Raw genomic sequence first — 230,686 nt, 5'->3', positions numbered from 1 at the left:
GAGAGAAACGCACAAAGCTGTCACGGCCAAGCCAGATGACCGCGAAGAACTTTTGAATGCCATTCAGATTACGCAGCGGCGGGTTGGCTTCCCCTTTCTCTTTGCCTGGCGAGCGGCCAAACATCACAGAGACAGGTACCATCTGCACATCAAGATTCGGATTGCTGCGGTGTAGATCCAGATAGTTATGGAATAGCTTAATGGACTCTTCTTTGGGGGTGTAGTAGGTGAAGACTCGAGGCCCGTCATGGGCGAACACGTAGCGCGGCAGGACGACGCCGTCCATTTCCAGCGGCTCCAGCGGGTCTGGCAGATCGTGGGCCAGACAGCTGGCGCGCAGCGTCAGTAAGTCCGCCTTCGAGTTATAGGGCAGAACGTACATAATAGGACGCGAAGTATCCAGGCCAAGTTCGGCACAGGGATCTGCCGGAATTGACTTGCTTTTTACCAGGATACTTAATGGTAAATTAAGGAGCTTGTATAAAAATCGGGACCAGCCTGACATAAACGATGTAAAGCCTCTGGTTAATCATGCAAATGCACCGCCAGAATACCAGAAACGGCACGGAATTTCTGCGGCACTACTATTCATCGAAGCGCTCTGGCGTTGACGCTGATTTTCGTCATACTGCCAGCGGCATTCGGTCTGGCTTTGTAAAACGGCCCGGGGGCACCCTTGCCGCGTTGATGTAACTGAACTATTTAGAGTGTATTTTTTGAAAAGGTTTCCATTACATGGCGAATAATACCACTGGTTTTACCCGTATCATTAAAGCTGCCGGCTATTCCTGGAAAGGTCTTAGCGCAGCGTGGCGTAACGAAGCGGCCTTCCGCCAGGAAGGGGTCGCTGCGGTTATCGCCATTATTGCGGCCTGCTGGCTGGACGTAGACGCCATCACGCGCGTACTGCTGATTGGCTCCGTCATGCTGGTCATGATCGTCGAAATTCTAAATAGCGCAATTGAAGCCGTCGTCGATCGCATCGGCAGCGAATATCACGAGCTTTCTGGTCGCGCTAAAGATATGGGGTCTGCCGCAGTGTTGCTGGCGATTATCGTCGCGATATTCACCTGGGTCACGCTACTCTGGCCGTATTTGCGGTAAAGCTTCAGGAAACGGAGAAAACGCTGATTTTTTACCGTGTTGTGGTTCCAAAATCGCCTTCTGCTGTATATACTCACAGCATAACTGTATATACACCCAGGGGGCGGAATGAAAGCGTTAACGGCCAGGCAGCAAGAGGTTTTTGATCTCATCAGGGAGCACATTAGCCAGACGGGAATGCCGCCCACTCGCGCGGAAATCGCGCAGCGACTGGGTTTCCGTTCGCCCAATGCCGCTGAAGAGCACCTGAAAGCACTGGCGCGTAAAGGGGTTATCGAGATCGTCTCTGGCGCTTCGCGCGGTATCCGTCTGCTGCATGAAGAAGAAGAGGGGCTGCCGCTGGTTGGGCGCGTTGCAGCAGGCGAGCCGCTGCTGGCCCAGCAGCATATCGAAGGCCACTATCAGGTGGATCCTTCTCTGTTTAAGCCAGGCGCAGACTTTCTGCTACGCGTGAGCGGCATGTCGATGAAGGATATCGGCATTATGGACGGCGACCTGCTGGCGGTGCACAAAACCCAGGAGGCGCGTAACGGTCAGGTTATCGTGGCCCGTATTGAGGATGAAGTTACGGTTAAACGACTGAAGAAACAGGGAAATACCGTACAGTTGCTGCCGGAAAACAGTGAGTTCGAACCTATCGTGGTCGATCTGCGTGAACAGAATTTCACCATTGAAGGGCTGGCCGTCGGGGTGATTCGCAACGGCGAATGGCTCTGATTTTTTAACTGCATCCTCCTGTTGACGCGTCCGCTCCGGGCGCGTCTTTGTTTTACATTCTCCTGACGGCACAACCGGATAATGGCAATGCCCCTTTTCCAGAAAACCGATAAAGCATTATGGCGGCTGGCGCTGCCGATGATTTTTTCCAACGTCACGGTGCCGCTGCTTGGGCTGGTGGACACCGCGGTTATTGGCCATCTCGACTCGCCGGATTATCTGGGCGGCGTGGCGATTGGCGCAACGGCTACCAGCTTTCTGTTTATGCTGCTCCTGTTCCTGCGAATGAGCACTACCGGCTTTGCGGCTCAGGCATGGGGCGCGAAGAATGCGCCGGCCCTGGCCAGAGCGCTGGTGCAGCCGCTGATGCTGGCGCTGATCGCCGGTGCGTTGATTGTGGCGTTACGTATCCCACTTATTGAACTGGCGCTGGCTATTGTCGGCGGCAGCGAACAGGTGTTGCACCAGGCGCAACGCTTTCTGACCATTCGCTGGCTGAGCGCGCCGGCGACGCTGGCTAACCTGGTGCTGCTGGGCTGGCTGCTGGGCGTGCAGTACGCCCGGGCGCCGGTTATTTTGCTGGTGGTGGGAAATTTGCTGAATATCCTGCTGGATCTCTGGTTCGTGGTGGGTCTGCACATGAACGTGCAGGGGGCTGCGCTGGCGACGGTGATTGCTGAATATGCGACGCTGCTTATCGGGCTGATTATGGTATGGCGAGTGCTGCGGCTGCGCGGCATTTCGATGGATATGCTGAAACAGGCCTGGCGTGGAAATATCCGCCGTCTGCTGGCGCTTAATCGCGACATTATGCTGCGTTCGCTGCTGCTTCAGCTCTGCTTTGCCGGTATGACTATCTGCGGCGCGCGCCTCGGCAGTGAGATTGTGGCGATCAACGCGGTGTTGATGACGATGCTGACCTTTACCGCCTATGCGCTGGATGGCTTCGCCTATGCGGTAGAAGCCCATTCCGGGCAGGCCTTTGGTGCGCGCAGCAGCGGTCAGTTACTGAGTGTATGGCGGGCCGCCTGTCGTCAGGCAGGACTGGTGGCGCTGTGCTTCGCCGCAGTCTATGCCCTGGCAGGTCAACAGATCGTGGCGCTGTTGACTTCAATCCCTGAACTTCAGACGCATGCTGATCGCTACCTGTTCTGGCAGGCGGTGCTGCCGCTGGTAGGCGTCTGGTGTTATTTGCTGGACGGCATGTTTGTGGGGGCGACCCGCGGCGCGGAAATGCGTAACAGTATGGCGGTTGCTGCGCTGGGATTTGGGTTGACGCTACTAACGCTGCCGTGGCTGGGCAATCATGGTTTGTGGCTGGCTATGGCGGTATTCCTGGGGCTACGCGGCCTTTCTCTGGGCTGGATCTGGCGTCGTCACTGGCGTAACGATACCTGGTTCAGGGTACCGGGCCATGAGTGAGCCTGCACGGCTATAATGAGTACTGAGTCATGCTGAATCCGACACGGGAGGTAAGCGATGCTCAAAGATGAAATAGAAGGCGGCTGGCGACGCCTGGTAGGCAGGGCCCGTGAAGCCTGGGGAAGAATCACCGACGATGACGGTGCTATCGCCAGCGGTCGTCACGAGCGGCTCATCGGTCGACTTCAGCAGCGCTATGGCTATGCCAGAGCCCAGGCTGAAAAAGAGGTTACCCGATGGGAAAAGCATCATGATTATCACTGGTAGCCAGAGCGCGGGCGAGTTTACCGCCCGCGTTTTTTAACGGCTACGCTATGGTCGTGCTGGCAGGCTTCGCGATTGCGGCAGGCTTCTACTTCGGCGCAGGGCGCGCACAGGCCGTGGGCTTCTATCACATTATGATGCAGGGCAAAACCGTTTCCCGCCGCCAGCTTGTGCATTATTTCCTCAACGCCTTCCGCGCTCTCTTCCCTGACCGATCCGCAGCGATCGCAGATAAACATGGCGGAAGTATGCGTCGGTTCATCGAAGTGATGGCACAGCACGTAGCTGTTGGTGGACTCCACTTTATGCACAAAGCCCTGTTCCAGCAGAAAATCCAGCGCCCGATATACGGTGGGCGGCTTGGCCTGTGGCTCGCTGGCCTTCAGTAGGTCGAGCAGATCGTAAGCGCTGATGGAACCATCCTGCAGCGCCATCAGGCGCAGTACTTCAAGGCGCTGAGGCGTCAGTCGCACGTTGCGCTGTTGGCACAGTTTCTCTGCGCGCGCCAGCACGTCTTGCTGTGTCGTCATAACCATCAGTCAGCCTCTTATTACGGAATATTGTTCGATTTTATCATGAACCCGGTAAAACGCCGACAGCCTGAGCGCTATCGAGGCTCGGAGTGTGATTCAATGCATCCACCTCCGGGGCCTGGGCCACTACCGGCAAAATGGTTAACCAGTTTTATTTCATGATGAAAGGCGATTTTGTCATATATATTTCTGTAAATGCGATCTGTTTTCTTTTGATATATCGCATATTGTTATTTTGGTAGCATTATTTACTGAACCCTCTTTGACCGTATTTGGGCGGCTGACTACCCTGATTTAGGGCATTTTTTATTCACCCGTCATGATTCTTATAAAAGAGGGAAGTAAGAATGTTACAAAAGCATGAGTCTGTCCTGCATCTCACCTGCCTGAGTCAGGTTTCTGTCGCCCAACTGGCGCCCACATTCGCTACGCTGCCTGCCACATCGCACGCTGATGGCAAGTACCGTCTGCGTCGCTACTCCGTCGTTCGCTTTCTGCATGGCGAAGTGGAACCGCTTGATAAGCATGATTTTGTCCAGTCCAGCGACATTAACCGCTTTCAGGGTAATGTGGTACGACGCTTCGAACCGCTGGAGCCTGACACGCTGAAAAGCGACGGTCTGCGCGAGGTTTGCCAGCTGTTTGTGGCAAGCAACGGCCTGCCGGACGGCCAGGAGATAGAGATTCACCAGATGCGCGTGACCGCCATTTACGATGAGACTCAGGTGGCGCCGGAAGGGATTCACCAGGACGGTTTTGATCACATTGCGCTGGTGGCGATCGACCGTGAAAACATCGTCGGTGGTGATGTCATGCTGTACAGCAACAACCATGAAGCGCCGTTCTTTCGTAAAGTGCTGGAAAATGGCGAGGTGGCGATGCTGGCCGATCACCGGCTATGGCATAACGCCAGTCCGATTCGCGCAGTCAGACCCGGCGAGGAGGGGCATATGGATGTTTTTGTTCTTACGGCCAGGGAGAAGCCCAATGAACTTCACGCCTGAAGCAGCGCGCGTACAGTTTGGCGCGCTTTCTTCCCCGGAGGTTTCGCCGCCGCCGGTATTTCTGGACGGCCCTGGCGGCACTCAGGTGCCGGTATCAGTGCTGGAGGCGATGGTGGGTTACCTGGGGCGCAACAATGCCAACCTGGGGGGCCACTATTTCTCCAGCCGTAAAACGGAAGCCCTGGTACGCCGCGCCCGGGAATCGGTACAGGCGTTGCTGAATGCGCCCAGTCCGGACAATATCGTGTTTGGTGCCAGCATGACGGCGCTGACCTTCCACCTTAGCCGCATTATCAGCCGGGACTGGCAGCCTGGCGATGAGGTTGTTGTGACCGCGCTGGATCACTATGCCAATGTCTCCAGCTGGCAGCAGGCGGCGGACGATCGTCAGGCGGTTGTTCGCCAGGCGCCGGTTAGCGTTCCGGAATGCACGCTGGACGTGGAGCAAATTTGCGCCCTGATAGGGCCTTCCACCCGGCTGGTGGCGGTAAGCCTGGCTTCCAATACCACTGGCACTATTGTTGATGTGCGGCGTATCGTAGAGGCAGCGCATAAAGTCGGGGCTATGGTGTATGTGGATGCCGTGCATTATGCGCCCCATCGCCTGCCAGATGTGCAGGCGTTGGGCTGCGACTTTCTGGTCTGTTCCGCCTATAAATTTTGCGGCCCGCACGTTGGTATGGCATATATTGCCCCGCGCTGGTTACAGGCGCTGCGGCCTTATAAGGTGGCGCCAGCGACCGATATTGGCCCCGGGCGTTTTGAAACCGGCACACTGAGCTTTGAAGGGCTGGCAGGCGTGGCGGCCGCTATCGAGTATCTGGCCCAGTGGGGAACGGAAGCGGCGCCGTTGCGCCAGCGTCTGCAGGAAAGCTATGCCTGCTATCAGCGTCATGAACAGGCGCTGAGCGAATATTTTCTGGCGCGTCTCCAGGCGGTAAACGGCGTACGTCTGTACGGTATTAACCGTGCCGATGCCCGGCTCAGAACGCCAACTTTCGCGCTGACCTTTGAAGGGCGGTCGCCAGAACGGATCGCCAGAGGCTTAGGGGATGCAAACATCTGTGTGGGTAACGGTCACTTTTATGCTCAGGGGCTTATTCGGCAACTGGGGTTGATGGATCGCGGCGGCGTGGTGCGTATTGGTCTGATGCATTACAACACCCGCAGCGATATCGACAGCCTGTTCGAAACGCTGCTGCGGGTGGTTCATCAGACGTAAACAAAACGTACCGGGTACATGCAATGGCTTAATTTATGTACCTGGTACATTTATTTTGGTGATTTAGCATCAGGGATAAAATGTTCACTTTCATTGAGCCACAGGGCTTCAGTAAGTGGCGTCAGCCAACGTTTGTCTGGTGATGAGCTTAGGGTTTTTCAGGGCGTCTTGAGCGACCGTCAGGTTAAAGCAGCAGGATTTCGCTATGGCCGTTTGGAGATGTTATGAACGGGGGAAAGCGCCGGGGAACGAGCTGCCGCCAGCCGGTGGTGGTTCAGGTACACGGACAGGAGAACCCACTGATTGTCCATCAGCTTAGGGCTATCTGATTATGGGAGGCTCCTCTGCGGAATGCTCTATGTTATAGTGAGCATCGATCCTTCCCTGTCGCTATTGGGGAAGCCGCTACATCAAACACGCCATAAAGCTTAGAGATGCGCCAGAATCCAGAATCGCAAAACGCACTGCAAACCGGCTCCGCCGCTATCGCCTTTCCCCCGCATCGTTTTTCCGTCGCCCCTATGCTGGACTGGACGGACAGACACTGCCGTTATTTTCTGCGCCAACTGTCACGCCATGCCTTGCTCTATACCGAAATGGTGACTACCGGCGCCATTATTCACGGTAAAGGCGACTACCTGGCCTATAGCGACGAGGAACACCCGGTGGCGCTACAGTTGGGCGGTAGCGATCCCCAACAGCTGGCGCACTGCGCCCGTCTGGCGCAAGAGCGCGGCTACGACGAGGTGAATCTGAACGTGGGCTGTCCGTCGGATCGCGTACAGAACGGGCGCTTTGGCGCCTGCCTGATGGCTGAAGCGCAACTGGTGGCGGACTGCGTAAAAGCGATGCGCGACGTGGTTTCCATTCCGGTAACGGTAAAGACCCGTATCGGCATCGATGACCTGGACAGCTATGCGTTCCTGTGCGACTTCGTCGGTACCGTGGCTGAGCAGGGCGGCTGCGATACCTTTATTATCCATGCCCGCAAAGCCTGGCTTTCTGGCCTTAGCCCGAAAGAGAATCGCGAGATTCCGCCGCTGGACTATCCGCGGGTGTATCAGCTTAAGCGCGACTTCCCGCAGTTGACGATGTCGATCAATGGCGGCATTAAGTCCCTGGAAGAGGCGCAAGCCCACTTACAGCACATGGACGGCGTGATGGTGGGGCGCGAAGCGTACCAGAATCCGGGCATTATGGCGGCGGTGGATCGGGTGATTTTCGGCGCCAGCGGGCCGGATGCCGATCCGGTGGCGACTGTGCGTGCCATGTATCCCTATATTGAGCAGGAACTGAGCCGCGGCACTTACCTGGGCCATATTACCCGCCATATGCTGGGGCTGTTCCAGGGCGTGCCGGGTGCGCGCCAGTGGCGACGCCATCTGAGCGAAAACGCTCATAAGCCCGGCGCCGGTATCCAGGTGGTGGAGCAGGCGCTGGCGAAAGTCGTCAGGGAGCGTTAATTTCTGCGCCACTTAATGGTGAATTTCACTAAGCCCGAGGCTACACCGCGGGCGTTTCTTTTATTTTTCAATGTATTATTTCTGGCACGATTCTTGTAATGCTCCAGGAGTCTGTAATAAGGAGTAAACCATGCTGGAACTGATTTTTGTCCTGGGATTCTTTTTTATGCTGCTGCTGACGGGAATCTCCCTGCTGGGGATCGTCTGCGCGCTATTCGTTGCCACTCTGCTGATGTTTGCCGGCGGCCTGTTCGCCCTGATGATTAAAGTGCTGCCCTGGCTGCTGCTGGCCGTGGCGGTGGTCTGGGTTATCCGCGCCTTTAAAGAGAAAAAATCATACAATCGTGATGAGATTATCTTCGGGCAGCCGCGTTCGTATCGCCGTGCCCGCCGCCGTTACACCCGGTAATGGGGTATCGATCACAGACTGGCAGATTTTTGTCGGCTTTGTGAAGCTGTCCCGGGACTTGGTTCAGAGATCTGTTATTCTGTGCCCCGAATTCATCGCCTGTACCCTACATCCAGGCGAACGATAAAAAAGAATGGGCTTCCCTCGGGAAGCCCAAATTCTTTATAAACTCACTGATTTTCTTACGGAATTAACAGGCTCGAACCCTGAGTGGTGCGGCTTTCCAGTACCTTATGGGCCTGGGCTGCTTCGCTTAGCGCAAAGATTTGTTGCGGCTGCACGTCGACCTTAATCACGCCGCTGGCGATCAGCGAGAACAGCTCGCTGCTGGCCTCATCCAGCTCGGCCTGGTTGGTGATATAGCCGAACAGGGAAGGGCGGGTGACATAGAGCGATCCTTTTTGATTCAATATTCCCAGATTCACGCCGGTGACCGGGCCGGAAGCGTTGCCGAAGCTGACCATCAACCCGCGTCGTTGCAGGCAGTCCAGAGACGCCTCCCAGGTCGATTTACCTACCGAGTCATACACCACCGCCACTTTATTGCCATTGGTTAGCGCGTGCACTCGCTCAGCGATATCCTCTTCCCGATAGTTAATGGTGCGCCAGGCGCCGGCCTGCTGCGCTTTTGCCGCCTTTTCCGCCGAGCCGACCGTCCCGATGAGCCGGGCGCCCAGCGCTTTCGCCCACTGACAGGCGATGGTTCCTACGCCGCCCGCCGCCGCATGAAACAGAAAAGGCTCGTCTGGCTTCACCTCATAGGTTTTGCGCAGCAGATAAAAGACGGTCAGTCCTTTCAGGAAAGAAGCCGCCGCCTGTTCAAAGCTAATGGCGTCAGGCAGGCGCGCCACTTTATCGGCAATAACGTTATGTACTGAGCTGTAGGCGCCCAGGGCCGACTGGGCATAGACTACCCGATCGCCCTCTTTCAGATGACGGACGCCGGAACCGACTTTGCTGACGATACCGGCGGCTTCGGTGCCCAGTCCGCTGGGTAGCGATGGCGGTGGATAAAGCCCGCTGCGCACGTAAGTGTCGATATAGTTGATGCCAACGGCCTTATTTTCGACCTGGACTTCGTTATCAGCCGGATCTTTGGGGGTAAAGTCGACCGCTTTCAGTACCTCCGGTCCGCCGTGTTCGGTGAATTCAATTCGCGTTGCCATGTGATCTCCTTTTGGGTCGAGGTTAGGCTATGTCCCGAACCCCTCATGGCGCTGGCGCTATGGGACACAGCCCGGATTAAAGGGTATACTTCCCCGTCTCTCTACAGATACCTGAGCATTTAAGTCACTATGGCAGGAAATACCCCCTTCAACAAACCCTCCGAAAGCCGCGAGCCGCGCGATCGGGAGGTCGATGCGCTGAAAGTGCCGCCCCATTCGTCGGAAGCTGAGCAGTCGGTGTTGGGTGGCTTGATGCTGGATAATGAGCGCTGGGACGACGTGGCCGAGCGCGTGGTGAGTGAAGACTTCTATACCCGTCAGCATCGCCTGATCTTCACCGAAATGCACCGTCTGCAAGAGCAGGGGCAGCCTATTGATCTGATTACGCTTTCCGAGTCACTGGAGCGCCAGGGGCAACTGGAAAGCGTGGGCGGATTCGCCTATCTGGCAGAGCTGTCGAAAAATACCCCCAGCGCGGCCAATATCAGCGCCTACGCTGATATTGTGCGTGAGCGGGCGGTGGTGCGCGAGATGATCTCCGTCGCCAACGAGATTGCCGATGCCGGTTACGATCCTCAGGGGCGCACCAGCGAGGATCTGCTCGACCTGGCGGAATCGCGGGTTTTCCAGATTGCTGAAAACCGCGCCAATAAAGATGAAGGCCCGAAGGGGATCGATCAGATTCTGGAAGCCACCGTCTCCCGTATCGAAACCCTGTATCAGCAGCCCCATGACGGGGTGACGGGAATTGATACCGGCTATCAGGATCTGAATAAAAAAACCGCTGGCTTACAGCGTTCCGATCTGATTATCGTGGCGGCGCGTCCCTCTATGGGGAAAACCACGTTCGCCATGAACCTGTGTGAAAACGCCGCGATGTTGCAGGATCAGCCGGTGCTGATTTTCTCGCTGGAGATGCCTGCCGAACAGATTATGATGCGTATGCTGGCTTCCCTTTCGCGAGTGGATCAGACCCGTATTCGTACCGGCCAGCTTGACGACGAAGACTGGGCGCGTATTTCGGGCACCATGGGCATACTGCTCGAAAAGAAAAACATGTATATCGACGACTCGTCAGGCCTGACGCCGACCGAAGTGCGCTCCCGCGCGCGCCGTATTTATCGCGAGCACGGCGGGCTTAGTATGATTATGGTCGACTACCTGCAGCTGATGCGCGTGCCGTCGCTTTCCGATAACCGTACCCTGGAGATCGCCGAAATCTCCCGCTCCCTGAAGGCGCTGGCTAAGGAGCTTCAGGTGCCGGTGGTAGCGCTTTCCCAGCTTAACCGCTCTCTGGAGCAGCGCGCCGATAAGCGCCCGGTCAACTCCGACCTGCGTGAATCCGGCTCAATTGAACAGGATGCCGATCTTATCATGTTTATCTACCGTGATGAGGTCTACCACGAAAACAGCGACCTCAAAGGCATTGCGGAGATCATTATCGGTAAGCAGCGTAACGGCCCTATCGGGACGGTGCGCCTGACCTTTAATGGTCAGTGGTCGCGGTTTGATAACTATGCCGGGCCGCAATACGACGACGAATAATTATTTGGCTATTTATTTGCGATTTTGGGATTGGGCAGTGCTCGCCATCCTCACGTACTTCAGTACGCTCCGGTGGCTGCGCGCTGGCCGTACCCAAACCCGCTGCACCAATAACGCCAAATGGCTAATCGAAACAGAATTAAGGAATGAACATGCAAGCGGCAACCGTGGTCATTAACCGCCGCGCCCTGCGACACAATCTACAACGCCTGCGCGGGCTGGCGCCGAACAGCCGTCTGGTGGCGGTGGTAAAGGCCAACGCATACGGCCATGGCCTGCTGGAAACGGCCCACACGCTGAACGATGCCGACGCCTTCGGCGTGGCAAGACTGGAAGAGGCGCTGCGCCTGCGGGAAGGGGGCATTCGCCAGCCGATTCTGCTACTGGAAGGCTTTTTTTCTCCGGATGACCTGCCGTTGCTGGCGCAGTATCAGCTTATGACGTCGGTTCACAGCGAAGAGCAGCTGGCGGCCCTGGAACAGGCGCAGTTGAGCTCGCCGGTGACGGTCTGGATGAAGCTTGATACCGGTATGCATCGGCTCGGGGTTCGTCCGGAGCAGGCGGAAGCTTTCTGGCAACGACTTTCACGCTGCCGCAATGTGCGTCAGCCGGTCAATATTATCAGTCATTTCGCCCGGGCTGATGAGCTGGAATCCGATGCTACGCCACGTCAGCTCGATATTTTTAATAGCTTCAGCGCCGGTAAACCGGGGCTGCGTTCGATTGCCGCTTCCGGCGGTCTGCTGTTCTGGCCCGAATCGCACTTCGACTGGGTGCGCCCCGGTATTATCCTGTACGGCGTTTCGCCGCTGGAAGAGCACCCCTGGGGTGCCGAGCTGGGATTCGAACCGGCAATGTCGTTAACCTCGTCCCTGATTGCGGTTCGCGATCATAAAGCGGGTGAGCCGGTGGGCTATGGCGGTAGTTGGGTCAGCGAACGAGATACGCGACTGGGGGTGGTGGCTATGGGCTATGGCGATGGCTATCCACGCTGCGCCCCCTCTGGCACGCCGGTGCTGGTGAATGGCGAAGAGCGGCCCATTGTTGGCCGGGTGGCGATGGATATGATTTGCGTTGACCTTGGGCCTGAAACCCGGGCTCGTGCTGGCGATTCGGTGGTGCTATGGGGGGAAGGCCTGCCCGTCGAACGCATTGCAGAAATAACAAAAGTTAGCGCTTACGAACTTATCACGCGCCTGACGCCGCGGCTTCTGCTTCAATATATCGACTGACTCACCGACAGGGTCGCCGGTATGCTGGCCGGTGCCTGTTTCCCCTGGCGGGTGTTTTAACGAATCCATAACCTGCCCCTCGATCTCCCTGCGCTTCCGGTTTATTGTGTTACTTATGCCCCGGCCTGGCATTACAGGCCGGGACTGCCTCACAACAGCCCATAACTATCAGGAGAATCCGGCGTGTTTCAGAATGTCGACGCCTACGCAGGCGATCCTATCCTTTCGCTCGTGGAGCGCTTTCGGGAAGATCCCCGCAGCGATAAAGTTAACCTCAGCATCGGCTTTTACTATAACGAAGAGGGGATCGTTCCCCGGTTTCCGGCCGTGGCCGAAGCCGAAGCACGCCTGAGCGCCGCGCCGCACGGTGCTTCGCTCTATCTGCCAATGGAAGGGCTGGGGGATTATCGCAGCGCTATCGGGCCATTGCTGTTCGGTGCGGACAGCCCGCTGCTGGCGGCGGGAAACATCGCTACCATCCAGACCCTGGGGGGATCGGGCGCACTGAAGGTGGGTGCTGACTTCCTGAAACGCTACTTCCCTGATTCCAACGTTTGGGTCAGCGACCCGACCTGGGAAAACCACGTAGCAATATTCGAGGGGGCTGGATTCGAAGTAAACACTTACCCCTGGTTTGATGATGAAACCAAAGGCGTGCGCTATGAAGCCTTGCTTGAAGCGCTGAGCAGCCTGCCGACGCGCAGTATTGTGCTGCTGCATCCCTGCTGCCATAACCCTACCGGCTCGGATCTGACCAATGTACAGTGGGATGGCGTCGTAGAGGTGCTGAAGGCCCGGGAACTGATTCCGTTTCTGGACATTGCCTATCAGGGCTTTGGCGGCGGTATGGAACAGGACGCTTACGCGATTCGCGCCATTGCCGACGCCGGATTGCCTGCGCTGGTCAGCAACTCGTTTTCCAAAACCTTTTCGCTTTACGGCGAGCGGGTCGGCGGACTGTCGGTGGTCTGTGAAGACAGCGATGCCGCCGCCCGGGTATTTGGGCAGTTAAAAGCGACGGTGCGCCGTATTTATTCCAGCCCGCCGGAGCATGGCGCCCGCCTTGTCGCCACGGTGCTTAACGATCCTGAGCTGAAAGCGAGCTGGCTGGCGGATGTTGAAGCGATGCGTAAGCGTATTATCGAGATGCGCCAGGCGCTGGTGGATGTTATGGATAAGGCGTTGCCGGGGCGCGATTTCGGCTATCTGCTGCGCCAGCGCGGCATGTTCAGCTACACCGGCTTCAGCCCGCAGCAGGTGGAGCGTCTGCGCGAAGAGTTCGGCGTTTATCTGATAGCCAGCGGTCGTATGTGCGTGGCCGGGTTGAATAGCCGGAACGTTACGCAGGTGGCGCAGGCCTTTGCTGCCGTGATGTGAATACTTACTTACCGCAAAGGTGCTGTCGCGTGGAGAATACGACGGCGCCTCCCTTTGCTGGTTATCGGCTGGCCCGGAAATCTTCAGCGTCGGGTTTTACCTTTTTCCGGTCTGATACACACTTAAAGAGATTCATTTGCCGTACGGAGCCGTTTATGTGGTACCAACAAACTCTGATCCTGAGCGCGAAGCCGCGCGGTTTTCACCTGGTGACCGATGAGTTGCTGGGGCAAATGCGCGAGCTGGCCGATATCCAGATTGGGTTACTGCATCTGCTGCTCCAGCATACCTCCGCTTCCCTGACGCTGAACGAGAATTGCGATCCCACCGTGCGGCAGGATATGGAGCAGCACTTCCTGCGGGCGGTGCCGGATAATGCCCGCTATCTGCATGACTATGAAGGGCCGGACGATATGCCTGCCCATATTAAATCGTCGCTGCTGGGTGCCTCGCTGACGCTGCCGGTACGCCATGGCCGCGTGGAACTGGGACGCTGGCAGGGGATCTGGCTGGGAGAGCACCGGATTCACGGCGGTTCCCGGCGAATCGTTGCGACGCTACAGGGGGAATAAAACGATGACCAGTTCGGAGTTGTTGCAGTATTGCATGGCGAAAGCCGGAGCGCGGCAAAGCGTCCACAGCGACTGGAAAGCCACCCAGATTAAAGTCGCGGACGTGCTGTTCGCCATGGTACAGGAGGTGGACGGGCGCCCGGCGGTATCGCTGAAAACCAGCCCGGCGCTTGCGGAGTTGCTGCGCCAGCAGCATCAGGATCTGTTCCCTACGCCGCACCTCAATCCGGCGCTGTGGAGCACGCTGTTCCTGGACGGATCGCTTCCGGAGTCGCGCATCTACTATCTGGTGGATGATTCGTATCAGCAGGCGCTGGATGTGTTGCCGGAAGAGAGCCGCCGGACGCTGATGGGGGGATGATGGAATACGGCGCCTTCCCCGCCAGGAAAAGCGCCGTCCGGGCTATTTCTGTTCCAGCATCGGCTTCAGGAAGCGCGCGGTGTGGGATGCTTCGCATTCCGCTACCGTTTCTGGCGTGCCGGAAACCAGAATCTCGCCGCCGCCGCTGCCCCCTTCCGGGCCCAGATCGACAATCCAGTCTGCGGTCTTAATCACATCCAGGTTATGTTCGATAACCACAATGGTATTGCCCTGATCGCGGAGCTGGTGCAGTACCTCCAGCAGTTGCTGGATATCGGCAAAGTGCAGACCCGTGGTCGGCTCGTCCAGGATATAAAGCGTCTGACCGGTACCGCGCTTCGACAGTTCTCGCGCCAGCTTCACGCGCTGGGCTTCGCCGCCGGAAAGCGTGGTGGCCGACTGGCCCAGCCGGATGTAGGAAAGCCCGACATCCATCAGGGTCTGGAGTTTACGCGCCAGCGCGGGTACGGCGTCGAAAAATTCGCGAGCCTCTTCAATGGTCATATCCAGAACTTCGTGGATATTCTTGCCCTTGTACTTAATTTCCAGAGTCTCGCGGTTATAGCGCTTGCCCTTACACTGGTCACAGGCTACGTAAACATCCGGCAGGAAGTGCATTTCGACTTTAATCACGCCGTCGCCCTGGCAGGCTTCACAGCGACCGCCGCGTACGTTAAAGCTGAAACGGCCCGGCGTGTAGCCACGCGAGCGGGACTCCGGCACGCCGGCGAACAGTTCGCGCACCGGTGTAAATACGCCGGTATAAGTGGCGGGGTTGGAGCGAGGCGTACGGCCGATGGGGCTCTGGTCGATATCGATCACTTTATCGAAATGTTCCAGACCCTGGATGTCGCGGTAAGGCGCCGGTTCGCCGCTGGTGGCGCCGTTCAACTGGTTCTGGGCGATGGGAAACAGCGTATCGTTAATTAGCGTCGATTTTCCTGAGCCGGATACCCCGGTAATACAGGTAAACAGCCCTACCGGTAGGGTCAGGGTGACATCCTTCAGGTTGTTGCCGCGAGCACCGCTTAGCTTCAGCACTTTTTCCGGATCGGCAGGCACGCGCTTTTTCGGCACCGCTATCTGGCGCTTGCCGCTCATATACTGGCCGGTTAGTGATTCCGGAACCGCCATAATGGCATCTAACGAACCTTCCGCCACCACCTGGCCGCCGTGAACTCCGGCGCCTGGGCCAATATCGATAATATGATCGGCGGCGCGGATGGCGTCTTCGTCATGCTCCACCACAATCACGGTGTTACCAAGGTTTCGCAGGTGGATCAGGGTGCCCAGCAGCCGTTCGTTATCGCGCTGGTGCAGGCCGATGGAAGGTTCATCCAGCACGTACATCACGCCGACCAGACCGGCGCCAATCTGGCTTGCCAGACGAATACGCTGGGCTTCGCCGCCAGAGAGGGTTTCCGCGGAGCGGGAAAGGGTCAGATAATTCAGGCCGACATTCACCAGGAATTTCAGGCGATCGCCAATCTCTTTTAGTACCTTTTCCGCGATTTTCGCCCGTTGTCCGGCAAGCTTCAGGTTAGCGAAAAAGTCCATGGCGTGACCGATGCTCATATCAGAGATAGTCGGCAGCGTGGTGTTTTCCACAAACACGTGGCGTGCTTCACGCCGCAAACGAGTGCCATGGCAGCTGGTGCAGGGGCGGTTGCTGATATATTTGGCCAGCTCTTCGCGCACCGCATTGGATTCGGTCTCTTTATAGCGGCGTTCCATATTGTGCAGTACCCCTTCGAAGGAGTGACGACGCACCGAAGTATCACCGCGGTCATTCACGTATTTAAATTCGATGGACTCCTTACCGGAGCCGTAGAGCACCACATTGCGCACCTTATCGCTCAGGCTTTCCCAGGGAGCCTCTACGTCGAATTTATAATGCTCCGCCAGTGAGCGCAGCATCTGAAAGTAGTAGAAATTGCGTCGATCCCAACCGCGAATTGCACCGCCGGCCAGCGACAGCTCGCCATTCTGCACGACCCTGGCGGGGTCGAAATACTGTTGAACGCCCAGGCCGTCGCAGGTAGGGCAGGCGCCGGCCGGGTTGTTAAAAGAAAAGAGGCGCGGCTCCAGTTCGCTCATACTGTAGCCGCAGACAGGGCAGGCGAAGTTTGCAGAAAACAGCAGCTCTTCGGCTTTGGGATCGTCCATATCGGCGACTATGGCGCTGCCGCCGGAAAGCTCCAGCGCTGTTTCAAATGATTCCGCCAGACGCTGAGCCAGATCTTCGCGCACCTTAAAACGATCCACCACCACTTCGATGGTGTGCTTTTTCTGTAGCTCCAGCTTAGGGGGATCTGACAGATCGCAGACTTCGCCATCGATACGGGCGCGGATATAGCCCTGGCTTGCCAGATTTTCCAGGGTTTTGACGTGCTCGCCCTTACGCTCTTTGATGATCGGCGCCAGCAGCATCAGGCGCTTGCCTTCCGGCTGGCTCAGCATATTGTCCACCATCTGGCTCACGGTCTGAGCCGCCAGCGGTACGTCGTGATCCGGGCAGCGAGGTTCGCCTACGCGGGCGAACAGCAGTCGCAGATAGTCGTGGATTTCAGTAATGGTGCCCACGGTGGAGCGCGGGTTGTGAGAGGTCGACTTCTGCTCAATCGAGATAGCCGGGGAGAGCCCTTCGATATGATCGACGTCCGGTTTTTCCATCAGTGACAGAAACTGACGCGCATAGGCGGAGAGGGACTCAACATAGCGGCGCTGGCCCTCCGCGTACAGGGTGTCAAACGCCAGTGAGGATTTCCCGGAACCCGACAGGCCGGTCACGACGATCAACTTGTCTCGGGGGATTACCAGATTGATATTCTTAAGATTATGGGTGCGGACACCCCTGACTTCTATCTTGTCCATTTAGCTTTCCCGGATACTAACTCGCTGCCAGAAACGGCTAATTATGACACAATTAATCCTGAATGGATATCCAGTATTCCTCTGTAACAAATGAATCGACTGTAACTATAATGGAACGATGGCCACAGCTATAAACTCTAACAGTGGCGTGATAGAATCGCGGGTTTACACTATCAGGAAACCTTCTCAGGAGACTCGAACATGGCCAGCAGAGGCGTAAACAAGGTTATTCTCGTCGGTAATCTGGGCCAGGACCCGGAAGTGCGCTATATGCCAAATGGCGGGGCCGTGGCTAACCTGCGGCTGGCGACTTCTGAATCCTGGCGCGATAAGCAGACCGGTGAGATGAAAGAAGTGACTGAATGGCACTCCGTCGTGCTGTTCGGCAAACTGGCGGAAGTGGCGGGTGAATACCTGCGTAAAGGTTCTCAGGTTTATATCGAAGGCCAGCTGCGCACCCGTAAATGGCAGGGGCAGGATGGTCAGGATCGTTACACTACCGAAGTGGTGGTTAACGTGGGCGGTTCCATGCAGATGCTGGGCGGTCGCCAGGGCGGCGGCGGCGGTGGCATGGGTGGTGGCCAGCAGCAGGGTGGTGGTTGGGGCCAGCCCCAGCAGCCTCAGGGCGGCAACCAGTTCAGCGGCGGCGGTCAGCAGCAGGCTCAGTCTCGTCCTCAGCAGCAGAATAGCGCTCCGGCGCCGTCTAACGAACCACCGATGGATTTCGACGACGATATTCCGTTCTGATCGAGCAGGTCAGAATCCGCATCTCAGATGCACCGAGAAAAGCCCCGTATGACGGGGCTTTTTTGTTGGGAGATATACGCAGTTTGTGCAATCCCCTCCTGACGCTCATATAGCGTCTTTATCATCGGCTACTCATGGCCAGCCGCGCGGCGAAAGCTATAAAGACGCCGCCAGTAGCGCGATCCATCCATTTCACCACCGTTGGGCGGGTAAAGATCGCTGAAGCATAGCGGGTGGTAAAAATCAGCGTGAGGGACCAGAGGGTACCTATTATCACGTGGATGGTCACCAGCAGGAAGGTCCAGGCAACCGGTGAGTGACCTGTGGGAATAAATTGCGGCAAAAACGAGGCGTAAAAGACGCCCATCTTGGGATTTAACACGTTGCCGAGCATTCCACGCAGAAACCAGTTACCGGATGACGGGCCATTTGTCAGGCTGGGGTTAAAGCTATGACGGGGTTTAAAGATGAGCTGTATTCCCAGCCAGCACAGCCAGGCGGCACCACACCATTTTAGCAGGTTGTAGGCCAGTTCCGACGCGGCAAGCAGAGCACCTAAACCAAAGGCGACCAGCGCTCCCCAAATAAAACATCCGGTGTCGATGCCTATGGCGGCCTGGAAAGCTTTCTTCCCACCTTCGATGGTGGCGGTTCGAAGGATAAGTGCGGTATCGAGTCCGGGGGTGAGAGTCAGGAGCAATGCGGCGAACGAAAAGGCGAACAGGGAATCAGCGACGGCCATTTTTACCTCCGAAAGCGTGCATGCTACGGTAAGATGCGGTTACTGACAATTGAAGTATTTTCAGGCCGCATGAGCAACCTTGTGGTTTCAGCATTTTTGTTTCAGATATTGAAAGGTGTTCTTTTTCATTACTACCGTCTGTGTAGTTGGCAGCTATGGTTGCCACGCATGGAAGGATTTATCTGAGTGGCTTGCTGGGTTTTTTGAATGTGTCTGGCGACGTTATGTTTTTATATAAAAAGAATTTAAAGAGACCTGAAAAATAATAACATTCGGATAAATTATGACTTAGTTGCAGAAAGTGTATGGGTAATTTTTATTTAATATTTTATGATTTAAAATCAAGCTCATGCTTCTTTTTATGTATCTTGAATGCAATAAATAAATTGCTATTTCCTTAATAGGTGATAGGATTTATCTGCATAAATTGTCGTATTCCTTAATTTATTTATCATTTATTTAACAGTTGAGTAAAAATACAGAAATAAACATCCTCGTCTGCTGTTATCCTCCGCTCCGTTGAACGATCCGGGTTGAGGGTTTCTGGCTTGTTCTTTTATGACAGCGCTCTTCGCTGGCCAAATAGTATGTATCTTGTTTGTTATTCTTTTCCCTCTGGAGTAGAAACCTGGTGGCAGATATCAATGCCGGACAGCTCAGTAGAAGCCCCAATCGGCGTTTGTTCGTTGATTCAAAGCAGATAGCGATCGCGGTGACGTTGATCGTTTTTATGCTGGCGGCTATTTTATTTAGCTACATCTCATACCGACGTCAGATTTCGGTGGCAGAGACGGTGGCGAATGAATTCTCGCGGGTGATTGAGAGCGATCTGCACTATAACGAAAACTTTTCAGATGCGGTTTCGGTACTTTATCTGAGGCTGAAAAGCAGTCGCTATCCGTTGGGTAAGGTTGGGCATGAATATGATAAGCAGCACCGCATCTATGGAATCAATCTGTTTGCTAACCAGACCAATAGCGCCTTTATGGGCACGCTGCAATCGGATGAGCCTCTGACGACCGATAAGCTGCTGCTGGCCCGGGCCGTGGATCTCGCTATGCGTATCGAGAGCCGCAAGTCCCACTATAGCCACATCAGTCGACGATATTTCCTGTCTAAACGGGACGATTTTATCTACATCACCAGTAAGGTACCGCTAACCGAGTACGTGTTTAAGACCCGCAGAGGCCGGGGGTACGGGTTGTTCAGTCATATTGAAACCCGGGGCTATCTCTATCAGAAACTGCATGACGATCCGGAAGCTCGCTTCGGCGAGCTTTCCCCTGTTTACCTCGATTCGCTCTCCGGCGATCCGGTGATTACGGTGCAGCACGTGGTGTTCGACCAGAGTCAGGGTATGAAGGACAAGGTGCTGGGCTCGCTCTGCTTCGACTATCTGCAGGAAGATCTGGCGGCGATTGCCCGTAGTCTGGGGATCAATCAGCAGGATGATTTCCTGAATATTTATCTGCAGGATAAAGAAAGCCGCACCGAATTGGGCGTGCTGGGGGTCGATAACCGGGGCAAGAAGGTGCGTTCAGCCATTAATGAACGCTATGAGGTGATCGTCTCGATCGATCCGCTTCGCTACTATCTGGCGCCCACCGGACGCGGCGATGTATGGATCCTGGCGCTACTATCGCTCTGCTTCCTTGGATTGGGACTTATCTACGACCGTATTCTGCGTGCCCAGCGCCACGATTCACTGACCGATCCGCTTACCGGACTTTATAATCGGGCGTGGCTGAAAAAATACGACACCCGGCGCGTGCTTCGGGCCAGCACAATAGTCATGCTCGATTGCAACGACTTTAAAGCCATTAACGATACCTGGGGACACCAGATGGGGGATATGGCGCTGAAGCATGTGGCGAAGTCGATAGCTCATCGCATTCAGCCGGGTCGTGATTACGCAGTGCGTATGGGGGGCGATGAATTTCTGATTATTTTCAGTCAGAGTGGAACTGATTCGGTAGAAGCCTGTATGCGACGTATTACTCATGATATCGGTCTGTTCAGCGCCGAAGTGCCGTTTTCCGCCAGCTACGGAATTTGCGAACTGACACCGGGCATGAGCCTGAGTGAAGCGATGTCCCTGGCGGATAGCCGGATGTACCGAATTAAGAAGCGCGCGAAAAATCGATAACGCCTTTCGGGTGCCTGATTGCCAGTGCATCATCCACGCTGGCGGATACGATCCGTCCGATTTGATGTCATCCGCACTTTCCAGACTGCGTCGTCGGCTATTTTCCGTCAAAATTACATTAAACGCGACGCGAATCACAAAACAATGAAGGGCCTGATGAGCATGCCGCAGCGCAGCATGGTCGGGTGGTGTTTCCCCTATGACATCAGTCTGTTACATATCGTATCAATACCGGTTTGTGATCTTGTATGTTTAAGCAGGCTTTTCTGCTTGTGTTACGCTTAAGGCAAAATAAACAAGGGAGTTGAGATGGAACTCTTGGATCAACAGTGGAGGCCTGGTCAGTGAAGAAAAAAACGTTATTCACGTTGCTGCTGGTCGTGATTGTGATTGCGCTGGCGGTGCTGTTCAGGGCACAGAATCAGGATTTGTTGCTACAGGGTGAAGTGGATGCGCCGGAGGTCATTGTGACCTCGAAAGCGAAGGGGCGCGTGGTTGAGCGTCTGGTAGAGCGAGGCGATGACGTGAAGGCCGGGCAACTGTTGATGAAGCTGGACGCTCCGGAAGTTATCGCCCAACTGCGGGCCGCCGAGGCGGCTCGCGATCAGGCGCAGGCCCAGCTCGAACAGTCGATGAACGGCACCCGTGAAGAGGATATCCGCAACCTGAAAGCGGCGCTGGCCGAGGCCGAATCGGATTACCGTAATGCCCAGGCGACCCTCAATCGTAACCAGAAGGTGGCGGCGCAGGGATATATTTCTGCACAGGATCTTCAGAACTTGCGCAATAGTCGGGATACAGCGTGGCAGAAAGTTCAGGCGGCGAAAGCCAACCTGGATGAAGGTATTCACGGTGACCGTATCGAGCAACGTGCCGCCTATGCCGCGCAGCTGCGTCAGGCGGAACAGGAACTGCTGGAAGTGAAAGCGCAGGCGGACGATTTGAACGTAACGGCGCCGGTCGATGGCGAAGTGGGGCCGATTCCGTCAGAGGTGGGCGAATTGCTGAACGCCTCCAGTCCGCTGCTGACTCTGGTGCGCCAGCCTCAGGCCTATTTTGTCTTCAACCTGCGTGAAGATATCCTGGCTCATGTGCGCAAGGGCGACAAGGTGAAGCTGCGGGTTCCGGCACTGGATAACCAGATTATCGAGGCTGAGGTGCACTATATCGCGCCGCTGGGTGATTACTCCACCAAGCGTGCCACCCGCGCTACCGGCGATTTCGATCTGAAAACCTTTGAGGTGCGCCTGAGGCCGACTCAACCGGTTCAGGGGCTGCGACAGGGGATGAGTACACTATGGCAATGGAAGGTTTAAGGACGGGCTGGCGCTGCTTCAGCCTTGCCTTCCGCCGTGAGATTCGCGCCGCCTTTCGTAAACCGGTTTTCCACTGGCTGGGCTGGATCTTTCCGCTACTGCTGTTCGGGCTTATCGGCAGCAACTTTTCGGAAGGCACACTGCTGGAATTGCCGGTGTCGGTGGTGGACAACGACCACAGCAACCTGTCGCGTGAGCTAATTCGCAAGCTGGACGCCGGCTCCCACGCCCGTATTACGCAGCATTCCGGGGGACTGGAAGAGGCCCAGAGCCGGTTGCGCAAGGCGCTGGATTACGGAATGCTTTATATTCCGAAGGATTTTGAAGCGGATGCGCTGGCGGGCCGCCAGCCCCAGGTGGTGCTGTACTACAATGCGCTGTTTTACGGCGCCGGGCTCTATTCCACCCAGGATTTTAGTGGGTTGATGTCCGATCTTAACGGCAACTATCGGTCGATTATCGCGGCCAGTATCGGTAAGCCGTTACCCGCTCTGGCGCAGGTTTCACTCTCTTACGATAGTCTGTTTAACGCCAGCGGCAGCTATGTTTACTATCAGCAGTTCGCCGCCACTATTCACCTGCTGCAGCTGTTTGTCGTCACCTGTATGATTTACGTGCTGGCGCGCAGTAAGCCGCTGATCTATTCCAGCTCTTTCAGTATGTCGCTGCTGGGAAAACTGGCGCCTTACACGCTGTGCTATACCGCACTTTTGATGACTGAGCTGGCGTTGCTGGTGTGGATTTTCGACGCCCGGGTGGTGGGCAACCCCATCTATATGCTGTTTGTTGGTTTTTTCTACGTCATGGCGGCCCAAAGCCTGGGAATTCTGCTGTTTACCTTTACCGGTAGCGCCATCACGGCCTACACCCTGATGGGGATTATGGTCAGTATCGCGCTGACGTTTTCCGGTACCGTGGTGCCGGAACTGTCGATGTCGCTGCCGGCGCAGATTATCTCGAACCTGGAGCCGCTGACTCATGCGCTGTACGCCATGTTCGACATCTTCCTGCGTCAGGTGCCGGTGCGCCCGGTATTTAGCGTTTGCGCGCTGTTGTTCGTTTACCCGCTGGTAGCCGGGCTACTGGTGCGTCGTCGTCTTCCTGCTCGTTTGCGTAAGCAGGAGGTGGTGCTGTGAAAGCGTACTGGGCCACCTTCTGTAAGGTGCTGATGGGGCTTCTGGAACGGCCGATGTGGATGATGCTGCTAATCTCGCTGTGCGTGATGAGTACGGTCTACGCCCACCGCACCGTCTGGGATCTGCCGGTGGCGGTTGTCGATCAGGATCACAGTCACGCCAGCCGTTTGATGATTCGCAACCTGGATGCCACCGCCAAAGTCAGAATGGTGGGCTACGACAATCTGGATAAAGCAATTCACGATCTGGGTTGGCGCAAGCTGTTCGCCGTCATCATTATGCCAACCGATCTGGAACAAAAGATTCTGTCAGGTAAGGCAGTTACCGTGCCGGTGTACGGCGATGCGACCAACCGCCTTGCAAACGGTCAGATCCAGCAGGATGTACAGTCGGCCTACCAGGAGATGCTGAACCATTACGATCAGGCGCTGCTGCTACGCAGCGGATTTAGCGAGCGCCAGGCGCAGATTGTGATGACACCTATTGTGGGGCAGCTTCGGGATCTGTTTAACCCGGGCATCAGCTTCGCGGCCATCGTTTTTCCCGGGCTGCTGGTGATGCTGCTTCAGCACTCGCTGATGATTGCCAGCGTGCGGGTCAGTATTGTGCTGAATGCCCAGGGGAAGCCGCCGCTACCGGTGTACCTGGGGGGGTTATCGGCGCTGTTGCCTATCTGGCTGTTTCTTTCCATTGTGCTGTTTGTGCTCTGGCCCTGGGTGTTGGGCTATCGTCAGACCGCAGCGATACCCGAGATTTTGCTGCTTACCTTCCCGTTCCTGCTGGCGGTGCTGGGGCTGGGCAAGTTTCTGACCGAATGCCTGCGCAGCGTGGAGATGATCTACCTGACCCTGTCGTTTATCACCATGCCGGTGTTTTATCTGTCGGGAACCATCTGGCCGTTGCAGGCGATGCCGGACTGGGTACGGGGCATCTCCTTTATGATTCCCTCAACCTGGGCGACCAAGGCGATAGCCGGGGTCAACCAGATGGGGCTTTCCTGGCAGAGCGCCCTGAATGATGTGGCAATGCTGCTGCTGCTGGGGGCATTTTATACGCTGCTGGGAGTGATCATTGGGCTATTGCGGGACAGAGTCAGGCTGCGCACTCTGCTTAAACGCTAAAAAGGCTCCCCAGGGGGAGCCTTCAGGTTGATGACAAAGGAGGGAAAAAACGTGGTTTTTCCCTCCTTTGTGGTTATCAGCCGAAAATCAATGAATTGATTTTCCTTGTTTATTTTCTGGTAATTCTGGCCGAACGCGTTCGGCCCAGGTTTGTCATCAGTCTCAAGGCTCCCCAGGGGGAGCTTTCTGAATCAGGTCATGATTACCGGCCAGTCGGGTGGGGTGTGACTCATCACTTCCATCGCCACGTCTTTGACATTGGCCCAAATCGCCGCGAAATCGAGACTCATGCCCAGCAGTCCGGTAGCGAACCAGCATGAAGCCGCAATGCCCAGTCCGGTGGAGAGTACCGCCAGTACAGGGGACTCGGAACGACGAAACTGAATATTCAGGGTGCTGGCAAAAAACATCAGCAGTGCGCTTAACAGTTGCCAGCGCATTAAAACCACACCCGTGGTGATCGTAGCCATGAAACCTCATCCTCGAAGCAAACTTATTACTTACGCATAACGGCATGACGCAGAGCGCGCGATAAGGGTGACCCGGGGCCGTCAAAGGGAATAAGTCGTAACAGAAAATGTAAACGGATGTCCTGTTGCATAGGACGTGTGAACTATATCACATTTGTTGATTAATTCACCAGAGGTTGAGGAAATTTTTAGCAACAAAAGACCATTTCGGACGGCCGTTCAGGTACCGCCCGTCTCTTTCAGGCATGGTGACGATAGTCGGTGGGGGTACGATCGAATTCGCGGCGGAAGACTCGCGAAAAGGTCTGTTGCGAAACGTAACCAAAGTCCATGGCGATATCAAAAATAGGCCGCTGGGTGGTACGCAGCGCTTCGGCGGCCATCGCAAGGCGCCGCTGGCGAATATATTCGCCCAGGGTCTGATGCATGACTGAGCGGAACATGCGCTGCAGGTACCACTTTGAGTAACCGGATTTTTTCGCGACGGTATCGATGTTGAGCGGCTGGTCGATATGGTCATCAATCCATTGGGTTAAGGTTTGGATAATCTCCTGATGTGGCGACATAGGCATCCTCTCTTATCTTCTTATACCCTGGTTTTCAGGCGAATCATTAAGGCCTGATGCGACGGGTATCGTACTTTTCACTGGCGACGAGTATAATTCCTCAAGTTAACTTGAGGTAAAGAGCTTTTGGAAAAGAAATCATCCCGACTAAAAACCCTGCTTACGCCGGGGGAAGTTGCCAGGCGTAGCGGCGTTGCCGTTTCGGCGCTGCACTTTTATGAGAGTAAGGGGCTTATCCACAGTCAGCGCAATGGCGGCAATCAGCGGCGTTATACCCGTGATGTATTGCGCTATGTGGCGATCATCAAGATAGCCCAGCGTATCGGTATTCCTCTGGCGACCATTGGTGAAGCCTTTAGCGTGCTGCCCGAAGGCCATACATTGAGCGCCAAAGAGTGGAAGGCGCTGTCATCGACCTGGCGCGAAGAGCTGGAACGACGTATCAATACGCTGATTGCCCTGCGCGATGAGCTGGATGGCTGTATCGGCTGCGGCTGTCTGTCGCGCAAGGATTGCCCACTGCGTAACCCGAATGACCGTCTTGGTGCCGAAGGCGCCGGGGCGAGGCTGCTGGAAGAGCCTGCCGATCGGGCGCCGCATGTCAGCGATGAGTAACGGGCATCGTTGATGAAGTGTTAGCGTTGCTGTTAACAGTTTGCGCAGCAACGACATCGTTTGCGCATCCGCTGGCTAAAAAAGCGACGATAACGATTTTTTTTAGTCGAAAGGGGTAAAGTTTGGTTGAAAATCCCCTAATGATGCCAGGATAATCGTTTGCCTTAAATTTCCGGCCGTTTTTTACGCGTGGGGTTAAACGTTTGCATTGCCAGGGTACCCCCTTTTTCTAACGCCAGGTAATGCCAGGACGAAAGACGTTTATACCCGTCATACTTCAAGCTGCAGGTGCGTTGGCTGCGTTCGTTTACCCTGGTCACATAGTACGGCTATGCTCCCTGGGACTCACGAACTTGCCGCGTTACGAGGCACTGGCGAGCCTCGCCCCTTCGGGGCCGTGCTAAATCTGCCGGTGGCAGATATGTCCTGCAACTCGAATTAGTTAGGGTATAGCCAGCATAGGGCTGTTCACCGCGCGTAACGGTAACTTCATAAAAAAGCATCAGGGGATATTTCACTATGTCTACTCCTTCTCCGCGTGCCGGCGGCTCTCTGGACGCCTGGTTCAAGATATCCGCGCGCGGCAGTACGGTGCGCCGCGAAGTGGTGGCGGGTCTGACCACCTTCCTGGCCATGGTTTACTCGGTGATCGTGGTGCCGGGCATGCTCGGTAAAGCGGGCTTTCCGCCTGCGGCAGTATTTGTCGCGACCTGCCTGGTGGCGGGCGTAGGCTCCATCGCTATGGGGCTGTGGGCCAATCTTCCACTGGCGATTGGTTGCGCGCTGTCGCTGACCGCCTTTACCGCTTTCAGCCTGGTGCTGGGCCAGCAGATTAGCGTGCCGGTGGCGCTGGGGGCGGTCTTCCTGATGGGAGTACTGTTTACGGTGATCTCCGCGACAGGCATTCGCAGCTGGATTTTACGCAACCTTCCTATGGGCGTCGCTCAGGGAACCGGCGTAGGTATCGGGCTGTTTTTGCTGCTTATCGCTGCCGATAGCGTCAAACTGGTGGTCAAAAACCCGCTGGAAGGGCTACCCGTCGCCTTTGGCGATTTCACCAGTTTTCCGGTGATGATGTCGCTGCTGGGGCTGGCGGCTATTATTGGCCTGGAGCGCCGCAAAGTGCCGGGCGGCATTCTGCTGACCATTATCGCTATCTCGATTATCGGCATGATTTTCGATCCTGCCGTGCACTTTAGCGGCTCGCTGTTTGCCATGCCTTCGCTGAGTGATGAGCACGGTAATTCGCTGATCGGCAGCCTGGATATTATGGGCGCTCTGAACCCGCTGGTTCTGCCCAGCGTGCTGGCGCTGGTGATGACTGCGGTCTTCGATGCGACCGGTACTATTCGCGCTGTGGCGGAGCAGGGGGACCTGTTGGATAAAGACGGGCAAATTATCGATGGCGGCAAAGCGCTGACCACCGACTCCATGAGCAGTATCTTCTCAAGCCTGGTCGGCGCCTCGCCCGCTGCGGTTTATATTGAGTCGGCGGCGGGAACGGCTGCCGGGGGGAAAACCGGTCTGACCGCCATTGTGGTCGGCGTGCTGTTCCTGCTGATTCTGTTCCTTTCGCCGCTCTCTTATCTGGTTCCGGCCTATGCCACCGCGCCGGCGCTGATGTACGTGGGACTGCTGATGCTGAGCAATGTAGCGAAGCTGAACTTCGATGATTTCGTCGATGCTATGGCGGGACTGATGACGGCGGTGATTATTGTTTTTACCTGCAACATCGTCACCGGCATTATGATTGGCTTCGCCAGTCTGGTGGTGGGGCGTATATTCTCTGGCGAATGGCGTAAGCTGAACATCGGCACCGTGCTGATTGCCGTGGTACTGGTGGCGTTTTACGCTGGTGGCTGGGCCATTTAACTTTTCCCGTATTTTTCCAGACTTTTCCCCGGGCCGGGTTCTTCGGCCCGCTTGATTTCTGCGCCGTTTAAGGCACATCCTGTATCATCTTATGTAAAGATAGTGTTCTATGATGAGAACGCTTCTCTTCGTTTCATGACAAACACATCGCAGTACAACTAAGGATAGTATGGAAATCTTTTTTACCATTTTGATTCTGACGCTGGTGGTTTCGCTGTCAGGGGTGGTGACGCGGATTCTGCCGTTCCAGATTCCGCTGCCGCTGATGCAGATCGCTATTGGTGCATTGCTGGCCTGGCCCAAATTCGGCCTGCACGTGGACTTTAACCCTGAGCTGTTCCTGGTTCTGTTCATCCCGCCGCTGCTGTTTGCCGACGGCTGGAAGACGCCCACCAGGGAGTTCATCAACCACGGGCGAGAGATTATCGGACTGGCGCTGGTGCTGGTGTTGCTGACCGTGGTGGGGATCGGCTTCCTGATTTATTACATGGTGCCGGGCATCCCGTTGGTCCCGGCCCTTGCGCTGGCCGCTGTGCTGTCGCCTACCGATGCGGTAGCGCTTTCAGGCATTGTGGGTGAAGGGCGCATACCCAAGAAGATTATGGGGATCCTGCAGGGCGAAGCGCTGATGAACGATGCTTCCGGCCTGGTTTCACTGAAATTCGCGGTGGCGGTGGCCATGGGCACTATGGTGTTCACCGTGGGCGGTGCGACGCTGGAGTTCCTTAAGGTGGCTATTGGCGGTCTGCTGGCGGGCTTTGTCGTAAGCTGGCTGTATGGCCGTTCGCTGCGCCTGATGAGCCGCTGGAGCGGCGATGAACCGGCGACTCAGATAGTGCTGCTGTTCCTGCTGCCGTTCGCCTCCTATCTGATTGCGGAACATGTCGGTGTTTCCGGCATTCTGGCCGCGGTCGCGGCGGGGATGACCATCACCCGCTCCGGCGTGATGCGTACAGCCCCGTTGGCGATGCGCCTGCGTGCCAACAGCGTCTGGGCGATGCTGGAATTCGTGTTTAACGGCATGGTATTCCTGATGTTGGGTCTGCAGTTGCCGGGCATTCTGGAAAACTCGCTGGCGGCGGCGGAAGCCGATCCCAACGTGGAAGTCTGGATGCTGTTCCTGGATGTGGTGCTGATCTACTTCGCGCTGATTCTGGTACGCTTTGCCTGGCTGTGGCTGATGAAGCGCTTTAGCCTGCGTTTTCTGAAAAAACGCCCGATGGAGTTTAGTTCCTACACCACCCGCGAGCTGCTGATTGCTTCGTTTGCCGGCGTGCGCGGCGCCATTACCCTTGCCGGTGTGCTCTCTATTCCTCTGCTATTGCCGGGGGGAGATCCCTTCCCGGCGCGCTACGAGCTTATTTTCCTTTCGGCCGGCGTTATCCTGTTCTCGCTGTTTGTCGGCGTGATTATGCTGCCGATTCTGTTGCGCCATGTGGAGCTACCGGACAACGCGCAAACCCGTAAAGAGGAACGTCTTGCCAGGGCCGCTATTGCTGAAGTGGCTATCGTCGCGATTCAGAAAATGGAAGAGCGTCTGGCGGCGGATACCGAAGAAAACATTGACGATCAACTGCTGCGTGAAGTCAGTTCGCGGGTTATCGGCAACCTGCGTCGCCGGGCTGATGGTCGTAATGATGTGGAAAACTCGGAGCTGGAAGAAAATCTTGAACGTCGTTTCCGCCTGACGGCGCTGCGTTCGGAGCGTGCGGAGCTATACCACCTGCGCGCCACCCAGAAAATCAGCAACGAGACGTTGCAGAAGCTACTGCACGATCTCGACCTGCTGGAAGCGCTGCTTATAGAGAACGACTAAACCGGTTTCCCCTCTCTCTTTCGGGGAGAGGGGCGCCTTAAGGCTCTATCGACCAGAACGCCTTACAGCAGCGGATCCAGGCACGGGCGCTCTGGGAAAGATAGCTGTCGCGGCGCCAGATCATGCCCAGTTGCCAGCGTAGAGGGCTGTGTAGTGGAAGCCACACCAGATTGGTTTTGTCCAGACGCTGGCAGATAGGCTCCGGCAAAATGGCGATACCCACGTTGGCCTGTACCATGGCGGCCAGAAAATCCCACTGGCCGCTGCGTACCGCGATGCGCGGTGAAATATGGTGTTCGGCGAACAACTGAGTCATCTGACGACTCAGCGAGAAATCTTCGTTATAGACCAGCAGCGGCCAGTCTTCGAGCTCTTCCAGAGCTACGCCGTTGCGCGACAGCCAGGGGCCGCTGCGCGGGGCCAGTACGCACATCGAATGGCTGGAAAAGGCCAGGGTTTCCAGGTTGTCGTCCGGTTCGGAGGTCAGCGCGGTCATCGCCAGATCGAGCTCGCTGTTCATTACCGCCTGTTGCACCTTCAGACCGCCAAATTCGGCGATCTTCAATTCAATACCGGGATACTGGCGGCGATATTCAGCGATAGGCTCCGCCATCATCATGCCCACCATCGGTGGAATTCCCAGTCTCAACACCCCTTTATTAAGGTTGTTAATGTCCGCCAGTTCATTCTTCAGCTGGCGAAACTCGCCAAGGATCGCCACGCCACGTTCGAATACGGCCCGTCCGGTATCGGTCAGCACCAGGCGACGTCCTTCGCGCAGCAACAGCGTACAGCCCAGTTCGTCTTCCAGGTTGCGCAACATTTTGCTGATGGTGGGTTGGGTGACAAACATCTTTTCCGCTGCCCGGGTAAAGCTCTGCTGGCGAACCACCTCGACGAAGTAGCGCAGCGTTCTGATGTCCATAACTATTCCTGTTAACTATACCTGCGATGAGTTTAATTCATTACTTGCATTATCGCAGGCTTACTATACTGCACTCCTGGCTATTTTTTCAGGGTCTGACGCTATGCCTGCGGCGCCGCGCGCTTTTGCGCCCGTTGTTTCCCGGTTAACGACGCCCTTCCAGGTGTTGCTGTATGCCGGTCTGTTTCTGGTGGCGCAACTGATGGTAGGATGGTTTCATCTTCCGCTTCCCGCCAATCTTGTCGGGATGTTGCTGCTATTATCATTAATTCTGCTGCGTATTGTGCCCATCAACTGGGTTCGTGATGGTGCCAGATGGCTGCTGGCTGAAATGCTGTTGTTCTTTGTGCCTGCGGTGGTGGCGGTAGTGAATTACACCCAATTGCTGCTGGCGGACGGTTGGCGGATTCTGCTGGTGATCGCGCTCAGTACGCTGATGGTACTGGGCGCTACCGGCTGGGTGGTCGAGAAAATTTACCGTTTCGAAGTGGCGCGTGCGGCGCGCAAGGATGTGGTCGGTGACTAATCTGCCGCTCGGGCTGTTTTGCCTGGGGTTGACTCTGGTGCTCTACTATTTCAATAAGCGACTATGGCGCCGCTTTCGCAAACTGCCGCTGATGCCGCTGGTCTTTACGCCATTGCTGCTGGTGGCGGTACTGGTCTTTGGGCATATCTCTTATCAAAACTATATCTCGCAAAGCCACTGGCTGATCTGGCTGCTGGGGCCGGCGACGATCGCCTTTGCCGTACCGGTATATGAGAACCTGGCGTTGATTCGTCGCCACTGGATGTCGCTGTGCGCAGGAACGCTGACCGCGACGGTGGTGGCGGTGACCAGCTCGGTCTGGCTGGCGCGCTGGCTGATGCTGTCCGACGAGGTGCAGCGCAGCCTGGCGGTACGCTCCATTACCACGCCTTTCGCTCTGGCGGCGGCGCAGCCCATGGGCGGTCAGCCGGATCTGGTGGCGCTATTTGTGGTAGTGACTGGCGTGTTTGGTATGGCGGTGGGGGATGTGCTGTTTCTGCGGCTCGCAATTCGCGAGGGCGTGGCGAAAGGCGCTGCGTTGGGCGCCGCTTCGCACGGCGCCGGAACCGCTCGTTCCTGCGAGATGGGCCCGCAGGAGGGTATGGTGGCGAGCCTTGTCATGATGCTCTCCGGCGTCATCATGGTGCTGGCTGCCCCGCTGGTATCCCGCCTGCTTTTCTAGCCTTTCAGACGGCGGATTAACTCAAACTCCTTAAACTGTACCGGACGCTGAAGTTGCAGGGAGCGATTGCCTGCGATGCCGGTCAGAATAGAGAGGGCACCAGCCCGATGATCGGCGGCGCGTTTGAGCGGATCTTCTCCCGGTTCGCCGAACAGATCCGCCAGCATGGCGTTGTCGCCGCCGCCATGACCCCCTTCGCCGACGGTAAACTCCGCTTTCCAGGGGGCGCCGAACATCGGAAATACCGTGATATCGCAGCTTTCCAGGCTGCCTTCGTTATCCCGTTCGCCACCGGCGTTAACGTAAGACATCTCCACCAGCTTCATCTCCAGCCGCCCTTTACTACCATTAAACACAATGTTCAGCCCTTCCCAGGGCAGGTATGCGTTTAGCGAATAGGTCAGCTGTACCCGATTCTGGTACTTCACCAGCACCGATAAGGTATCTTCAATCGTAATGCCGTCGCTAAAGACGTTCTGGTCGCGGAAGTAGTTATCTTCGTGTTCGGCATCCAGGTAGAGCCCTTTAAGCTGAGGGTTGTCCGCCATATCCAGGGCGAAGGGATCGTCTTTCGCCGCCGGGTAGCCGTGAGCCCGGGGATAAAACTGCGTAATACCGCGTCGTTCCGCGTTTTCGCGACCATAGAAACGTAGATCTCCTTCGGCGTAAACCCGTTCCGGATAGCTGTCCAGCCAGAAGTTCATCAGGTCGAAGTGGTGGGTGGATTTGTGCACCAGCAGCCCGCCGCTGTTGCGTTTTTCCCGATGCCAGCGCCGGAAATAGTCGGCACCGTGTTCGGTATTGAGCAGCCATTCGAAGTGCACCGAAAAGATCTCGCCAATCACGCCGTCGCGCAGCAGTTCGCGAACCTTGCTGTGGTGCGGCGCATAGCGGTAGTTAAAAGCGACACGTACCTCGCGGCCTGTTTCTTCAATGGCGTCGAGGATGCGCAGTGCGCGCTGCTCATCGATGGTCATCGGCTTTTCGGTAATCACGTCGCAGCCCGCGCGCAGGGCGCGCACGATATAGTCGTCGTGGGTGCGATCCACGGTGGTGACGATCACCACATCGGGCCGGGTTTCGTGAATCATCGCCTCGAATCTGTCCGCTTTCCAGGTACTGACTGGTGCAACACCTGCTTTTTCCAGCAGGCGATTAGCGTAATCCATTCGGGTCTGGTTAGTGTCACAGAAGGCGACCATCTGCGCGTTATGGCGAAAGGTACCGCCGATAGCCTCAATATAGAGCCCGGCGCGACCGCCGGTGCCGACCAGTGCGTAGCGTTTCATTTTGTCTCCCTTAGCATAGAGTCATTTAAAATCCCCCTTTGACACGCGGGCCATTCGGGGTAAAACAGTGCCAGGCACACTTCCTGAAACGGAGAGCGGCATGGCGCGAATTCCTCATCAACTGCTGGAGCTAAACAGCCCCTTTATCTGGCACTGGCCCAGGCTGGAGCAGGCGGTCGCAGTCGCGAAGCGCTATGGCTTTACCGGCGTCATACTGCACCAGCAGGAGCTACTGGCGCTGCTGGCGGAGCCTTCGCCTTTCGCTTCCCGGCTGGAGTCGGGAAATTTGCGTCATCAGCGGCGTCATGCGCTGCTTTACCTGCAGCGGGTGGCGCGCTGGCTGGAGCAGCACAATCTTGCCTTCTGGCTACAGGCCGAAGCGGCGCCGCCACAGGAAACTCTGCGCCAGAAGTTTCCCGAACAGGCTCCGGACGGCGGTTTGTCGTTCTGGAGCGACTTTTATCAATCGACCCTGGCGCCGTTGCTGAAAATGCCGACGCTACGTGGCCTGGTGCTGAGCCTGACCACGCCCGCCTGGCAGCCCGGCCCATGGAAAGCCGCGCTACACGATATCTGGCGTTCCCTGCGCATTGCCGGTAAGCAACTGGTGTTGCGCGACTTTATCGATACCTCCTGGCCGCGCCAGCAGCTTCAGTCAGTACTGACATCGCTACCGGAAGAAGTTCGCGCTTCGCTCAAAGCTACAGAACTTGACTATCATCCCGGCTTCGCAAACCATCCGCTGATCGCCACGCTACCCCATATCAAGTGGATCGAATTCGATCTGTGGGGGATCGGCTATGGCTGGTCGGTACTGCCCTGCTACCTGGCCGATGAAATCCAGGGGCGTCTGAGCTGGGCCCAGAGCGTGGCCCCCGGCGGCGTGGAGGCGGTCACCGCCCGTATTAACTGGCAGTGGCTGAGCGACAGTTCGCTTATTGGCTCCGTTAACGAGGTCAATCTCAGCGGTTTGCGCGCGGCGCGCCTTGGCGAGCCCAGCGCTCCGCTGCTGGAGGCCTGGTTCGCGGAGCAAGGCATGACTTTCCGCACCTGTCAGCAGCGCCAGCAAATAGCGGAACTCTACGGCGCCAGCGCTAACTGGTTGGCGAAAACCTGTAATCTGCTGGGCCGCCGTCTGCATTGGCAGAGCCAGGCGCCGGAAAGTCTGGCCCAGGCCGAGCAACTGCTGCATATGGATACCCGTAGCGCCCGCTGGGCGCTGGCGTTCCAGCCGTTGCTGCCGGGCGATGATCCTCAGCTTGGCCATGAACAGCGTACGCTGATTCAGCTGGAGAAATCGTCGTCGGCGCATCTGTGCGCCGCCGCCATTACGCGGCTTCGGGAACTACAGCCGCAGCTCCAGGGCCAAAGCGACGCCTTTGGCGTTTTGCAGACGGCCTGGCAGTGCGCCGGGCGCTACAGCCAGATGTTTGGTCTGGTAGCAGAGTCCGTGGTTGCAGCGCTGTGGCGTGAGCGCTATGGCGCATCGCAGGAATCGCTGATTCCCCATGTCAAGGCTCTGAAGGCGTACGCCGATGAGCTGGAACGCTGGTTTCCGACGCTGCCCGTCTCTGCGCCGCTGGCGGCGCCGCAGCTTTTTGCACCGGAACGGCTACGCGCTCTGGCGGCTTCGTTACCGGGATAAGAGTAAGACCTGGCGATGGCGCTGTCAGCGTACGGGAGAAGGCGATAGCGGCGCTGGCGCGCAGGATGGGGGGGAAATGTGATGTTAATCACAAACTGGCGCTGTTTCATGCGATCTGTATCCCACTTTTCCCCGGCGTAAGTGTGAAAACGTTCGCAGAAGGGGGATTAAAGCGTGATTCAGATCCCAGGCCGGGCGAAGCTCTCCACTCCACAGAAGCTGTTGATATGCAAGGCTGGTATACTGACTTTCCCGTTGTAAATAATCCGTTAATGAGGGGATCTCTGAACCGGGGTATAGATTCTATGGGTAGGTTAGTAAAGATAAGATAATAACTTTTTCACCTTTGGCTTCGTTTATATAAACCGTTCCCGTGTTCTTTTTTTCCCATCTCTCACCATGCGAATCTGTCTTTTTTTTGTTAAATTTCATGTGGTTCAAGTAATCACGTAGTGCGTCAGCATCAGTAGCATCATGATATTCAATAATGCTCATACGTGGGGATGATCCATCTAATTCCCAATATTCAAACTGATAATGATTGCTGATCCTGGGAGCATTTTTAATCAGATTATCGGTAAACCAGTAGTAACTTAAAAAATCACTCTCTTTATATCGTGAGGACTCTCCCGGCCCCGGTGTGAACTTAATTAATATAACATTCCACACAATGAATAAGGCTGCGATAATCAACAGGATGATGCGAATATTCTTTTTCATGCCCCACCTGTAAATAAACCAAAGCTAACACCATTCTTTGCGAGTGGCTTTGCTATGCTACTGTTAATATTTTTGAATGGGCGAATATAACGCATCCAGTAAGGAAGTTGGCCGTGATAAGGGAAGCGACGACCACAAGGATTGTCTGGGTCCGGGAAGAGTAAAGGCAGGAATGATTTGTTCTTATGCTGGCCTACCGCCCCGTAAAAGTCCCAGCGTCTTAAAGCTTTCTCTTTGGCATCGATGGTCAGTCTTCCGAGGTAATTTGAAGGCCGGACTACCGAATAGAAACTCAACAGGTCAGATACAAGATCTTCTGCGCTAAAGCCACTATCTGTTACCCAACTAAAATGCGTTTGCCATGATTCGAACATGTAGGCGGTGTGCATCACTATTGCTAATGCAATGCTTTCAACTTCACTACGTGAACGACCTCTTTTTACTTCCCACTCGGCGAAACGTCCGGTAGTGAAAACATAGTTTTTATAGACCATTTTCTGTTTGTAGGATATGCGGTATTTATCTTTTCCGCTGACCTCACCATACCTGAATTGGGATAATAAATTTTCTATATCCTCCCCCCTGGCATGGCCCAAATCTATCCATCCCAACTCTTCGGTATAGATAAGGCCACTAGCGCCTCTTGTTAAAATGGCCCTGCTTTTATCTATAATGTCTGACCTGTTGCTCATACGGCCTTCCCATTATCAGTATCCCCCTGGAAAGTACTTTATCACCCGTAGTTGATCATGTCTTTAGGCTAATATCTGAACCAATCAGAAGGAAAAGTAATTCAGTAAAATGGCTGTTCAGAAAAATATTGGTGAGTTGATTGAGGAGGGGAGGATTGCGACAGGGGTTCACCATTTAAAAATGATGTAAAAGAAAAAAGCAGTCGTAAGTGTGAAAACGTTCGCAGAAGGGGGATTAAAGCGTGATTCAGATCACGTGATAAGCCCCCGGCCCGCAGGCCGGGAGAAAGTCAGTTAGTGGGCACGGCCCTGTTCGATACCGATCCCGGTCTGGGAACGGATAAACTGGGCGCGGAACTGGGAGCGTTCCCGGGCACCTTCGGGGCTGTTATCGGTAATCGAAAACAGCCAGATCCCGATAAAGGCCACCAGAATCGAAAACAGTGCCGGGTACTCATACGGGAAAAGTGGTGCGGTATGCCCCAGAATCTGCACCCAGATCGTGGGGCCGAGGATCATCAGGATCACCGCGGTCAGCAGCCCCAGCCAGCCGCCGATCATCGCGCCGCGAGTAGTCAGCTTCGACCAGTACATGGAAAGCAGGATGATCGGGAAGTTACAGCTGGCGGCGATGGAGAAGGCCAGCCCCACCATAAAGGCGATGTTCTGATTTTCGAACAAAATCCCCAGCAGGATCGCGATTACCCCCAGCACCAGTACAGTAATTTTCGATACCCGCAGCTCATCGCGCTCGGTGGCGCCCTGGCGGAATACGTTGGCGTACAGATCGTGAGAAACTGCGGAGGCGCCCGCCAGCGTCAACCCGGCCACGACGGCAAGAATGGTGGCGAAGGCGACGGCGGAGATAAATCCAAGGAACAGATTACCGCCTACTGCATTAGCCAGGTGCACAGCCGCCATATTGTTGCCGCCGATAAGCGCACCTGCGGCATCTTTAAAGGCAGGATTTGCCCCCACCAGCATGATGGCTCCAAAACCGATAATAAAGGTCAGGATGTAGAAGTAGCCCATAAAACCGGTAGCGTAGAACACGCTCTTACGGGCTTCCCGGGCGTCGCTAACGGTGAAGAAACGCATCAGGATATGGGGCAGCCCTGCGGTACCGAACATCAGCCCCAGGCCCAGAGACAGCGCGGAGACAGGATCCTTCACCAGACCGCCAGGACGCATAATATCCAGGCCGTTGGGGTGCACCTGTACTGCTTCGCTAAACAGATTGCTGAAGCTGAAACCGACGTGGCGCATTACCATAAAGGCCATAAAGCTGGCGCCGAACAGCAGCAATACTGCCTTAATTATCTGCACCCAGGTGGTGGCCAGCATGCCGCCGAACAGGACATACATCACCATCAGAACCCCCACCAGTACGACCGCCACGTGGTAATTCAGACCGAACAGCAGCTCGATAAGCTTACCGGCACCCACCATCTGGGCGATGAGGTAAAGGGCCACCACCACCAGCGAACCGCAGGCGGAAAGCGTGCGAATTGGCCGCTGTTTCAGGCGATAAGAGGCGACATCGGCGAAGGTATAGCGGCCCAGATTGCGCAGCCGCTCGGCGATTAAAAACAGAATGATGGGCCAGCCGACCAGGAAACCCAGCGAGTAGATCAGGCCGTCGTAGCCAGAGGTATAGACCAGCGCTGAAATGCCCAGAAAGGAGGCGGCAGACATAAAGTCCCCGGAAATCGCCAGCCCGTTCTGAAAGCCGGTGATATTGCCTCCGGCGGTGTAGTAATCGCTACGCGACCGGGTGCGCTTTGAAGCCCACCAGGTAATGCCCAGCGTCAGCAGGACGAACACCACAAACATGATGATGGCCTGCCAGTTGGTGGGTTGACGCTCCACCACGCCGCTAATGGCGTCGGCAGCCGAGGCGACGGGTGCCGTCAACAACAGGAGATAGAGAGCCTTCATGCGTTCACCTCCTGGCGTACGGCTTTGTTCAGGCGATCGAATTCGCCGTTGGCGCGCCAGACGTAAATGCCGGTCAGAATGAAAGAGATTATGATAACGCCGATGCCGATAGGGATCCCTCTGGTCACGCTGGTCTGTCCGTGTAGCGGCGTTCCCAGCCAGGCCGGGGCGAAGGCGATGAGTAAAATAAAGCCTACGTAAATCGCCAGCATTATCAGCGATAGCGTCCAGGCGAATTTTTGACGTTTGGCTACCAGCTCCCTGAAATGCACACTCCCTTCTATCCGCTGACAAATGACATCATTCATCACAGAGTTCTCCAGAGGTCAGTTTCAATTGTTATTTTTTCAGGGGTAAGGGACCGCAGGGGAACCCCTCCGCATACCCGGTACCGTCGGGATCTTCCCGGCGAATTTATACCGATGGCGCCCGGCATAAGCCGGTACGCCATGCGGCGGACTGCTGGTCTTTCCGGCGAGGATGCCGGTTAAGATGGCATGGCGATAGACGATTTTTCTTCGAGCAGTTTTTCCACAACGCCTGGATCGGCAAGCGTGGACGTATCCCCCAGATTGCTGGTGTCGCCGGCAGCGATTTTACGCAGAATGCGGCGCATAATCTTGCCGGAACGGGTTTTTGGCAGGGAGTCAGTCCAGTGTAATACGTCCGGAGTGGCCAGCGGGCCAATCTCTTTACGCACCCAGTTTCTCACCTCGGCGTAGAGTTCCGGCGTTGGTTCTTCGCCATGATTAAGAGTGACGTAGGCGTAAATAGCCTGCCCCTTGATATTATGCGCAATGCCCACCACTGCCGCTTCGGCTATCTTCGGATGCGAAACCAGCGCTGATTCGATTTCAGCGGTGCCCAGACGGTGGCCGGAGACGTTCAGGACGTCGTCCACGCGTCCGGTGATCCAGTAATAGCCGTCTTCATCGCGACGAGCGCCATCGCCGCTAAAATAGCGGTTTTTGAAGGTGGAAAAGTAGGTCTGTTCAAAGCGTTCGTGATCGCCAAACAGGGTACGAGCCTGACCTGGCCAGGAGTCGGCAATGGTCAGATTACCTTCGGTGGCACCAGGCAAGGCATTGCCTTCGTTATCGACCAGCTCCGGCTGAATACCGAAGAAGGGCAGGGTGGCGGAACCGGCTTTTAGTTCGGTAGCGCCGGGCATGGGGGCTATCATAAATCCGCCGGTTTCGGTCTGCCACCAGGTGTCCATGACCGGGCAGCGTTTGTTGCCAATTTTGTCCCAGAACCACTCCCAGGCTTCCGGATTGATGGGCTCTCCTACGGAACCAAGAATACGCAGCGATGAACGGTCGGTGCCTTCAATGGCTCTATCTCCTTCGGCCATTAGCGCGCGGATGGCGGTGGGGGCGGTATAGAGGATATTCACCTGGTGTTTGTCTACCACCTGCGCCATGCGGTTGGGCTGCGGCCAGTTCGGCACCCCTTCGAACATCAGGGTGGTGGCCCCGCAGGCCAGCGGGCCGTAGAGCAGGTAGCTATGACCGGTTACCCAGCCCACGTCGGCAGTGCACCAGTAAATCTCGCCCGGATGATAATCAAAGACATATTTAAAGGTGGTGGCGGCGTACACCAGATAACCACCGGTGGTGTGTAGCACCCCTTTGGGCTTACCGGTAGAGCCGGAGGTGTATAGAATAAACAGCGGATCTTCCGCATTCATTTCAACCGGCTGATTTTCCGCGCTGGCATTAGCTATCAGATCGTTCCACCACAGGTCGCGGTCCTCATACCAGGCGATATCGCCACTGGTGCGTTTTAGCACCACGACATTGTTTACGCTCTTCACGTTGGGGTTTTTCAACGCATCGTCGACGTTGCGTTTTAGCGGAATAGTGCGACCGGCACGAACCCCTTCATCGGCGGTGATCACCAGTCGGGCGTTACTGTCGATAATTCTGCCAGCGACGGCCTCCGGCGAGAAACCGCCAAAAATTACGGAGTGAATGGCGCCGATACGGGCACAGGCCAGCATCGCGACGGCGGCTTCCGGCACCATCGGCATATAGATAGCGACCACATCGCCTTTTTGGATCCCAAGGCTCAGCAGTACGTTGGCGAAACGGCAGACGTCGGCATGCAATTCGCGGTAAGTAATGGTTTTGCTCTGGCTTGCATCGTCGCCTTCCCAGATAAGCGCGGCACGCTCACCATGCTCTTTCAGATGGCGATCCAGGCAGTTGGCTGCCAGGTTGAGGGTACCGTCCTCATACCATTTGATAGAAATATTTCCCGGTGTAAAAGAGGTGTTTTTCACCTTAGTATAAGGTTTGATCCAGTCCAGTATCTTTCCCTGCTCGCCCCAGAAGGCGTCAGGATCCTGCACGGACTGGCGGTATTTGGCCGCATACTGTTCCGGAGTGATCAGGCAGTCTTCCGCAATATGGGCGGGAATCGGATGTTTGTGTATTTGGCTCATAGCTATTTTCTCCTTCCAGGATGTTAATATTATGTCAACCAAACGTTAATTGTAGGGGTATCAGCGTTTTTGTTTACTATTTGGGCGACAGATCACGCATTGACATAAATGTACAAAAAATGCGCAAACGAAACTGGGTGTGGAAATAATAACCATTAATGATTATTTAAAAAAAAATAAGATAAACCTTTTTTATAACATGGCGTTAGCTATGTTTAGCATCAAAAAAAAGTGCTTACATATGCATTTGGTGTGAATGGCTTTGAATTTCAAGGGTTGCGCGAACTGCCATTCAAATGGTACTGATTAAGAGCGTTAAAACTCCACACATCACCCGACGTTTGTCATACCCCTTTTTTCAGTTTGTGGCGTACTCCCCTGCTGTGGGATGTGAGGCGCCTGGATTCAGGAAGTACAGTTGTTATGAAAAACAGAAAGTTCGGACTTGCCTGGCAGATTCTGCTGGCGTTAGTTCTGGGGATTATTCTTGGGAGTTTCCTCCATTATCAAAGCGACAGCCGTGAATGGTTGATCAACAACCTTCTGTCACCTGCGGGCGACATATTTATTCACCTGATCAAAATGATCGTGGTGCCCATTGTTATCTCTACGCTGGTGGTAGGTATCGCCGGTGTAGGGGACGCCAAACAGCTGGGTCGTATTGGCGTTAAAACGATTCTCTACTTTGAAGTGATTACGACGGTCGCCATTGTTCTGGGCATCACCATGGCCAATGTTTTCCAGCCGGGCCACGGTATTGATATGTCCCAACTGGCAACGGTAGACATCTCGAAATATGAAGCGACCACCCAGGCAGTAGCGGATCACTCTCAGGGATTGATGGGAACCATTCTGTCGCTGGTGCCAACCAACATCTTCGCTTCCATGGTGAAGGGCGATATGCTGCCGATCATCTTCTTTTCGGTGCTGTTTGGCTTAGGGCTGTCATCGCTGCCGGCGAAAAATCGCGATCCACTGGTTACCGTATTCCGCAGCGTTTCCGAAACCATGTTCAAAGTAACTCATATGGTGATGCGCTATGCGCCGGTGGGTGTCTTTGCGCTGATTTCGGTAACGGTGGCGAACTTCGGTTTCGCCTCGCTGTGGCCGCTGGCTAAGCTGGTGATTCTGGTTTACGTGGCGATTTTGTTCTTCGCGCTGGTGGTGCTGGGGGCCGTGGCTCGTCTCTGTGGTCTGCGGGTCTGGACGCTGATTCGTATCCTGAAAGATGAGCTGATACTGGCCTATTCCACCGCCAGCTCCGAGAGCGTGCTGCCGCGTATTATCGAGAAGATGGAAGCCTACGGCGCTCCTTCGTCGATTACCAGTTTCGTGGTACCGACCGGTTATTCGTTCAACCTCGATGGTTCCACGCTGTACCAGAGTATCGCCGCTATCTTTATTGCGCAGCTTTACGGCATTGAGCTTTCCATCTGGCAGGAGATTACCCTGGTGCTGACCCTGATGGTGACTTCAAAAGGGATCGCCGGCGTTCCGGGCGTCTCCTTTGTGGTTCTGCTGGCGACGCTGGGCAGCGTTGGCATCCCGCTGGAAGGTCTGGCCTTCATTGCCGGAGTCGACCGTATCCTGGATATGGCGCGTACCGCGCTGAACGTCGTCGGTAACGCGCTGGCGGTACTGGTGATTGCCAAGTGGGAGCACCGGTTTGATAAGAAAAAAGCGCTGGCCTATGAACGCGAGGTTCTGGGCAAGTTTGATACTACCGCACAGGGCTAACGCAGCAGCAATATAAAACGTCGGTTAAAAGAAGCCCCCGCATCGTTATCGGTGTGGGGGCTTTTTACATTACCCCGCCGCGCTTTCGCGCAGCCTGGATTTCAGGTGTTGATACTCTTCCTGTACGTAACGCTCCGCCGCTTGCTGGTCAGCAATCGACTCCAGACGTACTGCGCTGTATTTATACTCCGGCGTTTTGGTCAGGGGACTCAGGTTTTCGCTAACCAGTTCATTACAGGCGCCAATCCACCACTGATAGGTCATATAGACTGCACCTCGATTGGGACGATCGCTGATCTGAGCCCGTACGATAACTCGCCCCTTGCGCGAGGTTATCCACAGTAGTTCTTCATCGCGGATCCCCAGGCGCGCGGCATCGTCGGTGTGAATCTGGGCATATCCCGGTTCGTCGGCCAGCGCCGCCAGAGCCGCGCAGTTGCCGGTCATCGAACGGCAGGAATAGTGCCCCACTTCACGTACCGTCGACAGCACCATCGGATAGTCATCGCTAAGCTGGTCCTGAGGTGGTAGCCAGTCACAGGTGAAGAACTGCCCCAATCCGTTCGGCCGGTCGAAACGGCCTTCATAAAGCCAGGGAGTTCCCTGATCCTCGGGAGATTCGTCGCGGCATGGCCACTGAATGTAGCCCAGCTCGCCGATCTTTTCGTAGGTGGCACCGTAGAAAGAGGGGCACAAGCGACGCATTTCATCCCAGATAGCCTGGGTGTTTTCATACTGCATCGGGTAGCCCATCCGGGTGGCGAGTTCGCTAATAATCTGCCAGTCGGTTTTCAGATCCCACTGGGGCTCCACCGCTTTAAAGAAGCGCTGGAAGCCGCGATCGGCTGCGGTATAGACTCCTTCATGCTCTCCCCAACTGGTGGCGGGCAGCACCACGTCCGCCACTGCTGCGGTTTTGGTCATAAAGATGTCCTGCACCACCAGAAGATCCAGACCATCCATCGCTTCGCGTATCGCTGACAGTTCGGCATCGGTTTGCATGGGGTCTTCGCCCATAATATATGCTGCGCGGACTTCGCCGTGGGCCACGCGGTGGGGCAATTCGCTAATGCGATAGCCGGTTTTCTCCGGAAGCCCGGGAACGCCCCAGGCTTTGGCGAATTTCTCGCGGTTTTCTGCCACGCTGACGGACTGATAGCCAGGGAAGGTATCCGGTAGCGCGCCCATATCGCAGGCGCCCTGAACGTTATTCTGGCCGCGTACCGGGTTAACGCCGACATTAGGCTTGCCCAGGTTGCCGGTCAGCAGCGCCAGACTGGTCAGGGCGCGTACCGTCTCGACTCCCTGATAGAACTGGGTCACGCCCATGCCCCAAAGAATAGTGGCGGTTTTGGCTGTAGCGTAGAGTCTGGCGGCCCGGCGAATATCGGCGGCGGCCACGCCGGTCACCTCTTCCACCGATTCCGGGGTATAACGGGTGACTATCTCGCGCCAGGCGTCGAAGCCTTCGGTGCGCGATGCGATAAAGGTGCGATCCTCCAGCTCCTCTTCGATAATTACGTGGCCCATCGCATTCAGCAGCGCGATATTGGAACCATTGCGCAGCTGTAGATGGAGATCGGCAATGCGCGCGCTTTCTATGCGCCGCGGATCGCAGACGATAAGCTTCGCGCCTTTCTGTTTCGCGCGGATCACCCGGTTGGCGATAATCGGGTGTGAATCGGCCGGGTTATAGCCGAAGATCAGCAGTAAATCGGTATCCTCAATCTCAGTGACTGAGTTGCTCATAGCGCCATTGCCCACTGACTGGTGCAGACCTGCAACCGAAGGGCCGTGTCAGACGCGTGCGCAGCAGTCGACGTTGTTGGTGCCGATAACGGCCCGGGCGAATTTTTGCATCAGGTAATTCGCTTCATTGCCGGGGCCGCGGGAAGAGCCGGTGGTCATAATGGCGTCGGGACCGTACTTTTCCCGCACCGCCATAAATTTATCAGCGACATAATCCAGCGCCTCCTGCCAGGTGACGGACTCCAGCCTGCCGCCGCGCTTGCGGCGAATCATCGGACTTTTTAGCCGGGGGGTCAGAATCTGGGTGTCGTTAAGAAAGTCCCAGCCGTAGTAGCCTTTCAGGCATAGCGTGTTCTGATTGTTTTTGCCTGGCGCAGGTTCGGCGCCAACCACTTTGCCTTCCTCGACCAGCAGATGCATTTTGCAGCCAGAGGCGCAGTAGGGGCAGACGGTAATAACCTTGTTCATGGTGTATCACTCCCTTGCGTGCGTGTGTCGCACCCTTTTTGGGCGGGCAATCGCCGCCTTATGGTATGAAGCTCTCCCTGTCTGATGCATCTTCTGTGCCATGCATTTCAGACCCATATCAGGCATGATAACGGAGAGAAAAACAGCAATTCCCTGATTAAAAACATGGAATTGAACCTCCACAACCGTTAACAGCAAGGAGCTAAGGGATGAAGGAAGTGATAACGGCGCGGCCGGTCGCGCTTGATGGCGTATGTAACGTACGGGATCTGGGAGGCTACCGGGTGCGCGAGGGCATTATTCGCCCTGGTCGTCTGTTGCGCGGTGCGGATCTCAGCGCGTTGACGCTGCCTGGTCAACAACGGCTGGCCCAGCTGTCGGTAAACAGGATTATCGATTTGAGAACCGATGGTGAGGCGATGGATGCGCCAGACCAGTATCCTGCTAGCGCGCGACTGGTGCGGCTGGATGTGCTTAAAGCGGTGATGAAAGGGCACAGCGCCGATCCAAAAGAGATGGTAGCTCGGTTGGGTCAGCGCGATCCGACCCAGATTCTGCTGGAGATTTACCGCGCTTTTATCACCGATGCCGCCTGTCTGGAGGCCTGGCGTGGCTTCTTTAACACTCTGCTGGAAGACGACGACGGCGCGATCTATTTCCATTGCACAGCCGGAAAGGATCGAACAGGATTTGCCGCCGCGCTGGTGTTACTGGCGCTGGGCGCAAAAATGGATGTGATCGTTGCGGATTACCTGCTCAGTAACCGCTATCGTAAAGAAGAAAATCAGCGGCTGCTGGCGAAATTTATGGCCTTTGCGCCAGACAAACGACCAGAGGAGATACTGACCCTGCTGGAGGTACAGGAAGCCTGGCTGCAAAACGCGCTGAATGCGATGGACGACGGTTACGGCAGCGCCGACGCTTTTCTGCGCGATGCGTTGGGCATTGGCGCGCAGGAGCGTCGGCGGTTGAATGAACAGCTGGTGATTGCCGGTTAAAAGTCGAGCCAGAGCCAGATAAACCGGCTTTCCAGGCCAGAGACCAGGCCGTTGAAAGCCGGTAGCGCCATCAGACCCAGCAGCCCCAGGGCGCACAGCAGACGGAGCGATAGCGATGCCATCATCCCTCCTCACGCTCATGCTGCACTTTACGCAACAGCAGCCACATGCGTACCGTTCTTACTGCCACCTTCCGTGCCGCCGTCGGCTCGGGCGCGGGATCCGGTGCGACGTTTTCCGTCGCGTGGCGGGCAGTTCGATCGGCACCGTTAAGCACCAGGTTCGCAACAATGGCGGTGATGGTTCCGATGGTAATACCGCTGTGCAGAAACAGCTGCGCCATTTCCGGTAACTGGCTGAACAGTCCGGGTACCAGTACCGGCATCATGCCCAGACCAAGCGTCAGCGCGACCACCATTCCGTTGTTATTATTACGATAGTTTACTTTACCCAGGGTTCGGATGCCGGACACGGCCACCATACCGAACATCACCACGCCTGCGCCGCCGAGTATCGGTTTCGGGATCATCACCACCAGCGCAGCCATTTTAGCGAACATCCCCATCAAAATGAGAATGCAGCCCGATACTGCCACCACAAAGCGGCTACGCACGCCGGTCAGGCCAATAAGCCCGACGTTCTGGGCAAAGGCGGAGTAGGGAAAAAGATTAAACATGCCGCCAATGGTGGTCGCCAGTCCACAGGCGGTCAGCCCCCGACGCAGCATCGCCTGGTCGGCCTTTCTGCCGACGATTTCGCCGGTCGCCATCATAGAGGACATGGTTTCCACCATCACCACCACCATCACCATCGAGAGTAACACGATAGGCAGCAGGTGAAATTCGGGGGTTGCGAAATGCATCAGGCGCGGAAAGTTAAGCCAGGAAGTCTGAGCAACCACCTGGAAATCGAGAGGGTTAAAAAAGCCCCACAGGATAGTACCGATAATCAGGCCGATCAGCACGGCGATATTTTTAATCAGGCCCGATGCGAAAGTATAAATATTGAGGATGATCACCAGGGTGATAAAGGCCATAATCAGCGATGTCATATCACCAAAACTTGCCATATCGCTGCTGCCGCCGCCGATCCAGCCGCCTGCGACGGGTAAGATCGACAGGCCGATAAGCGTGACGATGGCGCCCATGACGACTTTAGGAAACAGATGCACCATTCGGCAGATCCATGGGGCGCAGAGTAGTGTGAAAATACCGGCGACGATCACTGCGCCTGAAATGCCGCCAATACCGTAATCTTTTCCGATAAGCACCATAGGCACCAGCGCCGCGAAGGTACAGCCTTGCACCACCGGTAGCCGGCAGCCTATCCACTTTCCGATTCCCAGCGCCTGAATAATAGTGGCAGCACCGCAGATAAACAGATCGGTACTGATCAGCATGATCACCTGTTCGGCAGACAGCCCCACGGCGGTACCGACAACGAGGGGAACTGCGACAGCGCCAGCGTACATCACCAGCACATGCTGCAGCCCATAAAGGATCATCTGGCCCGGTGGCAGAATTTCATCAACCGGGCTCGGTGGTGACAGGGGTTTCGTAGGGTTCAGGGTGGATTCTTTCATTGAATATTTTTCTCCTGTACGGCCCGGATAACGGTTATGCGGGCTACGATTCGAAGGCGTACAGCCTCCCTTAGGTGCGTCGTTATCCGGAACGCGTAAATACGGAAAACGCAGGAAACAGAATGCGTAAGCGGTGCCAGATTGCGCCTGTGACGGTGTTTGATGACCGAACTGTGAAAATCGTCACGTAAATAGCCATAAGCTGGCGAAAACAGGAGGAGGAATGTGCCTGGTGCGATAGACGATTTCTCACTGATGGTTATCACAATGAGAATGATGAAACCGTATTGATGAGGAGTCATACTGGAATAAAAGATGGCGACGGGACTCCGCCCCGCCGCCTGGAGAACCTGGCGGAGATCAGAGCTCCGCCATGCGTTGCCACATTTTTTCCGCCACCGGACGCGCTTTTTCATAAAAACGGGCTGCGTCAAAGGGGAACTGGCGATCTTCGTAAATCATCTTGCCCGCCACCATTACGCTGTGTACCGATGCGCTACCCAGGCCAAAGGCGAAATGGCCCGCCAGGTTTTCCGGGCACAGCGGTGTGGGGGCCGGATAATCACAGATGGTCAGATCGGCGGTATAGCCTTTCGCCAGCCTTCCAAAGGGCTGGTTGAAGTTGCGTTCCAGCAGTTGATTACCGCCGTGCAGCATATTCAGGAAATCGGTCGGCCACAGTGGCCCGCCTGCGTCACGGTGCTTAAAGTAAGCGAACTTCAGCTCTTCAAACATATCGGCGCCGATACCATCGGTACCCAGTGCGACGTTTCTGAGCATTGGCAGATGTGGGTTGTAGCCGACGCCGTTATTCATGTTAGAGCGGGGGTTATGAGCCAGGAACGCATGACGTTCATTCAACAGCAGTACGTCGTCAGACGACAGCCACAGACCGTGGGCGATCAGGCTTTTTTCACCCAGCAATCCGAATCTATCCAGGCGAGCCAGCGGTTCCATACTGTACTTGTCATGACACCAGGACACATCATAGCGATCTTCCGCAACGTGAATATGCAGGCCTCGACCAGTCGCTTCGCAGGCTTCATGTAGCAGCTTTAGCCCGGCATCCGGTACCGTGAAAGGGGCATGAGCGCCGATATGCGCTTCCACCAGGTAGTCGTCGGGCGCTTTTTCTTTATCACTGTCGATTTGCTGGGCGAAGCGGATGTTCTCTTCCACTCCCGCTTCCAGCTCTTTCAGACCGCCGTTACGATCGGTGGTTTCAAAACAGGTCATGCCGCGCAGGCCGACGGTGATAAAAGCTTCACGTAGTAGTGACAGAGAGCCGTGGATAAACTGCGGTGAAGCGTGATGGTCGATAACGGCGGTACAACCGCTGCGCACCGCTTCCAGCGCGCAGATTACGCCGCTGTAGTAGAGAGACTCTTCGTCCAGCGCGCGATCCAGCCGCCACCACAGGTTTTTCAGGGTGGAGATAAAATCGGGGCAGGGGCCGATGGGGGCGAGAATGCCGCGTGACAGACCTGAATAGAAATGGTTATGGGCGCACACCAGCCCCGGCATTACCAGCTTGCCGGACATCTCTTTCACCAGCGCGTCGGGGTAGCGGGCCGCCAGATCTGGCCCGATATCGGCAATACGCGAGCCTTTAATTAAAATGTCGATACCGGATGTGACCAGGGCCGGTGAAAGCTCGACGGCGGTACAGTTTTTTAGCAATAGCATAGGGATTATTCCTCCACGACGCCCAGCAGATAGCCGTGATGCTGCCGGGTGTAGTTGATAAGCCGGTTCATTTGCGTCAGCGCGTCTGGCAGGGAGACAGGTTTGCCGTTTTCATCAAGCTCCAACTGCCAGGTACGCCCGTCCTGACGAATGTGGATTCGGTTTCCGTCCAGCAGGAAGCCAGGGTTGTCGCTGCGCTCGAAGTCTTCTGCCAGGCTAAAGACCGTAACTTTGTCTTTATAGGGTTTGCCCTGCCATGGACAGAACTGGGCACAGTTGCCGCATTCGTTGCACAGGGCGTCCAGGTGGAGGATCTGCTGGCGGCTGTGGAACCCCGGCACCGGAATAGCGACATTGGCGCGGTTGGGACAAACATCCACGCATTTACTACACACGTAGTTACAGGAAAGGCAGCGCGCCGCCTCCTGCCGGGCGAAAGCGTCGGGTGCGTCGGGTGCTATCTGACGTACGGCGATAGTGCCTTTGCGGGCGTAGATTTCCAGTGGATCGGTATTCATGGCGTCGCGACGGGTGTGGGTCACGGTGATATTTTCACGCTTGAGTATGGCGTCGCTGGCCTTACGCGCGCCGCCGATGGCGGCCACGATGGATGCCGGGCCGCTCTGTACATCGCCAATCAGAAAGACGTTCGGTATCGCGGTTTCCAGGGTTTGGGGATTGACTGCCACAATATCGCCGTTGTCGCTCTCCAGACCCATTGCGCGCAGCGCCTGCCAGTCCGGGGATTCTCCGGTTGCGGTAATAAGCGCGTCGAAGTGCAGGGTACGTCGCTCGTCGGTGGGCAGCGGACGGCGACGTCCGCCGGCGTCAGGTTCGCCTAACCGCATGACCCGCAGGTGCAGCTGGCCATCGGCGTCATACTGTTCCGGATTCACCAGCGTGACGAAATGCACGCCATCTTGTTCAGCTTCGGCGATCTCCTCCGGCCAGGCGGGCATGGCTTCTCGATCCCGGCGGTAAACGATGGTGGCGCCGGTGACTTCCGGCAATCGCAACGCGGCGCGCGCGCAGTCCATGGCGGTATTGCCGGCGCCGACAATGGCGATTTCGCCGCGCAAGGGCGGTGGAGCATCGCTGTTAAAGGCGCGCAGGAATTCAAAGGCGCGCCAGACGTTAGGGTTATCCCCGGCTATCTGCAGTACGTTATTCTTGCTTGCGCCGGTGCCGATGCAAATATAGTGGAATCCCTGCTGGCGCAGTGCGTCGATGGTTAGCTTCGGATCGCAACCATAAACGAATTTCACTCCGTGATCGGCAATAAAGTCGATATCTTGCTGCACCAGTTCAGCCGGAATGCGAAAACGCGGCACGATGTTTCTGACTATGCCGCCAGCGTTGGCCTCGCGCTCGAACAGGGTTACCGGATGTCCGGCCCGGGACAGAAAATAACCGGCTGCCAGCCCGGCGGGGCCGGCGCCGATCACCGCTACCGGGTGCCGGTTGCCGGAAGCTGCGGGCTTATGCCAACGAAGACGATACTCCTCCCAGCCTTTTTCCCGGGCGATCTTTTTAATCGCCCGAATATTCAGGGCATTCTCGTAGTCCATACGGGTACAGTTGAACTGGCACTGATGATCGCAAATATGCCCGGTAATAGATGGCAGGGCGTTGCGTTCGTATATCAGCGACAGGGCGTCAGCGTAGCGTCCCTGGCCTGCCAGCCGCAGATATTCCGGGATATCCTGCTTAATGGCGCAGGCGGTAACGCAGGGGGCGACATAGCAGTCCACCAGCGGCAGCGCCTCTCCGGTATCGATCTCCTCTTTGCCTTTCCAGTCTTTCTGAGCCCAGTCAGCGCTCAGCGCTTTATCTGCCAGCCGCTCCAGCGCGGCGACATCAATGCCGTTATGCTGCCAGTCTGGTAGCTGCGACAGTAAGCGGGCGCATTCGGCCATTCGCAGGTATCCGCCTGGTTTTAGCAGATCTGTCGCCATGGTGATGGGCTGAATTCCGGAATTAAAGATATCGACGATGTTAAACTGGCTGGCTCCGCCGGAATAAGAGATGGGCAGGCGGCCTCCGAAATGTCGCGACAGCATGGCCGCTACATTTATGGAAAGCGGGAACAGGGCTCGTCCGGACATATACATCTCGTCGCCGGGCAGCACCCCTTTATGGTTGCGGGCACCCAGAGTGTTGGTCAGCTTTACGCCGAAAGAGAGTTTCTTTTCGGCGCCCAGTGCCATCAGGCGCGTCAGCATTTCCAGAGCCTGTTCCGGCTGTAAATCGTGGCTGAAAGACTCCTCGCTAAGGGAGACATAGTCAAAGCCGTTGCCGTCCAGAATCTCTCTGACCCGGGCATAACCCAGCAGTGTTGGGTTGAGCTTCACGTAGGTGTGTAGCCCCTTTTCTGTCAGCATATAGCGGCAAATGGACTCAATTTCGTCCGGTGGGCAGCCGTGCATGGTGGAAAGCGTTACGCTGCGCACCATACGCGGCGAGATGCGTTCCGGTAGTTCGCTCAGAGAGCGGGCGTCGCCTTTGGCCAGAAGTTTCCAGCCGCCCTGGGCGATAAACTGCGCCAGCTCCTGGCGGTATTGGGTAAATTTGCTGTTTTTCCCGGCATTCATCATCTCGTCGATAAATTTTTGCATCGGCGGTTGGGTAATGCCTTTAAGGTCGTAGCCGACGCTCATATTGAAGATGAACGAACGTCCCTGTTGCGGGCCTCGCGGGGAGAGTAGCGTTTCCAGCAGCCAGAGCGCCATCCAGGCCTTCATATATTCGTCCCAGGCCTTTTCCAGCGTGTATTCGGTGGACCACTCGGTATTAAAGGCTTCATCGCTGGCGTCGATACAGGGTTTTTCCAGCTCCAGACGGTCAAGAATCTGTACCGTTTTCAACTCGATAAAACTGCCGCCAGTTAGCCAGGCGACGATGATATTGGGAGCCAGTTGGGTGTGAGGGCCGGCCGCCGGGCCAAGGGGGGTGTCGCAAGTTTCGCCAAACAGCGAAATCTGGCGCGAGGGATCGCGGGTATAAAACTCGGTTTCGGGAATACCGAAGATGGCTCCCGTCTCTTCATATTCGGCGCAGATGCGCGTTAAAAGCTCACTAAAAGGAATGGGACGCATGATGTCAGCCATTACATTGCTCCTTGCTCTGTTGTTCTTGTGTGCCCGGCGTGGGGCCGGTGCCGGAGGATCGCTGCTACCGGAAAGCAACATCTGAGCCAGTGGTGCGTCTGCGACGGATTTCACGCTGGTATCGTGACTGGTTTCGCACTCTGAATGCGAAAATCAGACATCAGGCAGGGGAGCTGACAGCCGTTCTCGCAGGGTGAGACATTCTGGCTGATAGTCCGTATCAAAATGAGAAGATACGAAGCGGATAATCCGTCTCAGGGTGGGAATTCAGGGACGGCACAAGAGTTGCTTCTCTCTGGAATCTATTCCGGAATGATGAGGGCTCGTACGATGACTATTTTTTCAACCCTGTCCCGCCTGGAGGCGGAAAATCGAAGCTTTGCCCTGTTGCAGATAGTGGAAAGCCGTGGTTCAACACCGCGTCATTCCGCCTGTATGGCGGTGACAGAAGACGGCGAGGTGCATGGCACCATCGGCGGCGGCATGCTGGAACGACTCGCTATTGAACGTGCCGGCGTAGCGATAGCGGAAGGTGCATCCTGTCTGTTTCACGGCCGGTTGGCACGCCAGGGGGAAAATGCGGTGGGTTCCGACTGCGGCGGTGCGGTAACGGTACATATCGCGGTTTATCCCCGACGCCCCGAGCTTTTTCTGCTGGGGGCCGGTCATGTGAATCGGGAAGTGGCCAGGGCGGCGCTGGCGCTGGATTTTCAGGTGACTGTGGCCGATACCTGGGAAGCCAATCTGAACCATCCCAGCCTTCCGGAGGCATGTCGTCGAGTCAGCGGTAAGAATTATGCCACGATCGTTCCTGAACTGGGGCTGGATGAACAAAGTTATGTTGTGATCGCTACCAATCATGAGGATCGGGAAGCGCTGATCGGGGTCATCGAACGGCCGGTTCGCTATCTGGGCCTGCTGGCGAGTCGACGCAAGGCCCATCATTTCCGTAATATGTTGCATAAAGAGATGGGAATGTCGGAACAGGAAGTGGCGCGTTTATATGCGCCCCTTGGCCTGGATATTCACGCCGAAACGCCCGCTGAGATTGCCATTAGCATTCTGGGCGAGATTGTCAGTCTGTATCGCGGTCATTGGGTAACACAGAAAGCGGCGCCGACAGGCAGCGAGCCTGAAGCCGCCGCCTGTCGGCAGGAGGCTGCCGTTACTGGCTGATGATGGTGCCGGTTCGTCCGGCGATACCGTCGCTGGCCCGCGCCAGTAGCGTAATCAATGCCCGGCGTCCCGGACGTGACTGGGCAAAAGCCAGCGCCGCTTCAACTTTCGGCAGCATCGATCCCGGCGCGAACTCGCCGGCGCTGATGTAAGCATGAGCCTCCTTAGGCGTCATGCTATCCAGCCACTGCTGCTGGGGCGTATTAAAGTGCACTGCTACTTTTTCTACCGCGGTCAGGATGATCAGCATATCCGCGTCGATGGCCTGGGCCAGCAGGGCGCTGGCGCGATCTTTATCGATCACGGCGCTGGCGCCACGCAGATGAACGCCATCCGCGACCACTGGGATCCCGCCGCCGCCGATAGCAATTGGCACCTGGCCGGCGGCCAGCATCGCCTTAATGGCATCCAGCTCGATGATCTCAACGGGTTCGGGGGAAGCCACCACGCGGCGCCAGCCGCGGCCGGGCTCTTCCCGAACGCATACGCCCTGCTGCGCCAGCTGTTTGGCGTTTTCTTCGCTCAGAAAGGAGCCGATAGGTTTGTCGGGCTGGTGAAATGCCGGATCGCGCTCGTCGACCCGGACCTGGGTAATCAATGCCGCCACGCCCTTATTGATACCGCGCTTGCGCAGTTCTTCACGCAGCGCGTTTTGCAGATCGTAACCAATGTATCCCTGGCTGAGCGCCACACAGACCGACATTGGCAGTACCGGCGAATGGGCCGGAGTGTGGGCGGCGGACTCAAAGGCCTGGTGGATCATGCCGACCTGCGGCCCATTGCCGTGGGTAATTACCAGCTCGTGTCCCTCTTCAATGAGTCCGGCCAGCGTCTGTGCCGTGCTGTGCACCGCCTGCATTTGCTCTGCCAGATCTTTGCCCAGCGCGTTGCCTCCCAGCGCCAGTACGATTCTTTTCTTCATAGATTTACCCCCGATTAACGGAAAAAGGCTGCCGATGCAGGAAACGTCCGTGCCCCGCCCGGCCGGTGAAGCGCCCGCGATCGCAAACCACTTCACCACGGGAGAGGGTCATAACCGGCCAACCATGGCAGGCAAATCCCTCCCAGGGGGAGTAGTCGACGTTATCATGCAGTTCGCTGTGATGAATGGTGGTGCGACAGTCGGGATCAAACAGCACCAGATCGGCATCGCTACCGGGCATCAGATTGCCTTTACGCGGCCATAAGCCGAAAAGTTGCGCCGGCGTGGTGCTGGTCAGCGCCACAAAGCGCGAAGGGCTGATGCGCCCGGTAGCGACGCCTTCGGAAAAAAACAGCGCCATCCGGTTTTCGACCCCGGGCAGGCCGTTCGGACAGCGGCTGAAATCATCAGCGGCCAACGCCCGGCGCAGGGAAAGCGGAAAGGTACAGTGGTCGGTAGCGACGGTATCGATACTTCCGTCGGCAATGCCCACCCACAGTTTGTCTAACTCGGGTCTTGGGCGTAGCGGTGGGCTAAGGATGTATTTCAGCCCGTCAGGCTCCAGATAGCGGTTGATATCCAGCAGCAGGTACTGAGGGCAGGTTTCCGCCCATACAGGCTGACCTTCGGCCCGGGCAAGGCGAATATAATCAAGCCCCAGCCCGTTAGAGAGGTGCACGATATAGAGCGGCGCATCGCCGGCAAGTCTGGCCAGGTTGATAGTGCGGGCGATGGCTTCGGCTTCGCAGGCTGCCGGGCGGCTACGGGCATGCCAGATGGGGGAGGTTTTTCCTTCGGCGATAAAGCGTTGGCGGTTGAAGTTCACCACGGCATCGTTTTCCGGATGTACCGTTGCCAGTGCGCCCACCTGCTTCAGGCGCTGTAGCAGACGAAGAACGTCGCCGTCCGGTAAGTGATACTGGTAGGTCAGGTAAAATTTAAAGCTGCTGATGCCTTCGTCGTGCACCATGGCAGCCAGCTCGTCAAGGATCGCATCATCAATATGCTGAATAACGCCGTGAAAGCTGTAATCGATCGCCGCTTTATCGTGGGCATACTGATGGTACTGAGTCAGTTGGTGGTGCAGGTTACAGCCAGCTGGGCCGAATCCCATGTGATCGATTATGGTCGTGGTACCGCCGCAGGCCGCGGCACGGGTGCCGGTAAAGAAATCGTCGCAGCTGCGGACGCTGCCAACCTGGATATTGAAATGGGTATGCACGTCTACACCGCCAGGCATGACCAGCAGGCCGTTGGCGTCAATTACCTGGTCGATCTGTTTGTCAGGAATATCGGCAGAAGTTCGGGCGATTCTTCCATTCTCGATCAGCAGGTCGCGGCGGTATTGTCCGTTGGCATCGACCAGGGTACCGCCTTTAATTAATACTTTCATGACTCTGCTCCTGGGGCGCCCGCTCAGAGCGCCCCTACCTGGGTTTTAGGATTTCTGCTGCAGCCAGGTTAACGGAATTGCCGCGTACATCGCCGCACAGGTGACCAGGTGTGACTTCCAGGTCTTCTCGTTGGGGGCGTGGGCTTCCGGCTCTTTACCTGGACCGAAGCCGATGACCGGAATACCGTGGCGGCCCATAATCGAGACGCCATTGGTCGAGAAGGTCCATTTATCGACCACCGGATCCTTGCCGAACAGACCCTGGTAAGCCGCGCTCAGGCTACGTACCGTAAAGTGATCTTCTTCCACTTTCCAGGTGGGGAAGTAGCACTCAGTGGGGTAGACCAGTCCGGTCCAGGATGGGCGGTCGTACTGATAGAGCAGCACCCGGGCTTTAGCCGCCTTCACGGAGGGTAATGCGCGGATCTCTTCCAGCGCCCCTTCCCAGGTTTCGCCCCAGGTCAGGCGACGGTCGATGGAGATAGCGCAACTGTCCGCGACCGCGCAGCGGCTGGGGGAAGTAAAAAAGATTTCCGAAACGGTCAGGGTGCCTTTACCAAGGAAATCATCATTGCCCAGATGATTCGCCAGGGATTGCAGCTCGGTCAGGATGGGCGCCATTTTAAAGATCGCATTATCGCCGCGCTCCGGCGCTGAGCCGTGGCAACTGATACCGTCTACCTCGACGCGAATTTCCATACGGCCGCGATGACCGCGATAGATTCGGCAGTCGGTGGGTTCGGTACTCACTACGAATTCCGGACGAATGCCAGACTGTTCAATGATGTACTGCCAGCAAAGGCCATCGCAGTCCTCTTCCTGGACGGTACCTGTCACCAGTAGCGTATAGTCGTCCTCAAGTCCTAAGTCTTTGATAATTTTACCGGCATAAACCATTGATGCCATGCCGCCTTCCTGATCTGACGTGCCGCGCCCGCCAATAATTTCGTCGTCTTCCATGCCCTCGTAAGGATCGAATTTCCAGTTATTGATATTGCCGACACCGACAGTATCGATATGCGCATCCATTGCCAGCAGCCGAGGCCCGTGACCGATATAGCCCAGGATGTTGCCCATGGGATCAATTTCGACTTTATCAAAGCCAACTTTTTCCATCTCTTCTTTAATGCGGTGAATAACGCGTTTTTCATCGCAGCTTTCGCTGGGGATCGCGATCATATCGCGCAGAAAGCGCGTCATTTCCGGCTGATAGCGTTGGGCCAGTTTCAGGATGTCGTTGAAGGGTACAGATTTAGCCATGACAAGATTCCTTATTCATTCTTGATTACTTAAATTGCGTCTTTTCCTTCCCATACCACTTCGCGATAGTGTTGCGGATCGGTATCGCCTTCGGTGCTGATGGCGAGAATGCGTGATTCCGGGGTGAGGTTTAATTTCTTCATAAGCGCCGCGCGCTGGGGATGGTGCATGACGGCGGCCAGCAGGCCGACGGTGACGGCTCCCGACTCACCGGAAACGACCCGCGGATCGTTTCCCAGGGGATTGCCCAGCACCCGCATACCCAACGCTGCGACCCGATCTTCGCAGGAGATAAACTGCCTGACGTTATCGCGCAGCAGCGGCCAGCCGAGGGGATTAGGTTCGCCGCAGGCCAGACCCGCCATTATGGTATTCATATCACCGGAGACGTTGACTATGTCGCCCTGAATGGCGGAACGGTACAGGCAGTCGGCGCGATCGGGCTCCACCACGATGGCGTGCAGCCGTTCGGCGCCATAGCGATCGGCGAAGTAGCCAAGAACTCCGCCCGCCATGGCGCCGACGCCGGCCTGGAGTAGAATATGGGTCGGCGGCGCGTTCAGCATCGCCTCCATCTGTTCCGCCGCCTCGTCGGCAAGCGTGGCGTAGCCCTGCATAATCCACGTTGGAACGTCGGTGTAGCCTTCCCAGGCGGTATCCTGAACCACTTCCCATCCACGTTCGGCGGCAATGCGCATGGTCAGGCGCACGGTATCGTCATAGTTCATATCGGTGACGATGCACTCTGCACCCAGGTCGGTAATGTGTTTTACCCTAAACGGTGAAGAGCCTTTCGGCATATAGATGACCGCGCGTTGTCCCAGTTCACGGGCGGCCCAGGCCACACCACGGCCGTGGTTGCCGTCGGTGGTGGTGGCGAAGGTCATGGGCGGTCTGTTCAACTGGCGAAACTTTTCGAACGAGAACTGCTGAATATCAAGATTCAGCTTCCTACACAGCAGACGGGCAATAGCCCAGGTTCCTCCCAGCATTTTGAACGCGTTCAGGCTGAAGCGCTGAGACTCATCCTTCACCAGTACCTGGCCGACGCCCAGGGCATGGGCGAAGTCGTTCATGGCGTACAGCGGCGTGGGGCGATAGCCGTTCAGGGTACGGTGGAAGCGACGCGCCTCCTGGGCGGCCTGTTGACCGAAGAGCGGGTCCGGGGTCGGGTGAAAACGCCCGTTGTCGGCGATCTCTATTTTTAGTTCAAACTGTGACATACGAGAATTCCTCAAACATCCCGGACGCCCGCGAACGGCGGGGCCCGGAGAGGTCGTTAGCCGTATATACGGGGAATGGCGGCTTCCAGACGTTGCGCCAGCACATCGCCGGGTTTAGCGAATTTGCGGGCGAGGATCATGGCGGCGATGATCCAGGGCTTCCAACTGGCCTCTTTATAGGTGGCGATGCGGTAGCGTTCGAACACGCTGGCTTCCACTTCGCCGCGTTCACAGGAGATACCTGTGATGTCTGCGGGCAGGCAGTGCATGTAGAGCGCGCTGCCGTTGCGGGTGCGTGACATCATCTCCTCGGTGCAGTGCCAGTGGGTGTGGCGGGCGTTCTCTGCCAGACAGGTCTGTTCCAGAGCTTTAAGCCCCTGGCTGTCGTTTTTACGCAGCAGCTCGGTACGCTGTTGCATGATCTGCCAGGGCGCCCAGGATTTGGGATAGACAATATCGGCATCCTGAAAGGCTTCTTCCATCGTGGTGACCTGGCGGAAGCTACCACCGGAATTGCGGGCGTTATTTTTTGCTACGTCAATGACATCGGGAATCAGATCGTAGCCCTGGGGGTGAGCCAGGGTAACGTCCATTCCAAAGCGCGTCATCAGGCCGATGATGCCCTGAGGAACCGACAACGGTTTACCGTAGCTGGGGGAATAGGCCCAGGTCATGGCGATTTTCTTGCCGCGCAGCTCTTCCAGACTGCCGAAATGCTCTTTAAGCCAGGCCAGGTCAGCCATCGCCTGGGTTGGGTGGTCGATATCACACTGGAGGTTGACGATCGCGGGACGCTGCGGCAGTACCCCTTCGGCGAATCCTTCATCCAGCGCTGCGCCCACTTCGCGCATATAGGCGTTACCGGCACCAAGATACATATCGTCGCGGATACCTATGGCTTCGGCGCAAAAGGAGATCATATTGGCGGTTTCGCGTACCGTTTCACCGTGGGCTATCTGTGACTTCCCTTCATCAAGATCCTGCTGAGTCAGACCGACCAGGTTAAGGGCCGATGCATAGGAAAAGCGGGTGCGGGTGGAGTTATCGCGAAACAGAGAGATGCCCAGGCCATTGTTAAATACGCGGGTGTCAATATTACTGGCACGCAGGGATTTCAGGGCTTCGGCCAGGTAAAGAATCTGTTCCAGCTCGTCGCGGCTTTGTTCCCATGTCAGTAAAAAATCCTTTTTATGTAGCTCGGACGGCTTATCGTTAATGATATTAATCAGACGTTTTATCTCTTTCATTTATGAGATCCCTTACGAACACTAATTGACAAGTTCGGGTATATGAGAGGAAGCGACTTCGTTTTCCTGAAGACGCGCAGCTACTAACAAACAAGTTTTGTGCCAGGTTGTGAGCCAGTGCTAAATGTTTGGCATCAGTCATGTTTTTTCATACCTCTCAGGGAGTAACCTCAAACAATGGCGCTATCTGAATCAAAGTGTGCGGATCAAGGGAGATCAAAATGAGAAAAGGAAACTCAGTTATCAAAATGAGAGACCAGAAGGCTGATAATGTCTGCGAAAACATCAAAAATATCTGCTCAGCTATTCACAGCGAACCCCCATCTGATTCCCTCCTGATGCCGATTCAAAAAACCGTACAGCATTTCGCCAGTTTGTTGGCGAATGTGCTGCATCTGGAAGTGGAGGTCGTGGATAACCAACTGCTGCGTATCGCGGGTACCGGCCCCTACGGACAGCGTTTTGGCCAGGTGCCAGCCAGTAATACGCTGTTGCTGAAAGAGGTGATGGATAAAAATCAGGAAGTGGTGATCTTCGATTCCCGGCAGAACCTGTTATGTCAGGAGTGCACCCAGCGCGAAAGCTGTCGGGAGCGAGGGTTCGTCGGCGTACCGATCGTCCACCAGCAGCGGTGTCTGGGGGTGATAAGCCTGGTGGCGGTGAATATTACACAACTGCGTCATTTGCGCGAACATACCAGCATGTTTATTGAATATATTCGCCATATTTCCACGCTTTTGGCCGATAACCTTTCCGTGCTGCATAAGAAGGAGCCTCCACTCGATCCACTGCTTCAGCGTCTGGCGGCGGGTATCGACCGCGCCGTGATCCTCTGCGATCGACAACAAAACGTGATGCTGATTAACGATCGAGCCAGGGAGATGATCGGATCGGAAGAAGATGTGTTGCTGTGGCAGAATGCCGTTCTGGAGTGTTCCCCGGGGCAGCAGACTTTTTTGCTGCGAGCGGAGGAGCGGCGCTGGCGTATTACCGGTCAGTTCGTTGAGGCGGAAAACGGCGCATTTTTACTCCCGTCCTCCTGCCAGCCAGCCGAGCGGGAGGGGAAAACGCCGGAGCCGGCAGTGCCCACCATTAAGAATCTGATTGGGGAATCGGCGGCCATTCGCAAACTCAGGCACCTGGTCGGCCGTATTGCCGGTAGCCCGTCCAGCGTGATGATTCTGGGGGAAAGCGGTACCGGGAAAGAAGTCGTGGCGCGTGCTATTCATCGCCTTAGCCCGCGCCACGATAAAACCTTTGTCGCCATCAACTGCGCGGCGATACCGGAAAATCTCCTGGAAAGCGAGCTATTTGGTTATGCGAAAGGGGCCTTTACCGGTGCGTCGCCTGGCGGGAAGCAGGGGCTGCTTCAGGTGGCCAACGGCGGCACTCTGTTCCTGGACGAGATTGGCGATATGCCTATAGGGTTACAGGCGCGCCTGTTGCGCGCTATAGAAAGCAGGGAAGTGATGCCGATTGGCTCCAGCGTACCGGTGCCGGTGGATATTAGGATTATCTCCGCCACCCATCAGAATCTGGAAGCTCATATTCGCGAAGGCAATTTTCGCGAAGACCTTTTCTATCGGCTTAACGTAATCCCGCTCTGCCTGCCGCCACTGCGTGAACGAGAAGGCGATGTGGAGTTGCTGATCAACCATTTTATGGCCTGGCACGCCCGACGTATTGGCCGCCGCTGGGCCGGAGTGAGTCCGGAAGTGATGAAGATGCTGTGCGGCCATTCGTGGCCGGGCAACGTGCGCGAATTAAGTAATCTGGTGGAGTATCTGATCAATATTGTGCCGGAAGGTGAAGTGATCGACAGCGCGCTGTTGCCGCCGGTTTTCCATTCCCACTATTTTCATGCGCCTGCATTGCAGGAAGCAGGTAACGATAATAGCTGTGTCAGTGCAGTGGCAGAGAGCGCCCAGCCGAATCTTAAATCGGTGGAAAAAACGCTGATTGAAGAGGCGTTACAGCGCACCCGCAATAAAAAACAGGTGGCTGATGAATTGGGAATTGGCGTGGCCACGCTGTACCGCAAGATTAAGAAGTATGGCCTGGCGTGAGGCGTTCGCGAATCTGGTAATACTGCGACGGCGTATCCAGATCCCAGTGGATGCTATGGCTGTCCACCAGTAGGGTTTTTCGACCCAGGCTTGCCATAATCTGTCGCAGATTATCCTGTGGTGCGGCGTTGAGAATGCGTTCGCGCAGCACGGGAGGCAGCAGCGCCGGGTGGCCCCGGCCCCCGTCGCAGAAAGGAACCAGACTTAAGTTACTGCGGTGGCGCCATAACGCAGCATAGATAGCGGGGTTAATGGCGGGCATATCACCAGGCACCATAAAGAAGTGGTAGCCTGGCGTCAGCGCCTGCGCGCCGCAGCGCAGCGATGAGAACATGCCCTGGCGGTAATCGGGATTGTGGCGTAGCACCACGCCGGGTTTGTCGGCATAGCGCTGATGCAGGGTTTCGCCCCGAAACCCCGTAACCAGTACCACGCGCTCGCAAAAAGCGAGCGCGTTATCCAGCGCGCTGTCCAGTACGCAGCCGCTATTGCCCCAGGGCAGCAGCATCTTCCACTGTCCCATACGGGATGACAGCCCCGCCGCCAGCATCAGGCACTGTTTCATAGTGCTCAGGCCGGTTTCAGAACAGCTTTTATCGATTTGATAATCGGCGCGTAACCGGTACAGCGACACAGATTGCCTTCCAGCGCGTCATTGATTTGAGCGTCGGTCGGCTGTGGCGTGCTGTCCAGCAGCGCTTTAGCACTCATCAACACGCCGGGCGTACAGAAGCCGCACTGGACGCCGCCGTGGCGGACAAAGGCTGCCTGTAGCCGCTGCCCGACCTTATCGTGGCGTAGCGCTTCGACGGTGACGATCTCTGCGCCGTCGCACTGGGCCGCCAGTAACAGGCAAGAGCAGACTGCCTTACCGTCGACGATAACCGTGCAGGCGCCGCATTCGCCGACGGAACACCCTTCTTTGGTGCCCGTCAGACGCAGGTCGTCGCGCAGAAAATCGATCAGCCGCTGATTATCTCCGACGTCGTGGTGAACATGGATGCCGTTCACTTTCAGTTCAATACGATGCATGATTTCTCCTTACCTGCTTTTGTTCGCCAGAACCTCTTCCAGCAGCTGCGTAAACATTTCAACGCCTGCCGGCACCTTATAAGGCGCAGACCAGCGTTTTCCGATAGCCTCTTCCAGCATCTGCTTCAGTAACGTCGCTCCTTCCTGAATCAGCGCCGCATTGAGTTGACGACCCGTCAGGCATTTCTCCAGGGCGATCAGCCGTTGGGGGTGGCTGAATAACGCACCGTCTACTATCCGACAGAAGGTCAGCAGGCCGGATTCGTTCACCACAAACTGCCCGGTGAAGCTCTGGCGCGTGATGTTCAGTGCGTTGCGGCGGCCAAGCTGCAGATAGCGCTGCTGAAGCCCGGGGTGGCGCTGTGGCGGCGGCAAGAGAATCGCGGTCAGTAATTCTCCCGGTTCGAGCTGAGTTTTATAGCCCCCGGTAATAAAGTCGCTCAGGGGCATTGAACGAGGAGCTGCACCGTGGCGTTGCAGTTCAACCTGAGCGTCATAGATGATGAGCGGCGGCACGGAATCGGCGCAGGGGGCGGCGTTAACGATATTACCGCCTACGGTGGCGCGGTTACGTAGCTGGAGCGAACCGATAGTGTTACAGGCGGTCACCAGCAGCGGGTAATGGGGGGCGATCAGCTCATGGCTGGTCAGGTCGCTAAAGCAGACGCCCGAGCCAATCCGTATGTTGCCGTCCGGCTGAGAAGTAATGGTTTTTAACGCCTTAATGCCGGATATATCCACCAGTGGTACTGGCGCGACATTGAGGCGTGCCTGTACCAGCACGTCGGTGCCGCCCGCGATAACCCGGCGCTGCGGATCCTCTCTTAGCAGGAACAGCGCCTCTTCCAGGCTCCTGGCTCGGGTGAGCGCAAGGGTATTTAGCCGCAGTACCTGTTTCTTTTCCGCCGATTCGGCCAGCAGTTCGCTCTGGCGCACTGGTTTCTTCAGAGGATGGCCTAGTTTGACCTGCTCCAGGGTCAGGGGGAGCGCGTAATTACGCTTACCCATTGCAAAGCTCACGGCGTTATTGAGCGCTGCCGCCCCCAGTTCCAGCACCGGCTCACCGAGAACTTTTGCGCCGAAGGGGCCCGCTTTATCGTGGTTTTCGACCGGAATAATGGTGATGGGCGGAATATCCTTGATGGTGGGTAGCAGGTAAGTATCAAAGTTTTCCGACTTCACCTCGCCGTGTTCAATATTGAACTCTTCGAGCATGCCGTAGCCGACCATTCCCTGGGCGATGCCGCCGCTTACCTGACCTTCGAAGCCGACTTTATTGATTACCTTGCCGACATCGTGGGCCGCGGTGGCGTGATTGATGCTGATTTTGCCGGTTCGGGTATCGACAATGATATCGGCGATCTGGCAGCCGTAGACCCAGGTGAAATAGGGGCTACCGGTGCCTTTTTCTTCGTCCCAGTGAATACTGGGCGCCACGTGCCAGCCGTAGGCCGAAAGGTTGGCTCCGGTGGCTCGGGTCATATTAGCGACTTCCTGGAAGCTCAGGCGATTATAGGGATGGCGGCGGTTGAAAACTTTGCCGTTTTCCCACACCAGATCCTCTTCGTTTTCCACCGCGAGTTTTTCTGATATGGCTTGCGCCATCCGGCGTTTCAGCTTATTGGCCGCGCTAAGAATCGCCTGGCCGCCCATCAGGGTGCCGCGTGATGCTACCGTTGAACCGCCGTCCGCAATCATCGCGGTATCGGGTTCGCTGAACATCACGTTTTCCAGCCCGATGCCAAAGGCTTCGGCGGCGATCATCGACATGGTGGTTTGCAGCCCCTGGCCGTTTTCCGATACCGAGGTGGAGATGTTCACGCTGGCGTCGGCGTTAATCTGAATCAGCGCCGACGATGCATCCAGCCCCTCGGCGCCCAGTGAACAGCCACGGTGGCTCAGGGCCAGTCCGATACCGTAGCGCAGGGGGCCGCCCTGAGCGTTCAGACGGGCATAGTACTGGCGCTTTTCTTCGAATTCCGCGCTGCTGGTCGCTTTTTCTAACACTTCCAGTGCTGAGACGGTATGCTCGGTAAAGACCTGCCCGGCCATGCTGGTATCCCCCTGACGTAGCGCGTTGCGCCGTCGTAGTTCGACAGGGGAAAGCCCGAGCGCGTCAGCGACTTCATCTATCAGCGACTCATTGGCGAAGATCACCTGCGGCGCGCCAAAGCCCCGATAGGCAGAGGTATAGTTATTGTTGGTGTAGACGCCGGTCACGTCGACACGCACATTGGGAATGTTATATGGCCCGGCCGCCTGCACGGAACTGCGCCAGGTGACGAAGACCGTTTGCCCGGCGTAGCTGCCGCCATCCGCCAGTACGTCGATTTTCATGGCCTGAATGCGGGCCTCGTCGTCCAGACCGATTTTGTACTTCATAATATAAGGGTGACGCTTGTAGCTTTCGCGCATTGACTGTTCGCGGTTATAGGTCATTTTGACCGGGCGCGACGTTAGCCAGGTCATCAGGGCCGAACGGCAGGCCAGATGATCGATAATATCGTCCTTGCCGCCGAACGAGCCGCCCAGAATTGAACGCCGCACATTCACCTTAGACTGGGGCAGCCCCAGGTACTTCGCTACGAAGCCTCGTACCCGGTGGGCGTTCTGAATCGAGCCATAGACGGTCATAATCTGCTCGTTATCGTCATAGCAGGTGGTGATGGATTCCGGCTCGATGTAGGCATGCTCCTGGAACCCCACGCTGTATTCCCGCTCGAAGATATGAGTGGATGCGGCGAAACCGGCTTCGATATCACCTTTCACCGTATGATGGTGATTAATAATGTTGTTGTCCCGATCGCTGTGAATCAGGCGGGCTCCGGGGCTAATGGCCTCCTGAACAGAGGTGATGGGCGTCCAGGGGGTATAACTGATTTTAATTTTCTCGGCCGCCAGGCACGCCGCCTCGTAGCTTTCAGCGGCCACTACGGCCACTACGTCGCCGCGAAAGGCGATTTCGCGATCGACAATAGGTGGATAGTCGGGAATAACCACCCCAATCTGCTTTTCACCTGGAATATCCTGCCAGGTGGCGATACGAACCACACCGGGTACCTTTTCCGCCTCTGACAAATCCAGCGTATCGATGCGTCCGGCGGCAATATCAGCATAGCGGCAGACGCCGTACAGCATATCCTTCATCACAATATCGTCGCCGTATACCGCAAGCCCCTTCACTTTGGCCATGCCGTCGGTACGCGGCACTTCACTGCCCACAGTTGCTGTTTCCATTGAATAAAGTCTCCCCTCTGGATGGAGTAAGGTGCTGCTTATTTTTCCTGAATAGCCTGCAAGCAATGGCTGTGCCAGACTGCCGATGAGGGACTTTGGGGCAATGGAGTTGTGAAGTGCCGCAATAAAAGTCGCCGCTAATTGCAGTGATGAGGGCATTCGGCGAGGTGATGGGGTTTTCACTGTGAGGCGTTTATTCTCAAAGTGAGACGTTTTAGCCAGGGCATTCGGCGCTCTGGTTGTCAGACAGGTCGTTATTTTTGAAGCAGTTCACAATACTGGCGCTGGTACGGGGGACGGTGGCGAACTGCCCCTGTTTTTGCATTTATTCCCGATGAGCAATGCCAAAAAGAAAAGGGATAATGCATGAACAGATTTATTACCGTCGATGCCCGGGAGTGTATCGGTTGTCACGCCTGTGAAGTGGCCTGCGCGGTGGCGCATAATCAACAAGCCTGGCCGGAAAAAACGGCGTTTAACCCCCGTATTCGCGTTGTGTTCCGGGGACAGGAGAGCGTGGCGGTCACCTGCCGCCACTGTAATGACGCTCCCTGCGTCGACAGCTGTCCGGTAGCGGCGCTAACGCGTCGCGAACAGGAGATTCACCTGGATGAAGCGCTGTGCATTGGCTGTAAAAACTGCGTGCTGGCCTGTCCCTTTGGCGCTATCGAAATGGTCACGGCGCAGCAGCGTGGCATTGCGCGTAAGTGCGACCTTTGTGAATCCACGCCCCAGGGCAGCCCCGCCTGCGTAACCCACTGCCCGACTCAGGCGATTACGCTGATGGACGGCTCCACGCTGAACGCGCTGCGCCGTCGCCGCCAGCAGGCGACGGCCACCGGCGATTTCGGGGGGACGCAGACGCCGTTGCGCAGCCATACGCTGTTGCTCAGACCCGAACGTAAAGGCGCAGCGAAACTTCCCGCCGATCAGCGAAAAAGCCATTTTAACGAGATTTATCAGGCGTTGGACGTTCGCCAGGCCACCAGTGAAAGCGAACGTTGCCTGTATTGCGCCGACAAGGCGTGGTGTAACTGGACCTGTCCGCTGCACAATGCGATTCCCGATTTTATTCGGCTGGTCAATCAGGGGGATATTCTGGCGGCGGCTGAGCTGTGCCACCAGACCAGTTCGCTGCCGGAAATTTGTGGGCGGGTTTGCCCCCAGGATCGACTGTGCGAAGGGGCCTGTACCATGCAGCCCCGGGGCGGAGCGGTCAGCATCGGCAACCTGGAACGCTATATTACCGACAGCGCACTGGCGCAGGGCTGGCGTCCGGATCTCAGCGCGGTACAGCCAAGGCCGGAGCGGGTCGCGATAGTTGGCGCCGGACCGGCGGGCCTGGGCTGCGCCGATCTGCTGGCCCGCAGCGGCATTCAGGCCACGGTGTTCGACCGTCATCCAGAAATCGGTGGCCTGCTGACCTTCGGCATTCCGCCTTTCAAACTGGATAAGCAGTTACTGCAAACCCGGCGCGAGATTTTCAGTGCGATGGGCGTTCGCTTTCAGTTGAATTGTGAGATTGGGCGTGACGTCGCCTTTGACGCGCTGCTGGAGGAGTTTGATGCGGTCTTTTTGGGGGTGGGTACCTACGGATTGATGGCTGCGGGGCTGGAACATGAAGATGCGCCGGGTGTGGTGCAGGCGCTGCCGTTTCTGATCGCCAGCACGCGTCGGGTGATGGGGCTGGAAGATGACCCACAAACGCCGTTTATCGATGTGACCGGCAAGCGGGTGGTGGTACTGGGGGGAGGTGATACGGCGATGGACTGCCTGCGTACCTCAGTCAGAAGCGGCGCCGCCAGCGTGACCTGCGCCTACCGACGCGACGAAGCCAGCATGCCCGGCTCGAAAAAAGAGGTGATCAACGCCAGGGAGGAGGGCGCGGAGTTTCTGTTTAACGTACAGCCGCAATATATCGCGCTCGACAGGCGGGGGCGGGTGAAAGGCGTAGGTATGATCAGAACCCGTATGGGCGAGCCGGGCCCGGACGGGCGGCGTCGCCCCCAACCGGTTGCCGGTTCGGAATTTGTGCTGCCAGCGCAGGTCCTGATAATGGCTTTTGGCTTTCAGCCACATCCCATGCCCTGGCTGGCGCGTAACGGCGTGCATTGCGACGACTGGGGATTGATTGAGACCGACGGTTCTACCCGCACCAGCCATCCTAAGGTTTTTGCCGGTGGTGATGCGGTACACGGCGCCGATCTGGTGGTGACCGCCATGGCCGCAGGGCGTCAGGCGGCCCGGGACATTGTGTCCTTTCTGGATGAGCAGGCTGAATGCAAGCAGGAGGCGAGGCGATGAGCGACTTTATTCGGGTTCAGGCGCATCTGTGCATCGGTTGCCGCACCTGTGAGATCGCTTGCGCCCAGGCCCATGACGGCGAAACGCAACCCGGCGGTCCATTTTATCCGCGCCTGAAAGTGGTGAAACGGGAAGCTGTCAGCGCGCCAGTCATGTGCCGTCAGTGCGAAAATGCCCCCTGTGTGGCGATTTGTCCAACCGGCGCGCTGGTTCAGGGAAAACGCAGCGTGGAGATTAACGACGCGCTGTGCATCGGTTGTAGCGGCTGCGTGATGGCCTGTCCCTTTGGGGTGATTGAAATTGTGAACCCTTCGGGGCAGGAGGGAGTTCAACCCGTTAAGTGCGATCTTTGTTGTGGCCACGAATCAGGGCCAGCCTGTGTCGCCGTGTGTCCGACAGCGGCGCTGGAAAAAGTTGCTGGCGGCGAGGTGGCACAAACCGTAACGATGCGTCGTCGCACGACCGCGTTTCCGGGGCGCTGATCGCCACTATTTGTCAGGTCGGGGTTACTCCCGGTCTGGCAATAAATGATAAATATTATCCAAAGGGGGGCAGGCTAATAAATAGTTAACTCCGTTATTAATAAATTGCCATTTGCATCTGAAATAATATTTTCTGAGCTTTTATTGCGCTTTTGGTTTACCGCTTATTGTCTGGGGGTAAATTTCTATTTATTGTCTGTCGCATGGGGAACTATTCAGGCAAGAATCGAAAGTAAAGCGTGGGACACGGCTTCGTGTGGCTATCAATAAGGATGCAGGCATAATGGTAAATAAATTTAAAAAAATGTTTTCGATATCTGTTTTATTTATTTCTTGTGTCAGCTCTACGGCCTCTGCAAATATGGGGGGCGGTCAGATTACTTTTCGCGGGTATATCATTGATAACGCCGCCGCAGCGGTAAAAAAATGCCTTTCTGAAGCCATTCATCACGGTATAAGCCAGCGCTGTGGTGGCGAACAGGGAACCTCGGTTCGCTCTAGCGTGAAGCATATAATGGTAGCGGCAGTCGGTCATCCGGAGGGAACCGGGGAGCAGGTTAAAGTCAGAAAAATCTTGCTTAATTTTGACTGAGGGAGGTTGCACTTAAGATTACACTATTCTGATACAGAAACCATCTGGTTTCATCAATCATTAAATATGGTATTTCCTTCTGGGAATTGAGCGTCAGGTGAGTATTGTTATTGGCAGGCAAGGGAATGGCAGCAAACTGACTTGCCGTAAATATCGAGCTTATTCTTAAGGAAAATACCATGAGAAACAATTCGGGCTACCTGGAACTGAAAGACGGCACTCAACTTTACTATAAAGACTGGGGTGAAGGGCAACCGGTCGTCTTCAGCCACGGCTGGCCGCTTTCTTCCGATGCTTTCGAAGATCAGATGTTGTTTCTGGCAAATGCCGGTTATCGGGTGATTGCTCACGACCGCCGCGGTCACGGACGCTCCTCACAGCCGTGGGATGGGCACAATATGGATCAGTACGCCGACGATCTGGCACAGCTGACCGAAGCGCTTAATCTGAGAAACGCCATTCACGTGGGCCACTCCACCGGCGGCGGTGAAGTAGCGCGTTATATTGGCCGCCACGGTACCGAGCGCGTTGCTAAAGCCGTTCTGATTGGCGCAGTTCCACCCATTATGCTGAAAACTGACTTTAACCCGGCCGGTCTGCCGCACAGCGTTTTCGACGGTATTCGCGAAGGGGTACGCAACGATCGTTCTCAGTTCTTTAAAGATCTGTCCGAAACCTTCTATGGCTTCAATCGCCCGGGCGTTGCCGTTTCTCAGGGGCTGCGTGACAGCTTCTGGATGCAGGGCATGATGGGGTCCATTAAAGCGCTGTATGACTGCGTTGCGGCGTTCTCTGAAACCGACCAGCGGGAAGACCTGCGTAAAATGACGATTCCGACGCTGGTTATTTATGGCGATGACGACCAGATAGTGCCGCCAGCTTCTTCCAGCGAAGCCGCGCTGAAGCTGCTGCCAAATGGTCGCGGCCTGTGCTACAAAGGCGCTTCTCACGGTCTGTGCAGCACCCATAAAGATCGTATTAACCAGGACTTGCTCGATTTTATCCGTAGTTGATCGTTCTCTACAGGCGCCGGGATTCCCCGGCGCTTTCGGTTTTCATTTCTCTTTCCCGTGAAATGTTTTGCACCACTCGCCGGGGCTGACGTCGCGCTTTAAAGCGCTGTCGGAACGCGGCCGGTAACTGAAATCCCGTTCCTCCGGCACGGATGGAGAGGATGGCGTCACAGGCTATGGCACTGGCCGCTCTGCCAGCGAAGGGGTCAGGCTTTCGATCAGCCAGTCGCGCAGGGCGCTGACTTTGGGCAGTCTGGCCCGGCTCTTTAACCACGCCAGACTTATCGGCATGCCTGAAATAGAAAGTTCAGGCAGCACCTGCACCAGTGTGCCTTCGGTCAGCGGCCTGGCGACCATCCAGGTCGGTAGCTGGACGATACCGTGTCCCGCCACCGCCGCCATCACCAGCCCTTCGGTGTCGCCCAGAGCCAGTCCGCTGTGCTGGAGCTTTAGAGCACTCTCCTGACCTGGGATGCGCAGTGGCGTCAGGCTGCCGTCGCCGCGACAGTAGAGGATGCAGCGGTGCTGGCTGAGCGCCCGCGCGTCCTGAGGTATGCCCCGTTGTTCCAGATAGCGCGGCGAGGCGCAGAGAATCAGGCGCTGAATGCCCAACTGATGATGATCCACCGCGCCAGGCCAGATGCCGGATCCGCCGCTGCGCACCAGTAAATCGATACCTTCCTCGACGGGGTCGCTGAAGCGGTCAGAGAAGGTGATAGCGGGCTCCAACTGCGGATGCTGTTCCAGAAAGGAAAGGGTCGCGGGCAGTACGTGCAGGCGCCCGTAGCTGACGGGGAGATCGATGCGAATTCGACCCCGTAGCTCGTGGCTCTGACGATGCAGTGCCAGTTCGGCCTCTTCCAGTTGGTTTAGCACGCCGGTACAGGCCCGGTAGAAGGATTCCCCCTCTTCGGTAAGCGCCAGGTGGCGAGTGGTTCGCAGAAACAGCCGTACCTGAAGTCGCTTTTCAAGCCTCGCCACTGCTTTGCTGACCGCCGAGGTGGTCAGATACAGGCGCTGTGCTGCGGCGGTAAAGCTGCCGGATTCGGCGACGCAGACAAAGACATCAATGCCTTTCAGGCGTTCGGACGAGAGCATGGCGCCTCTTATTATTGAAATAAATTCCAGAATATATGGAATATTTACCCGTAATGCGAAACAAATTCCAGTATAGGATCGATCGCCTGATTTTAACCTGTTTTCGGGAGCTTCCTTATGCTGTCCTTTGAAGATGCCGTTCGCCTGCGCCGCTCGCCGCGCGCTTTTTTATCCACGCCGTTGACCGATGCCCAGATCCATGAAGTTCTGCAGGATGCGCAGCATGCGCCGTCTAACTGCAATACTCAGCCCTGGCATGTGCATATCGCTTCCGGCGATACCAAACGCGCGCTGACCGAAGCGATGTTGCGTAACGACGAGCTGGGACAGGCGACGCCTGATTTCAGCTTTGATTATGCCGACTTTTACGGCGACTACTTCACCCGCAGCCAGGATCAGGCGAAGCAGTACTACGAGGTGCTGGGAATCGCCCGGGAAGATAAAGACAGCCGCCATCAGGCGCTGTTGCGTAATTACGCTTTTTTCGGCGCACCTCATGTGGCATTTCTGTTTATGCCGTCGTTTGGCGACAACGTGCGAGTGGCCGGAGATATCGGCATGTACGGACAGAATTTTCTGCTGTCGCTGACCGCCCGGGGCTACGCTGGTATTCCGCAGACCCTGCTGGGATTCCACGCCGATAGCGTGCGAGAAATTCTTGGCGTTTCAGACCAGTATCGTCTGCTGTTCGGTATCTCTTTCGGCTATGAGGATCCCGATGCCCGGGCTAACCAGCTGCGAATGGGGAGGATTCCGGTGGAGCAGAGCGTGGTGTTCCATCGGTAATCGCTTTGAGACTCCTCCGCTGTTCCAGTCGCAAGGCGTTGCGTAGGGTGAAAGCCGGTTAACGGTAGGATAATCTTCTATGAAACGCTATAGCGTGCTGCTGCTGGTGGCGCTGGCTGGAATGAGTTCCGCCAGCGTCCGGGCGGACGATTTGGACAGTATGGTCAACGACGCGATTAATTCGATTGCCGGGGCGCTGAACGGCGCCCGCAACGACGGCGGCTATAACGACGATGATGGACGCTGGCGCGATGATTCAGACCGAGGTTATGACGACGGACGATGGTATGACGATCGGCGACGCCAGCTTGATGAGCAACGACGCCAGCTTGATGAGCAACGGCGCCAGCTTGATGAACAGCAGCGACAGCTGGATGAACGACGCCGCCAGTTAAGTGAAGAGGAGCGGCGACTCAGCGAGACCCGTTGGCGTTAGGGGCGTACCTCCGCCAAATCCAGGCAAATAGTCTGGCCGTCGAACCCGGCTTCAATGCCTTCCGGCAGCGGATTATTCATCATCCAAAGATCGAAGTGGTGGCCGATGTGGGTCAGCACCACTCTCGGCGCTGCTATCTGGCGCTTTAGTTCCATCACCGTGTTGAGATCGCTGTGGTTACGCGGAGTATTGGCCCGTGGTTCGTAAGCGCAGTCAATTACCATCACATCCGGCCGGTTGGCGGCCAGAAACTTCATGCTTTTTTCCGGCAGCCCGGCGGTATCGCACAGCCAGGCCAGGCGGCCATGGGGGCTTTCCAGCAGATAGCCGTATGTGAGTTTTGAATGATTCAGCGGCAGCGGCGTGATTCTCAGCCCCTGAAGCGTAAAAGCGACGAATGGGGTAAGCGTGTGGCTGAAGTCGAGCAGGCCGGGGTGTTTAAACAGATCGTCGCAGCCTGCGGGATCCGGCGGGCCGTAGACCGTAATGCGCTCGCCCACGCCCCAGCGCAGGGGAAACAGCCCCTGAACGTGATCCATATGATAGTGGGTCAGCAGTATCTGGCAGAAACTGCCTGCCGGGTGGCGCTCCATCAGGTCGTGGGAGCCAGCGTCCAGCAGCGTCACGCTGTCGTTAAATTGCACGACACCGCAACAGGGGCCGCGCCGGAAGGCCGGGGCGCGGCGCGCCCGCTGGCAGGCGTCGCACTGGCAGCCGAAGGCGGGTACCTGGCGAGCGTCGCCGGTGCCGCTAAGAACAATCTTCAGGCTCATCGTGTGGCTCCGTAAGCGCTTTGGTAAAGCGCACGTGGCTCGGCTGATACGCTTCTCGCTGATAAAAGCGATGCGCGTCGTGGCGGCCGGTGCTGGTGGAAAGTTCGATCATCTCGGCGCCTTCCCGGCGGGCTTCCTGTTCCGCCCAGGCCAGTAGCTGTTTACCAACTCCCAGGCCCCGAGCCTGGGGCATCACCACCAGTTCCTGGATTTCGGCAATCCAGTTTACGTGATGCAGATGGAACTGCAGGTGCAGCCCCAGCATGGCGATGGGGCGCCCGTTGAGTAGCGCCAGCTGGTAGCGAAAATGGGGATCGAGCAGGTTGGCGGCAAATCCGGCGCGAAAGGCGGCACGGTCGAATTCCCGCTGTTTCAGTTCGCAGATTAATGCATAAACGCTCTGCCAGTCATTCAGGGTGGCGTGGCGCAGTTCAACAGACATTCGGTTTTTCCTCCGGTGGGTGGCGAATCAGCTGAATTAACGCAGTGACTGACTGTAACAGAGAGCCATCATTGTTGAGTATGGCGCAGTGCGGCAGATGTGTTGCAAAATGGCCGGCGCGTCGCAGCCGCTGTTCGATGGCGTCCGACGTCTCCCGGCCCCTGGTCTCCAGCCGGCGGCGCAGAACATCGTTCGATACCTGAAGCATCACCGGCAGTAGCTGGTTGCCGTAGCGTTCCATGGCGTGGGGTAAATGCTGACGGGAGCCGTTGACGATGACGCTCATTCCTGTCGCCAGCCACTGGTCAAGCTCAATCCCTAAGCCGTAACGATAGCCATTTGCCTGCCAGGCAAGCGCGAACAGGCCACCTGCCGCGCGCTGGCTGAATTCGGCGTCGCTCAGGGCGATATGATTTTCGCCGCCGGCGTCCGCCGGGCGGGTGATATAGCGATGAGCCACCAGAAGCTCCGGTATTTGCTGATGGCGCAGGGCCGCCAGCAGGCTGTCCTTTCCTGCGCCGGAAGGGCCGATAAGCCAGATGAGTCGCGTCATCAGAACACCTGCCTCCCCTGGCGCCAGACGTTCCCGATCCGTATCTGGCCGTCAATGCGGTGAGCCAGCACCAGGTCGGCGCGTTTGCCTTCCGCCAGCTCGCCGCGGTCGGTCAGATTAATGGCTCGGGCCGGATTGCGGGTCACCAGGCGAATGGCCTGGGGCAGCCGCCAACCCGAGTCGGGATCGTCGGCGATACGGAAAGCGGCATCCAGCAGGCTGGCGGGATAGTAGTCCGAAGAGAGAATATCCAGCAGCCCGGCCTGCGCCAGGCGATGGGCCGCCACATTGCCGGAATGGGAACCGCCGCGTACGATATTTGGGGCGCCCATCAACACCTGAAGGCCGTGGCGACGCGACGCGCTGGCCGCTTCCAGAGTGGTGGGGAATTCGGCGATTGCGCTACCGAGGCCATGGGATTCCGCCACGTGTTCGGCGGTGGCGTCGTCGTGGCTGGCAAGCGCGATGCCGCGCGCCCGGCAGTCGGCGGCAATGGCCTGACGGTTGGGCTGCGACCAGCGTTCAGCGAGCCGTAACTGCTCTTCTTCATAGCGCGCCATTTCTTCCGCGCTGAGCTGATATTTGCCCTGGTAGTATTCACGATATTTTTCGCGGCTGGCAAACTGACGCTGGCCGGGTGAGTGGTCCATCAGTGAGACCAGCGATACGCCGTCGCGCCCGACCAGTTGCTGAAACAGAGGAAGAGTGGTGTGGTGCGGCAGTTCGCAGCGCAGATGCAGGCGATGGTCGGCGCGATTGACCCCCAGCCGCTGGCTGTGTTCGATAGCGCCTATCATTCTGTCCAGATTCTCCAGCCGGTCGCCGCCGTCGCGCACGTCGCCCAGCGCCACGGCGTCGAGCACCGTGGTAATGCCGCTCGCCACCATCAGCGCGTCGTGGCTACTCATGGCCGAATGGGCGGGCCAGTCCACCTTTGGACGAGGCGTGAAGAATTTGTCCAGATTGTCGGTATGCAGCTCCACCAGTCCCGGTAGCAGCCAGCCGCCGTCGCCGTCCAGGGCTCCGGGCAGGCGGCTGGGAGTATCGGCGAAGCTGCGGATTTTGCCGTCCGCCACTTCCAGCGAACCTGCCACCACTTCATCATCCAGAATCAGGTTTACGTTACTGATAATCATGGCTTTTCTCCAAATCTGGCATGGCGTGGAGGCGATCGGCTACCCGCTGGCGCACCGCACTGTCGTGGAAGATGCCGACGATAGCGGCGCCGCGCGCTCTGGCTTCATCAATCAGGCCGACTACGGCGGCGCTGTTGGCGGCATCCAGCGAGGCGGTGGGCTCATCCAGCAACAGGATAGGGTAATCGACGATAAAACCGCGGGCGATGTTCACCCGCTGCTGCTCGCCGCCGGAAAAAGTGGAAGGCGCCAGCTGCCACAGGCGTTCCGGCACATTCAGGCGCTTTAGCAGGGCAACAGCCCGTTCTTCGCACTGTATTCGGGGAACTCCCAAATCCAGCAGTGGCTGCATCACTACTTCCAGGGCGCTGATGCGCGGAATCACCCGCAGAAACTGGCTGACCCAGCCGATGGTGCGGCGGCGTACCGCCAGTACCTCTCGCGCCGGAGCGCAGGCCAGATCCAGCCAGTCGCCTTCATGGCGGATCCAGATATGTCCGCTATCCGGCAGATAGTTAGCGTACAGCGAGCGCAACAGGGTGGATTTGCCGCTGCCGGAATGGCCGTGCAGTACCACGCATTCACCGGGTTCCACCTCCAGCGAGGCATTGCGCAGCACTGGCAGGCGAGCGCCGTTCTGGTGATGTAATACGAAGGTTTTACTCAGGTTTTCCACCCGGATCGAAGCTTTCATAGCGCCCTCTTAATTTTGCAGTACCGAAGAGACCAGCAACTGGGTATAGGCGTGATGGGGATCGTCCAGTACCCGATCGGTTAACCCACTTTCCACCACCCGGCCCTGTTTCATCACCAGCAGCCGATCCGCCAGCAGTCGCGCCACCCCCAGATCGTGGGTGACGATCACCACCGCCAGGTTCATCTCCACCACCAGGTTGCGCAGAAGATCGAGTAGACGTGCCTGTACCGACACGTCCAGCCCGCCGGTGGGCTCGTCCATAAACACCAGCTGCGGATGAGTCACCAGATTGCGGGCGATTTGCAGACGCTGCTGCATACCGCCGGAAAAGGTGGTTGGCAGGTCGTCGATGCGGGCGGCGGGGATCTCTACCGATTCCAGCCAGCGTTGCGCGGTGGTGCGGATATCGCCGTAGTGGCGCATGTCGGTAGCCATCAGGCGTTCGCCGATGTTTCCGCCCGCCGAAACGCCAGGCCGCAGGCCATCCAGCGGATGCTGGTGCACCACGCCCCATTCGGTGCGTAGCAGGCGGCGGCGTTCGGCTTCGCTCATGGCGTACAGTGACTCGCCCCTGAAGATGACTTCGCCGTGCTGAGGAGGTAGCCGCGCGGAAATGGCCTTCAGCAGCGTGGTTTTGCCGGAGCCGGATTCGCCGACGATACCCAGCACTTCACCGGGCCACAGTTCGAAGGAGACATCGCTGAAGCCTTTGCCTGGCGCATAGAGATGAGTCAGATTATTGACGGAGAGCAGAGGAGTCATGAGCGCGTGGCCTCGCTATTCTGGCGGCAGAAATCGGTATCGGAGCAGACGAACATGCGATTGCCCCGATCGTCCAGCACCACTTCATCCAGGTAGCTGTGGCGCGAACCGCAGATGGCGCAGGGTTCATCCCAGGTCTGTACCTGAAAAGGGTGATCGTCGAAATCCAGGCTTTCCACCCGGGTCCAGGGCGGCACCGCATACAGCCGCTTTTCTCGTCCGGCGCCAAACAACTGCAGCGCCGGCATCCTGTCCATCTTTGGATTATCGAATTTGGGGATCGGCGAGGGATCCATCACGTAGCGATCGTTCACTTTCACCGGATAGGCATAAGTGGTGGCGATGTGGCCGAAGCGGGCGATGTCCTCGTACAGCTTCACCTGCATCACGCCATACTCTTCCAGTGCGTGCATGGTACGGGTTTCGGTTTCGCGAGGCTCGATAAAGCGCAGTGGCTCGGGGATCGGTACCTGATAGACGAGGATCTGATCCTCGTTAAGCGGCACTTCCGGGATCCGATGGCGGGTCTGGATAATTGTGGCTCCGGCGGTGGATTCGGTGGTTTCCACACCGGTCACACGCTTAAAGAAGTTGCGGATCGAAACGGCATTAGTGGTGTCGTCCGCCCCCTGGTCGATGACCTTCAGTATGTCCTCCGGGCCAATCAGGCTGGCGGTCAGTTGAATGCCGCCGGTGCCCCAGCCGTAGGGCATGGGCATTTCGCGCCCGCCGAACGGCACCTGATAGCCGGGGATAGCCACCGCTTTCAGCAGGGCGCGGCGCAGCGTCCGTTTGGTCTGTTCATCGAGATAAGCAAAGTTGTAACCAATCAGTGCATCAGCCATTGTTCGCCTCCCTTGCGCTTTTCAGGCGTTTGAGTAGTTCCAGTTCGGCCTGGAAATCGACGTAGTGAGGCAGCTTCAGGTGCGAGACGAAGCCCGCCGCTTCCACATTGTCGGCGTGGGCCAGCACGAACTCCTCGTCCTGGGCCGGGCCGGTGATTGGCTCGCCGTATTCCGGTGCCTGTAGCGCGCGATCCACCAGCGCCATAGCCATAGCTTTGCGTTCTCCCATGCCGAATGTCAGACCGTAACCGCGGGTAAAGTGCGGTGGTTCCTGTTCTGGCGCCACAAACCCGTTGACCATCTCGCATTCGGTCACCAGCAGTTCGCCGACGCAAATCGGGAAACCCAGCTCTTCCGGTACGATCTCTACCGCGACGTGGCCGCTGCGGATCTCTGCGGCGAAGGGGTGGTTACGACCATAGCCGCGCTGGGTGGAGTAGGCCAGCGCCAGCAGATAGCCTTCATCGCCGCGGGTCAACTGCTGCAGGCGCGATGAACGCGAGCAGGGGTAAACCGGCGGCTGGCGGGTCACGTCGTCGGGCTGCGCGCCGTTGTCTACCTCCGGTTTCGCCAGTCCCTGACGCGCCAGCAGACTAAAGACGTGGGGCATAGGTTCGGGGCTGGCGTCGCTGGCCTCTGGCGTTGGCGTTTTCCCTTCCGCCAGCAGGCTGAAATCCAGCAGGCGGTGGCTGTAATCGTAGGTGGGGCCGAGCATCTGGCCGCCTGGGATATCCTTATAGATGGCGGAAACCCGGCGTTCCGCTCGCATCTGCGCGGTTTCCAGCGGCTGGCTGACGGCGAGGCGTGGCAGGGTGGTGCGATAAGCGCGCAGCAGGAAGATGGCCTCGACGCTGTCGCCGCTCGCCTGCTTCAGGGCCAGCGCCGCCAGTTCGCGATCGGCAATGCCTCCTTCGGTCATCACCCGGTCTACCGCAAGAGCAAGCTGCTGCTCTATCTGTTCCACGCTGAGTTCGGGCAGGCTGCTGTCGCCGCGGCGACGTTCCTGCTGGAGCGCGTGCGCGGCGTCGATGGCCTTTTCGCCCCCTTTAACGGCAACGTACATCAACACACCTCCACATGGGTCGTGCGCGGCAGGGCCAGTAGCCGCTCGCCGCAGGTAATGATCAGGTCGATGCCCATCGGGAACGGCTGTGGGCGTTCGAGCAGCGCCTGCAGCACCGGCTCCGGCAGAACGGGAGCGATCATCCGTTCATCGGCGATGCCCGGCCCGGTCAGGCGCAGCATCAGGCCGCCGCTCAGGGCCGGGAGTTGCAGCACCAGGGTGGCGCTGCGTTCCGGCTGGGCGGCGCTGCCCTGAGCCAGGGCGTTGAGCTGGGCGACGGTGAGGCTGTCGTCGGCGATGGCGAACTGTGCCTGCTGTGGGGCATCGCACAGCGGCGCATTGGTATGAAAGCGCAGATTCTGGCGCACCATGTCGTTGCCCAGTGCATCGCACAGCCATAGCGGCGTATCGTTATCTGCCAGGGTCAGCAGGGTGCTGGTGGTGGCGATATCCAGCGGCGGCCAGCCATGTTTGAGCGCCGTCAGATTGACCACAAGGCCGGGCTCGCTCATGGCTTTCAGCAGGCGACGAAAGCAGTGCTGGGCATCCTGCACCGGCAGGGGAAAGGCGGTGGTTAACGTCATGCATTATCTCCGCGTACCAGGGTAAAGAAGTCGACCCGGCTGGCGGCGACCTTGCGCTGACGCTCGCGCAGGCGGGCGTCGCGGCAGGCTTCCAGCGAGTCGATCAGGGTTTCCATCAGGGTGGCGTGGTGGGCACTTTCCTGAAGCAGGGCATCTACCAGGGCGCAGCGTTCAGCGTGCTCGCGATCGCGGCCCAGCACCCAGCTGTAGCCACAGACACCGCTGCCAAGGCGTATCGCGGCGCGGGTCAGCGTGGCATCACCGACGAACCAGGGATTGCCGCTGCCGCCCATCCGGCCCTGGATCTGCACCAGCCCGGTTTCGGCCTGGCGCAGGACTTCGTAATCCGGATTAAGATTCAGCGCGGCGTAGCGTTCGGCCAGCTCCCGGGGGTGACTGTGGGCCAGTACCGCCATCCAGCGCTGGCGCAGGGGAGTCGCAGTTTGCGGATTCATTCAGTGCTCCATGGTGAATTCGATCATGTCGGCGCGGGTCAGGCTGACGGAGTATTCCGCCACGTTTTGCCCGCCTTCGTGGTGGTTTAGGGTTCGTACACAAAGCAGCGGCGCCTGATTGGGAATCTCCAGCATCCGGCTCTCTTTGGCCTGGGCCCGGCGGGCGCTGATACGCGTCTGGCTTCGGGTCAGGCGGATGTCGAGGCGCGTTTCCAGCCAGTCGTGCAGCGAACCGCTGGTGAATTCGCGCAGGCTGGGCCACCAGGCGAGCTCAGCGAAGTAGTGGTCGATCAGGCACAGTGCTATGCCATTGACCCGGCGCAGGGTGCGCAGGTGGATAATGTCGCGCCCTTCGCTGACGCCCAGGGCGTCGGCCACCTGCCCGGAGGCCGGGCGCAACACGGAAAGCAGGCGTTCGCTGGTCGGGTGACTGCCCTGGTCGAGCAGGTTCTGACTGAAGCGCGCCCGGGCGTTCAGGGGATAGTCGAACGGGCGCATCAGCACCAGAATGCCGACGCCCTGACGGCGTTGCACCCAGCCGCGTTCCACCAGTTGATCTACGGCGCGGCGCAGGGTGTGGCGATTTACGCCGAAACGGGTCGCCAGCTGCTGTTCGGCGGGCAGCCAGTCGCCGCAGCGGTAGTGGCTTAACTCCTGCTCCAGCCGGGCTGCTATCTCCTGATAGCGGGTGGGGTAAGTGGTCGGATGTCTGGACAGGTTCATCGCGCAGGCTCCTTTCGGGTCAGATAAACTGCTTGCGCAGCCGCTGCGACAGAAAGTCGAGCAGGCTAACGGTGACGATAACGACAATCATCAGAGCGCAGGTTTGGGGGAACTGAAAGCCGCGGATGGCTTCCCACAGGGTGACGCCGATACCGCCCGCGCCCACCATGCCGACCACCGTGGCGGAGCGGACGTTGGACTCGAAGCGATACAGGGAATAGGAGATCAGCAGCGGCATCACCTGGGGCAGTACGCCGTAGAGGATCTCCTCCAGCTTGTTAGCGCCGGTGGCGCGGATCCCTTCCACCGGGCCGGGATCGATGGCCTCCACCGCTTCGGAAAGCAGCTTGGAGAGCACGCCGGTAGTGTGGATAAACAGCGCCAGCACCCCGGCGAACGGGCCAAGACCCACGGCGACGACAAACAGCATGGCGAACACCATTTCGTTAATGGCGCGACAGGCGTCCATCAGGCGGCGTACCGGCTGGTAAATCCACCAGGGGGCAATGTTTTCGGCGCTCATCAGGCCGAGGGGGATGGAAAGCACCACTGCCAGCGCCGTGCCCCACACCGCGATTTGCAGCGTTACCAGCATCTCTTCAAGGTAGAGCGGCCACTGGCTGAAGTCAGGCGGGAAGAAGTCGGCGGCAAAGGTCGCCATATTGCCGCCGTCCTGTATCAGGGCCAGTGGCGCCATTTCGGCACCCTGCCAGGAGGCGGCCAGAATCGCCAGCACCAGGCCCCAGCCGATAAGCGAAAAGGCGCTGCGTTTGGGGGGCTTCAGGGGCATGCTTTGACTGTGCATTATGGCCTCCCGTTACTGGGCGCTTGCAGTTTCATGCGGCGCTGGGGCCACCTGGCTTTCCAGCGCGTCGAGCCGCTTCTGGAGCGCCTCCAGCTTGCTGGTGCGTTCGGAGTCGCTGAGTTCCTTGTTGTTCTTCACGCTCTGCACCTCTTTAAACAGCGTGAGCTGGCGGATGGGCAGCAGTTGCTGGTCGCCGGAGGCGCGGAACGGCGCCCAACCCAGCCCTTTCAGCACCTGCTGCTGTTCCGGGGTTTTGCCGTAGCTCAGGAAGAAGTCGCGCAGTTTATTTTTGGTGCCATCGGGCAGGTTCTTGCGCCAGACGATAGGATCTCCTGGGATCAGTGGCGACTTCCAGATCACCCGCAGCTGTTTGAATTTTTCCGGCGCGGTGACTTTCAGGCGATCGAGGTTTTCAGTGTTATTGGTCGCCACGTCTACCTGGCCGTTGGCCACCGCCAGCGCGTTGGTTTCATGGTTGGCATTTACCGTGCGCTTAAAGTCGCTGGCCGCGGCGTGGTGTTTGGCGAACACGTAGTAACCGGGGACCAGGAAACCGGAGGTGGAATTGGGATCGCCATTGCCGAAGGTCAGTGATTGACGCTGTGCCAGCAGTTGATCCAGGTTGTGGATAGGGCTTTTCTGGTTGACGATCAGTACGCTCCAGTAGCCTGGCGAACCATCGGCGGCCACCGTTTGGGCGAACACCTGGCCGCCTGCGCGATCTACTGCCTCCATGGCCGACAGGTTGCCGTACCAGGCGAGATCCACCTTGTTAAAGCGCATGCCCTGGATGATGCCCGCGTAATCCGGCGCGAAGAAGGCGTTCACCTTCACGCCCAGCTGCTTTTCCATATCCTTCAGAAAGGGCAGCCATTGGGATTTCAGATTCTGCTGGGATTCGGTAGAGATAATGCCGAAGTTCAGCGCATTGGGTTCATCGGCCCGGGCCGGCATCAGCAGGCTGGTCACGCTGAACAGGCTGGTGAAGGCGAGGGCGGTGACCATTTTGTTATTCATAGCTTTTCCTTCCTGTAGCGCTCAGGCCGCAGCCGCATTGGGTTCAATGCGCTCGATGCTGCGGTAGAGGTGGTCGATGTGTTCATGGCTAAAAGTCTGGCTGGCGCCGTCGTAGAAGGTGTGTCCCTGACGCAGTGCGATGATGCGGCGGCAGTAGCGCAGGGCGTATTCCACCTGATGCAGCGTGACGACTACGGTGATCCCTTCCTTGCGATTGATGTCGTGCAGGATTTCCATCACGATGCGCGCCGATTCCGGATCCAGCGAGGCGATCGGCTCGTCAGCCAGAATCACCTGCGGCTTCTGCATCAGCGCCCGCGCGATGGCGACGCGTTGCTGCTGTCCGCCGGAAAGGGTGGAGACTCGCTGCTGAGCGAAGTGCGCCATGCCGACGCGGGTCAGCGCCTGAAGCGCCTGTTGCCTCTGTTCGGCGCTAAACCAGCGGCAGCAGGTGCGCCAGAAGGGGGTCGAGCCCAGCGCGCCGATCAGCACGTTGTCCATTACCGACAGGCGATTGACCAGGTTGAACTGCTGGAAGATGTAGCCGGTTCCGGCGCGGCTGCGGCGGATATCGCTGGCAAGGTGGCCTGAACGCTGTACCGTGCGGCCGTGGAGCTCAATATGAGAATGGCTCTGTTTATCGCCGGTAATCAGGCCGCTCAGATGACGCAGCAGGGTGGATTTACCAGAACCGGACGGCCCGAGCAGGGCGACCATTTCGCCCCGGTTAATGGTCAGGCTGATGTTGTGCAGCGCCTGGTTCTGGTTGAAGGTTTTGCGTAGGTTCTTGACGCGGATAATCGTTTGCATATTCCGGCCTCCTTGAAATTTGCCTCATGGTGCCGGGGAAAAATGACGGTTTGGTTAAGCGTGTGTTTCTGTCTGATGAATAATCGAAGACGGTTGGATGACGGAGGGATGCTGCCGCAACGGTGGTCTGCCCGATACCGGATTTTTGAATTAGTTCAGCCCGCAAGCAGGCGGGCTGATGACTGAAGATAATTGGTGCTTATTCCGTCGGTTTGGCGATATTCACCATCCAGTGAATACCGAAGCGATCGGTGACCATGCCAAACCCGAAGGCCCAGAAGGTCTCCTGCCAGGGCATGGTGATATGTCCGCCCGCCGCCAGATTTTGAAACCAGCGTTTGCCCTCTTCCACATCGCTGGTCATCAGATTCAGGGCATAGCCGTGGTGGGGAATATTGTCGGCGGCGCCGTCACTAATCATAATTTCGCATCCGGCGATGCGCAGGCTGGCGTGCAGGATATCGTCCGGCGCCATTTTTACCGTCGCGGCGCAGCCTTCCTGCTGTTCGCCACTTTCTCGCGGCGGCATCTCGGCAAAGGTCATGCTGTAGAGAATTTCGGCGCCCAGCGCCTTTTGATAGAAGGTAATCGCTTCCCGACACGAGCCGGAAAAGGTGATATAGGGTATCAGTGCCATGGTGGACACCTCTGCGTAACGGAGACAGAGAAAGTCTGGCAGGTGGCGCAGCGCTAAGCCAGGCGGCAGATGCGCCTGGCGGATGGAAATTAGCTCTTCTTCACAAATTCGGATTTAAGCTTCATCGGGCCAAAACCGTCAATTTTGCAATCGATGTTGTGATCGCCTTCCACCAGGCGGATATTTTTCACTTTTGTGCCAATCTTCAGTGGAGTGGAGCTGCCTTTAACTTTTAAGTCTTTGATTACAGTAACACTATCACCATCGGACAGTAGATTGCCGTTTGCATCCTTTACGACCAGTTCATCACTTTCGCCAGTGGGTTGGGAATCGTTCCACTCCCAGGCGCATTCCGGGCAGATGTACATACCGTTATCTTCATAGGTGTATTCAGAGTGGCACCTGGGGCAGTTTGGCAGTGACATGCTTTGTCCTCGCTATCAGCATGAATAATGAGAAAAAATGGCAACTCAGCGTAAAAAATGGTGCTGACGGCCAAAAGTGGCACAAGTATAGCGCAATTACCTGGTGTTGTCGGGGTTTTTAGTCGCTCAGGAAAATGCAGCGCGATCCAGAAAACGTATGCGAACGATGATCTTCCCGGTTTATATTTAAAATCAAAAAACTGTCCGGCCGGCGATGATGATTATTCTTTTCATAGGTTTCAGCTATTGTTTTTAATTTTTTAATTTCTTCTGTTTCTTTTTAGAACAATTTAAACTCGCGCCGATCCAGGAGTTTTCCTGGCTTAATCTGTCGCGCTGACGATGAACGGAATATCCTGGATCATGCTTATCCCCTGAATATGATAGCAATCTTTTTTAGCGTCCGGACGCTGTGCTGTGCTGTGCTGTGCTGTGCTGTGCTGTGCCTGAGCGTGACCGTATTTGAACATGCAAATAGCGGTAAGGCTATTTGCCATTCTAAAAAAACAGAATGTTAAATTATGGGATGTGAATTAGCATTCAGGTAATAAAAGTTAATGAAGTTGTCTGGTATAGCAAGTTATTTTCCAATAATTGAGTTCAGAAATAACAGCGTGTTATTAAAAATAAATAATGCCAGGTTCAATATTGGTGCCACGCTGATCTTTTGCCTGATCTTTATGGTGCTGGTAAATATTTCATGGCGCCATCAGGGCGATATTTCCGATATTGCCGCGCAGGCGATAGCGAAAGACATCGCCGAGGACTTTAACCGCAACGAGAATTTTTCGGATGCGGTGTCAGTGCTGCTGTTGCGTGGTGCCTTTCACGGCACCCGGGGCGAGGAGGCATACGATGAGCACGATGAGACGTCCGGACTGTATGGGGTTAATCTGGATGGGCATTCATTCGGTAACTACGTTCTGGAAGGATCGCTGCAGTCGCTGGGGCCGGTGACAAAGAGAGCCTGGCGGGTGGCGCGCGCCATTGATGAGGCGTATCGCCTGGAACAGAGTGCATCATCTTATTCCAATAAATATCCCCGCTACTTTATCTCTGCCCAGGGAGATTACATTTATTTTCCTGGCCAGCAGAGCCTGGAAAAATATCGCTTTCGTCAGGAAGTGGCCGGGCGTTATGGCATGCTGCGCGTTGAACATTCCGGCGGCTTTCTGTTCCAGAAATTGCAGGATGCGTCACGGGCGATTACCGGCCATATCGATCGGATACAGCAGTATCTGAATGGTGAGCGCTCCATCATGAGCGTCCAGCATGTGGTTTACGACCAATCTTCCCGGGAAACGGAAGATGACGTCATCGGAATAATGTGCTTTGACTATAGTCTGTCCGACGTCAGGGAGATGATTGCCCGAGCGATGGGTTCAGACCTGGTGGAACGCTATCTGAACGTCAGCATTATCGATCACCATGGAACCATGATCCCGGTTAACGGCAGCGTGGCCCATACGGATTACAGCGACGCTTCGATTAACGGCGAATACCAGGTGCGGGTGTCGGTCAATCATTTGCATTATTTCTTTTCGCACGACGGCTCCGTGGATACCTCTATCGGGCTGCTGTTGGTTATCGGGTTTATCGTGATGAACCTGCTGCACCATCGGCGGGTGCAAATAGAGACATCAGCCAAATACAGCGACGTGCTTACCGGGTTGCATAACCGGGCTTTTCTGGATGCCTGGAAGAAAAAGCCGGAGGAAAATTACGTACTGGTGGTGATGGACTGCAACGACTTTAAGCGGATTAACGATAGCTGGGGGCACCTGTGCGGCGACAGAGCGTTGCAGCACGTGGGCCGTTGCATCAGCCGTAATATTCGCGCCTGGGGCGACCATGCGGCGCGGCTGGGTGGTGATGAGTTCGTTATTCTTTTTGCCACCAATAATCTCCCCGGCGTACGCGAGAAGATGGCGCGGATGGCCCGGGATATCGAGATCTTTGAGCCCGGCGTTGCACTTTCGGTGAGCTATGGTCTGGCCGCGTTAGGCCCGGGAATCACTTTTGAGGCGGCGCTGGATAAGGCAGATTCGCAGATGTATCTGTTCAAGCGCCAGACCCGGGGACTGAATGATGAAGCTTAAAGCGTATTCCGGCAAAGCGCTGCGTCTGCTGGCGCTGACGCTGGTCAACATCATTGCGATATACTTTTTGCGCGCAATTTCGCCCACCGTTTTTGTCGACGGTTGGCAAATTTATATGCTGTATCTGCCTTACTCCTGGGTGGTTACCCAGATCCTGCTGTTGGGAGAGTTGTCGCTGTTGCCGCTGACTCTGGCTTATACCGCCAGCAGCTGGTATCAGTACGACGCCGTATCGCCTTTCATCGCCATACTGCTGTCGCTCTGTATCCTGCTACCGCCAGCGATGACGGTGATGTTGCTCCACTGGCGGCTGGGAAGGCGCTGGAATGCGGGATTCCTGCGTTTTAATACCATTAAACGGGTTTTCCTGTTCTGCTTTATCTGCCCGTTGATGAGCCGGGCGCTGATGTGCCTGAGTGGTATGATTTTTCGGATCCCCGCATCGCTGGTGCCCTATTTCTATGTTAAAGGGGTAGCCTTTAACCTGGTTAGCTATCAGCACCTGGTGCTGGCGCTGGTAGTGATGAATGCTTTTTTTTATCGCCTGCAACGTCTTCTGTTTAGCGATGGCCGTCGCTTTATGGTGGGCCGGATATGGAGTGGCGGATGCCAGCCGCTGGTCAGCAGTAAACGGGACGTGCGTTGGGCCGTGCTGTGTCTGGTCAGTATTTTGCTGATCTGGCAGGCGGAAGTCTCCGGGGCATTCGTCGGGTATTTGATGCCCTTTGTTTTTTTGCTCTTTATTTATGGCGTTTTGCATCAGAATCCGCGCCTGACCGAGCTGCTGTGGAGTATCGCCATTTACGTCATAATGGCTTCTAACCAGCTCTTCTTTTCGGCGTACCGGGATGACAGCGTGCTGGCCAGCTTAATGTCGATGATCATCGTGTTCGCCATCGCGCTTCACTACCTTGCGGTGAATCGCTGCAAGTACGAACAGCAGATGCATCAGACCCGGCTCTATTCTCTTATCGATCCGCTGACCCGGCTGCCGAATATGCGCGCTCTGGAAAACAGCGTGGAAGCCGCGGGGAATGCCTGTATCTGCCGGATTGCGTTTTCGAATATCGCCGTCTTCGAAAAGTATTACGGTACCGCTGTGGTCACCTGGGTGAAGGGGATTCTGTCGCGCAGTATCTACGACGAGTTTGGCTGCGGCACTCAGGTGTATGACATCACGGGTAACCAGCTTATCTGCATGGTAAGCGGCGAGCGAGAAGCCAGAATCAATGAACTCTATGCTCTTATCACCAGTCTGAATATTTTGTGGAAGGGTGATAAGCTGGATATCGATTATCGGCTCTCCTGGGGACATATTGACGATCGGACGCCGTTGATTCCCTTTGTGGAACGGCTCGCCTGGTTTTCCGAAGCCAACAAAGTGGTGAAAGCGCCCCATTGCATCAACGGTAGTATGCGCAATCTGGACGATGAGATGGCCCGATCCATCGAGATGATTAAGAGCGTAAAAGCCGCCATTGAGAACCGGGATATTGAAATCTATGCTCAGCCGATCACCAGCCGCGAGGGGGTGGTGTATTGCGAACTGCTGTCGCGCCTGCGCATTGGCGGACAGATTATTATGCCAGATGTATTTTTACCGGTGATTCGCGAATTCGACTATGCCTGCGAATTTGACACCGCGGTGTTTGAAAAGAGCATGTCGATGCTGAACGATCACGCCGGGGATGCGGTTTCTATCAACATTATGCCGGCCACGCTGTTCCATGAGGGTATCGCGTTACGCTTTATCAGTCTGATGGAACGTTATGGCGTCAGCGCCGAACGGGTGATTCTGGAAATTACCGAAGAGCAGGGCATTCTCGTTTCGGAAAACGCCATGAATAATATCGCCAGACTGGCGGAGTACGGTGTGAAGATCGCTATTGATGATTTTGGCACCGGGCAGTCCAACTATGAGCGTATGCGCAATATTACCGCTCAGATCCTGAAAATTGACGGCGTTTTCGTGAAAGATATTCTGGCCAACAAGATCGATCAGATGATAGTCGAGTCTATCTGTAGAATTGCCCGGGCCAGGGATATGACCGTGGTGGCTGAGTATGTAGAAAGCGAAGAGCAGCAGCGTTTGCTGTTTGAGCTGGGCGTCGATCACTGCCAGGGGTTCTACATCGGCAAGCCCTATAACTACAGTCATTAAAGCGCATCTCCCCCTTACTCCTCGTCCCGCCCTTTCCTCAAAGGGGGTTGGGGGACGGACGGCGCTTACCTGAAGACCCGTGACAGGGCCCTGGTTAAGAGCCAGTGCAGACTGATGCCGGCTCTGGTTGTTTACCTGACACAATAATTTGCGGTTATCTCCCCGGCGCCAGCGTTTGCGGCGCTTCGGCAAAGTCGGTATATTTTTTTGCCATATGGCGGCGAGCCTGGGGCGAGAGGCGTTGATCGAAGTGAAAGGAGAGAGTGTGTCATTACGCGTTATGCTGGCGTGGTGTTTACCCGTCGCGCTGCTGCTGACTGCTACCGTCGGGCAGGCGAAGCCGCAGCTAAAGCCGTTGGGGCCCAATATCGCCGATACCGGTTCCGAATGGTACCGCTTTCGCAGTACCACTTTCGATTCCGCTGACGGCCAGCGCCACTATCGGGTATGGCTGGGGATTCCTAAAACGGCGGCGCCCGCCGCTGGTTATCCGGTGCTCTATATGCTCGATGGCAACGCGGCCATGGCGCGGCTTGATGATTCATTGCTGCGACGTATGAGTGCTGTACATCCACCGGTGCTGGTAGCTGTGGGATACCAGACGCCGTTGCCCTTCGATGTTTCTTCCAGGGCATGGGACTACACGCCCGATCCCGGCAGTGATTCAGCGCCGCGCATACACGGCCATCAAGGAGGTCACAGTAAGGCGTTCCGCCAGCTCCTGATGTCGACGATAGTTCCCTGGGCGGAAAAGCAGACTGCGGTCAATCACCAGCAGCGTAGCCTGTGGGGCCACTCTTTCGGTGGATTGTTTGTACTGGATACCCTGTATCAGGCGCCGGAAGATTTCCGCCATTACTATGCCGCCAGTCCGTCGCTGGGCTGGGGCGGCGGCATGATGCTGAATCAGGCTAAGCAGCTTTCGGGAAAGGCATTCGATTCCCGAACGCTGTGGTTGATGGAAGGGAATGGCAATAGCGATCGCCCGGAGCTGCGCGGTGAAGGCGGGCAGGACAGGAACGCCGGGCTGGCGCAAATTCTTTCCGAAAAAGGGGTAAAGGCGAGCTATAAACGCTATCCCGGTTTGAGCCACGGCGCCATGTTCGGCTCGTCGCTTATCGATACGCTGCTGCACGTATCTGGCGCGGAATAGAGGATATGGCCGCCGCTGGCGCGGCAGCCTGAGGTTTTACTGGGCCTGTGCGTCCTGCACTTTCTCTTCCGCTTTCCAGATGCGATATTTCACCTGAGCGTCTTTTGGCGCGTAGATCACCAGCGGCAGCTTGCTGTTATAGCGCTGCAGGGCATTGTCGCCCAGGTGTGCGGTGACGAACGCCTGCTTTTTGGTACTGTCCGGGCAGGCCATCATGGTGGAGATTGGGCCGGTCAGCTTATCGATGACCAGATAGTCATAGCCCCAACCAGAGAGCGTTTTCGTCTCCAGTTTGCCGCCCAGACCTCGGGTGTTGCAGTCTACTTCCATGGTCTTACCGATCATCAGCTCGACTTTGTAGTCATGCTCGTTTTCCTGCTTCGGCAGCCAGATAACCTGGCGAGTCATCCCCTTTTCCGCCTTCGGGTATGGTGCCACTTTCTCCAGCGGTTGCTTACTGGGGTCTTGCTGCTGTGCGTTATCCGCCGCCAGCGCACTACCTGAAGCCAGCGCCATCAGGCCGGTGAGCAGTAAAGTCGCTTTGTTCATAACTCCCTCATTCAGTGTGGCAATAATTGCTAACAGACTATTTTATTATTCTGGTTTTTTCCACAACAAAACATAAATACTCTGAATATTTATCTAATACTGGAACAATATATTTAAAAGGCGGAGCGTGCAAAAAGGAAAAAACTGGCCACCGCAAGCGGTGCCGATGGCCGGTAAAGATATAAGGTAATCTTAATGTGAGTGGCTGATGCGCTCTTCGGTATCACGACCGGCCAGGAAGCCGTAGAAGATATAACCGATCATGGTGATGATGGTACCGCCGAATACCGCTTCGACACCGCAGGCATAGACACCGTAGATACTGTAGACCACGGCCGCGGTGCCCATTGCGGAAGCGGCATAGTATTGCTTCTGAGTGACGTGGTTTTTACGCAACATCACCTGCAGGCCGGTCATGGACAGAACATAGGGCACCATATTGATAAAGACCGCCAGGTTCAGCAGGATGTTGAATTGCTTAAGCAGGTTGGGGGAGATGGTCATGGTGGCCAGCAGTAGCTCCAGCGCCAGCATAATCAGCATCCCGGCGATGGGAGCGTCATCTTTACTGACTTTGCTGAAGATGGCCGGAAACAGGTGATCATCCGCCGCAGCTTTAGATACCTGAGCGTTGGTGAACTGCCAGCCCAGCAGAGAACCGATACAGGCGATAACGGCAAGAGCGGTTACGACCTGGCCCACCATCGGATTAAACATCATGGAGAAGACCAGCCCGAAAGGCGCATCGGATGTGGCCAGCACCTCATTCGGGATAATGCCCTGAATTACAGAGGTAGAGGCAATGTAAACCACGGCGGCGAAACCGGTACCGAACAGGCAGGCCAGCGGCACGTTTTTCTCCGGGTTTTCTACCGTATCGGAGTTGGCGCCAGCCGATTCTACGCCCAGGAAGGCCCAGAGTGTCAGAGAGATACCAGAAGAGATTGCGCTGCCGGTGGACATATGATGGGGGTTCCAGGCGGCTTTAAAGATTGAGGGATCGAACCAGAACCAGCCGAGTACCGAAAGACCGGCAACCGGAATAATAATCCCCCAAACGGTGATACCGGAGATACGACCGGTAATCTTTGGCCCCTTGAAGTTAGCGACCATTGTAACTACCAGAATTGCGACTACGGCAGCAAAGGTATGCATCGGCGTGGTTTTGATCCACGGGAAGAAGGGGGCCAGATAACCCGCGGCGGAAACGGCGATGGCCACGCAACTAATGACCAGGCAAACATAGTAGGTATAAGAGGCGATGAAGAAGGATGATTTGCCGTGAGCCTCTGCGGCATAGGCAGACATGCCGCCAGCGCGCTTACAGTAGGCGCCGCACTTGGCGAAGGTGTAGGCGATACACATGGCGCCCAGTACGGTGATAACCCATGACAGCACGGAAATCGCGCCAGTTTCGGCCAGACTGGCGGGTAACATAATTATTCCCGAACCCATCATATTAACAGCGACTAAAATGGTCAGGTCAACGACTCCCATTTTCTTCGAATTCGTGGCCATATCTGTTCTCCTGCTTATTGTTTTCAGAAGGCGAGAGGAATTACCTCTGAATAAATTTAAATTCACATGCGGCTAATAAATATTATTATCCGGGTAAGGGGTTCCAGTTTTAAATTGGATAAGTAATCTCTCGTTTGTTGAGTAATTATACTTATCTCCTGGATTAATATTCTGCGGCGCAAAACTTGTGTGCCTGCATGTTATTTAATCTGATGAGAAAGTCAAATTTGTGATTGTGTGGTGAGTGAGTCTTAAGCTCCATTTTAATATCTTTTTTAAAACAAATAGATAGTCCATTTTTTGACAGTGGCTTATGAAGCTGGATGGTTGATATTTTCTTTAAAAAACATTGTGTTATGCTATTTGTGCTACTTGTTTTATCCTGGCTATAGAGCGAATTTTTTTTGGCATATTAATTCCGCATTGTCTTTTTTATGCGGATAAAAATTCATTGGTTGATAATGGTTATCTTATCTTTTTATTTTTGGTTTTTTTTGGGGTGGTAAATATTTTTATTTTGCTTTATCTTCGCTTTCCAGACAGAACGCTTTTATGATGACTTAAATATAATTCGATGTTTATCCTGACGGGACGGGTTATTTGGCCTGAGAGCCAGCGTCCGGTGTTATGGCAATGCGAAAAATAATAAACATGAGTTAGCCCAATATAGATATAATATCGTCACGAGGTCTCTATGTGTGATAAGAACTATTTAGTCGTTGCGGGGGGCGCCATCAGCCGCCATGCCAAACCGCTTACACCACTCGAAGAAACGATCGATCAGATTGTTACGTCGCTGACCAATAAAGGCGAGCACGTAAAATTTACCCCAACTTATGACGAAGCGGAGACCTACGTTACCTCAACCGCTTCTATCGACTGCATTATGGTGGAGTGGCTCCCCCAGCAGGAGCAAAACGTCCTGTCTCTGCTGCGCCATCTGCGGGTACGACATGAAAAAGCGCCCGTTTTTTTGCTGATCAACTCTCATCAGGATAACCGCTCGGTTACGCCGGAGGTGATGAGTGAAGTGACGGAAACTTTCCTGGTGCTGGATGACACCACCGATTTTATCGTGGGCCGCCTGCAGGCCGCCGTCGCCCGCTATGAAAAAACCATCATGCCGCCGTTGATGGCGGCGATGATGGAGTATGCCAAAGAGAAAGAATACTCCTGGTCAGCGCCGGGCCATCAGGGGGGGATCGGCTTTTGCAAAACGCCGGTCGGTCGTAAATTTTTTGATTTTTACGGCGAGAATATCTTCCGTACCGATATGGGGATTGAACGCGCCAGTCTGGGGTCGATGCTGGACCACACCGGCGCTTTCGGCGAAAGCGAGAAGTACATCGCCCGGGTCTTCGGCGCCGATCGCTCTTATTCGCTGGTGGTTGGGACTTCTGGCGCCAATCGTACCATTATGCAGGCCTGTTGTTCTGATGAAGATATCGCTATCTGCGACCGTAACAGTCATAAGTCTATTGAACAGGGACTGATGCTGACCGGGGTTCGTCCGGTATATATGACCCCGACTCGTAACGCATACGGCATTATCGGGCCGATCCCGAAAAAACAGATGACCCGTGAGGCTATCTCCCGCCAGATCGAAGAGAGCCGCTTCGCCCGCGAAGCAAAAAACCCGCGCCCGGCTTATAGTGTTGTCACCAACTGTACTTATGACGGTCTGATCTACAACGGCGATACGGTGCAGGCGCTACTGGGCGACAGCTGCGATCGTATCCACTTCGATGAAGCCTGGTTCGGGTATTCGCGCTTTAACCCCATCTATAAAGGATTCCACGCGATGCGCGGCGATAAGTCCGGGCATAGCGCTGACCAGCCGACGCTGTTTGCGACTCACTCGACCCATAAGCTGCTGAATGCGCTGTCGCAGGCCTCATATATTCATATTCGCGAAGGGCGCGGTAATATTAAACCGGCGCAGTTCAGCCAGGCGTATATGATGCATGCCACCACTTCGCCGCTGTACTCTATTGCCGCTTCTAATGACGTGGCTGCCGCGATGATGGACGGTAAGCAGGGGGTTAACCTGACCACGGAAGTGATTGAAGAGGCTGTGGAATTCCGCCAGGCGGTGGCCCGTGCTCATCATGACGCGGAGAAAAACCACGACTGGTTCTTTAAACCCTGGAATGCGGAAGTGGTGACTGACCCTGCTACCGGCGAGCGCTATGACTTCGCCGATGCGCCGCTCTCTCTGTTGACCACGGAACAGGCATGCTGGAAGCTGCGTCCGGAAGACAGCTGGCATGGTTTCAGTAATCTGGATGAAGACTGGGTGATGCTGGATCCGGTTAAAGTCAGCCTGCTGACGCCGGGCCTGAATGGCGACGGCTCGCTCCAGGATAATGGGGTACCGGCTGCGCTGGTCACCGCGTATCTTTCGAGCCTGGGCATTGTGCCGACCCGTACCACCGACTTCCAGGTGATGTTCCTGTTTTCTATGGGCGTAACCAAAGGTAAATGGGTCACGCTGATGAACAGCCTGATGGCCTTTAAGCGCCATTATGATGCCGATGCGCTACTGGAAGAGGTTCTGCCGTCGCTGGTTGAGAGTGCACCGGACGTGTATCGCGGTATGACCATGCAGCAACTGGGCGATCGCATGATGGATTTCCTGAAGCGGCATAATCCCAGCGAGCAGTTGAATAAAGCCTACTCGACGCTACCGCAGATCGATATGTTGCCACGCGAGGCCTACACCCAGCTGGTTAAGGATAATGTAGAACTGGTGTCCATTCAGGCGCTGGCGGGTCGCACTGCGGCAAATTCCGTTATCCCTTATCCGCCGGGAATTCCGATGCTGATGTCCGGTGAAAACTTCGGCGACGAAGATAGCCCGCAGATAGCCTATCTGAAAGCGTTGCAGGCATGGGATGACACCTTCCCCGGCTTTGAACATGAAACCGAAGGGGCGGAAAAAGAAGAGGGTATCTACCACGTGATGTGCGTTAAATAACCCGAAATGGGGTTGCGGCCGCCGTCCGTAACCCCATTTTTTTTGCTGCTGATACCGGTAACGACAGAGAGATGGTAGCGTAAAAATCCATAAATATGACATATTGCGGCATATATATTCGCTTTTATCAATAAATGATTAACGTGTTACTGAAATATTTTAATTACACACATAACTTTTTTTCATGCACATATCGCATTCAGAAACAAAATAGCGGTCATTTTCAGGGCCGCTAAGCGTACCCGATCAAGGATCTTCTCTTTTTGTGCCGAAAAATGTATATGGGAGGTTAAATAAAATAGCGTTATTTGTTCCGGAATGAAATGCCGTCATTGGGGTGTTTAATGCCTCTCTTGTTTGTTAATTATTACAGGGCATAATACCAGGATTAGTCTTAAACCACTTTCTAAGTATCTTAGCGAGGTCAACGGAGTATGAGAGATAGAACAGATAAACAGGAGTTAGAAAAAATATTTCGCCAGATGCTCAAGGAAGAAAGCTTTGGTTCTCAGTCCGAAATAGTTGAGTATCTTAAAAATAAAGGCTTTATCCATATTAATCAGTCCAGGGTTTCACGCATGCTGGCGAATTTCGGTGCTGTGCGTACCCGTAATGCCAAAATGGAGATGGTGTATTGCCTGCCCGTTGAATTAGGCGTACCAACGACGGATGCTACCTTAAAAAGTTCTATTCTGGATATCGCCGCCAATGATACCGTAGTCGTAACTCATACCATGCCCGGCGCTGCACCGCTTATCGCCCGGCTTCTCGACTCCTGCGGAAAGGCGAAAGGAATCCTGGGAACGGTGGCGGGTGACGATACAATTTTTATTGCCCCCATTGCTGGAACCACTCCCCAGCAGCTTTATCATTCGGTTCTCGATATCCTTAGCACTAAATAAAATTGCTGGCGTTTAATTAAATATTAACAGTATTTAAGAAATTCCGGGTTGTGTTTTCATGCTGCTTGTTTTTGGCAGGAGGAATCGTATCTATGGATATCAAAAATATCCTGAGTAAGAAACTGGAATCGGCATTTCAGGCGTTATGTTTTAGTGGGGTACATAAGGTTTTTGTACGTGCTTCTGCTCGCCCTCAGTTTGGTGACTATCAGGTTGATAGTATTATGGGGGTAGCAAAACAGAATGCTAAAACCCCCATGGAGATGGCAAAAGCACTGGCTGACTATATTGAAAATCAGACCAGCGATGATGGCGTAATTGAAAAACTGAAAGTTGTCGCGCCAGGGTTTATTAATATTTTCCTTAATACAGACTGGCTGGCGAATCGTTTGAACGTGGCTCTGGCGGACGAGCGACTGGGCGTGGATTCTGTGGCGCCACAGACCATAGTGGTGGACTACTCGTCGCCAAACGTGGCAAAAGAGATGCACGTCGGACATTTGCGGTCGACCATTATTGGCGACGCTTCAGTACGTACCCTGACTTTTCTGGGCCATAAGGTGATTCGCGCGAATCATATCGGCGACTGGGGCACCCAGTTTGGTATGTTGATCGCTTTCCTTGAGCAGGCCGAAAGCCGCGATGATATCTCTCTTTCCGATCTCGAAAGCTTCTACCGGGCGGCGAAAAAGCGCTATGACGAGGATGATGAGTTCGCCCGTCGCGCCCGGCAGTATGTGGTTCGCCTGCAGCAGGGGGATGAATGGTGCCGCAGGATGTGGCGCAGGCTGGTCGAGATCTCCATGACGCAGAATCAGCGTAACTACGATCGTCTGAATGTCACTCTGAAGCCGCAGCATATTATGGGAGAAAGCCTGTATAACGATATGCTGCCCGGCATCGTGGACGATCTTCTCAAGCGTGGTATCGCCAGCGAAAGCGACGGCGCCGTGGTGGTCTATCTGGATGACTTCCGCAATAAAGAAGGCGAACCGATGGGGGTTATCGTACGTAAAAGTGATGGCGGCTATCTCTATACCACTACCGATATCGCTTGTGCGAAGTATCGCTACGAACATTTCCATGCCGATCGCATGATCTACTACATCGACGCCCGCCAACATCAGCACCTGATGATGGCCTGGGAGATTGTCCGTAAGGCGGGCTATGTGCCGGCATCGGTCAGTCTGGAGCACCATATGTTCGGCATGATGCTGGATAAACAGGGCCGACCCTTTAAGACCCGCGAAGGCGGCACGGTGAAGCTTTCCGAGCTGCTGGACGAGGCGGTGGTTCGCGCCCGTAAACTGGTGGCGGAAAAGTCGCCGCAGTTGCCAGAGGCGGAGCTGGATTCGCTGGCGGAAATTATCGGCATTGGCGCGGTGAAATATGCGGATCTCTCTAAGAATCGCACTACCGATTACGTCTTTGACTGGGACAGTATGCTGTCGTTTGAGGGCAATACTGCGCCCTATATTCAGTACGCCTGCGCGCGTATCGCTTCGGTGTTCCGGCGGGCGGAACTGTCGGTGGATAGGCTTGAAGGCGAGATTTTCCTGAAGACTGACAGAGAGCGGATGCTGGCGATACGTCTGTTACAGTTTGAAGAGACGCTAAAGGTTGTTGCCCGGGACGGGACGCCGCATGTGATGTGCGCATACCTCTACGATCTGGCCGGACTGTTTTCGCGCTTCTACACTGACTGCCCGATACTGAACAACGACTCGCCGGTATTGCGGGCCAGCCGTCTGAAACTGGTGGCGCTCACGGAACGAACGCTAAGACAGGGGCTGGAAACCTTAGGGATTCAGACTGTCGAACGCATGTAATCAAAAACCTCTGGAATACAAGGCGCCCCGTTTTCGGCGGCGCCTTTTTATTTATGATCTCCGGCCCCCAGCCGTTGCAGGCAGGCGATAAGCTCCTGCTGGCTGATATTGATGTGTTCCACTACCCGACCATAGAGCATGGCGGTGGGGACGGAGCGTCCGTCCAGTTCGCACTGAGTGTTATGCAACACCCACAGCACGATGCGTTCGGTTTGCGTCAGGCCATCGCGCACATCTGGGATATCGTGTGATGGTATATTCATACTTTCAGTATGTTTGTTCTCTGAAAAGTGTGAAAGATGAATCCGGGCATGTTCTGGCAGAGATCACTGCTCGCATACGCTGTTTACGTGATATCGTTGTTCTGCGTCGATGATTCTGGCCATATTCGCAAGGGCCGGAAAGTCACTATAGCGATAGAAACGCGTCGGCACCGGGAGCTGTTTCATGAATTTACCCGGCCATAGCCGCAGCTCACCAATATGTGCCAGCGATACGCCATCCAGCATTTCGGGCAGCATCAGCGATTGTGGCGGAGCGCTTTCCCCCGGTGGCAGCGTCGGCAAGCGCTGGCTTCCCGTATTGTAATCCCGTCTTAACACCAGAAACTTTTGCGGAACCCGGCAGTGACTGTTCCACCACAGGCCGTCAATGCGATCGAAATGCTTCCGCGTTTGTGCGGCAGGTTGCGCATCAAGCTGAAGTAACGCATCCGTCAGCGCTGTGTTCATCGCGGTGTTGTATTCCCCGACTGAAGTGGCATGGCCAGTCAGAATCAGGTTGGCCGCAATTCGCGCTCCGAGCAGGTTAGAGTAGAGATCCTCCGGCGAAAAGGCGGAAACGGCCTCTGAAAATCCGCTGACCGATTCATAGCCATACCACTGCGCCACTTCATGCCAGGCCGCGACCTGGTATGCCAGACGCGCGGCCAGCCAGGCGGCGAGCGTATAACGGCTGGCGGGTTGAGAAGGCGGGGAGAAGGCGAACAGTCGAATCTCGCGCCGGGCTAGCTCTTCACCCAGCGTCAGTTTAACGTTCTGACCCAGCCGCGGTTGGATCTGGCTAAACAACCAGAACGTCATATCCGCGGTATCGCGGACGTGCGCAATATCGATAAAACCGCCGCGCCGGGTATAGAGAATGCCATTATTTTCGCTACCCAGTCCTGATAGATTCAGCAGTGCGGCGAAGGCGCTGTCGTTATAGCGATGCCTGCCGATGTTATCAGCCTCCACTACATTGTTGAGTCTATAGAACGGCAACGGAATTCCGAAGGCGATAGCCTTCAGGTTATATCCGAAGGCGCAGCAGGGGCGTAATCCGTCAGGTCGGGGAAGCGGGGACGTCACTGGCCAGGCCCGGCTCGCCTGCTGGCGCGGCGGATTACTGAAGTCCGTTGGAATGGGAATACGGGCGATGGCAAACGCACTAAACAGCGCAAAGCAGAGCGTTAAAACTCGAACGATCAAAACGCTTCTCCCACCTGAAAATAGAAGCCGCTACTGCCTTTGCCGACCCCAAAGTCGAGCCTGACGTTCATACGCGGTTTAAATTCAAAGCGATAACCCACCCCGGCAGAAGGCAGCCAGCGCGTTTTGCCCAACTGGCTGAACCGCGCAGACATGGTACCGCCGCCGATCCAGCCGACAATGCCGTGACGCCAGTTGAGTTTATGGCGCAGCTCCAGCTGGCTGCTGACGACATTGCGGTCATGGTAGCGGCCTTCGTAATAGCCACGCATGCGGTGATTGCCGCCCAGCAGCGGCAGCATATTCCACGGGATGTCTCCCTGGGTAAAGTGGCCGTCCACCTCCCAGGCCAGAGTATTGCGCTGATCCAGGGGGTGATACAGGCTATAGCGGCTCTCATATTCATTAAAGCGGGTGTCGCTGCCCAGAGCGGGCGTATAGCGGGTGTAACGTATAAACAGGGCCTGGCCCCGGCGTGGATTAGGGACGAAGTCTCGGGAATCGTAGTTCAGGCTGGCGCTGAATCCAGAACTGGTAATTGAAGCGCCGTCTGGCTCTTTCAGCAGCGGTCCGGTGCGGGCATCGTCAATCCGCCCGGCATGTAGCGTAGCGAATGACCAGCCAATCCCCACCCAGGTATCCGGCGCGATGCGCCGATAAAGGTCCGGGCGAATGCTGAAAGCCTGTGCCGTATATTTTTGTTTGTGGCTGTCGCGTGCTCCAGCCTGGAAACCGCGGCCCCAGTAATAGGTCGGGGTGTTATCCAGCGCGCCATCAAGAAAAACTCGCCAGCGATCGTTGGCGAAAAAAGCATAGTTTTTCATGCTCAGCCCCAGGGCGCCGGTAGAACTGACATAGCCGCTTAGCGAGAGCGTCGAGTTTTGCGTCGCTGGGCCGCTGTCGTCGGGGCGGTACAGGCCAACCACTGCTGCACCAATGCCCAGCCCCAGTTCCGGGGTATAAAAAGGGCCGGGCATAACCCCCCAGTCGATGCCTTTGCTGGCGTCGAATTTCCCGTCTGCGCCCAGTCGGTTAAGCCAGGCGTCCATGCGTTTTCGGGAAGGCAGCAAGCTATCGGCATGGGCGGTCTGATGGAAGATCAGACAGCATAATGTGGCGGCCAGGCAATGCCGGAGCATTAGAAGCGGAACTCTCCAGACATAAAGAAGCTGTTGCGTTCAGCGAAACCGACTTCGGTGGTGATATTAAAATTACGGGTTAGTTCATAGCTGGCGCCGACCAGTACGTTCCAGGGGGATTCAAGGTGTTGCTTAACGTCAAAGCGTCCGTTGCCTTTCTGGTCCGCCATCTGCATCAGAGATTGCAGGTTGCCGGGCATGTGGAGATCGCTCAGCTTGCCTTTAAACTCCTGCTGGACATTCTGGTACATGCTGCCGACCCAGACGTTAAGATGGCTTTCGCCCAGATGCAGGGCCTGAACCGGCGGTAATGTAAAGCGATAGCCGACGCGTGGCGAAAGAGTGAAGGCATCGATACTGCCGTCCAGAATGTCAAAGCGGGTCTGGGTGTAGTTCATATCCAGCAGACCGAACCAGTTATCGTATCCACCGGCGAACACGGTTCCCACGCCGAAAGTATCGCCTTTAAACTTCAGTTTAAAATCTAAATTTTGCAGGTCGCCAGATTTATTCATACCGTGAATAACACCGGCGATCATTTTGTTAATCAGGCCGTTCTGGGAAGAGGGGTTGGAATCAACGGAAACTTTGGATAATGAACTGCCGCGGGTTTTACCGACAATGCCATAAATATTCATAAACGGCAGTATCCAGGCATCCAGCTTAATTGTGCGGGTAGTGCTGCGCTGGCGAGTTTTCGCGACATTGATGTCGAATAGGTTGGACGGCAGGTTGATATTACCGATCCCCAATCCAGAGAAGTGAATGCTGTCGACGTCAATATTCTGACGAATATTCATGTAGTTAAAATTGATCCCAAACGGCTCCGGCAGATCGTATCCCCGGGCCCGGGCTTCGTCCCCTAATAGCGGAAGAAAAGAGCCGGAGGAGACAGCAGCGCTATTCTGGTTGGGCTGTGCCGCAGCGGGCGTGGTTTCTGCGTGAGCCAGAGAACAAAATGTTGCGGCACCAAGCAGCGAAATAAGCATGCGCTTTTTCATTGTTGTCGTAAATATTTATAAGGGGTTATGAATTTCGGAATATATAAAATTTTGCAGTTTTTATGTTATCTAAAGGTGCGCTTTAGGCGTGTTCTTTCTTTATTTTGTGAGATAGATATAAATCGCAAAGAAGCTTTTTAGGCTTGAACGAATAAGTAACGATATATTTATGTTAGTATCGTGTTTTCTTGCTCTTATGAATAATGTCATTAGGCTGTCATGAGATAAACCGGCAACATTCGCGTTTCTACACTGACTGTCCGGTACTGAACAGCGAATCTCTGACGCTGCGCGTCAGTTGCCTGAATAGGGTAGCGCTCACTGAGCGTACGCGGCGGCAGGAACTGGAAATTATAGGGATTCAGGCCGTCGAGTGGATGTAACCAATAATATCTGAACCATAAGGCGCCCCGTTTTCGGCGGCGCCTTTTTACTTATGATCTCCGGCCCCCAGCCGTTGCAGGCAGGCGATAAGCTCCTGCTGGCTGATATTGATGTGTTCCACTACCCGACCATAGAGCATGGCGGTGGGGACGGAGCGTCCGTCCAGTTCGCGCTGAGTGTTATGCAACACCCACAGCACGATGCGTTCGGTTTGCGTCAGGCCGTCGCGCACATCTGGGATATCGCGTAGGGATCGGGTCATACCGGCTCCTCTGTTTGCAGAGGAGCAGTATGCGCGCCATTCGCGTATCGGGAAAGGGTTAGCTTTATATTCCGAGCGGCGCTTCTGCCGGAATAAAGCTGTTAATGACCCGTACGTAGTGTTTACGTTGCGCTTCGGTGAACTCGCCGTTTGACGCCAGAGTGAAGACCAGCAGCTTGCGCGAGTCGGGATTCTGCTGTGGATGGTGAGGCAGGGTGATAATTGAGGAGATCTGTTTCACCCATTTTCCGTCTTCAAGAAACTTATTGGCGGTTTGCAGCACCGGCAGTCTGGAGGGGCCAATCTCATGCTTCAGGTTTTTGCCTTCGACTTCAAAGCCGGGCACAAAGCGCTTCATATTCTCCCATTGCTTTTCACAAAAGTCGTCTACGGTTTGTTCTGGCTCCAGCGTCGCACGGTTAACCATAATATTATACTGATTAGCGCCTTCATCGAAGTAGCGAAGAATATTGATGCTTTGATCGTTTTGCGGATCAAGCGTCATAAAAGTGCCTTCGTTAATAGGATAAGTCACGAGTTTATTACTCATACCTGCGTCTCTCTTAATAGTTATTGCCTTGATGTAGATAGCGGGATTATTTCGACGCGGCGGTTTTGCGCACGTCCTTCCCTGGTATTGTTACTGGCGAGGGGGCTGCTGTTACCTGCTCCCTTCACAATAAAGCGATTAGCCGGTAAGCCGGTATGGGCCACCAGCCATTTCTGGATGGTGCGGGCGCGTTCGATGGAAAGCGTCATATTGATCTCTGACGATCCGGTGTTATCCGAATGCCCGATAATCAGAAAGATTTGCCCCGGGGTACGGGTGATTTCCGGGACGATCTCTGTCAGTTTTTTTTCGCTGCCGGGTATCAGCGTGCTGCTGCCTTTTTCGAACATCGGCATAGCACCGGACAGCGTGAAAGATTTCAGGTTGTCTTCTGAGGATGTGTTACCTATTACATCCTGCGTATTTAAATGAGCGTACAGATAGAGCAATCCGCCTGCCAGTGCAGCCAGTGCCAACAGCAATGCAGCTATTTTGGGCCAGCGGCGGCGTGGAGATTCAGGTGTTTCTGGAAGCGGCACTTTGGCGATGGGGGTTGCATCAGCGACGGATGCCAGCCGAATTTTCGGTAGTGGTGGCATATCAAGGGTGGAGGAGAGCCCCGGCAGAATACCGTAGCGCTCGGCAAGCCAGCGGGACCAACTGCCGTGGCGCGTGAATCCCTGCCCATAGTCGGCCAGAGTCACGCTGGTCAGGCAGAGTGGAGATGCGTCAAACAGTTCCTGTAGCGCTTGTTCCGCCCGACTTTCCGATAACCAGCTTAAAAGAGTGTGGCCCAGGGCGCGACGCTGGAGGTCATAAATATCCCCCCCATCGTCGCGGACGCGCAGTTCATCGCTCAGAATCGATAGCTGCACTTCCAGCGTCGTCGTACTTCGGGACTGCGTTGTTAGCGTTCCTGTCCATACGGCTCGATCCGGATCGTGCGGGCTGCGTTGCAAGCTAAGTCGCGTGTAAAGCCCCACCATGCAGGGCAGGCGGCGCTGCAGCGTCTGGGAAGCCAGGTCACGCTGCCATTGCTTAATGTGTTCGACCAGTACCTGGTTACGTTCGAAGCCATCGGCCAGCAGCGGGAAAAAAGTCAGTATATCTGGCGTTTCCGGATGTGACTCCAGATGAGCCAGTCGTGCGGCAAGGGTTGCCGGATCCGCTGCCAGCGCCCAGGTTACGGCGCTGTCGCCATCCATTATCAGATCGGACTGATTAAACCATTTACCGGCAAATGGACCGATGATAAATACCAGCGCTCGCTGGGACGTCTTCGGCGGCGTGGGCTGATTATCCGGGGGCTTAGGACGAAGAGGATGAGCGGCGCGCAGTGCGGACAGCGTTTCGTTATGCCCTTCAATCTGGCCCAGTGCGGCCATCATGGTACGTGCAAAGGAGTCCAGGGATTTGCCATGAGTCGTTATCAGTGCGCTGAGCTGTTCGGAAAGCGGTGTACTATGCTCTGGCGCTTCGTCGCCGTAGAAATGGTGGGTCAGCGCATGGCGTTGCCACACGGTAGACTTGTTCTGCTGGTAGAGCTCAATACGCTTGTCAAGATAGCTACACAGCAGGCGGCACAGAGCCATCCGCTGTTCTGGGGGGGAATTTTCGGCAATCAGCGCGTTGTTAAACTGCTCCAGCAGCGTGATGAGCCGGCGCTGGAAGTCCGATAACGATGGAATCACTCCATCCAAAGAGAGCAGAGTATCGATTCCCATTAGTTGGTTAAAGAAAGTTGCGCTTTTCACCAGGCTTGCTCCGTCACCGCGCCCCAGCCGGTACTGTCTGACCAGGGGCAGATACGCACTACGCTGGGTTTTTCCATCGTGTTGGTTTTGAATTTAACGGTGAGGGAGACTTCATCGTTATCGCTGTCGGCACAGAGTCTGGCCAGCTCGGTGGAATCCAACATCTTTTTATACATCAGCGTATTACGTTGTGTGTAGACGCTGACGCACAGGCTTTCTGTATGTGGATTAGCACACAGGCTTTTTTCCATCGACACCTGTTTACTGTTATAAATAAACTGTCGGCTCAGCCAGTGCGCGTCATCGTCAGGCGGCGCGGCAAAGTAAGCGCAATAGTCTGGATCGATGACTTCTGGTAGCACTGTACCCTGACGCAGGCAGATCCCCGCCCGATATTCGAACTGGCGCAGCGTACGTATATTGCCCAGTCCATAGGGGGCCAGAGTCTTCGCATCTGTTTCCTCCAACCCCAGCAGCGTTCTCACCCGCTCTTTCGCCACCCGATCCCATTCCCACCATGCTTTATCCACCAGTCCTTCTTCTTTGGCCTGGTTATCGTGATCGCCCCAGACCTTGGGACAGCTCTTGCGTTGGTAGTAGTGCCACAGCAACAGCCGGTGGGGATGGAAAATGTCATAGCCGTGGGTAAAAGCACGTACCGCCATAGCTATCTCTTCTCCGGCGAAAAAGATTTGCGGATCGTTAGGGATAGTTTTCACAAAGTCGCCGCCAGCAAAGATAAAGCCACCGGCCAGATAACTACCGGGAATTGGCGCGGAAGCGGTAAAGGGTCGTGAACTTAACATCGGCAGACCTTCCTGACTGAATTCCCGGAAGGTCAGGCGACTGATGTAGGTCTGTTTACTGGCTTCTTCATCATCTCCCGGAGTATATGGAGGCGGGTAGGTGGTCAGAATTGGATGCGCCGTTATTTTTTGCAGCTGTTGGTGCATTGCCACCATTTCACGATCCCAGTTGCTAATAAACCGGCAGTGGGAGTCGATTTGCAGGAAGAAGCGTTCATTTTCGTACAGCGTTTCCGCCAGATGACGCGCCCAGCAGGCGCCGCGACTGGTGTAATAGTGCACGCTAATGACATCAATTCGCGCCTGTCGGTAGCTATAGCTATAGATGACGCGGTTGTTTACGGTTCGAGTGCCCTCTGGCGTTAGTCCGGCCTGGCTGAACAGGCTCAAATCTTCGTTATCCTGCCAGCATATGGCGATATGCAGGTATTCAGGCCGGGCGGCATGGCACAGCATATCCCGCAGCGTTGGGATTAGCTCCGGATCGCGGTAACTGGCCATACTGACAAAAATAGTGGGGGCGTTATCCATCATTCCCTGATCCATTACAAACATCGGGTTTACTGAATGTCGAAAATGACTTCCGCTTTGGCTGTGAGCTTGCCGCCAGCAGGTGTGGCTTGAGCTCCCGGGACAAGCGTGGCCAGCCAGCGGTATTCCGCAGGCGCGCGACTTGTGACGCTGGCTTTGGAATCGGAGTTAGTTCCATCGACCTTCATCGTCTGCCCGGCTGCGTTAGTTATTCTTATCCCCAGCCGATCCATGTTGCCGTTGGCATCCCTGGCGCGGATATAGGTGCCATCGGCGGCTGGTGTCGTCGTAGTGATTGATGCCGCAGAGGAATATGAGCCGTAATCAGTTTTACAGACAATATTAAAATTCAGGGGGCGAACAACGCCGGACTTTAATAGCGTGGGCGTCACATCGTTAAAGTCGATAGTTTTGGCGCCATCTGGGGTACAGGTCGGGGTACTAACAATTTTAATTTCGCCAATCGCCAGCTTCATGGCATACGTAGCCGGGTTGGCGTTCAATACGTAGTTATAGGCAATGTCGTTTGGCGGTAGTACCGTATCACCGTTGGGGTTGGTTAATTGCAGGCTATCAGCCGTCTTATAGAACTCGATACGAAAGAATGATCCTACCGGCCAGTTAAACCCAACTGAGGCTGGTATCGACCCGCGTGACGGATAGTGACCGAATGCGGAACCGTTACTCCAGAGCAGCTTAATGCCGATTCCCGGAACCTGGGTGGGATAGAGTTCAGTGGCGGTATCCTGAGTACCGAGATTAAGAGGCAGTTTGCCATATTCAGAACCATCTGCGCAGTGATTGTACATGATCATCTGGGTTAGCGCCGGGCTGTCATAGCGAGCGATGGGCGTGGAGGTATCAGCCGGTGCATCGGCCTGCACCTGGATCGTTTGCGAGCCAATGCGCAGGATGGTGGGCTGCCCGTATCTGGGATCCAGGGTACAAACCGCCATAGCGACCGGTGTTAGCAGGAAAGCAGCGATCAGTGTCGTGAGAATCCTTACCATAAGTTACTCCTTATCCTGATTCAGGATAGCGATGATTTCGGGGGGATACATTTGTATCAGGTCAGTGAAGTTCTTACCGATGCTTGCTTCGGCGTATTTCAGTACGGGTATTAGAGGGCTACCGGGTTCGCTCATCGCGAACCAACTGCGGATCTCCTGGAGTCGGTGCAGCGCCTCGGCGCGGTTTTCTATACCGCGGCGTGGTGCTGAAGATATTGGGGTGGTCACAGGTGCGTGTACTGCCGGGGCACCTTCGGTAATTGGGGGCTCGTCGCGGACTTGAGCAACAGGAGCCTGATCTTGTACTTCCTCTTCCTGGTGAGTCGGTGTTGTGGAGGCTGTTGTACCGAATTCGCTGGCGAACAGGCGTAGAATGTCGTCGAGAACGCTGAGTTCCGGTACCTCCGCACCTTCAGGAGCGGCCAGTGCCGTTTTGATTTCTTGCAGAAAATGGCGCGCCTGAATCAGCGGGCTAATTTCATCGCGTGCGTTAAGGTGCCAGTCGTGAATCAGGGCGTTGACGGTGGCTTCTGCCAGCGCGCCCTCTTCTCTGGGAACCGCATGGGCTCGTTCGAACTCTTTAACGGTAATTTGCAAACCGGAAGCTTTCGGCAGAGGCTGATTACGCAGATCGGCCAACAGACCTCTGGCGTCTTCCAGTTCGGCAAATGCGTTGGCGCGCAGCATTGGCGCGAACTCGCCTTCATCCATGAGCTGTGGATGGAGATCGTCTGGCCAGGTAATCAGTAAGGCGTGTAGCGCTTCAAGCCCTTCGGTCAGTGCTTTCAATCCTACCTTGCGTAAGCGGCAGCGCATCAGAATGATAACCAGCCTGACGTCTTTACTCTTCTGCAGCAGGGCCTGGCATTCACGTTCGGTTTCTGCCCAGTTCACGGGTTCCGCGGCTTCGGTGAAATTGCCGTATTCCACATCCAGCTTCGGCTGCAGGCGAGCCTGGAGCATCAGGAACGCCGGATCGTAGTCCAGGTTCTCTCCGCAGGGGGCTTCACCCGCCAGTGGCTGTATCAGGGATTGATAATAGTCTGAACAATTCAGTCCGTGAGTTCCGTTCATACGCGTTGCATATCTCTCTGTAATAATGATGAATCGATGGAAGAGGAGTGCTGATACATTTCAGGTTCAAAGCTCATGCCATAGACCGGCACGTCGTGCCGTTCGCGTTCGAGCCACGTGGCGTAGCCCAACTGGTGACTGCCATCCAGGGAAGATATGGGAACCTGATCCGGTGCCAGCACCAACTGCACATCCCAGGCATATTCGAAACCGATAAAGCTGCGTACCAGTTCCCGAAGTACCGGCATATCGGCGCCCCAGGGGCTGAATTGCATATATTGATTCAGCGTCAGGGGACCCATCACCAGTTTGAATTTGTGTTGACGGTCGAGCACTGTATTGCCAAGGATGGCTCCATCCCCCAGCAGGGTGGCGCCGCGATCGTCGCCAAGCGCGGTTTGATCGCCAGGCTCCAGGAAGATCCACTGCAACTCAAACTCTTCCATACGGATCGATACCTGGAAATAGTGCTGCATGGCGCCAAGCAGTCCATCCGGATTTCGGGCTTCGCGGATCAGGTGGGCAGCGGTGGCCAGACGAGCGTGCACTGGCAGCGGCGCAGGATCTAACTCGATGGGATCGAGCCCCACCAGGCTGCCGACGTAAAATGAAAAACGTTCGTCGTCCTTACGATCCAGCGTTGCGGTATCCTGGGATAGATACCAGGCGCGATAAAACAGAGACAGTGCCCGGTGGTGGAAGATATCCACAAAGTCGTTCAGCGAGCGATCGTGCTGGGCATTGCGTGAATAGGCCAGTTCAGACAGATTCAGGGGCATTGCGCCCTGAGCGCCCCAGATTCCCAGGCTGTATAACTGAATGTTTACTTTGTCGTCCAGCCAGTTGATTCGGGAGATCTCGCGGGGGGCAAAGGTGGTGCTGGCATCCTGCCCCAACCGGAAGCGTTCCTGGCTGGGGAGGGTGGCCGTTCCCGGTGCAGGCAGGGAAGGAGTGCGTGCCGCAATGGCACGCATAATACTGATGAATCCCGCTTCCCAGGGGAGTTCAGGATTGAACCACTGTGCCAGCCCTTCAGGGCTCGCAGCGTCACAGGGGGCGATAATACTGCTCATAACGCGCCTCGTTTACCCGGGCGTGCCTTCCAGCGCCCAACCAAACCGCGCTGCATGGAGTGCAGTTCGGTTTCGGTGAAAATATTGATGGCCGCATGGCGGGACAGGAAGTTCTCCATAATCAGGCCGAACAGATAAGGGCTGACGCCTGAAAAACCTTCTTCATCCACGGTCAGGCTACAACGTACGCCGCGGCCATATACCAGCAGCCCGTCACCGTTAAGGCGACGGACGACCGGCTCTGTTTTACACCCGACCAGGCTGTCGATCTGTGCAATGGACTCCAGATCTGCCGCAGTGGTAAACAGGCGCAGCATGTTACGCAGCGACTCGCCCCCCTGAGCGTGGGCCATTTCTGACAGCGGTAAATAGTTAAAGCTCAGCAGGCGGATGAGGCGCCATGCGGCTTCCCCCACCGCGAACGGCGGGCGCGGGGCGCTGGGTGAACTGACGAAGCGGACGCCGTGCACAGGCACCGAGTCGGACATCGTGAGATCGAAACTGCCGGAGCTTATCAGCAGACGTGGCAAATCGCGGTTAGTGACCATCGCATCGACCAGCAGATAGCGGATATGCTCGCTGTACGGAGCCTCCTGCTGATCGACCAGCGAGATAAATATTTCGGTGCCGCTGTATGGCGTGCGGGTATCGTACTTGCGCACGCTATTCTCTTTGGCCCGGAGTTCACGTCGCACCGAGAAATAGCGGCCAAAGTTTCCGGTATCGCTGTGGCGGGTCTGGTAGAGGGGGTTAAAGGTTAGCTCTTCGCTGGTTTCCGCCTGTAGCCCCATGACCTTATTGACTGAGAAAACTTCATAGTCGAGAGGTCGGCTGCGATCGGGGACGATATGGAAATTATTCAGCGCACGATTAACTTCAATGCGATCTACTCTTCTGGGGAACAGATTAATTACCGGCGTACAGAACAATAAGAAGCGCGAAGCGTTAAGATGTGGAACCAAATCCTGTGGTAATTTTTCCAGCAGAATAATTATCTCGACCTGGTTCGTGTTGTTTTTTTCCAGAGCCGCAGCAAGTTGGGTCAGCGAGAAAAAGTAAAATCGCTCGCGGCAGCAGATATATTCCTGGAACAGCGTATGACCGTGGAACATATTCCATTGTAAGGGAAGCAGGCTTTGATCCGGCGCCAGTCCTTCGAATTTTAGCGGTTGTTTGCTGACCACGTGATACTGGGCGGTATCGCGATCGCCAGAGCGGATAACTGTCGCAACGTGGCTGCCATGCAATAGCTCAAAGGTATGGGAGACAACCCGTTCATCGCCCTGAATATAAAAAGGTAGCTGATCCAGTCCCTTAAGTTCAGAGAATACCAACTCCCCCTGAAGCTGGAGCTTAAGGCGTAGCGCCCCCTTCAGCCGGTTATGGTGAATGTGGTAATCCGTCAGATTCGGAATATCGGGCGGAACCGATGTCAGTCGGGCTTCCACAATCTCTAACGGCCAGAGAGTCACTTCCTGATTATTGCGGAATTCGCAGCGACTCATTTCTCCTGGCAGAATGCGGCTATAGAAGGCACTACGCTTCGGAATGGTATAACCATGGGTCAGATCGCCTTCGCTCAGATTGGGGCGAAGTTGTACTACCCCCATCGACGGTGTCGGTGAGTTGTAATTAGGATATGTAATATCCAGTAATCGCTGAGTAAATTTAGGAAACTCGGCGTCCAGTTTTATTTGCGTTCTGGCGGACAGAAAGCAAAAAGCTTCGATTAAGCGCTCGACATAAGGATCGGCGACTTCAATGCCGTGCATACCCAGGCGACCAGCAATCTTGGGGTGACGATCGGCGAATTCGCGCGCCATCTCCCTGATGAAGGTCAGCTCTTGGTTGTAGTAATCAAGAAAATTATGTTCCACGTGTAACCCTGTTATTTGTAGTATGTGGGCCAGCGTTTCACAGCCAGAAGATATTTTCTGGCGTGTCCGGTAATGTTCTTCTGGAAGATATGTTCACACTTTCTTTGTGTTGCGATTTTAAAAGTAAAAATAAAATTTACGACGTGCACGGTGGCTATGTTAACTAATTTAAGAATGGGTTTCGGGCCGTATTCTTAAAAGGGAGGAGGGGGCGTCTGGAGTGTTTTTATTTTTGGCGTTGTTCATTACTATTTTCTGGCAATAACAGTTTCCCTGTCCATGAAGTGGGCGGCTGTAGCTCCAGACTTTCGATGGTGCTAAAGGTTTTAACTTTTATGACATAAAAAATTAATTAAAACAGGGTGTGTTTTATTGTGGCTATAACACGGAAGAATCTATTTGGTAAGCTGAATACGACGCTGTTTAAAAACATAGAAAGCGCGACTACGTTGTGTAAATTACGCGGTAACCCCTATGTTGAACTGGTGCACTGGTTAACTCAGTTGTATCAGCAGGAGAATACTGACCTGCGGCATATTATTCGCTATTTTGAAGTAGATGCGGAAACGCTGGAGCGTGATTTAGCTCAGGCATTAACGCGGCTTCCTTCAGGTGCCAGCGCTATTTCGGATTTTTCCTATCATATTGAACTGGCGATTGAACGTGCATGGGTGTTCGCCAGTCTTGAATGCCATAACAGTTGTATCCGCAGCGGCCATTTATTAATGGCGTTGCTGACTACCATGGAATTACGTCGGGCGCTTTTTGCAATTTCCGGAGCGTTTGAAAAGATTTCGCTGGAAAATTTAAGTAAAGATCTTGGTTATATTATTCGGGAATCCGAAGAGCAAGACGATATTGCCAGCGATAACAGCGTGGCGGGAGGCGCTGGCGTTCCCGGCGAAGCCAGTAATGCGCTCGGCGAGTCTCGTGGCGGCGGACTGGCTCAGTATTCCACCGATCTGACAGCACTAGCGCGAGAAGGCAAGATCGATCCGGTGCTGGGGCGCGATAAAGAGATCAATACCATGGTGGATATTCTGTTGCGCCGCCGCCAGAACAATCCGCTGCTTACCGGCGAAGCCGGTGTGGGTAAAACGGCTGTTGTCGAAGGACTGGCGCTGGCTATCGCCGCAGGTGAAGTTCCACCTTCATTGTCGAATGTCAGACTGTTGACGCTTGATGTGGTGGCATTGTCTGCCGGTGCCAGCATGAAAGGGGAATTCGAGGCACGCTTAAAAGCCGTGTTGGAAGAGGCGGTTAATTCTGCTGAACCCGTCATTCTGTTTATCGATGAGGTACACACGCTGGTGGGGGCTGGTGGCAATGCCGGTACTGGCGATGCTGCGAATCTGATGAAACCGATGCTGGCGCGTGGGCAACTGCGCACTATTGGTGCCACGACCTGGAGCGAATTTAAGCGGCATATTGAAAAAGATCCCGCTCTGACTCGACGTTTTCAGGTTCTCCAGGTGGAAGAGCCTTCGGAAGATGTGGCGATCTCGATGTTGCGCGGACTATTGCCGGTTCTGGAGCGTCATCACGGGGTATGGATCATGGATGAAGCATTGCGTGCGGCCGTACGCCTCTCTCATCGCTATATCCCGGCTCGCCAGCTGCCAGATAAGGCAATCAGCCTGTTGGATACCGCCTGCGCCCGGGTTGCTGTGGCGCAGCATTCGCCGCCAACTGAACTGCAGATGCTCAAATTTCGTAGTCAGTCAGCTCAAACGGAACTGTCATTGCTGGAAAAGGCGGTTCATTTTGGTAAAGAAGACGGCGAGCGACTGGCGGGTATTCAGAGCACGATTAGCGAATATGCCGGTGAAGCGGAGCGGCTGGATCAGCGCTGGATGCAGGAGTGCGAACTGGTTGCCGGCATTAATGAAATCCGCCAGCAATTGCTGAATGCGACAGCGGGTGAAGAGGTTCAGGAGCCGGAAACGGTGGCGAAGCTGCAGGAGCGTCTGAACGAGCTGGAATGCTCGTTAAGTGAGATCCGCCATGAGCAGCCGTTGGTGCAGGCCGAGGTAAATGCCAGCGTGGTTGCAGCCATCGTAGCCAGTTGGACTGGTATTCCAGTTGGCCAGGTGTTGAAAGATGACGTCAGTGCGGTGATGGAGCTTCCCCAGAGACTGGCGGAGCGAGTAATTGGCCAGGAATATGCGCTGACCTGCCTGAGTGAGAGCATTCAGACTGCTCGTGCTGGTCTGGCCGATCCACAAAAGCCGTTCGGCGTCTTTATGCTGGCGGGGCCGTCTGGCGTGGGGAAAACTGAAACCGCGCTGGCGATTGCCAGTCAGCTATATGGTGGTGAGCAAAACTTAATCACGATTAACATGAGTGAGTATCAGGAAGCGCATACCGTTTCGTCGCTAAAGGGATCGCCGCCAGGGTATGTCGGCTATGGCGAAGGCGGCGTTCTGACTGAAGCTGTACGTCGTAAACCCTATAGCGTTGTGTTGCTGGATGAAGTGGAAAAGGCGCATCCGGATGTTCATGAGCTGTTTTTCCAGGTTTTTGATAAAGGCTCGATGGAAGATGGGGAAGGGCGACAGATTGACTTCCGTAATACGATTATTTTGCTGACCAGTAATGTTGGTAGCGAAATATTAAGTAGTGCCTGTGCCGATCCGGACACTATGCCAGAAACAGAGAGTCTGTTGGCGCTATTACAGCCGGAATTACTAAAAGTTTTCCCGGCAGCATTTTTAGGTAGGGTAAGCGTTATCCCTTATCTACCGTTAGAGCGTGAGTCTCTTCAGCATATAGTCAGGATTCATCTTGATCGTATTGTGGCAAGGGCTCGGGAGCATCATGATATATCGCTGAAATACAGCGATGCACTGGTTCAACATGTCGTTGATCGGTGTCCGGTAGCGGAAACCGGCGCCAGGATGCTTATTCGCTTTATAGAAAAAAATATTTTACCGAAGATCGGCAGTGCTGTTTTAAATATGGATAGAGCGACGGTCAAAGATAGCTCGGAAATGCATATTACGGTTCAGGAAGAAACAGGTGTTGAAATTGTGGTTTAAATGGAGGGCCTGCCAACGAAATAGTCAACAAGGAAATTAGTTGTTGTAAATAAACGACATGTATGTCGTTGTCTTTTATCGTAATACTAAAATAGGGAATATTTATATGCGTAAATTCAAACTGGCACTGTGCGCACTGGCGCTGACTACGGCTTCCGCTTCTGCTCTGGCTGCGGATACTCAGGGCACTGTAACCTTTAATGGTGAGCTGATTTCTGATACCTGTACCATCTCCAGCGGTTACAAGGATATCGTTGTTGAGCTGCCGAAGGTTTCTACACAGACCTTGGTTAAGAGCGGTGATACTGCTGGCTCTAAAGGCTTCGACATTAAAGTTGAGGATTGCCCGGCTCCTATTACCCAGGTTGCTGCACATTTTGAAGCGATTGGCAGCACCGGTATGGATAGCACCACTGGTAACCTGACCAATAACTTCACTGGCACTGGCAGTAAAGCAGGTCAGGTTCAGGTTCGTCTGTACAACTCTGACGAGCAGCAGCTGAAACTGGGTGAAGCTGGTGCTGCTGCCGCTGTATCTGGTGGCGCGGCGACCATGCGTTACTTTGGTGGTTACTATGCAACCGGTCAGACTACTGCGGGTAAAGTACAGGCCAGAGCCAATTACACCCTCGTTTATCCGTAATTGAGTTCATGGTTTAGTTAATTCTGGGTGGCGAATATTCGCCACCCTATCAAATCTTATCTGGCTAAATGTGTAATACATGGATTGTTGCTATGAAATATTTGCAGGTATTGTATTCTAAGTTTATAACGATAATTATTTTTCTGGCATTATCGACACAGTTGGCCGTTGCTGGAATGACGATTTCCGGAACTCGTATTATTTTCCCGGGCGGTGAGCGGGAGAAAACGGTAAGGACAACCAACAAAGGTTCTTTGCCTGTTTTGGTTCAGGTCTGGGTTGATGACGGCAGTAAGAATGAAGATATTAACAAAATGCAGGTGCCATTTACGGTTACTCCGCCAGTATATCGCGTGGAGCCCGGGAAGGGGCAGAGCATTCGTCTTATTTATAATGGTATGAACCTGCCACAGGATCGCGAGTCCGTATTTTGGTTTAATTTGCTGGAAATCCCACCGGTGAATGAACAGGCGGCCAATTCCGATCGTCTGGAGTTAGCGTTCCGCACCAGAATTAAAATTTTCTACCGCCCGAGTACGCTGAAAAGCACCAGTGCTCAGGAGGCAGGGAAACTGACCTGGACGTTGACCAGCAAAGGCTTGCGGGTAACAAACCCGACACCGTATTATTTTTCCTTTGATTCGGCTGCGCTGAATACGGGTAACGGCAAAGTTAGCCTGAATGTTGATATGATTGCCCCCATGTCCAGTAAAGAGTTCGGCATTTCCAGTAAGAATGCATCAACAGCTGGCGTCAACGGTGCCAGTGTAAATTTGATTAATGATTATGGTAGCGTGCTTAAATTATCGTTAACGCGTTCCCAGGGTCAGTCAATGATAATTAATGAGTAAGGGTAAATTTCTATAAGAATAAAGTCCGCTGTCATGGATGAATATATTTTTTAAAGGGCCGGTATAGGTTCTGTTAAGGGAGTCAGAGAAGTGAAGCCGACAGAGTCAAAAACATATTTGCGACTGATGAAGCGTAAAACGCTAATAGCGTCTGCGATCCGCCATATTCTTATTGCTTCTTTAGGTGCCAGCTTTTCTGTAGGGGCCCAGGAGGGTTCCGATATTACTGTTGCTAGTCCGCAGGATAGCGGAAGTAAAAATGTTCGGTTCAATAGTGATTTTATTCATGGCGTTAGCGTGGACGTTTCCCGTTATTCTCAAGGGAACCCTAATCCAGCGGGTGACTTTGTGGTGCAGGTGGTCGTTAATGGCGACAGTCGGGGCCAGCATACTGTCTCTTTTGTTTCCCCCACCGAGGGCGCCAGCGCCCAACCCTGCTTTACCTATCAACAGCTCGTAAAATTGGGGGTGAAAGTCTCTCAGGAGCCGACAACCCTGGTAGGGTCTGAGGCAAAGGCGCAGTGCGCGCCTATTGAACAATGGGTACCGGAGGGGGCCCGGGCCGACTATCTGGCAGGGGATTTCTATCTCAATTTGGTGATTCCTCAGGCCTACACCGTTCAGTACCCACGCGGCTATACCGACCCCAATGCCTGGCAGAGCGGCGTGTCCATGGGCATGCTGGATTATAACGCGAATATTTACGCACAGCAGAGCACAGAGCGCTTTCGTGGTAACGATGGTCACCAGGTAAGCGGCAACCTCGGTATTTTAGCCGGTGTGAATATGTATGGCTGGCGGTTGCGTAAGCGTATCAACACCAACTGGACTCGCAATGAATCGACCCATACTCAGAATTTATTCACCTACGTTCAACGTGATATACCGGCGCTGAAGAGCCAGTTGACCCTTGGCGACAGCACGACCAGCGGCTATCTGTTCGACAGTCTGTCTATTCGCGGTATTCAGCTGCAATCCGACGATCGCATGTTGCCGGATGGACTGCGCTATTATACGCCGCTGCTGCGCGGGATAGCCGAGACCAATGCCCGGGTGCGCGTGACTCAGCGTGGCCAGACGATTTATGAAACAACGGTACCTGCTGGCCCTTTTGAACTGAGCGATATCGGTGCTATGGGCTACGGTGGCGATCTGCTGATGACTATTATGGAAGCGGATGGACGTATCAGAACCCAGTCGATACCCTATTCCGCGCCACCCATGCTATTACGCGAGGGTATCTCTCGCTTCGGCGTAACAGTGGGGAAACTGCGAGATGACTCGCTGCGTGAGCGTCCAGGCGTCGCCCAGGGGTTTTATCAGTACGGTTTGGGCAATATGTACACGCTGTATGGTGGTGGGCAGCTTTCCGACGGGTATACGGCGTTAGGTATTGGACATGCTTTTAATACCCCGGTGGGCGGTATTTCCATGGACGCCACCCACGCACGCAGTGAGCTTGGCCAGGGACGCTCGTCGTCAGGTAATAGCTATAATATCGGTTTCAGTAAATATCTGGATTCAACCAATACCGACGTGACGCTGGCGGCCTATCGCTATTCATCAAAAGGCTTTTACAGCTTCAGGGATGCTTCCATAGCGCGTTATGGGAGTCGCGAGGATCACTTTATGGTGGATTATCGCACCCGAGAGCGTTTCTCGGTGAATATTGGTCAGCCATTGTGGGATAGTGCGCGTATTACCTTTTCCGGTAATTTCTACAATTACTGGGATTCGCGTTCTTCATCGAGCCAGTACATGCTGACTTATAACAAGAGCGAAAGATATTTCACCTGGTCTGTGGCGGCCGCGCGGGCTTTTAACAGTGATGGCCGTGATGTAAACAGCGTAATGTTTACGATTAGTGTCCCGCTGGGACATAGCACCATTGTTGAAAAGCCGCTGTTTAACACCTTTTATTCCTCAGTGTCGCATGATAACGACGGAGCAAGTTCCGTTCAGATGAATGCCATCGGTAGCCAGGGCGAGCAGAATGAGCTGAGCTATGGAATAGGTGCGTCGGTAAATAAAGTACGCAATGATTCGGCTCAGAGCGTGTTTACCGGCAACGTGAACTATAACTCCAGCTGGGGGCAATTTGGCTCAACGGCTTCGGTGGGGAGCAGGTCGCGCCAGATTTCCTTCACCGGGAACGGTAGCCTGGTCGCCCATAGCGGCGGTTTGACGCTGGGGCCGCGACTGGGAGATCTGCCATTCGCACTGGTGAATGCCCCTGGTGCGGAAGGCGCCAAAATGCTTAATGGTTATGGTTCGCGCATTGACGGAAATGGCTATGCAATTATGCCGTCGCTGAGCCCTTACCATGAAAATACGATTGCTTTGGATACTGCTGGCCTGCCTGATACTGTGGATGTGCTGGAAAATGAAAACACGGTTATTCCTCGTATGGGTGCGGCGATTCGGGTGAATATCAAAACGCTCGTGGGTGCTCCGGTAGTGCTGATTGTGCGTGATGGGCAGAATAATTATTTACCTATTGGCGCCGATGTTGTGGATGAGCGTAATGTAAGTCTGGGAATTATTGGCCAGAGCGGTATGGCTTTTGTTCGCGGATGGAAGGCTGACAAAGAAAATCTGTACGTTAGAAATGCAGCAGGCGACCGTCTCTGTACTATCTATTCCGATTCCAGCCTCATCAGTAAAATTAACCAGGCCTCCGGCTCTGTTATCCAGGTAGGTGTTGTATGTCATTAAATATGATTAGTTCGCCAGCAAAAAAATATACTCGCTATGGCTTATATCTGGCGTTACTCTGGGGGCCGGCGGCTATTGCCGAAGCCTCGTGCAGTTCGAACTGTTCAATGGATGTCTATTTCACCGGTAATTATACTGATGAAACCTGCAATGTCGTTATTAATAATAGAACTAATAATGAAACGGTGTTATTAAGCAGGGTGTCAGTAAATACTCTTAGTAAAAATGGTGCTGAGGCAGGCAGTAAACCTTTCGACATTACACTGAAAGACTGCCCTGCCAGTCGAACCATCACTCTTTTCTTTAATAGCAGCGTTTCCAGCGCAGACAGTTTGACCGGGAATCTGGTCAATGATGTCGGCGCTGATTTTAGCCGTAATGTACAGATTCGCTTGCGTAAGGAAAATGAAAGTCAGGTAGTTATTGATAATGCCAGTACCGGGCAGGATTACATTATTTCTTCAGAAGGTGACCCATTAACCCATCGATTTACCGCAAGTTATTATGCCAATGGTAATGCTGCAGTAACGCCAGGGAAAGTCCGGGCGGCAGCAGGTGTAGAACTTGTCTATAAATAATGGGAGGCACTGAACGGGAGATTGAAAATACCAGCCATTAAGCAAACGAAAGTTTTATCTATAACGGCTATTTGAAGAGTAATTACAATTATGAGCAGAAGCAATTCACAGAAATTTATTGCGCGTAATCGTGCGCCACGCGTACAAATTGAATACGATGTGGAAATTTATGGTAGTGAAAAAAAGATTGAGCTGCCGTTTGTTATGGGGGTTCTGGCCGACCTTTCCGGGAAACCCCTGGAGCCGCTTCCACCCGTCGCGGACAGAAAGTTTCTGAGCATTGATATCGATAACTTTGATGAACGTATGAAGGCTATGCAGCCTCGCGTGGCATTCGCAGTGCCGAATACCTTAACCGGTGAAGGCCAACTGATGGTCGATATGACTTTTGAAAGCATGGACGATTTCTCTCCCGATGCCATTGCCCGCAAAGTGGATTCTCTGTCACAGCTGCTGGAGGCGCGTACCCAGCTCGCTAACTTACAGACTTATATGGACGGTAAGGCTGGAGCGGAAAGTCTGGTGATGAAGGTGCTGCAGGATAAGGCGCTGTTGAATACCCTGGCTTCTGCGCCGAAGTCTGACAATAGCGATACGGAAACGATGCCTCAAAAATGATTTAAAGAGAGAATACTATGGCGATTCAGGTAGATAACAATAAACAAGCCACCACTCAGATTGAAACGCACAGTGATTTTAGCTCATTGTTAACCCGCGAATTTAAGCCGAAATCTGATCAGGCCCGAAGCGCGGTGGAGCAGGCGGTGAAAACCCTTGCTGAACAGGCGTTGTCCAGTTCTATCACAATGGCGGATGACGCCTATAAAAATATCGCCGCTATAATAGCGGAAATTGACCATAAGCTTTCTGAGCAGATCAATCTCATTCTCCATCATGAAGAGTTTCAGAGCCTGGAGAGCGCATGGCGTGGTCTGCATTACCTGGTTTACAACACCGAAACTGATGAAAATCTGAAGCTGCGGTTCATGGATCTTTCCAAGGATGAGCTGCGGCGCAACATGCGGCGCTATAAAGGTATCGCCTGGGATCAGAGTCCGCTGTTTAAGCAAATTTATGAAGAAGAGTACGGTCAGTTGGGGGGGGAGCCATACGGCTGTCTGGTGGCGGATTATTACTTCAATCACACAGCGCCGGATGTAGACCTGCTCTCTTCTATCGGTAAAGTTGCGGCTTCTGCCCATATGCCTTTTATTACCGGTGCATCTCCCTCCGTTATGCAGATGGATTCCTGGCAGGAGCTGGCTAATCCGCGCGATCTCACTAAAATCTTTACTCAGAATCTGGAGTATGCGGCGTGGAACTCTCTGCGTCAGTCCGAAGATTCACGCTATATTGGCCTGGCAATGCCACGTTTCCTGTCTCGTCTGCCGTACGGTATTCATACCAATCCAGTGGATAACTTCAACTTTGAAGAGACGACGGAAGGTGCGGATCACAGCAAGTATGTATGGTCAAATGCCGCCTACGCGATGGCGGTTAACATTAACCGCTCTTTTAAGCATTATGGCTGGTGTACCATGATTCGGGGCGTGGAAAGTGGCGGCGTGGTGGAAGATCTGCCGTGTCATACCTTTCCGACCGATGATGGGGGCGTTGATATGAAGTGCCCAACGGAAATTGCAATTTCCGATCGTCGCGAAGCTGAGCTGGCAAAGAATGGTTTTATTCCGCTGGTGCATCGTAAGAATACCGATTATGCCGCCTTTATTGGCGCTCAGTCCCTGCAAAAGCCAGCTGAATATTACGATCCTGATGCGACTGCTAACGCCAACCTGTCGGCCCGTCTGCCGTACCTGTTCGCCTGTTCTCGCTTTGCGCACTATCTCAAGTGCATCGTGCGCGACAAAATTGGTTCTTTCAAAGAGCGCGATGATATGCAGCGCTGGCTTAATAACTGGATCATGAACTATGTAGATGGCGATCCGGTCAACTCTTCCCAGGAAACCAAAGCTCGCCGTCCGCTGGCTGCTGCAGAAGTGGTTGTTGAGGATGTAGAAGATAATCCAGGTTATTACCAGGCAAAATTCTTTCTGCGTCCGCATTATCAGCTGGAAGGATTAACCGTTTCACTGCGTATGGTCGCTAAATTGCCTTCTGCAAAAGGTGCTGGCTAAGATTGTTTTAGCAAAAAGATAATACCATTCCTTTTCCTGAATCCTGGTGTCGTTAATAGCCATGAAGACGGGAAAGGATATGGGAATAAAGTATTATTATTAAATTTAGCTCTTCAGGTATTTCTACTTTTTTGTTGGGTAGCTGGTTTATATATTCTGATGCCTGAATTGTTTTCGATAAAAAGTCCTGGTTGATTCTGTTTTAGTGGGAAGTCATTTGGTTATTCTTCTTGAACTATTGCGGCGTACGGTTATCCGTGTGTCGGAAAAAAGTCAGAAGTTATTCTTTTTGATACTCTTCTGTCTTTGTTTTGTGTCGGTTACACAGGGTGTAACTTTATTTAATGAGCGCTGATAAAGGAAATTATTATGGCTCAAGATATGTTTATTAAAATTGATGGCATCGAAGGTGAGTCTCTGGATGCTACACATAAAAATGAGATTGAAGTCCTGTCATGGCATTGGGCGAGCTCTCAGCATTCTAATATGCATAGCGGTTCCGGTGGTGGCTCTGGTAAAGCAACGGTAGATGATTTCTGCTTTGAACACTACGTTGATAAAGCCAGCACTAACCTCCTGAGCTACTGTCTGACTGGTAAGCATATTAAGGATGTTAACTTCGTTATCCGTAAAGCGGGTGGCGATCCGCTGGAATATCTGACCATTAAATTCACTGACGTCATCATTACTCGCGTTGAAACTGCGGGTTCCGCTGAAGATGAAACTCGTCCGCGTGAGAAAGTCACCTTTGCTTTCACCAAGCTGACTCAGGATTATGTTATGCAGAATGCTGAAGGCGCTCGCTCTGGTGTTATCTCTGCCAGCTACGACGTTAAGGCAAACCTGCACAGCTAATACAAGTGTTGTCGCGCTGAATAAAGGTTCGCCGTTACGGCGGTGGGCCTTTCCTGACATTATTGTGGGAATGCCAGGCAATATAGGGATTGCAGGGACGAGTGGATCATGGTGAAAAAATTAGCGCTGATGGTGATGGTAATGGCGATGTTGGCTTGTAATAGCGATCGCCAACCTAAGCCCAAAGAGGGCGAAATAAAAATAAACTTAATTGCGGATCGCGATATTAATCCCAATGAACGAGGAAAGCCTGCTCCGCTTAACTTGTTTATTTATGATGTCAAGGGTGTTGATGCGTTTGAGAACAGCGATTTCTTTGAGATAACGGAAGGTCGCAGTAAACAAGTTAAGGATGCTTCCTCAAAGTTGTATGAAGCTATTTTGCAACCAGGAGAGTCAAGGACGGTTATTCTCAAGCCGGGTAGTAACAGTAAGGCATTGGGGATTTTGGGCGCTTACCGGGATATCAAGGATTCGGTCTGGATGACGCTTTGGACGGTACCGGAAAAGAAAAAGAAAAGATGGTGGAATATATTTGGTGCCAATCCGGTAGAGCTTGATGTTCATTTCGAAAAATCGGCAATTACAATTAAAAAAATGGATTAAATAGTGAGAACAAATAAAGTTGTCTGGAGTGAAGGACTGTTCTTGCGTCCGCAGCTTTTTCAACAGCAAGAACGTTACTTTGAATACTACGCACATAAGCGCGCTGCAACGTTGAGTCCCTTCTTTTGGGGATTTTCGCAGTATGAAATCGATCGGGAAGCGCTTGCTTATGGCAAGTTGGTTTTGCGTACAGCGCGCGGTGTGCTACCTGACGGCACTCCCTTTGATATTCCGGATCATGCTGAACTGCCGGAGCCTTTGACGATACTACCTGAACATCTGGGTAAGGTGGTTTATCTGGCGGTTCCGTTGCGTCTCGATAACAGTGATGAAACTATTTTCAGTCAGCACGACTCCAGCTCGCTGGCACGGTTTCGCGCTGTTGAAGCCGAGCTGTGCGATACCAACTCTATTCGCCAGGGACCAAAGCCGGTTCAGCTGGCCAGCCTGCGTTTGAGGCTGGTTCCTCAGGCCGAGATGACCGAATCCTGGATAGGTCTGCCGCTGACTATTGTGAAGGCTATTCAGCCTGATGGCAGTGTGTTACTACATCTGGAAGATCATATTCCGCCAGTGACTGGCTATGCCGCCAGCGCCTTGCTCAGGGAATGGCTGACTCATCTCAACGGTCTGGTGAAAATGCGCGCCGGAATGCTGGCTAATCGTCTTTCGACCTCGGACGGTAAGGCGAGCGCCAGCGCTGAGGTGGTTGATTATCTGCTGCTGCAAATTTTCAATAAATACGAGCCGATCCTCGATCATTTGCGTCACATTCCCGAGCTGCCTCCGATCGCTTTGTATCTGGAACTGGCGAAGCTGGCTGGCGAACTCTCAACCTTTGTACGTACCAAAACTCGCCGTCCGAAGAGCGCGCCGGGCTATGACCATGCGCGGCTCTATTCCTCGATTCGTCCACTGGTAGATGAGGTGCACGAACTGTTGAACCAGATTCTGGTCAGGTCTGGACAACTCATTGATCTTCACTCAAAAGGAAATGGCGTGTGGTCTGCTGCCGTACTGCCTAACGAGCTGCGATCGTTCTCGAATCTGGTACTGGCGGTTCATGCACAACTGCCGATGGATGTTCTGCAGCAACAGTATCAGGCGCAGGTCAAAATCAGTGCGCCGCAGCAGTTACACGAACTGGTTCGTTCCCACTTACCGGGACTGGTGTTGCAGGGACTCCCCGTTCCACCACGCCAGATCCCTTACAGCACGGGCTATGTCTACTTTGAACTACTGAAGAGCGGGCCATTCTGGGACAAGATTTCAGATACCGGCGCACTGGCGTTACATATCGCAGGTGAATTCCCCGGACTGAAGATGGAACTCTGGGGGATTAGAAGCTGATGAAAGATGATGATTTTAATCAGGATGGGACGGCGTCTGCCGGGCAGGATCCGCTTAATAATGATGATAACTCCCCCCAGGCGCTGGGGCACTTCCTGTTGGACGAACATGGGGAGTGGTTACAGGAGCCCGAGGATACGCCTTCTGCGGACTTGCGGGCGGAAGAGCGAACGCCCAGAAGTGAAGCAACGCTGAAGAGTGAAAGCGTTCAGCAACGCGTGGCCAGAGTGATGGTCGCCGAAAATCCGCTGCTGGAAGCGACCCAACCGCTACTGCGGGCGCTGAGTGATATGCCAGAAAAAATTGCCGAGCTCGCCCACGTTGAGATTTTAAAAAACACGCTAAAGAGTGAAATTAATCTGTTCAGCATCGTTTGCGATGAAGTGAACATCATGTGGAAAAAGATGGCGATCGTTCGCTACTGCATTTGCACAGCCCTGGATGAAGCGGCTCACACCACGCCGTGGGGGCTGGAGTCGGGCTGGTCGCAGAGCAACCTGCTGAACCATTTCGAAGGGGATAACGATGGCGGGAACAAATTCTTCCTCTTGATCGGGCGACTTTCGATGAATCCCAACGAGTTTGCCGATGTGCTGGAGGTGTTGCTGCGCATTCTGGGCCTGGGCTTCGAAGGTCGGTACAGCATTATTGAAGATGGTGAGCGGCAGCTGGCCAAAATCCGTCAGCGACTGCTGGCCATTATTCAAAGCACCCGCAACCCCACCCAGCCGGTACTTTCCCCCCATGGTCTGCAGCCTCATGGCCCAGCGAAGCGAGAAAAACTGGTGATACCGGTGCGCCTGACGGCGCTGTGTGCCGGCATGATCGTGGCTGCGGCGTTTATCTGGTGCAAGTATCGACTCTCAACCTGGGGCGATCGTATTGGTTATGACATACGCGCTCTGCAAAACATTAAGGTGACGACGCCACAGCTCAAGATGCGCCTTCGGCTGGCTGTTCTGCTACGCCATGAAATTGAGCAACAGTTGCTAAGCGTGGATGAAACCCAGCGGGAGAGCAAGGTGGTACTGAAGGGCGATTCGCTGTTCCACTCTGGTTCAACAGAGGTGCTACCGGAAATGGAACAGGTTATCCGGCGTGTGGCGCAGGAAGTCCGGCGCGTTAACGGCGATATCGTGATTGTGGGCCATACGGACTCCACGCCGATTAAGCACTCGAAGCTGCCCAATAACCAGGTGCTGTCTGAAAAACGTGCAGAAGAGGTGGCCCGATTCTTTGTGGCTGCCGGGGTGCCTGAGAGCAAAGTGAAAGTCGAAGGCGTTGGAGACAGCCAGCCGGTAGCCAGCAACGCGACATCTCAGGGACGGGCGAAGAATCGCCGCGTAGAGTTTTTTGTCACCTACTAACGAGAGCGACAATGTCTTATTTGAATAGAGTCTTCGCGGCGCGATTTTTGAAGACGCTGCTGATTATATGTGCGATTGCGCTGCTGATTGCGGCTATCTGGTACCTGGGCCCTTTCTTTGGGTTTGGCGAATCTCGTCCGCTGGAAAGTATCGAATCGCGTGTCATTTTTATGGTTCTGGCGATTTTCTGTCTGGTGAGCTTCTGGCTACGTTGGTCGCTGTTTATTATGGCGACGGCGACGCTATGCGTGCTGATCTGGGTGTTAGGGCCGTTTCTGCTGGCAGGGCAACAATACCCCCTGGAGCCGATTGGCGTCAGGCTATCGATTATTGCCGGTATTTTGGTTATTGCCCTGCTGTATGGCATATGGAAGTTGCTGCTGGCGCTGAAAGATAACCCAGCCCTGCTGGATAGGTTTACCCGTAAGAAACCCGTGCCGGAAAACGATACTTCTGAAGTGGCTTCGGTTATCCGCAACGCGGTGGATTACGTTAATAAAAACCGCGGTAGTTTATCGTTTTTTCAGCGTGTGATTCTAGCGCGTAAACCGCTGGATGTATTGCCCTGGTATCTGATGCTGGGGACGGATAAATCCGGTAAGACCTCCGCCATACTCGCCTCCGGGCAGCACTTTCCGCTGCCGGAACAGCTCAATCAGGTGGGACGTCAGGGGCCGCCTACCCGTAACTGCGAATGCTGGTTCGCCAACGATGCCGTGTATGTTGATACTGCTGGAAAATATGTCAGCTCTCCGGAAAAGAGCCTTCCTGAGTGGCGGGCGCTGATCCGCGCGCTGAAGAAGTATCGCCCGGTGAAAGCCATTAATGGCGTTATCGTGACTTTTTCCGCCGCCGATATTATGGGCAGCACAAAAGCTGAGCTGTTTGAGTTGGCCGCCAGTCTGCGTGCCCGACTGGAAGAGCTGCGCCAGAGTCTGGGGGTACGCTTCCCGGTCTACGTCATGGTAAGTCGTATGGATCAGCTGCCCGGGTTTTCCGAATACTTCCGTATTCTGACCGAGCAGGAACGCGAGCAGGTCTGGGGTGTGACCTTTCCTTATGGTTCGGCGATGACGGCGACTGTGGGAGAGTTTCACGAACAGATTAAAGAGGAGTTCGCGTTACTTGAACAGCGTATTGAGCGCGAAATGATCGTGCGCCAGCAGGAGGAGTTTGACAACCACGATCGTAAAAGAATGTACGCGTTGCCACAGGACTTCCATGTGCTGACTGCGCTAATGACGGAAGTGGTGCAAAACGTCTTTTTCGCCTCTCGTTACGATGAAACTCAAAGCTATACCACGCTGCGCGGTATCTATTTCTCCAGTAGCCATCAGCCGGTGGATTTCAGCCTGTTGAACAACCGGGCCATTATTCGTAAGTGGTCAAATTACGTGGAGAACAATATCCCGGCAGTGGTCGCTTCGGTGGAACAGCAACCCGGTGAACAAGACTTCCTGGTCAGCGATGTTTCCTATGGGCGGCAGTATTTTTTAAAGCAGTTGTTCAGTGAGGTTATCGTTAAAGATGCCGATCTGGCTCGCCACAACCTGACGAATGAGTCGAAATATCGGCTACAGCGTTTGTTGGGGCACTGTGCGTGCATTTTGCTGGCGGTATTCCTGCTTAACGGTTTCCACAATAGTTATAAAAATAACAGCAGTTACCTGAGAGCCGTGGACGCCAAAGTCGCGACTTTAAGCGGTGAGGTGAGCCGTTTTGTTAAGACGGCCAACGAGAATTTTCTCCCCAGACTGCTGACGATGTCACAGTATCTGCCGGAATATGGGGCGCTGGATGTGTATAACCCCACGCTGGACTGGCGTTATGGCCTGTATACCGGCCACGATGTGGTGAATGCCTCCGGTACGCTATATCAGTTCTTCCTTGAGCGTTTGATGGTGCCGCAGATTGAGCGTCAGGTGACCCAATCGCTGCAGGATGCGATTGATTACGATAAGCCGGCGCAGATCTATAACCGTCTGAAGCTTTACCTGATGGTGTTTGGTAAAGGCAAGTTCGATAAGACGTTTATGATCGAGCAGATTACCAACCTGTGGGAGGAGAGCGGCAAGCTACAGCCTTATCAGGAACGCCGTATTTTCATTACTCACCTGAATAACCTTTTTGCCTCAGCGGAATGGCGGCGCTATGGCCAACAGGCGGATGAAGGGATGGTGAAATATGCGCGTGCGATACTGGATCGTGTGGATATTACCGGCCGTTTATATGAGCGTGTTAAAAGTTCTGTAGCACAGGACGTTCCGGCAGACTTAACGCTGAATGACCTGACCAAATCCCGCGGTGGGGAACTGTTCTCGTTTGCGGATGCCGATGGCGCCACCTCGATCCCCGGGTTATTTACCCGGGCCGGTTACTACGAACAGTTTAAAAAAAAAGTGGACGCCAGATTGGTGCTGCTGGAACGTGAAGATGCCTGGGTAATGGGACGTAAGGAAGGCGGCGCGAAAAGCGCCGCTTTGCCCCGGATGCGCCTGACCGAGAATGGCGCGCTGGTGAGTCCGGTTCAGGAACAGATTCTGACGCTTTATCTGGACGAATATACCCACCACTGGCAGGAGTTTCTGGCCAATATTCGGATCAAAACCGATGTCCTGGCTCTGGACTATGGCAATGCGGGACTGGCATCGGAAATTTATATGCTCAGAACGCTGTCTGCCACTGATTCTCCCCTTGTCCGTTTGGTGCAGCGTGTAGTGGACGAAACCACGCTGTCAGGTAAAGAAGAGAAATCGTTGCTGGATAACATCAGTAATAAGGGACGGATACTGAATGCCGCATCACGGGTGAGTCTGGCTTATGCCGCACTGGAAAAAAAGCTGCTCTGGGCTCACGTGGATAGCCACTTTGCGCCGTTGCGTGAGTTTGTAACCGGCAGTACCAGGCCTGTGATGGAACCGCATATGGCTGCAACAGGTACGGAATTAAGTAAGCTGATGGGCGTGCTGAACGAACAGTATACGCTGTTCGTTATCTATGACGATGCGCTAAAAAGCGGCAATACGCTGGCGTTATCCAACTCTGCGCTGAAGCTAAGTGCGGAATCTCAGGCCTGGCCTGATCCGTTACGAAATCTGATAAGCCCATTGCTGGATGGGGCTTATCACCGGGCAAGTGATGAGGCTATAGCACGCAGTAATGAAGGTATCGAAGATAGCCTGGGTAGAGTGTGTCGTACTACGCTTGCGGGGCGCTACCCGTTTACGGATAGCCAGAAAGAGGTAAAGCTGGCTGACTTCGAGCGTTTCTTCGCTGTAGACGGTCTGGCCGATGAATATTACAAAAAGCATCTGGCGGATAAAGTGGATGCCTCTTCGAAGCCGTGGCGCTATAAGGGCGGAATGCAGGGAGACGATACTGGCGATTTAGCGGTGTTCGAGCAGGCGGCGGCAATACGTAATGCCTTCTTCCAGGGGGATGGCCGCAAAATGTTGCTCAATCTGGGACTTTCCGTGCCTTATATGGATCCGACCGTGACGCAACTGAACATGAACTTTGATGGTGAACAGGTCAACTACATCCACGGCCCGGTGGCGCCGGTGGCTTTGTCCTGGCCCGGCTCGCGTCTGGGGGCCAGGATAACCATTAGTGCCACACCACGCAGTGATTCAGGCTCCTCGACCATGATGTTTACCGGCCCCTGGGCGCTGTTCCGCTGGTTGGAAGATGCCAGAAAAATTATTGCCACCAGTACAGGGGAAACCGTATTGGTCTATTCCCTGGGGAAACGTCGCGCGGAGATCGAAATTACAGGGCTGACATTTGATGATGAGCTGGCTGTGGATTTGTTGAGAGATTTCCGCTGCCCTGGCGATTATTAACAGTAGCAATTACTGGCTAGAGGGATGAAATGGCGGTGCGTCTACATTTACTTGTCGATAATTTGCCGGTTGGTACCAGGAACGGTGGAAAAAAGAGAAGCCAACAAATTGCTTCTCTAATCGCTCAGTCTGTTCTTCCGGAAATGGAACTATCCGTTAATTGTAATGATTTGCCAGAGGATTATCCGTGGTGTTTTCTTGTTTCCGGAAAAGAAATTGGTTGTAAGAAATACTACGCTGGTGCTCTTGTGAATTTTCGCAATGTCCATGGGAGGCGCTCAAGTATAATTATTTATTCTGCGCTGTCATATCCGTGGTTAAAGAAAAATATGAGTTCACAGTATCCAATTACGTTCTGGATGGCGAGAATTCTAAATATTATTCCAGAGATAGATCGTGCTGAAGAGTGCTGGGATCAGTTGCGCCTGTGGGTTACAGCGTTACAGCGTTCATATTCTCCATTTTGGGAATCTATTATTTTGACACATAGCTACCAGTTTAAGAATCGTTCTCAGGTTTTGCTCAGGGAAGGGTCAAAGGAGGACTACCGTATACGAGATAGCGACGGTGTTGGCGTCATGCCGTGGAAACACTGGCCCGACAACATTCAGGAGGAGGCTGGTGTTTGGCTGTGGCGGCAAAGCCGGCACTGTAAAATATTAGATTCACAAAGAATCTTATTACAGGGCGACGGGGCTGAACGACCCGACGTGTCCATTTAAGATACAATTAACGATCAGGTGATTATATGTCACGTACTATTAAATTAAGTAGTCCAGCCATGCCGCAACTGCTTGGAGAGCAGGCATTGGTCATTTCTAAACTGGATGGCGAAGAGGCTCTTTCTTCCCTCTATACCTACGTGATTACGGCTAAAACGCCTGCTAATCCTCTGATTCCCTGGCAGGCGGCATCGAACGTCGATCTTAAATCGTTAATCGGTAAAGAGATGACGGTGGAGATTGAACTGGACGGAAATGGACTAGGAGCCCTTATTGGCATTGGTCAGGGGGTACGCGAAATTTCTGGTATGGTTCAGAAAGCCCGTTATATTGGGCGTGATGCTAATCAGGCACTCTATGAAATTGTTATTCGCCCCTGGCTGCATCTTGCGGAGCTGACTACCGACTTTAAAATATTCCAGCAGAAAACTGTCGTTAATATTATCGATGACGTGCTGGGTGATTATAATTTTCCGTATGAGAAGCGTCTTTCAGGGAGTTACCCGCAGCTGGACTTTCAGGTTCAGTATGGCGAAAGCGATTTCAACTTCATCGAACGTCTGATGGAAGAGTGGGGGATCTACTGGTTCTTTGAACATAACGAAGGTAAGCATAAGCTTATTCTGGTGGATAATGTGGGGGCTCATAAGCGTTCTCCAAGCGAAGCTTACCATGTTATTCAATATTCTGCGGACGATCCGAAGCTGGATGAAGAATATATTAGCCAGTTCCATTTTCAGGAGACAATTACTTCCGGAAGATGGGTGACGAATGACTATGATTTTACTAAATCCCGCGCTGATATCATGGCGCTGGACAGCAAGCCGCGTAAGACCAGCTTTAACGAAATGGAAATTTACCACTGGCCCGGGGACTATGAGCAACCGGAGATCGGTGAACAGCTGGCGCGAGTGCGTATGGAAGAGCGCGGTGCCCTGGGATCGCGCAGCGAAGGCTATGGAGAGCTGCGCGGAATTGCCTGCGGTACAAACTTTGAACTGACTGGCTACCCTGTCGAGAAGGCTAATCGCGAATATCTGGTGTTGCGCAGCCATCTGATGGTTGAAGAGATCGGTCAGGTAACGGATCAGAGCGAATTCAAATATCGCTGTGACTTCAGCGTGCAGCCAACGACCAAAATTTACCGACATCCGATGACGGTGCCCAGACCGAAAACCAGCGGCCCTCAGACCGCAGTTGTGGTGGGGCCACCGGGTGAAGAGATCTGGACGGATGAGTATGGCCGCGTCAAGGTGCGTTTTTTGTGGGATCGTTATGGAAAAAATCGTGAGTCCGACTCCTGCTGGTTGCGTGTAAGCCAGGCCTGGGCGGGGAATAACTTCGGCGGTATTTACATCCCGCGTATCGGCCACGAAGTTATCGTCGATTTCATTAATGGCGATCCGGATCGACCTCTCATTATGGGCAATTTATATAACAACGTGACGATGCCCCCCTGGGAATTACCGGTTAACGCAACCCAGAGCGGACTGATTAGCCGTACCCTCGGTGGCGGTCGCAGTAACTATAACGGTATCCGTTTCGAAGATAAGCCTGGTCTGGAGCAGTACTGGGAGCAGGCCGAACGTAATATGAGCCGTTTAACCAAGCAAAATGAAGACCAAACGATTGGCCTGAATTCCAACATTAACGTTGGCGTATCGCGCAATTTGTTTGTCGGGGCCAATTATATGTCTGATGTGATAGGCAATAGTAGTGCGCTGGTCGGCGGTGCTTTGGCTATCCAGGTGGGAGGTAACCAGAGCGATAATGTCGCAGGAGCCAAGGGGATAAACGTAGGAGGCGCCTTCATGAATAATGTGGGGGGCTACCACTCGCTCAGCGTTGGCGGCGCGCACCAGGTTAACGTGGGGGGGTATCATTCCCTGGCCGTGGGCGGAGCGACCACGATGGTGTCCGGTGGCTGTATGTCACTGAGTGCCGGGGGAGAGTTGGTTCTGGCTGCGAGTAAAATAAAGCTGTGTGCCGGCCATATCGTAATTCAGGGGAGCCAGGTGGATATCAATCCTGGTGACTGCTGTAACAGCAACGGCGGCGGCGGTGGCGGCGGCGGCGGCGGCGGTATGGTTGGCCTGCCGGGGCTACCAAAGATCTCGGCGCTGTTTGGTGTGGTAATACCACTGCCGCCGCTCCCGACGCCGACGCCGACGATATCACCGACACCAACACCGACGACAACGCCGACAGTAACGCCGCTGAGAGTGGATCCGACACAAGCACCGACGGAAACGCCAACTCAAGCACCGACGGAAACGCCGACGCAAGCACCGACGGAAACGCCGACGCAAGCACCGACGGAAACGCCGACACGAACGGCGCGATCATGGCTGTTGGATATTCCTGCACCGACACCGACACCCTAACTATCGGAATGCCTTCCTGGCGGGTAAGCGTTTATCCGCGGGGAGGCGCTAACGTTAAGCACAAGGAGAATAACGATGCAAAATGCAGCTCGGGTTGGCGACGCTACGGCGCATGGTGGTGCGTTGTGCACCGGATCGGGGGATGTTTTCATTAATGGATTGCCGGCAGCGATGATGGGAGTCAGTGTGGCGCCCTGCGCACTGGGGCATGGCGCGGCACCTGTTGCGTCGGGGTCGGGGAGCGTATTCATTAACGGAGCTCCCGCGGCACGGCTTGGGGATGTCACCGGTTGTGGCGCGGTGGTAGTGACCGGGTCGGGTGATGTCTATATAGGTGGATAACCGGTGAATATTCGATTTGAGTGGCCGCGTGTCCGTCCTGGCGTTCGGCTGGAACAAGGTCAACTGCCGGAAAGCGGCGTCGCTTTTACTCTTCCTGACGGGGCCTTCGGGCCCTGTAGTGGGAATGAAGAACAGGAGTGTATCGTTTTTTATTGGCACCTGACCCGTCCGGTTGTACGTAACCAGTGCCATAACCATGTGTGCTTGCTGGATGGCGTTGAGACAGATGCAGGCAGCGTTCATCCATTGCGCAACGATACCCGGATTCAGGCCGGAAATTTTAATCTTATTATTGATGTCGATCGGGAATGTAAGGAAGACGAACAGACCTTCTATCGCATTATCTATTCAAGCGGGGAATGGGATCAGGTCAATAAAGTCCCTGAGGTTGAGGATATCTTGCCCAACGGGGGGGACTATACCCATGACTTACGCTACTTCAATGATGTGGTGCTGGCGCTGGATAAGGGCGATGACGTTCTGAAAACACTGGAGGTGGAATACAAACGCTTTTTGATCTGGCAAGAGCAGGAAGGGGCATATCATGATGCTGTGAACTATCAGGGGGATTTTATCCTGAAGACGGATAACCGATTTGATAATACTCGCGAGCAGATAAAAGACAAAACGTTAACCGAGTGTATTGTCGGTCGTTCATTCCTGATGGAGAAAGTCTGGCCCGAGATGAATATCGATAATCAGGTCAGCGATATCTTTGCTGATGATGACAGAGTCGATGTGCTTAAGTCGCTTTCCCCGGAGCATATTTCAGCGAAGAGCAAATACAAGGTACCAGAACTGGTATTCCAGGACTTCTACAAGATTGGGCTGGACAGTCATTTTTAAATAAGGATGAGTTAAATGCAAAACTTTACCTCACTGACACAAATGCTTAAGACATCATCGTTACGTGAAATGTTTGAGCAGATACTGGCGCAGGTCAAAGCGCAGCCACAGGATATTAAGGCCAGAGAAGTGCTTTTTAAACTGTACTGTGTGGATGGCGTGTGGGATAAGGCGCTGTTGCAGCTCCAGACCATGGCATTAATGGACGCAGAGTATAAGAAGCAGATCGAGTTGTATAAGAATCTGGTGTTCAGTGAGATGCAGCGGGTTCAGGTATTGGCTGGTGAACGCCGGGCCGCCACGCTGCAGGGGGATTTTCCTGAATGGATGGAAAAGCTTCATCAGGCTAACGTACAGCAGTATCAGGGCAAGGTGGAGCAATCTGAGTCAATGAGGCTGGAAGCGTTTGATGAAGCGCCGGAAAGTGCCGGAAGTAGCGATGTGATGGGAACATTTGGCTGGATTGCTGATAGTGATGGTCGGCTGGGGCCTCTGTGTGAATTTATTTGTGCCGGCGGATATCGCTGGGTGCCCTTCTCTGCGATTCGATCTCTGGAGGTAAAAAAACCGGGAGATCTTCTGGATTTACTCTGGGTTCCGGCCACGATGCAGGTGGGAGATGACTCCTGGTATGGTTATATCCCTGCGCGCTATCCTATCCAGCGGGATGATGCTCAGGAGATTAAGCTGGGGTTCAGGACGGAATGGGCCTCTCTGTCCGATATTCTTTCTACGGGAAGCGGCCGCAAGGTGTTTATTACCGATCAGAATGAACATTCTGTCATGGAAATAGGGGCGATTACCTTCGGATAATCTCATGGAAAGAAAACATCAATATCCCCCCACTCTACTGGAGCGGTTGCTGGATGATGAGCCGAAGAGCCCGCACGATCGTATGCGTCCCCTGGATATCAGGGGTTTGCGGCGCATAGTGCAGAACGATATCGCCAGCCTGCTCAATCATATCAATATTGAAGATGTCCTTGATAGCGTACAGCATAAACCAGCGATGAGCTCAGTGGTTAATTATGGTATTCCTGCGATGGTAGGCACGCATGCCGATCATCATAGCTGGGACAGTATTGAAAAAACGATTCGCTCTGCGATCTTGCGTTTTGAACCGCGTATCATTCCTGAAACACTGCTAGTTCGCCCATTAAAGAAAGGCTCAGATCTTGCCCGGCATGCCATCATCATTTTCGAGATTCGTGGTTTGATATACTGGTCGCCACGCCCGGTAGATCTATGCATCAATGCTCGCTATGACATTGAGTCCGATAAGCTGGAGCTCCGCCTGTTTCAGGAGTGAAAACGCGGATGACTTGCTTATATTTTTAATCTATTTTTCAGTACAATGACGAGATGGCCTGAGATGTTTGATCGGGCCTCATTCTTAGCCTTGATTCTCAAAATAACTCACTGCCCTGTGTAGGGGTGATAGGATTAGGATAATTCAATAAGTATCTGAACTGTTCTCTCCTTGTCTGGGTGCACAAAACAGATTAATTAACCGAAAAAAACAATTAAGATGGGTTTATGTATTACATAATTCCAATTTGACAAGAAATTTGATCGTTTTCTATATTGGCTATAGAATACGCAATGTAAAGGACGTAGGGACCTGAAAGTTAAGGCAAATGGATATGCCCTCTTCTCTTCATTCACCGCGCATTACGGTCAGTTGTGCTTTTAGCTATTTACATGGGGTCGTATTAGCCTGTTCAGAGTTGGTACAGAGGGGATCTTATTCCTTTTTTATTAAGAGTGTTCGCATTGGTCTCATATCACCATTGATATAATCTGCATATTCGATTGTCTTGTTTATTGACGTAGAAGGGAGTCTGAGAGACAAAAAATGTGATTCTGGCGGAAGAAGTCCTGTGCGTCTGGCATAGCTGTATAGCTATTGTGATATGTTAGTTTTGTTCACTTTTGTCAGTGTTGGGCTGCGCTTGCGTGTGACTAAGGGAAATCACACTTGATTTGTTGACTCAAGGGAGTGCATGTGCCATGTTAAAAATATTAATGATGGACTCTGATTATTATCAGGCGTTAGGGTTGAGTTATTTGATATTAAATCAACCTATTAGTGAGCCTCTGGACATTTGTTTTCTGTTGCCATCGGATGATAAAAACATTGACGTCGCGAATGTCGTCTTCCGTAGGGATATGGTGACGATTAATATTTTTAACGACAAATTAAATCCGGAAAACAGAACTCCGGGAGCCAGAAGGAGAGAGAAGATTACTCTGCATGTTCCTTTTTTATCCAAAGGATATACGATGAGTGATATCTCCATAAGAATCAAAAAGATACTGTCTATTGCTAGCGTTGAATATAGTGCGTTACGTACCAAAGAAGATGCCTACTGTTCGTTGGGGCTTAAGAAGTATGCCCAACTTTCTGAAACCGAATACGATGTTATGTTATTGATTGGTCGTGGATACAGTAGCGAAGATATATCGAAAATACTAAATCGTTCCCGTAAAACTATCAGCACTCATTACCGCAATGCCAGCCGTAAAATGGGAATGGCGAACCGTGCTGAGTTCTATCGTTATGCTTCTTTTGTTGCCAAATGCGGACGCGATGAAAGGAATACTTTCTGCTTGTAAGCTAAATATGCGAGGGAGTTGCCATGAGTAGTGGTTCTAGTAAAAACGTGTTCGTTACACCTTTAACAGGTCGTTTACTATATATATTGCCTGTTTGCTTTTCTTCAGTTTCTTTTGCAGCAAATAACGACACCATCATCGCTGATGGAACCCAGCGTACGATAGATAGTCTGACCCTTGAAAACGAAACCAGTGGTACGTTTATTATTCAGGTTCGTAATGGAGCACAGCTGGATGCCACAAATCTTGTACTGAATAGTTTTGGTATTCGGGGAGGCGCGGCATGGATCGATAATAGTCAGTTTAATGCGGATTCTCTGAATATTAGTGTTGTTGGAAAGTCTGGCTCGGGTATCTATTTAGCTAACGGCAGTGAAGCAACGATGGGGAATATCACCATTTCCGGGCAGGACAGCGCCCAGGGGCTGGTTTTGGATGGAACGTGGTCTGGTCCGCCTTCCGTCACTATGGCGAAACTAAGCGACAGCGATATCACGACAGCCGATGGCGACGCTATTATGGTGATGAGTGGCGATCTTACGCTTACTAATGTTAATGCCAGTACGGAAGGCAAGAGTGCTCATGCGTTAAATGCTAATTCGGCTGCCGTGATTCACTCCGAGGGGGGAAGTTTCTCTACTCAGGGAGAGAACAGTAATGCGGTTTGGGTAGCATCGGCGGATTCATCGGTCACTATGAGTGGCGCGACGGTAACCACGGCTGGCTATCGCGCTATTGCCATTAATAGCCAGAAGGGGACTACGACTATCTCTGATAGTACGATTGAAACCCAGGGAGAAAACGCCTACGCCTTATACACCGAAAATCAGATCGCTGGCGATAAGCTTACGATCACCACCGCTGGTGTGGGTGCAACTGGCATGTTTGCAGCGCTCGGCGCAACGGGAACCTTAACTAATAGTAAAATTGTGACCAGCGGCGAGTCTGGTTTTGGTCTGACGGCCTGGCCTGGCTCGCGGATTATCGCCGATAACGTAGAGATTGAAACCTCGGGTAAAGAGGGAGCGGGGTTACGTGCCTATGCGGGAATATTTGACGTCAGTAATAGCCGTATACTGACTAACGGAGAGAACGCTGCGGGTCTGTTTGCCAACGGTTACTCTACGACACTGCGCAATGAGGTTCAGTTAACTAACGTCACACTTGAAAGCAAGCAGGCACAGGCGGTGGATGCCAATGCGACCTCGCTGACGTTGACGGCTAAAGACTCAACGTTGACTGGTGGTGATGGTAGAGTGATGACGATCAGGCATTATGAAGATGCAGTCGATCCGGTCAACAATCTGTATAGCAACGTAATATTCAACGCTGAAAATAGCACCCTGAATGGCGATATCGCGGTGTCCGATCCGGGTAACCAGGTCGCGGTAAACCTGAGTAGTGGCACCGTGCTTAATGGTGCCGTCACACATGCAACATCGCTATCGGTTGATAGCACCAGTACCTGGAATATGGACAATAATTCTAGTCTGGGGCAGTTCACAAATAACGGGACTATTGTTTTTTCTGATTCGAATAAGTTCGACACCCTGAAGGTGACGGGCAACTATGCGGGCGATGGCGGGTTGCTGGTTATGAATAGCGTGTTGGGTGATGATGGTTCCCCGGCGAATAAGCTGATTGTGGGCGGCGATGTGGAGCAGGGTACGACAAAGATAGCTATCAACAATCTGGGAGGAAAAGGCGCTCAGACCGTGGAGGGCATTGAAGTCGTGAGCGTTGGCGGCACCTCCATAGGACGTTTTGAAAAAAAAGGGCGTATCGTAGCGGGCGCCTATGATTATGATGTCGTCAAGAAGGGAGAGAACTGGTATCTAACCAGTACTTATACGCCTGAGCCGGAGCCGAATCCAGGCCCGAATCCGAATCCAGGGCCGAATCCGAATCCAGGCCCGAATCCGAATCCAGAACCGAACCCGGAGCCGAAACCGAGTCCGAAAAAGCCGGATGTTCGACGCCCGGAGGGGGGAAGCTATACCGATAACCTGGCGGCGGCGAATACCATGTTTACCATGACATTGCACGATCGTCTGGGAGAGCCTCAGTTCGTTGATGCTCTGAATAACCAGGGGGAAGTGACCAGCTTGTGGTTACGTCAGGTGGGAAGCCATAGCGGCTGGCGTGATGCGAGCGGTACGCTTAAAACGCGCAGCAATCGCTATGTTGCTCAACTCGGCGGTGATGTGGCGCAGTGGAGCAGTAATGGCAGTGACCGCTGGCATGTTGGCTTTATGGCCGGTTATGGTAATACCCGTAGTCATACCAGTAACTCGCTGGTCGGCCATAGCTCTAAAGGAAGCATGAATGGTTACAACGTGGGTGGATACGCCACGTGGTACGCCAGCGATGAAAAGCAGGCTGGAGCCTATCTGGACAGCTGGGCCTTATATAGCTGGTTCAATAACAGCGTAAATGGGGACGATTTGCCAACCGAAACCTACAAATCCAGCGGCTTTACCGCATCTCTGGAAGGGGGGTATACCTGGCAGATTGGCGAGTACACTGGCAGTAAAGGAACGGTTAATGAGTGGTTTATCCAGCCTCAGGCTCAGGTTGTATGGATGGGAGTGAGTGCGGATGATCACCGTGAAACTAACGGTACTCTGGTTCAGGGTGAAGGTGACGGCAATATGCTCATCCGCCTGGGGGCAAGAACCTGGATTAAGGGTCATCACGCTATGGATAAGGAAAAACAGCGTCAGTTCCAGCCCTATCTGGAGGCTAACTGGTTGCATAACACGCGGGATTTCGCAACCCGTATGGACGGCATGCGTATCAGCCAGGAAGGAGCCCGAAACCTGGGCGAAGTTAAAGTCGGTGTAGAAGGGCAGCTCAACCCGCGCCTTAATGTCTGGGGAAATGTAGGTGTACGCATTGGGGCTGCCAGTTATTATGACAGCGCAGCTATGGCCGGCGTAAAATATAACTTCTGATTCATCTCCTGTAGCCACCAGAGTTGAATATTCTGACCCTGCCCGTTAAGGGCAGGGATTTGTCGGAAACGATAGAGTCTGGTGCTGCTGCAGCGTTGATTTTCCCAATCGGCCAGAGGAATAATTTTACTGCTCTGGCCTGCCTGTAAATAATATTCCAGTGTCCCTGGTGGTGTGGGGAGGAGGGATTTCATCAGGTTGGCTGTCAGCGTAGTTCTTTTTCCTGCGGTTTTCAGGGGGGGAGCGTGTTGATTGTCATGGAAAGCAACAATATATCAGAGGTTGTTTGTTGGTATGTGGGGTTATGACAACCGTTATCCAGCATATCTGTGTGGCTTTATTGGTTAGAAATATAGCCCCTCCTTTTTATAAAACCCTGCTCTTCTTCATACTGGCACATGCCTGCGAAAAGTGTTTTTTATTTAAATTTCTTCAGTTATGATTATTTTTCATGTGGTAAACAGGCTTGAGGTACATCTTTAGTGCAAACATAAAGAGCCTGCGTTTATCCTGGGTTGATTATCTTAGATGATGTTGGGTAATGAAATTGCAATGCAGCGCACTAAGGTTTTTGAAACATGAGTGAAGAGAGGATGCTTGATTTTTATCGCTGTGATGGCTCGGTGTATTTACTGACCAATGGCCCTGATCTTATTAGTAATCAATTGCGGACGGGTAATAACTGGGATGAGTATACAATAAAATTGTCTCTTGAGTTAATCAGAGGGGTTAAAAAAACCGTGCTAATTGATATCGGTGCGAACCTGGGGGCATGGTCAGTTCCTGTGGGGAAAGAGATAAAAAAACTTGAGGGAGTTATCCATTGTTTTGAACCCCAGCGTCCCGTTTACTATCAGCTCTGCGCCAATCTTTTGTGTAATGAGCTGATAAATTGTCATGCCTACAATATGGCGGTTGGCGATTACACTGGCTCCATTGATATTCCGCTTCTTGATATCTTTACTTTTCCTAACTTAGGCGCGCTGTCATTATCTGAAAGTATACGAAAACAACAGGGATGGGTAACAGAAACAGCAGTGAAAGAGACCGTTAAAATAATCACCCTTGATCGGATGCAGTTACCTGCAGCAGATTTAATTAAAATTGATGTTGAAGGTCTGGAACTAGAGGTACTGCAAGGTGGAAAAAACTGGATAAAGCAATCAGGAAATCCCCCAATAATTTTCGAGGTGTGGGGCGATTATATTGAAGGGCTACGCTCAAGAAGGGAGCGACTGCTTGATTTTATGCAAGAGGAAATGAGGTACGAATTATTTATCAATGAAGAGGTTTGTGTTGGGCAGCATATTGAGAATATAAAGATTCCACTGTCAGAACTAAACCAAAATTTCTGAAGGATAAAAATACCAGAACCAATGGATTGAATTTGACGTCGATTGGAATTTATCTCGTTTTTTTAGATTAACGACAAGTGAAAAAAATACTGCTATTCGCATCAAGTCAACTGAAATCTAAATTATCTCTATCCTGATTATCTTCTGACGTGTCTGAATCACATGAACTGATAATCACTATTATTATATTAGAGGCCAATCCTCAGTATTCTGCTGTGCTAAATCAGTTTCTGAATAATATGTTCACTTCAGAAGCTATGGGTGATGCTTATAATCCGAAATGAATCTGATTATTATTAGCTGTGCAGTCAATTAAATGACATGATGTCAGTCATTGGAGTGAATGTTTCCATCGTTTTTTTACATGGTAAATCTGAAAAAAGCATTCCCGGGCTGTTTCCCTGTAGCCCGGGAATAGGGAATCACAGCCATTCAAAAATCGCTGCAGAGCGAGGTGGCATCATTATCGTCAACACCTCATTGTCCCAGGTCGTTGCATGCTGCACGGTAGAGGGGTATCCCTGAACGACTTTGCCTTTCAACCCTGGCAACCGCAATTCACAGCGATCCTGAGAGCCTTCCCGTCGCCAGACCGCCAGCCACGCTTTACCGGTCTCAGCTTGCATCCCTAATGCGACCCATTCGTCAGTAAAGCTCGATAGTCCCAGCGGCCAGAACGGCAGCGCCGTTTTCAGCTGCTGGCGCAGTGTTTTGTAGTAGCGAATCGCCTCCTTTACCTGACAAAAACCGCGGTCGGACAGTTCCGCCAGATGGCCACTCTGGTGAATACGCAACAGCATCGACGACACCTGATTGAAGATCACGGCCTGCTCCTCGTCGTTACGCATCGGATAGGACCAGATGGCCGCCTGCTCTGGCGTGACTGCCGTTGGAGCGTTAGCGGCTATGGTGGCGTACTTGAGATAATCTTCCTGATCGCTGGTAGACTGAATTGAACAGCGGCTGAGCATAGCGTAGTCCATGCGAAGACCGCCGCTGCCGCAATTTTCAATAATCAGTTGCGGGTAACGGGCAAAGACAGCATCTAGCCACGCCAGGTAGGCGCGATTATGCTTCAGCAGGCCATCACCGGCGCTATCGGCATTCTGTTCGGTGCCTATACCCGGCTCAATGTTGTAGTCCATTTTGATATAGCCGACGCCGTATTCGGTGACCAGACGGTCGATCACTTCATTAGCGTGGCGAAGCACAGCCGGGCAGGTGAAGTCCAGTTGGTAGCGGCTGCGGTCAAAGACTCGCTTGCTGTGGCGCATAAAGAACCAGCTATCGTCCGTCTCCGCCAGCTTCGGCGACTTCACGCCCATGACCTCCAGTTCCAGCCACAGCCCTGGGATAAGCCCCTTCTCGCGAATGTAGCCGATCACGTACTGAATGCCCTCAGGGAATCGTTCAGCACTTGGCAACCACTGGCCGACGCCGTTCCACCATTCACCTTTGTCATACCAGCCGCAGTCTATGCAGAAATATTCTGCACCCGCTTCAGCGGCGGCATCGATCAGCGGTAACAGTTTCGTGGTGGTCGGATCGCCGAACAGGCAGTTCATGTAGTCGTTAAATATGACCCCCAGTTTCTGGTTATCATCGTTTACGCGCCGGGTACGGCGACGATATTGGGTCAACGTGGCGATCGCATCGGTAAAACCGGTTTGGGTGACGCCAACGGCGACGGGTACCGAGGTAAATTCGTCGCCCGGTTGTAACTCTTTAAACCAGTGATGATAAAACTCGTTTGGCCCGCCGATTTGCAAGTACAAATGGTTAGCCTGATCGCCAATTTCCCAGTGCCAGGATCCGTTGTGTTCAATCTGCCAGAACAGGCCCGCACCGGTATGCTTGTCCTCCAGATAGCCCATTGGCAGGTATTCTTTGCTCGACCATGCCCCGGTGTTGGTGTAGTGCAACGGTTTTGACGAGCGCTGTAGCCCTGTCTGGATGCAGGGCATAAAACCCAGCTCGTCGAAGGTGTACTGCCGCCATTGTAGCTCACGGGCCCAGCTATTATGGGGGATATGCAGGGTAAAGTTGTCACCCCAGTTTTTCGCGCTCTCTTTCTCAATTCCGTTAATGACAAAGCTGGAGAGATACTCGACGGTAAATGGCGCATCACCCCGATTGCGAATTACGCTCCAGCTACGCAGCAGCGAGAGCCGGGTATAAAACTGATAGTGCACATCCACTTCGGCGGCGGTATCCATGTCGAACAACGTAAAGACCAGCTTGCGCCCCTCGGCGTTATACGTATCTTCATGCTGACGATAGCGCAGCGTATAGCCCGGCGCAGTGGCGGTAAAACCCGCACCATGACGTTCCAGTGGCTTATCAAGGCCGGAGATATTCACTTCCACCAGGTTAAAGCGCGACAGCTAATCCGCGTACTTACCGAGCGTGTCTGCATTGAAAGGTAGAGAGGAAAAGTGCAGCAGGCGCGCCCGATTCTGCAAATCGAAGACCATGGTGATACCGTTTTCGACTACGGTAAAGAAAGCTGACATATCAACTCCTGAATGGCTGAATTAAGCTGAAGGTTCGGGCCGCAGCACCCGGTTACCGGAAAGGGTGAAGACAGAAAGAACGGTGAAGCACAGCGCGATGGCACCAAGGATGGTGTAGGATTCTTTAAAACCCATCACGTCGTACATATTACCAATAGCAGTGCTCATAAATATCTGGCTGAACTGTTTGGCGAACTGGAAGCCAATCAAATAAACGGTGGCGGAGAGCCGCCAGTCGAAGTTGGCGGAGATATATTTCAGCGTGGCGATAATCAGAATGGAGCTTTCGAAGCCGTGCAGCAGTTTCATAGTGGAAATCAGGAGCGGGCCGGTGGCCATGGCGCTGCCGATAATGCGGAACGCCATGATGAATCCGCAGTAGAGCAAGGCATTTTTCGGCCCGATGCGGTTGACGATCGCCGGGGCGAAGAACATGGTTAACGCGTCGAGGAAGATTTGCACCGTGTAGAGGTAGCCGAATACTTCCGCGCCGCGTTCGCGGGTTTCGAAGAAACTGCTGTAGTAGACAGCGAACTGCTGGTCATAGGTTTCATACACCGCACCGACGCCCACCATATAGAACACCAGGAACCAGAAGCGCCGGGTGCTTAGCAGAGCGATAACATCACCGCGATCGATTTTTGTATGCTGCGGGTTGTCGCTGCCCATCCCGTTCTGGCCGGGGCGGAAAAAACACAGCAGTACAGCAAGTACCACGCCAGCGCAGCTGGCCATAATAAAGATGTAGTCAGGGTTAATGATGAACAGCTTACCGGAGATAAGCGTCCCTACCGCCGCGCCGATGCCGCCCCACATCCTGGCGCGCCCGAACTCAAATCCTTCCTGGCGGGACACTTTGTCGATCCACGCTTCGCAGATACCACAGCCACAACCGAATGCCAGACCAATAAATATGCCACCCGCCAGCGCCCCGGCAATAATGTTGATTTTGAGCAGTGGCGCGAAGACAAAGATCCACCATGGCGCAAAGGCGATCATCAATCCGGCCAGCATCCACATCAGGTGTTTACGGAAATTCAGCTTATCAGCCAGGATTCCGAAAATAGGCTGGAAAACCACGGACATGATGGCGATGCAGGTATACACCATACCGACTTTCGTTGAGCCGATGCCAATTTTTTCCGTGAGCCATAGCGATAGCCAGGGAAAACAGGCTCCCCAGCAGATAAAGAAAAAGAGAAACCATATGCAGGAGAGCAGGTAATTCTCTTGCTTAATACCCCTTCCCAGTAACATGAAAAACCACATTATTTGTAATGATACTGGTTGTTAGTTTTAAAGTTTGCCTGCTTCAGAGAAAGAAAATTATTGGCGAAGCGTGAGTACGATCATTATTAGCTGCAAACTGAGTAAAATAGTTCATGCAGGTAGCATAATTATCCATGTTTAATAGGTTTTCATACTTATACGGGGGAGAACTCATTTGAATGAATAAAGACTATTAGATAGGAATTTCTGGAAAGTTATTACAGAAACGCTCTATTACCTGTTCTGACAGATAATCTGAATTTCAATAAATAAAATACCTGCGATACGCAGGGTATTTGTAGTGCATTTTACCTTGAGGCAGGCGAGGCGATGGAATGTAACCGGTGCTGGTGCTCAGATGGCTACGAGTTCTGCTGCGACAGGGAGATCATAGACTGGGCGGCGAGCACTGGTGGCTATGACAAAGAGATGGTAGGGGGGGGAAAACGCTTCGGGAAGAAACTGCCAGAAGAGCCGCCTGGAATGGCTGGCGGATAATAGTTTGGTTTACAGAGCGCATGAAACACGTGTGCTTGCCCGGTTGTCGGGACTTGAACCATGCTTAATCATCGCGAGGAGCCATGAAAGTAACGGTATTGCGGATGGATTCGTGGAGACGATAAAGCGTGATGATATCAGCATCATGCTCAAACCGGACAGCGGTGATGAATCTGGCGGTGGCGTTCAGTCATTACAACGAATACATCCATAGAGCGTATCGGGAGATGGCTCACCATGGAAATATATACACAGAACATTATCGTCGCCGTAAGAGAGAAAACGCGTCTGAAATATAGGGGTAAATCCAGTACAGAATTATGTTGAATCAGACTATACCCTCAATGGTATCCCTGTAAGGGGGATGCGGGTAAAGCTTGGCTGGAGTTATTGCAGAGGTATTGATTTCGACGTATTCAGAATGCAAAAACGGACCTCCGTGGAGGTCCGCTTATCAGAATTTGGTGCCGGACTCGGAATCGTAGTTTGTGTTAACCATATGAAATAAAAGTATAATAATCATAATAACCTTAACTGTACCAACAAATGTACCATCAATTTATAAGCGTGAATGCAAATAAAGTCAATTATATTCAATTGGTTATGACAACATGGCCCTGCCAAGCCTCACAGAACACTCTTCAAATCTGGACTGATTGTTCCGCTGCTTTTCCTTGCTCTATTCAATAGATTACCGTCACCAAATCCGATATGTTTACTCATAACATATCAAAGCGATAAGTAAAGCCAGAAGGATAGATGCCACATGACCAAAGCGGAGATCGCCAGCGCTGTTAATGAATGGTTCAACATTGAAAATTACAGCGTCCTGCAAAATTTGACAGTGGAACAGCTTTTCCAAGAGATAGAAAACAGGATTGTCGCCTATCGTATGGAACAAAACCGGGCTGAGTTGTCTCCCGAAAACCTTAGTAGGCATCAGAAATATTACGAAGAGTTGATTGAAGGTAAAGTCGTCTTTGGTGATGTTTTCGGTGGACCAGAGAAAAGACTATCTTCCAGCTATGCCATCAAGCCTGTAACACACCAAGGGCTATGGGAGGTGGCGGGTTATGTTGCTGCTTTCGATAAATACGTAAACCCGGAGGGAAAACCCCTGCCTCATATGGAAGTCTCGCACTATCTGAAGGAAGCCGAGGTAAACAACGAAGGGCTGATGCTGGTTCAAATTAATCTGGCAGAAACGTCACCTGAAGAAATCATCAATCATCTGAAAGTCATGGTTCCTGAGTGGAAACAGCAGCTACAGGCTCCTGAGCCTCCAGCCAGAGATTTTCGCTTTGGGGTCAGCAACCTTAAAAAAATACTGGATTACAACATTATCCCCATCATGGACCTGCTGTTCTGGGCGCAGGATCAAGAGGTCAGGATTGGTATGCCACAACTGACCAGCTTTTTATACCCTGATGAGTTTAAAGACGGTATCCGTGATGTAGATAAGGTGAAATCAACAGATCATCCTCTGGCAGTTAAGTATCTGACAAACCTTGCTCACTATCGCTCTTTTGTCGATTTTACATATAGATACGACGACAGAAGACACTGGAATATTCGAGATCTGATCAGAGAGGAACTTGGTAAGGATGAGCAATCCGATCAGGACTGATCTTCCAAAAGGCGGTGTTTTGCGCAATGTAAATATCGCCTATATTCACTAAGGCTGAACATACCCTATTTTTCCCCATTCCAAAAATCTGCGTAAAAAACTTATCCCTGAACGTCCCTCCTAAATCACAAGAAAAATCCATACAATTATCTCATCGAACAACACACCATAAAACGAAATATCATAGGTATTACGGGAAAAATAATGGAGGTAAATATGATTCAAATCAATAAAGAAAAACACCCGAAACTTATCCGGTTGCCGGAAGTAATAAGAAAAACTGGATTTGGCAGGACATGGATTTATGAGCTTATAAAGGCTGGAAGATTTCCAAAGCAAGTAAAGATAAGTGAAAGGTCTATTGCCTTTATTGAAAGTGAGATTGATGAGTGGATTGAAAAAATGATTGCGAAATCTCGCTGCGTATCTGAATGTAAACATTTTAAATAAAAGGGGAATATATGAAAAGTAAAAACGTACTGCCTTTTGTGGTGACTGTCACTAATGATGAAACTGAAATATTTATGGAGATGGCTATTAATAACTTTAAAAAGCATCTTCAGGTCATGATTGATTGTATGGGAGATGATTATGAGCGTCACTTTAAAGACCGGCTTTATATTGAGGATGTGATTGTTAAAGTGATAGAGAGAACAAAAAAAGATTTTGCTGAATCAATGAAAGATAATAAAGGAAAAGAATATTACCTGTTCTTAGATGAGGTTCGAAGGAATCTGAGAGTTATTTATTTGGCGTATCGTAAAAACTATTAATAGGAGATGAATATGGACGAAAAAAGTTTAGATTGGAATGAAATACCAGTAAAAATAACCGCGAGTAATCCTGAGACAGCAAACTTTACTACTGATGTTATAAATACCTATAACGAGTTAATACATTACTTATACTTTAATCTAAGTGAAGATGTATTTCTGAAGAAATTGATGGATGGGTTTTACAGGGAGATATTCATAATGGATGTTATTAATCTCAAGCTACATGAATGGCTTGAAAGTTCTGAAGAGATAAAGATTAAATACATATCAGTCCCAGAGGTTAAAACTATACTAAGTAGCTATCATGAGTTTTTGATTAAATGCTTTAATGGTGATGATTATGTTCGTTATTACAAAAAAGTAGAAATCAGCGCAAATAAACAGTCTGTGATGTAAAATAAGAGGTGATGAGATGAGTGAAAAACTGATAAAAGAATCAAGAAAAGTATTCCTGCACCTTGCTGAGTTATTTTATGAAATGAGAATAAATACGCTGAAGGAAACACGGCCTAATGAAGCAGAGATGTTAATGGCAGATGATGCCTTCATGGAAGGTATTTATAAAGAGTGCATTAAAAATGCAAGTGCTACTTTTAAAAAAGCAGCCAGAGCTGAGTATTATGAGCAAGGGCATTCAGTAAAAATGGTTGATAAGGAGGTGGTATTGATAACACTGCGCGTTAATCATAAAAGAAGATGAGCATATAAGTTTCAAAAATATAGTCCTGTTTAGCCCCACATATGGGGCTGGAAATAATAAACCAATAAATATCATTTTAAAATGAGGAATCATTATGTCTAAAAATATTGAAATTAAAAATACATCTACTGAGCTGTTCTATGATCTGGCAAAGCGTTCTTTCGAAGCAAGCTGGAAAACAATGCAGGATATGTGTAGTGACAGCATTTCGCACCTTGTTGATGACGCTGATTTTATGAGCGCATTTATACGGCTCACGATTAATCATGTTTGTCATAACTTTGACAAGTTTACCACGCAGGAAGGCAATCATGGGAATATTGAAGAGGTTAACTACGAAGAAGTAGCAGAACGGCTTGTACGTAATGCTTGGGTGTTTTGTTAATACTAACTGTTTTTTTATTATACTCGCGATACTTGAAGTTGCATGTTGCCCGTGTCGCTTCATGCCCATAAAGCTTGGGTTGCACTGTTGCTCGAACATGCAACTTGAAGTTTATTGAGTATAAATACAAAAAATCGAAAAAAAGAGGATATAGATGAAGAAAGATAATCTGAGTAAAAAAGATGAAACAATGATATTCGCCATTTCAGCAACGCTAATGTTGTATGTGGACAGGATATACAGCATGGCAAGCGTAAACAAAGATGATGCAATGATTTATGTAAATGATGAAGATGTTGTTGAGTTTGCACTACGAATCCACATGAAGGAAGTATTAACTGAGTTTGAGTATTACAAGGCTGCTTTTGGTACAGGAAAGGAAAAATATGAATATATAAATATAACAGAGCTATTAAAGAGGGTGATGTTTTTTCATGATTTATATATCAAGGATATGTTGACAAGAAATATAGAGTCAGGACGATCTTTTGATGACTATAGTGTGTTGGACTGGGATATGGACATAAAGAGATAATATCTGGTTTTTTTAGAGGGATATATGAGTATATTTGAAATGTAATGCCGGAATGGATTCCAGTATTACATGGCCTGACAACTCGGTAACTTCAATGAAATTATTCGATCCGTTCATTCTTTATTTTACCGGATTGAAAAAGTAAATGCTGATTCAGTCTATGATACTTGCTGAGCAATGGGCTTAATATGGAAGCATTGAATACAGTATTCAAGTTGCATGAATTTAAAACCGCCAAAAAATATTGACGGCCTAAGAGTTATCAGATGGCAAAGTCTTCCAGTGTTTTACCTGCTTCAATAGCAGTAGCAATTGCTTTAGGAGTACGGCCCTGACCAGTCCAAGTCTGCTCATTGCCATTATCATCTGTATATTTGTATTTGGCAGGGCGTGGAGTTCGTGTCGATTTGGTTTTAGGCTTAGTTGAGCCAACCACTGAAAGTAGTTCCACAGGATCAATACCATCTTCTAACAGTTTCTGGCGGAAGGCTTCAAGCTTAGCCTGACGTTGTTCTTGTTCCTTGAGTATTGCTTGTTCTTCCTCACGGCGCTCATCAACGATAACAGAGAGTTTTTCCAGCATCTCTTCCAGCGTTTCCAGATCAGTTTCTCGAGCCTGTGCGCGAAGTGTACGAATATTGTTCAATACCTTTAATGCTTCACTCATACTATGTCATCCTGTGTTTAAAATGGGAGATTGAAAGGGGGTGCAGTATTGTCTGCTGATAGATTTAAAACACACCAACATATTAATAATATAGTAAATATTAGCATTAGAGCAATCTATTAGAACCATTTCAAACGAAAAGCGGAGGACCGATTTATAGGGCCATTTTTCGTCGTAGTTGACTTGATGGTTCGAACTCTGACGAAATGTTAGAGAGTTGCTCAAGACTCTGTTCAACAGAACGTTGGAACTCAAGAGCAGCTTCTGTACGCTGTTTTATGACGAGAGCGAAGAGTTCATCAGGTGTTTTTTCCAATAGAGTTTTTCTGTAGAGTATGGATTCCTGAACCTTCTCAAGGCTCTTGGATGCAAGAGCCGAAGCATGGCTAATAGGATTAAGTTCTTCAATAAATTTATCGAGCAGCGATTTTTTCTTTCGGTCTAATCTAAGGAGAACAGTGTGAGCCGATTTAAATTTCTTTGCTTCAATTAAGGATGAGCCATTGGTTCTTAATCTGCGATCTTCATCTCTGTATTCAGACATCGTTGGATATTGTTTCAATGCTTTGATGGTGTTCAGATACTGAATTAAATCGTCATTATCTAATTTTATATTCCTCATACATACCTCGTAAATAAAATAGTGGATATATTTATGTTACGAGATATAGTGTAAGTGTCAAATATAACCGAGAAATAAGAATGATAATATTCAGATGAAATCTATATTCTTTCTTCTTGATCAATATCTTCAGGATAATCAACAAAAATGTCATCTTCTGAAACAGAGTCCCAGTCAATATCTTCGTCGGGAGTAGAAAGTAAAGGTTTATCATTTTCTTTATCGATGGTCTTTTCTGCGTTGTTTGTAAGTACCGTATCTTTATAAACGGTGACGAATACGTTTTCTATGCCTTCACTGGTCGTTCTCAGCGACTTCTTAACATATTCTTTCCTTATGGCATTTAATGTTCTGTACTGGCCTTTCAGAAAGAGATTTGCGTTTATCATTGTATGCTTCCCTTCTTTGACCAGAATGCCTTTATTTATTAGCTTGTTCCAGCATTTACACACGTTAGATTTGCTCATATTAAGCTCTTCTGCGAGTGCCGACTGAGATATACTGGCAATGAGGTTTCCATGCTGCATGAGTTTACATAAGCGGATCATTATTGTGTATTCTGCACCAGACATATTTTTTCCGAGCTTTTCCAGATTATCAAGAAAAGCATGAACATAGGCTATTCCCGGTCGAATATCGGAACTTCGTTCTTTTCTTACATTTACGGTTATTTTATCTTTTCTGTTTCTGTTATAAAAACTGTAAATCTCCAGTTTTTGTTTGTCCGTGAAATGATTTCTGCTTATATATTCTTCCACCTCTTCACTGCTGGAGGTCATTATTTTATTGTAATCAATGCTCATCGGTTATCCTTTTATTGTTTTTATGTTTATTCTATATAATGCAGGATGTACTTTTGTCAAAAATAAATGTGAAAAAAGGAAAAATAATACACTTTTGCGAAATAGCGTTCACTTCTTTCCGGGTGTTTTAACTATAAAAAAGTTTCCACAGAAGAAATTTTGGTTTCCGTACAGGAAACTTCGGTTTCCACAGAAGAAACTTAAATTTCCGTATAGGAAACTTTTTCCGTGAAATCTCTTTTAAATATAATAGGTTACACCTCCTTAATACTATAATATGTTTAATAACCTTAACGGGGAGTGTGCCGGTTAAATGGCACCGTCTATTTTTCTACTTTGTTTTTACTTGATGTTATGGACAGCAAGTGATTGTTTTATACAATCACGAAGCGCTGCTGATTTTTTAGTAAATATACAATTGTTTTTCCTCTACGTTATAGCGGCTACGCCGCAATTCTTTATGGATAAATCCATCATTAACAGGGATGAACCCTGTTTCAGCAGTGTGATTGTCTTGAGCAATCACTAAGTGCTGCTTCTATGAATATAGTTTTCCTATGCGTTTAAGAGCAAATACTATATCTTTTAGTGCTAATGCTGTTATGAAATATAGGATCGAAAATATTTAATCATGAATAAAAGAATAGATGTTGATCCTTTTGGCTTTACCCTAAAACATAGCAAGGACCATTGTTAAATCGTTAAATATATTTTACAGAGTTAGGGCGTAGCCGTGCGTCAGCACATGAGCTTTAGCTCATAAGAGATATATCTTTTCAAAAGAATAAGAAAAAACAGGTAAAACATTTATTAAATGAGTTAAATTTGATTTTTACCGATTCGATATGGTATTAAATAATAAAAAAGAAGGAAAATAAAGAATGAACAACATTAAGATTATTACGCTCTTTCATACAAATAAAAAAATACCATTTATGACTTGTATTGTTAAAGATGTTGAAGAGAATGAACAAGTAATAAAACTCACTTTGCAAAATGGTGATAATATTCATGTCAAAGATTATGACTATTTCTTCTTATCAGAATCAGCACATGAGTGTGATCAGGAACGAATGATTAATACATATAGAAGATTGATTTCTGAACTGAGCCAAGTTAGCGAAGAAACAATAGAGTCCTTAGTTCCGAAGATATCGAATAATATGAAAACCAATTTCCCGGCAAGCGGTGTGAGTGCTTTGGAAGATGATTGAAAAATCTGAATGGTAGCAACCATTCCATATGAAACAGCATATTAAAACATGCGTTGCATACAGGTTTTTGCAACACCATATCGGAAGATAGCTACGTTACCTGAGATCTAACAATCCCTGTCTGCGTAATGGTCGACAGGGTATTACCTGTTCTGACCTATACCTTTCTATCTCCATCCATGTGCAAACAGCTACTGACATGGCTCTTCGTGCACATTACACCACTTATCGATCGATATAAAAGATCAATAAATTGCTTTTGATAGGTTGAAGCTATTGAATGAGTGTCAATTGATCGGTGTTTTAATTGTTTATATCGATCGATTGCGTATATATGATAGTCTAAGGCTATCAAATGATTTGAATTCGATCGATACAAACGATATGACGAACAGAAAAATAAATTGAATCCTATCAATTGATTAATGCTTTTTTTCAGCCCAGAGAGACCAACCTATGGGTAGGGCTGTCTTTGACATAAAGTTTCAACACATTGGGGATAGATATGAAATTACGGATAGTGATGCCACTGGTACTGTCTGCTGCCGCACTAACAGGATGCCAGCAGCTCAACGACGGCGTGAATACAATTAATGGAGCAATCAGCTCGTCGTTGTCTTCAGTAGGTAAAGCGCTGGGGGGAACAGCCACCACTCAAAGCCTTGGCCCGGTATCATCTGTATCTGGCCTTGGTGCTGTTTGCAAAGACTATGAAGAAAATGCAATGGCAGCAGAAAAGAAATGGACTGGCAAAAGGATCTCTATCAGCAACGCAACTGTTCTTGAAGTTACGAAGGGCAGAAGTGCCAGCGACATGATGACGGGAATGCCGAAATCAGCCCCTAACTATTATCTGCTCTTTAAAACCTCTGATACCAGCTACTGCGGCGGGATGGTCTGGCTGGATTACTACTCTGGTATTGATGATACCGTTCTTACTTACAAGAAAGGCCAGAAAGTCAGCGTCACCGGAACTGTAAACAATTTCGAAGTCCGTGGATTCGCTACCGTCAACAATGCCGATATGCCAGTTCGTCTGGTTGTTCTGAAAAACGGTACGATTAACTATTAACTCTGGGATTACACGATGCGTAAATTTTTACTCGTGGCAGGTCTTGCTGCTCTTTTATCAGGCTGCGGTGAAAAAGGTGATTTTGAGAAAGCTATCAATGCGAAGATTTCACATTCAAAGCTGTGCTACTCCTTGCAGGATAATGATATTGTGTTCAATAAGGGCTTCCCCATCCGGGTCAACCATGGCTACCGTTCAGCGGGGTATAGTGCCAGTGATGAAATATTGAAAGGTCTGGCTAATCAGGGGCTGCTTGATGTTTCTCAACAAGCTAATGGTTTCAGTAGTGTCGATGTTCTGGAAGTAACAGACAAAGGCCAAGCGGTTGAGTTTTGGGATCGTAAAGATGGTGCCTGTGTTGGTCATCGTGCGGTTGCTGAGATAAAGGAATGGACTGAACCGGGAAACGGTAATCAGAAAATTGTTCGCGTGTCTTATACATGGAAGTTGGCGGATGTTCCTGCATGGGTGGACAAAAAAACGTTCTCCAGCGTCAAGGGTATGAATGAACCTGAAGAGAGCATGATTAATCTTGTTAAAACCAGCAATGGCTGGAAAGCGATCTAAGGGGCTATCATGGAAAACAAAACTATTCAGTGTCCTTTTTGCCTAAAAGAAAGTCAGAGAGGCGTCCATGTCTGCACCGGCTGCATGGCGACGGTTCTGTATGGAACCTTCCCCGGCTGGTATGCTTTCGTGGTTATATTATTGACCTTCGGCCTGTCTATACTGATCGGAATGTCTACAGGTATGGCGGGAGCTACTATCAGCCTACCAATAATTGCGGCTGTTGGGTTTGTCGCAGGTAAGGCAATTTTCTCTGATAATGTTGTTTTCAGGCGAAGGATGTAAAATAAAATTTAAACCATGTCTTTTTTCGAAAGGCATGGTTTTATTCTCAGCTTTTTATTTGACATTGGATTTTGTTTTGCTAATTAATAATAAAAAGGAGAGAGTATGAAAATTTTAATAAAATTGAGTAATGACTGGCCTGAACATGTGAGTGGCAATCCAGTCCTTGATAGGTGGGTTCACAAGATTCCTTGGTCCGGCATCGAATGCTTTTTATTATGTGAAGATGGTAATGTTTATCAGTCATATATAAAAATGCCTTTTTTTGTAGAGATAAAAGAATTTCAACTTTTCAGGCATACACACATAGATGAAACTTCATTTATGATTGAAGAAATCAATGAATGGCCTGAAGGTGTTAACATAAGAAAAGGTTTTATATCAAAAACAGATAAGAGACATCCATATAATAAAAAAGAAAATGGCTGCTGGTATGTATCACCTGAAGGGAATGATGCAGTAATTATTTTTGATGCCCCTGAAATTCAGGAGCATAAAAATAGATATAAAGAGATGCCAATTATCTCATGCGAGGTCTTAAAGTAGACTTTATTTTTTCTTCAAGCTCGGCCTTTTTTAGCTGGGCTTCTTCTAAAGAACCATAAATCCCAACAATTTCCTGAGAAATTATATCGAACACGATATAAAGAGGGATTTCCTGAGTGATTTCCTCTCCTTCCCCGATTCTGTAAGTAAGTGTGGTGCTATGTGGAGTAATCAAGAAACGGTCTGTCATTTTTAAACCCTCTGATTTTATAAGACAAGGATTATGTCAGGGGGGCATCTGTTTTTCAAGTTCAATGAACGAGGTCAGTGCGGTAAAAAACATCTTATTTTGGGGGGGAACCCGGCGGTCTTAATTTTGGCCCATTGCGCTTACCAGATGAGAGTGTAGGTATGTAGTCTGGTGTGTTACTGGGTTGTTCAGATTTTTTCACACGACTTGGGAAACGATAAATTTCACCTGCCGCTGGTTTCGTGGCGCAGATCTCAGTTTGTTTTTGTTTTTCATCATTATTGAATTTAGCACGTTGTTCATATTCATTACGTGAAACATGACGGCCTAATACTTCATCAAAGACATAGTTTTCAGCAATACGTTTATCATGTTCTTCACTGATAAGATCATTTTGGGATTTGTTTGCTTTAGCCCATACAAACTTCTGCTTGAAAAAATCTATGACAAGAGTTGTGAAGCGTTTAAAAATATTATCCTGACGTGGAGTAGTCTGTTTCCTCTTAACACGTTCAGGGGCGCTTCTGGATGCCCTGTTTTGGTTTTGAGAGGAGGATATTTTCAGGATAGTATTTGTTCCAGAACCAGAAATACTGACTGATGGTTTCTTACCTGCAACGACCTTACTGACTTTTGTTTTATCACGGTAAGATTTAACGCCACGCATACGAGTATGAGGAGGTGGTGCTACAAGTACAGGTCTTTGCGTTTCATTGGCAGAAGAACTGGAGCTTGTTTTTGGTAATACAATCTCTTCTGGTTCAGCAAGATGTGTAATCGTAAAGTTTCTGACATCAACAACAATTTCAAGATCAAGCTCACTGAATGTTTTGTAGACTTCAACGGCTTCTTGCTTGGCAGCATCACGAACAGCCTGTTCTGCGGCTCTTTGCTCCTGAGCTGCTTTACTACGCCATTTGGCACTGTGGATACGCTTCATTGGAGGACGGTTTGTTTCAGCGGCTTTGGCAAGCCATAGTGCTTTTTCTTCATTATCCAGAGCAACCGCCGCTTTTTCTAATGCCCCTTCATGCTGGGCCTGAAGGGAACGATGATCAATACGTTCTGACGAACCGGCAGCAGCAAGGTAGCTGTTCGCCATAGCTGACCATGATTCACGCCATAAAACAGACATTTTTCTGTCGTTCCAGCTCCTTTCCTTTTTACCGAATCCTTCCGGGCCTATGGTTTTTAATGTCAACATAACGTGAGCATGAGGATTATCGCTATCAAGATCATGGAAAGCGATATCGGCAATCATGCCTTTATCAACGAAATTTTTCTGGCAATACTCAAGAACAAGTTTTTTCTTGCCGTCATTATTTAACTCGGCTGGAATAGCAACATCGAAATAACGGGCTGTTTGACCATTTTGTTGACGCTCAACTCTTTCAACTTCATTCCATAATGTTGTGGAGTCTTTTACAATATGTTGAGGAGCATTAACTGGTGCTAATATGAAATGCCCGTATAAATCAGTACGGCGGCTATAATCATACGTATCGCCTGTTCTTTCATCTGTTATCCTTGTACGAGCATGATAAGCAGCTTTCGCAACGGAAGATTTGCCCTCACTTCGTTTCACAATTTTAAAATCAAGATGAAAAATAGCCATACAATAAAAAGAACCTCAATATAATTTTAAATAACAAACCAAAATATAAATCTCCAATGCGACTATGCTGGTTTTAGTTTTTCGCAAGAAAAACTCTGGTGTTGACGTTGACCTTGTTTCCGAAGGAAACGGTGTTAGCCTGCGGCAGGCAACCGTCGGTAGACCCCACACACTGCGTAGCAGTGTATAGGTGGGCATTGCTTTATTTTTATATCTCCTAAAGGAGCTAAAAATAACGACAATGTAAAAAGTTTTTCTATAGTTAAATAATAACGCTAGTTTCAATGCCTGTGAAATTAACAGGGCTAGAATCGGATAAACGGTTGAGGTAGAGTAATAATATTGAATGTTTGGGTTTTAGATAGCGCCCGTAAGGGCAAAAGTAGTTATTTTTTCTCCCGCCGTAAGGCGGGAAAGCGTAAATCAGATGAAAATATCAGATGCCTTTTTGTGTTGTACAATTCACTGGTTAAGGCTCAAAATCAGAGTTTAAAAACAACAGGTGAAATTGCTTTCATTGATTTGATAAAATAAGTAACGTGGAGAGTTTCAGATATTTTAAGTTAGTGGTTGCACTCGTTTGTGTTGCATTGTTTTATTTTGAGCTTACTGATATTTCATTTTTAAAACCAAAACACCATTTTTTCTGGATAAATACAATCATTAACAGGCAAGCCTGTTCAGCTATTGATTGTCTGGAACAATCATATCGCGCTGCGTAATTTAATCTGGAATACAAAGCATTCAACCTTCTGCCTATGGTTTGACCTTTTCCCTTTTTAATTGTATTTCATGTTTTTGACAACTAAAAGGAAAAGTAATTATGAATACGAATGATAAAAACAGACAGCCAAGAAAAGAAAAAACCATCAAGCAAAAAATAGCCTCAGCGCAGATGCGTTTGAATCGTCTCAAGACCAAAGAGAAATCTTTGTCCAAGAATGCTGAGACACGCTTGAAGATCATCCTTGGTGCTGAAGTAGCTAAAGCTATGGGCTGTAAAGTTGAAGATGTCGATAAGGAGTTTGTATTGGGGATATTATTACAAACTTCGAACATTAATGCGGATGCTAAAGCAAGAGTTAAATTACGAGGGAAAAGATTCCTTGAGAATATGGTTGGACGGCAGGAGTAATGACTCAAATGTATAACATAATGATAATAAAGGTTTTTGCAGCATTCAGCGACAGTTTTGCATTTAGAACTACAGAGGTGATTGTTCAAATAGTGTTCGTTTTTGAGATCGTGCTCAAGAAAATCTATGCGCTTTATGGTGTAGTTTAGCTTAGGTGATTTTTCATTAAAGTATTGTGGAGAAGGTTTTTTTGAAATTTGGCTTTTCCATGAAACCACAATCTTTTTTATTGAGGTGAGGTGGATGTTATGGATGAAGTCAATGTTGCTCAATATTTGAGAATGTCTACAGACCATCAGCAGTATTCAATATTCAATCAATCTCAATTCATAAGTAAATTCGCGTCAGAACATAAGATGAATATCATTCATACATATGATGACTCTGGAAAAAGTGGGGTTACGGCAAACCGAAGGCTGGCATTTCAACAGTTAATAGATGATGTGGTTGAAGGGAAAATAAATATTAAAGCAGTTTTAGTTTATGATATAAGCCGTTTTGGGCGATTTCAGAGTATAGATCAATTTGGATATTATACCCATCAACTTCAAATGCATGGTGTTGGCATCATATATTGTGCAAACCCTATCATTGAAGGTAATAGTGATTATGCTGATTTTCAATTATTCATAGATCGAAAAAAAGCTTCTTCTTTAAGTCGGGATTTATCACAAAAAGTCTTTCTTGGACAAGCTAATCTGGCTGGTCGTGGATATCACCAAGGCGGGCCTGCTGGATATGGTTTACGAAGAATGTTGATAGATGAAAACCATAAACATAAAGGGATACTTAAATATAGAGAGTGGAAAAGCATCCAGACTGATCGAATAATTTTAGTATTAGGGCCGGAAGATGAAGTCATAACGGTTAGATGGATATACGATCAATTCGTAAATAACTCTAAGCCAGAGAGGGTTATTGCGTCTGAGTTGAATAGAAGAGGGATTACTGCAGAGCATGGCACTAAATGGACCAGAGGAAAGATACACGAGATTTTAACTAACGAAAAGTATATTGGTCATAATGTCTATAACCGAACCTCTTCGCGTTTAAAGCAGCGTCTTATCCACAACCCACAGCATGAATGGATAAGATGTGAAAATGCTTTTGAAGCTATTATTTCTCCTGAGTTATTCTTACAAGCGCAGACTATTATTAGTAATAGAAGTATTCACCTTAGTAATGATGATTTACTTGGTAAACTCTCCGAGCTTTTTAAAACAAAAGGGAAACTATCCGGTATAATTATAGATGAAGATGATGATACACCATCCTCATCTGTTTATAGGAAACGTTTTGGTGGCCTATTACAGGCTTATAAATTAATTGATTATAAACCAAAGCATGATTATGACTATTTGCGAATTAATTTCTTGCTAAGAGAAAAATACCATAGCTTAGTTGAAAAACTCATTTTTGATATTACAGAACAAGGTTGTTATGTTAATTATGATGAGGAGTCTAAATTATTTACTATTAATGATGAAGTTAAAATGTCTGTAGTTATCTCCCGTTGTTTCATGAATAACACGAGAAAACGCTGGAGAATCCGGTTTGAGCGAAAGTTTAGCTATGATATTTGTATCGTTGTTAGACTCGATAGTCAAAACGTGAACACCAAAGATTACTATATATTCCCTTCAATTGAGTTATTAGATAATCAGTTTGTTTTTGAAGAGTTAAATCCTTACCAGTTAGAATTTTATCGATATGATGACTTAATACCTTTTTTGCAAATCCTTAAACGTGATGTTTTTTTAAAGGAATCCACTGATGAATGAATATGAAGAAATAAAGCTTATAGATATCTCAGAGATCAGGATCGTTAATCCACGTTCAAGAAGCAAATCTATTCACGATGAACTTGTTGAAAGTATAAAAAACATAGGGCTAAAAAAACCTATTACGGTTAGGTTATCTGACTCAACCTGTAAGACGTATGTGTACGATTTAATTTGTGGTCAAGGGCGGATTGAGGCTTATGAAATATTAGGTGAAAAACAAATCCCAGCAATAGTAAAGTCAGTAGATCATGAAGATGGTCATATCATGAGTCTTGCAGAAAATATTGCTCGAAGAAAACCACGTGCGACTGAGCTTCTCAACAGCATTATAGAATTAAAGAATAAAGGTTTTTCTGAGTTAGAGATTGCTAATAAAATTAGTCGTTCTAAAAATTGGGTAGCTTCTATTGTATCATTAAAAGAAAATGGCGAAGATAAATTACTTTCTGCTGTTGAGTCTGGCAGAATCCCGATATATATAGCGGTAGAAATATCAAGAGCTAAAGGAGTTGATATACAACATCTACTTTTAGAAGGCTTTAATTCTGGCGAACTTAACTCAAAGCAGATTGGTGCAATTAAAAGGATCTTATCTCAGAGAGAGACATCCGGTAAAGGAAGTGATAATAATTCTTTTGTTCAGGGGGTAAAAAAGAAGCGGATTACTTCTGATGAGTTAAAAGAACTTTATCAAGAAAATGTCAAAAGGCATAAAATTATTCATACAAGATCTGAGTTTACAATGTCTAGCCTAATGGTTGTTAAAGAGATAATGGTTAATTTATTGAGGAATAGAGAGTTTTCAGACCTTCTATCTGTTGAGAGCCTGAATTCTGTTCCTGCATTTATTCTGGATAATGTTGACCCCGAACGAGGTCTTGAAAATGAATAAACCTAACTTCGGTAATAAGTGTTTTATTATTAATGTTTCTGATCTGCTATATGGGAAAGAGTTGCCTATTAATGTGAAATCAAGCGTAAAATACTCTCAGATACTTTCCACGGTGAAAGCAGTTGGTATTATAGAACCCATAGTTATTTATATTAATAATTTGTCAGAAAAAATAATACTTGATGGTCACTTAAGAGTTGAAGCATCAAAGGATATAGGACTATCTACTGTGCCTTGTTTGATTTCTGAGGATGAAGAATCTTACAGCTATAACAAGTATGTCAATCGATTACCAGTTATTCAGGAATATCGTATGATATTACAGGCTGTGGATGCTGGTGTTTCAGAAGAAAAAATTAGTCAATCTCTGAATATATCAGTAGATACACTCAGGGCAAAGTTTAGATTACTTGATGGGATTAGTCCGGAAACTACCGCTTTATTAGCAAATCAACATGTTCCTCAAGCAATATTCGCTATTTTACGTAAAATGAAACCAGAAAGACAACTGGAGGCGGTATCCACGATGATGAGTATAAATAATTTCAGTCGTAAATTTGCTCTATCATTATTACATTACACCCCTGATGATATGCTAATAAATCCGAAAGATTCGAAACTAAAGCAACAAGACATAGCAAAAAATTTTGCCAGAATGGAAAGAGAAATGGCTGCTATGGAAACGGAGACCAAGCAACTTGAAAATATATATGGTACAAACAATTTAAAGTTGGCAGTGATTATTGGCCATATTAAAAAATTACTTTCTAATTATTCGGTATTGAATTGGTTAGTAGATAATAATCCGGATTATTTAGCTCAACTAAAGAAAATTGCTGCAATCGACTCGTTGCCATTGTGCGAAGACGAAGAGTTGCGTTGAATATTAAATGGGCCACTATGAGCAATGCATTATATGCTGTAGTGTGTTGTTCATAGTAGTGCTGCATAATTTATATATCTGAAAAATTCAGGGGAATATATTTGACAATTAATGTTTAATATTGTATTTAATAAGTGTTCCTTGAGAATATTCACTTCATAAAGTGTCTGGTTGCCCCATATATGGGGAGTAGTTTACAGCCCAATGGGCTGATTTATTTGCCCCAAGTGTGGGGATATGTATTCTCTCCAATGGAGAGTTCCCTTCAAGGGAAAAGGAAAGGGCCTTACGGCCCTTTTCCATTTTATATACTGCTTAACACATCATTTATGTTTGTAGAGCGCATATATCTCGCAGGATTACTCATCTGATCTTTGAGTGAGATAAAATGAGCATTACCACAAGTAATTTTCGCATCTTCTTCATTACCAAGACCAATGTGTTTACTTTTTGTTTCTACAACAAAGTAAATATGTTCTTCACCATTGTCTTCAATAACTAAGGCCCAGTCAGGATTGTAGGTTCCCAGTGGAGTCGGAATTTTAAACCAACCGGGAAGTTTCACATAAAGCTTAACTTCATCCTGTTCTTCGAGTTCCTGAGCGAAACGGCTTTCGACTTCAGAATCTTTAGGAACGTATTCGTAAACTGACTTAGACGAGGTTTCAAAAAGATTACGGGCATATCCTGTTAGCTCTTTATCCATAAAGAGACTTTGCGCATACACCTCTCCTTTTAGTGGATAATATTTAATACCATCAACAATTGACAGGCGTTTGCAGTAGTTGATTCGGCCTATAGCTTCACTGATAAACTGCTGTGGATTTTTAGCAAAATCAGCGAGTCTTCCACTCTCTTTCAGGATGGTGCTTAAACTGCGTCTTGTCAGTCCGGTTTTTTCCTGTAGAACACCAAGAATATCTGGCAATGGCTGCTCTGCAACATCAATTACAGTGCTTGTTGTCCCATTAGACAGAGCTTTAACATCAAGGCCAGATTGACTTTGTTTGATTGTTGCTTTGCTGAAACTGACCATTGCTTTTGCTACAGGCTGCATTTCAGAAAGTGATTTCGTACAGGATTTAATCAATTCTTCTTCATCAAATGCTAGTCGGTACAGCGTTTTTTGACAAATGCGCTGCCATAACGCTTCGAATTCCGGGCTGTTTAAGACTTCTTTCCGGTATTTGATTGTTTTACGCTCATCAGCATTGTTTATATTGAGTCGCCCTGCTGATTTACGCAGGATAGTTTCAATTTGTTCCTGTAGTGAGGCATACTTCTCACTAACAACAAAAGTGTCTTCGAATAACACGTTTTTCAGGGCTTTTGTGATTTTCCCCGATTTTTCCAGATATCCTTCGGTCTGTAGTTCAGCCCAAATCTCATGTGAACCGGCAATACCCACAGCTTGTGAGGAATCAGAGAAGATCAGATGGGCAAACGCATCTTTTTCGATGATACCAAAACGGATGCCTGTTTCGTTCTCAATTTCGCTCTGTAGTCGTTCGGCATAGGCTTCATAATTTTCACTGGCAACGACAGTCAGAATGTTAATGCTGTCATCACGAACACGTTCACCCTCTTGGTTAACACACAGGCGAAGACCACGCCCTAATGTTTGACGACGTTCTCGTTCACTTCCCATCTCTCGAAGGCTACAGATCTGGAATACATTGGGGTTATCCCAGCCTTCTTTCAAAGCAGAGTGTGAAAAAATAAACCTCACCGGATTCGAGAAACTCAAAAGCTTCTCTTTATTTTTCATGATGAGGTTATAACCGCGTTCCGCATTTTCGCGGCCTGCATTATTGCTTTCGGTTGTTTCAGCCCATCCACCTTTTTTATCAATGGAGAAATAACCATCATGAACGTCTTTAGCATGTTCTGGATGAGAAGGGAGCAAATCTTTATATGCGGGGCTTTTGATCGCTTTTAGATATTCTTCTTCAAAGATACGAGCATATTCACCCGGTTCACGAAGTCCTTCTTCATTAGTCTGGCGATAGAAATCAACCTTATCAATGAAGAACAGGGTGAGAACCTTGATTTGCTGGGAATTCAGGCGAAGTTCTTTATCAAGATGTTCACGAATTGTACGCCTAATCATATGACGCTGGATGAGCATCGGGTCAATATCACCCACGACATCACCCACTTGCATATAGTAGGTATTAGAAGGCGTCTCCAGTGTCAGATAGCCTTCTTTGCCCGTGCGGATCTCACTTATCCTGTATCCCTGATAAATATCACGCCCCGTTTCGTCATCAAGTGTCATACCGTCATGCACGGTAATTTCAGAACGATTTACGCCCCCTTTTTTATCGGCTATATCAACAATAACAGTCGCGCTAATGCTATTCTTCTTACTGTTAATACTGACCAGTTTTACATAGGGGCTATTGCTTGCATTTTGGACTTCAAGCCCGGCAACTTCGATTTGTTTCACCAGTTTCTGATTGTAAGCATCAATGGCATCGAGGCGATACACCATATGATGTTTATGCACATGTGTCGCTGAATAGCGTAAGGTAAACATTGGGTGCATAGCATCAAGTGCGGTTTTACCTGCACCATTTAAGCCACCATCAACACTTTGCGGTTCATCGACAATAATAATTGGACGCGTAGCACGTATCAGATCAATTGGCTTATCCAGATCGTCAACGGTTGTTTTTTCACTGGACTGATAGAGCTTATTAACGTCTTTTTTGTTAATCGCACCAACTGTCATTACCATGATCTGCATAACAGAGCTGGTTGCAAAATTTCGCACATCCGCAGGTTTTGACGAGTCATACAGATAGTATTGGTATGGAACTCCCGCATAAAGGCTTTTGAAATGTTCTTCAGTAATTTGTAGTGTTTTATAAACGCCTTCCTTGATGGCAACGGAAGGAACTACGATGATAAATTTGCTCATGCCATAGCGTTTATTCAACTCAAGCATGGTGCGAAGATAAACATACGTTTTACCTGTCCCTGTTTCCATCTCGACAGTAAAATCATGGCTGTCGAGCATAGGTGAGGGAGGAAGCTGATTTTTCAACTGAACATTGTTTAAGTTTTTCAGCAGAACATCATCTTCGGGTATCTGTGGGTTTACAGGCATTGAACCTGTTGCGCCTTCAAATGAGAGTGCACCCTGAGCTGGGGCCAGCACAGTCATTTCGCTTTCCCATTTCTCTTGCCCTTCAAACAAATCACAGACCGATGTTATGGCGTTTTGCTGATAGGTAAGGTCAGATTCAAAATGTAGTTTCATCTCATTCCCTTACAGGCTGTGCAGGTTAGTCAGGCCGTGTTGTTCCAGAATGGCGCAAAGATTAGTTTTAGCAATATTATTTTCAAATGCGTCATCAAGGAAATAGCAGACAGTATCTTTGCCAGCTTTCAAACTCTTATGCCAGTCGATGATCCCCTTGGTCAGTTCTTCTACTGAAGATGCAGGGATTTGTTTAGCAAAGCAGGTAAACAATTTGCCACCGTCAACGCAAGAAACGGTTAATCCATCAAACTGACGGATTTCAATGTTTACACTCAAGTCAATGCCACGCTTTAGCATTAACTCTGTGAGCAAATCTTCTTCACTACGGCCTTCAAGGATTGGGCTTACATAGGCATCAATCTGTTCTGAAAGGGTTTCTGCTGTGGCTTCCCACGGACGGATATTAGATGTATCGAGTTTGAAAACACGAAAACCAACGTCACCTTTCCACTCTGGATTGTCTTCACGAACCTTTTTACCCGCGCGACGGAGGCGTTCTTTTGTTAGTTCGGCAACATTATGTTTTAAATTATTTTTTCTACAATATTCTACTGCCGTTTTTTGAGTTTCCTTTTCGGCTGACAGTGCTTCTGGAATTTGTACTAAAATATATTTACGGTGGCAGCGATCTTTCGCATTTTGTAACATGACTGCATGACCAGTTGGACCTGAGCCTGCAAAAAAGTCAAGAATAATATCGTCACCCTTAGCTATCATCTGAATAATGTAACTTATTAAATCAAGAGGTTTCGGATAACCGGCAAAGCAAGCTCCTATCTCATCAAGTTGCGCTGTTGCCTTTTGAGTACCACCAAATCCATTTAGAACGGAAACTACATGGCTTTGTGAATCGGAGCGTTTTTTCACAACTTCAATAGTTCCAGTTTGACTTAGTACAAAACTGGTTTCTTGTCCTTTACTATCATTGATCGGATTACAATTATTTTTTATAAAATCCAAAAGTAGTTCTTTCGAACTCCATCCACTTTCGATAACTAATGGCTTTGTTAATTTGTTATCACTAATTTCTGCTTCTGAATGGTAAACTGGCCACGTATTCTTAGCGCAGTTAAGCCTTCCACTTATAATATCGCAGGGGAATCCACTAGGTAGCGTTATCTTACTTGGTGGGTTTTTAGGCCCATTCTTTACAATGGTATTTCTAATCTCTGATTTAAATAATTTGCTCCCTTTTGGTATATTAGGATCAACTACAGGAGGGTATGGGAAATTAACTTCTTTTTTTGCATATAGTAATATATATTCATGACAGTTTTTTATTTTGGCTTGGTTATCAAAATTGCCATCTGTACGCCATACAAATTGTGCTAAAAAATTTTCCTCGCCAAATATTTCGTCCATTATAATTTTAAGTTTCGATGCTTCAATGTCATCTATTGAAACAAAAATAATGCCATCTTCACTTAATAAATTTTTAGCAAGTTTTAAACGTGGATAAATCATATTCAACCAGTCTGTGTGATAACGCCCACTGGTTTCTGCGTTTGTGGTGATTCGTACCCCATCTTCTGTTTGTCCTGTCATTTCAAGATAATTTTTCATGTTATCTTGGAAGTTATCAGAATAAACAAAATCTTTACCGGTATTGTAAGGCGGATCAATATAAATAAGCTTAACTTTTCCGGCATAACTTTTTTGAAGAAGCTTTAACACTTCAAGGTTATCACCTTCGATCATGAGGTTTTTGGTGTTATGCCAATCAACGCTTTCATCTTTACATGGGCGTAAGGTGCCACGAGAAGGCGTGAGAGCAAGCTGACGCGCCTGACGTTTACCATGCCAGTTGAGGCCATAGCGTTCATCTTTTTCGTCTACATTTTCACCCAAAAGCTGTTTTAAAACGTCATAATCAATGCTTCCTTCATTAAATACTTCGGGAAACAGAGACTTAAGTTTTCTAATATTATCTTCAGTGATATTCATTGATTGTAGTTCTGTCATATCAGAAGTTAGTTTATTCATAAAAAGTATCCGTCCTGAAGTCACGGGAAATCGGTGCCTGAAATTGGTAAACATTCTACGGTATGAAGTCATAGCCATCAACCAATGATGGCTATTCAAATATATTCAAAACAAAGGGTTACATGCTGCTATGTGATGGGTTATCAAACGGTTAGCCTTGGATTTCAAACTCAAAACGATCACCTGTGGGCAAACTCAAACGGCCTGACTGCTCTTTCTCGATTGGCGTCAAGATAGTCAGCCCACCACTGAAGCATTAGCCTCCGCTCATCGAGATGTTCAGCAAGATGGATATAAGCAGCGCGAACGTTATTACGCTCCTGATGGCTCATCTGACGTTCAACAGCATCTTTTGACCATAAGCCGGATTCGATCAAGGCACTACAGGCCATAGAGCGGAAACCATGTCCACAAACTTCCGTTTTAGTGTCATAGCCCATTTTACGAAGCGCATTGTTGATAGTGTTTTCACTCATGGGTTTATAGGCATAATGATCACCAATGAAGATGATTTCCTGATCGCCACTGAGCTTCTGAATTTCTCTCAGGGTTGCTATTGCCTGCTTGCTTAATGGGACAAGGTGAGGGGTTTTCATCTTAGAGCCGCGGCTGGAGTGTTTTACCCCTTGAAGTTCGTCACGTTCTGCAGGTATCGTCCAGAGCGCATTCTTGAAATCAATTTCAGACCAACGGGCAAAACGCATCTCACTTGAACGAACAAAAGTCAGTAAAGTGAGTCGCACAGCAAGGCGGGTTAGCTGTCTTCCTCTATAGCTCTCAATACGGCTCAGAAGCTCTGTAATGCGTTCAAATGGAAGAGCGGGGCGATGGACTCGTTTCGCTGTTGCAATGGCTCCAGCTAAGTCCTGAGCAGGGTTACTATCGATAATACTGTTATGGACAGCATATCGCATGATAGCGGTGATACGTTGCTGGAGACGAGCAGCAATCTCAAGATGCCCGGACTTTTCAGCCGCCTTAATTGGTTGAAGTAGGTCACGGGTTTTGAGGTCGGTAATGTTTCGTTTACCAATAACAGGGAACACATGGTTGGTAAGGCTGTTCAGCACTCTCTCTGCGTGAGTTTCTGACCAGTTGATGTTGCTTGCATGCCAGTCTCTGGCAACGGACTCAAAAGCAAGAGCGCCGCTTTGCTCTACCTTTTCTGTTTTTTTCTTTTCGGAGGGGTCGATACCAGCAGCAATTAATCTTCTGGCATCATCTCTACGGTTACGGGCATCAGCAAGAGAGACAGCAGGGTAGACCCCAAGAGCCAGTAGCTTTTGTTTTCCTGCAAAGCGGTATTGTAGACGCCAGTATTTGGAACCATTAGGATGAATAAGAAGATGCATGCCGTTGCCGTCAGTGAGCTTTACAGGCTTGTCGGCGGACTTTGCATTTCTTACTTTGACATCAGTGAGAGCCATCGTTTACCCCTCCCTGTGATGGTACAAAACGTATCGAACTAACAATACCAACAGATATACCATCAAGGCAATGTGGATGTTGATGAATGTTAGTGAACGTCAGCGAGGGGGGTAAAGTAGATAGTTTGTTGACTTTAAAAAGAAAAACGGACGTCAATGGACGTCCGTGTATGAATAAGTGGTGCCCGGACCCGGAATCGAACCAGGGACACGCGGATTTTCAATCCGCTGCTCTACCGACTGAGCTATCCGGGCAACGGGGCGCATTAAACCTTAAAGGGGAACCAGCGTCAACGGATTTTCGGGAAAAAATACCGTTACGGGTGTTGATTGCCTGCTTTTCAGGCAATGTCATGTGATGATCAGGTCAGTGCGCCTGCTGTGCGGCACTGGGCCAGACGCAGGATATCCTCCGCCAGTCGGCGGGCGGTTTCCACGTCCTGCCTGCTGCGATGCACCAGCAGGCGGCTGAGGCAGCCTTCCAGCACCAGCTCCATCTGTTTCGCCACCATGTCCGGATCGTCTACTTCCAGCATTGTCAGCAGTTCGTGGGTGTAATTCCACGCCGCCTGCTTCTGTTCGGTCGCCAACTGATGAATCGGATGCCCGGCTTGCGGAAAAACGCTGCAGGCGGCGATAAACAGGCAGCCCGGGTAGCGTTTATTATCAACGCATTCAGCCAGCGCATCATAACGGGCCAGCAGCTTTTGCTGCGGGCTTTGGGTCTCATCGTGAATTAACTGGCGGCGCCAGGCCTCAATTTGCTGACTGTGATAGCGCAGGGCATCGTAGAGCAGCGCCTCCCGGTCTGGCCAGAAATGCCGGAGCTCGTCGAGTGAATAGTCGGCCTCTGCGGCCACCATTTCCAGCGTGGTGCTGACAAGTCCCTCCCGCTCCAGCAGATGCAGGGCCTGCTCTAACACTTCTTCGCGTTGCACGGTCGTCTCCTTATTGGTTCCCTGTCAGGCTGTGCCGCCAAATCGTAGCGGGCACAGCCTGAGTGTTGTTTACTTCAGGTTATTCTGCAAATGCGTACGAAAGCGCCCGGCATCCATAAATCCGGTCACGCGCGCCTGGGGTTGTTCCTCTCCCTCTTTATTAAAGAACAGAATTGTCGGTAGCCCCAATACCTTAAGCCGTTTTAGCAGGGCCACGTCACGCGGACTGTTAGCGGTGACGTCCGCCTGCAACAGAACGACGTTCCCCAAAGCCTGCTGAACCGGAAGGGCGCTGAAGGTGTATTTTTCGAACTCTTTACAGGCCACGCACCAGTTGGCGTAGAGATCCAGCATCACCGGTTTGCCGTTTGCCTGGGCCAGCGCCTGGTCGAGATCGTCCACGCTGGCGATACGGGTAAAGTTCAGGTGCGGCCGTGGTTCGCTCTGGGTGGAGCCGAACGCCCAGTCCTGTAGCGGACGAGCGCCGACCAGCGTCGCGCCCAGCAGCAGAATCTGCAACAGTGGCAGCCAGCGCATTTTTGCCCTCAGGCTGGCAATGAAAGCCCAGCCGAAGAAGGCGACGGCCAGAGCGCTCCACATCCGGATGCCCCAGGGCTCGCCTGTAATTCGCTCCAGCAGAAAGACCGGTAGCGCAAGAATTACAAAGCCGAAGGCTATCTTAACGTTTTCCATCCACGGGCCGCTTTTAGGCAGCAGGCGGTTACCGAACACCGCTACCAGAATCAGAGGCAGCCCCATGCCCAGAGCATAGAGCCAGAGCGTGACGCCGCCCAACAGCATATCACCGCTCTGGGCGATATAGAGCAGAATGGCGCTCAGCGGCGCGGTGGTGCAGGGGGAACAAATCAGCCCTGCGATGGCGCCCATCACGAATACACCCGCCAGCGAGCCGCCCTGCTGGCGATTGCTCATCAACGTCAGGCGGGTCTGGAGCGACGAAGGCAGTTGTAACGTGAAGACCCCGAACATCGACAGCGCCAGCAGAACGAAAATGATGGAAAGGCCGATCAGGACGTAAGGATGCTGAAGCGCCGCCTGGAACTGAAGCCCTGCTGCGGCCACCACCAGACCCAGAGCGGTGTAGGTCAGCGCCATGCCCTGTACGTAAACAAAGGCCAGCAGTAACGCCCGGCCGGTGGAAAGCCGCTGACGGCCGCCCAGCACGATGCCGGAAATTAGTGGGTACATCGGCAGTACGCAAGGGGTGAAAGCTACGCCAATTCCAATCAGTAGCGCCCAGAGCGTGGAAAACGGCAGAGCTGGTGCAGGCGCCGGATCGGTTGCCGGGGCTATCTGAACCGCCTGCTGGTTTTCATTCGCGCCTGATGACGCAACGGCGCTTAGCGGTATGGTTTTGGTTTCCGGAGGATAGCAGAAGCCCGCCTCGGCGCAGCCCTGATAAGTAACGCGCAGGCTGGCACCGGCGCCTGCCTGTTTCACCGACAGCGCCAGGTTCAGCTCATCCGGGAAGATTTGGCTCTTGCCGTAAAACTCGTCCTCGTGCCATTTGCCCTGCGGTAGGGTAAATGCGGCCAGTTCGGCGCCTTCTGGAACCAGTTTAATTTGCTGTCGGTAGAGGTAATAACCCGGCTTCACCTGCCAGTGCAGCGCCAGATCTCGACCATTTTGCTGAAAATCGAAGGCAAACGCGCGATCCACAGGCACAAACTGGCTCTGCCCCTGATTATCGAATAACCCCGCAAAGGCCGGAGCGGTGAAGAGAAATAAGATTAACGTAAAGACGCGTAGAGCCATGACAGGTACTCACTATCTCCTTGTATCACGGGCAAAACCAGAAGTTCCGGTGTCTCGTAAGGGTGGTTGCGTTTCAGGCTGATAAGGAGTTCATCCACGTGGGCTTTATCGCTTTTGATCAGCATCTGAACTTCATATTCCTGTTCCAGCTTTCCCTGCCAGTGATAGAGCGAGGTAGCGCCGGGCAGTAGCGTCACGCAGGCGGCGAGCTTTTCTCCCAGTATGTAAGAAGCCAGCTCCTGGGCGGCGGATTCATCGGGGGCGGTGCAAAGAATAACTACGGCGTCGGGCGTTGTCATGGCAAACCTCCGTATCAGCAAGTTGTGAGCAGACTATATCACGGCGGTCAGGTTGTAATGTGGGTAAATCGCCCCCTTCATGGAAGGGGGCATGAAGTGTTACAAAATAAGGCCGCCGACGAGGAAGCCCAGAATCACGCACAGTACGATGGCGATAACCCCGGGGATCAGGAAGGAGTGGTTAAAGACATACTTACCGATGCGGGTGGAACCGGTGTCGTCCATCTCTACCGCCGCCAGCAGTGTGGGGTAGGTGGGCAGCACGAATAGCGCCGAAACGGCGGCAAAAGAGGCGATAGCCGTGAGTGGGGTGACGCCCAGCATGAGTGCCGCGGGCATCAGCGCCTTGGTGGTGGCCGCCTGGGAATAGAGCAGGGTGGCGGCGAAGAACAGCACCACCGCCAGTAGCCACGGGTAGTTATGCAACAGTTCACCAGCAACTTCCTGAATATCGCCGATATGGTGCTTCACAAAGGTGTCGCCCAGCCAGGCCACACCCAGCACGCAGACGCAGGCGCTCATCCCGGATTTAAAGGTCGCGGCGTTAAGGATTTCGCCGGTGTCCACTTTACAGGTCACACAGATCAGAGTGGCGATGGTCAGCATAAAGACCACGATGGCTTCGTTACGCGGCAGCACCGGGTTGCTGATCAGGCCAACGGTATCGCTGATGGCGGTAGCGTAGAACATGACTGCGACAATGCCTACCAGGAACAGCAGTACCGAACGGCGGGCATGGGGCTTCAGTTCAAACACTTTGCTGCCGCGTAGGGTGACTTCGCCTTTGGCCAGGCGCTCCTGATAGACCGGATCGTCTTTCAGTTCGCAGCCCAGGAAGTTGCAGACCACGGCAGTCAGCATCACGGCCACCAGGGTGACCGGAATGCAGATACCGAGCAGGGTCAGGTAGCTGACGCCCAACGGCTCCAGGATTCCGGCAAAGAACACCACGGCGGCGGAGATTGGCGAAGCGGTAATCGCAATCTGTGAGGCGACCACGGCGATGGAAAGTGGGCGCGACGGACGAATGCCCTGTTCTTTCGCCACTTCGGTAATCACCGGCATGGTAGAGAAGGCGGTATGTCCTGTGCCTGCCAGAATGGTCATAAACCAGGTCACCAGCGGCGCGATAAAGGTAATGTATTTCGGGTGACGGCGCAGCAGGCGTTCGGCAAGGCTGACCAGGTAGTCCATGCCGCCCGCCACCTGCATGGCGGCGATAGCGGCGATAACCGCCATAATGATCTCAATAACGTCAAAGGGTATTGCCCCCGGGTCGACCTGAAAGAGCAGCGTTAAAACTAATACTCCCAGCCCACCGGCAAAGCCGATCCCAATGCCGCCGAGTCTGGCTCCCAGATAGATTGCCAGCAAAACGATGACAAGTTCAGCACCAAACATGATGGTTTCCTTACAAGATTGCTAAGTTGAAAATAAATTGTTGTGTATTCGTAGAAGCATAAAAGAAAAAAGGCACGTCACAATGGACGTGCCTTTCGTTGCTAACCCGGTTTGGTCTTATTGTTCGCTTTCATCGGTATAGCGTTTAGCTTTATAAGCGGGGTGCATCAGGTTCTGCACCGAAAAGATATCGTCCAGTTCCGCTTCACTCAGCAGGCCGCGCTCCAGAACCACTTCGCGCACGCTCTTGCCGGTTTCCGCGCAGATTTTCCCGACGATATCGCCATTGTGATGGCCAATATACGGGTTCAGGTAGGTGACGATGCCGATAGAGTTATAGACATAGCTTTCACATACCTCTTTATTCGCGGTAATGCCATTCACGGTTTTTTCCAGCAAATTGTAGCAGGCATTGGTCAGAATATGGATGGATTCGAACAGCGCCTGACCGATTACCGGTTCCATTACGTTCAGCTGTAGCTGGCCGGCTTCCGCCGCCATAGTCACCGTACTGTCGTTGCCGATGACTTTGAAGCAGACCTGATTGACTACTTCCGGCACAACGGGGTTAACTTTGGCTGGCATAATAGAAGAACCCGCCTGCAGCTCCGGCAAATTGATTTCGTTAAGGCCTGCGCGCGGGCCAGAAGAGAGCAGGCGTAGATCGTTACAAATCTTGGAAAGCTTCACCGCCAGACGCTTCAGGGAGCTGTGTACCATAACGTAGGCGCCGCAGTCGGAGGTGGCTTCGATCAGATCCTCTGCCGCAACTACTGGTAGGTTGCTGACTTCCGCCAGTTTCTGTACCGCCAGCTGCTGGTAGCCGTCCGGGGTGTTGAGGCGGGTGCCGATAGCCGTAGCGCCAAGGTTGACTTCAAGCAGCAGCTCGGCGGTACGCAGCAGGTTTTTGGTTTCTTCGTTCAGCAGTACCTGGAAGGCGTGGAATTCCTGGCCCAGGGTCATGGGAACGGCGTCCTGCAGCTGGGTGCGGCCCATTTTCAGCACGCCTTCGAACTCAACACCTTTACGCTGGAAGCCTTCGCCCAGTTGGTTAATAGCATCGACCAGTTTCACAATGGAGGTATACACCGCGATACGGAAACCCGTGGGGTAGGCGTCGTTGGTGGACTGGCATTTGTTCACGTGGTCGTTGGGATTGAGGTACTGATACTCTCCTTTCTGATGGCCCATTAGCTCAAGGCCGATGTTGGCCAATACTTCATTGGTGTTCATGTTAACAGAGGTACCAGCGCCGCCCTGGTAGACGTCCACCGGGAACTGATCCATGCATTTACCGTTATTCAGCACTTCGTCGCAGGCGGCAATGATGCTGTCGGCAACGCTGCGCGGAATGGTCTGCAACTCTTTATTCGCCAGCGCGGCGGCCTTTTTGACCATCACCATACCGCGCACAAACTCAGGGATGTCGCTGATTTTGTTGTTACTGATATAGAAGTTTTCAATCGCTCTCAGAGTATGGATACCGTAGTAGGCCTCTGCCGGAACTTCCCTGGTACCCAACAAATCTTCTTCGATACGAATGTTGTTTAACATATGAACCTTCTTATGCAAGCTGCAGGATGAATTGTTAAGAACTCATACAGGATCTGTGGTTATATAGCTATTCGGCCGATGATTATTTCCATATACGGCCAGGTTGCCATGATCATATGCTGCTTCGGCCAAAAAGCCGTAAGCTGGATCACTTATTATGGGCGCCGCTTCATCAGATTTCCTAATATGTGAGTCATGTCACTGCCTGAAAATTTAGCGTAAAAATCGAGAGACGGAGGATTGATTTTTGACTAAGGCGTCGCCATCTCTGGTGAATGCCGTCAGGCCCATTTTCCCGCGGTCGCATTATTGCGGCCGCCGCTACTTACAGGAGCTGCGGGTGCGCTGGATACCGTTAATCGCCATCTTCCTCTACGTCTACTTAGAGATGTCCATTTTCATTCAGGTCGCCCAGGTGATAGGCGTGCTGTTAACCCTGGTGCTGGTGATCTTCACTTCGGTGATCGGTATGTCGCTGGTGCGTAATCAGGGCTTTAAAAACTTCATTCTGATGCAGCAGAAAATATCGGAAGGAGAGAATCCGGCAGCAGAAATGATTAAGAGCGCGTCGCTGATTATCGCTGGCATGTTGCTCCTTTTACCTGGCTTCTTTACCGATTTTCTGGGACTGCTGTTGCTGCTGCCGCCGGTGCAGAAGCTGCTGACCGTGCGCCTGCTTCCTCATTTGCGTTTTACCCGTACGCCTGGCGGCGGTTTCGGCCAGGGGGCTGGCGGGGGCCAGACCTTCGATGGAGAGTTCCAGCGCAAAGATGAATCGCCGAAGTCGCTGGAAGAGCGCGATCGCGACGAGCGATAAAAAAACAAAAAATTTTTCATTTTCCCCCTTGAAGGGGAATTGGGAGACCCCCATCTCTCTCGTCACCAGCCAGGGGCGATAACGATCCTGGCGTAACCCTAAACTGATACGGACTTTCTCATAGGAGAGCTATCAATGAAAATTCGTCCATTGCATGATCGTGTGATCGTCAAGCGTAAAGAAGTTGAATCCAAATCTGCTGGCGGCATCGTTCTTACCGGCTCTGCGGCGGGTAAATCCACCCGTGGCGAAGTGCTGGCTGTAGGCAATGGCCGCATCCTTGAAAATGGCGAAGTGAAGCCGCTGGACGTGAAAGTTGGCGACATCGTGATTTTCAACGATGGCTACGGTGTTAAAGCTGAGAAGATCGACAATGAAGAAGTGCTGATTATGTCCGAAGGCGACATTCTGGCGATTGTTGAAGCTTAATCTCACACGTGAAGTAACTAAGAACGTACGAATTTAAGGGAAAGAACAAATGGCAGCTAAAGACGTAAAATTCGGTAATGACGCACGCACCAAAATGCTGCGCGGCGTTAACGTACTGGCAGACGCAGTAAAAGTCACTCTGGGCCCGAAAGGCCGTAACGTTGTGCTGGACAAGTCCTTCGGCGCGCCGACCATCACTAAAGATGGCGTTTCCGTTGCGCGTGAAATCGAACTGGAAGACAAGTTCGAAAATATGGGCGCGCAGATGGTGAAAGAAGTGGCCTCTAAAGCGAACGACGCTGCAGGCGACGGCACCACCACCGCGACCGTGCTGGCGCAGGCTATCGTTAGCGAAGGCCTGAAAGCCGTTGCTGCGGGCATGAACCCGATGGATCTGAAGCGCGGTATCGATAAAGCCGTTATCGCAGCCGTTGAAGAGCTGAAAGCGCTGTCTGTACCTTGCTCTGACTCCAAAGCCATTGCTCAGGTTGGTACCATCTCTGCTAACTCTGACGAAACCGTCGGCAAACTGATCGCCGAAGCGATGGAAAAAGTAGGCAAAGAGGGGGTTATTACCGTAGAGGAAGGCACCGGTCTGCAGGACGAGCTGGACGTGGTTGAAGGTATGCAGTTCGACCGTGGCTACCTGTCTCCGTACTTCATCAACAAACCGGAAACCGGTACCGTTGAGCTGGAAAACCCGTTCATCCTGCTGGCTGACAAGAAAATCTCCAACATCCGCGAACTGCTGCCGCTGCTGGAAGCCGTAGCGAAAGCCGGCAAGCCGCTGCTGATCGTTGCTGAAGACGTTGAAGGCGAAGCGCTGGCGACCCTGGTGGTGAACACCATGCGCGGCATCGTGAAAGTGGCTGCTGTTAAGGCACCGGGCTTCGGTGACCGTCGTAAAGCCATGCTGCAGGATATCGCTGTCCTGACTGGCGGTACCGTTATCTCTGAAGAGATCGGTATGGAACTGGAAAAAGCGACCCTGGAAGATCTGGGTCAGGCGAAACGCGTAGCTATCAACAAAGACACCACGACTATCATCGACGGTACTGGTGAAGAAGCAGCAATCCAGGGGCGTGTTACCCAGATTCGTCAGCAGATCGAAGAAGCGACTTCCGACTACGATCGCGAAAAACTGCAGGAGCGCGTGGCGAAACTGGCTGGCGGCGTAGCCGTTATCAAAGTTGGCGCGGCAACTGAAGTTGAAATGAAAGAGAAGAAAGCCCGCGTTGAAGATGCGCTGCACGCGACCCGCGCTGCAGTAGAAGAAGGCGTGGTCGCCGGTGGTGGCGTAGCGCTGGTACGTGTGGCAGCGAAGCTGGCTGGTCTGACCGGTCAGAACGAAGAGCAGAATGTTGGTATCAAGGTCGCTCTGCGCGCAATGGAAGCTCCGCTGCGTCAGATCGTTTCCAACGCCGGTGAAGAGCCGTCTGTGGTTGCTAACAACGTGAAAGCGGGCGACGGTAACTACGGTTACAACGCGGCTACCGAAGAGTACGGCAACATGATCGACTTCGGTATTCTGGATCCGACCAAGGTTACCCGTTCTGCCCTGCAGTACGCTTCTTCCGTTGCTGGTCTGATGATCACCACCGAGTGCATGGTGACTGACCTGCCGAAAGAAGATAAAGCTGACTTAGGCGCAGCTGGCGGCATGGGTGGTATGGGTGGTATGGGCGGCATGATGTAAGCCGCGCTTATTGCGCAAACCCGTGTGATAAAGACCCCTGGCTTTGGCCGGGGGTTTTTTATTGGCGTCATCACTGTCATCATCACAGTTCGTGGGCCTGTGTATAATTTTGTAACAGAGCGTGGTATAAGGACATACCGACTGCCAGTGTCTGATTTTTTAATAATGAGGAAAAACATGCGCGTAAAACTTTCTGCAGGAATGGTTGTGGCGGCACTGCTGCTGGCAGGCTGTAGCACCAGCAAATCGCTGTCTACGGCTGGTGAGAGCGTTCGTTTTGTTCAGGAGCAACCGGGTAGCGAGTGTCAATTGCTGGGGACCGCAACCGGCGAGCAGAATAACTGGCTTTCCGGCCCCGGAGGCGGTGAAGGCGGCTCTATGCGTAGCGCGGCCAACGATCTGCGTAATCAGGCCGCGGCCATGGGCGGTAACGTGCTGTATGGCGTCAGCAGCCCGGATCAGAACCTGCTTTCCAGCTTTGTGCCTACCGCCAGCAAGATGACGGGCCAGGTCTATAAATGCCCGAACTGATTGCGGATGATGATGAAAAGGGCCATGAATCCATGGCCCTTAATTTTTCAGCCTCCTGCTAACAGCTTCAGTTAGCAGTCATCAATAATCAGATAAGCCGCGTTTACCGGGCCGTGAACGCCGACAACCTTAATCAGCTCAATGTCCGCCGTGGAGCTGGGGCCGCTAATCAGATTGATGCAGGACGGCATACGTTCGCCCTGCATCGCCTTCTGGTGCAGCGTTTCCGCCAGTTGCGCCACCCTCGGCAGAATGGTGCTTTTGCGCAGAATAAAGATGGACGATTCCGGCAGCAGGCTGATGGAGCGCCCGCGCTCCGGCGCGGAAAACAGCACTACGCCGCCGGATTCGGTTAGTCCGTATTCAGCATAGACCACCCCGACCTTCGCCCGTTCCGCCCGCCGGATGTTCTGTTCGCCGGCAGCGGGTTCCCAGACATCAGCCTGAAGCGCTTCGGTCAGGCGCTGCGTGACGCCAAGCGCTTTCAGGCGCTCGTCGCCGCTGACTACGACCGGCGCGCCGCCATATTCTTCGCACAGGCGTAGCGCGGCATCGGCGACCTCAGTTTCGCTGGTCATTTCACAACTGACCAGCATGGCTTCGGAGGCAAACTGAATAAATGCGTCGCAGCGCTGTTGAGCATCCAGTTCCGTCAGGCGCGTGGTGGCATAGTCATTCACCGGCTCAGGGGGCGCTTCCGGTGTTGTGCGAACTTCACGTCCGAGCTGGCTGGCAATATTAGCCAGAAAAGCATCGCGATTTTCCATTATTTACTCCCCTGCTTTTTGTGTTTCTTAAACCAGCTGCGGAAGCTTTCGCCGTCCGCTTGCGGAAGATCCCTCGCTTCGGTCCAATCGGCGATGACGCCGGAATTAATCGGGGCTTTGCCGCCCTTAATGAACCAGCTTGCCGCTTTTGCACCAGCCACCATACCCACCTTCCACAGGCCAGGATGGCTGTTGGCCATAGTGAACATCCGGGTGGCGCGCTGTTCCGCTTTCGGCGTCATGCCGCTTTCCGCCATGACGCGGCGATGGCGCAGGATAAGCTTAGAGAGCGGTATCTTCACCGGGCAGACGCTGTCGCAGGCGGTACACAGCGAACAGGCATAGGGGAGATCTTTAAAATCCTCGTAGCCCCCCAGCAGCGGTGAAATAACGGCGCCGACCGGGCCGGGGTAGATAGAGCCGTAGCCGTGGCCGCCAATATGACGATAGGCCGGGCATGTATTCATACAGGCGCCACAGCGGATGCAGCGCAGGATGTCCTGGAACTGGGTGCCCAGCGCCTTTGAACGACCATTATCGACAATCACCAGGTGAAAGTTTTCCGGGCCGTCGACGTCGCCCGCTTCCCGGGGGCCGGTTAGCCAGGTATTGTAGCCGGTCAGGCGGGCACCGACCGCGCTGCGCGCCAGCATGGTAATCAGCACATCCACCTCTTTGAAGGTGGGGGCGATACGCTCCATCCCCATCACCGCGATATGGGTCTTCGGCAGCGTGGTGGACATACGTGCGTTGCCCTCGTTGGTGACCAGGCAAACAGAGCCGGTTTCGGCCACGGCGAAGTTACAGCCGGTCACGCCGATGTCGGCGCTCAGAAAATCCTCACGGATCCTGCGGCGGATAAACAGCGTCATCGCTTCCGGAGTATCCGGGCCGTCATAGCCCAGCTTTTCGTTCAGCACCCGGCGGATTTGCTGGCGATCTTTATGGATGGCGGGAACCACAATATGCGATGGTGCATCGTGATCCAACTGCAGGATGTATTCCGCCAGATCGGTTTCCAGCACCTCGACGCCCGCTTCGTTCAGCGCGTGGTTCATACCGATCTCTTCGGTGACCATCGATTTCGCTTTCACGACCTTGCGCGCGTTCTGTTCCCGGGCGACCCTAACGATATAGTCGGTAGCCTCTTCTTTGGTACTGGCGAAGAATACATGACCGCCGTTGGCGGTGACTTTTTCTGAAAGCTGATACAGGTAAGCATCCAGGTTTGCCAGCACGTGATTACGAATCTGTTCCGCCCGTTCGCGCCAGGCTTCCCAGTGGCCAAGCTCGTCTACCATTTTCTGGCGATTGGCGCCGATGGTCTCCTGCGCTTTGGCCACCGCATGGCGCATGATGGGGTCGTTAATCTCTTCGCGAATGCGATCCTTAAAGTTGAGGTCGCTGGTTTTCAGGTACATAGCGTCTCCTTAACGACTCATCAGAACTTCGGCGATATGCATCACTTTCACCGGCTGGCCTTCGCGCTGCATACGGCCGCCGATATTAATCAGGCAGCTAACGTCGGCGCCGATCAGATAGTCGGGCTGTACTTCCATCATATGGGCGACCTTCTCCTTCACCATTTCGCCGGAGATCTCCGCCATCTTAACCGAGAAGGTGCCGCCAAAGCCGCAGCAGGTTTCCTGGGCATCGAACGGCAGCAGCTCCAGCCCCTCTACGTGATTCAGAAGAGCCAGGGGTTCATCTTTCACTCCCATTTTACGAAACAGGCTGCAGGAGGGGTGATAGACCGCTTTACCGGGCAGCCGGGCGCCCACATTGGTGACCCCTAACTCTTTAACGATAAAGGTGGTCAGATCGAACATCCGATCGGCTACGCGTCGGGCACGCTCGGCCCATTCAGGTTCCCCGTCCAGCCACTGGGCATAGCCTTTAATGGCATAGGTACAGGAGCCGGCAGGGGAAATGATGGGATCGTCGTTCTCTTCCAGCGCGGCGATTAACGTTTTCATTCCCGGAATCGCGTCTTTAATGTAGCCACCATTGATGGCGGGCTGCCCACAGCAGCCCTGCTTTTCCGGGAAGTTAACGTTACAGCCTAACTGCTCAAGCAGCAGAACTGAGTCACGCGCCATGCGCGACTTCAGGGCGTCACCGATACAGGTGACAAAAAAGTTAACATTCACGACATTTCTCCCATTGCTTATGCAATTTAATCTTATTTTTTAGCGGCTTCAGGCCATAAACAGATACCAGCCAAGACCTACTATAAGGCCCAGACCGACGATATAGGCACAGCAGTACTTCAGGGTGCCGGACATAATCTTGTCGCCCTGGCCATCCATACGGGTGGCGGAGACGGCAATGGCGATACTCTGTGGCGAAATCATTTTTCCGCCCGTGGCGCCCGCGGTATTCGCAGCTGCCAGCCAGTTGGGATCGACATGCAGCTTATCGGCGGCCATCACCTGAAGCTTACCGAACAGCACGTTAGCGTTGGTGTCGCTGCCGGTCACGAAGGTTCCGACCGCTCCGATAACGGGAGCGATAAACAGATAAGCACCGCCGGTGACATCCACCATAGTATGTGCCATTGAAGCGATCAGGCCGCTGATGTCCATCACAGTCGCCATCGCCACAATAGCGGTAATGGCGATAATCGAATTTTTAAGCTGTTTCACGGTGCTGAAGAAGACGCTAAACATGGTGGGCACCGAGGCTCCCTGAATGGCGCCGCCCAGCAGTGAAGCGATAATAATCAGTATCCCGGGAGTGGCTATCCATTCTACCTTCAGCGCCAGTGAGCCGCTGCCAGCCAGCGGGAAATGGAAAGTACTGGCCAGCTGCGACACGCTGGCCTTTAGCCCCGGAAACAGCGGTGAGCACAGCATAATGAAGACAAAGATCAGAATGTAGATAGTGCAGGCCCGCAGGATCTGAGCGCCAGAGTAGTGCAGCTCTTTGGACTCGTCAGCGGTTTCAATTCGCCAGGCGGAGTCGGTGGGTGCCTTGCGACTCTTCGCTATCGCCACCACGACAATCAGGCTGACCAGGCTACCGGCAAAGGCGGGCAGCTCGGCGCCCAGATGAATCGCCACAATGTATTGAGGAATCAGGGTGGTGACGCCGCACAGCAGGGTGATAAGAAAGACGCCGCGAATGGCTTTAATACCGCCACCGATGATAGCGACAATGACAAAAGGCAGCAGAATATTGAACAGCGCCAGCTGAGTGATGACCACACCGCTCAGAGTGGTGACCGGCAAACTGGCCTGCTCCGCCAGTATCGAGACTGGAATCCCCACCGCGCCGAAGGCTGTGGGAACGGTATTAGCCACCAGTGAAGCGACAGCTGCCTTTAGCGGATTAAAGCCCAGTGCAATCAGAATGCCGATGGGGATCGCCACGGCAGTGCCGTAACCGGCGGCCGCTTCCAGAAAGCCGCCGAAACACCAGGAAATTAGCAGTACCTGAATGCGTTTGTCGTCGCTGATGCTGGCGAGGACGTCTTTCAGAACCGCCATTCCGCCGGTTTTGAGCATCAGGTTATAGCTGTAAATCGCGCCCAGAATCACGATGATTATCGGCCACAGCCCTTTACCGATGCCATAGCCTACGGCGGAACCCAGGGTCTGGAGTGGGGTGTCCCAGAACAGCCAGGCGAAGGCCAGAGTAATGGCGAGGGTGACCAGAACGGCGTAATGGATAGGGGTTTTCACTTTCAGGATCAGGACGATCATCACCAGCAGCGGGAAGACGCCCAGCAAGAACAGCAGGTAGTCGTTCATTATTATTCTTCCTTAGGGTACAGAAGTTTTCCTTAACCAGAGGCGGTTAGATGCTCTATTTGTATAACTTATTGTTAATGTATTTTTACAGATGTAGATCAAGTTAGCGACGGATGGCTAAAATTTCGCATTGAAAGTTAAAATTTTGTTTGGGTCGATGTAGGCAAGAACATCCCGGCCGGTGACCGGGATATAGCGTCAGGGAAGATGCAGGTCGAGTGGGGTTTTGCTGGGTTCGCCGCCAATCTCGCGGGTCAGTCGGGGAACCAGGTAGCCGGAAACCAGGGTCAGAAGTTCGCGAACGATGCGGCGTGCAGTCTCGTCGTCCACCATAAAGTGGGCAGCGCCCTGAACCCTGTCGAGCACGTGAAGGTAGTAGGGCAGTACCCCGGCATCAAATAGCGCGTTGCTGAGATCTGCCAGCGCCGGAGCGCTGTCGTTAACGCCGCGTAGCAGTACGCTCTGGTTTAGCAGCGTCACGCCGGCCCGTTTCAGGCGCGCCATCGCGGCGCGGAATTCATCATCGATCTCTCTGGCATGGTTGATATGATTCACCAGTAGTACCTGCAGGCGCGTGTTGTGTAGCAGGCCGGTCAGCGCATCGGTTATACGGGCCGGAATGACAATCGGCAGACGGCTGTGGATACGCAACCGCTTAAGATGAGGGATCGCCGCCAGTCGTTCGATAAGCCAGGTCAGTTCCGCATCGCGTGCCATTAGCGGATCGCCGCCGGAAAAGATAATCTCATCCAGTTCCGGGTGTCGGGCGATATAATCGAGCGCTGTCTGCCAGCTGCGTTTATTCCCCGGATTTTCCGCATAGGGAAAGTGACGGCGAAAACAGTAGCGGCAGTTGACGGCGCAGCCCCCTTTGACCATCAGCAGGGCGCGATTACGATATTTATGCAGTAAACCCGGCACGACGCTGCTCTGTTCTTCCAGCGGGTCGGTGCTGAAGCCTGGCGCTGCGATAAATTCTTCGCGGGCGGTCAGAACCTGGCGCAGCAGCGGATCGTTCGGATCGCCTTTCGCCATTCGGGCGGCAAAGGCGCGCGGAACGCGCAGGGCGAACAGGCGCCGGGCGTCATATCCCGCCCGCAGGGTCTCATCGGGGTCTACATTTAAAAGATGCAGCAGTTCCTCCGGATCGGTGATTACATCGGCAAGTTGTAATAACCAATCTTCTCGGGAGGGGGCGTTTGGGGTTACAATGTGTGCCATTTTTTTGGCTAGCTACCAGTTAACATATTCAGAGGGCCTTTATGGCAACGTACTATAGCAACGATTTTCGCAGCGGTCTTAAAATCATGTTGGATGGGGAACCGTACGCGGTTGAATCCAGCGAGTTCGTCAAACCGGGTAAGGGTCAGGCCTTTGCTCGCGTTAAGCTGCGCCGCCTGCTGACCGGCACGCGCGTTGAGAAAACCTTTAAATCCACTGACTCTGCAGAAGGCGCAGACGTTATGGATATGACCCTGACTTACCTCTACAACGACGGTGAGTTCTGGCACTTCATGAACAACGACACCTTCGAGCAGCTGGCTGCCGATGCCAAAGCCGTGGGTGATAACGCTAAATGGCTGCTGGATCAGGCGGAATGTATCGTTACCCTGTGGAACGGTCAGCCTATCTCTGTGACTCCGCCGAACTTCGTTGAGCTGGAGATCGTGGATACCGATCCTGGCCTGAAGGGCGACACCGCGGGTACCGGCGGTAAACCGGCTACCCTTAGCACCGGCGCTGTGGTAAAAGTACCGCTGTTTGTACAGATTGGCGAAGTGATCAAAGTTGACACCCGCTCCGGTGAGTACGTTTCTCGCGTGAAGTAATCACTGCGCAGATTCGTCGCGGCGTGGTGCTTATCACGCCGCTGCTTGCAAAAGGCATGGATGATGAACCGTTTAATTCGATTTCTGCTCCCGCTTCTGGTTGCCAGCACTCTGCTGAATGGCTGCAATACGTTCCGCGGCTTCGGTGAGGATGTCCAGCACCTTGGTGGTGCTATCCAGCGCGCAACAAACTGATTCCTCCGCACTTTTTTATACCGTCGAAGTGGCGGGTTTTTCGCTATTCTATTTTATAGCCAGACCGTTGGGATGGGCCCGTCATTGTGGCGCCTGACGGCCGGCCTCTGGCTAGCTGTCCCTTGTGTATTGGCAATAAAAGGAATCGATTATGGTCAAAAAAATCGTTGCAGCGCTCTTCTCTCTGATGGTGGTCTCTTCGCTACTGGCTGGCTGTAATACCACCCGTGGCTTCGGTGAGGATGTGAAAGAGGGCGGTTCAATCATCACTAACGCCGCGGATCGGGCGCAGAACTGATCCGTGACGAATAAAGTGCGATACGGCGTGGCGTCGTATCGCGCTTTATGTCATCAATAGGCTTGAAAATCTCCCCCGGTGTGACACTATAGGCCCGTTTATATCCAATAGCCCTGTGGGACGACCCGCAGGCGCGTCTGAAATGAAAGGGGACGGCCCCATATCCTGTTGGGAGTCCGTTATGTCCTGGATTATTCTTTTTATTGCCGGTGTACTCGAAGTTATCTGGGCCGTTGGCCTGAAATATACTCATGGTTTTAGCCGTCTGGTGCCCAGCGTAATTACCGTCTCTGCGATGATTGTCAGCCTGGGGTTGCTCTCCTGGGCGATGAAATCACTGCCGGTGGGAACTGCTTACGCAATCTGGACGGGTATTGGCGTGGTCGGCGCTTCGATAACCGGCATACTGCTGCTGGGGGAATCGGCGACGCCGGCGCGCATCCTGAGTCTGGTACTGGTGGTGACCGGTATTGTGGGCCTGAAGCTGAGTTCATGAGTGAGAGAAATAGGGTAAACGGTAGCGACACATAAAGGTGGGCCAGCAGAGTGCTGGCCCTTAAGATTTTAGAGCGAGATAACGCCAATCAGCGTAACAATCGTGAGAATGGCCGCCAGACCGTAGAACACCCATTTACCAGAAGGCACATGAATTTTCAGGTCGTGCATTCCGTGGTGAATACGGTGCAGGCCGCACCACAGCGGCAGTACAATCATCAGGAAGATAAAAATACGGCCGACCCAGCTTTGGGAAAAGATCAGAACCCGCTCAAAGCCCAGCGCATCGCCGGGGAACAGCCCAAGCGGCAGCAGAATGCCCACCAGCAGAATAATGACCGGCGCTACAATGGCGCTCCACATACCGCCGGCGCCAAACAGTCCCCAGAAGACCGGCTCGTCGGAACGTTTAGGATTAGGATTGATCACGGTTTTCTCCTTACCAGAATAGGGCAACCAGCAGAATCACCACGCTGACGATGGTGGTTACCACCCAGAGCCCTTTAATCACCGGCTCCGGCCCCATTTTTTCATCCTTCACAATAATATTGGCTGCCTTGGGCGCCAGCCCGAACCAGGTTTTGGTGTGCAGAAGTGCTGCTGCCAGCGCGATCAGGTTCAGGAGCACCACGATCGGATTACGCAGAAAGCCGACAAAGCTTTCCCAGGATTCCGGGCCGCCTTTCAGAGAAAACAGGCCGATTAGCAGCACAATGCTGAACCAGACGGCGGGTACCGCAGTGCCCTCACGCAGCATATAGAAGCGGTAAAAGCCCAGCTTTTTCCACCAGTTAGACGGCATGGGCCGTACATAAGGTTTACGTTTCGTTGTCATGCGTCACTCCCTGAGGCGGGTTTAAGGGTAGCGATAAGAAAATCTTTCGAACTTTCCACCTTGCCCTGCTGAATGGCCGCCGCCGGATCGACATGTTTTGGGCAGACCTCAGAGCAGAAACCCACGAAGGTACAGCTCCAGACGCCGTTCTGACCGTTGAGCTGGGGCATTCGTTCTTTCTGTCCGCGATCGCGACTGTCGAGGTTATAGCGGTGGGCGAGGGTAATTGCAGCCGGGCCGATAAATTCAGGATTCAGACCGAACTGCGGGCAGGCGGCGTAGCACAGCCCGCAGTTGATACAGCCGGAAAACTGGTGGTACTTCGCCATCTGGGCCGGAGTCTGGCGGTTAGGGCCCTGCTCCGGCGTCCGGGAGTTGCCGATGATATAGGGCTTAATTGCCTCCAGACTTTCGATAAAGTGGGTCATATCCACCACCAGATCGCGCTCGATGGGGAAGTTCGCCAGCGCCTCTACTTTCATTCCACCGGTATATTCGCGCAGGAAGGTTTTACAGGCGAGTTTAGGCACGCCGTTGACCATCATGCCGCAGGAGCCGCAGATCGCCATGCGGCAGGACCAGCGGTAGCTCAGATCCGCCGCCAGGTTATCTTTGATATAGCCCAGCGCGTCCAGCAGAGAGGTTTGTTCATCCCACGGAACCTCATACCAGGCGCTGTGCGGCGCATCATCCGTTTCCGGGTTATAACGCACTACCTCGATTTTCATCTGCTGCATCTCAGCCATGGGTCGTCTCCTTCTTCTCAGCGGCTTCCGCTTCGGCGCCGTAGACGCGCTTCGCGGGCGGGAGCGTGGTTATCTTCACATCGCTGTACGCCAGACGGGTGGCGCCATCCGCCTCGCGGAAGGCGAGAGTGTGCTTCAGAAAGTTGACGTCGTCGCGCTCGGTACATCCTTCATCCAGGCGCTGATGGGCGCCGCGCGACTCTTTACGCGCCATGGCCGAATGGGCCATACACTCGGCGACGTTCAGCCCGTGGCCCAGCTCAATGGTATAGAGCAGGTCGGTATTAAAGACGCTGGAATTGTCGGTAATGGTCACGCGCTTAAAGCGCTCCTGTAGCTCCGCCAATTTGTCGATAGTTTTCTGCATTAGCTCCGGCGTACGGTAGATGCCGCAGCCTTCTTCCATGCTCAGACCCATTTCGTCGCGGATCTTCGACCAGTTTTCACCGCCCTGCTGATTAACCAGATCCTTCAGGCGACGTTCGATATCGGCAACCTGCGCCTCCAGTGCGGCGTCGTTGGCGGGGGTAGCCTGACGGGCGCGCTCAATGGCCTGTTCGCCGGCCAGACGACCAAACACCACCAGTTCGGCCAGCGAGTTGGAGCCCAGGCGGTTGGCGCCATGCAGCCCGACGGAGGAACATTCACCCACGGCAAACAGCCCCTGGATACGGGTTTCGCACTGTTGGTTGGTTTCGATGCCGCCCATGGTGTAGTGCGCGGTGGGGCGCACCGGAATCGGCTCTTTGACCGGATCAACGCCGACGTAGGCTTTGGCCAGTTCGCAGATAAACGGCAGGCGCTCCAGCAGTTTCTTTTCGCCCAGGTGACGCAGATCCAGATACACCACATCGCCGCGTGGTGTAGAGATAGTGTTGCCTTTGCGCCACTCATGCCAGAAGGCCTGGGAGACTTTGTCGCGCGGGCCTAACTCCATATATTTGTTTTTCGGCTGACCCAGTGGCGTTTCCGGCCCCATACCGTAGTCCTGCAGGTAGCGATAACCGTCTTTGTTGACCAGAATGCCCCCTTCGCCGCGGCAGCCTTCGGTCATCAGGATGCCGGAGCCGGGCAGGCCGGTGGGGTGATATTGCACAAACTCCATATCGCGCAGCGGTACGCCGTGGCTTAGCGCCATGCCCATGCCATCACCGGTTACTATTCCGCCGTTAGTGTTATAGCGATAAACGCGTCCGGCGCCGCCGGTGGCCATGACTACCGCACTGGCGCGGATCTGCACCAGGCTGCCTTCCATCATATTCATCGCCACCAGGCCGCGTGCGTGGCCGTCATCGACCAGAATGTCGAGGACGAAATGTTCGTCAAAGCGCTGAATTTGCGGGAACTGGAGCGAAGTCTGAAACAGGGTGTGCAGCATATGAAAGCCGGTTTTATCGGCGGCGAACCAGGTGCGTTCGATCTTCATACCGCCGAAACGGCGGACGTTGACCGAACCATCCGGGCGGCGGCTCCAGGGACATCCCCACTGCTCAAGTTGGGTCATTTCCGTGGGGCAGTGATGAACGAAGTAATCGACGACATCCTGTTCGCATAGCCAGTCGCCGCCAGCGACGGTATCGTGAAAATGGTATTCAAAACTGTCGTGATCCTGAGCTACCGCGGCGGAACCGCCTTCGGCCGCCACGGTGTGGCTACGCATGGGATAGACTTTAGATATCAGCGCAATTTTTGCTTCAGGGTTTGCCTGAGCCGCCGCAATGGCGGTTCGTAATCCCGCTCCGCCAGCGCCAATAATAGCGATATCGGCTTGAAAAGTTTGCACGACATTCCTCCGTAATTTTTATCGTTCGCAAGGCATTGCTGACCAAAGGTATAGACCACACTGCGGCGGGGAGCCATGAGTCGCAGCATATTCACCTGCCCCTTTGTGGGTAATGTAGTATAACCGGGGTGTTAATAAGGAAATTTGATGTGTTCGATTTTTTTGTGGTTATCGCTGGCTATTTATCACTGGATTTGATGATGCAGCTCTCAAAAAATGCCTGGGGATAAAAAGGGCGAAAACCCCTGGCCAAAGTTTGTTTCGTCCAGGAGATGCGAGTAGACTTCCGGGCTGGTTTATTTTTGGAGACGTTCCCATGAGCGAGACGGCGACCTGGCAGCCTGGCGCCCCGGTTCCTAATCTGTTGAAACGCGCGAAGCTGGTGTCGGAAATCCGGCGTTTTTTTGCCGATCGCGGCGTGGTAGAGGTGGAAACGCCCTGCATGAGTCAGGCCACGGTGACCGATGTCCATCTGTTCCCGTTCGAAACCCGTCTTATCGGCCCCGGTCATAGCGAAGGGACGCCCCTCTGGTTGATGACCAGTCCGGAATACCATATGAAGCGCCTGCTGGCGGCTGGCTGTGGGCCTGTTTATCAGATCTGCCGCAGCTTTCGTAATGAAGAGATGGGCCGTTATCACAACCCGGAATTCACCATGCTGGAGTGGTATCGCCCCTGCTATGACATGTACCGGTTGATGAACGAGGTCGACGATCTGCTGCAACAGATTCTGGAATGTGAAGCTGCCGAAACGCTCTCTTATCAACAGGCGTTTCAGCGCTATCTGGAAGTGGATCCGCTATCGGCGGATAAGGCACAACTGCGTGCAGTGGCGGCGCGGCTCGATGTGAGCAACGTAGCCGATAACGAAGAAGATCGCGATACCCTGTTGCAGCTACTGTTTGTGACCGGGGTGGAGCCTAACATTGGCAAAGAGCGGCCGACCTTTATTTATCACTTCCCCGCCACTCAGGCGGCGCTGGCGCAGATCAGCACGGAGGATCACCGGGTGGCGGAGCGCTTTGAGGTTTACTTTAAAGGCGTAGAGCTGGCGAACGGTTTTCATGAATTGACCGATGCTAAAGAGCAGCGTCAGCGCTTTCAGCAGGATAACCGTAAGCGTGCCGCGATGGGCCTGCCGCAGCAACCGATAGATAATCATTTGCTGGCGGCTCTGGAAGCGGGAATGCCCGACTGTTCCGGCGTAGCGTTGGGCGTCGATCGTCTGATTATGCTGGCGCTGGGAGCAGAAAGTCTCAGCGAGGTGATTGCCTTTACGGTCGATCGCGCCTGATTTTATATATTATTACAGGCGTACTGCGTCGCGGTTTAATATATGAAACCGCGCCGCTATTTTATTTTGTCACTCAATGAATGAAACTTGTTTATACGTTTTCTATCTGGCTTATGAATTATTTTTAATGTAATCCTGTAAAAAATAATCCTTTTTACACATGTGGTTATGTTCTTGTGACTATTTTTGTTGGAATGTTCGTGCATTGGTCACAGTTTATTGAATTACCTGTCATATCGCTCTTTATTTATTTCTTGCTTCACTATATTTTCATCCTTTAGTCCTTTCTGAGAAATATGTTTTATTCATTTGCCGGTTGACGGACGTCTGGCGTCTTTGCGACGGATATCCCGGAGATCTGCCATAAATAAAAGGGTCGTTCGCCCATGAATATTTCCACCCTGCGCCAGCATCAGATTCCGGTTCAGACGGCGCCGCGTGCCGCCGTTCCTTTTAACCTGCTGATTAAACCCGTTGGGCCATCCTGCAATCTGGCCTGTCGCTACTGTTACTATCCGCAACGCGATACGCCGCCGGGAAAAATGGATGATGCGCTGCTGGAAAACTTTATTCGCCAGTATATTGCAGCTCAGCCGCCGGGCGTACGGGAGATTAACTTCGTCTGGCAAGGAGGGGAGCCGTTAATGGCGGGTATCGGCTTCTACAAACGGGCGCTGGCGTTACAGCAGCGCTACGCCCCGCCGGGCGTGACTGTCAGTAATAGCCTGCAAACTAACGCGACACTGGTGACGGAAGCCTGGTGTCAGTTATTTCGCCAGCATGACTTTATTATCGGCGTCAGTCTGGACGGCGACGCGCCGCTGCAGGATAGCCATCGGCCTGATAAGCGTGGTAACGGTAGCTATCAGGATGCGCTGCGTGGCGTACGCCTGCTGCAACAGCACGGTGTGGAGTTCAATGTGCTGGTAGTGGTGCATAACGGCGTGGTGGAGCGGGCAGGGGAGATCTATGACCATCTGGTGGGGCTGGGGGCGCGTCTGCTTCAGTTTCAGCCGCTCATGGCGGAAGGCGACGCAATCGAACAGGGCTACCAGCTTAGCGCCGACGGTTGGGGGCGCTTTATGGTGACGATTCTGCGGCGCTGGAAGAAGCGGCGCGATATTGGTCGGGTATTCGTGATGAATATTGAGCATGCCCTGGCGCAATATTTTACCGGCGTCAGTCCGGTGTGCGTTCATTCGGCGCGCTGCGGTACCAACCTGGTGCTGGAGGCTGACGGCCAGATCTACGCCTGCGATCATCTGATCGATGACAGACACCGGCTGGGGAGCCTGAATGGCTCCCGTCCACTGGCCGAGATGGTGGAGGCTTCCACCCAACTGCCTTTCGGGCGCCGTAAAAGTACGCGGCCGGAATGCCAGCGATGCAGCGTGCGTATGCTGTGCCAGGGGGGATGTCCCGCTCATCTCGATGCTCGCGGCCAGAATGCCTTGTGCGCCGGATATTTCCGCTTCTTCAACGAGTTAATGACTCCGCTGCGGCGCTGGCCGCGTGATATGGCGGGGTTCGATGGCTGGCGGGCCACGCTGTAAGCGCCGGTCAGTTCGCTTCTGAGAGTGACATGGGAGAAATCAGTGAGAAAGACAGCTGTCGCACTGGCGCTTGGTGGCCTGATGGCCGGTAGCGCCCACGGTGCCGAACCGGCACGTCCTAACGTGTTGTTGATTGTCGCCGATGATATGGGGTATTCCGATATCAGCCCCTTCGGTGGAGAGATCCCCACCCCTAATCTGCAGCGCCTGGCCGAGCAGGGGTTGCGAATGAGCCAGTACTATACTTCGCCGATGTCGGCCCCGGCTCGCTCGATGCTAATGACCGGAAATACCAATCAGCAGGCGGGTATGGGGGGAATGTGGTGGTATCAGAATACCATGGGGAAAGATGGCTATGAGCTACACCTGACCCGGCGAGTGACCACGATGGCGGAACGTTTTCAGGATGCCGGTTACGCCACGCTGATGACGGGGAAGTGGCATCTGGGACACCAGCCGGGCATGATGCCGACCGACCGCGGTTTCGACCACGCTTTCGCGTTGATGGGGGGCGGCGCCAGCCACTATAGCGATGCGATGCCATTGGGCACCGGCGAAGCCTTCCAGACCTGGTACACTCTGGACGGCAAACGTACCACGCTGGCATCGGATTTCTATTCGAGCGAATCCTATGCGCGGCAGATGAGTCGCTGGATTGAAGAAACGCCGCGCGACCAGCCCTTTTTTGGCTATCTGGCTTTTACCGCGCCGCACGATCCCCTGCAGGCGCCGGATGAGTGGATAGAGAAATTTAAAGGCCAGTATGAAGAGGGCTATGCGCCGGTATATCGCCAGCGTCTCGCCCGCCTGAAGTCGCTGGGCATTATCAACGACAGGACGCCATTGCCGGATCTCGATCTCGATAAGGAATGGAACAGCCTGAGCAAAGAGCAGCAGCGCTATACCGCGAAGGTGATGCAGGTTTATGCGGCGATGATTGCCAATATGGACGCCCAGATCGGCAAGGTGATGGCGACATTAAAGCAGACCGGACGCGATAAAAACACCATCGTGGTGTTTCTGACTGATAACGGCGCTAATGCGGCGCCGGGATTCCACTACAGCTCGAAGCCGGAATACTGGAAGCAGTTCGATAACAGCTATGACAATATCGGGCGCAAAGGCTCTTTCGTCTCTTACGGCCCACACTGGGCGAATGTCAGTAATGCCCCCTACGCCCGTTACCATAAGACCACCAGCGGCCAGGGCGGCATTAATACCGATTTTATTATCGCTGCGCCGCAGATAGCCCGTCAGGGGAGCGTCAGCCATACTCCGATGGCGGTCTATGACGTTGCGCCAACGCTCTATGATTTGGCGGGGATCGATCCCCGGCGCCAGATTAAGGATAAGCCCACGCTGCCGATGGTAGGGGTGAGCTTTAAACGCTATCTGACCGGAGAAGAGGCTCAGGGGCCGCGTCGCCAGATTGGGGTGGAGCTGCATAATCAGGTCGCCTGGATAGACGGCGACTGGAAGCTAAGACGTCTGGTGAAGCGCGGGCCGGAAGCCGGGGATGCCCCATGGGGGCTGTTCAATCTGCGCCAGGATCCGCTGGAAACCCGTGACCTTGCCGCCAGCCATCCCGATGAAGTCCGCAGGCTTAGTGAAGCCTGGCAGAAGTTTGCTGACGACACCATGGTGATTAAGGCTCGCGGCAAGATGATAAGGTATGCAGGCGTGGATCAGAAAAGCGGCCACTGGATAACGCTTAATCCTGAAACTATGGAGCCGGTCGTGAGTGACGTACCGGCAAAATAACGGGTGAAGCGGAGAGCCTTACAGGCTCCCTGCGCTACGGCGCCCGGCGGAAGAGATCGTGCGCTGGGCGCCGCCCAGAGTTTCAAGGCGCGCCTGGAACGGCGGGAACGGCAGATCGATTCCGTGTTCGCGGAAGCCCTGCAGGATCAACTGATGAATTTCATGGCGCAGCGGCATCCGGTGCCCCATCTCGGCGGCATAGATGCGCAGTTCGAAGATTTGCAGGCCCTGTTGCAGATCGACCAGATAAACCTCCGGAGCCGGGTTATCCAGTACCAGCGAACAGCGGTGGGCGGCGGTGGCCAGCAGTTCGGTGACTTCTTCGCTGTTCGCATCCGTCGGCGCTGGTACCGTTAGCACCACGCGGGTAATTGCGTCGGAAAGCGACCAGTTCACGAACTGTTCGGTAATAAACGCCTGGTTGGGCACGATGATCTCTTTGCGATCCCAGTCGCTGATGGTGGTGGCGCGGATGTTGATCTTAGTGATGCTGCCGGTCAGTTCGCGGATCGTCACGGTATCGCCAATGCGGATCGGTTTTTCAAACAGGATGATCAGGCCGGAAACCAGGTTGGCGAAGATCTGCTGCAGACCAAAACCCAGACCCACACCCAGCGCGGCCACCAGCCACTGTAGCTTTGACCACTCGATGCCGATCATCGAGAAGCCCACCAGACCGCCAATCAACACCAGCAGATATTTGGTGACGGTCGTGATGGCGTAGCCGGTGCCCGGCGTCAGGCTCAGGTGCTGCAATAGCGCCAGCTCCAGTAACGCAGGAAGATTACGCACCAGCTGAGCGGTGATGATAAAGATCAGAATGGCGATCAGCACCGCGCCCAGGGTAATTGGCTCCACGCTCTCAACGCCCTGGACCGTGGAGGTGACGTCCCACAGCGAGATATTTTCCAGGAAGCCAAAAGCAGAGTGGATCTCAGACCACAGCAGGATCACCGATACCAGGGCTATCAGCATCAGTACGGAACGCACCAGCCGCAGAGACTGAGCGCTGATGGTATCCAGATCCACCACCGGCTCTTCGATATCCTGCGTCCCTTCGGTGCTGTGTGGATGAATGGCATCTTCCTCGCCCCGGGCGCGCTGGGCCAGCATTTCGGCGCGGCGCTGTTTGGCGCGGTCAAAGGCCAGGCGTCGGCGCTGAATCAGCATCCAGCGCCGGATAATATGGTAGATAACCAGCAGGAAGAACCAGATAGCGACCGATGTTTCCAGGCGCGCCAACAGCGCTTTGGCGGTGGCCAGATATCCGATGCCCGCCGCCATCATCGCCAGCAGTGGGGCGCTGATCAGCATGCCCCACAGTACGCGGTTCACCAGATTATCGCCGCTGCCCTCTTTATCCAGATAGAGCGGCAGACCGGCATGTTTCAGACTCAGGGTGACAATCGCCAGCGCGCCGCAGATTAACAGAAAGCACAGGCGCCCCAGCGAGGCGGAAAACTCGCGATCGTTAAGCTTATCGAACATGATAAGCGCCATAATCAGCGGCACGATAAAGCCGACGCTCATCAGGTAGTAGCGCATCGCCCGCCCCACCTGGAGACGTGGCCAGCCGAAGTGCACCACAAAAAGCCCATTAGGGCGAGCGAAGGTGGCGCAGATCATCACCACCCAGAGCAGGGGGACGGTGGCGGTGACCCCTTCGCCAATGGCGACCGCCAGCGGGTAGGGCCAGGCTTCGCGCAGGCCGTAGCCGAGCGTGGCCCACAGTACCGGCAGCGGCGATGCCACCAGAATCGACCAGAACACGGTACGCATGGTCAGCCAGAAGTGATCCTGGGTGACTTTGCCCACCCGGGCGCTGGAGCGTTCCAGAAAGGCGGTAAAGTGGCGCCGGGAACCGATGCTGAAGGCGACCAGCACCAGCGCGAAGAACAGCGGCGGCAGGGTGGTGCGGCTGGTCAGCATCATGGCGCTTGCCTTCCCTAACTGGCTGAGGGTATCCAGCGAAATCAGGCGCCGTAGATCCTGCAACACGCTGATGGGCCAGGAGAGTCCCAGCGGGCTGACGTCGGCGGTCCAGAACAGGTAACGGTGGGTCGCTTCGTTCATCTCTTTCAGCGCTTCTTCCAGCTGACTGTTGGCGACCTTGAGCCTGGTGAGATCAAGAATCAGGCTGTCGCTGCCCTGTAGCAGAGAGCTCAGCAGCTCGCGCTGGGTTTTTAGCTGCGCGTCCAGGATCTGCCGCTGTTCGGCAGTGAGGGGGCTGCCGTCCGCCTGCTGAATCTGGCGCAGCTGACCCTGTTTATTGAGCCGGTCTTCGTAGCGCAGGCGCTGTACCCGCTGCTGCGCCATTTCGGTATCCAGCTGCTGAGGTTTGGGCATTTCCGGCAGACGCGCCACCTGGGCGCGTAGCGCCTCGCCCAGGACGTTAGAGGCGCCGAGCCACTGAGACTGCTCGCGCAGGGTGTCCAGCGCCTGACGAACCTGCAGGGTCTGGTGTGCGGCCTGGCGCTGCTGGGAAGCCACCAGATCCATACGCTGCGCCTGCTGATTCAGCGCCTGGGAGAGTTCGCGGTTAATGCGGAACTGCGCCACGATATCCGGCGGCAGGTTGGCGCTGTTTTCCGCCAGCAGTTCGGTACTCTCCAGCGCTTTTTCCGCTTCACGCTGGCGCTGAGCGTTAAGATGATTACGCAGCGCCTGGAGTCGGGAATCCAACTGTACCGCCTGCTTTTGGGCCAGTTCAGCACGCAGCCGCGCCAGCTCCTGGCGATTACTGGCGGAAAGCTGGGCCAACTCCAGCTCATCCACCCGGGCTTTAAGTCGCGCGCTTTCTGCCTGGCTTGCCAGCTGTTGCGCCTGGCCCAGAGGCGTGGTGGCCGTCGTCTGGGTATCCAGCCGTCGCTCCAGTTCGCTGAGCTGACGGCGGGCTTCGGTCTGCTGGTGGGGAAGCTGGCCCAGGGAGTCGGCTATTTCGCGATTGCGCTCCTGTTCCAGACGCGCCTGACGGCTCTTTTCCAGTAGTTGACTACTGACCTGGAGGATCTCCTGGTTCAGTGCGTCAGTAGAGAGACTGGCGCTGATTGCCGGGGCTTCATCGCTAAGGTTGCTGAGCTGCTGGCGCAGGGTGCGGGTCAACGTTGGGAGATTGTCGATCACCTGCTGATACTGACGAGTACGCTCCAGAGAACTTTTACGTTCTTCCAGCGAGTTTAACGCCGACTGGAGCGCATCAATCGTTTCCGTCTGCCCCGCCTGGTTTTTGGCCGCTTTGGCCTGTTCCAGTTCCTGGACAATCTGTTTTTCGTCAGGAACGGCGGTAGCGGCATGCGCCCCCATGCTCAGGCCAAAGGCCAGCAAAAATATCATTAACAGGCGCACGTCGCGTTACCTCTATCCCTGACGGAGCTTAGCGTTCAGTTTTATCGCGGGCAGAGGAGGCAGGCTGCTCATCCTGAGAGCTGCCCGGCGCCTGTGCCGGTGCCGAAGAGCGGCCTGCGGTCGCTTGGGTTCCGGTTTTGGATTTTTTGGCAGCCTTCGCTTCCGCGGCGGCTTTAGCTTCTTCGGCGGCCTTCGCTTCTGCGGCGGCCTTCGCTTCTGCGGCGGCTTTGGCCTCTTCGGCAGCCTTCGCCTCAGCGGCAGCTTTAGCTTCTTCGGCGGCTTTGGCCTCTTCGGCGGCCTTCGACTCAGCGGCGGCTTTAGCTTCTTCGGCAGCCTTCGCTTCCGCGGCGGCTTTAGCTTCTTCGGCGGCCTTCGCCTCAGCGGCGGCTTTAGCCTCTTCGGCGGCCTTTGCTTCCGCGGCGGCTTTAGCTTCTTCGGCGGCCTTCGCTTCCGCGGCGGCTTTAGCCTCTTCGGCAGCTTTCGCCTCAGTTGCTGCTTTGGCTGCATCGGCGGAAAGCGCCAGCGGCTGCCCGATTCGGGTTGCCGACAGGCTGCGTAGCGAGTCCAGCAGCTCGACCTGTCCTGGGGCAAACAGGTTAATGACCGTCGAGCCCAGCTTAAAGCGCCCCATTTCCTGGCCTTTCAGCAGCGCGACGCTGCCTTCGCTTTCGCCTTCCGGCCAGCTCCAGCGCTTAATTATCCCCTCGCGCGGCGGCGTAATGGTGCCTGCCCACACGGTTTCAATACTGCCGACGATGGTGGCACCTACCAGAATTTGCGCCATTGGGCCGAATTCGGTATCGAACAGGCAGATCACGCGCTCGTTACGGGCGAACAGGTTAGGGACGTTTTGAGCGGTCAAATGGTTGACCGAGAACAGATCGCCCGGCACGTAGATCATCTCCCGCAGAATGCCGTTGCAGGGCATATGCACGCGGTGATAATCGCGCGGCGACAGGTAGGTCGTTACAAAGCTGCCGTCGCGGAACATATCCGCCATCTGGGTGTTGCCTGCCAGCAGGGCGTCCAGGGTGTAGTAATGACCCTTAGCCTGTAGCAACTTATTCTGCTCTATCGCGCCTAACTGACTAATAACGCCGTCGGCCGGCATCACCAGCACGCCTGGGTCGGTATCGATCGGGCGAACCTCTTCACGCAGCGGACGGACGAAGAAGTCATTAAAGGTGCGGTAGCTGGCGGTATCCGGCTTCAGCGCCTCTTTCATATCCACTTTGTAATATTTAACGAACAGATCGATGACCAGTTTGGTCAGCCAGCCAGCGCGTTTGCTTGCGCCCCAGCCAGCCAGACGCGTGAGCCATTGTTTAGGCAGAATATATTGAAGCGAAAGCTTGATGTCGTTCAGCAAAGTAGCCTCCAGGCCTCTGATTTGTCAGTCCTTCCCCGCTCATCGGCAAGAAGAGCGGGCATTGCAGAAAAGGGGGCGAATTGTAGCGACGCCCGGTTAAAATGTCAGTCACCGGTTGCAGAAAAGCTTTTGCGGGTTTTGACCTGCGCCATGCTTTCCAGAATTCGGTGGTAATTCTCAAAGCGGGATTCCGCAATTTCACCCCGCTCCACGGCGGCGCGAATTGCACAGCCGGGATCGGTATCGTGCTTGCAGTCGCGGTATTTGCAACTGCCTAAATATGCATGAAACTCGACAAAACCATGGGTAATTTGTTCCGGATCCAGGTGCCAGAGGCCGAATTCACGTACCCCTGGCGAGTCGATTACGTCGCCGCCGTGGGGAAAATGGTAAAGGCGGGCAGCGGTAGTCGTATGCTGACCAAGTCCCGAGACATCGGAAACATCGTTGGTCAGGATCCGGGCCTCTTTCAGCCCCAGCAGTGCATTGAGCAGGCTGGATTTTCCCACCCCGGACTGCCCGGCGAAAATACTGACGCGCCCTGTCAGCGCGGCTTCCAGCTCTTGCAGACCTTCTTCACGCAGGCTGGAGACCATTAGTACCTGATAGCCTATATCACGGTAGATCGTCATTTGCTCTTCAACGAAGGCCATTCCTTCATCGTCCAGCAGGTCGGTTTTGTTGAGCACAATCAGCGGTTCAACGTTCAGCGTTTCGCAGGCCACCAGATAGCGGTCGATAATATTCAGCGACAGCTCAGGAAGAATAGCCGAGACGATGACAATCTGATCGATATTCGCGGCAATGGGCTTCACGCCGTCGTAAAAATCCGGACGCGTCAGCACTGAGGTGCGATCGTGTACGGCCTCGACAATGCCATTAACGCTGGTGCCGAGCCCTTCTTCCTTGCCAGGGCGCCAGACCACGCGATCTCCGGTAACCAGCGAGCGGATTGTTCGACGTATATTACAACGGTGCACCGTACCATCATCGGCTTCTACGTCGGCGTGCATACCAAAACGGCTAATGACCCGGCCTTCGCCCGGTTCGCCAAACAGGCTATCGTCGTAATCGACGCTTTCCGTTTTTTTAAGGCGACGCTGATGGTTGGCTTTTACGCGCCGCTGCTGGCCTTTGGAGAGCTTGTTTTTACTCAATCGTCTGGCTCCTGGTCGCTCCAGATGAACAAAACCTCTATGATACACGCTATTTTATACGAAATAACCCATCCTATGGGGTGGCGCTATCGTGGAACAGGTGGAAAAGAGCATGAGTGGAAATGAAAACAATCTGATCTGGATTGACCTGGAGATGACGGGACTGGATCCAGAGCAGGATCGCATCATTGAGATTGCCACGCTGGTGACCGATGCTAACTTGAATATTCTTGCCGAAGGGCCGGTGATTGCGGTGCATCAGTCGGACGCTCAGTTGGCGCTGATGGACGAGTGGAACGTGCGTACCCATACCGGCAGCGGACTGGTGGATCGGGTGAAGGCGAGTCGTTACGACGATCGTGCCGCCGAGCTTGCCACCATTGAATTCCTGAAAGAGTGGGTACCCCAGGGCGTATCGCCGATTTGCGGCAACAGCGTGGGCCAGGACCGGCGTTTTCTGTTTAAGTACATGCCGGAGCTGGAGGCGTATTTCCACTATCGCTATCTGGATGTCAGCACCCTGAAAGAGCTGGCGCGCCGCTGGAAGCCGGAAATTCTGGCAGGTTTTAAAAAACGTAATACTCACCAGGCACTGGATGATATTCGCGAGTCGGTGGCTGAACTGGCGTACTATCGCGAACATTTTATTCAGCAATAAATGGCATAACGCCCGGAAAAATGCCGCTAAAATCGCCAGATTGTCGAAGAAAGCGGCATTTAAACAAAAAACGACAAATTTTTTGTCCCGGGGCTTGCGGCGTGCCGGATTTCTCGTATAATGCGCCTCCCGTAACGACGCAGAAATGCGTAGCTACGCAGAGCGGGAATAGCTCAGTTGGTAGAGCACAACCTTGCCAAGGTTGGGGTCGCGAGTTCGAGTCTCGTTTCCCGCTCCAAATTTTAGCCCTGTGGGCAGCACACCTCTAATGCGGGAATAGCTCAGTTGGTAGAGCACAACCTTGCCAAGGTTGGGGTCGCGAGTTCGAGTCTCGTTTCCCGCTCCAGATTTTCTCTTCATACTCTTTTTTCTCTGCAATTTTCAGATTTTCGTCTACGCTTTTTCCTGTATCTTTTACCGGGTCGATTCGCTATCCAGCACCGGTGTAAATTCGCGTTATTACCAGGCTGCAGCTCCCGCTATAGCTGAAAAAGTGCGCTCCTGGTGGCGGCTGGTCAGAGGGAAGGATTTTTTTAAACACAAGGCTTGACTCTGAACCCAAACGGCGCCAAAATTGCGTCCACGCCTTGAGGGTAAGGCCAGGAAAGATGTTAATTATCAGCAGGTTAGATTTCTAAGATCTTCCGCCATCGCAAATCGCAGTCATGAGACTGCAGTCTGTTCAGATTCAACGCGTTTTGAGTGGTACTCAAAAGCAAAAGAATATGCGGGAATAGCTCAGTTGGTAGAGCACAACCTTGCCAAGGTTGGGGTCGCGAGTTCGAGTCTCGTTTCCCGCTCCAGTTTTTACAGCTCGTTTTATTGTTGTTCAGGTGCTCATTAAGAAGAGCTCCTGTTTTCTGTATTTCATACTTTTGTGAACAGAGTTATCCACAGCCTCTTCTATCTGGCTTGCATTCGCAGCTGGAGAATTTTGCTGACAAAATTTCTGTAACTCACTCTTTTTTAATATATAAATTTCACTTCAAACTGTTAACCAGATCACTTGACCATTTTTTCTTTATTGAATGGCAAGGGCTTTTATTTTTTATACACAGCCTGGGGAAAGTAAATCAGGCGTCGCGCGGCAACCCTTTTTCAATGGCTCTGACCAGACGCTGCTGCTGTTTGGCGGGGCGTACTTCTACCGCGTCGGCGCTGCGTTTTTCAAGCTGGCGGGCGATAGCCCAGTCGATATGTTCATCCAGCAATGGATGTTCGCCCTGGCGCTGCTGTAATGCCGCCAGGCAGGCCGGATCCCAGGGGGCGTTGCCCAGCGCCACGGCGATATTACGTAGCCAGCGCAGATGACCGATACGTCGAATGGCAGAACCTTCGGTGACTTTCAGGAATTTCTCTTCGCTCCAGGCAAACAGCTCAACCAACTGCGGGGCATGCAACGCCTGACGGGGGCTAAAGTCCGCTTCATCGGTTAGCTGCGAAAAACGATTCCATGGGCAGATAAGCTGGCAGTCGTCGCAGCCATAGATGCGGTTACCCATCAGCGGGCGGAACTCTTCAGGTATCGCACCTTCCAGTTCAATAGTCAGATAGGAGATACAGCGTCGGGCGTCCACCACGTAGGGTTCGACGATGGCGCCGGTGGGGCAGGTGGTCATACAGGCCACACAGCGGCCGCACTCCTCATTTACCGGCTGGTCGACGGGCAGCGGTAGATCGATCAGTAACTCCCCCAAAAAGAAGAAAGAACCGGCATCCCGGCTGAGAATAAGTGAGTGCTTACCTGTCCAGCCCAGCCCGGCTTTTTCGGCCAGCGGCCGCTCCAGCAGCGGCGCTGAGTCAACAAAGGGTCTAAAATTCAGGGAAGTGCAGTGGCTGCGAATAGTTTCGCCCAGCTTTTTAAGCCGATTACGCAGTAATTTATGATAGTCGCGGCCCAGCGCGTAGCGGCTGACATAGCCCAGGTTCGGATTCTTCAGCGTGCTGGCGAAGCCCGCTTTGGCAGGCAGGTAGTTCATCCGTACGCTGATAACCCGCAGGGTGCCGGGCAGCAGTTCGTGGGGACGCGCGCGCATCATGCCATGGCGGGCCATCCATTCCATTTCGCCGTGGTATTGCTTATCCAGCCAGGCCTGGAGCGCCGGCTCGCTGGCGGAAAGATCGGTGTCGGTGATGCCGACATGCTGGAAGCCGAGCGCTTTGCCCCACTGTTTGATATCTTGCGCTAACTGATTGAGATCGAGGGGCTGTGACATGATGGACCATAACCTGAAGAACAACGACGTCAGTATACCACATGAGGTCTGGCCTGCGGACTGGCTGCGCATTGCTGAAAAAGAGGCGGCGGACGCACTGGGGCTGACGCTGTATGAGCTGATGCAGCGTGCCGGCGAGGCCGCGTTTCATATTGTAAATACTTACTATCCTGACAGCCGCCACTGGCTGGTACTTTGTGGGCATGGCAATAACGGCGGCGATGGCTATGTGGTGGCGCGTCTGGCGCGGGGCGCCGGCATTAGCGTGACGCTGCTGGCCCTGGAGGGCGACAAGCCCCTGCCGGAAGAGGCTCAGCGCGCCCGCACGGCCTGGCTCGATGCGGGGGGAACTATCCACAGCGCACAGGTGCCCTGGCCGGAGGGGGTCGATCTCATCGTCGATGGTCTGCTGGGCACGGGGCTGAAAGCGGCTCCACGGGCGTCGGCAGCGCAACTGATTGACCATATCAACCAGCACCCTGCGCCGGTGGTGGCGCTGGATACGCCGTCAGGTCTGAGCGCGCAAACAGGCGCAGCGCCTGGCGTCGCCGTTTGCGCCAACCATACCGTCACTTTTATTGCCCTTAAGCCCGGATTGCTGACCGGACGCGGCCGCGATTTTACCGGAAAATTGCATCATAATGCGCTGGGACTGGAGTCCTGGCTTGACGCGCAGCACGCTCCCGTCACGCGCTATGACGCCACGCAACTGGCGCAGTGGCTGAAGCCGCGCCGTGCAACAGCCCATAAGGGTGATAACGGGCGTCTGGTGGTGATTGGCGGCGATCGGGGAACTGCCGGCGCCATACGTATGACCGGTGAAGCCGCGTTACGCGCTGGAGCAGGGCTTGTGCGAGTGCTTACTCACAAGGAGAATATCGCGCCGCTGCTGAGTGCCCGGCCGGAACTGATGGTGCATGAACTGACCTCAGAAAGCCTGAGCCAGAGCCTGGAATGGGCCGATGTAGTGGCCATCGGCCCGGGGCTGGGTCAGGGAAGCTGGGGAAAAAAGGCGCTGCAAAAGGTGGAAAACTTTCGTGGGCCGATGGTCTGGGACGCAGATGCGCTTAACCTGCTGGCAATCAATCCCGATAAACGTCAGAATCGCATTATTACGCCGCACCCCGGCGAAGCTGCACGCCTGCTCAACTGTAGCGTGACGCAAATTGAAAGCGATCGCTTACTTGCGGCTAAAGCTCTGGTAAAAAGATATGGCGGCGGCGTGGTGCTCAAAGGGGCCGGTAGCGTGGTGGCGGATGAACTGGGGGCGCTCGGGATTATCGATGCCGGAAACCCAGGTATGGCAAGCGGCGGTATGGGAGATGTCCTGACCGGCATTATCGCCGCCCTGCTGGCACAAAAGCTTCCGCCCTGGGAGGCATTGTGCGCCAGCTGCGTGGTACACGGCGCCGCAGCGGATGAGCTGGCCCGGCGCTATGGTCAGCGCGGGATGCTGGCCAGCGATCTGTTTGCCGCGCTTTATCGTTTTGTTAACCCGGATGTGAAGTAACTGAATCATGACGAACCTTGTAATGCCTTTACCTGATGAACCCGCCACTCTGGCGCTGGGGCAGCGTATCGCCCGGGCGACTCAGGGGATGACTACGATCTGGCTGTATGGCGATTTAGGCGCCGGGAAAACCACTTTCAGCCGTGGATTTCTTCAGGGAATGGGCTATCAGGGCAATGTGAAAAGCCCGACCTATACCCTGGTCGAACCCTATGAGCTGGGCGATAAGCGGGTTTATCACTTTGACTTATATCGGCTGGCGGATCCCGAAGAGCTGGAATTCATGGGGATCCGCGACTATTTCACCCGGGATGCAATCTGCCTGGTGGAGTGGCCGCAGCAGGGAGCAGGCGTGCTGCCTGAACCGGATTTAGAAATTTATCTGAGCTACCAGACGCAGGGGCGTGAGGCGGAAATCCGTGCCGTATCACCTGCGGGAGAGGCGCTGTTGGCTCGTCTGGCTTAACAGGGATTTAACTATGTGGCGCGTTAAAGGTTGGCTGTTGGCTGCACTGGTGGTGCTGTGTGCACCGCTTCAGGCGGCGAGTCTGTCCGATATTCAGGTCTCCAACAAGGATGACCAGGCTCGTATTACCTTTAGCTTTATGGGGGACCCCGAATATACCTGGTCCCGCCAGGGGAGCCGTACGCTGGTGCTGGATATTCGACAGACTGGCATTATTCAGGGGCTGCCGCTTAATTTTAGCGGGCAGAATCTGGTACAGCGTATCCGTTCCGGTACGCCGGAAAGCAGCCAGATGCTGCGTTTGCTGGTGGATCTCACCCGCGATGGTAAGCCGCGGGTTGAAAAACATAACAGCGGCGCCAGCTATACCCTGGTCTTTACCATTGACGCGGATAAGCCGAAGTCTGCTCCGGCCCCGGTTGTGGCCCGGCGCCAGCCAGCCCCGTCACCAGCGCCTACGCCGGTGACGTCGCGGGCACCTGCTCAGCCAGCGAAAAATCCCTTCCGGGCAGACAGCAACAGCGCAACGGCTGTTGTTAGTGACAACCGATCGCTCCGCCCGGCGAAGGCGCGCAACACCGGCGCCACCAGTGGGCCGATTATCGTTGCCATTGATGCGGGTCACGGCGGTCAGGATCCTGGGGCTATCGGTCAGGGCGGCACTCGTGAGAAGAATGTGACGATCGCCATCGCCCGAAAGCTGAAGAGCCTGCTGAACGACGATCCGCAGTTTAAAGGGGTACTGACGCGCGACGGCGACTATTTTATTTCGGTGATGGGGCGTTCCGACGTGGCGCGCCGCCATAACGCCAACCTGTTGGTTTCCATTCACGCCGACGCTGCGCCGAATCGCCAGGCCAGAGGCGCTTCTATCTGGGTGCTTTCTAACCGCCGGGCGAATAGTGAAATGGCCAGCTGGCTGGAGCAGCACGAAAAACAGTCCGAGCTACTGGGCGGCGCCGGAGATGTTCTGGCAAACAGCCAGTCGGATCCCTATCTCAGCCAGGCGGTGCTTGATTTGCAGTTTGGCCACTCGCAGCGCGTTGGCTACGATGTGGCTCGTAGCGTATTGTCCCGACTGGACGGCGTCGGGCAGATTCATAAACTGCGGCCTCAGCATGCCAGTCTTGGGGTTCTGAGGGCGCCGGACATCCCTTCTTTGCTGGTTGAAACCGGGTTTATCAGTAACAGCAGTGAAGAGCGTTTACTGGGAAGCAGCAGCTATCAGCAGCAGATCGCTAACGCTATCTATCAGGGGCTGCGTGATTACTTCCAGGCGCATCCGCTACAGACTGCGCCGGATCCGGAACAACCCCAGTTGGCCAGTACGGAAGGCGTGGGAGACCGCGCTGCTGTGGCTCACTAAGGAGAAAGTATGCCGATTCAGCTCTTACCGCCGCAGTTGGCGAACCAGATCGCTGCGGGCGAAGTGGTGGAACGGCCGGCATCGGTGGTTAAAGAGCTGGTGGAAAATAGCCTTGATGCCGGCGCGACCCGCATCGATATCGATATTGAGCGCGGCGGCGCAAAGCTTATCCGCATTCGCGATAATGGCTGCGGCATCAATAAAGAGGAGCTGTCGCTGGCTCTGGCTCGCCATGCCACCAGTAAGATAGCCACGCTCGACGATCTGGAGGCGATTATCAGCCTCGGTTTTCGCGGCGAGGCGCTGGCCAGTATCAGTTCGGTTTCCCGGCTGACGCTCACTTCCCGCACCGAAGCCCAGCAGGAAGCCTGGCAGGCTTATGCCGAAGGGCGTGAGATGGCGGTGACGGTAAAACCGGCGGCGCATCCTGTGGGAACCACGCTGGAAGTGCTGGATCTGTTCTATAACACTCCGGCGCGTCGCAAGTTTCTGCGCACGGAAAAGACCGAATTCGGCCATATCGACGAAGTGGTGCGGCGCATCGCGCTGGCGCGCTTCGATGTCGCTATTAATCTGACTCATAACGGCAAACTGGTGCGTCAGTACCGGGCGGTTCAGGAAGGCGGTCAGCGCGAGCGGCGTCTGGGCGCGATTTGCGGCGCCGCCTTTATGGAACAGGCGCTGGCCATTGAGTGGCAGCATGGCGATTTGGCCCTGCGGGGCTGGGTGGCGGATCCCCGCGGTACCGACGCTTCGTGCGCTGAAATCCAGTACTGTTACGTTAACGGACGCATGATGCGCGATCGTCTGATCAATCATGCCATTCGCCAGGCCTGCGAAGAGGGGAGAGGTGATGCCGGTCAGCCTGCCTACGTGCTCTATCTGGAGGTGGACCCTCATCAGGTGGACGTGAACGTTCATCCGGCCAAGCATGAAGTACGTTTTCATCAGTCGCGGCTGGTACACGATTTTATCTACCAGGGCGTGTTGAGCGTCCTGCATCAGCAGACCGAAAGCCTTCTTCCACTGGAAGAAACCGGGAAGGCAGCATCGCCGCGCTGGCAGCCGGAAACCCGAATATCTGCCGGCGAGAACCACTTTTCCCGCCCGGCCAGGGAGCCTGAAGCAGGCTATCGCGCATCAACCGCCCCTGCGACAACAGAAGCGCGAAGCAGCAGTGGCTCGGCAGGGGGACGCAGTCAGAGTTCGGGCGACTGGCCCCATGCCGCGCCGGGCTATCAGAAACGCCAGGGCGCGCTGTATCGCCAGTTACTGGATACGCCCCGGGAAGTGGCAGCAGAGACGGCTTCTCCGCCGCCGCAGGAGGCCGCGCTGGCGGCTCACAGCCAGAGCTTCGGCCGGGTGCTGACCGTCATTCAGAACGAACTGGCGCTGCTGGAGCGCGACGGCGCGTTGATGCTGCTGTCGCTGCCGGTAGCGGAACGCTGGTTGCGCCAGGCTCAGTTGACGCCTGGTAGCGAAAGGTTACGGGCGCAGCCGCTATTGATTCCGGTTCGTCTACAGCTTCAGGCGCCAGAGCGTGATACCCTGAAACGGTATCAGACGCAGTTGGCGGAAACTGGCGTAGAATTCGCCATCGATGCCCGGCATGTGACGGTTCGCGCGGTGCCTTTACCCTTACGACAACAAAATTTACAAATCTTGATTCCTGAACTGATAGGCTACCTGGCGCAGCAGACAGAGTGCGAAAGTTCCCATATTGGCCACTGGCTGGCTCGCCATTTAGCAAGCGAGCAAGCCGAGTGGAGCCAGGCTCAGGCGATAACGCTACTGGCCTCCCTGGAGCAGCTCTGTCCGCAACTGGTGAAATCACCGCCTGGTGGTCTGTTGCAACCTGTAGATATACATCCGGCGATGAATGCCCTGAAGCATGAGTAACGAAAGTAAGGCAGGCCTGCCTAAGGCTATTTTTTTGATGGGGCCCACTGCCTCTGGTAAGACCGCGCTGGCGATTAAGCTGCGTAGCCTGCTGCCGGTGGAGCTGATTAGCGTGGATTCGGCTCTGATTTATCGGGGCATGGACGTAGGAACGGCCAAGCCGGGGGCGGATGAGCAGGCCCTGGCGCCGCATCGCCTGCTGGATATTCTGGATCCTGCTGAAAGCTGGTCGGCTGCGGATTTTCGTCGCAGCGCGCTGGAACAGATGGCAGAAATAACGGCGTCCGGCCGAATTCCGCTGCTGGTCGGCGGTACCATGCTCTATTTCAAAGCGTTACTCGAAGGACTTTCGCCGCTGCCCTCCGCGGATCCCGCGGTGCGTGAGCGAATTGAGCGACAGGCGGCAGAGCAGGGATGGGGGGCGCTGCACCGGGAGCTTGAAGCTATTGATCCGGTGGCGGCACGGCGAATCCATCCGAATGATCCGCAAAGACTTTCCCGGGCACTGGAAGTTTTTTTCATTTCGGGTAAAACTTTAACGGAGTTGACGCAAACTTCCGGAGACGCTCTACCGTATCAGGTGCATCAGTTCGCCATCGCCCCGGCGAGCCGTGAACTGCTCCATCAGCGAATCGAGCAGCGTTTTCATCAGATGTTGGCTTCAGGTTTTGAAGCAGAAGTTCGGGCACTTTTTGCCCGCGGAGACTTGCATACGGATATGCCTTCCGTTCGTTGTGTGGGATATCGCCAGATGTGGTCATATTTGTCCGGCGAGATCGCTTACGATGAGATGGTTTATCGCGGTGTTTGTGCCACGAGGCAGCTGGCTAAACGTCAGATGACCTGGCTGCGGGGCTGGGATGGGGTGGAATGGCTGGATAGCGACAATCCCCGGCAATCTCTGCAGCGAGTGTTGCAGGTAGTTGGTGCGTGAGTACATTGAACGTGTACAATTACGGCGACTCGTGTGTGTGCAAATTTTTTAGACAGTTTTTTCAGAGCCCAAGGGTTCATGAGTACAAACAACAAGCTATAAGGAAAAGATAGAATGGCTAAGGGGCAATCTTTGCAAGACCCGTTTCTGAACGCGCTGCGTCGGGAACGTGTTCCGGTTTCTATTTATTTGGTGAATGGTATTAAGCTGCAAGGTCAGATTGAGTCTTTTGATCAGTTTGTGATCCTGTTGAAAAACACGGTCAGCCAGATGGTCTATAAGCACGCGATTTCTACTGTTGTTCCGTCACGTCCGGTATCTCATCACAGCAACAATGCCGGCGGCGGTTCCAGCAACTATCACCATGGCAACAGCAATAACGCGCAGGCGGGTTCCGCCGGGCAGCAGGACAGCGACGCAACCGAATAAGGTGGCGGGCTGTAGTTCCATGCCGGGGAACCAGTTTATCTGCGTTCCCCGCTGGTCTTTTTGAGAGGTTATACGCTTGTTTGACCGTTATGATGCCGGTGAGCAGGCGGTACTGGTACACATCTATTTTTCGCAAGACAAAGACATGGAGGATCTCCAGGAGTTTGAAGCCCTGGTCTCTTCCGCTGGTGTCGATGCTTTGCAGGTGGTGACCGGTACCCGAAAGGCGCCGCACCCGAAGTACTTTGTTGGTGAGGGCAAGGCAACTGAAATTGCCGACGCAGTTAAAGCCACTGGGGCATCAGTCGTGCTCTTTGACCATGCGTTAACCCCCGCTCAGGAACGTAACCTTGAGCGCCTGTGCGAATGCCGTGTTATCGATCGCACCGGACTGATTTTAGATATTTTTGCCCAGCGAGCCCGTACCCATGAGGGTAAGTTGCAGGTAGAACTGGCGCAGTTGCGTCATCTGGCGACGCGACTGGTTCGGGGGTGGACTCACCTTGAGCGTCAGAAAGGGGGGATTGGTCTGCGTGGGCCGGGGGAAACCCAGCTTGAGACGGACCGCCGTCTGCTGCGCAACCGTATTACACAGATCCTCTCGCGGCTGGAAAAAGTTGAAAAGCAGCGTGAACAGGGCCGACGCGCCCGTACCCGTGCCGACGTGCCGACCGTATCTTTGGTTGGTTATACCAACGCAGGTAAATCCACGCTGTTTAACCGGGTCACCGAGTCCGGCGTCTATGCAGCAGATCAGCTGTTTGCCACGCTGGATCCCACGCTGCGTCGTATCGACGTGGCAGACGTTGGTGAAACGGTGCTGGCGGACACCGTTGGTTTTATCCGTCACCTGCCCCACGACCTGGTCGCCGCCTTTAAGGCGACGCTGCAGGAGACCCGTCAGGCTACGTTGCTGCTGCACGTGATCGACGCAGCGGATCACCGGGTGCAGGAAAATATTGAAGCCGTAGAGTCGGTGCTTGAGGAAATTGATGCCAGGGAACTGCCGACGCTACTGGTGATGAACAAGATCGATATGCTGGATGGTTTTGAACCGCGCATCGATCGTGATGAAGAGAACGTACCGGTACGGGTCTGGCTTTCAGCGCAGACTGGTGACGGTTTGCCACTGCTTTTCCAGGCTCTGACGGAGAGGCTTTCCGGGGAGATAGCGCAGCATATTCTGCGTCTTCCTCCGCGAGAAGGTCGCCTGCGAAGCCGGTTTTATCAGCTTCAGGCGATAGAAAAAGAGTGGATGGAGGAAGACGGCAGCGTCGGGCTGGAGGTTCGTTTGCCCGTGGTGGAATGGCGTCGCCTCTGTAAGCAGGAACCGGCACTGGTCGATTATCTTGTTTAATCGCCTCGGCTTACCTGAAGACTTTCCCCTGAGAGGGGTATACCTGAAATATTGAATGAAGGGGATACCCAAAATAATTCAAGTTGCATCGCGACGGCAACTGAATGAATCCCCGGGCGCATAACCGTACTATGTGACCGGGGTGAGTGAAGGCAGCCAACAGAGAGGCAGCTTGAAGTATGAAGGGGATATCACCGCACAACAAATATGGAGCACATACATGGCGTGGAATCAGCCCGGTAATAACGGACAGGACCGCGACCCGTGGGGAAGCAGCAAACCTGGCGGCGACTCTGGGGGAAATAAAGGGGGCCGCGAGCAGGGGCCTCCCGATCTGGATGATATCTTCCGCAAGCTGAGCAAAAAGCTTGGCGGCTTCGGCGGCGGCAACAAAGGCGGCAGTGGGCAAGGCCCGCGCGGCCATATAGGCGGTAAGCTGGTCGGCATCGTCGCGGCGGCGGCGGTGATTATCTGGGCGGCCAGTGGTTTTTATACCATTAAAGAAGCGGAGCGCGGCGTTGTGACGCGTTTCGGCAAGTTTAGCCATCTGGTCGAGCCCGGTCTGAACTGGAAACCCACCTTTATCGATAACGTCAGGGCAGTTAACGTGGAATCAGTGCGGGAACTGGCCGCATCCGGCGTGATGCTGACCTCCGACGAAAACGTGGTGCGTGTGGAAATGAACGTACAGTACCGCGTGACCGATCCCGAACGCTACCTGTATAGCGTCACCAGCGCCGACGATAGCCTGCGTCAGGCCACTGACAGCGCGCTGCGCGGCGTGATCGGCAAATACACCATGGATCGTATCCTTACGGAAGGGCGTACCGTTATCCGTAGCGATACCCAGCGCGAGCTGGAAGAAACCATCAAGCCATACAACATGGGGATAACGCTGCTGGACGTCAACTTCCAGGCTGCGCGTCCGCCGGAAGAGGTGAAATCCGCGTTTGACGATGCCATTGCCGCCCGTGAAAACGAGCAGCAGTATATCCGCGAAGCGGAAGCTTACGCGAATGAAGTACAGCCTCGCGCCAATGGTCGCGCGCAGCGTATTCTGGAAGAGGCCCGGGCCTATAAGACCCAGACCGTTCTGGAAGCTCAGGGGGAAGTCGCGCGTTTTGCTAAGATCCTGCCGGAATACAAAGCCGCGCCGGAGATCACCCGCGAGCGTCTCTACATTGAAACTATGGAGAAAGTGCTTAGCCATACCCGGAAAGTGCTGGTCAACGACAAAGGGGGCAACCTGATGGTGCTGCCGCTTGATCAGATGCTGAAGGGCGGCGCTAAAGCGCCGGCCGCGAATTCACAGAGCAGCGATCTGCTGCGTTTGCCGCCAGCGTCGGAGTCTAACAGCAGCGCCAGCCATTCATCGTCGTCCAGCAGTGGAGACATCATGGATCAGCGTCGCGCTAACGCGCAGCGCAACGATACCCAGCGCCGGGGGGGTGAATAACGATGCGGAAGTCATTAATCGCAATCATCGTGATTGTACTGGTCGTGCTCTATGCCTCTATCTTTGTGGTGAAAGAGGGTGAGCGCGGGATTACGTTGCGCTTTGGTAAAGTGGTGCGCGACGACGAGAATAAGCCGCTGGTTTATGCGCCGGGCCTGCACTTTAAGGTGCCGTTTATCGAGTCTGTGAAGACGCTGGACGCCCGTATCCAGACCATGGATAACCAGGCAGATCGCTTCGTGACTAAAGAGAAGAAAGATCTGATCGTCGATTCTTACATTAAGTGGCGCATCAGCGACTTCAGCCGCTACTACCTGGCGACGGGCGGCGGTGATGTCTCTCAGGCCGAGGTGCTGCTGAAGCGTAAGTTCAGTGACCGTCTGCGTTCTGAAATTGGTCGTCTGGACGTGAAGGATATCGTTACCGATTCCCGCGGTCGTCTGACCATTGAGGTGCGTGAAGCCCTGAACTCCGGCTCCGCCGGTACCGAGGATGAAGTCGAAACGCCGGCGGCCGACGACGCTATCGCCAAAGCGGCGGAGCGTGTCGCGAAAGAGACCGATGGCAAGGTGCCGGTTATTAACCCGAACAGCATGGCGGCACTGGGTATCGAAGTGGTGGATGTGCGTATCAAGCAGATCAACCTGCCGACCGAGGTGTCCGAGGCGATTTACAACCGTATGCGCGCCGAACGCGCTGCCGTTGCCCGTCGTCATCGCTCTCAGGGGCAGGAAGAGGCCGAGAAGCTGCGCGCCGCGGCGGACTATCAGGTGACCCGCACGCTGGCTGAAGCCGAACGTCAGGCGCGAATGACGCGTGGTGAAGGCGATGCTGAAGCGGCGAAGCTGTTTGCCGACGCCTTTAGCCAGGATCCGGATTTCTATGCCTTTATCCGTAGCCTGCGTGCTTACGAGTCCAGCTTTAACTCTAACCAGGATGTGATGGTGCTGAGCCCTGAAAACGACTTCTTCCGCTATATGAAGACGCCGACTCATAGCTCGCGTTAATCCAGCGTCCCGCTGAGTGTGATATAAAGAGCCGGAAATTTCTCCGGTTCTTTTTTTATGTGATGGAAGGCGAATGAACGCAACAATTCTGACTGCACTGGCGTTGGTTCTGGTGCTGGAAGGCCTTGGCCCGATGCTGTTTCCCGACCTGTGGCGCCGAATGATCGGCAGTATTACCCAACTGCCTGATGGAATATTAAGGCGCTATGGCGGCGCTCTTGTGGTTGCTGGCATCGTCATCTACTACATGTTGAGGAAAACGATTGTCTGATGAATAAACCGGCATAACATGCGCGTTTTTATAGCCAAAAGGTGCTGAACATCTGCAAAACCGATGGTAGAATCCATTTTTAAGCAAACGGTGATATTGAAAAATGGGTAACAACGTCGTCGTACTGGGCACCCAATGGGGTGACGAAGGTAAAGGCAAAATTGTTGATCTTCTGACTGAACGGGCCAAATATGTTGTGCGCTATCAGGGCGGTCACAACGCAGGTCATACGCTGGTCATTAACGGTGAAAAAACCGTCCTCCATCTTATTCCCTCAGGTATTCTTCGCGAGAACGTCATCAGCATCATCGGCAACGGTGTGGTGCTTTCTCCGCAGGCTTTGCTGAAAGAGATGAAAGAGCTGGAAGATCGCGGTGTTCCGGTGCGCGAACGTCTGCTGTTATCCGAGGCCTGTCCGTTGATTCTGGACTACCATGTTGCGCTGGACGTTGCCCGTGAAAAAGCGCGCGGCGCTAAAGCTATTGGCACTACCGGTCGCGGTATCGGTCCGGCTTATGAAGACAAAGTGGCCCGTCGTGGTCTGCGCGTGGGCGATCTGTTCGATAAAGAAACCTTCGCCAGTAAGCTGAAAGAGGTGATGGAATATCACAACTTCCAGCTGGAGCACTTCTACAAGGCTTCCCCGGTGGACTATCAAAAGGTGCTGGACGATGCGATGGCAGTCGCCGACCTGCTGACCAGCATGGTGGTGGACGTATCCGATCTGCTGGATCAGGCGCGTCTGCGCGGCGACTTTATTATGTTTGAAGGTGCGCAGGGCACGCTGCTGGATATCGACCACGGCACCTATCCTTACGTAACTTCCTCCAACACCACCGCTGGCGGTGTTTCCACCGGTTCAGGTCTGGGGCCGCGTTATGTTGACTACGTACTGGGTATCCTGAAAGCTTACTCTACCCGCGTAGGCGCCGGCCCGTTCCCGACCGAGTTGTTCGATGATGTGGGCGAGTACCTGTGTAAGCAGGGTAACGAATTTGGCGCCACTACAGGTCGCCGTCGCCGTACCGGCTGGCTGGATGCCGTGGCGGTGAAACGCGCCGTACAGATCAACTCGCTGTCTGGTTTCTGCCTGACCAAACTGGATGTTCTGGACGGCCTGGAAGAGGTCAAGATCTGCGTGGCTTACCGTTTGCCGGATGGTCGCGAAGTATCCACCACTCCGATGGCGGCGGAAAACTGGGACGGCATTGAGCCTATCTACGAAAGCATGCCGGGTTGGTCTGAAAGCACTTTTGGCGTTAAAGATCGCAACCAGCTGCCGCAGGCTGCGCTGAACTACATCAAGCGTATCGAAGAGCTGACCGGGGTTCCCGTGGATATTATCTCTACTGGCCCGGATCGCAGTGAAACCATGATTTTGCGCGACCCGTACGATGCATAATCAACAGGTCGGGCGCGGTAACGCGCCCGACCTGGTTCTGGTAGGCCCATCTCTTATCCCCCGTCCGCTACAACATCCACTTTCTGTCAGGTCAGCCCAAATTAATTAGCTGCCAGGCCGATGGCTGGTTTATCATCATTATAAAGATTGCCCGGCAGGGCATAGAGCGTTTTCCCTCCCTTTACCCGAGGTTTATGTGCAGTTAACGAGTTTTACGGATTACGGCCTGCGAGCTTTAATTTATATGGCGTCTTTGCCGAAAGGGCGCATGACCAGCATCTCAGAAGTCACAGAGGTGTATGGTGTCTCCCGTAATCATATGGTGAAGATCATCAATCAGCTTAGTCGGGCTGGTTATGTGACCGCAGTGCGCGGTAAGAACGGCGGCATCCGTTTAGGTAAACCGGCGCATGAAGTCCGCGTGGGCGACGTGGTTCGCTCCCTGGAACCGCTGACTCTGGTTAACTGCAGTAGCGAGTTTTGTCATATAACACCGGCCTGTCGTCTTAAACTGGCGCTCTCTCAGGCGGTGCAAAGCTTCCTTCAGGAACTGGATAACTACACGCTGGCCGATTTAGTGGATGAAAACCAGGCGTTATACAAATTATTGTTGGTGGAATGACGAAAATTCCGCCAGCGGATGACAACGGAGGAACCGCAATGTCACAAGATCCATTTCAGGAACGAGAAGCCGAGAAATACACCAACCCGATTCCCAGCCGTGAATTTATTCTCGATCTCCTGTCCAAACGCGAAAAACCGGCCAGCCGCGACGAGCTGGCCCACGAACTGAAGATTGAAGGCGAAGAGCAGGAAGAGGCGCTGCGTCGCCGCCTGCGCGCCATGGAGCGCGACGGGCAGCTGGTTTTTACCCGCCGCCAGTGCTACGCATTGCCGGAACGCCTCGATCTGGTGAAGGGCAAGGTCATTGGTCATCGCGACGGTTATGGCTTTCTGAGAGTTGAAGGGAGCAAAGACGACTTCTATCTCTCGTCAGAAGAGATGAAGCGCTGTATTCACGGCGATGAGGTGCTGGCCCAGCCGCTGGGCGCAGATCGTAAAGGGCGTCGCGAAGCGCGCATCGTTCGAATACTGGAGCCGCGCACCGGCCAGATCGTCGGCCGCTACTTTACCGAAGCTGGCGTCGGCTTCGTGGTGCCGGACGACAGTCGCCTGAGCTTTGATATCCTGATCCCGCCGGAAGAGATTCAGGGGGCCCGTATGGGCTTTGTGGTGGTGGTTGAACTGACCCAGCGCCCGACGCGGCGCACCAAAGCGGTCGGTAAGATCGTCGAGGTGCTGGGCGATAATATGGGCACCGGCATGGCAGTAGATATCGCCCTGCGTAGCCACGACATTCCTTACGTGTGGCCGAAAGAGGTGGAGACGCAGATCTCTGGTCTGAGCGAACAGGTGCCAGAGTCGGCCAAGCAGGGTCGGGTAGATCTGCGCGATCTGCCGCTGGTCACCATCGACGGCGAAGACGCCCGCGATTTTGACGACGCCGTTTACTGCGAGAAGAAGCGCGGCGGCGGCTGGCGCCTGTGGGTGGCTATTGCTGATGTCAGCTACTATGTGCGCCCGCGCACGCCACTGGATAAAGAGGCGCGCAGCCGTGGTACGTCGGTTTACTTCCCCTCTCAGGTGGTGCCGATGCTGCCAGAGGTGCTCTCTAACGGCCTCTGTTCGCTGAACCCGCAGGTAGACCGTCTGTGTATGGTGTGTGAGATGACCATCTCCGCCCGCGGTAATCTCTCGTCGTATAAATTTTATGAAGCGGTGATGAGCTCCCACGCCCGTCTGACCTACACCAAGGTGTGGCATATCCTGCAGGGCGACGCCGAGCTGCGCGAGCAGTATCAGCCGCTGGTGAAGCCCATTGAGGAACTGCATCATCTGTACAAGACGCTGGAACAGGCTCGCGGCGAGCGCGGCGGCATCTCGTTTGAGAGTGAAGAGGCGAAGTTTATCTTTAACGCTGAACGCCGTATCGAGCGCATTGAACAGACCCAGCGCAACGACGCTCATAAGCTTATTGAAGAGTGCATGATCCTGGCGAATGTATCGGCGGCGCGCTTTGTGGAAAAACACAAAGAGCCGGCGCTGTTCCGGGTACATGACCGTCCGACTACCGAAGCGATCAACGCGTTCCGTTCGGTACTGTCGGAGCTGGGACTGGAGCTTCCGGGCGGCAATAAGCCGCAGCCGGGCGACTATGCGGCACTGCTGGATTCCATTGCCGATCGCCCCGATCACGAAATGCTGCAGATTATGCTGCTGCGTTCCATGAAACAGGCGATCTACGATCCAGAAAACCGCGGCCACTTCGGGCTGGCGCTCTCTTCCTACGGCCACTTTACGTCGCCGATCCGCCGCTATCCCGATCTGCTGCTGCATCGCACTATCAAATATCTGCTGGAAAAACAGCGGAACGAAGAGGCGCATGCGGGGCAGACCGGCAGCTGGCACTACAGCATGGAAGAGATGCTGCAACTGGGCGACCACTGTTCGATGACCGAGCGTCGCGCTGACGAAGCCACCCGCGAAGTGGCGGACTGGCTGAAGTGCGACTTTATGCTGGATCAGGTGGGGAACACCTTTAGCGGCGTTATCTCCAGCGTGACCGGTTTCGGTTTCTTTGTGCGGCTGGATGAACTGTTTATCGATGGTCTGGTGCATGTCTCTTCGCTTGATAACGATTACTACCGCTTCGATCAGGTGGGCCAGCGTCTGATTGGCGAATCCGGCGGCCAGACCTACCGGTTGGGCGATCGCGTGGAAGTGCGGGTGGAAGCGGTCAATATGGATGAGCGTAAGATCGACTTTTCGTTGATCTCCAGCCAGCGCGGTGTGCGCGGGGCGGGAAAGACCGCGCGTGATAAAGCGAAAAGGAGCACAGGCAAAGGTAAAAGCGGCGGGCGCCGCGATGCCAGCCGTCGGGTCAATTTCGAACCGGACAGCGCTTTTCGCGACAGCAAAAAATCAGAAAGCAAATCCGGGAAGAAGTCGGATAAAGGGAAGAAAGGCAAAAAACCGTCGGCGAAAACCCGTAAGATAGCCGCCGCCGCGAAAGAGAAGCGCGCGAAGAAGAAAGCGGACCAGGCCCCTCAATAGGGCTCCATCCTCTGATCCCCTCTCCCTTTCGGGGAGGGGAAGTTTATTAAACAGAATGTATAACGAGTAGTCTTCATGAGTGAAACCATCTATGGTATCCACGCCGTTCAGGCTTTGCTGGAACGCGCGCCGGAACGCTTTCTGCAAGTTTTTGTCCTGAAAGGGCGCGATGATAAACGTTTGCATCCGCTGATTCAGGCGCTCGAAGCGCAGGGCGTGGTGATTCAGATGGCCAACCGCCAGTGGCTGGATGAGAAGTCCGACGGTGCAGTGCACCAGGGGATCATTGCGCTGGTGCGTCCCGGGCGTCAGTATCAGGAAAACGATCTGCCGGATCTGATCGCCGCCGTCGCTCAGCCTTTTCTGCTGATCCTGGACGGCGTTACCGATCCCCACAACCTGGGCGCCTGCCTGCGTAGCGCCGACGCGGCCGGCGTTCACGCGGTTATCGTTCCCAAAGATCGTTCTGCTCAACTGAACGCGACGGCGAAGAAGGTGGCCTGCGGGGCGGCGGAAACCGTTCCGCTGATCCGCGTAACCAACCTGGCTCGCACTATGCGCATGCTTCAGCAGGAGAATATCTGGATTGTGGGAACCGCAGGCGAAGCCTCCCATACGCTTTACCAGAGTAAGCTGGTGGGGCCGCTGGCGCTGGTTATGGGCGCAGAAGGCGAAGGTATGCGCCGTCTGACTCGCGAGCACTGCGATGAGCTTATCGGCATCCCAATGGCGGGCAGCGTTTCGTCGCTCAACGTATCGGTCGCGACCGGCGTATGCCTGTTCGAAGTCGTCAGACAGCGCGGCTGAATAACAGGAGCCATTCAGGGTGAATGGCTCCTGTCTGTATATTCAGTATGCCAGTCGGAATTTTTCCATGATGTATTCTCCTGAAAGAACTGGCGCATATTGAGAAGGATTGTCAGGGGTTGAACAGCCGGGAATGCTCTCAATAACGGCATCAAAATTGGGTTGATGGAAAAAAGCGATAGAGTACCAGTTTTGAACTGGCATATTCGCGTGGGGGATTGACGACTCTGTGCACTGTGCTGACCCAGCGATTATTTGTCCATATTGCCATGAGATCGCCAATATTAATCACAAATGAGCCAGGAACATTCGGGACATCCTGCCATTCTCCCTGCAACCTGTAGTCCTCCTGGCGCTTCGTCTCGCTGAAGAATCGTCAGACTCCCCCAGTCACTATGTTTACCCTTGCGGAGCTGTCCGGGAGCGGGGGCTTGTTTCTGCGCCGGATAGTAATTAGCGGTCAGATTTGTCATATGGCGGTCTATCTGCTTATCAAACCAGTTTTCCGGTAGGTTAAGCGACAATGCAAACAGTTGCATAATTTCCCGGGCCAGTGTTTCCATTGCCTGATAGTAAGCGCGATAGTTTTGTTCAAAATGGGCAATCCGGGGCCACTTATTGGGATAACCAATTCGTCTGGCTATTTCGCCGGGAACATCATCGACACCGCCAGGATCGCCTGGCCGACTGATAGTATAGGTTTCAGCCAGATCTGGATTTTGTCGTTCCAGGGTGGCCTGAGAGGGATCATTGGTTGCTGCTACGCTGCCATCCCGTCCAAAACCGCGCATCAGGGGATCGTCCTGATCGCTAAGTAAGCTTGCTTTCTCTTCGTGTGAAAGGGCGAAAAAATCTTTTGTTGATTGTCTGACATTATTAACAATTTTGTCAGGGACACCGTGTCCGGTAATCACAAAGAAACCACTGGATTCACAAGTTTGTCCAATCGCCCTGGCGACTGCCAGACGACTTTCACGGTCTCCCTGGCGTGCGGGTCTCAGATTAATGACAGGAACAAAACCTTCAAATTGTATGATGGTATTTTTATCAGCGATATTATTCATCAATAAGGGCCATGGATAGCGTCTCCGGTTTGTGTAGGTTTACTATCCTTAGAAGGCTTAATTTATTCATCAAACATGGTCAAATACTGACCACCTGAATACCTTCTGAGAAATGAGCGTTGATGATAATTTTGTCCATACTTAAGCCATCGCCACATTTATGGAGGGATTCCTGTGATGCAATGGCAAACTCACACCGTTTTTAATCAACCCACTCCGTTACACAACAGTAACCTCTTTCTGTCCGACTGCCCGTTGCGCGAGGCGGTCAGGCGCGAGGGGGGCGGTTGGGATAATGACGTACTCGCCAGTATTGGTCAGCAGTTGGGAACCGCCGAATCGCTGGAGCTTGGCAGGCTGGCGAACGTCAATCCACCCGAGCTGTTGCGCTACGATCCCGGTGGACGGCGGCTGGATGACGTACGTTTCCATCCGGCCTGGCATTTGCTGATGCAGGGGCTGTGCGCTAACCGGGTGCATAATCTGCCGTGGCAGGAGGATGCCCGTAAAGGCGCCTTTGTGGCCCGGGCGGCGCGCTTTATGCTGCACGCCCAGGTGGAAGCGGGCACGCTCTGTCCTGTGACCATGACCTTTGCCGCGACACCGCTGCTGATCCGCCACCTGCCTGCGGCGTTTTCCGACTGGCGAAAATCGCTAATGAGCGATCGCTACGATGCCCATCTGCTGCCCGGCAGTCAGAAACGAGGGTTACTGATCGGCATGGGAATGACCGAAAAGCAGGGCGGTTCCGATGTGCTGAGTACGACCACTCAGGCCACCCCTTTCGAACGACGTGGCCCTGGCGAAGCCTATCGGCTGGTGGGGCACAAATGGTTCTTTTCGGTACCGCAGAGCGATGCCCATCTGGTGTTGGCCAGAACTGAAGGGGGCATTTCCTGTTTCTTTGTGCCGCGCTTCCTGCCTGACGGCCAGCGTAATGCCATCCGGCTGGAGCGTCTGAAAGACAAGCTGGGTAATCGCTCTAACGCCAGCGCTGAGGTGGAGTTTCAGGATGCCACAGGTTGGCTGATTGGCGAAGAGGGTGAGGGCGTGCGGCGTATTCTGGAAATGGGGGGAATGACGCGTTTCGACTGTGCGCTTGGCAGCCACGGCTTGATGCGCCGGGCATTTTCCATCGCGCTTTATCATGCCCACCAGCGCCAGGCTTTCGGAAAGGCGCTCATCGACCAGCCGCTGATGCGCCAGACTCTGGGGCGGATGGCGTTAACTCTGGAGGGGCAAACTGCCTTTCTGTTCCGGCTGGCCCGGGCCTGGGAGGGGGGAAACGACGAGCAGGAGCACGCCTGGCGGCGGCTGTTTACGCCGGCGGCCAAGTTTACTCTCTGCAGGGACGGCATTCCCTTTGTGGCTGAGGCCATGGAAGCGCTGGGGGGAATTGGTTACTGCGAAGAGAGCGAGCTGCCGCGTCTGTATCGTGAAATGCCGGTGAACAGCATCTGGGAAGGCTCCGGCAACATTATGTGTCTGGATGTCTTGCGGGCGCTGGCCACCCGGAGTGGTATGATGGAGATGCTGAAATCGGAATTTGACGAGGTGAAAGGCCAGAGCCGTCATTTCGATCGCGCCTGGCGCCAGCTGCAGCGACGGCTGGCCAGTCCACGTGAAGAGTACGGTCAGGCGATTGCCCGGCAGCTGGCTCTGCTGGCAAGCGGTGCTCAGTTGCTGCGCCATCTTTCGCCGCCGCTGGCCGAAGCCTGGTGCAGAATGCGGCTGGATTCACGCGGCGATATGCCGTTGCCGGAACGTCAACTGGAGGATTTACTGCTGCGGGCATCAGGAGGCGTGCACTAGCGAAGGAAGGGGAACGGCCCTGTCAGATGAGTGGATTGAGCAGGGCCGTTGTCAGAGCGTCGTCTGTTCAGGCATAGAGTATCGCCTGCACGCGCCAGTTGTCCGGAACCTGATTTTCCTGAACCCGAACAATGCGGTAGTAAGAGGCGCCCTGTTCATCCGCCTTCTGCGCCACAATATGTTCCATATCCTGCATATCTTCACTGAGTGCATTCACCCAGATGGTGCCTATCTCATTCAGACCGGTCACCCGGTCAGCGCGCGCTTCTTCAGCAGAGCGCGCAAAGGGAGTGATCAATCCGACAGACGACAATACGGCGGGTAGTACCAGCGTTCGTGTCATAAGCAGCTCCTTTTCATATACCCCGGTCTCAGGGTCTTCCTTGATTAACTTCGTCCTTTGTTGCCGCAGGTCTGGCTTCCATTGTGCACACGAAACGATAAGTGCGTGCAAAGACATGTAAGACTAGGAAAAGGGTGCGTGTCCTGGATCACGATACAGCACTGCCTGTATGTACCATTGGCCCGGTACCACCGTTTCATCATTCATGACGATAACGTAGTAATCGGCGCCAGCGGCCACGGCCTTGTTATAGATGGCTGCTTCACCGTCCGAGGGGGCACCCCTGACGATAGCGCTCGCCGAACCGATTCTTTGCAGCCCCTGAGTCTGATAGCGCTGAATTTGTTGGGGCCGATCGCTTACCGGCGGCGGTGGCTGCGGCGTTCCCTGAAGTACGGAACAGGCCGTCAGGGAGAGCGTCAGCAGCACGGATACAAACCATCGTATAAACATTGTCCATTTCCTTTTAGGAATTATTGTAGCCAGTAGATACGGTATCACCAGGGACGGGATCGCAATTCTGTTAACCAGAACGGCTTCAGGTTACCGTTTGGCAACAATTGATCCTCCGTTACGTAACAGAGCTTGCCTGCGCCAGGAATCTGCGTGGAAGTGGGCTCCAGAGCGCGGATACCAGGGGGGGCCGGGCCATCATGATTGATGCTATTGGGTATGGTGAGCACTTTTTCGGGGATGGTGAAGGGCGAATGGGGCATGTGTGGCAGACATTGCGGCGTAATTTTGAGGCCTTCCCGGCACCGGCCGCCGCACCGGAAACCCGGGGCTGGACGGTAATCTGCGCTGCGAATAGCACAAGGGCGTGCGACGCCATATCACGCGCAGAAACGCTGGCATATACGGTGTTTTTTCACCCGGCTCTCAGGAGCGGAGGTCAGAGCCGTGGAACGGGCGATATGCCGGGCCCCTGCGCCATGGATTGTTGTAAATCCTCTGGCGTTTCACTTGCAGGACTCGCCAGGGGGGCGTCGGCGCCATTGCGGTTAATGTAGATAACCCCCAGGCTCTGGACGTCATCCATATTGCGCGCCAGCGCCTGGGGCGACTGTGCGCTAATAACGGCGACAACGGGCGCGGATAGCATAAGCATCAGCGCGGCGATAAGTAAGATCAGGGTTTTCATCATGATGCGCTCCACGACTGCGTGAGCGGCGCTCCCGTTCCTGTGGCGCCCCGCTCGCTGTGAACCGGCGATCGTTGAATCCTTCGCTATGCGATAACGAAGCGATATAATCACTATACGTAAGTAATTATAGATTTCCCGATGCAGCGATTGTGGCGATGAGTGCCTTTATTTCGTCTTTTTATGTCAGAGCGGCGTTGAGTTTGTAACCGGCTCCCGGTAGAATGACGCGTCAATTTTTCAGCCGAACTAAACACGTTCCTTGCCTCCCCGGGACCCGGCTGACCCAGACAGGAGGCTGAATAATCCGTAAGGAGCAAAATCGATGCGTCATTACGAAATCGTTTTTATGGTCCATCCTGACCAGAGCGAACAGGTTCCGGGCATGATCGAGCGTTACACCGGTATCATCACTGGTGCTGAAGGCAAGATCCATCGTCTGGAAGACTGGGGCCGTCGTCAGCTGGCTTACCCGATCAACAAACTGCACAAAGCGCACTACGTTCTGCTGAACGTGGAAGCTCCGCAGGAAGCGATCGATGAGCTGGAAACCAGCTTCCGTTTCAACGATGCCGTTATCCGCAGCATGGTCATGCGTACCAAGCACGCTGTGACTGAAGCTTCCCCGATGGTTAAAGCGAAAGATGAGCGCCGCGAGCAGCGTCGTGAAGAGAGCGCTTCTACCAGCGATAACACTGAAGCCTCTAATGCTGGGGATTCTGAAGAGTAATTACTGATGGCCAACCGTCTGGCGCTGTCCGGTACCGTGTGTCGGGAGCCCCTTCGAAAGGTCAGTCCATCAGGTATTCCTCATTGCCAGTTCGTGCTTGAGCACCGTTCAGTGCAGGAGGAGGCCGGTTTTCACCGGCAGGCGTGGTGCAGAATGCCGGTTATCGTTAGCGGGCAGGACAACCAGGCCATTACTCACAGTATAACGGTCGGCACGCACATCCTTGTTCATGGCTTTATCAGCTGCCATCAGGCGCGAAATGGGCTAAATAAACTGGTATTGCATGCCGAACAGATTGAATTGATAGATTCTGGAGACTAGCCAAATGGCACGTTATTTCCGTCGTCGCAAGTTCTGCCGTTTCACCGCGGAAGGCGTTCAAGAGATCGACTACAAAGATATCGCTACGCTGAAAAACTACATCACCGAAAGCGGTAAGATTGTCCCGAGCCGTATCACCGGTACCCGTGCAAAATACCAGCGTCAGCTGGCCCGCGCTATCAAGCGCGCGCGCTACCTGTCTCTGCTGCCGTACACTGATCGTCATCAGTAATCGGCCACGGTCCATTAATACGACTTTGAGAGGATAAGGTAATGCAAGTTATTCTGCTTGATAAAGTAGCAAACCTGGGTAGCCTGGGCGATCAGGTAAATGTTAAAGCGGGTTACGCACGTAACTTCCTGGTTCCTCAGGGCAAAGCTGTCCTGGCAACCAAAAAGAACATCGAGTTCTTCGAAGCGCGTCGCGCTGAACTGGAAGCCAAACTGGCTGAGGTTTTGGCGGCAGCTGAAGCTCGCGCTGAGAAAATCAACGCGCTGGGTTCTGTCACCATCGCGTCTAAAGCGGGCGACGAAGGCAAGCTGTTCGGTTCTATCGGTACTCGCGACATCGCTGATGCTGTTAGTGCAGCGGGCGTTGAAGTGGCCAAGAGCGAAGTTCGTCTGCCGGAAGGCGTTCTGCGCGTTACCGGTGAGCACGAAGTTAGCTTCCAGGTACACAGCGAAGTATTCGCTAAACTGAACGTGAACGTGGTTGCTGAATAAGCTAAGCGTTTCGTTTAAGTAAAAAAGCCGACCTTTGGGTCGGCTTTTTGCATTTAGGATGGGCGTTAGCGCACTCGCAGGAAGCTACCGTCCGGCTGGCGGGTAAATAATACCTGCTGCTCACTGCCTTCAACCGTCAGACCGGTTACCACGCCGCCTGCGTTCTGACGGATCTTTACTACCTGGCCCTGTTGCAGGCTGCTTAATGGTTTGCTTTGTCCTTCAACCTTCGCCATGGCGTAAACGTCCGCCGGCGGTAGACCGTGGTCACGGAACAGCTGCGCCAGGGTTTTACCCGACTCTACGCGGTAGCTGCGCCACTGCTGTTCGATATCGTTGTTCTGATAGGGAATGGGCGCCTGACTTTCTTCCTGCTCCTGCACTTCGGCGGACTCCGTCGGCAGCGTCGCCTGCTGACCGGGTCGGGCAGAAGCATGGTCGCGGTTATTCACCACGGAAGGCTCAGGGGAAGGCGCTTTATTATCCATATGCAGCTGCGCTTCGCGGGAGTCGCTGTTCGGCTCTGGCGCGGAGTCTGCGCCGGGCAGCAGAATGCCGATAACAATCAGCAGCGCGCCAAGAATAATACCGCGGCGATGCATGGGCGGTAGGGGATCCATCAGGCGAACCTGGTCCGGGGCGTGCCAAATCCGCGCCAGAATGGGGTTATTTATGACTCGCTTTGGCATGCGGCCTCCTGCTCCGTGAAAAATGTTTGCACCATGCCGTGTCCCGATGGTTGGCGTGGCATAGCCTGTCCGGCGCCACGTCTGTCTTTTAGTATAGACCGCTAACTGCTTGATGCAGGTAGCAATGTCAGGTTCCGTGACCCTATCCTCGCTATTGTTTCTCTTTCGCGCTGATTTGTCATCACCGATGAGCATTTTACCCGACGCGACCTGGCTGATATGCTGCCCGCTAATTTTCATAAATCGCAATAAAGGAAAAGCCATGACGACCCCTTCTTTTGAAAGCGTAGAGGCGCAAGCAAGTTACGGTATTGGTTTACAGGTGGGCCAGCAACTGCGTGAGTCCGGTTTGCAGGGACTGCTGCCGGAAGCTCTGCTGGCAGGCCTGCGCGACGCGCTGGAAGGGAACGCACCGGCAGTCCCGGTTGATGTGGTTCATCGCGCCCTGCGTGAAGTGCACGAACGTGCAGACGGCGTACGCCGTGAACGCCAGCAGGCCATGGCGGCAGAAGGGCAGAAATTCCTGGAAGAGAATCAGAAGAAAGAAGGCGTCAGCACCACCGAGTCTGGCCTTCAGTTCCGGGTTATTACTCAGGGCGAGGGCGCGATCCCTTCCCGTCAGGATCGCGTACGTGTTCACTATACCGGTAAGCTGATTGACGGCACCGTGTTCGATAGCTCCGTCGCCCGTGGCGAACCGGCTGAATTCCCGGTGAGCGGCGTTATTGCCGGTTGGATCGAGGCGCTGACCCTGATGCCGGTCGGCTCCAAATGGGAACTGGCGATTCCTTACCAGCTGGCTTACGGTGAGCGCGGCGCTGGCGCGTCTATCCCGCCATTCAGCACCCTGGTGTTCGAAGTCGAGCTGCTGGATATTCTGTAATAGCGCAGCGTAATGCCACGAAAGAGGCGGGCCACTGGCCCGCCTCTTTTTGTTTGGTCGTTTCAGGTCATCTTAATTTGTTATTTTACTTTGCGGCGGCCTTACCAGACTGTATGAACGCCGGCGCAGGACAATATCGCCGCTAAATCCGAAGTTTCGTTTTATTTTTTCAGTGAATGTATAATTTTATTTTGCAAATCCCCTTGTCAGGGGTATTTTTGTGAGTCATTTCGCGAAATGAGAATAACTTAATACTAAGTTACAACGAAATATTAACATTTTATTGAATATAGAGTAAGAAGTGCTTTACGACTGGTTATACCCGATAAACCATCCGACGTAAGTTCGCAGGACTGATTAAGGGCCATCAGAGCCCGACAAAACACAACACAAGTACAGGAAAATAACATGGTAGATGAGGTAAAGAGCGTGGATGGACAGGTATCTGACGATCCCGCTGAACGTTCGCTACGGCGTAATCTAAGCAACCGCCATATTCAACTGATTGCGATCGGTGGCGCCATTGGCACCGGTCTGTTTATGGGATCGGGAAAAACCATTAGCCTTGCCGGGCCGTCGATTATTTTTGTCTACATGATTATCGGCTTTATGCTGTTTTTCGTGATGCGGGCCATGGGGGAACTGCTGCTCTCTAACCTGCAATATAAATCTTTTAGCGACTTCGCCGCCGATCTCCTCGGACCGTGGGCGGGTTACTTCACCGGCTGGACTTACTGGTTCTGCTGGGTGGTGACGGGGATGGCCGATGTCGTAGCGATTACCTCTTATGCCCAGTTCTGGTTTCCCGGCCTGTCGGACTGGGTGTCGTCGCTGGCGGTGGTGCTGGTGCTGCTGAGTCTGAATCTGGCGACCGTGAAGATGTTCGGGGAAATGGAATTCTGGTTCGCGATGATTAAAATCGTCGCCATCGTGGCGCTGATAGTGGTGGGGCTGGTGATGGTGCTGATGCACTTCCAGGCGCCATCCGGCGTACAGGCGTCGTTTACCCACCTGTGGAATGACGGTGGCTGGTTCCCGAAAGGCATCAGCGGCTTCTTTGCCGGGTTCCAGATAGCGGTCTTCGCCTTTGTGGGGATTGAGCTGGTGGGAACCACCGCGGCGGAAACCAAAGATCCGGAAAAGACGCTGCCGCGGGCGATCAACTCCATTCCGCTGCGTATCATCATGTTCTACGTCTGCGCGCTGATCATTATCATGTCGGTTACCCCCTGGAGCTCGGTGGTGCCGAACAAGAGCCCGTTTGTGGAGCTGTTCGTGCTGGTCGGGCTGCCGGCTGCCGCCAGTATCATTAACTTCGTGGTGCTGACGTCCGCGGCCTCTTCGGCTAACAGCGGGGTCTTCTCTACCAGCCGTATGCTTTACGGCCTGGCTCAGGACGGCGTGGCGCCTCAGCGCTTTGCCCGCCTGTCGCGCCGCGCGGTACCGGCATCCGGTCTGACCTTCTCCTGTATCTGCCTGCTGGGCGGCGTGGTATTGATCTATCTGATTCCGGATGTGATGAAGGTCTTCACCATGGTGACCACCGTTTCCGCCATTCTGTTTATGTTCGTCTGGACCATTATCCTCTGCTCTTACCTGGTCTACCGTAAGCGTAGCCCGGAGCTGCACCAGAGGTCGGTGTACAAAATGCCGATGGGGAAACTGATGTGCTGGGTTTGCATGGCGTTCTTCGCCTGCGTGATCGTACTGCTGACGCTGGAGCAGGATACCCGTCAGGCGTTGATGGTCACGCCTCTCTGGTTTGCGGTGCTGGGACTGGGCTGGCTGATGCTGCGCCGTAAGGCGACGCGCTAACCCGTAAAAAAATGGCCCCGTAACAGGGGCCGAATGAGAGACAATACAGGCGCCTTACTGGCGCTTTTTCGTTATTTATCTCCAGCGAGGGCGCGCGGAAACAGAACGTTGTTTTCCAGACTGATGTGGTTCATCAGATCGTCGATCGTTTCATTAATGCCGTTATACAGGGCGCGCCAGGTGGTGCAGGCTTCCGGCGGCGGCGTCACGTTATTGGTGGTGTGCTTGATAACTTCCAGCAGTTCACCCGCTTCATCGTGTTCGCTTTCCATCACGTTGATGGGGCCAGCGCACTGGGCGCCCATCCCCTGCTTGATCATTGGGAACAGAATCTGCTCCTCTTTCATCATGTGGCTGCCCAGCTCTTCATGCAGCATGGTCAGATATTTCGCCAGGCCGCGCGGTACGCCTGGTTTGTCCGCATGCACGCGCTCTACTTTGGTAGCCTGCATGATAAGCTCCGGTAGCTGCTCGCGGTGTCTGTCGTGGTAACGCACGAGGATATGGTCGATGATTTCGCCCAGCGGCGCGGTTCGCCACTCTTTTTCGGGCTGTTCAGTGGCAAGCGCCGCCAGTTCGGCCTCGATAGCCTCCAGATCCAGCTCGCGGCGGGCCGCTGCGCGCGCCAGCGTCTGTTTACCGCCGCAGCAGAAATCAAGATCGTATTTACGGAACAGCGCCGACGCCCGTGGAATGGTTAACGCCAGTTCCCCTAAAGCCTGGTCACGAAAAGCCATAGCCAAAATCCTCATCAGTGAACTATAAAATGCATTTTAAATGCATCTTTATGGGAAAGCTATCACTCTTTTATGTCAGCACTGACCACACCTGGCGCAGGCCTGGCCCGAAGCGCCATCACCACGCCGATAATCAGGGCCGCGATGCCCAATAGCGTCGCCAGCGGCGGCCAGTCGTGGCGCAGCAGAAAGGCATAAAATAATCCGGCCAGATTTTCGAAGACGATAAGCGGCCCGAGGATCACCGTGGGAAGCCGCTGACTGGCTTCGTTCCAGCACAGGGCGCCTATCCAGGAACAGAGGATGGCAATGACGAACATCAGCGCGATGAACTGGCCCGGCTGCGGGCCAAAGGGGAGTGGAAAGGCTGGCTTCTGCCAGGCCAGCCAGAGACAACCGACCAGATAGCCGATAAGCGACAGCGGCAGAATCGTCAGCCCTTGTGCAGTGGCCCACATCATGGGGCTCTTATCGGGATTCTCTCGCAGCCAGCGAGCATTTTGCAGGGCGTAGACGGCCCAACAGATCATTGCCAGCAGCGCCATGCCCAGTCCTGCTCCGTAACGCAGGGGGCTGTAATCCGGCAGGCCATGGCGCAGTTCGGCAATATTAACCAGCACCAGTCCGACGGTGACGACCGCCAGAGACAGCAGCAACCGGCGCCAGGGTAGATGGCCGTCGCGCCGACTGTAGAGCAGATTCGCACAGATGGGTAGCACTACCGGCAGCGTGCCGACAATCATGGTGGAGATCGGCGAGCCGGTGCGCTGAATTGCGGCGGCGAGGAACAGATAATAGACCAGATTGCCGATGACGGAGATGCGCAACGCCGTCAGCCAGTTCCGGCGGTTGAGCTGGCGCAGACGCCGGCGTCCGAGCCAGGCCAGCGGCAGCGCAATAACGCCCAGGGCCAGATAGCGTCCCGTAGACAGCAGCACGGCCGGGTAATCCGGCGCCAGCAGCGGCCCCACAAAGATCAGCCCCCACATCAGCCCCGCCATCAGGGCCCAGACAATACCACTCAGCATCTTCTTATCCTTATTCATCCACTGGCGGTGAGTGTAAGGAGAGGCGAGGCGGAAATATTGTCGCAGCTTGCGGTATTAGCGCCTTACCTGCTTCTGGTAGCGGGCGGGGGTAATGCCGTAGCGCCAGGAGAAGGCGCGCGTCAGATGGGCCTGATCGCTCAGGCCGGTCGCGACGGCGACGGCGGCAGGGGCCATGCCGCTGGTCAGCAGCTGTTTGGCGCGCCACAGACGAATCGCCATCAGCATCTGGTGCGGCGTAACGTGGTAGTGGGCTTTGAACTGACGCTGGAAATGCCAGGGGCTCAGGGCAGCGACAGTGGCCAGCTCATCCAGGGTGATGGGGCGCATGTAGTTATCGTGCAGATATTCCTGAACCCGTGAGAAGCGGCAGGTCGCCTCACGCGGCGCAGGGGGCGGCGAGGCGACCGGGCGCAGCAGCGCCACCAGCTGTAGCAGAATTCCCTGACGGGTCAGCGGGTCGTCGTTTCCCCAGAGGGACTGAATCAGCGCCAGCGTGGCGCTGGCGCGGGCTGGATCCTGACGAACCGCGTCCCGGAACCACCAGATCGGCTCGCCGCTGATGTCGCTAAGGGTTTGCGGCTCCAGATAGATCATCTGATAGCGCCAACCGTCCTGACTTTCTGCCTGGCCGGTATGTAGCTCGTCCGGATTCATGGTGACCAACGAACCGGCCCCGGCGAGGTGCCAGGCACCGCGATAGCGGAAGCGTTCGGCGCCCTGTTCGATGGCGCCAATGCCGAAGCCCTCATGGGTATGGGGTTCGAAGGCGTAGCGCGCGATATGGGCGCGATAAAGCTCCACGCCAGGCAAGTCCGGCAGGTGTCGGAAGCTGGCACGATCGCGGATATCGTTAAACTCGTCAGGAACGCCCTGCATGCTGTTCTCCCGTTATCATCCTCCCATTATAGGGAGATGGCGGGATTATGACAGCGCCGCGCTCAGGCTCCGGGTCAGCGGGGTGGTGGGGCGTCCCAGCAGCTGGCTGAGCTGGTGGCCGTCGTCATAAAGACCGCCCTGAGCCGCGCCGCTGTCGGAATTCGCCAGCATGACGGCCAACCCTTCCGGCAGTCCGGCGTCAAGCAGCACCGCTTTATAGTCATCTTCGCTCAAATTTCGGTAGACCAGCGGCTTTCCGCTGATGCGCGCCGCTTCCGCCGCCAGCTGGCTCAGCGTCCAGCCTTCGTCGGCGGCCAGCTCCCAGACCCGGCCTGCTGGATCCGCCTGAGTCATGACGCTGGCGGCGGCGGCAGCATAGTCGGCACGCGGCGCGGCGGCGATTTTGCCGTCACCGGCGCAACCCATAAGGACGCCGTGCTCAAGGGCTGGCTTCAGGCTTGCCAGGTAGTTTTCCACATACCAGCCGTTGCGCAGCAGCGCATAAGGAATGCCGCTTTGGGCCAGCATCGCTTCCGTTTCCACATGTTCTGCCGCCAGTCCCAGCGGTGAGCGGTCGGCGTGCAGCAGGCTGGTATAGGCAATGAATTTAACGCCAGCCTGATGGGCCGCATTGATCACATGGCGGTGCTGGGCGCTACGTTGGCCCACTTCGCTTGAGGAGATAAACAGCAGGCGTTCCGCGCCGTTTAGTGCGGCGTTTAGCGCCGCTTCATCGCGATAGTCGGCCTGCCTGATGTTAATGCCCGCCGCCGCCAGGTCGCTGACCTTTGTGGGGTCGCGCACGATAGCGATAAGCTGGCTGGCAGGAGCGCTTTTTAATAGCTCGGTAATGGCAAGACGGCCCAGCTGGCCGGATGCGCCTGTAATCGCAATCATTTTTCTGCTCCTTATTTCGGGTTGGCTGTGGCACAATAGCACCATAACTAACTTTTAGTAAGTACGTACCAGAAGGTAACCATGAAACAGAACGAGTCGGTAAATTCCCTGAGCGAAAAGCTGCGAACCGGGAATCTGTTTGCAGAAAAATGTCCGTCGCGCGAAGTCCTGAAGCACCTCACCAGCCGCTGGGGCGTGCTGATTATGGTGGCGCTGCGCGATGGCACCCATCGCTTTAGCGAACTGCGCCGTAAAATGGGCGGCGTGAGCGAGAAGATGCTGGCTCAGAGCCTGCAGTGGCTGGAAGCCGATGGCTTTGTACTACGGCGTGCTCATCCGGTAGTGCCACCTCATGTGGAGTATAGCCTGACGCCGTTGGGTCGGGAGGTCAGCGAGAGGGTCGCGGCGCTGGCGGACTGGATTGAGGATAATCTGCCGCGGGTGCAGGAGGCCAGCCGGCCCGCAGATGGCGGCGCCGGCGAGATGGAAAAGCCCGCTATGGCCGTTGCAGATTCAGTTGCCAGATAGCGAAGCCGATATCATCGCTGCCCACACGGGTCATCGGATACTGCGCGTTGGCTTTAATAAAGGCGGTGGCTTTCTCTGTTGGTGAGGTTTCAAAGCGGATGTCCAGCGGCGTCTGGCTGTGAATGGGGGCCAGTCGCCAGTTGTTGTCCGCTGCCGGGTGGATCTCGCCGTCGCGGCCTGTGCGTTCGGCAATCCAGGCAGCCAGCACCGCGCGATTTTCGTCCGGTGAAGCAAAAGCGATGTGCTTTTCGCCGGTACCGGCGAATTTACCGCCCCAGGCGCGATAGTTGTTGGTCGCCACCAGGAAGGCCGCCTGAGGATCGATGGGTTTGCCGTTATAGGTCAGCGCCTTAATACGATGGGCCTGCGGGTTAATCAACTGGCATTCGCCGTCGTAACGTGCGGGCTGGGTAACGTCTATCTGATAATTCACGCCATCGATAATATCGAAGTTATAGGTGCGAAAACCTTCCCAGTTCAAAAGCGGCTGGGGCTTGCTGCTGTGAATGTCGATTTGGTTAAACTGGGCGGCAGAGCATTCCAGCCACTCCTGAACCTCCTGTCCGCTGGCTTTCACCACCACCAGCGTATTGGGGTAAAGATAGAGATCGGCGGCGTTACGGAAGGTGAGTTCGCCTTTTTCTACTTCCACAAAACTGGCTGGATCGTTTTTACGGCCGCCAACCTTAAACGGAGCGGCGGCGGAAAGCACCGGCAGATTTTCCAGGTTGGGATCGCCCTGAATATAGCGTTTAACGTAGTCGCGCTGGGCATTATTGACCACCTGTACCGTGGGATCGTCCTGCACCAGCGCCAGATAACTGTACATATTGTCGGACGAGCGACCGATGGGCTGGCTGACAAAGTCACGGGTGGCGTTATGGGCGTCGTTCAGAATGCTTTGTAGCTTTTTATCCACCGGCGCCAGCGACTTTTTAGCGCCGTTATCGTAGATGGGGCGCGCCTGCGCGCGGCCCTGAATCACCTTCCAGGTACC

207 protein-coding genes, 4 tRNA genes and 4 pseudogenes (2 of these 215 cut by a window edge) are annotated in these 230,686 nt (G+C 53.5%); 116 read left to right on the top strand and 99 right to left on the bottom strand.

The features are described 5' to 3' along the window. Nucleotides 1–505, bottom strand: the 5' portion of a protein-coding gene (plsB, locus tag V3W49_RS04685; protein ID WP_500143983.1) for a glycerol-3-phosphate 1-O-acyltransferase PlsB. 1,955 nt of this gene lie to the left of the window's left edge; only the first 505 of its 2,460 coding nucleotides appear in the window; its start codon is at nt 503–505; the stop codon falls past the left edge of the window. 230 nt (nt 506–735) lie between these two features. Between plsB and V3W49_RS04680 the strand changes: the two genes are divergently transcribed. The 4 genes from V3W49_RS04680 to V3W49_RS04665 all read left to right on the top strand — a co-directional run bounded on the left by V3W49_RS04680 (nt 736) and on the right by V3W49_RS04665 (nt 3,510). Beyond that, complete coding sequence (locus V3W49_RS04680) at nt 736–1,104, top strand: diacylglycerol kinase (protein WP_500143981.1); 369 nt, start codon at nt 736–738, stop codon at nt 1,102–1,104. A gap of 108 nt (nt 1,105–1,212) precedes the next feature. Further along, nucleotides 1,213–1,821 carry a transcriptional repressor LexA gene (lexA, locus tag V3W49_RS04675; RefSeq protein ID WP_500143980.1) on the top strand — a complete coding sequence of 203 codons (609 nt, stop codon included), beginning with the start codon at nt 1,213–1,215 and terminating at the stop codon, nt 1,819–1,821. 87 nt (nt 1,822–1,908) lie between these two features. Beyond that, nucleotides 1,909–3,243, top strand: a complete 1,335-nt coding sequence (dinF, locus tag V3W49_RS04670) for an MATE family efflux transporter DinF (RefSeq protein WP_500144022.1) — start codon at nt 1,909–1,911, stop codon at nt 3,241–3,243. Nucleotides 3,244–3,300: 57 nt separating this feature from the next. Next, nucleotides 3,301–3,510, top strand: a complete 210-nt coding sequence (locus tag V3W49_RS04665) for a CsbD family protein (RefSeq protein ID WP_500143979.1) — start codon at nt 3,301–3,303, stop codon at nt 3,508–3,510. A 17-nt stretch (nt 3,511–3,527) separates the two neighbouring features. Here V3W49_RS04665 and zur read toward each other — a convergent pair whose 3' ends face one another. Further along, nucleotides 3,528–4,043, bottom strand: coding sequence for a zinc uptake transcriptional repressor Zur (zur, locus tag V3W49_RS04660; RefSeq protein WP_500143978.1), 516 nt, complete (start codon nt 4,041–4,043; stop codon nt 3,528–3,530). A gap of 344 nt (nt 4,044–4,387) precedes the next feature. Here zur and V3W49_RS04655 point away from each other — a divergent pair, with 344 nt between their 5' ends. From V3W49_RS04655 to pspG, 4 genes are all read left to right on the top strand, one after another. Continuing rightward, complete coding sequence (locus V3W49_RS04655) at nt 4,388–5,044, top strand: 2OG-Fe dioxygenase family protein (RefSeq protein ID WP_500143977.1); 657 nt, start codon at nt 4,388–4,390, stop codon at nt 5,042–5,044. Further along, nucleotides 5,028–6,266: a cysteine desulfurase-like protein gene (locus V3W49_RS04650; RefSeq protein WP_500143976.1), complete on the top strand. Its 1,239-nt coding sequence runs from the start codon at nt 5,028–5,030 to the stop codon at nt 6,264–6,266. Before V3W49_RS04655 ends, V3W49_RS04650 begins: the two co-directional genes overlap by 17 nt. Before the next feature lie 434 nt (nt 6,267–6,700). Beyond that, nucleotides 6,701–7,729, top strand: coding sequence for a tRNA dihydrouridine(20/20a) synthase DusA (gene dusA, locus V3W49_RS04645; RefSeq protein WP_500143975.1), 1,029 nt, complete (start codon nt 6,701–6,703; stop codon nt 7,727–7,729). Between the two features lie 130 nt (nt 7,730–7,859). Beyond that, nucleotides 7,860–8,138: an envelope stress response protein PspG gene (gene pspG / locus V3W49_RS04640; RefSeq protein ID WP_500143973.1), complete on the top strand. Its 279-nt coding sequence runs from the start codon at nt 7,860–7,862 to the stop codon at nt 8,136–8,138. 182 nt (nt 8,139–8,320) lie between these two features. On the opposite strand, the gene V3W49_RS04635 is transcribed toward pspG, so the two are convergent. Next, nucleotides 8,321–9,304 carry a quinone oxidoreductase gene (locus V3W49_RS04635; protein ID WP_500143972.1) on the bottom strand — a complete coding sequence of 328 codons (984 nt, stop codon included), beginning with the start codon at nt 9,302–9,304 and terminating at the stop codon, nt 8,321–8,323. Between the two features lie 129 nt (nt 9,305–9,433). Between V3W49_RS04635 and dnaB the strand changes: the two genes are divergently transcribed. From dnaB to V3W49_RS04610, 5 genes are all read left to right on the top strand, one after another. Continuing rightward, the gene (gene dnaB, locus V3W49_RS04630) at nt 9,434–10,849 is read left to right on the top strand and encodes a replicative DNA helicase (RefSeq protein WP_500143971.1); all 1,416 of its coding nucleotides are present in this window, start codon (nt 9,434–9,436) and stop codon (nt 10,847–10,849) included. Between the two features lie 152 nt (nt 10,850–11,001). After that, nucleotides 11,002–12,081, top strand: coding sequence for an alanine racemase (gene alr, locus V3W49_RS04625; RefSeq protein WP_500143970.1), 1,080 nt, complete (start codon nt 11,002–11,004; stop codon nt 12,079–12,081). Nucleotides 12,082–12,264: 183 nt separating this feature from the next. Further along, nucleotides 12,265–13,458, top strand: coding sequence for an amino acid aminotransferase (locus V3W49_RS04620; protein ID WP_500143968.1), 1,194 nt, complete (start codon nt 12,265–12,267; stop codon nt 13,456–13,458). A 155-nt stretch (nt 13,459–13,613) separates the two neighbouring features. Continuing rightward, on the top strand, nt 13,614–14,030 hold the full coding sequence (locus V3W49_RS04615; protein ID WP_500143967.1) for a secondary thiamine-phosphate synthase enzyme YjbQ: 417 nt from the start codon (nt 13,614–13,616) through the stop codon (nt 14,028–14,030). A 4-nt stretch (nt 14,031–14,034) separates the two neighbouring features. Further along, a complete protein-coding gene (locus V3W49_RS04610) occupies nt 14,035–14,391 on the top strand; it encodes an MmcQ/YjbR family DNA-binding protein (protein ID WP_500143966.1) in 357 nt (118 codons plus the stop codon). A 42-nt stretch (nt 14,392–14,433) separates the two neighbouring features. Here the strand turns inward: V3W49_RS04610 and uvrA are convergent, their stop codons facing one another. Next, nucleotides 14,434–17,265, bottom strand: a complete 2,832-nt coding sequence (gene uvrA, locus V3W49_RS04605; RefSeq protein WP_500143965.1) for an excinuclease ABC subunit UvrA — start codon at nt 17,263–17,265, stop codon at nt 14,434–14,436. Between the two features lie 201 nt (nt 17,266–17,466). Here uvrA and ssb1 point away from each other — a divergent pair, with 201 nt between their 5' ends. Beyond that, nucleotides 17,467–18,012, top strand: a complete 546-nt coding sequence (gene ssb1, locus V3W49_RS04600; protein WP_500143963.1) for a single-stranded DNA-binding protein SSB1 — start codon at nt 17,467–17,469, stop codon at nt 18,010–18,012. Nucleotides 18,013–18,133: 121 nt separating this feature from the next. On the opposite strand, the gene V3W49_RS04595 is transcribed toward ssb1, so the two are convergent. Beyond that, nucleotides 18,134–18,754 (bottom strand): LysE family translocator, encoded by a 621-nt coding sequence (locus V3W49_RS04595; protein WP_500143962.1) that lies wholly within the window; start codon nt 18,752–18,754, stop codon nt 18,134–18,136. 631 nt (nt 18,755–19,385) lie between these two features. Between V3W49_RS04595 and V3W49_RS04590 the strand changes: the two genes are divergently transcribed. The 4 genes from V3W49_RS04590 to V3W49_RS04575 all read left to right on the top strand — a co-directional run bounded on the left by V3W49_RS04590 (nt 19,386) and on the right by V3W49_RS04575 (nt 24,473). Further along, nucleotides 19,386–20,900 carry a diguanylate cyclase domain-containing protein gene (locus V3W49_RS04590; RefSeq protein WP_500143960.1) on the top strand — a complete coding sequence of 505 codons (1,515 nt, stop codon included), beginning with the start codon at nt 19,386–19,388 and terminating at the stop codon, nt 20,898–20,900. A gap of 344 nt (nt 20,901–21,244) precedes the next feature. After that, the gene (locus V3W49_RS04585) at nt 21,245–22,216 is read left to right on the top strand and encodes an HlyD family secretion protein (RefSeq protein ID WP_500143958.1); all 972 of its coding nucleotides are present in this window, start codon (nt 21,245–21,247) and stop codon (nt 22,214–22,216) included. Beyond that, nucleotides 22,198–23,352 (top strand): ABC transporter permease, encoded by a 1,155-nt coding sequence (locus V3W49_RS04580; RefSeq protein ID WP_500143957.1) that lies wholly within the window; start codon nt 22,198–22,200, stop codon nt 23,350–23,352. Before V3W49_RS04585 ends, V3W49_RS04580 begins: the two co-directional genes overlap by 19 nt. After that, nucleotides 23,349–24,473 carry an ABC transporter permease gene (locus V3W49_RS04575; protein ID WP_500143955.1) on the top strand — a complete coding sequence of 375 codons (1,125 nt, stop codon included), beginning with the start codon at nt 23,349–23,351 and terminating at the stop codon, nt 24,471–24,473. The genes V3W49_RS04580 and V3W49_RS04575 overlap by 4 nt, the downstream gene beginning before the upstream one ends. Nucleotides 24,474–24,664: 191 nt before the next feature. On the opposite strand, the gene V3W49_RS04570 is transcribed toward V3W49_RS04575, so the two are convergent. Together V3W49_RS04570 and soxS are read right to left on the bottom strand one after the other, a co-directional pair. Next, nucleotides 24,665–24,943, bottom strand: coding sequence for a YjcB family protein (locus V3W49_RS04570; RefSeq protein ID WP_500143954.1), 279 nt, complete (start codon nt 24,941–24,943; stop codon nt 24,665–24,667). Between the two features lie 239 nt (nt 24,944–25,182). Further along, a complete protein-coding gene (gene soxS / locus V3W49_RS04565) occupies nt 25,183–25,509 on the bottom strand; it encodes a superoxide response transcriptional regulator SoxS (RefSeq protein ID WP_500143952.1) in 327 nt (108 codons plus the stop codon). A 126-nt stretch (nt 25,510–25,635) separates the two neighbouring features. Here soxS and soxR point away from each other — a divergent pair, with 126 nt between their 5' ends. From soxR to V3W49_RS04550, 3 genes are all read left to right on the top strand, one after another. Then, nucleotides 25,636–26,124, top strand: coding sequence for a redox-sensitive transcriptional activator SoxR (gene soxR / locus V3W49_RS04560; RefSeq protein ID WP_500143951.1), 489 nt, complete (start codon nt 25,636–25,638; stop codon nt 26,122–26,124). 519 nt (nt 26,125–26,643) lie between these two features. Further along, nucleotides 26,644–27,996 carry an NCS2 family permease gene (locus V3W49_RS04555; RefSeq protein ID WP_500143950.1) on the top strand — a complete coding sequence of 451 codons (1,353 nt, stop codon included), beginning with the start codon at nt 26,644–26,646 and terminating at the stop codon, nt 27,994–27,996. Nucleotides 27,997–28,165: 169 nt separating this feature from the next. Next, nucleotides 28,166–29,812 carry a Na+/H+ antiporter gene (locus V3W49_RS04550; protein ID WP_500143949.1) on the top strand — a complete coding sequence of 549 codons (1,647 nt, stop codon included), beginning with the start codon at nt 28,166–28,168 and terminating at the stop codon, nt 29,810–29,812. A 37-nt stretch (nt 29,813–29,849) separates the two neighbouring features. On the opposite strand, the gene V3W49_RS04545 is transcribed toward V3W49_RS04550, so the two are convergent. Next, nucleotides 29,850–30,737 carry a LysR family transcriptional regulator gene (locus V3W49_RS04545; RefSeq protein ID WP_500143948.1) on the bottom strand — a complete coding sequence of 296 codons (888 nt, stop codon included), beginning with the start codon at nt 30,735–30,737 and terminating at the stop codon, nt 29,850–29,852. A gap of 103 nt (nt 30,738–30,840) precedes the next feature. Between V3W49_RS04545 and V3W49_RS04540 the strand changes: the two genes are divergently transcribed. Then, nucleotides 30,841–31,263: a CidA/LrgA family protein gene (locus tag V3W49_RS04540; RefSeq protein ID WP_500144021.1), complete on the top strand. Its 423-nt coding sequence runs from the start codon at nt 30,841–30,843 to the stop codon at nt 31,261–31,263. Further along, nucleotides 31,256–31,945, top strand: a complete 690-nt coding sequence (locus V3W49_RS04535; protein ID WP_500143947.1) for an LrgB family protein — start codon at nt 31,256–31,258, stop codon at nt 31,943–31,945. The genes V3W49_RS04540 and V3W49_RS04535 overlap by 8 nt, the downstream gene beginning before the upstream one ends. Here the strand turns inward: V3W49_RS04535 and V3W49_RS04530 are convergent. After that, the gene (locus V3W49_RS04530; RefSeq protein WP_500143945.1) at nt 31,942–33,234 is read right to left on the bottom strand and encodes a Gfo/Idh/MocA family protein; all 1,293 of its coding nucleotides are present in this window, start codon (nt 33,232–33,234) and stop codon (nt 31,942–31,944) included. The genes V3W49_RS04535 and V3W49_RS04530 overlap by 4 nt on opposite strands. 100 nt (nt 33,235–33,334) lie before the next feature. Between V3W49_RS04530 and V3W49_RS04525 the strand changes: the two genes are divergently transcribed. Next, nucleotides 33,335–34,879 (top strand): hypothetical protein, encoded by a 1,545-nt coding sequence (locus V3W49_RS04525; protein WP_500143943.1) that lies wholly within the window; start codon nt 33,335–33,337, stop codon nt 34,877–34,879. A gap of 303 nt (nt 34,880–35,182) precedes the next feature. Here the strand turns inward: V3W49_RS04525 and V3W49_RS04520 are convergent, their stop codons facing one another. The 5 genes from V3W49_RS04520 to acs all read right to left on the bottom strand — a co-directional run bounded on the left by V3W49_RS04520 (nt 35,183) and on the right by acs (nt 40,675). Further along, nucleotides 35,183–35,599: a hypothetical protein gene (locus tag V3W49_RS04520; protein ID WP_500143942.1), complete on the bottom strand. Its 417-nt coding sequence runs from the start codon at nt 35,597–35,599 to the stop codon at nt 35,183–35,185. Continuing rightward, the gene (locus V3W49_RS04515) at nt 35,596–36,291 is read right to left on the bottom strand and encodes a hypothetical protein (RefSeq protein ID WP_500143941.1); all 696 of its coding nucleotides are present in this window, start codon (nt 36,289–36,291) and stop codon (nt 35,596–35,598) included. Before V3W49_RS04515 ends, V3W49_RS04520 begins: the two co-directional genes overlap by 4 nt. Nucleotides 36,292–36,585: 294 nt before the next feature. Continuing rightward, nucleotides 36,586–38,229: a cation/acetate symporter ActP gene (gene actP, locus V3W49_RS04510; RefSeq protein WP_500143939.1), complete on the bottom strand. Its 1,644-nt coding sequence runs from the start codon at nt 38,227–38,229 to the stop codon at nt 36,586–36,588. Then, nucleotides 38,226–38,537, bottom strand: coding sequence for a DUF485 domain-containing protein (locus tag V3W49_RS04505; protein WP_500143937.1), 312 nt, complete (start codon nt 38,535–38,537; stop codon nt 38,226–38,228). Before V3W49_RS04505 ends, actP begins: the two co-directional genes overlap by 4 nt. A 179-nt stretch (nt 38,538–38,716) precedes the next feature. Continuing rightward, on the bottom strand, nt 38,717–40,675 hold the full coding sequence (gene acs / locus V3W49_RS04500) for an acetate--CoA ligase (protein ID WP_500143936.1): 1,959 nt from the start codon (nt 40,673–40,675) through the stop codon (nt 38,717–38,719). A gap of 423 nt (nt 40,676–41,098) precedes the next feature. Here acs and gltP point away from each other — a divergent pair, with 423 nt between their 5' ends. Further along, on the top strand, nt 41,099–42,412 hold the full coding sequence (gltP, locus tag V3W49_RS04495; protein ID WP_500143934.1) for a glutamate/aspartate:proton symporter GltP: 1,314 nt from the start codon (nt 41,099–41,101) through the stop codon (nt 42,410–42,412). Between the two features lie 69 nt (nt 42,413–42,481). Here gltP and fdhF read toward each other — a convergent pair whose 3' ends face one another. Further along, nucleotides 42,482–44,629: a formate dehydrogenase subunit alpha gene (gene fdhF, locus V3W49_RS04490; RefSeq protein ID WP_500143932.1), complete on the bottom strand. Its 2,148-nt coding sequence runs from the start codon at nt 44,627–44,629 to the stop codon at nt 42,482–42,484. Nucleotides 44,630–44,838: 209 nt separating this feature from the next. Between fdhF and V3W49_RS04485 the strand changes: the two genes are divergently transcribed. After that, nucleotides 44,839–45,627, top strand: coding sequence for a tyrosine-protein phosphatase (locus tag V3W49_RS04485; RefSeq protein ID WP_500143930.1), 789 nt, complete (start codon nt 44,839–44,841; stop codon nt 45,625–45,627). On the opposite strand, the gene V3W49_RS04480 is transcribed toward V3W49_RS04485, so the two are convergent. The 4 genes from V3W49_RS04480 to ygfK all read right to left on the bottom strand — a co-directional run bounded on the left by V3W49_RS04480 (nt 45,624) and on the right by ygfK (nt 52,002). Then, nucleotides 45,624–45,752 (bottom strand): hypothetical protein, encoded by a 129-nt coding sequence (locus V3W49_RS04480; protein ID WP_500143928.1) that lies wholly within the window; start codon nt 45,750–45,752, stop codon nt 45,624–45,626. The two genes, V3W49_RS04485 and V3W49_RS04480, sit on opposite strands and share 4 nt — an antisense overlap. Next, nucleotides 45,749–47,209, bottom strand: a complete 1,461-nt coding sequence (locus tag V3W49_RS04475) for a nucleobase:cation symporter-2 family protein (RefSeq protein ID WP_500143927.1) — start codon at nt 47,207–47,209, stop codon at nt 45,749–45,751. Before V3W49_RS04475 ends, V3W49_RS04480 begins: the two co-directional genes overlap by 4 nt. A gap of 360 nt (nt 47,210–47,569) precedes the next feature. After that, a complete protein-coding gene (gene ssnA / locus V3W49_RS04470; RefSeq protein ID WP_500143926.1) occupies nt 47,570–48,895 on the bottom strand; it encodes a putative aminohydrolase SsnA in 1,326 nt (441 codons plus the stop codon). Between the two features lie 5 nt (nt 48,896–48,900). Further along, on the bottom strand, nt 48,901–52,002 hold the full coding sequence (ygfK, locus tag V3W49_RS04465; RefSeq protein ID WP_500143925.1) for a putative selenate reductase subunit YgfK: 3,102 nt from the start codon (nt 52,000–52,002) through the stop codon (nt 48,901–48,903). A gap of 330 nt (nt 52,003–52,332) precedes the next feature. On the opposite strand from ygfK, the gene V3W49_RS04460 reads away from it, so the two are divergent. Further along, nucleotides 52,333–53,178 carry an XdhC family protein gene (locus V3W49_RS04460; protein ID WP_500143924.1) on the top strand — a complete coding sequence of 282 codons (846 nt, stop codon included), beginning with the start codon at nt 52,333–52,335 and terminating at the stop codon, nt 53,176–53,178. On the opposite strand, the gene arcC is transcribed toward V3W49_RS04460, so the two are convergent. The 5 genes from arcC to ygeW are packed head-to-tail and all read right to left on the bottom strand — an operon-like array spanning nt 53,168 to nt 59,223. Further along, nucleotides 53,168–54,100, bottom strand: a complete 933-nt coding sequence (arcC, locus tag V3W49_RS04455) for a carbamate kinase (RefSeq protein WP_500143923.1) — start codon at nt 54,098–54,100, stop codon at nt 53,168–53,170. The two genes, V3W49_RS04460 and arcC, sit on opposite strands and share 11 nt — an antisense overlap. A gap of 4 nt (nt 54,101–54,104) precedes the next feature. Continuing rightward, a complete protein-coding gene (hydA, locus tag V3W49_RS04450) occupies nt 54,105–55,493 on the bottom strand; it encodes a dihydropyrimidinase (RefSeq protein ID WP_500143922.1) in 1,389 nt (462 codons plus the stop codon). 45 nt (nt 55,494–55,538) lie between these two features. Then, nucleotides 55,539–56,753 (bottom strand): YgeY family selenium metabolism-linked hydrolase, encoded by a 1,215-nt coding sequence (locus tag V3W49_RS04445; RefSeq protein WP_500143921.1) that lies wholly within the window; start codon nt 56,751–56,753, stop codon nt 55,539–55,541. Between the two features lie 29 nt (nt 56,754–56,782). Continuing rightward, a complete protein-coding gene (gene dpaL, locus V3W49_RS04440; RefSeq protein WP_500143920.1) occupies nt 56,783–57,976 on the bottom strand; it encodes a diaminopropionate ammonia-lyase in 1,194 nt (397 codons plus the stop codon). A 56-nt stretch (nt 57,977–58,032) separates the two neighbouring features. Next, nucleotides 58,033–59,223, bottom strand: coding sequence for a knotted carbamoyltransferase YgeW (ygeW, locus tag V3W49_RS04435; RefSeq protein WP_500143919.1), 1,191 nt, complete (start codon nt 59,221–59,223; stop codon nt 58,033–58,035). A 338-nt stretch (nt 59,224–59,561) separates the two neighbouring features. On the opposite strand from ygeW, the gene V3W49_RS04430 reads away from it, so the two are divergent. Further along, a complete protein-coding gene (locus tag V3W49_RS04430) occupies nt 59,562–61,289 on the top strand; it encodes a sigma 54-interacting transcriptional regulator (protein WP_500143918.1) in 1,728 nt (575 codons plus the stop codon). Here V3W49_RS04430 and V3W49_RS04425 read toward each other — a convergent pair. Genes V3W49_RS04425 through V3W49_RS04415 form a run of 3 tightly spaced genes read right to left on the bottom strand, consistent with a single transcriptional unit; the run spans nt 61,267 to nt 65,558 of the window. Further along, the gene (locus V3W49_RS04425) at nt 61,267–61,854 is read right to left on the bottom strand and encodes a nucleotidyltransferase family protein (RefSeq protein ID WP_500143917.1); all 588 of its coding nucleotides are present in this window, start codon (nt 61,852–61,854) and stop codon (nt 61,267–61,269) included. The genes V3W49_RS04430 and V3W49_RS04425 overlap by 23 nt on opposite strands. A 5-nt stretch (nt 61,855–61,859) precedes the next feature. After that, nucleotides 61,860–62,321 carry a (2Fe-2S)-binding protein gene (locus V3W49_RS04420; RefSeq protein WP_500143916.1) on the bottom strand — a complete coding sequence of 154 codons (462 nt, stop codon included), beginning with the start codon at nt 62,319–62,321 and terminating at the stop codon, nt 61,860–61,862. Between the two features lie 9 nt (nt 62,322–62,330). Beyond that, a complete protein-coding gene (locus tag V3W49_RS04415) occupies nt 62,331–65,558 on the bottom strand; it encodes a molybdopterin cofactor-binding domain-containing protein (protein ID WP_500143915.1) in 3,228 nt (1,075 codons plus the stop codon). Between the two features lie 366 nt (nt 65,559–65,924). Here V3W49_RS04415 and V3W49_RS04410 point away from each other — a divergent pair, with 366 nt between their 5' ends. The 4 genes from V3W49_RS04410 (at nt 65,925) to V3W49_RS04395 (ending at nt 69,949) form a co-directional block, all read left to right on the top strand. Then, nucleotides 65,925–67,862, top strand: a complete 1,938-nt coding sequence (locus V3W49_RS04410) for an FAD-dependent oxidoreductase (protein ID WP_500143914.1) — start codon at nt 65,925–65,927, stop codon at nt 67,860–67,862. After that, nucleotides 67,859–68,344 carry a 4Fe-4S dicluster domain-containing protein gene (locus tag V3W49_RS04405; RefSeq protein WP_500143913.1) on the top strand — a complete coding sequence of 162 codons (486 nt, stop codon included), beginning with the start codon at nt 67,859–67,861 and terminating at the stop codon, nt 68,342–68,344. Before V3W49_RS04410 ends, V3W49_RS04405 begins: the two co-directional genes overlap by 4 nt. A gap of 283 nt (nt 68,345–68,627) precedes the next feature. Continuing rightward, the gene (locus V3W49_RS04400; RefSeq protein WP_500143912.1) at nt 68,628–68,936 is read left to right on the top strand and encodes a hypothetical protein; all 309 of its coding nucleotides are present in this window, start codon (nt 68,628–68,630) and stop codon (nt 68,934–68,936) included. 179 nt (nt 68,937–69,115) lie between these two features. Next, the gene (locus V3W49_RS04395; RefSeq protein WP_500143911.1) at nt 69,116–69,949 is read left to right on the top strand and encodes an alpha/beta fold hydrolase; all 834 of its coding nucleotides are present in this window, start codon (nt 69,116–69,118) and stop codon (nt 69,947–69,949) included. A gap of 174 nt (nt 69,950–70,123) precedes the next feature. Here V3W49_RS04395 and V3W49_RS04390 read toward each other — a convergent pair whose 3' ends face one another. Next, the gene (locus tag V3W49_RS04390; protein WP_500143910.1) at nt 70,124–71,047 is read right to left on the bottom strand and encodes a LysR substrate-binding domain-containing protein; all 924 of its coding nucleotides are present in this window, start codon (nt 71,045–71,047) and stop codon (nt 70,124–70,126) included. Nucleotides 71,048–71,164: 117 nt separating this feature from the next. Here V3W49_RS04390 and V3W49_RS04385 point away from each other — a divergent pair, with 117 nt between their 5' ends. Further along, complete coding sequence (locus V3W49_RS04385) at nt 71,165–71,833, top strand: nitroreductase (protein WP_500143908.1); 669 nt, start codon at nt 71,165–71,167, stop codon at nt 71,831–71,833. Nucleotides 71,834–71,912: 79 nt separating this feature from the next. Beyond that, nucleotides 71,913–72,269 (top strand): DDRRRQL repeat protein YjdP, encoded by a 357-nt coding sequence (locus V3W49_RS04380; RefSeq protein ID WP_500143907.1) that lies wholly within the window; start codon nt 71,913–71,915, stop codon nt 72,267–72,269. Here V3W49_RS04380 and phnP read toward each other — a convergent pair. From phnP to V3W49_RS04300, 16 genes are all read right to left on the bottom strand, one after another. After that, complete coding sequence (phnP, locus tag V3W49_RS04375) at nt 72,266–73,042, bottom strand: phosphonate metabolism protein PhnP (protein WP_500143906.1); 777 nt, start codon at nt 73,040–73,042, stop codon at nt 72,266–72,268. The genes V3W49_RS04380 and phnP overlap by 4 nt on opposite strands. Continuing rightward, nucleotides 73,020–73,484: an aminoalkylphosphonate N-acetyltransferase gene (gene phnO, locus V3W49_RS04370; protein ID WP_500143905.1), complete on the bottom strand. Its 465-nt coding sequence runs from the start codon at nt 73,482–73,484 to the stop codon at nt 73,020–73,022. The genes phnP and phnO overlap by 23 nt, the downstream gene beginning before the upstream one ends. Further along, a complete protein-coding gene (gene phnN / locus V3W49_RS04365; protein ID WP_500143903.1) occupies nt 73,474–74,037 on the bottom strand; it encodes a ribose 1,5-bisphosphokinase in 564 nt (187 codons plus the stop codon). Before phnN ends, phnO begins: the two co-directional genes overlap by 11 nt. Continuing rightward, on the bottom strand, nt 74,037–75,173 hold the full coding sequence (gene phnM / locus V3W49_RS04360; RefSeq protein ID WP_500143902.1) for an alpha-D-ribose 1-methylphosphonate 5-triphosphate diphosphatase: 1,137 nt from the start codon (nt 75,171–75,173) through the stop codon (nt 74,037–74,039). The genes phnN and phnM overlap by 1 nt, the downstream gene beginning before the upstream one ends. Then, nucleotides 75,160–75,867: a phosphonate C-P lyase system protein PhnL gene (gene phnL / locus V3W49_RS04355; protein ID WP_500143900.1), complete on the bottom strand. Its 708-nt coding sequence runs from the start codon at nt 75,865–75,867 to the stop codon at nt 75,160–75,162. The genes phnM and phnL overlap by 14 nt, the downstream gene beginning before the upstream one ends. 9 nt (nt 75,868–75,876) lie before the next feature. Next, entirely contained in the window at nt 75,877–76,632 is a 756-nt protein-coding gene (gene phnK / locus V3W49_RS04350) for a phosphonate C-P lyase system protein PhnK (RefSeq protein WP_500143898.1), read from the bottom strand. Next, nucleotides 76,629–77,477, bottom strand: a complete 849-nt coding sequence (locus tag V3W49_RS04345) for an alpha-D-ribose 1-methylphosphonate 5-phosphate C-P-lyase PhnJ (protein WP_500143897.1) — start codon at nt 77,475–77,477, stop codon at nt 76,629–76,631. Before V3W49_RS04345 ends, phnK begins: the two co-directional genes overlap by 4 nt. After that, the gene (locus V3W49_RS04340; protein WP_500143896.1) at nt 77,470–78,540 is read right to left on the bottom strand and encodes a carbon-phosphorus lyase complex subunit; all 1,071 of its coding nucleotides are present in this window, start codon (nt 78,538–78,540) and stop codon (nt 77,470–77,472) included. The genes V3W49_RS04345 and V3W49_RS04340 overlap by 8 nt, the downstream gene beginning before the upstream one ends. After that, entirely contained in the window at nt 78,540–79,124 is a 585-nt protein-coding gene (gene phnH / locus V3W49_RS04335; RefSeq protein ID WP_500143895.1) for a phosphonate C-P lyase system protein PhnH, read from the bottom strand. The genes V3W49_RS04340 and phnH overlap by 1 nt, the downstream gene beginning before the upstream one ends. Continuing rightward, nucleotides 79,121–79,579, bottom strand: coding sequence for a phosphonate C-P lyase system protein PhnG (gene phnG, locus V3W49_RS04330; protein WP_500143894.1), 459 nt, complete (start codon nt 79,577–79,579; stop codon nt 79,121–79,123). The genes phnH and phnG overlap by 4 nt, the downstream gene beginning before the upstream one ends. After that, nucleotides 79,580–80,302, bottom strand: a complete 723-nt coding sequence (gene phnF / locus V3W49_RS04325) for a phosphonate metabolism transcriptional regulator PhnF (protein ID WP_500143893.1) — start codon at nt 80,300–80,302, stop codon at nt 79,580–79,582. It lies immediately after the preceding gene. Between the two features lie 19 nt (nt 80,303–80,321). Beyond that, nucleotides 80,322–81,107, bottom strand: a complete 786-nt coding sequence (phnE, locus tag V3W49_RS04320; protein ID WP_500143892.1) for a phosphonate ABC transporter, permease protein PhnE — start codon at nt 81,105–81,107, stop codon at nt 80,322–80,324. 12 nt (nt 81,108–81,119) lie between these two features. Next, the gene (gene phnD, locus V3W49_RS04315; RefSeq protein WP_500143891.1) at nt 81,120–82,124 is read right to left on the bottom strand and encodes a phosphonate ABC transporter substrate-binding protein; all 1,005 of its coding nucleotides are present in this window, start codon (nt 82,122–82,124) and stop codon (nt 81,120–81,122) included. A gap of 21 nt (nt 82,125–82,145) precedes the next feature. Beyond that, entirely contained in the window at nt 82,146–82,934 is a 789-nt protein-coding gene (phnC, locus tag V3W49_RS04310) for a phosphonate ABC transporter ATP-binding protein (protein ID WP_500143890.1), read from the bottom strand. Between the two features lie 199 nt (nt 82,935–83,133). Next, nucleotides 83,134–83,571 (bottom strand): VOC family metalloprotein YjdN, encoded by a 438-nt coding sequence (gene yjdN, locus V3W49_RS04305; RefSeq protein ID WP_500143889.1) that lies wholly within the window; start codon nt 83,569–83,571, stop codon nt 83,134–83,136. A gap of 89 nt (nt 83,572–83,660) precedes the next feature. Beyond that, nucleotides 83,661–83,996, bottom strand: coding sequence for a zinc ribbon domain-containing protein YjdM (locus V3W49_RS04300; protein WP_500143887.1), 336 nt, complete (start codon nt 83,994–83,996; stop codon nt 83,661–83,663). A 614-nt stretch (nt 83,997–84,610) separates the two neighbouring features. Here V3W49_RS04300 and V3W49_RS04295 point away from each other — a divergent pair. The 3 genes from V3W49_RS04295 to V3W49_RS04285 all read left to right on the top strand — a co-directional run bounded on the left by V3W49_RS04295 (nt 84,611) and on the right by V3W49_RS04285 (nt 89,409). After that, the gene (locus V3W49_RS04295; RefSeq protein ID WP_500143885.1) at nt 84,611–86,095 is read left to right on the top strand and encodes a GGDEF domain-containing protein; all 1,485 of its coding nucleotides are present in this window, start codon (nt 84,611–84,613) and stop codon (nt 86,093–86,095) included. Then, complete coding sequence (locus tag V3W49_RS04290) at nt 86,082–88,256, top strand: EAL domain-containing protein (RefSeq protein WP_500143884.1); 2,175 nt, start codon at nt 86,082–86,084, stop codon at nt 88,254–88,256. The genes V3W49_RS04295 and V3W49_RS04290 overlap by 14 nt, the downstream gene beginning before the upstream one ends. Nucleotides 88,257–88,521: 265 nt before the next feature. After that, nucleotides 88,522–89,409 (top strand): alpha/beta hydrolase, encoded by an 888-nt coding sequence (locus V3W49_RS04285; RefSeq protein WP_500143883.1) that lies wholly within the window; start codon nt 88,522–88,524, stop codon nt 89,407–89,409. 36 nt (nt 89,410–89,445) lie between these two features. Here the strand turns inward: V3W49_RS04285 and eco are convergent, their stop codons facing one another. Beyond that, nucleotides 89,446–89,958, bottom strand: coding sequence for a serine protease inhibitor ecotin (eco, locus tag V3W49_RS04280; protein WP_500143882.1), 513 nt, complete (start codon nt 89,956–89,958; stop codon nt 89,446–89,448). A gap of 192 nt (nt 89,959–90,150) precedes the next feature. Continuing rightward, nucleotides 90,151–91,476, bottom strand: a complete 1,326-nt coding sequence (potE, locus tag V3W49_RS04275) for a putrescine-ornithine antiporter (protein ID WP_500143881.1) — start codon at nt 91,474–91,476, stop codon at nt 90,151–90,153. A gap of 694 nt (nt 91,477–92,170) precedes the next feature. On the opposite strand from potE, the gene adiA reads away from it, so the two are divergent. From adiA to argS, 3 genes are all read left to right on the top strand, one after another. Next, nucleotides 92,171–94,453, top strand: a complete 2,283-nt coding sequence (gene adiA / locus V3W49_RS04270; RefSeq protein ID WP_500143879.1) for an arginine decarboxylase — start codon at nt 92,171–92,173, stop codon at nt 94,451–94,453. A 434-nt stretch (nt 94,454–94,887) separates the two neighbouring features. Continuing rightward, on the top strand, nt 94,888–95,355 hold the full coding sequence (gene argR / locus V3W49_RS04265) for a transcriptional regulator ArgR (RefSeq protein ID WP_500143877.1): 468 nt from the start codon (nt 94,888–94,890) through the stop codon (nt 95,353–95,355). A gap of 92 nt (nt 95,356–95,447) precedes the next feature. Then, the gene (argS, locus tag V3W49_RS04260) at nt 95,448–97,184 is read left to right on the top strand and encodes an arginine--tRNA ligase (RefSeq protein WP_500143876.1); all 1,737 of its coding nucleotides are present in this window, start codon (nt 95,448–95,450) and stop codon (nt 97,182–97,184) included. 47 nt (nt 97,185–97,231) lie between these two features. Here the strand turns inward: argS and V3W49_RS04255 are convergent, their stop codons facing one another. The 4 genes from V3W49_RS04255 to V3W49_RS04240 all read right to left on the bottom strand — a co-directional run bounded on the left by V3W49_RS04255 (nt 97,232) and on the right by V3W49_RS04240 (nt 100,793). Further along, the gene (locus V3W49_RS04255) at nt 97,232–97,447 is read right to left on the bottom strand and encodes a hypothetical protein (RefSeq protein WP_500143875.1); all 216 of its coding nucleotides are present in this window, start codon (nt 97,445–97,447) and stop codon (nt 97,232–97,234) included. A 63-nt stretch (nt 97,448–97,510) separates the two neighbouring features. Continuing rightward, a complete protein-coding gene (locus V3W49_RS04250; RefSeq protein WP_500144020.1) occupies nt 97,511–98,650 on the bottom strand; it encodes a DUF4056 domain-containing protein in 1,140 nt (379 codons plus the stop codon). Next, complete coding sequence (locus V3W49_RS04245) at nt 98,650–99,792, bottom strand: BamA/TamA family outer membrane protein (RefSeq protein ID WP_500143873.1); 1,143 nt, start codon at nt 99,790–99,792, stop codon at nt 98,650–98,652. The genes V3W49_RS04250 and V3W49_RS04245 overlap by 1 nt, the downstream gene beginning before the upstream one ends. After that, nucleotides 99,792–100,793, bottom strand: coding sequence for a hypothetical protein (locus V3W49_RS04240; protein ID WP_500143872.1), 1,002 nt, complete (start codon nt 100,791–100,793; stop codon nt 99,792–99,794). The genes V3W49_RS04245 and V3W49_RS04240 overlap by 1 nt, the downstream gene beginning before the upstream one ends. A gap of 203 nt (nt 100,794–100,996) precedes the next feature. Between V3W49_RS04240 and V3W49_RS04235 the strand changes: the two genes are divergently transcribed. Continuing rightward, nucleotides 100,997–101,176 (top strand): DALR anticodon-binding domain-containing protein, encoded by a 180-nt coding sequence (locus V3W49_RS04235; RefSeq protein WP_500143871.1) that lies wholly within the window; start codon nt 100,997–100,999, stop codon nt 101,174–101,176. A 47-nt stretch (nt 101,177–101,223) separates the two neighbouring features. On the opposite strand, the gene V3W49_RS04230 is transcribed toward V3W49_RS04235, so the two are convergent. The 8 genes from V3W49_RS04230 to tssF form a co-directional block, all read right to left on the bottom strand. Then, nucleotides 101,224–101,439 (bottom strand): hypothetical protein, encoded by a 216-nt coding sequence (locus V3W49_RS04230; protein ID WP_500143869.1) that lies wholly within the window; start codon nt 101,437–101,439, stop codon nt 101,224–101,226. Between the two features lie 64 nt (nt 101,440–101,503). Then, complete coding sequence (locus V3W49_RS04225; RefSeq protein WP_500143868.1) at nt 101,504–101,989, bottom strand: DcrB-related protein; 486 nt, start codon at nt 101,987–101,989, stop codon at nt 101,504–101,506. Between the two features lie 20 nt (nt 101,990–102,009). Then, on the bottom strand, nt 102,010–103,743 hold the full coding sequence (locus V3W49_RS04220; protein ID WP_500143867.1) for an OmpA family protein: 1,734 nt from the start codon (nt 103,741–103,743) through the stop codon (nt 102,010–102,012). Beyond that, entirely contained in the window at nt 103,740–105,083 is a 1,344-nt protein-coding gene (locus V3W49_RS04215; RefSeq protein ID WP_500143866.1) for a GlcNAc-transferase family protein, read from the bottom strand. Before V3W49_RS04215 ends, V3W49_RS04220 begins: the two co-directional genes overlap by 4 nt. Before the next feature lie 26 nt (nt 105,084–105,109). Beyond that, the gene (locus V3W49_RS04210) at nt 105,110–106,090 is read right to left on the bottom strand and encodes a fimbrial protein (protein ID WP_500143865.1); all 981 of its coding nucleotides are present in this window, start codon (nt 106,088–106,090) and stop codon (nt 105,110–105,112) included. A gap of 3 nt (nt 106,091–106,093) precedes the next feature. After that, the gene (locus tag V3W49_RS04205) at nt 106,094–107,164 is read right to left on the bottom strand and encodes a type VI secretion system protein TssA (RefSeq protein ID WP_500143864.1); all 1,071 of its coding nucleotides are present in this window, start codon (nt 107,162–107,164) and stop codon (nt 106,094–106,096) included. Then, nucleotides 107,161–108,237 carry a type VI secretion system baseplate subunit TssG gene (gene tssG, locus V3W49_RS04200; RefSeq protein WP_500143863.1) on the bottom strand — a complete coding sequence of 359 codons (1,077 nt, stop codon included), beginning with the start codon at nt 108,235–108,237 and terminating at the stop codon, nt 107,161–107,163. Before tssG ends, V3W49_RS04205 begins: the two co-directional genes overlap by 4 nt. Then, the gene (gene tssF, locus V3W49_RS04195; RefSeq protein ID WP_500143862.1) at nt 108,234–110,114 is read right to left on the bottom strand and encodes a type VI secretion system baseplate subunit TssF; all 1,881 of its coding nucleotides are present in this window, start codon (nt 110,112–110,114) and stop codon (nt 108,234–108,236) included. Before tssF ends, tssG begins: the two co-directional genes overlap by 4 nt. Nucleotides 110,115–110,488: 374 nt before the next feature. Here tssF and tssH point away from each other — a divergent pair. The 21 genes and pseudogenes from tssH to V3W49_RS04090 all read left to right on the top strand — a co-directional run. Next, a pseudogene (tssH, locus tag V3W49_RS04190) lies at nt 110,489–113,068 on the top strand (type VI secretion system ATPase TssH); the annotation flags it as partial. Nucleotides 113,069–113,258: 190 nt separating this feature from the next. Next, nucleotides 113,259–113,795: a fimbrial protein gene (locus tag V3W49_RS04185; RefSeq protein ID WP_500143861.1), complete on the top strand. Its 537-nt coding sequence runs from the start codon at nt 113,259–113,261 to the stop codon at nt 113,793–113,795. 110 nt (nt 113,796–113,905) lie between these two features. Then, the gene (locus V3W49_RS04180) at nt 113,906–114,646 is read left to right on the top strand and encodes a fimbrial biogenesis chaperone (protein WP_500144019.1); all 741 of its coding nucleotides are present in this window, start codon (nt 113,906–113,908) and stop codon (nt 114,644–114,646) included. Nucleotides 114,647–114,772: 126 nt separating this feature from the next. Then, nucleotides 114,773–117,361 carry a fimbria/pilus outer membrane usher protein gene (locus tag V3W49_RS04175; RefSeq protein ID WP_500144018.1) on the top strand — a complete coding sequence of 863 codons (2,589 nt, stop codon included), beginning with the start codon at nt 114,773–114,775 and terminating at the stop codon, nt 117,359–117,361. Continuing rightward, on the top strand, nt 117,352–117,939 hold the full coding sequence (locus V3W49_RS04170; RefSeq protein ID WP_500143860.1) for a fimbrial protein: 588 nt from the start codon (nt 117,352–117,354) through the stop codon (nt 117,937–117,939). The genes V3W49_RS04175 and V3W49_RS04170 overlap by 10 nt, the downstream gene beginning before the upstream one ends. An 87-nt stretch (nt 117,940–118,026) precedes the next feature. Then, nucleotides 118,027–118,557, top strand: a complete 531-nt coding sequence (gene tssB / locus V3W49_RS04165) for a type VI secretion system contractile sheath small subunit (RefSeq protein WP_500144016.1) — start codon at nt 118,027–118,029, stop codon at nt 118,555–118,557. A gap of 17 nt (nt 118,558–118,574) precedes the next feature. Continuing rightward, nucleotides 118,575–120,074, top strand: a complete 1,500-nt coding sequence (tssC, locus tag V3W49_RS04160; protein WP_500143859.1) for a type VI secretion system contractile sheath large subunit — start codon at nt 118,575–118,577, stop codon at nt 120,072–120,074. 369 nt (nt 120,075–120,443) lie between these two features. Continuing rightward, nucleotides 120,444–120,929 (top strand): Hcp family type VI secretion system effector, encoded by a 486-nt coding sequence (locus V3W49_RS04155; protein WP_500143858.1) that lies wholly within the window; start codon nt 120,444–120,446, stop codon nt 120,927–120,929. Between the two features lie 108 nt (nt 120,930–121,037). Continuing rightward, nucleotides 121,038–121,535 carry a type VI secretion system lipoprotein TssJ gene (tssJ, locus tag V3W49_RS04150; protein WP_500143856.1) on the top strand — a complete coding sequence of 166 codons (498 nt, stop codon included), beginning with the start codon at nt 121,038–121,040 and terminating at the stop codon, nt 121,533–121,535. A 3-nt stretch (nt 121,536–121,538) separates the two neighbouring features. Further along, on the top strand, nt 121,539–122,885 hold the full coding sequence (gene tssK, locus V3W49_RS04145; protein ID WP_500143855.1) for a type VI secretion system baseplate subunit TssK: 1,347 nt from the start codon (nt 121,539–121,541) through the stop codon (nt 122,883–122,885). Continuing rightward, nucleotides 122,885–124,252 carry a type VI secretion system protein TssL, long form gene (gene tssL, locus V3W49_RS04140; protein ID WP_500143854.1) on the top strand — a complete coding sequence of 456 codons (1,368 nt, stop codon included), beginning with the start codon at nt 122,885–122,887 and terminating at the stop codon, nt 124,250–124,252. The genes tssK and tssL overlap by 1 nt, the downstream gene beginning before the upstream one ends. An 11-nt stretch (nt 124,253–124,263) precedes the next feature. After that, a complete protein-coding gene (gene tssM, locus V3W49_RS04135; protein ID WP_500143852.1) occupies nt 124,264–128,094 on the top strand; it encodes a type VI secretion system membrane subunit TssM in 3,831 nt (1,276 codons plus the stop codon). 29 nt (nt 128,095–128,123) lie between these two features. Next, the gene (locus tag V3W49_RS04130) at nt 128,124–128,816 is read left to right on the top strand and encodes a T6SS protein Cts1T (RefSeq protein WP_500143851.1); all 693 of its coding nucleotides are present in this window, start codon (nt 128,124–128,126) and stop codon (nt 128,814–128,816) included. Between the two features lie 59 nt (nt 128,817–128,875). Further along, a complete protein-coding gene (tssI, locus tag V3W49_RS04125) occupies nt 128,876–131,200 on the top strand; it encodes a type VI secretion system tip protein TssI/VgrG (protein ID WP_500144015.1) in 2,325 nt (774 codons plus the stop codon). A 75-nt stretch (nt 131,201–131,275) separates the two neighbouring features. Further along, the gene (locus tag V3W49_RS04120) at nt 131,276–131,542 is read left to right on the top strand and encodes a PAAR domain-containing protein (protein ID WP_500143850.1); all 267 of its coding nucleotides are present in this window, start codon (nt 131,276–131,278) and stop codon (nt 131,540–131,542) included. 3 nt (nt 131,543–131,545) lie between these two features. Beyond that, entirely contained in the window at nt 131,546–132,388 is an 843-nt protein-coding gene (locus V3W49_RS04115; protein ID WP_500143849.1) for a TagK domain-containing protein, read from the top strand. 15 nt (nt 132,389–132,403) lie between these two features. Further along, nucleotides 132,404–133,201: a type VI secretion system accessory protein TagJ gene (locus V3W49_RS04110; protein ID WP_500143847.1), complete on the top strand. Its 798-nt coding sequence runs from the start codon at nt 132,404–132,406 to the stop codon at nt 133,199–133,201. 4 nt (nt 133,202–133,205) lie between these two features. Continuing rightward, nucleotides 133,206–133,697: a type VI secretion system baseplate subunit TssE gene (locus V3W49_RS04105; RefSeq protein WP_500143846.1), complete on the top strand. Its 492-nt coding sequence runs from the start codon at nt 133,206–133,208 to the stop codon at nt 133,695–133,697. A 701-nt stretch (nt 133,698–134,398) separates the two neighbouring features. Next, the gene (locus V3W49_RS04100; protein ID WP_500143845.1) at nt 134,399–135,004 is read left to right on the top strand and encodes a helix-turn-helix domain-containing protein; all 606 of its coding nucleotides are present in this window, start codon (nt 134,399–134,401) and stop codon (nt 135,002–135,004) included. 383 nt (nt 135,005–135,387) lie between these two features. Next, complete coding sequence (locus tag V3W49_RS04095) at nt 135,388–137,958, top strand: autotransporter outer membrane beta-barrel domain-containing protein (RefSeq protein ID WP_500143844.1); 2,571 nt, start codon at nt 135,388–135,390, stop codon at nt 137,956–137,958. A gap of 578 nt (nt 137,959–138,536) precedes the next feature. Then, nucleotides 138,537–139,313, top strand: coding sequence for an FkbM family methyltransferase (locus V3W49_RS04090; protein WP_500143843.1), 777 nt, complete (start codon nt 138,537–138,539; stop codon nt 139,311–139,313). A gap of 422 nt (nt 139,314–139,735) precedes the next feature. On the opposite strand, the gene V3W49_RS04085 is transcribed toward V3W49_RS04090, so the two are convergent. The 3 genes from V3W49_RS04085 to V3W49_RS04075 are packed head-to-tail and all read right to left on the bottom strand — an operon-like array spanning nt 139,736 to nt 143,083. Continuing rightward, entirely contained in the window at nt 139,736–141,673 is a 1,938-nt protein-coding gene (locus tag V3W49_RS04085; protein WP_500143842.1) for a glycoside hydrolase family 36 protein, read from the bottom strand. Nucleotides 141,674–141,697: 24 nt separating this feature from the next. Then, nucleotides 141,698–141,826: a hypothetical protein gene (locus V3W49_RS04080; RefSeq protein WP_500143840.1), complete on the bottom strand. Its 129-nt coding sequence runs from the start codon at nt 141,824–141,826 to the stop codon at nt 141,698–141,700. 21 nt (nt 141,827–141,847) lie between these two features. Next, a complete protein-coding gene (locus V3W49_RS04075; protein WP_500143838.1) occupies nt 141,848–143,083 on the bottom strand; it encodes an oligosaccharide MFS transporter in 1,236 nt (411 codons plus the stop codon). Nucleotides 143,084–143,428: 345 nt separating this feature from the next. Here V3W49_RS04075 and V3W49_RS04070 point away from each other — a divergent pair. From V3W49_RS04070 to V3W49_RS04035, 8 genes and pseudogenes are all read left to right on the top strand, one after another. After that, nucleotides 143,429–143,796: pseudogene (locus tag V3W49_RS04070) on the top strand (transposase family protein); the annotation flags it as partial. Between the two features lie 563 nt (nt 143,797–144,359). Further along, nucleotides 144,360–145,220, top strand: a complete 861-nt coding sequence (locus tag V3W49_RS04065) for a DUF6387 family protein (RefSeq protein ID WP_040172004.1) — start codon at nt 144,360–144,362, stop codon at nt 145,218–145,220. A 216-nt stretch (nt 145,221–145,436) separates the two neighbouring features. Then, on the top strand, nt 145,437–145,670 hold the full coding sequence (locus V3W49_RS04060; RefSeq protein ID WP_000614747.1) for a helix-turn-helix transcriptional regulator: 234 nt from the start codon (nt 145,437–145,439) through the stop codon (nt 145,668–145,670). An 11-nt stretch (nt 145,671–145,681) separates the two neighbouring features. After that, nucleotides 145,682–145,993 (top strand): hypothetical protein, encoded by a 312-nt coding sequence (locus tag V3W49_RS04055; RefSeq protein WP_000837632.1) that lies wholly within the window; start codon nt 145,682–145,684, stop codon nt 145,991–145,993. Nucleotides 145,994–146,005: 12 nt separating this feature from the next. Further along, a complete protein-coding gene (locus V3W49_RS04050) occupies nt 146,006–146,392 on the top strand; it encodes a hypothetical protein (RefSeq protein WP_000343753.1) in 387 nt (128 codons plus the stop codon). 16 nt (nt 146,393–146,408) lie between these two features. Further along, nucleotides 146,409–146,696 (top strand): hypothetical protein, encoded by a 288-nt coding sequence (locus V3W49_RS04045; protein WP_004199725.1) that lies wholly within the window; start codon nt 146,409–146,411, stop codon nt 146,694–146,696. 94 nt (nt 146,697–146,790) lie between these two features. Beyond that, nucleotides 146,791–147,081: a hypothetical protein gene (locus V3W49_RS04040; RefSeq protein WP_114690767.1), complete on the top strand. Its 291-nt coding sequence runs from the start codon at nt 146,791–146,793 to the stop codon at nt 147,079–147,081. Between the two features lie 154 nt (nt 147,082–147,235). Continuing rightward, nucleotides 147,236–147,616: a hypothetical protein gene (locus V3W49_RS04035; protein WP_040172015.1), complete on the top strand. Its 381-nt coding sequence runs from the start codon at nt 147,236–147,238 to the stop codon at nt 147,614–147,616. 262 nt (nt 147,617–147,878) lie between these two features. On the opposite strand, the gene V3W49_RS04030 is transcribed toward V3W49_RS04035, so the two are convergent. From V3W49_RS04030 to V3W49_RS04020, 3 genes are all read right to left on the bottom strand, one after another. Next, nucleotides 147,879–148,283 carry an H-NS family histone-like protein gene (locus V3W49_RS04030; RefSeq protein WP_040172018.1) on the bottom strand — a complete coding sequence of 135 codons (405 nt, stop codon included), beginning with the start codon at nt 148,281–148,283 and terminating at the stop codon, nt 147,879–147,881. Nucleotides 148,284–148,437: 154 nt separating this feature from the next. Beyond that, nucleotides 148,438–148,905 carry a DUF4756 family protein gene (locus tag V3W49_RS04025; RefSeq protein ID WP_500143836.1) on the bottom strand — a complete coding sequence of 156 codons (468 nt, stop codon included), beginning with the start codon at nt 148,903–148,905 and terminating at the stop codon, nt 148,438–148,440. Between the two features lie 101 nt (nt 148,906–149,006). Next, a complete protein-coding gene (locus V3W49_RS04020; protein ID WP_114690769.1) occupies nt 149,007–149,708 on the bottom strand; it encodes a hypothetical protein in 702 nt (233 codons plus the stop codon). An 881-nt stretch (nt 149,709–150,589) separates the two neighbouring features. Between V3W49_RS04020 and V3W49_RS04015 the strand changes: the two genes are divergently transcribed. From V3W49_RS04015 to V3W49_RS03995, 5 genes and pseudogenes are all read left to right on the top strand, one after another. After that, the gene (locus V3W49_RS04015) at nt 150,590–150,922 is read left to right on the top strand and encodes a hypothetical protein (RefSeq protein WP_001059603.1); all 333 of its coding nucleotides are present in this window, start codon (nt 150,590–150,592) and stop codon (nt 150,920–150,922) included. A gap of 505 nt (nt 150,923–151,427) precedes the next feature. Beyond that, the gene (locus V3W49_RS04010; protein WP_114690770.1) at nt 151,428–151,994 is read left to right on the top strand and encodes a hypothetical protein; all 567 of its coding nucleotides are present in this window, start codon (nt 151,428–151,430) and stop codon (nt 151,992–151,994) included. Nucleotides 151,995–152,009: 15 nt separating this feature from the next. Then, nucleotides 152,010–152,561 carry an SEN1982 family lipoprotein gene (locus tag V3W49_RS04005; RefSeq protein WP_114690771.1) on the top strand — a complete coding sequence of 184 codons (552 nt, stop codon included), beginning with the start codon at nt 152,010–152,012 and terminating at the stop codon, nt 152,559–152,561. Nucleotides 152,562–152,570: 9 nt separating this feature from the next. Then, nucleotides 152,571–152,846: a hypothetical protein gene (locus V3W49_RS04000; RefSeq protein ID WP_000428933.1), complete on the top strand. Its 276-nt coding sequence runs from the start codon at nt 152,571–152,573 to the stop codon at nt 152,844–152,846. Nucleotides 152,847–152,951: 105 nt separating this feature from the next. Beyond that, nucleotides 152,952–153,191: pseudogene (locus tag V3W49_RS03995) on the top strand (hypothetical protein); the annotation flags it as partial. 175 nt (nt 153,192–153,366) lie between these two features. Here the strand turns inward: V3W49_RS03995 and V3W49_RS03990 are convergent. Both V3W49_RS03990 and mobQ read right to left on the bottom strand, forming a co-directional pair. Continuing rightward, the gene (locus V3W49_RS03990) at nt 153,367–153,582 is read right to left on the bottom strand and encodes a hypothetical protein (RefSeq protein WP_071886838.1); all 216 of its coding nucleotides are present in this window, start codon (nt 153,580–153,582) and stop codon (nt 153,367–153,369) included. Nucleotides 153,583–153,676: 94 nt separating this feature from the next. After that, nucleotides 153,677–155,197: a MobQ family relaxase gene (gene mobQ, locus V3W49_RS03985; RefSeq protein WP_500143833.1), complete on the bottom strand. Its 1,521-nt coding sequence runs from the start codon at nt 155,195–155,197 to the stop codon at nt 153,677–153,679. Between the two features lie 823 nt (nt 155,198–156,020). Here mobQ and V3W49_RS03980 point away from each other — a divergent pair. The 4 genes from V3W49_RS03980 to V3W49_RS03965 all read left to right on the top strand — a co-directional run bounded on the left by V3W49_RS03980 (nt 156,021) and on the right by V3W49_RS03965 (nt 159,891). Then, nucleotides 156,021–156,332 (top strand): conjugal transfer protein TraD, encoded by a 312-nt coding sequence (locus tag V3W49_RS03980; protein ID WP_001588086.1) that lies wholly within the window; start codon nt 156,021–156,023, stop codon nt 156,330–156,332. Between the two features lie 248 nt (nt 156,333–156,580). Then, nucleotides 156,581–158,113, top strand: coding sequence for a recombinase family protein (locus tag V3W49_RS03975; RefSeq protein ID WP_023297919.1), 1,533 nt, complete (start codon nt 156,581–156,583; stop codon nt 158,111–158,113). Continuing rightward, a complete protein-coding gene (locus V3W49_RS03970) occupies nt 158,106–159,008 on the top strand; it encodes a ParB/RepB/Spo0J family partition protein (protein WP_023297920.1) in 903 nt (300 codons plus the stop codon). Before V3W49_RS03975 ends, V3W49_RS03970 begins: the two co-directional genes overlap by 8 nt. After that, entirely contained in the window at nt 159,001–159,891 is an 891-nt protein-coding gene (locus tag V3W49_RS03965; RefSeq protein WP_023297921.1) for a plasmid partitioning protein RepB C-terminal domain-containing protein, read from the top strand. The genes V3W49_RS03970 and V3W49_RS03965 overlap by 8 nt, the downstream gene beginning before the upstream one ends. A 304-nt stretch (nt 159,892–160,195) precedes the next feature. Here the strand turns inward: V3W49_RS03965 and V3W49_RS03960 are convergent, their stop codons facing one another. The 9 genes from V3W49_RS03960 to aspA form a co-directional block, all read right to left on the bottom strand. After that, nucleotides 160,196–163,156 (bottom strand): type III restriction-modification system endonuclease, encoded by a 2,961-nt coding sequence (locus V3W49_RS03960; protein ID WP_156294445.1) that lies wholly within the window; start codon nt 163,154–163,156, stop codon nt 160,196–160,198. A 9-nt stretch (nt 163,157–163,165) separates the two neighbouring features. Beyond that, entirely contained in the window at nt 163,166–165,142 is a 1,977-nt protein-coding gene (locus V3W49_RS03955; protein WP_161615926.1) for a site-specific DNA-methyltransferase, read from the bottom strand. A 179-nt stretch (nt 165,143–165,321) separates the two neighbouring features. Further along, nucleotides 165,322–166,569 (bottom strand): tyrosine-type recombinase/integrase, encoded by a 1,248-nt coding sequence (locus tag V3W49_RS03950; protein ID WP_087796239.1) that lies wholly within the window; start codon nt 166,567–166,569, stop codon nt 165,322–165,324. A 179-nt stretch (nt 166,570–166,748) separates the two neighbouring features. Further along, a tRNA-Phe gene (locus V3W49_RS03945) sits at nt 166,749–166,824 on the bottom strand. A gap of 107 nt (nt 166,825–166,931) precedes the next feature. Continuing rightward, nucleotides 166,932–167,507: a transcriptional regulator gene (locus V3W49_RS03940; protein ID WP_500143830.1), complete on the bottom strand. Its 576-nt coding sequence runs from the start codon at nt 167,505–167,507 to the stop codon at nt 166,932–166,934. Between the two features lie 69 nt (nt 167,508–167,576). Next, nucleotides 167,577–169,283 (bottom strand): protein-disulfide reductase DsbD, encoded by a 1,707-nt coding sequence (locus V3W49_RS03935; RefSeq protein ID WP_500143828.1) that lies wholly within the window; start codon nt 169,281–169,283, stop codon nt 167,577–167,579. Continuing rightward, a complete protein-coding gene (cutA, locus tag V3W49_RS03930; RefSeq protein WP_500143826.1) occupies nt 169,259–169,582 on the bottom strand; it encodes a divalent cation tolerance protein CutA in 324 nt (107 codons plus the stop codon). The genes V3W49_RS03935 and cutA overlap by 25 nt, the downstream gene beginning before the upstream one ends. A gap of 99 nt (nt 169,583–169,681) precedes the next feature. After that, complete coding sequence (locus V3W49_RS03925) at nt 169,682–170,983, bottom strand: anaerobic C4-dicarboxylate transporter (protein ID WP_500143824.1); 1,302 nt, start codon at nt 170,981–170,983, stop codon at nt 169,682–169,684. Between the two features lie 117 nt (nt 170,984–171,100). Beyond that, nucleotides 171,101–172,537, bottom strand: a complete 1,437-nt coding sequence (gene aspA / locus V3W49_RS03920) for an aspartate ammonia-lyase (protein WP_500143822.1) — start codon at nt 172,535–172,537, stop codon at nt 171,101–171,103. A 340-nt stretch (nt 172,538–172,877) separates the two neighbouring features. Between aspA and V3W49_RS03915 the strand changes: the two genes are divergently transcribed. The 4 genes from V3W49_RS03915 to V3W49_RS03900 all read left to right on the top strand — a co-directional run bounded on the left by V3W49_RS03915 (nt 172,878) and on the right by V3W49_RS03900 (nt 176,010). Further along, nucleotides 172,878–173,354, top strand: coding sequence for an FxsA family protein (locus tag V3W49_RS03915; protein ID WP_500143821.1), 477 nt, complete (start codon nt 172,878–172,880; stop codon nt 173,352–173,354). A 135-nt stretch (nt 173,355–173,489) separates the two neighbouring features. Further along, nucleotides 173,490–173,783, top strand: coding sequence for a co-chaperone GroES (locus tag V3W49_RS03910; protein ID WP_154777889.1), 294 nt, complete (start codon nt 173,490–173,492; stop codon nt 173,781–173,783). A gap of 49 nt (nt 173,784–173,832) precedes the next feature. Next, nucleotides 173,833–175,479 (top strand): chaperonin GroEL, encoded by a 1,647-nt coding sequence (groL, locus tag V3W49_RS03905; protein ID WP_500143820.1) that lies wholly within the window; start codon nt 173,833–173,835, stop codon nt 175,477–175,479. A gap of 177 nt (nt 175,480–175,656) precedes the next feature. After that, on the top strand, nt 175,657–176,010 hold the full coding sequence (locus tag V3W49_RS03900; RefSeq protein WP_500143819.1) for a DUF4156 domain-containing protein: 354 nt from the start codon (nt 175,657–175,659) through the stop codon (nt 176,008–176,010). A gap of 71 nt (nt 176,011–176,081) precedes the next feature. On the opposite strand, the gene V3W49_RS03895 is transcribed toward V3W49_RS03900, so the two are convergent. From V3W49_RS03895 to epmB, 5 genes are all read right to left on the bottom strand, one after another. Next, on the bottom strand, nt 176,082–176,777 hold the full coding sequence (locus V3W49_RS03895) for a LutC/YkgG family protein (RefSeq protein ID WP_500143818.1): 696 nt from the start codon (nt 176,775–176,777) through the stop codon (nt 176,082–176,084). Continuing rightward, complete coding sequence (locus tag V3W49_RS03890; RefSeq protein WP_500143817.1) at nt 176,777–178,198, bottom strand: LutB/LldF family L-lactate oxidation iron-sulfur protein; 1,422 nt, start codon at nt 178,196–178,198, stop codon at nt 176,777–176,779. Before V3W49_RS03890 ends, V3W49_RS03895 begins: the two co-directional genes overlap by 1 nt. 9 nt (nt 178,199–178,207) lie before the next feature. Continuing rightward, nucleotides 178,208–178,927: a (Fe-S)-binding protein gene (locus V3W49_RS03885; protein ID WP_500143816.1), complete on the bottom strand. Its 720-nt coding sequence runs from the start codon at nt 178,925–178,927 to the stop codon at nt 178,208–178,210. A gap of 48 nt (nt 178,928–178,975) precedes the next feature. Next, the gene (locus V3W49_RS03880) at nt 178,976–180,529 is read right to left on the bottom strand and encodes an L-lactate permease (protein ID WP_500143815.1); all 1,554 of its coding nucleotides are present in this window, start codon (nt 180,527–180,529) and stop codon (nt 178,976–178,978) included. A 198-nt stretch (nt 180,530–180,727) separates the two neighbouring features. Further along, nucleotides 180,728–181,750, bottom strand: a complete 1,023-nt coding sequence (gene epmB / locus V3W49_RS03875) for an EF-P beta-lysylation protein EpmB (protein WP_500143814.1) — start codon at nt 181,748–181,750, stop codon at nt 180,728–180,730. A gap of 41 nt (nt 181,751–181,791) precedes the next feature. On the opposite strand from epmB, the gene efp reads away from it, so the two are divergent. The 4 genes from efp (at nt 181,792) to sugE (ending at nt 183,347) form a co-directional block, all read left to right on the top strand. Next, nucleotides 181,792–182,358: an elongation factor P gene (gene efp, locus V3W49_RS03870; protein WP_500143812.1), complete on the top strand. Its 567-nt coding sequence runs from the start codon at nt 181,792–181,794 to the stop codon at nt 182,356–182,358. Between the two features lie 63 nt (nt 182,359–182,421). Then, complete coding sequence (locus V3W49_RS03865; RefSeq protein WP_500144014.1) at nt 182,422–182,553, top strand: entericidin A/B family lipoprotein; 132 nt, start codon at nt 182,422–182,424, stop codon at nt 182,551–182,553. Nucleotides 182,554–182,704: 151 nt separating this feature from the next. Beyond that, nucleotides 182,705–182,851 carry an entericidin A/B family lipoprotein gene (locus V3W49_RS03860; RefSeq protein WP_500143810.1) on the top strand — a complete coding sequence of 49 codons (147 nt, stop codon included), beginning with the start codon at nt 182,705–182,707 and terminating at the stop codon, nt 182,849–182,851. 181 nt (nt 182,852–183,032) lie between these two features. After that, on the top strand, nt 183,033–183,347 hold the full coding sequence (sugE, locus tag V3W49_RS03855) for a quaternary ammonium compound efflux SMR transporter SugE (RefSeq protein WP_500143808.1): 315 nt from the start codon (nt 183,033–183,035) through the stop codon (nt 183,345–183,347). A gap of 68 nt (nt 183,348–183,415) precedes the next feature. Here sugE and frdD read toward each other — a convergent pair whose 3' ends face one another. Genes frdD through frdA form a run of 4 tightly spaced genes read right to left on the bottom strand, consistent with a single transcriptional unit; the run spans nt 183,416 to nt 186,710 of the window. After that, complete coding sequence (gene frdD, locus V3W49_RS03850) at nt 183,416–183,775, bottom strand: fumarate reductase subunit FrdD (protein WP_500143806.1); 360 nt, start codon at nt 183,773–183,775, stop codon at nt 183,416–183,418. A 10-nt stretch (nt 183,776–183,785) separates the two neighbouring features. Beyond that, the gene (gene frdC, locus V3W49_RS03845) at nt 183,786–184,181 is read right to left on the bottom strand and encodes a fumarate reductase subunit FrdC (protein ID WP_500143805.1); all 396 of its coding nucleotides are present in this window, start codon (nt 184,179–184,181) and stop codon (nt 183,786–183,788) included. Then, the gene (locus V3W49_RS03840) at nt 184,178–184,927 is read right to left on the bottom strand and encodes a succinate dehydrogenase/fumarate reductase iron-sulfur subunit (RefSeq protein ID WP_500143804.1); all 750 of its coding nucleotides are present in this window, start codon (nt 184,925–184,927) and stop codon (nt 184,178–184,180) included. Before V3W49_RS03840 ends, frdC begins: the two co-directional genes overlap by 4 nt. Then, nucleotides 184,920–186,710, bottom strand: coding sequence for a fumarate reductase (quinol) flavoprotein subunit (gene frdA / locus V3W49_RS03835; RefSeq protein ID WP_500143803.1), 1,791 nt, complete (start codon nt 186,708–186,710; stop codon nt 184,920–184,922). The genes V3W49_RS03840 and frdA overlap by 8 nt, the downstream gene beginning before the upstream one ends. A gap of 316 nt (nt 186,711–187,026) precedes the next feature. Here frdA and epmA point away from each other — a divergent pair, with 316 nt between their 5' ends. The 3 genes from epmA to V3W49_RS03820 all read left to right on the top strand — a co-directional run bounded on the left by epmA (nt 187,027) and on the right by V3W49_RS03820 (nt 191,318). After that, nucleotides 187,027–188,004 (top strand): elongation factor P--(R)-beta-lysine ligase, encoded by a 978-nt coding sequence (gene epmA, locus V3W49_RS03830; protein WP_500143802.1) that lies wholly within the window; start codon nt 187,027–187,029, stop codon nt 188,002–188,004. A 386-nt stretch (nt 188,005–188,390) separates the two neighbouring features. Next, entirely contained in the window at nt 188,391–189,557 is a 1,167-nt protein-coding gene (locus V3W49_RS03825) for an anaerobic sulfatase maturase (protein ID WP_500143801.1), read from the top strand. A 42-nt stretch (nt 189,558–189,599) separates the two neighbouring features. Further along, nucleotides 189,600–191,318, top strand: coding sequence for an arylsulfatase (locus tag V3W49_RS03820; protein WP_500143799.1), 1,719 nt, complete (start codon nt 189,600–189,602; stop codon nt 191,316–191,318). A gap of 18 nt (nt 191,319–191,336) precedes the next feature. Here the strand turns inward: V3W49_RS03820 and mscM are convergent, their stop codons facing one another. From mscM to rsgA, 3 genes and pseudogenes are all read right to left on the bottom strand, one after another. Continuing rightward, complete coding sequence (mscM, locus tag V3W49_RS03815; protein ID WP_500143797.1) at nt 191,337–194,663, bottom strand: miniconductance mechanosensitive channel MscM; 3,327 nt, start codon at nt 194,661–194,663, stop codon at nt 191,337–191,339. A gap of 436 nt (nt 194,664–195,099) precedes the next feature. Continuing rightward, a pseudogene (asd, locus tag V3W49_RS03810) lies at nt 195,100–196,032 on the bottom strand (archaetidylserine decarboxylase); the annotation flags it as partial. A gap of 104 nt (nt 196,033–196,136) precedes the next feature. Beyond that, nucleotides 196,137–197,189, bottom strand: a complete 1,053-nt coding sequence (gene rsgA, locus V3W49_RS03805) for a small ribosomal subunit biogenesis GTPase RsgA (protein WP_500143795.1) — start codon at nt 197,187–197,189, stop codon at nt 196,137–196,139. Between the two features lie 112 nt (nt 197,190–197,301). Between rsgA and orn the strand changes: the two genes are divergently transcribed. From orn to V3W49_RS03785, 4 genes are all read left to right on the top strand, one after another. Then, nucleotides 197,302–197,847, top strand: a complete 546-nt coding sequence (orn, locus tag V3W49_RS03800) for an oligoribonuclease (RefSeq protein WP_500143793.1) — start codon at nt 197,302–197,304, stop codon at nt 197,845–197,847. A 162-nt stretch (nt 197,848–198,009) separates the two neighbouring features. Beyond that, nucleotides 198,010–198,085: transfer RNA gene (locus V3W49_RS03795), tRNA-Gly, on the top strand. Between the two features lie 32 nt (nt 198,086–198,117). After that, nucleotides 198,118–198,193, top strand: a tRNA-Gly gene (locus tag V3W49_RS03790). A 381-nt stretch (nt 198,194–198,574) separates the two neighbouring features. After that, a tRNA-Gly gene (locus tag V3W49_RS03785) sits at nt 198,575–198,650 on the top strand. Nucleotides 198,651–198,920: 270 nt separating this feature from the next. Here V3W49_RS03785 and queG read toward each other — a convergent pair. After that, the gene (gene queG / locus V3W49_RS03780) at nt 198,921–200,063 is read right to left on the bottom strand and encodes a tRNA epoxyqueuosine(34) reductase QueG (RefSeq protein ID WP_500143791.1); all 1,143 of its coding nucleotides are present in this window, start codon (nt 200,061–200,063) and stop codon (nt 198,921–198,923) included. On the opposite strand from queG, the gene nnr reads away from it, so the two are divergent. From nnr to rlmB, 14 genes are all read left to right on the top strand, one after another. Further along, nucleotides 200,062–201,573, top strand: coding sequence for a bifunctional ADP-dependent NAD(P)H-hydrate dehydratase/NAD(P)H-hydrate epimerase (gene nnr / locus V3W49_RS03775; protein WP_500143789.1), 1,512 nt, complete (start codon nt 200,062–200,064; stop codon nt 201,571–201,573). The genes queG and nnr overlap by 2 nt on opposite strands. 7 nt (nt 201,574–201,580) lie before the next feature. Continuing rightward, a complete protein-coding gene (gene tsaE / locus V3W49_RS03770) occupies nt 201,581–202,039 on the top strand; it encodes a tRNA (adenosine(37)-N6)-threonylcarbamoyltransferase complex ATPase subunit type 1 TsaE (RefSeq protein ID WP_500143788.1) in 459 nt (152 codons plus the stop codon). Between the two features lie 13 nt (nt 202,040–202,052). Then, complete coding sequence (gene amiB / locus V3W49_RS03765; RefSeq protein WP_500143787.1) at nt 202,053–203,405, top strand: N-acetylmuramoyl-L-alanine amidase AmiB; 1,353 nt, start codon at nt 202,053–202,055, stop codon at nt 203,403–203,405. A gap of 9 nt (nt 203,406–203,414) precedes the next feature. Further along, on the top strand, nt 203,415–205,304 hold the full coding sequence (gene mutL, locus V3W49_RS03760) for a DNA mismatch repair endonuclease MutL (RefSeq protein WP_500143786.1): 1,890 nt from the start codon (nt 203,415–203,417) through the stop codon (nt 205,302–205,304). Further along, nucleotides 205,297–206,238, top strand: a complete 942-nt coding sequence (gene miaA / locus V3W49_RS03755; RefSeq protein ID WP_500143785.1) for a tRNA (adenosine(37)-N6)-dimethylallyltransferase MiaA — start codon at nt 205,297–205,299, stop codon at nt 206,236–206,238. Before mutL ends, miaA begins: the two co-directional genes overlap by 8 nt. 114 nt (nt 206,239–206,352) lie before the next feature. Then, nucleotides 206,353–206,667, top strand: a complete 315-nt coding sequence (gene hfq / locus V3W49_RS03750) for an RNA chaperone Hfq (RefSeq protein WP_138095458.1) — start codon at nt 206,353–206,355, stop codon at nt 206,665–206,667. A 76-nt stretch (nt 206,668–206,743) separates the two neighbouring features. Further along, nucleotides 206,744–208,024, top strand: a complete 1,281-nt coding sequence (gene hflX, locus V3W49_RS03745; protein ID WP_500143784.1) for a ribosome rescue GTPase HflX — start codon at nt 206,744–206,746, stop codon at nt 208,022–208,024. A 220-nt stretch (nt 208,025–208,244) separates the two neighbouring features. Beyond that, the gene (gene hflK, locus V3W49_RS03740) at nt 208,245–209,480 is read left to right on the top strand and encodes an FtsH protease activity modulator HflK (RefSeq protein WP_500143783.1); all 1,236 of its coding nucleotides are present in this window, start codon (nt 208,245–208,247) and stop codon (nt 209,478–209,480) included. A gap of 2 nt (nt 209,481–209,482) precedes the next feature. Beyond that, entirely contained in the window at nt 209,483–210,487 is a 1,005-nt protein-coding gene (hflC, locus tag V3W49_RS03735; RefSeq protein WP_500143782.1) for a protease modulator HflC, read from the top strand. Between the two features lie 73 nt (nt 210,488–210,560). Beyond that, the gene (locus V3W49_RS03730; RefSeq protein ID WP_500143781.1) at nt 210,561–210,758 is read left to right on the top strand and encodes a DUF2065 domain-containing protein; all 198 of its coding nucleotides are present in this window, start codon (nt 210,561–210,563) and stop codon (nt 210,756–210,758) included. A 103-nt stretch (nt 210,759–210,861) separates the two neighbouring features. Then, entirely contained in the window at nt 210,862–212,160 is a 1,299-nt protein-coding gene (locus V3W49_RS03725) for an adenylosuccinate synthase (RefSeq protein ID WP_500143780.1), read from the top strand. 196 nt (nt 212,161–212,356) lie between these two features. After that, entirely contained in the window at nt 212,357–212,782 is a 426-nt protein-coding gene (gene nsrR / locus V3W49_RS03720) for a nitric oxide-sensing transcriptional repressor NsrR (protein WP_500143779.1), read from the top strand. Between the two features lie 38 nt (nt 212,783–212,820). Then, nucleotides 212,821–215,274 (top strand): ribonuclease R, encoded by a 2,454-nt coding sequence (gene rnr, locus V3W49_RS03715; RefSeq protein WP_500143778.1) that lies wholly within the window; start codon nt 212,821–212,823, stop codon nt 215,272–215,274. A gap of 75 nt (nt 215,275–215,349) precedes the next feature. Then, nucleotides 215,350–216,081, top strand: a complete 732-nt coding sequence (rlmB, locus tag V3W49_RS03710) for a 23S rRNA (guanosine(2251)-2'-O)-methyltransferase RlmB (protein ID WP_500143775.1) — start codon at nt 215,350–215,352, stop codon at nt 216,079–216,081. A gap of 151 nt (nt 216,082–216,232) precedes the next feature. Here the strand turns inward: rlmB and V3W49_RS03705 are convergent, their stop codons facing one another. Both V3W49_RS03705 and V3W49_RS03700 read right to left on the bottom strand, forming a co-directional pair. Continuing rightward, nucleotides 216,233–216,373: a hypothetical protein gene (locus tag V3W49_RS03705; RefSeq protein WP_500143774.1), complete on the bottom strand. Its 141-nt coding sequence runs from the start codon at nt 216,371–216,373 to the stop codon at nt 216,233–216,235. After that, the gene (locus V3W49_RS03700; protein ID WP_500143773.1) at nt 216,366–217,145 is read right to left on the bottom strand and encodes a 2-oxoglutarate and iron-dependent oxygenase domain-containing protein; all 780 of its coding nucleotides are present in this window, start codon (nt 217,143–217,145) and stop codon (nt 216,366–216,368) included. The genes V3W49_RS03705 and V3W49_RS03700 overlap by 8 nt, the downstream gene beginning before the upstream one ends. 177 nt (nt 217,146–217,322) lie before the next feature. On the opposite strand from V3W49_RS03700, the gene V3W49_RS03695 reads away from it, so the two are divergent. Further along, nucleotides 217,323–218,957 (top strand): isovaleryl-CoA dehydrogenase, encoded by a 1,635-nt coding sequence (locus V3W49_RS03695; protein WP_500143771.1) that lies wholly within the window; start codon nt 217,323–217,325, stop codon nt 218,955–218,957. Between the two features lie 67 nt (nt 218,958–219,024). Here V3W49_RS03695 and V3W49_RS03690 read toward each other — a convergent pair whose 3' ends face one another. The 3 genes from V3W49_RS03690 to V3W49_RS03680 all read right to left on the bottom strand — a co-directional run bounded on the left by V3W49_RS03690 (nt 219,025) and on the right by V3W49_RS03680 (nt 220,444). Continuing rightward, on the bottom strand, nt 219,025–219,300 hold the full coding sequence (locus V3W49_RS03690) for a YdgH/BhsA/McbA family protein (RefSeq protein WP_500143770.1): 276 nt from the start codon (nt 219,298–219,300) through the stop codon (nt 219,025–219,027). A gap of 123 nt (nt 219,301–219,423) precedes the next feature. Then, the gene (bsmA, locus tag V3W49_RS03685; RefSeq protein ID WP_500143769.1) at nt 219,424–219,753 is read right to left on the bottom strand and encodes a biofilm peroxide resistance protein BsmA; all 330 of its coding nucleotides are present in this window, start codon (nt 219,751–219,753) and stop codon (nt 219,424–219,426) included. A gap of 439 nt (nt 219,754–220,192) precedes the next feature. Continuing rightward, on the bottom strand, nt 220,193–220,444 hold the full coding sequence (locus tag V3W49_RS03680; RefSeq protein WP_500143767.1) for a hypothetical protein: 252 nt from the start codon (nt 220,442–220,444) through the stop codon (nt 220,193–220,195). Between the two features lie 322 nt (nt 220,445–220,766). On the opposite strand from V3W49_RS03680, the gene rpsF reads away from it, so the two are divergent. From rpsF to rplI, 4 genes are read left to right on the top strand one after another with little or no spacing between them, the layout of a single operon-like run. Further along, nucleotides 220,767–221,171 (top strand): 30S ribosomal protein S6, encoded by a 405-nt coding sequence (rpsF, locus tag V3W49_RS03675; protein ID WP_500143766.1) that lies wholly within the window; start codon nt 220,767–220,769, stop codon nt 221,169–221,171. Nucleotides 221,172–221,177: 6 nt separating this feature from the next. After that, nucleotides 221,178–221,492, top strand: a complete 315-nt coding sequence (gene priB / locus V3W49_RS03670; RefSeq protein ID WP_500143765.1) for a primosomal replication protein N — start codon at nt 221,178–221,180, stop codon at nt 221,490–221,492. A gap of 4 nt (nt 221,493–221,496) precedes the next feature. After that, nucleotides 221,497–221,724, top strand: a complete 228-nt coding sequence (gene rpsR / locus V3W49_RS03665; protein WP_000135199.1) for a 30S ribosomal protein S18 — start codon at nt 221,497–221,499, stop codon at nt 221,722–221,724. A 41-nt stretch (nt 221,725–221,765) separates the two neighbouring features. Beyond that, a complete protein-coding gene (gene rplI / locus V3W49_RS03660; protein ID WP_500143760.1) occupies nt 221,766–222,215 on the top strand; it encodes a 50S ribosomal protein L9 in 450 nt (149 codons plus the stop codon). Between the two features lie 65 nt (nt 222,216–222,280). On the opposite strand, the gene V3W49_RS03655 is transcribed toward rplI, so the two are convergent. Continuing rightward, nucleotides 222,281–222,904 carry a LysM-like peptidoglycan-binding domain-containing protein gene (locus V3W49_RS03655; RefSeq protein ID WP_500143759.1) on the bottom strand — a complete coding sequence of 208 codons (624 nt, stop codon included), beginning with the start codon at nt 222,902–222,904 and terminating at the stop codon, nt 222,281–222,283. Between the two features lie 262 nt (nt 222,905–223,166). On the opposite strand from V3W49_RS03655, the gene bamJ reads away from it, so the two are divergent. Both bamJ and cycA read left to right on the top strand, forming a co-directional pair. Then, complete coding sequence (gene bamJ, locus V3W49_RS03650) at nt 223,167–223,787, top strand: BamJ family beta-barrel-assembly machinery protein (RefSeq protein WP_500143757.1); 621 nt, start codon at nt 223,167–223,169, stop codon at nt 223,785–223,787. Between the two features lie 408 nt (nt 223,788–224,195). Then, entirely contained in the window at nt 224,196–225,602 is a 1,407-nt protein-coding gene (cycA, locus tag V3W49_RS03645) for a D-serine/D-alanine/glycine transporter (RefSeq protein ID WP_500143756.1), read from the top strand. 71 nt (nt 225,603–225,673) lie between these two features. On the opposite strand, the gene ytfE is transcribed toward cycA, so the two are convergent. From ytfE to V3W49_RS03625, 4 genes are all read right to left on the bottom strand, one after another. Further along, nucleotides 225,674–226,339: an iron-sulfur cluster repair protein YtfE gene (gene ytfE / locus V3W49_RS03640; protein WP_500143755.1), complete on the bottom strand. Its 666-nt coding sequence runs from the start codon at nt 226,337–226,339 to the stop codon at nt 225,674–225,676. 62 nt (nt 226,340–226,401) lie between these two features. After that, nucleotides 226,402–227,367, bottom strand: a complete 966-nt coding sequence (locus V3W49_RS03635; protein ID WP_500143754.1) for a DMT family transporter — start codon at nt 227,365–227,367, stop codon at nt 226,402–226,404. 75 nt (nt 227,368–227,442) lie between these two features. Next, nucleotides 227,443–228,264, bottom strand: a complete 822-nt coding sequence (locus V3W49_RS03630) for an AraC family transcriptional regulator (protein WP_500143753.1) — start codon at nt 228,262–228,264, stop codon at nt 227,443–227,445. A 45-nt stretch (nt 228,265–228,309) separates the two neighbouring features. Then, nucleotides 228,310–229,161, bottom strand: coding sequence for an SDR family oxidoreductase (locus V3W49_RS03625; protein WP_500143752.1), 852 nt, complete (start codon nt 229,159–229,161; stop codon nt 228,310–228,312). Between the two features lie 81 nt (nt 229,162–229,242). Between V3W49_RS03625 and V3W49_RS03620 the strand changes: the two genes are divergently transcribed. Beyond that, nucleotides 229,243–229,689 carry a winged helix-turn-helix transcriptional regulator gene (locus V3W49_RS03620; protein ID WP_500143751.1) on the top strand — a complete coding sequence of 149 codons (447 nt, stop codon included), beginning with the start codon at nt 229,243–229,245 and terminating at the stop codon, nt 229,687–229,689. On the opposite strand, the gene V3W49_RS03615 is transcribed toward V3W49_RS03620, so the two are convergent. After that, on the bottom strand, nt 229,658–230,686 hold the 3' portion of the coding sequence (locus V3W49_RS03615; protein WP_500144013.1) for a bifunctional 2',3'-cyclic-nucleotide 2'-phosphodiesterase/3'-nucleotidase. The gene runs 918 nt beyond the window's last position; the window shows 1,029 of its 1,947 coding nt (coding positions 919–1,947); its start codon lies off the right edge, out of view — the gene reads right to left on this strand; the stop codon is at nt 229,658–229,660. The two genes, V3W49_RS03620 and V3W49_RS03615, sit on opposite strands and share 32 nt — an antisense overlap.

The sequence above is a fragment of the Rosenbergiella sp. YN46 genome (genome assembly GCF_036620675.1).
In the GTDB taxonomy this organism is placed as follows: domain Bacteria; phylum Pseudomonadota; class Gammaproteobacteria; order Enterobacterales; family Enterobacteriaceae; genus Jejubacter.
This window is presented reverse-complemented; position numbering and strand designations above follow the sequence as displayed.

Bases quoted from the DNA above. Each gene is read 5' to 3' on its own strand.
- V3W49_RS04680 (WP_500143981.1), top strand. From the start codon at position 736: ATGGCGAATAATACCACTGGTTTTACCCGTATCATTAAAGCTGCCGGC.
- lexA (WP_500143980.1), top strand. From the start codon at position 1,213: ATGAAAGCGTTAACGGCCAGGCAGCAAGAGGTTTTTGATCTCATCAGG.
- dinF (WP_500144022.1), top strand. From the start codon at position 1,909: ATGCCCCTTTTCCAGAAAACCGATAAAGCATTATGGCGGCTGGCGCTG.
- V3W49_RS04665 (WP_500143979.1), top strand. From the start codon at position 3,301: ATGCTCAAAGATGAAATAGAAGGCGGCTGGCGACGCCTGGTAGGCAGG.
- zur (WP_500143978.1), bottom strand. From the start codon at position 4,043: ATGGTTATGACGACACAGCAAGACGTGCTGGCGCGCGCAGAGAAACTG.
- V3W49_RS04655 (WP_500143977.1), top strand. From the start codon at position 4,388: ATGTTACAAAAGCATGAGTCTGTCCTGCATCTCACCTGCCTGAGTCAG.
- V3W49_RS04650 (WP_500143976.1), top strand. From the start codon at position 5,028: ATGAACTTCACGCCTGAAGCAGCGCGCGTACAGTTTGGCGCGCTTTCT.
- dusA (WP_500143975.1), top strand. From the start codon at position 6,701: ATGCGCCAGAATCCAGAATCGCAAAACGCACTGCAAACCGGCTCCGCC.
- pspG (WP_500143973.1), top strand. From the start codon at position 7,860: ATGCTGGAACTGATTTTTGTCCTGGGATTCTTTTTTATGCTGCTGCTG.
- V3W49_RS04635 (WP_500143972.1), bottom strand. From the start codon at position 9,304: ATGGCAACGCGAATTGAATTCACCGAACACGGCGGACCGGAGGTACTG.
- dnaB (WP_500143971.1), top strand. From the start codon at position 9,434: ATGGCAGGAAATACCCCCTTCAACAAACCCTCCGAAAGCCGCGAGCCG.
- alr (WP_500143970.1), top strand. From the start codon at position 11,002: ATGCAAGCGGCAACCGTGGTCATTAACCGCCGCGCCCTGCGACACAAT.
- V3W49_RS04615 (WP_500143967.1), top strand. From the start codon at position 13,614: ATGTGGTACCAACAAACTCTGATCCTGAGCGCGAAGCCGCGCGGTTTT.
- V3W49_RS04610 (WP_500143966.1), top strand. From the start codon at position 14,035: ATGACCAGTTCGGAGTTGTTGCAGTATTGCATGGCGAAAGCCGGAGCG.
- uvrA (WP_500143965.1), bottom strand. From the start codon at position 17,265: ATGGACAAGATAGAAGTCAGGGGTGTCCGCACCCATAATCTTAAGAAT.
- ssb1 (WP_500143963.1), top strand. From the start codon at position 17,467: ATGGCCAGCAGAGGCGTAAACAAGGTTATTCTCGTCGGTAATCTGGGC.
- V3W49_RS04595 (WP_500143962.1), bottom strand. From the start codon at position 18,754: ATGGCCGTCGCTGATTCCCTGTTCGCCTTTTCGTTCGCCGCATTGCTC.
- V3W49_RS04580 (WP_500143957.1), top strand. From the start codon at position 22,198: ATGGCAATGGAAGGTTTAAGGACGGGCTGGCGCTGCTTCAGCCTTGCC.
- V3W49_RS04570 (WP_500143954.1), bottom strand. From the start codon at position 24,943: ATGGCTACGATCACCACGGGTGTGGTTTTAATGCGCTGGCAACTGTTA.
- soxS (WP_500143952.1), bottom strand. From the start codon at position 25,509: ATGTCGCCACATCAGGAGATTATCCAAACCTTAACCCAATGGATTGAT.
- V3W49_RS04555 (WP_500143950.1), top strand. From the start codon at position 26,644: ATGTCTACTCCTTCTCCGCGTGCCGGCGGCTCTCTGGACGCCTGGTTC.
- V3W49_RS04550 (WP_500143949.1), top strand. From the start codon at position 28,166: ATGGAAATCTTTTTTACCATTTTGATTCTGACGCTGGTGGTTTCGCTG.
- V3W49_RS04545 (WP_500143948.1), bottom strand. From the start codon at position 30,737: ATGGACATCAGAACGCTGCGCTACTTCGTCGAGGTGGTTCGCCAGCAG.
- V3W49_RS04540 (WP_500144021.1), top strand. From the start codon at position 30,841: ATGCCTGCGGCGCCGCGCGCTTTTGCGCCCGTTGTTTCCCGGTTAACG.
- V3W49_RS04530 (WP_500143945.1), bottom strand. From the start codon at position 33,234: ATGAAACGCTACGCACTGGTCGGCACCGGCGGTCGCGCCGGGCTCTAT.
- V3W49_RS04525 (WP_500143943.1), top strand. From the start codon at position 33,335: ATGGCGCGAATTCCTCATCAACTGCTGGAGCTAAACAGCCCCTTTATC.
- V3W49_RS04520 (WP_500143942.1), bottom strand. From the start codon at position 35,599: ATGAAAAAGAATATTCGCATCATCCTGTTGATTATCGCAGCCTTATTC.
- V3W49_RS04515 (WP_500143941.1), bottom strand. From the start codon at position 36,291: ATGAGCAACAGGTCAGACATTATAGATAAAAGCAGGGCCATTTTAACA.
- actP (WP_500143939.1), bottom strand. From the start codon at position 38,229: ATGAAGGCTCTCTATCTCCTGTTGTTGACGGCACCCGTCGCCTCGGCT.
- V3W49_RS04505 (WP_500143937.1), bottom strand. From the start codon at position 38,537: ATGAATGATGTCATTTGTCAGCGGATAGAAGGGAGTGTGCATTTCAGG.
- acs (WP_500143936.1), bottom strand. From the start codon at position 40,675: ATGAGCCAAATACACAAACATCCGATTCCCGCCCATATTGCGGAAGAC.
- gltP (WP_500143934.1), top strand. From the start codon at position 41,099: ATGAAAAACAGAAAGTTCGGACTTGCCTGGCAGATTCTGCTGGCGTTA.
- V3W49_RS04485 (WP_500143930.1), top strand. From the start codon at position 44,839: ATGAAGGAAGTGATAACGGCGCGGCCGGTCGCGCTTGATGGCGTATGT.
- V3W49_RS04480 (WP_500143928.1), bottom strand. From the start codon at position 45,752: ATGATGGCATCGCTATCGCTCCGTCTGCTGTGCGCCCTGGGGCTGCTG.
- V3W49_RS04475 (WP_500143927.1), bottom strand. From the start codon at position 47,209: ATGAAAGAATCCACCCTGAACCCTACGAAACCCCTGTCACCACCGAGC.
- ssnA (WP_500143926.1), bottom strand. From the start codon at position 48,895: ATGCTATTGCTAAAAAACTGTACCGCCGTCGAGCTTTCACCGGCCCTG.
- ygfK (WP_500143925.1), bottom strand. From the start codon at position 52,002: ATGGCTGACATCATGCGTCCCATTCCTTTTAGTGAGCTTTTAACGCGC.
- V3W49_RS04460 (WP_500143924.1), top strand. From the start codon at position 52,333: ATGACTATTTTTTCAACCCTGTCCCGCCTGGAGGCGGAAAATCGAAGC.
- arcC (WP_500143923.1), bottom strand. From the start codon at position 54,100: ATGAAGAAAAGAATCGTACTGGCGCTGGGAGGCAACGCGCTGGGCAAA.
- hydA (WP_500143922.1), bottom strand. From the start codon at position 55,493: ATGAAAGTATTAATTAAAGGCGGTACCCTGGTCGATGCCAACGGACAA.
- V3W49_RS04445 (WP_500143921.1), bottom strand. From the start codon at position 56,753: ATGGCTAAATCTGTACCCTTCAACGACATCCTGAAACTGGCCCAACGC.
- dpaL (WP_500143920.1), bottom strand. From the start codon at position 57,976: ATGTCACAGTTTGAACTAAAAATAGAGATCGCCGACAACGGGCGTTTT.
- ygeW (WP_500143919.1), bottom strand. From the start codon at position 59,223: ATGAAAGAGATAAAACGTCTGATTAATATCATTAACGATAAGCCGTCC.
- V3W49_RS04430 (WP_500143918.1), top strand. From the start codon at position 59,562: ATGCCGATTCAAAAAACCGTACAGCATTTCGCCAGTTTGTTGGCGAAT.
- V3W49_RS04425 (WP_500143917.1), bottom strand. From the start codon at position 61,854: ATGAAACAGTGCCTGATGCTGGCGGCGGGGCTGTCATCCCGTATGGGA.
- V3W49_RS04420 (WP_500143916.1), bottom strand. From the start codon at position 62,321: ATGCATCGTATTGAACTGAAAGTGAACGGCATCCATGTTCACCACGAC.
- V3W49_RS04415 (WP_500143915.1), bottom strand. From the start codon at position 65,558: ATGGAAACAGCAACTGTGGGCAGTGAAGTGCCGCGTACCGACGGCATG.
- V3W49_RS04410 (WP_500143914.1), top strand. From the start codon at position 65,925: ATGAACAGATTTATTACCGTCGATGCCCGGGAGTGTATCGGTTGTCAC.
- V3W49_RS04405 (WP_500143913.1), top strand. From the start codon at position 67,859: ATGAGCGACTTTATTCGGGTTCAGGCGCATCTGTGCATCGGTTGCCGC.
- V3W49_RS04400 (WP_500143912.1), top strand. From the start codon at position 68,628: ATGGTAAATAAATTTAAAAAAATGTTTTCGATATCTGTTTTATTTATT.
- V3W49_RS04395 (WP_500143911.1), top strand. From the start codon at position 69,116: ATGAGAAACAATTCGGGCTACCTGGAACTGAAAGACGGCACTCAACTT.
- V3W49_RS04390 (WP_500143910.1), bottom strand. From the start codon at position 71,047: ATGCTCTCGTCCGAACGCCTGAAAGGCATTGATGTCTTTGTCTGCGTC.
- V3W49_RS04385 (WP_500143908.1), top strand. From the start codon at position 71,165: ATGCTGTCCTTTGAAGATGCCGTTCGCCTGCGCCGCTCGCCGCGCGCT.
- V3W49_RS04380 (WP_500143907.1), top strand. From the start codon at position 71,913: ATGAAACGCTATAGCGTGCTGCTGCTGGTGGCGCTGGCTGGAATGAGT.
- phnP (WP_500143906.1), bottom strand. From the start codon at position 73,042: ATGAGCCTGAAGATTGTTCTTAGCGGCACCGGCGACGCTCGCCAGGTA.
- phnO (WP_500143905.1), bottom strand. From the start codon at position 73,484: ATGTCTGTTGAACTGCGCCACGCCACCCTGAATGACTGGCAGAGCGTT.
- phnN (WP_500143903.1), bottom strand. From the start codon at position 74,037: ATGACGCGACTCATCTGGCTTATCGGCCCTTCCGGCGCAGGAAAGGAC.
- phnM (WP_500143902.1), bottom strand. From the start codon at position 75,173: ATGATTATCAGTAACGTAAACCTGATTCTGGATGATGAAGTGGTGGCA.
- phnL (WP_500143900.1), bottom strand. From the start codon at position 75,867: ATGAAAGCTTCGATCCGGGTGGAAAACCTGAGTAAAACCTTCGTATTA.
- phnK (WP_500143898.1), bottom strand. From the start codon at position 76,632: ATGACTCCTCTGCTCTCCGTCAATAATCTGACTCATCTCTATGCGCCA.
- V3W49_RS04345 (WP_500143897.1), bottom strand. From the start codon at position 77,477: ATGGCTGATGCACTGATTGGTTACAACTTTGCTTATCTCGATGAACAG.
- V3W49_RS04340 (WP_500143896.1), bottom strand. From the start codon at position 78,540: ATGTACGTTGCCGTTAAAGGGGGCGAAAAGGCCATCGACGCCGCGCAC.
- phnH (WP_500143895.1), bottom strand. From the start codon at position 79,124: ATGACGTTAACCACCGCCTTTCCCCTGCCGGTGCAGGATGCCCAGCAC.
- phnG (WP_500143894.1), bottom strand. From the start codon at position 79,579: ATGAATCCGCAAACTGCGACTCCCCTGCGCCAGCGCTGGATGGCGGTA.
- phnF (WP_500143893.1), bottom strand. From the start codon at position 80,302: ATGAACCTGTCCAGACATCCGACCACTTACCCCACCCGCTATCAGGAG.
- phnE (WP_500143892.1), bottom strand. From the start codon at position 81,107: ATGCACAGTCAAAGCATGCCCCTGAAGCCCCCCAAACGCAGCGCCTTT.
- phnD (WP_500143891.1), bottom strand. From the start codon at position 82,124: ATGAATAACAAAATGGTCACCGCCCTCGCCTTCACCAGCCTGTTCAGC.
- phnC (WP_500143890.1), bottom strand. From the start codon at position 82,934: ATGCAAACGATTATCCGCGTCAAGAACCTACGCAAAACCTTCAACCAG.
- yjdN (WP_500143889.1), bottom strand. From the start codon at position 83,571: ATGGCACTGATACCCTATATCACCTTTTCCGGCTCGTGTCGGGAAGCG.
- V3W49_RS04300 (WP_500143887.1), bottom strand. From the start codon at position 83,996: ATGTCACTGCCAAACTGCCCCAGGTGCCACTCTGAATACACCTATGAA.
- V3W49_RS04290 (WP_500143884.1), top strand. From the start codon at position 86,082: ATGATGAAGCTTAAAGCGTATTCCGGCAAAGCGCTGCGTCTGCTGGCG.
- eco (WP_500143882.1), bottom strand. From the start codon at position 89,958: ATGAACAAAGCGACTTTACTGCTCACCGGCCTGATGGCGCTGGCTTCA.
- potE (WP_500143881.1), bottom strand. From the start codon at position 91,476: ATGGCCACGAATTCGAAGAAAATGGGAGTCGTTGACCTGACCATTTTA.
- adiA (WP_500143879.1), top strand. From the start codon at position 92,171: ATGTGTGATAAGAACTATTTAGTCGTTGCGGGGGGCGCCATCAGCCGC.
- argR (WP_500143877.1), top strand. From the start codon at position 94,888: ATGAGAGATAGAACAGATAAACAGGAGTTAGAAAAAATATTTCGCCAG.
- argS (WP_500143876.1), top strand. From the start codon at position 95,448: ATGGATATCAAAAATATCCTGAGTAAGAAACTGGAATCGGCATTTCAG.
- V3W49_RS04255 (WP_500143875.1), bottom strand. From the start codon at position 97,447: ATGAATATACCATCACACGATATCCCAGATGTGCGCGATGGCCTGACG.
- V3W49_RS04245 (WP_500143873.1), bottom strand. From the start codon at position 99,792: ATGCTCCGGCATTGCCTGGCCGCCACATTATGCTGTCTGATCTTCCAT.
- V3W49_RS04240 (WP_500143872.1), bottom strand. From the start codon at position 100,793: ATGAAAAAGCGCATGCTTATTTCGCTGCTTGGTGCCGCAACATTTTGT.
- V3W49_RS04235 (WP_500143871.1), top strand. From the start codon at position 100,997: ATGTCATTAGGCTGTCATGAGATAAACCGGCAACATTCGCGTTTCTAC.
- V3W49_RS04230 (WP_500143869.1), bottom strand. From the start codon at position 101,439: ATGACCCGATCCCTACGCGATATCCCAGATGTGCGCGACGGCCTGACG.
- V3W49_RS04225 (WP_500143868.1), bottom strand. From the start codon at position 101,989: ATGAGTAATAAACTCGTGACTTATCCTATTAACGAAGGCACTTTTATG.
- V3W49_RS04215 (WP_500143866.1), bottom strand. From the start codon at position 105,083: ATGATGGATAACGCCCCCACTATTTTTGTCAGTATGGCCAGTTACCGC.
- V3W49_RS04210 (WP_500143865.1), bottom strand. From the start codon at position 106,090: ATGGTAAGGATTCTCACGACACTGATCGCTGCTTTCCTGCTAACACCG.
- V3W49_RS04205 (WP_500143864.1), bottom strand. From the start codon at position 107,164: ATGAACGGAACTCACGGACTGAATTGTTCAGACTATTATCAATCCCTG.
- tssG (WP_500143863.1), bottom strand. From the start codon at position 108,237: ATGAGCAGTATTATCGCCCCCTGTGACGCTGCGAGCCCTGAAGGGCTG.
- V3W49_RS04185 (WP_500143861.1), top strand. From the start codon at position 113,259: ATGCGTAAATTCAAACTGGCACTGTGCGCACTGGCGCTGACTACGGCT.
- V3W49_RS04175 (WP_500144018.1), top strand. From the start codon at position 114,773: ATGAAGCGTAAAACGCTAATAGCGTCTGCGATCCGCCATATTCTTATT.
- V3W49_RS04170 (WP_500143860.1), top strand. From the start codon at position 117,352: ATGTCATTAAATATGATTAGTTCGCCAGCAAAAAAATATACTCGCTAT.
- tssC (WP_500143859.1), top strand. From the start codon at position 118,575: ATGGCGATTCAGGTAGATAACAATAAACAAGCCACCACTCAGATTGAA.
- V3W49_RS04155 (WP_500143858.1), top strand. From the start codon at position 120,444: ATGGCTCAAGATATGTTTATTAAAATTGATGGCATCGAAGGTGAGTCT.
- tssJ (WP_500143856.1), top strand. From the start codon at position 121,038: ATGGTGAAAAAATTAGCGCTGATGGTGATGGTAATGGCGATGTTGGCT.
- tssL (WP_500143854.1), top strand. From the start codon at position 122,885: ATGAAAGATGATGATTTTAATCAGGATGGGACGGCGTCTGCCGGGCAG.
- tssM (WP_500143852.1), top strand. From the start codon at position 124,264: ATGTCTTATTTGAATAGAGTCTTCGCGGCGCGATTTTTGAAGACGCTG.
- V3W49_RS04130 (WP_500143851.1), top strand. From the start codon at position 128,124: ATGGCGGTGCGTCTACATTTACTTGTCGATAATTTGCCGGTTGGTACC.
- tssI (WP_500144015.1), top strand. From the start codon at position 128,876: ATGCCGCAACTGCTTGGAGAGCAGGCATTGGTCATTTCTAAACTGGAT.
- V3W49_RS04120 (WP_500143850.1), top strand. From the start codon at position 131,276: ATGCAAAATGCAGCTCGGGTTGGCGACGCTACGGCGCATGGTGGTGCG.
- V3W49_RS04110 (WP_500143847.1), top strand. From the start codon at position 132,404: ATGCAAAACTTTACCTCACTGACACAAATGCTTAAGACATCATCGTTA.
- V3W49_RS04105 (WP_500143846.1), top strand. From the start codon at position 133,206: ATGGAAAGAAAACATCAATATCCCCCCACTCTACTGGAGCGGTTGCTG.
- V3W49_RS04100 (WP_500143845.1), top strand. From the start codon at position 134,399: ATGTTAAAAATATTAATGATGGACTCTGATTATTATCAGGCGTTAGGG.
- V3W49_RS04095 (WP_500143844.1), top strand. From the start codon at position 135,388: ATGGGGAATATCACCATTTCCGGGCAGGACAGCGCCCAGGGGCTGGTT.
- V3W49_RS04090 (WP_500143843.1), top strand. From the start codon at position 138,537: ATGAGTGAAGAGAGGATGCTTGATTTTTATCGCTGTGATGGCTCGGTG.
- V3W49_RS04080 (WP_500143840.1), bottom strand. From the start codon at position 141,826: ATGTCAGCTTTCTTTACCGTAGTCGAAAACGGTATCACCATGGTCTTC.
- V3W49_RS04075 (WP_500143838.1), bottom strand. From the start codon at position 143,083: ATGTTACTGGGAAGGGGTATTAAGCAAGAGAATTACCTGCTCTCCTGC.
- V3W49_RS04065 (WP_040172004.1), top strand. From the start codon at position 144,360: ATGACCAAAGCGGAGATCGCCAGCGCTGTTAATGAATGGTTCAACATT.
- V3W49_RS04060 (WP_000614747.1), top strand. From the start codon at position 145,437: ATGATTCAAATCAATAAAGAAAAACACCCGAAACTTATCCGGTTGCCG.
- V3W49_RS04055 (WP_000837632.1), top strand. From the start codon at position 145,682: ATGAAAAGTAAAAACGTACTGCCTTTTGTGGTGACTGTCACTAATGAT.
- V3W49_RS04050 (WP_000343753.1), top strand. From the start codon at position 146,006: ATGGACGAAAAAAGTTTAGATTGGAATGAAATACCAGTAAAAATAACC.
- V3W49_RS04045 (WP_004199725.1), top strand. From the start codon at position 146,409: ATGAGTGAAAAACTGATAAAAGAATCAAGAAAAGTATTCCTGCACCTT.
- V3W49_RS04040 (WP_114690767.1), top strand. From the start codon at position 146,791: ATGTCTAAAAATATTGAAATTAAAAATACATCTACTGAGCTGTTCTAT.
- V3W49_RS04035 (WP_040172015.1), top strand. From the start codon at position 147,236: ATGAAGAAAGATAATCTGAGTAAAAAAGATGAAACAATGATATTCGCC.
- V3W49_RS04030 (WP_040172018.1), bottom strand. From the start codon at position 148,283: ATGAGTGAAGCATTAAAGGTATTGAACAATATTCGTACACTTCGCGCA.
- V3W49_RS04025 (WP_500143836.1), bottom strand. From the start codon at position 148,905: ATGAGGAATATAAAATTAGATAATGACGATTTAATTCAGTATCTGAAC.
- V3W49_RS04020 (WP_114690769.1), bottom strand. From the start codon at position 149,708: ATGAGCATTGATTACAATAAAATAATGACCTCCAGCAGTGAAGAGGTG.
- V3W49_RS04015 (WP_001059603.1), top strand. From the start codon at position 150,590: ATGAACAACATTAAGATTATTACGCTCTTTCATACAAATAAAAAAATA.
- V3W49_RS04010 (WP_114690770.1), top strand. From the start codon at position 151,428: ATGAAATTACGGATAGTGATGCCACTGGTACTGTCTGCTGCCGCACTA.
- V3W49_RS04005 (WP_114690771.1), top strand. From the start codon at position 152,010: ATGCGTAAATTTTTACTCGTGGCAGGTCTTGCTGCTCTTTTATCAGGC.
- V3W49_RS04000 (WP_000428933.1), top strand. From the start codon at position 152,571: ATGGAAAACAAAACTATTCAGTGTCCTTTTTGCCTAAAAGAAAGTCAG.
- V3W49_RS03990 (WP_071886838.1), bottom strand. From the start codon at position 153,582: ATGACAGACCGTTTCTTGATTACTCCACATAGCACCACACTTACTTAC.
- mobQ (WP_500143833.1), bottom strand. From the start codon at position 155,197: ATGGCTATTTTTCATCTTGATTTTAAAATTGTGAAACGAAGTGAGGGC.
- V3W49_RS03980 (WP_001588086.1), top strand. From the start codon at position 156,021: ATGAATACGAATGATAAAAACAGACAGCCAAGAAAAGAAAAAACCATC.
- V3W49_RS03975 (WP_023297919.1), top strand. From the start codon at position 156,581: ATGGATGAAGTCAATGTTGCTCAATATTTGAGAATGTCTACAGACCAT.
- V3W49_RS03970 (WP_023297920.1), top strand. From the start codon at position 158,106: ATGAATGAATATGAAGAAATAAAGCTTATAGATATCTCAGAGATCAGG.
- V3W49_RS03965 (WP_023297921.1), top strand. From the start codon at position 159,001: ATGAATAAACCTAACTTCGGTAATAAGTGTTTTATTATTAATGTTTCT.
- V3W49_RS03960 (WP_156294445.1), bottom strand. From the start codon at position 163,156: ATGAAACTACATTTTGAATCTGACCTTACCTATCAGCAAAACGCCATA.
- V3W49_RS03955 (WP_161615926.1), bottom strand. From the start codon at position 165,142: ATGAATAAACTAACTTCTGATATGACAGAACTACAATCAATGAATATC.
- V3W49_RS03950 (WP_087796239.1), bottom strand. From the start codon at position 166,569: ATGGCTCTCACTGATGTCAAAGTAAGAAATGCAAAGTCCGCCGACAAG.
- V3W49_RS03935 (WP_500143828.1), bottom strand. From the start codon at position 169,283: ATGGCTCTACGCGTCTTTACGTTAATCTTATTTCTCTTCACCGCTCCG.
- cutA (WP_500143826.1), bottom strand. From the start codon at position 169,582: ATGACAACGCCCGACGCCGTAGTTATTCTTTGCACCGCCCCCGATGAA.
- V3W49_RS03925 (WP_500143824.1), bottom strand. From the start codon at position 170,983: ATGTTTGGTGCTGAACTTGTCATCGTTTTGCTGGCAATCTATCTGGGA.
- aspA (WP_500143822.1), bottom strand. From the start codon at position 172,537: ATGTTAAACAACATTCGTATCGAAGAAGATTTGTTGGGTACCAGGGAA.
- V3W49_RS03910 (WP_154777889.1), top strand. From the start codon at position 173,490: ATGAAAATTCGTCCATTGCATGATCGTGTGATCGTCAAGCGTAAAGAA.
- groL (WP_500143820.1), top strand. From the start codon at position 173,833: ATGGCAGCTAAAGACGTAAAATTCGGTAATGACGCACGCACCAAAATG.
- V3W49_RS03900 (WP_500143819.1), top strand. From the start codon at position 175,657: ATGCGCGTAAAACTTTCTGCAGGAATGGTTGTGGCGGCACTGCTGCTG.
- V3W49_RS03895 (WP_500143818.1), bottom strand. From the start codon at position 176,777: ATGGAAAATCGCGATGCTTTTCTGGCTAATATTGCCAGCCAGCTCGGA.
- V3W49_RS03890 (WP_500143817.1), bottom strand. From the start codon at position 178,198: ATGTACCTGAAAACCAGCGACCTCAACTTTAAGGATCGCATTCGCGAA.
- V3W49_RS03880 (WP_500143815.1), bottom strand. From the start codon at position 180,529: ATGAACGACTACCTGCTGTTCTTGCTGGGCGTCTTCCCGCTGCTGGTG.
- epmB (WP_500143814.1), bottom strand. From the start codon at position 181,750: ATGGCACACATTGTAACCCCAAACGCCCCCTCCCGAGAAGATTGGTTA.
- efp (WP_500143812.1), top strand. From the start codon at position 181,792: ATGGCAACGTACTATAGCAACGATTTTCGCAGCGGTCTTAAAATCATG.
- V3W49_RS03865 (WP_500144014.1), top strand. From the start codon at position 182,422: ATGAACCGTTTAATTCGATTTCTGCTCCCGCTTCTGGTTGCCAGCACT.
- V3W49_RS03860 (WP_500143810.1), top strand. From the start codon at position 182,705: ATGGTCAAAAAAATCGTTGCAGCGCTCTTCTCTCTGATGGTGGTCTCT.
- sugE (WP_500143808.1), top strand. From the start codon at position 183,033: ATGTCCTGGATTATTCTTTTTATTGCCGGTGTACTCGAAGTTATCTGG.
- frdC (WP_500143805.1), bottom strand. From the start codon at position 184,181: ATGACAACGAAACGTAAACCTTATGTACGGCCCATGCCGTCTAACTGG.
- V3W49_RS03840 (WP_500143804.1), bottom strand. From the start codon at position 184,927: ATGGCTGAGATGCAGCAGATGAAAATCGAGGTAGTGCGTTATAACCCG.
- epmA (WP_500143802.1), top strand. From the start codon at position 187,027: ATGAGCGAGACGGCGACCTGGCAGCCTGGCGCCCCGGTTCCTAATCTG.
- V3W49_RS03825 (WP_500143801.1), top strand. From the start codon at position 188,391: ATGAATATTTCCACCCTGCGCCAGCATCAGATTCCGGTTCAGACGGCG.
- orn (WP_500143793.1), top strand. From the start codon at position 197,302: ATGAGTGGAAATGAAAACAATCTGATCTGGATTGACCTGGAGATGACG.
- nnr (WP_500143789.1), top strand. From the start codon at position 200,062: ATGATGGACCATAACCTGAAGAACAACGACGTCAGTATACCACATGAG.
- queG (WP_500143791.1), bottom strand. From the start codon at position 200,063: ATGTCACAGCCCCTCGATCTCAATCAGTTAGCGCAAGATATCAAACAG.
- tsaE (WP_500143788.1), top strand. From the start codon at position 201,581: ATGACGAACCTTGTAATGCCTTTACCTGATGAACCCGCCACTCTGGCG.
- amiB (WP_500143787.1), top strand. From the start codon at position 202,053: ATGTGGCGCGTTAAAGGTTGGCTGTTGGCTGCACTGGTGGTGCTGTGT.
- mutL (WP_500143786.1), top strand. From the start codon at position 203,415: ATGCCGATTCAGCTCTTACCGCCGCAGTTGGCGAACCAGATCGCTGCG.
- miaA (WP_500143785.1), top strand. From the start codon at position 205,297: ATGAGTAACGAAAGTAAGGCAGGCCTGCCTAAGGCTATTTTTTTGATG.
- hfq (WP_138095458.1), top strand. From the start codon at position 206,353: ATGGCTAAGGGGCAATCTTTGCAAGACCCGTTTCTGAACGCGCTGCGT.
- hflK (WP_500143783.1), top strand. From the start codon at position 208,245: ATGGCGTGGAATCAGCCCGGTAATAACGGACAGGACCGCGACCCGTGG.
- hflC (WP_500143782.1), top strand. From the start codon at position 209,483: ATGCGGAAGTCATTAATCGCAATCATCGTGATTGTACTGGTCGTGCTC.
- V3W49_RS03730 (WP_500143781.1), top strand. From the start codon at position 210,561: ATGAACGCAACAATTCTGACTGCACTGGCGTTGGTTCTGGTGCTGGAA.
- V3W49_RS03725 (WP_500143780.1), top strand. From the start codon at position 210,862: ATGGGTAACAACGTCGTCGTACTGGGCACCCAATGGGGTGACGAAGGT.
- rnr (WP_500143778.1), top strand. From the start codon at position 212,821: ATGTCACAAGATCCATTTCAGGAACGAGAAGCCGAGAAATACACCAAC.
- rlmB (WP_500143775.1), top strand. From the start codon at position 215,350: ATGAGTGAAACCATCTATGGTATCCACGCCGTTCAGGCTTTGCTGGAA.
- V3W49_RS03700 (WP_500143773.1), bottom strand. From the start codon at position 217,145: ATGAATAATATCGCTGATAAAAATACCATCATACAATTTGAAGGTTTT.
- V3W49_RS03695 (WP_500143771.1), top strand. From the start codon at position 217,323: ATGCAATGGCAAACTCACACCGTTTTTAATCAACCCACTCCGTTACAC.
- V3W49_RS03690 (WP_500143770.1), bottom strand. From the start codon at position 219,300: ATGACACGAACGCTGGTACTACCCGCCGTATTGTCGTCTGTCGGATTG.
- bsmA (WP_500143769.1), bottom strand. From the start codon at position 219,753: ATGTTTATACGATGGTTTGTATCCGTGCTGCTGACGCTCTCCCTGACG.
- V3W49_RS03680 (WP_500143767.1), bottom strand. From the start codon at position 220,444: ATGATGAAAACCCTGATCTTACTTATCGCCGCGCTGATGCTTATGCTA.
- rpsF (WP_500143766.1), top strand. From the start codon at position 220,767: ATGCGTCATTACGAAATCGTTTTTATGGTCCATCCTGACCAGAGCGAA.
- priB (WP_500143765.1), top strand. From the start codon at position 221,178: ATGGCCAACCGTCTGGCGCTGTCCGGTACCGTGTGTCGGGAGCCCCTT.
- rpsR (WP_000135199.1), top strand. From the start codon at position 221,497: ATGGCACGTTATTTCCGTCGTCGCAAGTTCTGCCGTTTCACCGCGGAA.
- rplI (WP_500143760.1), top strand. From the start codon at position 221,766: ATGCAAGTTATTCTGCTTGATAAAGTAGCAAACCTGGGTAGCCTGGGC.
- V3W49_RS03655 (WP_500143759.1), bottom strand. From the start codon at position 222,904: ATGCCAAAGCGAGTCATAAATAACCCCATTCTGGCGCGGATTTGGCAC.
- bamJ (WP_500143757.1), top strand. From the start codon at position 223,167: ATGACGACCCCTTCTTTTGAAAGCGTAGAGGCGCAAGCAAGTTACGGT.
- cycA (WP_500143756.1), top strand. From the start codon at position 224,196: ATGGTAGATGAGGTAAAGAGCGTGGATGGACAGGTATCTGACGATCCC.
- ytfE (WP_500143755.1), bottom strand. From the start codon at position 226,339: ATGGCTTTTCGTGACCAGGCTTTAGGGGAACTGGCGTTAACCATTCCA.
- V3W49_RS03635 (WP_500143754.1), bottom strand. From the start codon at position 227,367: ATGCTGAGTGGTATTGTCTGGGCCCTGATGGCGGGGCTGATGTGGGGG.
- V3W49_RS03630 (WP_500143753.1), bottom strand. From the start codon at position 228,264: ATGCAGGGCGTTCCTGACGAGTTTAACGATATCCGCGATCGTGCCAGC.
- V3W49_RS03625 (WP_500143752.1), bottom strand. From the start codon at position 229,161: ATGATTGCGATTACAGGCGCATCCGGCCAGCTGGGCCGTCTTGCCATT.
- V3W49_RS03620 (WP_500143751.1), top strand. From the start codon at position 229,243: ATGAAACAGAACGAGTCGGTAAATTCCCTGAGCGAAAAGCTGCGAACC.